Annotated in this window: 195 protein-coding genes, 4 tRNA genes and 1 rRNA gene (1 of these 200 cut by a window edge); 116 read left to right on the forward strand and 84 right to left on the reverse strand. The window is 66.1% G+C overall.

Annotated elements, in window-relative coordinates:
* From C8J40_RS20595 to C8J40_RS14135, 3 genes are all read left to right on the forward strand, one after another.
* On the forward strand, positions 1 to 246 hold a 246-nt coding region (locus C8J40_RS20595), incomplete at its 5' end, for a hypothetical protein (RefSeq protein ID WP_207901236.1).
* A 5S ribosomal RNA gene (gene rrf / locus C8J40_RS14130) occupies positions 233 to 347 on the forward strand. The genes C8J40_RS20595 and rrf, both read left to right, overlap by 14 nt.
* 83 nt (positions 348 to 430) lie before the next feature.
* Positions 431 to 507 (forward strand) — tRNA-Met (locus C8J40_RS14135).
* Positions 508 to 611: 104 nt separating this feature from the next.
* Here the strand turns inward: C8J40_RS14135 and C8J40_RS14140 are convergent.
* The 6 genes from C8J40_RS14140 to C8J40_RS14165 form a co-directional block, all read right to left on the reverse strand.
* Positions 612 to 1,658, reverse strand: coding sequence for a LacI family DNA-binding transcriptional regulator (locus tag C8J40_RS14140; RefSeq protein WP_132897572.1), 1,047 nt, complete (start codon positions 1,656 to 1,658; stop codon positions 612 to 614).
* Between the two features lie 7 nt (positions 1,659 to 1,665).
* Complete coding sequence (locus C8J40_RS14145; protein WP_132897573.1) at positions 1,666 to 3,177, reverse strand: tryptophan halogenase family protein; 1,512 nt, start codon at positions 3,175 to 3,177, stop codon at positions 1,666 to 1,668.
* Positions 3,174 to 4,205: a cupin-like domain-containing protein gene (locus tag C8J40_RS14150; protein ID WP_132897574.1), complete on the reverse strand. Its 1,032-nt coding sequence runs from the start codon at positions 4,203 to 4,205 to the stop codon at positions 3,174 to 3,176. The genes C8J40_RS14145 and C8J40_RS14150 overlap by 4 nt, the downstream gene beginning before the upstream one ends.
* On the reverse strand, positions 4,198 to 4,908 hold the full coding sequence (locus C8J40_RS14155; RefSeq protein ID WP_165911462.1) for a SapC family protein: 711 nt from the start codon (positions 4,906 to 4,908) through the stop codon (positions 4,198 to 4,200). The genes C8J40_RS14150 and C8J40_RS14155 overlap by 8 nt, the downstream gene beginning before the upstream one ends.
* Entirely contained in the window at positions 4,908 to 6,488 is a 1,581-nt protein-coding gene (locus C8J40_RS14160; protein ID WP_132897575.1) for a tryptophan halogenase family protein, read from the reverse strand. Before C8J40_RS14160 ends, C8J40_RS14155 begins: the two co-directional genes overlap by 1 nt.
* A gap of 214 nt (positions 6,489 to 6,702) precedes the next feature.
* Positions 6,703 to 9,753, reverse strand: a complete 3,051-nt coding sequence (locus tag C8J40_RS14165) for a TonB-dependent receptor (protein ID WP_132897576.1) — start codon at positions 9,751 to 9,753, stop codon at positions 6,703 to 6,705.
* 281 nt (positions 9,754 to 10,034) lie between these two features.
* On the opposite strand from C8J40_RS14165, the gene C8J40_RS14170 reads away from it, so the two are divergent.
* The gene (locus C8J40_RS14170; protein ID WP_132897577.1) at positions 10,035 to 11,252 is read left to right on the forward strand and encodes an MFS transporter; all 1,218 of its coding nucleotides are present in this window, start codon (positions 10,035 to 10,037) and stop codon (positions 11,250 to 11,252) included.
* A 12-nt stretch (positions 11,253 to 11,264) separates the two neighbouring features.
* Here C8J40_RS14170 and C8J40_RS14175 read toward each other — a convergent pair whose 3' ends face one another.
* Positions 11,265 to 12,161, reverse strand: coding sequence for a glycoside hydrolase family 16 protein (locus C8J40_RS14175; protein ID WP_243693400.1), 897 nt, complete (start codon positions 12,159 to 12,161; stop codon positions 11,265 to 11,267).
* A 224-nt stretch (positions 12,162 to 12,385) separates the two neighbouring features.
* Between C8J40_RS14175 and C8J40_RS14180 the strand changes: the two genes are divergently transcribed.
* From C8J40_RS14180 to C8J40_RS14190, 4 genes are all read left to right on the forward strand, one after another.
* Complete coding sequence (locus C8J40_RS14180; RefSeq protein ID WP_132897579.1) at positions 12,386 to 12,751, forward strand: hypothetical protein; 366 nt, start codon at positions 12,386 to 12,388, stop codon at positions 12,749 to 12,751.
* 163 nt (positions 12,752 to 12,914) lie between these two features.
* Positions 12,915 to 13,937, forward strand: a complete 1,023-nt coding sequence (gene rsgA, locus C8J40_RS14185) for a ribosome small subunit-dependent GTPase A (protein WP_243643353.1) — start codon at positions 12,915 to 12,917, stop codon at positions 13,935 to 13,937.
* An 84-nt stretch (positions 13,938 to 14,021) separates the two neighbouring features.
* Positions 14,022 to 14,219 (forward strand): hypothetical protein, encoded by a 198-nt coding sequence (locus C8J40_RS20375; protein WP_165911461.1) that lies wholly within the window; start codon positions 14,022 to 14,024, stop codon positions 14,217 to 14,219.
* A gap of 25 nt (positions 14,220 to 14,244) precedes the next feature.
* A complete protein-coding gene (locus C8J40_RS14190; RefSeq protein ID WP_132897580.1) occupies positions 14,245 to 14,910 on the forward strand; it encodes a UPF0149 family protein in 666 nt (221 codons plus the stop codon).
* 6 nt (positions 14,911 to 14,916) lie between these two features.
* Here the strand turns inward: C8J40_RS14190 and C8J40_RS14195 are convergent, their stop codons facing one another.
* From C8J40_RS14195 to C8J40_RS14215, 5 genes are all read right to left on the reverse strand, one after another.
* Positions 14,917 to 15,231: a GCN5-related N-acetyltransferase gene (locus C8J40_RS14195; RefSeq protein ID WP_132897581.1), complete on the reverse strand. Its 315-nt coding sequence runs from the start codon at positions 15,229 to 15,231 to the stop codon at positions 14,917 to 14,919.
* On the reverse strand, positions 15,218 to 17,218 hold the full coding sequence (locus C8J40_RS14200; protein ID WP_132897582.1) for a beta-N-acetylglucosaminidase domain-containing protein: 2,001 nt from the start codon (positions 17,216 to 17,218) through the stop codon (positions 15,218 to 15,220). The genes C8J40_RS14195 and C8J40_RS14200 overlap by 14 nt, the downstream gene beginning before the upstream one ends.
* A gap of 101 nt (positions 17,219 to 17,319) precedes the next feature.
* Positions 17,320 to 17,395: transfer RNA gene (locus tag C8J40_RS14205), tRNA-Thr, on the reverse strand.
* Positions 17,396 to 17,427: 32 nt separating this feature from the next.
* Complete coding sequence (locus C8J40_RS14210) at positions 17,428 to 18,300, reverse strand: hypothetical protein (RefSeq protein WP_132897583.1); 873 nt, start codon at positions 18,298 to 18,300, stop codon at positions 17,428 to 17,430.
* Positions 18,293 to 19,612 carry a replication-associated recombination protein A gene (locus C8J40_RS14215; RefSeq protein WP_132897584.1) on the reverse strand — a complete coding sequence of 440 codons (1,320 nt, stop codon included), beginning with the start codon at positions 19,610 to 19,612 and terminating at the stop codon, positions 18,293 to 18,295. Before C8J40_RS14215 ends, C8J40_RS14210 begins: the two co-directional genes overlap by 8 nt.
* A 253-nt stretch (positions 19,613 to 19,865) precedes the next feature.
* On the opposite strand from C8J40_RS14215, the gene C8J40_RS14220 reads away from it, so the two are divergent.
* A complete protein-coding gene (locus C8J40_RS14220) occupies positions 19,866 to 20,456 on the forward strand; it encodes a PadR family transcriptional regulator (RefSeq protein ID WP_132897585.1) in 591 nt (196 codons plus the stop codon).
* Positions 20,453 to 20,743: a DUF2218 domain-containing protein gene (locus C8J40_RS14225; RefSeq protein ID WP_132897586.1), complete on the forward strand. Its 291-nt coding sequence runs from the start codon at positions 20,453 to 20,455 to the stop codon at positions 20,741 to 20,743. The genes C8J40_RS14220 and C8J40_RS14225 overlap by 4 nt, the downstream gene beginning before the upstream one ends.
* Positions 20,744 to 20,912: 169 nt before the next feature.
* Here the strand turns inward: C8J40_RS14225 and C8J40_RS14230 are convergent, their stop codons facing one another.
* A complete protein-coding gene (locus C8J40_RS14230) occupies positions 20,913 to 22,064 on the reverse strand; it encodes a glycosyltransferase family 1 protein (protein ID WP_132897770.1) in 1,152 nt (383 codons plus the stop codon).
* Positions 22,065 to 22,166: 102 nt separating this feature from the next.
* On the opposite strand from C8J40_RS14230, the gene radA reads away from it, so the two are divergent.
* The 7 genes from radA to C8J40_RS14265 all read left to right on the forward strand — a co-directional run bounded on the left by radA (position 22,167) and on the right by C8J40_RS14265 (position 27,998).
* Positions 22,167 to 23,537: a DNA repair protein RadA gene (gene radA / locus C8J40_RS14235; protein ID WP_132897587.1), complete on the forward strand. Its 1,371-nt coding sequence runs from the start codon at positions 22,167 to 22,169 to the stop codon at positions 23,535 to 23,537.
* 415 nt (positions 23,538 to 23,952) lie between these two features.
* Positions 23,953 to 24,273, forward strand: a complete 321-nt coding sequence (locus tag C8J40_RS14240; RefSeq protein ID WP_132897588.1) for a hypothetical protein — start codon at positions 23,953 to 23,955, stop codon at positions 24,271 to 24,273.
* Positions 24,274 to 24,276: 3 nt separating this feature from the next.
* Positions 24,277 to 24,858, forward strand: a complete 582-nt coding sequence (locus C8J40_RS14245; RefSeq protein ID WP_243693401.1) for a YkgJ family cysteine cluster protein — start codon at positions 24,277 to 24,279, stop codon at positions 24,856 to 24,858.
* A gap of 59 nt (positions 24,859 to 24,917) precedes the next feature.
* Complete coding sequence (locus tag C8J40_RS14250) at positions 24,918 to 25,484, forward strand: CvpA family protein (RefSeq protein ID WP_132897589.1); 567 nt, start codon at positions 24,918 to 24,920, stop codon at positions 25,482 to 25,484.
* Entirely contained in the window at positions 25,481 to 25,912 is a 432-nt protein-coding gene (locus C8J40_RS14255) for an iron-sulfur cluster assembly scaffold protein (RefSeq protein ID WP_132897590.1), read from the forward strand. The genes C8J40_RS14250 and C8J40_RS14255 overlap by 4 nt, the downstream gene beginning before the upstream one ends.
* Positions 25,912 to 27,675 (forward strand): cation:proton antiporter, encoded by a 1,764-nt coding sequence (locus C8J40_RS14260; protein WP_132897591.1) that lies wholly within the window; start codon positions 25,912 to 25,914, stop codon positions 27,673 to 27,675. The genes C8J40_RS14255 and C8J40_RS14260 overlap by 1 nt, the downstream gene beginning before the upstream one ends.
* A complete protein-coding gene (locus C8J40_RS14265; protein WP_132897592.1) occupies positions 27,672 to 27,998 on the forward strand; it encodes a DUF423 domain-containing protein in 327 nt (108 codons plus the stop codon). Before C8J40_RS14260 ends, C8J40_RS14265 begins: the two co-directional genes overlap by 4 nt.
* A 16-nt stretch (positions 27,999 to 28,014) precedes the next feature.
* Here C8J40_RS14265 and C8J40_RS14270 read toward each other — a convergent pair whose 3' ends face one another.
* Positions 28,015 to 29,019, reverse strand: coding sequence for a helix-turn-helix domain-containing protein (locus C8J40_RS14270; protein WP_132897593.1), 1,005 nt, complete (start codon positions 29,017 to 29,019; stop codon positions 28,015 to 28,017).
* Positions 29,016 to 30,566 carry an MFS transporter gene (locus tag C8J40_RS14275; protein WP_132897594.1) on the reverse strand — a complete coding sequence of 517 codons (1,551 nt, stop codon included), beginning with the start codon at positions 30,564 to 30,566 and terminating at the stop codon, positions 29,016 to 29,018. The genes C8J40_RS14270 and C8J40_RS14275 overlap by 4 nt, the downstream gene beginning before the upstream one ends.
* 219 nt (positions 30,567 to 30,785) lie before the next feature.
* Here C8J40_RS14275 and C8J40_RS14280 point away from each other — a divergent pair, with 219 nt between their 5' ends.
* From C8J40_RS14280 to C8J40_RS14290, 3 genes are all read left to right on the forward strand, one after another.
* The gene (locus tag C8J40_RS14280; protein WP_132897595.1) at positions 30,786 to 31,931 is read left to right on the forward strand and encodes a lactonase family protein; all 1,146 of its coding nucleotides are present in this window, start codon (positions 30,786 to 30,788) and stop codon (positions 31,929 to 31,931) included.
* Positions 31,932 to 32,086: 155 nt separating this feature from the next.
* Positions 32,087 to 33,598 carry an ATPase domain-containing protein gene (locus C8J40_RS14285; RefSeq protein WP_277984330.1) on the forward strand — a complete coding sequence of 504 codons (1,512 nt, stop codon included), beginning with the start codon at positions 32,087 to 32,089 and terminating at the stop codon, positions 33,596 to 33,598.
* Position 33,599: 1 nt separating this feature from the next.
* Positions 33,600 to 35,579 (forward strand): PAS domain-containing sensor histidine kinase, encoded by a 1,980-nt coding sequence (locus C8J40_RS14290; RefSeq protein ID WP_132897596.1) that lies wholly within the window; start codon positions 33,600 to 33,602, stop codon positions 35,577 to 35,579.
* A 182-nt stretch (positions 35,580 to 35,761) separates the two neighbouring features.
* Here C8J40_RS14290 and C8J40_RS14295 read toward each other — a convergent pair whose 3' ends face one another.
* From C8J40_RS14295 to C8J40_RS14320, 6 genes are read right to left on the reverse strand one after another with little or no spacing between them, the layout of a single operon-like run.
* Complete coding sequence (locus C8J40_RS14295) at positions 35,762 to 37,177, reverse strand: coniferyl aldehyde dehydrogenase (RefSeq protein ID WP_132897597.1); 1,416 nt, start codon at positions 37,175 to 37,177, stop codon at positions 35,762 to 35,764.
* Between the two features lie 55 nt (positions 37,178 to 37,232).
* Positions 37,233 to 37,913, reverse strand: a complete 681-nt coding sequence (locus C8J40_RS14300; protein WP_132897598.1) for a hypothetical protein — start codon at positions 37,911 to 37,913, stop codon at positions 37,233 to 37,235.
* A 37-nt stretch (positions 37,914 to 37,950) separates the two neighbouring features.
* Positions 37,951 to 39,171: an acyl-CoA dehydrogenase family protein gene (locus C8J40_RS14305; protein ID WP_132897599.1), complete on the reverse strand. Its 1,221-nt coding sequence runs from the start codon at positions 39,169 to 39,171 to the stop codon at positions 37,951 to 37,953.
* Between the two features lie 10 nt (positions 39,172 to 39,181).
* Positions 39,182 to 40,279: an acyl-CoA dehydrogenase family protein gene (locus C8J40_RS14310; protein ID WP_132897600.1), complete on the reverse strand. Its 1,098-nt coding sequence runs from the start codon at positions 40,277 to 40,279 to the stop codon at positions 39,182 to 39,184.
* A complete protein-coding gene (locus C8J40_RS14315) occupies positions 40,276 to 41,814 on the reverse strand; it encodes an acyl-CoA synthetase (protein ID WP_132897601.1) in 1,539 nt (512 codons plus the stop codon). The genes C8J40_RS14310 and C8J40_RS14315 overlap by 4 nt, the downstream gene beginning before the upstream one ends.
* Positions 41,814 to 43,067: an acetyl-CoA C-acetyltransferase gene (locus tag C8J40_RS14320; protein WP_132739425.1), complete on the reverse strand. Its 1,254-nt coding sequence runs from the start codon at positions 43,065 to 43,067 to the stop codon at positions 41,814 to 41,816. Before C8J40_RS14320 ends, C8J40_RS14315 begins: the two co-directional genes overlap by 1 nt.
* A 95-nt stretch (positions 43,068 to 43,162) precedes the next feature.
* Here C8J40_RS14320 and C8J40_RS14325 point away from each other — a divergent pair, with 95 nt between their 5' ends.
* Together C8J40_RS14325 and C8J40_RS14330 are read left to right on the forward strand one after the other, a co-directional pair.
* Entirely contained in the window at positions 43,163 to 43,735 is a 573-nt protein-coding gene (locus tag C8J40_RS14325) for a TetR/AcrR family transcriptional regulator (RefSeq protein WP_207901237.1), read from the forward strand.
* A 58-nt stretch (positions 43,736 to 43,793) separates the two neighbouring features.
* On the forward strand, positions 43,794 to 45,413 hold the full coding sequence (locus tag C8J40_RS14330; protein ID WP_132897603.1) for a choline dehydrogenase: 1,620 nt from the start codon (positions 43,794 to 43,796) through the stop codon (positions 45,411 to 45,413).
* Positions 45,414 to 45,667: 254 nt separating this feature from the next.
* Here the strand turns inward: C8J40_RS14330 and C8J40_RS14335 are convergent, their stop codons facing one another.
* The gene (locus C8J40_RS14335; RefSeq protein ID WP_132897604.1) at positions 45,668 to 46,447 is read right to left on the reverse strand and encodes an SDR family NAD(P)-dependent oxidoreductase; all 780 of its coding nucleotides are present in this window, start codon (positions 46,445 to 46,447) and stop codon (positions 45,668 to 45,670) included.
* 104 nt (positions 46,448 to 46,551) lie between these two features.
* Here C8J40_RS14335 and C8J40_RS14340 point away from each other — a divergent pair, with 104 nt between their 5' ends.
* The 4 genes from C8J40_RS14340 to C8J40_RS14355 are packed head-to-tail and all read left to right on the forward strand — an operon-like array spanning position 46,552 to position 52,508.
* Complete coding sequence (locus tag C8J40_RS14340; protein ID WP_132897605.1) at positions 46,552 to 47,922, forward strand: cytochrome P450; 1,371 nt, start codon at positions 46,552 to 46,554, stop codon at positions 47,920 to 47,922.
* 42 nt (positions 47,923 to 47,964) lie between these two features.
* Positions 47,965 to 50,040, forward strand: coding sequence for a S9 family peptidase (locus C8J40_RS14345; protein ID WP_132897606.1), 2,076 nt, complete (start codon positions 47,965 to 47,967; stop codon positions 50,038 to 50,040).
* Positions 50,037 to 52,145, forward strand: coding sequence for a S9 family peptidase (locus C8J40_RS14350; RefSeq protein WP_207901238.1), 2,109 nt, complete (start codon positions 50,037 to 50,039; stop codon positions 52,143 to 52,145). Before C8J40_RS14345 ends, C8J40_RS14350 begins: the two co-directional genes overlap by 4 nt.
* A gap of 48 nt (positions 52,146 to 52,193) precedes the next feature.
* Positions 52,194 to 52,508, forward strand: a complete 315-nt coding sequence (locus C8J40_RS14355; RefSeq protein ID WP_132897607.1) for a hypothetical protein — start codon at positions 52,194 to 52,196, stop codon at positions 52,506 to 52,508.
* A gap of 155 nt (positions 52,509 to 52,663) precedes the next feature.
* Here the strand turns inward: C8J40_RS14355 and C8J40_RS14360 are convergent, their stop codons facing one another.
* Genes C8J40_RS14360 through C8J40_RS14370 form a run of 3 tightly spaced genes read right to left on the reverse strand, consistent with a single transcriptional unit; the run spans position 52,664 to position 54,301 of the window.
* On the reverse strand, positions 52,664 to 53,611 hold the full coding sequence (locus tag C8J40_RS14360) for an aldo/keto reductase (RefSeq protein WP_132897608.1): 948 nt from the start codon (positions 53,609 to 53,611) through the stop codon (positions 52,664 to 52,666).
* Positions 53,608 to 53,922 carry a hypothetical protein gene (locus C8J40_RS20780; RefSeq protein ID WP_243693402.1) on the reverse strand — a complete coding sequence of 105 codons (315 nt, stop codon included), beginning with the start codon at positions 53,920 to 53,922 and terminating at the stop codon, positions 53,608 to 53,610. Before C8J40_RS20780 ends, C8J40_RS14360 begins: the two co-directional genes overlap by 4 nt.
* 7 nt (positions 53,923 to 53,929) lie before the next feature.
* Positions 53,930 to 54,301, reverse strand: a complete 372-nt coding sequence (locus tag C8J40_RS14370) for a hypothetical protein (protein ID WP_132739398.1) — start codon at positions 54,299 to 54,301, stop codon at positions 53,930 to 53,932.
* Positions 54,302 to 54,494: 193 nt separating this feature from the next.
* Here C8J40_RS14370 and C8J40_RS14375 point away from each other — a divergent pair, with 193 nt between their 5' ends.
* From C8J40_RS14375 to C8J40_RS14395, 5 genes are all read left to right on the forward strand, one after another.
* Positions 54,495 to 55,448: a metalloregulator ArsR/SmtB family transcription factor gene (locus tag C8J40_RS14375; protein WP_060526994.1), complete on the forward strand. Its 954-nt coding sequence runs from the start codon at positions 54,495 to 54,497 to the stop codon at positions 55,446 to 55,448.
* A complete protein-coding gene (gene metF, locus C8J40_RS14380; RefSeq protein WP_132897609.1) occupies positions 55,445 to 56,389 on the forward strand; it encodes a methylenetetrahydrofolate reductase in 945 nt (314 codons plus the stop codon). The genes C8J40_RS14375 and metF overlap by 4 nt, the downstream gene beginning before the upstream one ends.
* A gap of 116 nt (positions 56,390 to 56,505) precedes the next feature.
* Positions 56,506 to 57,564 carry a homocysteine S-methyltransferase family protein gene (locus tag C8J40_RS14385; protein WP_107955208.1) on the forward strand — a complete coding sequence of 353 codons (1,059 nt, stop codon included), beginning with the start codon at positions 56,506 to 56,508 and terminating at the stop codon, positions 57,562 to 57,564.
* Between the two features lie 134 nt (positions 57,565 to 57,698).
* Positions 57,699 to 60,416, forward strand: a complete 2,718-nt coding sequence (metH, locus tag C8J40_RS14390; RefSeq protein WP_132897610.1) for a methionine synthase — start codon at positions 57,699 to 57,701, stop codon at positions 60,414 to 60,416.
* Positions 60,417 to 60,485: 69 nt separating this feature from the next.
* A complete protein-coding gene (locus tag C8J40_RS14395) occupies positions 60,486 to 62,261 on the forward strand; it encodes an SLC13 family permease (RefSeq protein ID WP_132897611.1) in 1,776 nt (591 codons plus the stop codon).
* Positions 62,262 to 62,408: 147 nt separating this feature from the next.
* On the opposite strand, the gene C8J40_RS14400 is transcribed toward C8J40_RS14395, so the two are convergent.
* Positions 62,409 to 63,869: an aldehyde dehydrogenase family protein gene (locus C8J40_RS14400; protein ID WP_132897612.1), complete on the reverse strand. Its 1,461-nt coding sequence runs from the start codon at positions 63,867 to 63,869 to the stop codon at positions 62,409 to 62,411.
* Between the two features lie 106 nt (positions 63,870 to 63,975).
* On the opposite strand from C8J40_RS14400, the gene C8J40_RS14405 reads away from it, so the two are divergent.
* From C8J40_RS14405 to C8J40_RS14425, 5 genes are all read left to right on the forward strand, one after another.
* A complete protein-coding gene (locus C8J40_RS14405; protein WP_132897613.1) occupies positions 63,976 to 64,950 on the forward strand; it encodes a quinone oxidoreductase in 975 nt (324 codons plus the stop codon).
* Between the two features lie 89 nt (positions 64,951 to 65,039).
* The gene (locus tag C8J40_RS14410; RefSeq protein ID WP_132897614.1) at positions 65,040 to 65,360 is read left to right on the forward strand and encodes a hypothetical protein; all 321 of its coding nucleotides are present in this window, start codon (positions 65,040 to 65,042) and stop codon (positions 65,358 to 65,360) included.
* Positions 65,357 to 66,886, forward strand: coding sequence for a methyl-accepting chemotaxis protein (locus C8J40_RS14415; RefSeq protein WP_132897615.1), 1,530 nt, complete (start codon positions 65,357 to 65,359; stop codon positions 66,884 to 66,886). Before C8J40_RS14410 ends, C8J40_RS14415 begins: the two co-directional genes overlap by 4 nt.
* Before the next feature lie 75 nt (positions 66,887 to 66,961).
* Entirely contained in the window at positions 66,962 to 67,642 is a 681-nt protein-coding gene (locus tag C8J40_RS14420) for a response regulator transcription factor (protein ID WP_207901239.1), read from the forward strand.
* The gene (locus C8J40_RS14425; RefSeq protein ID WP_132897616.1) at positions 67,642 to 68,979 is read left to right on the forward strand and encodes an ATP-binding protein; all 1,338 of its coding nucleotides are present in this window, start codon (positions 67,642 to 67,644) and stop codon (positions 68,977 to 68,979) included. The genes C8J40_RS14420 and C8J40_RS14425 overlap by 1 nt, the downstream gene beginning before the upstream one ends.
* Positions 68,980 to 69,021: 42 nt before the next feature.
* Here C8J40_RS14425 and C8J40_RS14430 read toward each other — a convergent pair whose 3' ends face one another.
* Positions 69,022 to 71,547 (reverse strand): TonB-dependent receptor, encoded by a 2,526-nt coding sequence (locus C8J40_RS14430; protein ID WP_132897617.1) that lies wholly within the window; start codon positions 71,545 to 71,547, stop codon positions 69,022 to 69,024.
* Positions 71,548 to 71,797: 250 nt separating this feature from the next.
* Here C8J40_RS14430 and C8J40_RS14435 point away from each other — a divergent pair, with 250 nt between their 5' ends.
* Together C8J40_RS14435 and C8J40_RS14440 are read left to right on the forward strand one after the other, a co-directional pair.
* Positions 71,798 to 74,887 (forward strand): TonB-dependent receptor, encoded by a 3,090-nt coding sequence (locus C8J40_RS14435; protein ID WP_165911465.1) that lies wholly within the window; start codon positions 71,798 to 71,800, stop codon positions 74,885 to 74,887.
* A complete protein-coding gene (locus C8J40_RS14440) occupies positions 74,887 to 75,909 on the forward strand; it encodes a phytase (RefSeq protein ID WP_132897619.1) in 1,023 nt (340 codons plus the stop codon). Before C8J40_RS14435 ends, C8J40_RS14440 begins: the two co-directional genes overlap by 1 nt.
* A 188-nt stretch (positions 75,910 to 76,097) precedes the next feature.
* Here C8J40_RS14440 and C8J40_RS14445 read toward each other — a convergent pair.
* Positions 76,098 to 76,171: transfer RNA gene (locus tag C8J40_RS14445), tRNA-Gly, on the reverse strand.
* A gap of 137 nt (positions 76,172 to 76,308) precedes the next feature.
* Between C8J40_RS14445 and C8J40_RS14450 the strand changes: the two genes are divergently transcribed.
* The 3 genes from C8J40_RS14450 to C8J40_RS14460 are packed head-to-tail and all read left to right on the forward strand — an operon-like array spanning position 76,309 to position 77,737.
* Positions 76,309 to 76,884 (forward strand): TspO/MBR family protein, encoded by a 576-nt coding sequence (locus tag C8J40_RS14450; protein WP_132897620.1) that lies wholly within the window; start codon positions 76,309 to 76,311, stop codon positions 76,882 to 76,884.
* Positions 76,881 to 77,246, forward strand: a complete 366-nt coding sequence (locus tag C8J40_RS14455) for a DUF393 domain-containing protein (RefSeq protein WP_132897621.1) — start codon at positions 76,881 to 76,883, stop codon at positions 77,244 to 77,246. The genes C8J40_RS14450 and C8J40_RS14455 overlap by 4 nt, the downstream gene beginning before the upstream one ends.
* Positions 77,243 to 77,737: a DUF427 domain-containing protein gene (locus C8J40_RS14460; protein WP_132897622.1), complete on the forward strand. Its 495-nt coding sequence runs from the start codon at positions 77,243 to 77,245 to the stop codon at positions 77,735 to 77,737. Before C8J40_RS14455 ends, C8J40_RS14460 begins: the two co-directional genes overlap by 4 nt.
* A 3-nt stretch (positions 77,738 to 77,740) precedes the next feature.
* On the opposite strand, the gene C8J40_RS14465 is transcribed toward C8J40_RS14460, so the two are convergent.
* From C8J40_RS14465 to C8J40_RS14475, 3 genes are all read right to left on the reverse strand, one after another.
* Positions 77,741 to 78,598 (reverse strand): NAD(P)-dependent oxidoreductase, encoded by an 858-nt coding sequence (locus tag C8J40_RS14465; protein WP_132897623.1) that lies wholly within the window; start codon positions 78,596 to 78,598, stop codon positions 77,741 to 77,743.
* A 57-nt stretch (positions 78,599 to 78,655) separates the two neighbouring features.
* The gene (locus C8J40_RS14470) at positions 78,656 to 80,092 is read right to left on the reverse strand and encodes a HAMP domain-containing sensor histidine kinase (protein ID WP_132897624.1); all 1,437 of its coding nucleotides are present in this window, start codon (positions 80,090 to 80,092) and stop codon (positions 78,656 to 78,658) included.
* Positions 80,093 to 80,273: 181 nt separating this feature from the next.
* Positions 80,274 to 80,939: a response regulator transcription factor gene (locus tag C8J40_RS14475; protein ID WP_132739318.1), complete on the reverse strand. Its 666-nt coding sequence runs from the start codon at positions 80,937 to 80,939 to the stop codon at positions 80,274 to 80,276.
* A gap of 111 nt (positions 80,940 to 81,050) precedes the next feature.
* On the opposite strand from C8J40_RS14475, the gene C8J40_RS20380 reads away from it, so the two are divergent.
* Entirely contained in the window at positions 81,051 to 81,710 is a 660-nt protein-coding gene (locus C8J40_RS20380; protein ID WP_207901240.1) for a hypothetical protein, read from the forward strand.
* An 83-nt stretch (positions 81,711 to 81,793) separates the two neighbouring features.
* Here the strand turns inward: C8J40_RS20380 and C8J40_RS14485 are convergent, their stop codons facing one another.
* The 5 genes from C8J40_RS14485 to C8J40_RS14505 all read right to left on the reverse strand — a co-directional run bounded on the left by C8J40_RS14485 (position 81,794) and on the right by C8J40_RS14505 (position 86,716).
* Complete coding sequence (locus tag C8J40_RS14485) at positions 81,794 to 82,018, reverse strand: hypothetical protein (RefSeq protein WP_132897625.1); 225 nt, start codon at positions 82,016 to 82,018, stop codon at positions 81,794 to 81,796.
* Positions 82,015 to 83,148, reverse strand: coding sequence for a PepSY-associated TM helix domain-containing protein (locus C8J40_RS14490; RefSeq protein WP_132897626.1), 1,134 nt, complete (start codon positions 83,146 to 83,148; stop codon positions 82,015 to 82,017). The genes C8J40_RS14485 and C8J40_RS14490 overlap by 4 nt, the downstream gene beginning before the upstream one ends.
* 263 nt (positions 83,149 to 83,411) lie before the next feature.
* Complete coding sequence (locus tag C8J40_RS14495; RefSeq protein ID WP_132897627.1) at positions 83,412 to 84,305, reverse strand: SDR family oxidoreductase; 894 nt, start codon at positions 84,303 to 84,305, stop codon at positions 83,412 to 83,414.
* Between the two features lie 59 nt (positions 84,306 to 84,364).
* The gene (locus tag C8J40_RS14500) at positions 84,365 to 85,999 is read right to left on the reverse strand and encodes an OFA family MFS transporter (RefSeq protein WP_132897628.1); all 1,635 of its coding nucleotides are present in this window, start codon (positions 85,997 to 85,999) and stop codon (positions 84,365 to 84,367) included.
* A gap of 42 nt (positions 86,000 to 86,041) precedes the next feature.
* Entirely contained in the window at positions 86,042 to 86,716 is a 675-nt protein-coding gene (locus C8J40_RS14505; RefSeq protein ID WP_207901241.1) for a fumarylacetoacetate hydrolase family protein, read from the reverse strand.
* A gap of 126 nt (positions 86,717 to 86,842) precedes the next feature.
* On the opposite strand from C8J40_RS14505, the gene C8J40_RS14510 reads away from it, so the two are divergent.
* Positions 86,843 to 87,937: a catalase family protein gene (locus C8J40_RS14510; RefSeq protein WP_207901242.1), complete on the forward strand. Its 1,095-nt coding sequence runs from the start codon at positions 86,843 to 86,845 to the stop codon at positions 87,935 to 87,937.
* Positions 87,930 to 88,724 carry a metallophosphoesterase gene (locus tag C8J40_RS14515; RefSeq protein ID WP_243693403.1) on the forward strand — a complete coding sequence of 265 codons (795 nt, stop codon included), beginning with the start codon at positions 87,930 to 87,932 and terminating at the stop codon, positions 88,722 to 88,724. The genes C8J40_RS14510 and C8J40_RS14515 overlap by 8 nt, the downstream gene beginning before the upstream one ends.
* 168 nt (positions 88,725 to 88,892) lie before the next feature.
* On the opposite strand, the gene C8J40_RS14520 is transcribed toward C8J40_RS14515, so the two are convergent.
* The 4 genes from C8J40_RS14520 to rpoB all read right to left on the reverse strand — a co-directional run bounded on the left by C8J40_RS14520 (position 88,893) and on the right by rpoB (position 100,225).
* Positions 88,893 to 89,681: a hypothetical protein gene (locus C8J40_RS14520; protein ID WP_132739304.1), complete on the reverse strand. Its 789-nt coding sequence runs from the start codon at positions 89,679 to 89,681 to the stop codon at positions 88,893 to 88,895.
* Positions 89,682 to 89,773: 92 nt separating this feature from the next.
* Positions 89,774 to 91,057, reverse strand: a complete 1,284-nt coding sequence (locus C8J40_RS14525) for a glycosyltransferase (RefSeq protein WP_132897629.1) — start codon at positions 91,055 to 91,057, stop codon at positions 89,774 to 89,776.
* A 557-nt stretch (positions 91,058 to 91,614) separates the two neighbouring features.
* The gene (gene rpoC / locus C8J40_RS14530) at positions 91,615 to 95,901 is read right to left on the reverse strand and encodes a DNA-directed RNA polymerase subunit beta' (protein WP_056060318.1); all 4,287 of its coding nucleotides are present in this window, start codon (positions 95,899 to 95,901) and stop codon (positions 91,615 to 91,617) included.
* Between the two features lie 169 nt (positions 95,902 to 96,070).
* Complete coding sequence (gene rpoB / locus C8J40_RS14535; protein WP_060526672.1) at positions 96,071 to 100,225, reverse strand: DNA-directed RNA polymerase subunit beta; 4,155 nt, start codon at positions 100,223 to 100,225, stop codon at positions 96,071 to 96,073.
* A 405-nt stretch (positions 100,226 to 100,630) separates the two neighbouring features.
* Between rpoB and C8J40_RS14540 the strand changes: the two genes are divergently transcribed.
* On the forward strand, positions 100,631 to 101,128 hold the full coding sequence (locus C8J40_RS14540; protein WP_132897630.1) for a hemerythrin domain-containing protein: 498 nt from the start codon (positions 100,631 to 100,633) through the stop codon (positions 101,126 to 101,128).
* A gap of 218 nt (positions 101,129 to 101,346) precedes the next feature.
* Here C8J40_RS14540 and C8J40_RS14545 read toward each other — a convergent pair whose 3' ends face one another.
* Positions 101,347 to 102,093: a M15 family metallopeptidase gene (locus C8J40_RS14545; RefSeq protein WP_243693404.1), complete on the reverse strand. Its 747-nt coding sequence runs from the start codon at positions 102,091 to 102,093 to the stop codon at positions 101,347 to 101,349.
* Between the two features lie 48 nt (positions 102,094 to 102,141).
* On the opposite strand from C8J40_RS14545, the gene C8J40_RS14550 reads away from it, so the two are divergent.
* The 7 genes from C8J40_RS14550 to C8J40_RS14580 all read left to right on the forward strand — a co-directional run bounded on the left by C8J40_RS14550 (position 102,142) and on the right by C8J40_RS14580 (position 113,191).
* Positions 102,142 to 102,861 (forward strand): RNA pseudouridine synthase, encoded by a 720-nt coding sequence (locus C8J40_RS14550; protein ID WP_132897632.1) that lies wholly within the window; start codon positions 102,142 to 102,144, stop codon positions 102,859 to 102,861.
* A 15-nt stretch (positions 102,862 to 102,876) separates the two neighbouring features.
* Entirely contained in the window at positions 102,877 to 103,302 is a 426-nt protein-coding gene (gene arfB / locus C8J40_RS14555) for an alternative ribosome rescue aminoacyl-tRNA hydrolase ArfB (RefSeq protein ID WP_093399511.1), read from the forward strand.
* Positions 103,303 to 103,513: 211 nt separating this feature from the next.
* A complete protein-coding gene (locus C8J40_RS14560; protein ID WP_132897633.1) occupies positions 103,514 to 103,999 on the forward strand; it encodes a GAF domain-containing protein in 486 nt (161 codons plus the stop codon).
* A 111-nt stretch (positions 104,000 to 104,110) separates the two neighbouring features.
* A complete protein-coding gene (locus C8J40_RS14565; protein ID WP_132897634.1) occupies positions 104,111 to 105,223 on the forward strand; it encodes an RcnB family protein in 1,113 nt (370 codons plus the stop codon).
* A gap of 244 nt (positions 105,224 to 105,467) precedes the next feature.
* Positions 105,468 to 108,407: a TonB-dependent receptor gene (locus C8J40_RS14570; protein WP_243693405.1), complete on the forward strand. Its 2,940-nt coding sequence runs from the start codon at positions 105,468 to 105,470 to the stop codon at positions 108,405 to 108,407.
* Positions 108,408 to 108,422: 15 nt separating this feature from the next.
* Complete coding sequence (galA, locus tag C8J40_RS14575; protein ID WP_132897635.1) at positions 108,423 to 110,885, forward strand: beta-galactosidase GalA; 2,463 nt, start codon at positions 108,423 to 108,425, stop codon at positions 110,883 to 110,885.
* Positions 110,885 to 113,191 carry a DPP IV N-terminal domain-containing protein gene (locus C8J40_RS14580; RefSeq protein WP_132897636.1) on the forward strand — a complete coding sequence of 769 codons (2,307 nt, stop codon included), beginning with the start codon at positions 110,885 to 110,887 and terminating at the stop codon, positions 113,189 to 113,191. The genes galA and C8J40_RS14580 overlap by 1 nt, the downstream gene beginning before the upstream one ends.
* Before the next feature lie 105 nt (positions 113,192 to 113,296).
* Here the strand turns inward: C8J40_RS14580 and C8J40_RS14585 are convergent, their stop codons facing one another.
* On the reverse strand, positions 113,297 to 116,035 hold the full coding sequence (locus C8J40_RS14585; RefSeq protein WP_132897637.1) for a DUF5695 domain-containing protein: 2,739 nt from the start codon (positions 116,033 to 116,035) through the stop codon (positions 113,297 to 113,299).
* 92 nt (positions 116,036 to 116,127) lie between these two features.
* Here C8J40_RS14585 and C8J40_RS14590 point away from each other — a divergent pair, with 92 nt between their 5' ends.
* Genes C8J40_RS14590 through C8J40_RS14600 form a run of 3 tightly spaced genes read left to right on the forward strand, consistent with a single transcriptional unit; the run spans position 116,128 to position 121,276 of the window.
* Positions 116,128 to 118,494, forward strand: a complete 2,367-nt coding sequence (locus tag C8J40_RS14590) for a glycoside hydrolase family 127 protein (protein ID WP_132897638.1) — start codon at positions 116,128 to 116,130, stop codon at positions 118,492 to 118,494.
* The gene (locus C8J40_RS14595) at positions 118,491 to 119,510 is read left to right on the forward strand and encodes an Ldh family oxidoreductase (RefSeq protein ID WP_132897639.1); all 1,020 of its coding nucleotides are present in this window, start codon (positions 118,491 to 118,493) and stop codon (positions 119,508 to 119,510) included. The genes C8J40_RS14590 and C8J40_RS14595 overlap by 4 nt, the downstream gene beginning before the upstream one ends.
* 2 nt (positions 119,511 to 119,512) lie before the next feature.
* On the forward strand, positions 119,513 to 121,276 hold the full coding sequence (locus C8J40_RS14600) for a DUF885 family protein (RefSeq protein WP_347812475.1): 1,764 nt from the start codon (positions 119,513 to 119,515) through the stop codon (positions 121,274 to 121,276).
* A 138-nt stretch (positions 121,277 to 121,414) separates the two neighbouring features.
* On the opposite strand, the gene C8J40_RS14605 is transcribed toward C8J40_RS14600, so the two are convergent.
* Together C8J40_RS14605 and C8J40_RS14610 are read right to left on the reverse strand one after the other, a co-directional pair.
* The gene (locus C8J40_RS14605) at positions 121,415 to 122,590 is read right to left on the reverse strand and encodes a Xaa-Pro peptidase family protein (RefSeq protein WP_132897641.1); all 1,176 of its coding nucleotides are present in this window, start codon (positions 122,588 to 122,590) and stop codon (positions 121,415 to 121,417) included.
* Entirely contained in the window at positions 122,587 to 123,822 is a 1,236-nt protein-coding gene (locus C8J40_RS14610; protein WP_243693406.1) for an FAD-binding oxidoreductase, read from the reverse strand. Before C8J40_RS14610 ends, C8J40_RS14605 begins: the two co-directional genes overlap by 4 nt.
* Before the next feature lie 76 nt (positions 123,823 to 123,898).
* Between C8J40_RS14610 and C8J40_RS14615 the strand changes: the two genes are divergently transcribed.
* Genes C8J40_RS14615 through C8J40_RS14630 form a run of 4 tightly spaced genes read left to right on the forward strand, consistent with a single transcriptional unit; the run spans position 123,899 to position 127,934 of the window.
* On the forward strand, positions 123,899 to 124,801 hold the full coding sequence (locus tag C8J40_RS14615) for a dihydrodipicolinate synthase family protein (protein ID WP_132897643.1): 903 nt from the start codon (positions 123,899 to 123,901) through the stop codon (positions 124,799 to 124,801).
* Positions 124,801 to 125,799 carry a 4-hydroxyproline epimerase gene (locus C8J40_RS14620; protein WP_132897644.1) on the forward strand — a complete coding sequence of 333 codons (999 nt, stop codon included), beginning with the start codon at positions 124,801 to 124,803 and terminating at the stop codon, positions 125,797 to 125,799. Before C8J40_RS14615 ends, C8J40_RS14620 begins: the two co-directional genes overlap by 1 nt.
* Before the next feature lie 49 nt (positions 125,800 to 125,848).
* On the forward strand, positions 125,849 to 126,502 hold the full coding sequence (locus tag C8J40_RS14625; RefSeq protein ID WP_132897645.1) for a GntR family transcriptional regulator: 654 nt from the start codon (positions 125,849 to 125,851) through the stop codon (positions 126,500 to 126,502).
* A 19-nt stretch (positions 126,503 to 126,521) separates the two neighbouring features.
* Positions 126,522 to 127,934, forward strand: a complete 1,413-nt coding sequence (locus tag C8J40_RS14630; RefSeq protein ID WP_132897646.1) for an amino acid permease — start codon at positions 126,522 to 126,524, stop codon at positions 127,932 to 127,934.
* 10 nt (positions 127,935 to 127,944) lie between these two features.
* Here C8J40_RS14630 and C8J40_RS14635 read toward each other — a convergent pair whose 3' ends face one another.
* The 3 genes from C8J40_RS14635 to C8J40_RS14645 are packed head-to-tail and all read right to left on the reverse strand — an operon-like array spanning position 127,945 to position 129,745.
* Positions 127,945 to 128,085, reverse strand: a complete 141-nt coding sequence (locus tag C8J40_RS14635; RefSeq protein WP_082444318.1) for a DUF2256 domain-containing protein — start codon at positions 128,083 to 128,085, stop codon at positions 127,945 to 127,947.
* A complete protein-coding gene (gene aroB, locus C8J40_RS14640) occupies positions 128,085 to 129,185 on the reverse strand; it encodes a 3-dehydroquinate synthase (RefSeq protein WP_132897647.1) in 1,101 nt (366 codons plus the stop codon). Before aroB ends, C8J40_RS14635 begins: the two co-directional genes overlap by 1 nt.
* Complete coding sequence (locus C8J40_RS14645; protein ID WP_132897648.1) at positions 129,182 to 129,745, reverse strand: shikimate kinase; 564 nt, start codon at positions 129,743 to 129,745, stop codon at positions 129,182 to 129,184. Before C8J40_RS14645 ends, aroB begins: the two co-directional genes overlap by 4 nt.
* A 92-nt stretch (positions 129,746 to 129,837) precedes the next feature.
* Between C8J40_RS14645 and C8J40_RS20920 the strand changes: the two genes are divergently transcribed.
* From C8J40_RS20920 to C8J40_RS14660, 4 genes are read left to right on the forward strand one after another with little or no spacing between them, the layout of a single operon-like run.
* Complete coding sequence (locus C8J40_RS20920) at positions 129,838 to 129,972, forward strand: hypothetical protein (RefSeq protein ID WP_267904487.1); 135 nt, start codon at positions 129,838 to 129,840, stop codon at positions 129,970 to 129,972.
* A complete protein-coding gene (locus tag C8J40_RS14650) occupies positions 129,956 to 131,797 on the forward strand; it encodes a hypothetical protein (protein ID WP_243693407.1) in 1,842 nt (613 codons plus the stop codon). Before C8J40_RS20920 ends, C8J40_RS14650 begins: the two co-directional genes overlap by 17 nt.
* Complete coding sequence (locus tag C8J40_RS14655; protein WP_277983004.1) at positions 131,794 to 132,693, forward strand: tyrosine-type recombinase/integrase; 900 nt, start codon at positions 131,794 to 131,796, stop codon at positions 132,691 to 132,693. Before C8J40_RS14650 ends, C8J40_RS14655 begins: the two co-directional genes overlap by 4 nt.
* 31 nt (positions 132,694 to 132,724) lie before the next feature.
* Positions 132,725 to 133,672: an acetyl-CoA carboxylase carboxyltransferase subunit alpha gene (locus C8J40_RS14660; RefSeq protein ID WP_132897649.1), complete on the forward strand. Its 948-nt coding sequence runs from the start codon at positions 132,725 to 132,727 to the stop codon at positions 133,670 to 133,672.
* Between the two features lie 96 nt (positions 133,673 to 133,768).
* Here C8J40_RS14660 and C8J40_RS14665 read toward each other — a convergent pair whose 3' ends face one another.
* Complete coding sequence (locus C8J40_RS14665) at positions 133,769 to 133,933, reverse strand: Flp family type IVb pilin (protein WP_132897650.1); 165 nt, start codon at positions 133,931 to 133,933, stop codon at positions 133,769 to 133,771.
* A 147-nt stretch (positions 133,934 to 134,080) separates the two neighbouring features.
* A complete protein-coding gene (locus C8J40_RS14670; RefSeq protein WP_243693408.1) occupies positions 134,081 to 134,284 on the reverse strand; it encodes a Flp family type IVb pilin in 204 nt (67 codons plus the stop codon).
* Positions 134,285 to 134,315: 31 nt separating this feature from the next.
* Between C8J40_RS14670 and C8J40_RS14675 the strand changes: the two genes are divergently transcribed.
* Entirely contained in the window at positions 134,316 to 134,744 is a 429-nt protein-coding gene (locus tag C8J40_RS14675; RefSeq protein WP_132897651.1) for a (deoxy)nucleoside triphosphate pyrophosphohydrolase, read from the forward strand.
* A 288-nt stretch (positions 134,745 to 135,032) separates the two neighbouring features.
* Here C8J40_RS14675 and C8J40_RS14680 read toward each other — a convergent pair.
* Positions 135,033 to 135,106, reverse strand: a tRNA-Cys gene (locus C8J40_RS14680).
* A gap of 435 nt (positions 135,107 to 135,541) precedes the next feature.
* Here C8J40_RS14680 and C8J40_RS14685 point away from each other — a divergent pair.
* The 6 genes from C8J40_RS14685 to C8J40_RS14710 all read left to right on the forward strand — a co-directional run bounded on the left by C8J40_RS14685 (position 135,542) and on the right by C8J40_RS14710 (position 145,185).
* Positions 135,542 to 136,222 (forward strand): protein-L-isoaspartate O-methyltransferase, encoded by a 681-nt coding sequence (locus C8J40_RS14685; protein ID WP_132897652.1) that lies wholly within the window; start codon positions 135,542 to 135,544, stop codon positions 136,220 to 136,222.
* Between the two features lie 8 nt (positions 136,223 to 136,230).
* Entirely contained in the window at positions 136,231 to 137,760 is a 1,530-nt protein-coding gene (locus C8J40_RS14690; RefSeq protein ID WP_132897783.1) for a TolC family outer membrane protein, read from the forward strand.
* A gap of 26 nt (positions 137,761 to 137,786) precedes the next feature.
* The gene (locus C8J40_RS14695) at positions 137,787 to 138,392 is read left to right on the forward strand and encodes a DUF2497 domain-containing protein (protein WP_347342870.1); all 606 of its coding nucleotides are present in this window, start codon (positions 137,787 to 137,789) and stop codon (positions 138,390 to 138,392) included.
* 221 nt (positions 138,393 to 138,613) lie between these two features.
* Positions 138,614 to 140,218 (forward strand): histidine kinase famiy protein, encoded by a 1,605-nt coding sequence (locus C8J40_RS14700; RefSeq protein ID WP_132897653.1) that lies wholly within the window; start codon positions 138,614 to 138,616, stop codon positions 140,216 to 140,218.
* A gap of 53 nt (positions 140,219 to 140,271) precedes the next feature.
* Positions 140,272 to 143,220, forward strand: coding sequence for a valine--tRNA ligase (locus C8J40_RS14705; protein WP_132897654.1), 2,949 nt, complete (start codon positions 140,272 to 140,274; stop codon positions 143,218 to 143,220).
* Between the two features lie 579 nt (positions 143,221 to 143,799).
* Positions 143,800 to 145,185, forward strand: coding sequence for an MATE family efflux transporter (locus C8J40_RS14710; protein ID WP_243693421.1), 1,386 nt, complete (start codon positions 143,800 to 143,802; stop codon positions 145,183 to 145,185).
* Between the two features lie 164 nt (positions 145,186 to 145,349).
* On the opposite strand, the gene C8J40_RS14715 is transcribed toward C8J40_RS14710, so the two are convergent.
* The 4 genes from C8J40_RS14715 to C8J40_RS14730 all read right to left on the reverse strand — a co-directional run bounded on the left by C8J40_RS14715 (position 145,350) and on the right by C8J40_RS14730 (position 149,451).
* Positions 145,350 to 146,114, reverse strand: a complete 765-nt coding sequence (locus C8J40_RS14715; protein ID WP_132897656.1) for an NYN domain-containing protein — start codon at positions 146,112 to 146,114, stop codon at positions 145,350 to 145,352.
* Between the two features lie 10 nt (positions 146,115 to 146,124).
* Positions 146,125 to 146,505, reverse strand: a complete 381-nt coding sequence (locus C8J40_RS14720) for a DoxX family protein (protein WP_132897657.1) — start codon at positions 146,503 to 146,505, stop codon at positions 146,125 to 146,127.
* Positions 146,506 to 146,741: 236 nt separating this feature from the next.
* A complete protein-coding gene (greB, locus tag C8J40_RS14725; protein WP_132897658.1) occupies positions 146,742 to 147,218 on the reverse strand; it encodes a transcription elongation factor GreB in 477 nt (158 codons plus the stop codon).
* A 235-nt stretch (positions 147,219 to 147,453) separates the two neighbouring features.
* Positions 147,454 to 149,451 (reverse strand): lytic transglycosylase domain-containing protein, encoded by a 1,998-nt coding sequence (locus C8J40_RS14730; RefSeq protein WP_132897659.1) that lies wholly within the window; start codon positions 149,449 to 149,451, stop codon positions 147,454 to 147,456.
* Positions 149,452 to 149,541: 90 nt separating this feature from the next.
* Here C8J40_RS14730 and dapA point away from each other — a divergent pair, with 90 nt between their 5' ends.
* The 12 genes from dapA to C8J40_RS14790 all read left to right on the forward strand — a co-directional run bounded on the left by dapA (position 149,542) and on the right by C8J40_RS14790 (position 164,478).
* A complete protein-coding gene (gene dapA / locus C8J40_RS14735) occupies positions 149,542 to 150,426 on the forward strand; it encodes a 4-hydroxy-tetrahydrodipicolinate synthase (protein WP_132897660.1) in 885 nt (294 codons plus the stop codon).
* A 159-nt stretch (positions 150,427 to 150,585) separates the two neighbouring features.
* A complete protein-coding gene (gene smpB / locus C8J40_RS14740; RefSeq protein WP_055879372.1) occupies positions 150,586 to 151,068 on the forward strand; it encodes an SsrA-binding protein SmpB in 483 nt (160 codons plus the stop codon).
* 78 nt (positions 151,069 to 151,146) lie between these two features.
* Entirely contained in the window at positions 151,147 to 151,632 is a 486-nt protein-coding gene (locus C8J40_RS14745) for a DUF2062 domain-containing protein (protein WP_107963017.1), read from the forward strand.
* A gap of 93 nt (positions 151,633 to 151,725) precedes the next feature.
* On the forward strand, positions 151,726 to 153,792 hold the full coding sequence (locus tag C8J40_RS14750; protein ID WP_132897661.1) for a M13-type metalloendopeptidase: 2,067 nt from the start codon (positions 151,726 to 151,728) through the stop codon (positions 153,790 to 153,792).
* Positions 153,793 to 153,912: 120 nt separating this feature from the next.
* A complete protein-coding gene (locus C8J40_RS14755; protein WP_132897662.1) occupies positions 153,913 to 155,961 on the forward strand; it encodes a M13 family metallopeptidase in 2,049 nt (682 codons plus the stop codon).
* Between the two features lie 321 nt (positions 155,962 to 156,282).
* On the forward strand, positions 156,283 to 158,658 hold the full coding sequence (locus tag C8J40_RS14760) for a response regulator (protein ID WP_132897663.1): 2,376 nt from the start codon (positions 156,283 to 156,285) through the stop codon (positions 158,656 to 158,658).
* Positions 158,659 to 158,707: 49 nt separating this feature from the next.
* On the forward strand, positions 158,708 to 159,058 hold the full coding sequence (locus C8J40_RS14765; RefSeq protein ID WP_093399563.1) for a response regulator: 351 nt from the start codon (positions 158,708 to 158,710) through the stop codon (positions 159,056 to 159,058).
* A 215-nt stretch (positions 159,059 to 159,273) separates the two neighbouring features.
* Positions 159,274 to 159,462 (forward strand): hypothetical protein, encoded by a 189-nt coding sequence (locus tag C8J40_RS14770; protein ID WP_132897664.1) that lies wholly within the window; start codon positions 159,274 to 159,276, stop codon positions 159,460 to 159,462.
* A 64-nt stretch (positions 159,463 to 159,526) separates the two neighbouring features.
* Positions 159,527 to 161,248 carry a dihydroxy-acid dehydratase gene (gene ilvD / locus C8J40_RS14775; protein ID WP_132897665.1) on the forward strand — a complete coding sequence of 574 codons (1,722 nt, stop codon included), beginning with the start codon at positions 159,527 to 159,529 and terminating at the stop codon, positions 161,246 to 161,248.
* Between the two features lie 181 nt (positions 161,249 to 161,429).
* Positions 161,430 to 161,804: a hypothetical protein gene (locus tag C8J40_RS14780; RefSeq protein ID WP_243693409.1), complete on the forward strand. Its 375-nt coding sequence runs from the start codon at positions 161,430 to 161,432 to the stop codon at positions 161,802 to 161,804.
* Positions 161,801 to 163,285, forward strand: a complete 1,485-nt coding sequence (locus C8J40_RS14785; RefSeq protein WP_132897667.1) for an NAD(P)H-hydrate dehydratase — start codon at positions 161,801 to 161,803, stop codon at positions 163,283 to 163,285. Before C8J40_RS14780 ends, C8J40_RS14785 begins: the two co-directional genes overlap by 4 nt.
* Positions 163,282 to 164,478 (forward strand): class I SAM-dependent RNA methyltransferase, encoded by a 1,197-nt coding sequence (locus C8J40_RS14790; protein WP_132897668.1) that lies wholly within the window; start codon positions 163,282 to 163,284, stop codon positions 164,476 to 164,478. The genes C8J40_RS14785 and C8J40_RS14790 overlap by 4 nt, the downstream gene beginning before the upstream one ends.
* Positions 164,479 to 164,547: 69 nt before the next feature.
* Here the strand turns inward: C8J40_RS14790 and truA are convergent, their stop codons facing one another.
* The gene (gene truA / locus C8J40_RS14795; protein WP_132897669.1) at positions 164,548 to 165,288 is read right to left on the reverse strand and encodes a tRNA pseudouridine(38-40) synthase TruA; all 741 of its coding nucleotides are present in this window, start codon (positions 165,286 to 165,288) and stop codon (positions 164,548 to 164,550) included.
* Entirely contained in the window at positions 165,285 to 166,211 is a 927-nt protein-coding gene (fmt, locus tag C8J40_RS14800) for a methionyl-tRNA formyltransferase (protein ID WP_132897670.1), read from the reverse strand. Before fmt ends, truA begins: the two co-directional genes overlap by 4 nt.
* A 52-nt stretch (positions 166,212 to 166,263) precedes the next feature.
* Between fmt and recR the strand changes: the two genes are divergently transcribed.
* The 3 genes from recR to rmuC all read left to right on the forward strand — a co-directional run bounded on the left by recR (position 166,264) and on the right by rmuC (position 169,356).
* Positions 166,264 to 166,860 carry a recombination mediator RecR gene (gene recR, locus C8J40_RS14805; RefSeq protein ID WP_056052820.1) on the forward strand — a complete coding sequence of 199 codons (597 nt, stop codon included), beginning with the start codon at positions 166,264 to 166,266 and terminating at the stop codon, positions 166,858 to 166,860.
* Positions 166,861 to 166,906: 46 nt separating this feature from the next.
* Positions 166,907 to 167,431: a peptide deformylase gene (def, locus tag C8J40_RS14810; RefSeq protein WP_132897671.1), complete on the forward strand. Its 525-nt coding sequence runs from the start codon at positions 166,907 to 166,909 to the stop codon at positions 167,429 to 167,431.
* Positions 167,432 to 167,904: 473 nt separating this feature from the next.
* A complete protein-coding gene (gene rmuC / locus C8J40_RS14815; RefSeq protein ID WP_132897672.1) occupies positions 167,905 to 169,356 on the forward strand; it encodes a DNA recombination protein RmuC in 1,452 nt (483 codons plus the stop codon).
* Positions 169,357 to 169,779: 423 nt separating this feature from the next.
* Here rmuC and rplI read toward each other — a convergent pair whose 3' ends face one another.
* The 4 genes from rplI to C8J40_RS14835 all read right to left on the reverse strand — a co-directional run bounded on the left by rplI (position 169,780) and on the right by C8J40_RS14835 (position 171,578).
* Positions 169,780 to 170,376, reverse strand: a complete 597-nt coding sequence (rplI, locus tag C8J40_RS14820; RefSeq protein WP_056050886.1) for a 50S ribosomal protein L9 — start codon at positions 170,374 to 170,376, stop codon at positions 169,780 to 169,782.
* 11 nt (positions 170,377 to 170,387) lie between these two features.
* On the reverse strand, positions 170,388 to 170,612 hold the full coding sequence (rpsR, locus tag C8J40_RS14825; RefSeq protein ID WP_031393978.1) for a 30S ribosomal protein S18: 225 nt from the start codon (positions 170,610 to 170,612) through the stop codon (positions 170,388 to 170,390).
* Between the two features lie 2 nt (positions 170,613 to 170,614).
* Positions 170,615 to 171,049, reverse strand: coding sequence for a 30S ribosomal protein S6 (rpsF, locus tag C8J40_RS14830; protein ID WP_056050884.1), 435 nt, complete (start codon positions 171,047 to 171,049; stop codon positions 170,615 to 170,617).
* Between the two features lie 172 nt (positions 171,050 to 171,221).
* Positions 171,222 to 171,578 (reverse strand): RcnB family protein, encoded by a 357-nt coding sequence (locus C8J40_RS14835; RefSeq protein ID WP_132897673.1) that lies wholly within the window; start codon positions 171,576 to 171,578, stop codon positions 171,222 to 171,224.
* A gap of 199 nt (positions 171,579 to 171,777) precedes the next feature.
* Between C8J40_RS14835 and fabD the strand changes: the two genes are divergently transcribed.
* The 6 genes from fabD (at position 171,778) to mltG (ending at position 176,674) form a co-directional block, all read left to right on the forward strand.
* Complete coding sequence (gene fabD / locus C8J40_RS14840) at positions 171,778 to 172,737, forward strand: ACP S-malonyltransferase (protein WP_132897674.1); 960 nt, start codon at positions 171,778 to 171,780, stop codon at positions 172,735 to 172,737.
* A gap of 27 nt (positions 172,738 to 172,764) precedes the next feature.
* A complete protein-coding gene (locus tag C8J40_RS14845; protein ID WP_132897675.1) occupies positions 172,765 to 173,184 on the forward strand; it encodes a GxxExxY protein in 420 nt (139 codons plus the stop codon).
* Between the two features lie 11 nt (positions 173,185 to 173,195).
* On the forward strand, positions 173,196 to 173,936 hold the full coding sequence (gene fabG / locus C8J40_RS14850; protein WP_132897676.1) for a 3-oxoacyl-[acyl-carrier-protein] reductase: 741 nt from the start codon (positions 173,196 to 173,198) through the stop codon (positions 173,934 to 173,936).
* Between the two features lie 77 nt (positions 173,937 to 174,013).
* A complete protein-coding gene (locus tag C8J40_RS14855; RefSeq protein WP_031393971.1) occupies positions 174,014 to 174,250 on the forward strand; it encodes an acyl carrier protein in 237 nt (78 codons plus the stop codon).
* 121 nt (positions 174,251 to 174,371) lie between these two features.
* Positions 174,372 to 175,634: a beta-ketoacyl-ACP synthase II gene (gene fabF / locus C8J40_RS14860; RefSeq protein WP_132897677.1), complete on the forward strand. Its 1,263-nt coding sequence runs from the start codon at positions 174,372 to 174,374 to the stop codon at positions 175,632 to 175,634.
* Positions 175,635 to 175,705: 71 nt separating this feature from the next.
* Positions 175,706 to 176,674: an endolytic transglycosylase MltG gene (mltG, locus tag C8J40_RS14865; RefSeq protein ID WP_132897678.1), complete on the forward strand. Its 969-nt coding sequence runs from the start codon at positions 175,706 to 175,708 to the stop codon at positions 176,672 to 176,674.
* Between the two features lie 160 nt (positions 176,675 to 176,834).
* On the opposite strand, the gene eda is transcribed toward mltG, so the two are convergent.
* The 8 genes from eda to C8J40_RS14905 all read right to left on the reverse strand — a co-directional run bounded on the left by eda (position 176,835) and on the right by C8J40_RS14905 (position 184,354).
* Positions 176,835 to 177,443, reverse strand: a complete 609-nt coding sequence (gene eda, locus C8J40_RS14870; RefSeq protein ID WP_132897679.1) for a bifunctional 4-hydroxy-2-oxoglutarate aldolase/2-dehydro-3-deoxy-phosphogluconate aldolase — start codon at positions 177,441 to 177,443, stop codon at positions 176,835 to 176,837.
* Entirely contained in the window at positions 177,440 to 178,408 is a 969-nt protein-coding gene (gene glk / locus C8J40_RS14875; RefSeq protein ID WP_132897680.1) for a glucokinase, read from the reverse strand. The genes eda and glk overlap by 4 nt, the downstream gene beginning before the upstream one ends.
* A gap of 148 nt (positions 178,409 to 178,556) precedes the next feature.
* On the reverse strand, positions 178,557 to 180,371 hold the full coding sequence (gene edd, locus C8J40_RS14880) for a phosphogluconate dehydratase (RefSeq protein ID WP_132897681.1): 1,815 nt from the start codon (positions 180,369 to 180,371) through the stop codon (positions 178,557 to 178,559).
* Between the two features lie 2 nt (positions 180,372 to 180,373).
* The gene (gene pgl, locus C8J40_RS14885; protein ID WP_056062623.1) at positions 180,374 to 181,078 is read right to left on the reverse strand and encodes a 6-phosphogluconolactonase; all 705 of its coding nucleotides are present in this window, start codon (positions 181,076 to 181,078) and stop codon (positions 180,374 to 180,376) included.
* Positions 181,079 to 181,249: 171 nt separating this feature from the next.
* The gene (gene zwf / locus C8J40_RS14890) at positions 181,250 to 182,713 is read right to left on the reverse strand and encodes a glucose-6-phosphate dehydrogenase (RefSeq protein ID WP_132897682.1); all 1,464 of its coding nucleotides are present in this window, start codon (positions 182,711 to 182,713) and stop codon (positions 181,250 to 181,252) included.
* A gap of 45 nt (positions 182,714 to 182,758) precedes the next feature.
* Positions 182,759 to 183,682, reverse strand: coding sequence for an N-acetyl-gamma-glutamyl-phosphate reductase (gene argC / locus C8J40_RS14895; RefSeq protein ID WP_132897683.1), 924 nt, complete (start codon positions 183,680 to 183,682; stop codon positions 182,759 to 182,761).
* Positions 183,679 to 184,098, reverse strand: coding sequence for an SH3 domain-containing protein (locus C8J40_RS20385; protein WP_165911467.1), 420 nt, complete (start codon positions 184,096 to 184,098; stop codon positions 183,679 to 183,681). The genes argC and C8J40_RS20385 overlap by 4 nt, the downstream gene beginning before the upstream one ends.
* Entirely contained in the window at positions 184,025 to 184,354 is a 330-nt protein-coding gene (locus tag C8J40_RS14905; protein WP_132897785.1) for a MarR family transcriptional regulator, read from the reverse strand. The genes C8J40_RS20385 and C8J40_RS14905 overlap by 74 nt, the downstream gene beginning before the upstream one ends.
* Before the next feature lie 234 nt (positions 184,355 to 184,588).
* Here C8J40_RS14905 and secG point away from each other — a divergent pair, with 234 nt between their 5' ends.
* From secG to C8J40_RS14955, 10 genes are all read left to right on the forward strand, one after another.
* The gene (gene secG / locus C8J40_RS14910; RefSeq protein ID WP_056050855.1) at positions 184,589 to 184,984 is read left to right on the forward strand and encodes a preprotein translocase subunit SecG; all 396 of its coding nucleotides are present in this window, start codon (positions 184,589 to 184,591) and stop codon (positions 184,982 to 184,984) included.
* A gap of 85 nt (positions 184,985 to 185,069) precedes the next feature.
* On the forward strand, positions 185,070 to 186,704 hold the full coding sequence (locus tag C8J40_RS14915; protein ID WP_132897685.1) for a CTP synthase: 1,635 nt from the start codon (positions 185,070 to 185,072) through the stop codon (positions 186,702 to 186,704).
* 286 nt (positions 186,705 to 186,990) lie between these two features.
* Positions 186,991 to 189,420 (forward strand): TonB-dependent receptor, encoded by a 2,430-nt coding sequence (locus C8J40_RS14920; protein WP_132897686.1) that lies wholly within the window; start codon positions 186,991 to 186,993, stop codon positions 189,418 to 189,420.
* A gap of 283 nt (positions 189,421 to 189,703) precedes the next feature.
* A complete protein-coding gene (locus C8J40_RS14925) occupies positions 189,704 to 190,138 on the forward strand; it encodes a hypothetical protein (RefSeq protein ID WP_132897687.1) in 435 nt (144 codons plus the stop codon).
* A gap of 56 nt (positions 190,139 to 190,194) precedes the next feature.
* On the forward strand, positions 190,195 to 191,055 hold the full coding sequence (gene panB / locus C8J40_RS14930; protein WP_132739115.1) for a 3-methyl-2-oxobutanoate hydroxymethyltransferase: 861 nt from the start codon (positions 190,195 to 190,197) through the stop codon (positions 191,053 to 191,055).
* A gap of 71 nt (positions 191,056 to 191,126) precedes the next feature.
* On the forward strand, positions 191,127 to 191,864 hold the full coding sequence (locus C8J40_RS14935) for a tetratricopeptide repeat protein (RefSeq protein WP_132897688.1): 738 nt from the start codon (positions 191,127 to 191,129) through the stop codon (positions 191,862 to 191,864).
* Positions 191,861 to 193,183 carry a PQQ-binding-like beta-propeller repeat protein gene (locus C8J40_RS14940; protein ID WP_132739109.1) on the forward strand — a complete coding sequence of 441 codons (1,323 nt, stop codon included), beginning with the start codon at positions 191,861 to 191,863 and terminating at the stop codon, positions 193,181 to 193,183. The genes C8J40_RS14935 and C8J40_RS14940 overlap by 4 nt, the downstream gene beginning before the upstream one ends.
* A gap of 72 nt (positions 193,184 to 193,255) precedes the next feature.
* Positions 193,256 to 194,644, forward strand: a complete 1,389-nt coding sequence (gene der, locus C8J40_RS14945) for a ribosome biogenesis GTPase Der (protein ID WP_132897689.1) — start codon at positions 193,256 to 193,258, stop codon at positions 194,642 to 194,644.
* Between the two features lie 8 nt (positions 194,645 to 194,652).
* Complete coding sequence (locus C8J40_RS14950) at positions 194,653 to 194,871, forward strand: sulfurtransferase TusA family protein (protein ID WP_132897690.1); 219 nt, start codon at positions 194,653 to 194,655, stop codon at positions 194,869 to 194,871.
* 104 nt (positions 194,872 to 194,975) lie between these two features.
* Positions 194,976 to 195,395: an Hpt domain-containing protein gene (locus C8J40_RS14955; RefSeq protein ID WP_243643343.1), complete on the forward strand. Its 420-nt coding sequence runs from the start codon at positions 194,976 to 194,978 to the stop codon at positions 195,393 to 195,395.
* A gap of 176 nt (positions 195,396 to 195,571) precedes the next feature.
* Here the strand turns inward: C8J40_RS14955 and bfr are convergent, their stop codons facing one another.
* From bfr to purL, 4 genes are all read right to left on the reverse strand, one after another.
* Entirely contained in the window at positions 195,572 to 196,087 is a 516-nt protein-coding gene (bfr, locus tag C8J40_RS14960; protein WP_132897691.1) for a bacterioferritin, read from the reverse strand.
* Positions 196,088 to 196,189: 102 nt separating this feature from the next.
* On the reverse strand, positions 196,190 to 196,360 hold the full coding sequence (locus C8J40_RS20785; RefSeq protein WP_082441433.1) for a (2Fe-2S)-binding protein: 171 nt from the start codon (positions 196,358 to 196,360) through the stop codon (positions 196,190 to 196,192).
* Between the two features lie 81 nt (positions 196,361 to 196,441).
* A complete protein-coding gene (locus C8J40_RS14970) occupies positions 196,442 to 197,692 on the reverse strand; it encodes a DUF418 domain-containing protein (RefSeq protein ID WP_165911468.1) in 1,251 nt (416 codons plus the stop codon).
* A gap of 992 nt (positions 197,693 to 198,684) precedes the next feature.
* Entirely contained in the window at positions 198,685 to 200,913 is a 2,229-nt protein-coding gene (gene purL, locus C8J40_RS14975; RefSeq protein WP_132897693.1) for a phosphoribosylformylglycinamidine synthase subunit PurL, read from the reverse strand.
* 198 nt (positions 200,914 to 201,111) lie between these two features.
* Between purL and C8J40_RS14980 the strand changes: the two genes are divergently transcribed.
* Positions 201,112 to 201,510, forward strand: coding sequence for a DUF1842 domain-containing protein (locus C8J40_RS14980; RefSeq protein ID WP_132897694.1), 399 nt, complete (start codon positions 201,112 to 201,114; stop codon positions 201,508 to 201,510).
* 2 nt (positions 201,511 to 201,512) lie between these two features.
* Here C8J40_RS14980 and map read toward each other — a convergent pair whose 3' ends face one another.
* Entirely contained in the window at positions 201,513 to 202,340 is an 828-nt protein-coding gene (gene map, locus C8J40_RS14985; protein ID WP_132897695.1) for a type I methionyl aminopeptidase, read from the reverse strand.
* Between the two features lie 51 nt (positions 202,341 to 202,391).
* Between map and C8J40_RS14990 the strand changes: the two genes are divergently transcribed.
* Positions 202,392 to 203,150, forward strand: coding sequence for a molybdopterin-binding protein (locus tag C8J40_RS14990; RefSeq protein ID WP_132897696.1), 759 nt, complete (start codon positions 202,392 to 202,394; stop codon positions 203,148 to 203,150).
* Between the two features lie 132 nt (positions 203,151 to 203,282).
* Here C8J40_RS14990 and C8J40_RS14995 read toward each other — a convergent pair whose 3' ends face one another.
* The 3 genes from C8J40_RS14995 to C8J40_RS15005 form a co-directional block, all read right to left on the reverse strand.
* Entirely contained in the window at positions 203,283 to 203,708 is a 426-nt protein-coding gene (locus C8J40_RS14995) for an HIRAN domain-containing protein (RefSeq protein WP_132897697.1), read from the reverse strand.
* 150 nt (positions 203,709 to 203,858) lie between these two features.
* Complete coding sequence (locus C8J40_RS15000; protein WP_207901243.1) at positions 203,859 to 204,092, reverse strand: hypothetical protein; 234 nt, start codon at positions 204,090 to 204,092, stop codon at positions 203,859 to 203,861.
* A gap of 219 nt (positions 204,093 to 204,311) precedes the next feature.
* Positions 204,312 to 205,160 carry a metallophosphoesterase family protein gene (locus tag C8J40_RS15005; RefSeq protein WP_347342871.1) on the reverse strand — a complete coding sequence of 283 codons (849 nt, stop codon included), beginning with the start codon at positions 205,158 to 205,160 and terminating at the stop codon, positions 204,312 to 204,314.
* 99 nt (positions 205,161 to 205,259) lie between these two features.
* On the opposite strand from C8J40_RS15005, the gene C8J40_RS15010 reads away from it, so the two are divergent.
* Complete coding sequence (locus C8J40_RS15010; protein WP_165911469.1) at positions 205,260 to 206,252, forward strand: M48 family metallopeptidase; 993 nt, start codon at positions 205,260 to 205,262, stop codon at positions 206,250 to 206,252.
* On the opposite strand, the gene wecC is transcribed toward C8J40_RS15010, so the two are convergent.
* Together wecC and wecB are read right to left on the reverse strand one after the other, a co-directional pair.
* Positions 206,209 to 207,519 carry a UDP-N-acetyl-D-mannosamine dehydrogenase gene (gene wecC, locus C8J40_RS15015; RefSeq protein WP_132897699.1) on the reverse strand — a complete coding sequence of 437 codons (1,311 nt, stop codon included), beginning with the start codon at positions 207,517 to 207,519 and terminating at the stop codon, positions 206,209 to 206,211. The two genes, C8J40_RS15010 and wecC, sit on opposite strands and share 44 nt — an antisense overlap.
* Positions 207,503 to 208,690: a UDP-N-acetylglucosamine 2-epimerase (non-hydrolyzing) gene (wecB, locus tag C8J40_RS15020; RefSeq protein ID WP_207901244.1), complete on the reverse strand. Its 1,188-nt coding sequence runs from the start codon at positions 208,688 to 208,690 to the stop codon at positions 207,503 to 207,505. The genes wecC and wecB overlap by 17 nt, the downstream gene beginning before the upstream one ends.
* Before the next feature lie 145 nt (positions 208,691 to 208,835).
* Between wecB and galU the strand changes: the two genes are divergently transcribed.
* The gene (gene galU / locus C8J40_RS15025; RefSeq protein ID WP_132897701.1) at positions 208,836 to 209,708 is read left to right on the forward strand and encodes a UTP--glucose-1-phosphate uridylyltransferase GalU; all 873 of its coding nucleotides are present in this window, start codon (positions 208,836 to 208,838) and stop codon (positions 209,706 to 209,708) included.
* Between the two features lie 87 nt (positions 209,709 to 209,795).
* Here galU and C8J40_RS15030 read toward each other — a convergent pair whose 3' ends face one another.
* From C8J40_RS15030 to C8J40_RS15045, 4 genes are all read right to left on the reverse strand, one after another.
* Positions 209,796 to 210,065 (reverse strand): hypothetical protein, encoded by a 270-nt coding sequence (locus tag C8J40_RS15030; RefSeq protein ID WP_132897702.1) that lies wholly within the window; start codon positions 210,063 to 210,065, stop codon positions 209,796 to 209,798.
* 209 nt (positions 210,066 to 210,274) lie between these two features.
* Positions 210,275 to 210,802 carry a molybdenum cofactor biosynthesis protein B gene (moaB, locus tag C8J40_RS15035; RefSeq protein ID WP_132897703.1) on the reverse strand — a complete coding sequence of 176 codons (528 nt, stop codon included), beginning with the start codon at positions 210,800 to 210,802 and terminating at the stop codon, positions 210,275 to 210,277.
* A gap of 5 nt (positions 210,803 to 210,807) precedes the next feature.
* On the reverse strand, positions 210,808 to 212,679 hold the full coding sequence (locus tag C8J40_RS15040) for a lytic transglycosylase domain-containing protein (RefSeq protein WP_132897704.1): 1,872 nt from the start codon (positions 212,677 to 212,679) through the stop codon (positions 210,808 to 210,810).
* Positions 212,676 to 213,416, reverse strand: a complete 741-nt coding sequence (locus C8J40_RS15045; RefSeq protein ID WP_132739057.1) for a uracil-DNA glycosylase — start codon at positions 213,414 to 213,416, stop codon at positions 212,676 to 212,678. Before C8J40_RS15045 ends, C8J40_RS15040 begins: the two co-directional genes overlap by 4 nt.
* Before the next feature lie 140 nt (positions 213,417 to 213,556).
* Here C8J40_RS15045 and C8J40_RS15050 point away from each other — a divergent pair, with 140 nt between their 5' ends.
* From C8J40_RS15050 to C8J40_RS15075, 6 genes are all read left to right on the forward strand, one after another.
* Positions 213,557 to 215,218, forward strand: coding sequence for an electron transfer flavoprotein-ubiquinone oxidoreductase (locus C8J40_RS15050; protein ID WP_132897705.1), 1,662 nt, complete (start codon positions 213,557 to 213,559; stop codon positions 215,216 to 215,218).
* Positions 215,219 to 215,354: 136 nt separating this feature from the next.
* Positions 215,355 to 216,632: a tetratricopeptide repeat protein gene (locus C8J40_RS15055; RefSeq protein WP_243693410.1), complete on the forward strand. Its 1,278-nt coding sequence runs from the start codon at positions 215,355 to 215,357 to the stop codon at positions 216,630 to 216,632.
* Between the two features lie 204 nt (positions 216,633 to 216,836).
* A complete protein-coding gene (locus C8J40_RS15060; protein WP_132897706.1) occupies positions 216,837 to 217,763 on the forward strand; it encodes a 4-(cytidine 5'-diphospho)-2-C-methyl-D-erythritol kinase in 927 nt (308 codons plus the stop codon).
* 357 nt (positions 217,764 to 218,120) lie between these two features.
* A complete protein-coding gene (recA, locus tag C8J40_RS15065) occupies positions 218,121 to 219,194 on the forward strand; it encodes a recombinase RecA (RefSeq protein ID WP_056047175.1) in 1,074 nt (357 codons plus the stop codon).
* A 580-nt stretch (positions 219,195 to 219,774) separates the two neighbouring features.
* A complete protein-coding gene (locus tag C8J40_RS15070) occupies positions 219,775 to 220,515 on the forward strand; it encodes a class I SAM-dependent methyltransferase (RefSeq protein WP_243693411.1) in 741 nt (246 codons plus the stop codon).
* Between the two features lie 17 nt (positions 220,516 to 220,532).
* A complete protein-coding gene (locus tag C8J40_RS15075; RefSeq protein WP_132897708.1) occupies positions 220,533 to 221,156 on the forward strand; it encodes a glutathione S-transferase in 624 nt (207 codons plus the stop codon).
* 226 nt (positions 221,157 to 221,382) lie between these two features.
* Here C8J40_RS15075 and C8J40_RS15080 read toward each other — a convergent pair whose 3' ends face one another.
* The gene (locus C8J40_RS15080; protein ID WP_132897709.1) at positions 221,383 to 222,720 is read right to left on the reverse strand and encodes a dicarboxylate/amino acid:cation symporter; all 1,338 of its coding nucleotides are present in this window, start codon (positions 222,718 to 222,720) and stop codon (positions 221,383 to 221,385) included.
* A 71-nt stretch (positions 222,721 to 222,791) separates the two neighbouring features.
* Here C8J40_RS15080 and C8J40_RS15085 point away from each other — a divergent pair, with 71 nt between their 5' ends.
* The 3 genes from C8J40_RS15085 (at position 222,792) to alaS (ending at position 227,480) form a co-directional block, all read left to right on the forward strand.
* On the forward strand, positions 222,792 to 224,069 hold the full coding sequence (locus tag C8J40_RS15085; RefSeq protein ID WP_132897710.1) for a Xaa-Pro peptidase family protein: 1,278 nt from the start codon (positions 222,792 to 222,794) through the stop codon (positions 224,067 to 224,069).
* Between the two features lie 13 nt (positions 224,070 to 224,082).
* On the forward strand, positions 224,083 to 224,478 hold the full coding sequence (locus C8J40_RS15090) for a hypothetical protein (RefSeq protein WP_132897711.1): 396 nt from the start codon (positions 224,083 to 224,085) through the stop codon (positions 224,476 to 224,478).
* A 350-nt stretch (positions 224,479 to 224,828) separates the two neighbouring features.
* Positions 224,829 to 227,480: an alanine--tRNA ligase gene (gene alaS / locus C8J40_RS15095; RefSeq protein ID WP_132897712.1), complete on the forward strand. Its 2,652-nt coding sequence runs from the start codon at positions 224,829 to 224,831 to the stop codon at positions 227,478 to 227,480.
* Positions 227,481 to 227,684: 204 nt separating this feature from the next.
* Here alaS and C8J40_RS15100 read toward each other — a convergent pair whose 3' ends face one another.
* Positions 227,685 to 229,328, reverse strand: coding sequence for a thiamine pyrophosphate-binding protein (locus C8J40_RS15100; protein ID WP_132897713.1), 1,644 nt, complete (start codon positions 229,326 to 229,328; stop codon positions 227,685 to 227,687).
* A gap of 91 nt (positions 229,329 to 229,419) precedes the next feature.
* Between C8J40_RS15100 and C8J40_RS15105 the strand changes: the two genes are divergently transcribed.
* Together C8J40_RS15105 and C8J40_RS15110 are read left to right on the forward strand one after the other, a co-directional pair.
* The gene (locus C8J40_RS15105; RefSeq protein WP_132897714.1) at positions 229,420 to 230,319 is read left to right on the forward strand and encodes an SMP-30/gluconolactonase/LRE family protein; all 900 of its coding nucleotides are present in this window, start codon (positions 229,420 to 229,422) and stop codon (positions 230,317 to 230,319) included.
* A gap of 72 nt (positions 230,320 to 230,391) precedes the next feature.
* Positions 230,392 to 230,686: the beginning of a CoA transferase subunit A gene (locus C8J40_RS15110; RefSeq protein ID WP_132897715.1), read on the forward strand. Its footprint extends 416 nt past the window's final position; the window shows 295 of its 711 coding nt (coding positions 1-295); the start codon lies at positions 230,392 to 230,394; its stop codon lies off the right edge, out of view.

Consider the following 230,686-nt stretch of genomic DNA (forward strand, 5'->3'; position numbering starts at 1 on the left):
GACAACACTGGGTTCGCCCAGCTAGCCACGATGCGTGCGGATGATAACCAAGTCGAACGCCAGATTGCCAATCCCCTCGCCGTCGAGGGATTGGTCGAATACCACCAGCACTCGGTGTTCCGAGAGGCTGGCTACAAACCATGCACGGTATCGATTTTAAGCCCCGTCTCAGCGAAAGCGCCGACGGGGTACCCAAAGCATTCCCCAACGTATCGTCGCACCGGCTCCATTGCCTGGTGGCTATAGCGTCGGTGTCCCACCCGATCCCATTCCGAACTCGGCCGTGAAACCCGACTGCGCCAATGGTACTATCGCTCAAGCGATGGAAGAGTAGGTCGTCGCCAGGCATTGAAGCCCGTGCGGCGATACGCACAAGGAACGCTCAAAACCCATTCACCATGTCTCATACCCCCTTCGCGAAAGCGAATGTCGCGGGGTGGAGCAGCCCGGTAGCTCGTCAGGCTCATAACCTGAAGGTCACAGGTTCAAATCCTGTCCCCGCAACCATCTTGATTTGCAACGCCTCCTCGGTCACCACCGCGGAGGTTTTTTGCGTTTGCGCTCCGGCACATAGCGACAGCATCGACGCAAGCTTGCCGCGCAGGCGGCCGTTAAAGAGCGCATGTCGAATGGCGTAACGTCAGCACCGCAGGCACCGTCACGGGCGTGGTCGTTGCCAGTCGGGCGTCTAGGTCCGCGATGATCAGTGCGACCGCCCGCGCGGTGACTTCTGCGATCGGCTGGACGATTGCGGTCAGCGGTGGATGCGCGAGGCGAATGATCGGGGTGTCGTCAAAGCTGATCAACGACAGATCGCGAGGGATTGCCAAGTCGTGCTCCCGCGCCAATTCGAGCGTCGCAAGCGTCATCTGATCGTTGCTCGCGATGATCGCGGTCGGGGGCTCGGCGAGCGCCAGCAGCTGCATCGCCGCGGCGCGTCCCGACGCGTGGCTGAAGTCGCCGACCGCCAACAGATCATCGCATGCGACTCCCGCCGCCTGCATCGCCGCGCGCCAGCCATCGACCCGCCACGCGCTGAGTTCATAGTCTGCCGGCCCGGCAATGAAGCCGATGCGCCGGTGGCCGAGTTCGAGCAAATGCTCGGTGGCGATGCATGCGGCTCGGGTGTCGTCCATGATCAGTCGGAGGCCAGGCCCGTCGATCAGCGAGCCGATCCGTGCAAAGCTAATGCCATGGGCCTCGAGCAGGTTGATGATCAGCGGATTGCCCGAATGCGGGGGAGTCAGGATCACGCCATCGGGCTGCAGCGCGGCGATCGCGGCCAGCAGTTCGCGCTCGATATGGTCGCTATGCGTGTCGACCAGCTCGACGATCAACCGATAGCCGTGTTCGGCACAGGTGAGCATCCCGCCGAGCATCATCTGGTCGAACCAGTCGGTGCCCTGGCGGGCGCGCCAGTCGGCGATCGTCCGCTCGCGATCGTTCAGCGCGAGGATCAGATACGAGCGCGAGCCGCCCATGCGCTGTGCGGCGATCGACGGGACATAGCCGAGCTTGTCGATCGACGCCTGCACGCGGCGCATCATCTCGGGTCGGACGGCCGAGTCCTTGTTGACCACGCGGCTGACGGTTTGCAGCGAAACACCTGCATCCGCCGCGACATGCTTTATCGTTACCGCCTGACGCCGCCGTGCCATCTTTGTGTCAGGCTGCGATTGCGGGCGAGGGGGCGGGCGCGGTGCCGCAATAGCGCGCGACATAGGCGGCGTGCTCGGGCAGCCCGGCGACGGTCGCGTTGGTGTTCTCGCGCAGGCCGCCGAGCAGTCGTGCCAGTTCCTCGTCGCGCAACTTGGTCGCGATCGGGTGATAGCTTTGCGGGACGATCCCCTGGCCGAGCATCACCTGCACCCAGCTATTTTCCGCGAACAGCTCTTCGTTCTTGCGGAACACGCGACCGGTCTCGCGGAACAGCTCGATCTTCTGTTCGAGCGAGGCGGGGATCGGCATCGCTGCGCAGTGCCGCCAGAACGCGCTGTCGCGGCGTTCGGTCGCCTTGTAGTGCAGGATCAGGAAATCGCGGATCTGCAGCATGTCGGTATGCTGCTGGTCGTTGAACTCGGCGACGTCGCGCGGACTGACCGCGCCCGACGGGAACAGCCGCAGCAGCCGCAGCACGGCGCGCTGGATCAGGTGGATGCTGGTCGATTCCAGCGGCTCCATGAACCCGCCCGACAGGCCGATCGCGATGCAGTTGCGGTGCCATTGCTGCCGCCGCGCACCCGTCACGAAGCGGATCACGTTCGGTTCGGTGAGCGTCTTGCCCTCGATATTGCCGAGCAGCCGGTCGAGCGCGGCATCGCGGTCGAGATAGCGGCTGCAATAGACTAGGCCGTTGCCGGTGCGATGCTGGAGCGGGATACGCCACTGCCAGCCTGCGTCGTGCGCCATCGCGCGGGTATAGGGGAGGGCCGGGCGGACGCTCTCGGTCTGGATCGCGATCGCGGAGTCGCAGGGCAGGTAATGCGTCCAGTCGTCGAACCCCGCGTGCAGCGCGCCCTCGATCAGCAGCGCGCGGAAGCCGGTGCAGTCGAGGAACAGGTCGCCCTCGATCCGCGCACCGGATTCGAGCACCAGCGCGGCGATGTCGCCACTCTCGCCGTTCAGCTCGACCTGCGCGATCTTGCCCTCGAGGCGGCGCGTGCCGTCGGCTTCCGCCATCCGCCGCAAGAACTTGGCGTAGCGCGTCGAATCGAGCTGAAACGCATAATTCATCCGGTCGTCGGGCAAATGCGCGAACTTGCCCTGCAACGCCGCGCGCAGCTCGAGACAGTAATCGTCGTAAGGCTGATCGTGGCCCTTGGTCAGGCCGTGCAGCCAGAAATGCTGGAAGCCGGCGGACCAGTGATCCTTGCCGGTGATGCCGAACGAGTGGAAATAGCTCTCGCCGCGGTCCTTCCAGTCGTCGAACAGGATGCCGAGTTTGAACGTCGCCTGCGTCTCGCGCATGAACTCGGCTTCGTTGATCCCGAGCAGCCGGTTGAACGTGATCATCGGCGGGATCGTCGATTCCCCCACGCCGACCGTGCCGATCGCGTCGGACTCGATCAGGGTGAGCTCGATCGTGCTGCCCATCGTGCGGGCGATCGCCGCGGCCGCCATCCAGCCGGCCGTGCCGCCCCCGGCGATTACGACGCGGCGAACAGGTGTGTTTTTCATCGGCTGAGCGCTCTCAGGAGGAAGGCGCGGAGGCGACCCGCGGTGTCGGTGGTGAGCGGCGCGAGCACGCCGCGTGCGGCTTCGGGGATATGGTCGACGACCTCGGGGCCGTTGGCGAAGACGTAATGATCGAACATCTCGCGCCAGTGCGTCTTCTCGTCGGCGGGGAGATCGCGGATCGCCAGCATCGCGTGGTTCAGCGCATCCTGCGGCTGGCCGAGCCACCGTGGGCTCTCGCGCCACCAGTAATTCACCAGCACGTTGAAGTCGGACAGCCCCTCGACATGATGCCACCACATCGCCGGGATGTAGAGCGCGTCGCCCGCCTCAAGCTCGGCGACCTGTCCGTGCGTTAGCGCCTCGCGGAAGCGGGGATGCGCGGCGAAGTCGGGGGCGTGGAAATCGACCATGCTGACCGCGCGACCTGCCGGCGTGTTGTCGACCGGGCCGAGGTAGAGATTGCGGAACTGATCGCGCGGGAAGACCGTGAAGCGTCGCCGGCCGACCGCCACGCAGGCGAGGTTGTCGGGGACATCGTTGTGCGCCGCGATCCGCGTGCGGGTGCCCATCCAGATGCTGGCGAGCGGCGTGCGGTCGCCCAGCTCGACATGGTTCGCCTCGTGGAGTCCGGCGAAGAACTGGTGCATGTCGATCGAGGCGAGATAGATCGCGTGCGCGTCGCCGGCGCCTTCGTTGGCGTCGATCCGTGCGAAGATCTCGGGCAATTTCGCGCGCAGCATCTGGAAGTTCATCGCGTGCGCCGCGTCGTAAAACAATCGGCCGCCGCTGTCGGGCATCGCGACTGAAACTGCGAAAGGGAGGTCGCGCGCGTGGGCCTGGATATAGTCGCGTGCGGCCTTCGCGGATTGCAGTCCGGCGCGGACCATCGGCCAGTCGGCGATCAGCCCGCGCACGATGAACGGTGTGGTCTCCTCGCGCAGATGCACGTCCAGGTCCGTGGCATCGCGGATGACGATCTCGCGGATGCGCGGCATGGTCGCGAAGATGCCGGGCTCCGCGTCAGCCACGCGTCATCCGCCGGTTTTTCCGCGCGACGAGATCGCCGATGTTGCCGAGCGAGGCGAGCGCCATGAAGATCGGCATCATGTGCCCGCCAGCGTGCAGGTCCGCTACCGCGGCGCCGTCGAGCGCGGCCAGCCGGTCCTCGTCGATCACGTGATAGCCCACCAGCCGGTTCTTCGCGCCATCGTCGAGCGTGACATCGAGCGTCAGCGGTTCGAGCAGCTCGTAGCGGCGCAATGCGGCGAAGAAATCCGCGGACGCGACATAGTCGGTGTCGAGCGCACGGAGCTGATCGGCGATCCGTTCGAGATACGGCGTCGGTCGGCCCGTATCGTCGAACACGCGCATGCCTTCGTCCGCCCCGATCCGCGGGCTCGCCATGTCGATATGGACCTGGCGGACGTCGCCGGCGCCGCGCCCGACTAGGAACGGCTGGCTGTCGATCGCGAGCGGACGATAGCGCGCGTCCCATCCGGCGTCGGTCAGGAACAGGTTCTCGCCCGGCTCGAACCCGAACATCGCCAGCGCGGTGAAGCTGTCGCGCTCCGCGTCGAGCTGGAACAGGATCAGATAGTGCGTCTGGACCCGCCGGAACTCGCTGGGGACGGTGATGCACGTCATCACCGCGTCGCCAAGTTCGGGGGCGCGTTCTGTACGGATACGAAGGTCGCGGTGATCTTCGGCAGTGAGGATGACGTGGTCGGACATCAGGCTGACAATTCCATGGCAGGGGCGGTCGCATGCCGCAGGGCATCGAGATAGGCACGGTTGGTCGGCAGGCCAGCGGCGAGCATACGCTTGCGCTGATCGACCTGCGCCAGCAAGGTTTCCGTCCGCGTACGGTCTGCCGTGGCGATCGGTCCGCGGGTCGGCACAGGGAAGCCCATGCCGTACAGGACATATTGATAGCTCGCGGCCGGGAAGATCTCGTCGATCATCGGGAAATCCGCGCGCGACGGCGGTTGGTGGCGCCAGAGCGTCAACAGTTCGGCGAGGCGCGGCGGGATCGATGCGGCGTCGCGGTGATCTAGCCAATAGGGTTCGTCGCGCTCGCTGAGCACGTAATGCAGCTTCAGGAACTCGACGATCCGGTCCCAGCGATAGCGAAACAGCGTGTTGAAGCGCGTCGCGTGAATATCCATCGCGCCGCGGTGGCTGGGGAAATTGTCGAGTAGCGCATCGAGCGACAGTTCGATCAGGACGATCGCCGACGCTTCGAGCGGCTCCAGGAATCCGGCCGACAGCCCGACCGCCAGGCAATTGCGTTCCCAGAATCGCTCGCGATGGCGCGACTGGAACTTGAGTTGGCGGAAAATGGGCGGTGCAACGCCCGGCGAGGTGGTGCGGATATAGCGCTCAAGCGTCTCAGCCGCGGCGTCGTCGCTCAGATGCGCGGAGGAATAGACGCAGCCGATCCCGCGTCGGGTCGGCAGGCCGATGTCCCAGATCCAGCCGGCGGCGTGCGCGGTGGCGTTGGTCTGCGAGGCGATCGCGCTGTCGGGCGCGACGGGCATCTGCACCGCCAGCGCGCGATCGTTGAACAGTTCGCCGCCGCGGTCGATCGTGGCGATGCCGTAATGCCCGCCGATCAACAGTGCTGCGTGACCGGTGCAATCGAGGAACAGGTCGCCAGCGATCGCACCCGACGCGCGCGTGCTGACCGCGGCGATGTCGCCGTGCTCGGTGCTGTCGATGCCGACGACGTGGTCGCGGATGTGGCGGACACCGAGCCGCTCGGTTGCATGGCGCGTCAGCAGTGCGGCGAGCTTGCCGGCGTCGAGGTGGTAGGCATAGTTCAGCGTGCCCGCGTAGTCGGGCATCGCCCGCTGGCGGGGCGCGAGGTCGCGGTGGCAGATCTCGCCTTGCGCGCCGACACTGTTCGCGAACTGGCCGCCATGCTCGGCCCAGGCTGCGACGATGTCGCGCGGGTCGCCGTCGACGGGTGCGGTGAAGGGGTGGAGATAGCTGTCGTCGGGGGCGCCGGTCCGCCAGCCGTCGAACCGCGATCCCTGTTTGAACGATGCGTCGCAGGCGAGGAGGAAGTCGGTCTCGGTGATGCCGATGCGTTCGAGCGTGCGGCGCATCGTCGGCCATGTGCCTTCGCCGACGCCGATCGTCGCGACGTCGGGGGATTCGATCAGGGTTACCTCGAGGGGATGTCCGGCGCCGCGATCGGTGCGGGCGGCGATCAGGCAGGCGGCGAGCCAACCGGCCGTACCGCCCCCGACGATCACGATGTTCGTGATCGGATGGTCGCTCGTTGCTTCAGGGCCGGTATTCGTGGCCATCGTCTGCTGCCTGTTTCCCTGTTTCCGCATGCCAACTTGCTCCGTCGGCGGCGGGAGCGCCATCCTTGACCGTCATCCCGGCGAAAGTCAGGGCCCGGAGTACCGAAAGACGACCCTCTGCCGCCCTGGATCCTGACTTTCGTCAGGATGACGGAGCGGTTTGGGCGCGTCCATACCCTGCAATCCTCCCCCTTGCGGGGGAGGATTGTGCTCCTCAGAAGTTGAAGCGCAGGCCGGCCGAGTAGCGTGCGTAGCCCGGCTGCGCGAAGGTTACAAAATTGTCCGAGCGACGATGCCCCCGACGTCCTTGGCCGGTGAGGTTGATGACCTCGCCGAACACCGCCAGCCCCTTGGTCATCTGGACGCTCGCGCTCGCATCGACCTGGCCGTACGCCTCGACATAGGTCGGGTCGAACGCGCCGCCGGCATAGAATTGCCCGCGCCAGTTATATGCGACACGCGCCTGGAAGCCGTTCTTGTCGTAATAGCCGACCGCGTTGGCGCTGTCGCTGAGCCCGGTCAGCGCGAACTGACCGATATTCGGATCGAGCGCGTTGTCGTACTTCGCGTCTCCGTTGACGATCGTGTAGTTCAGGATGACGCCGAACCCGGTTTCCCACAGGCGGTGCTGGATCGCGAATTCCCAGCCGTTGATGTTCGCGGTTTGGTCGCTGTTGAACGGCTGGCTCACCTGGAAGTTGAACAGATCGTCCTGGGGCAGGCCGAAGATATTGCCCGTCAGCAGCCCCGCATCGCTCGTCCCCGTGACCTGCGACGAGGCCGGGAAGTTGCGCAGGATGTAATCGCGCACCAGATTGTTGTCGGTCGATCCGAGTGCCGCCACCGCCTGACGATAGCGCGGGCCCGAGCCCGGGTTGCGCAGGTCGAATGCCGGCGTGTTGATCTGCGTCGTGCCGATGAAGTTCTGCACGTCCTTGGTGAAATACCCGACCGAAACATAGCTTTCGCGACCGTAATACCATTCCGCGGACAGATCGATGTTCTTCGACTTGTACGGGATCAGGTTCGGGTTGCCCTGACTGCCGGTGCCGCCACCGATCCGCGGATTGGAGTCGATGTTCAGGCCGCCCTGGAGGCTGCCGTAATCCGCCCGCGTGATGGTGTGGCTGTACGACGCGCGGAGCTTGACGTTGCGGACCGGTTCGATGTCGAAATCGACCGCGGGCAGCCAGTTGTGATAGCGGCCCTTGAGCGTCGTGAACGCGGCGTTGGCCGCATAGGTCAGGGCGAATTCGTTCGCCCCGGTCCAGCGCGTGCCCGTCGGGATCGGCACCAGCGCCGACGAGTTCACCTGCGTCTCGTCGTAGCGGACGCCACCGATGATGTGCGCGGGTCGATCGAAGACGTCGAACTTGCCGTTGAACTGGATGTAGGGCGAGATCGTCCGCTCGCGGATGCGGCGATCATTGGTGTAGTTGGCAAGGCACGTGCCAGGCGCGGCGGTGCCGGTCTGCGGGGCGCTGCAGATATTATACTGCGACCGCAGCAGTTCGGCCATCTGCTCGAAATTGAACGTATAGATCGACTGCGGGATCGCCGGATTGTTCGCGCCCGATACGCCCTTGAACTTGTCGGGGATGCTGGTGAGGTTGAAGAAATCGTCGGGAACCGCCGCTGCACCGGCCGCCGCGCCGCGCGGATCGATCCCGCCCCAGGTCTCGTTCTGGATGAAGCCGTAGGCCGACCGCACCTTGTTGTCGACGTACGAGAAGCCCCAGTCGATGCTGTCGAGGAAATCGCCGTCGTGGTCGTAATGCCCCTTCAGCTGGAGCTGGTTGATCTCGTCCTTGAAATACGCGTTGCGGAACGCGTTGCCGGTCGGCGTGATCAACGACGCGTTCAGCGGGTCGATGCCGGGGTACATCTGGTACGAGATGATCGGCAGGTCGTTCTCGAAATTGACGGTCTGCGACTGGACGCCGAAGATCGCGCCGCCGATCGACGTGCTGCTGCCGTAATCGTTCGTCGGCTTCGATACCGCGGTCGAGTGATGCGCGTCGAGCGACATCGTGACGTTGCCGGGCGCTTCCCAGGTCAGGTTCCCGCCGATCGACTTGTTCTCGGATTTGTTCGCGGTCAGCGAGCTGCTGTACGACAGATCCTTGCCCGGCGCGAAATTCTCCGAATAGAAGACCGGACCGGCTGCCGGCCCGTTGGTCCATGCGCTGCGCGTGTCGCCGAAGTTGAACCAGATGCCGACGCTGCTGTCGCGCACCTCGACCTTGTTGCTCGAATAGGTGAGGTCGAGCGTCGCCGTCAGCGTGTCGGTCGGCTTGGCCTGAAGGACCAGCTGGCCGTTGATGCGCTCGCGGTCGATGTCGATGACGTCGTAGGCGGCGCTCTGCGGGATCTCATAGACATCGGTCGGGCCGGGGCGGTTGGTGATGTTGGCGGCGCCCGGCGTGCCGGGCTGTGCCAGCGTGCCCCAGTTATTCTCAGCCCCCAGGAACCCGTCGCGGAAGCCGACGCTGGCCGAGTTGTTGCTCGCCTTGCGCCGCTGATACGCGCCGCTGAACAGGATACCGATCCGGTCGTCGGCGAAGGTGGTGGACAGGATGCCCGACACTTCCGGCGTGATCTGGTCCTTGCCGTTGCGCGAGCTGTCGAGCACGCCCTTGGCGGCGATGCTGCCGCGCGTGCCCGGCTTGTCGAGCGGGCGCGGGGTGCGAATGTTGATCGTCGAGCCGATGCCGCCCGAGGGCACGGCGGCACGGCCGGTCTTGTAGACCTCGACCGCGGCGACGCCTTCGGAGGCGAGGTTGGCGAAATCGAACGAGCGCGAGGCGGGCGCGCTGGCGCCGTCGCCGAGCGTCGAGGTCGGCATCTGGCGACCGTTGAGCGTGACGAGGTTATATTCCGGGCCGAAGCCGCGGACCGTGACGGTCGAGCCTTCTCCGTTCGAGCGGTCGATCGATACGCCGGTGATGCGCTGTAGTGACTCGGCGAGGTTGGTGTCGGGGAACTTGCCGATGTCCTCGGACGAGATCGCGTCGACCACGCCCTGGCCGTTGCGCTTGATGTCGATCGCCTCGCGCAGCGATGCGCGGATGCCGGTGACGACGATATCGTCGGTGGCCTCGTTCGGACCGGCGGGGGTGGCCTGCGGTGCGATGTCCGAAGAGCCTGGATTGCCGACGGTCGCGGCAGCGTCCTGCGCCATGGCGATGCCGGGCAGGCCAACTAAGGCCAGTACCGAAGTGCCGATGACGAAACGCGAAAGCGAGCGAGCTGTGAAGCCACGCATGATAATCCTCCCCTGTAGACGGCGCTATGAGCTGCGCCTTCCCCGTGAACGTTCACATTCTCTGTCCGTCACACTGTGTCAAGCACGGTAGCGCTACCGTTGTGAACGTTCACAAAATATGTCGAATATAGTGTCCGCGCTGCAACACGTCGCGGTTCGAAGGGGCTGCGCGTCGGGTTGTGCGGTGACGCAATGCGTCGCGCCAAGCGCATCCGAGACGACCCGTGTCGGCGACGGACGGAGGTTGCCCTGCTGGTATCGCGCGGCCTAGGAACAGCGCAATGGCGCGCCATCCCGCTCTCCCGACCGCGCCGCTACCCGATCGTCGGTCAACCGGCTTTCTGCTGGTTTTCGCGCTCGCTTATGTCGGTGGAGTCATCGGCTACCTGCCGTTCTTGACGTTGCTGTTGCCGATCAAGGTCGCTGCCGTCGCCGGGGCAGGGCGGCTGGGCGTCCTCACCATGATCGTGATTGCGGGCGCGCTTTCGGCCAGCGTCGCCAACATCGCGTTCGGTTGGCTGAGCGACCGATCGGTGACCCGCGGCGGCGGGCGTCGCAAGTGGCTCGCCGGCGGGCTCGTCGCCACGACGCTTTCCTATGCGGCGATCGGCGCGGCGACGTCGTCGACCGGTCTTATCCTGTCGGTTGTGACGTTCCAGGTCGCGGTGAACGCAGTGCTCGCGCCGCTGCTGGCGATCATGGCCGACGAGGTGCCCGATGCGCAGAAGGGTCTGGCCGGCGGTCTGCTCGCGGTGGCAAGCCCGGTCGCCGCGGCGCTGGCGGCGGCGTTGCTGGCAACCGCCCTGCTCGGCGAGACGGCGCGGCTGGCGATCGTGCCGCTCATAGTGGTCGCCTGTACGATGCCTCTGTTGCTGCAGCGCGCGCAGCCGGTGGTGCCGGACGATCCGCCACGGCCGGCGAGGGCGGTGCTACGGCGCGACCTGGCGCTGGCCTGGACCGCGCGGTTGTTCGTCCAGATCGCGGGCAGCGCGCTGTTCGTCTATTTCTTCTACTATCTCGAAAGCGTCGCGCCGGCAGTCGCACCAGCGACGATCGCGGCGCGGATGGGAACGGTGATGATCGTCGCCTATTCGGTGCCGCTGCCGATCGCGGTCTTCGTCGGTCGTCTTGCCGATCGTTCGGGTCGGACCAAGCCGTTCCTCTTCGCGGCAACCGTCGTCGCGGCTGCCGGACTATTGGGAATGGCGGGCGCGCAGAGCTTCACGGGCGGTGCGGTCGCGTTCTGCGTCTACAGCACCGGGACGTCGGTGTTCCTGGCGCTCCACGCGTCATTCGCGATGCAACTGTTGCCCGACGCCCGCCATCGTGGCCGCGATCTCGGGTTGCTCAACCTGACCAACACGCTGCCCGGCCTGCTGGGACCGACGCTGACCTGGGCACTTGCCACGCCGACCGACTTCGACGGGGTGATGCTCGTGCTCGCCGCACTGACGCTGTGCGGCGGGCTGGTCATCCTTTTCGCACAGGGCCGCCGGTGAAGGGGGCTTTGGTCAGCGCTGCCAGTAGCGCACGTAATCGATCGCCATCCGCTGCGGAAACGCCGCGTCGTCGATCCCCTTCTGGCCACCCCAGTCGCCACCCACCGCGAGGTTGAGGATCAGGTCGTAGGGGCGCGTGAACGGCCACGCCGCCTTGCCGCCGGGCTGGTCGTTGGCGACGCGCATGATCGCGCGTCCATCGACACCGATCGTGATCGCATCCGCGCGCCAGTCGAGCTGATAGCGGTGATATGCCGTGCAGGCGGTCGCGAGTCCGATCTGCGCGCCGCGTTGCGTGCCCTTGGTGTGATTGAATGCCGCTGTGTGGAGTGTCGCATGGACGACATTGGCATCCCAGCCCACCATCTCCATGATGTCGATCTCACCCTCGTCGGGCCATTTTCCGCCCGACGGCAGCAGCCAGATCGCCGGCCAGCTGCCACGCCCGCACGGCAGTTTCGCGCGGACTTCGTAAAAGCCATACCCACGCGGGGTGCGCGAGACGAGCTTGGCCGAAGTGTATGCCTGACCGCCCCAATCGGCGAAGCGCGCCTTCGACAGCGTCTCGCGCCGCGCCTCGATTACCAGCGCGCCGTTTTCGATCCGCGCATTTTCGGCACGGTCTTTCGCGTAATATTGGCGTTCGTTATTGTACCAGCCTTCGGCGTTGCGTGACACGTCGAAGCGCCATTTGGTCTGATCGATCGCCTTGCCGTCGAATTCGTCGGCAAAGCTCGGGCGGCCTTTGGGCACGGGCATCGGTGCACTGACGCTGTAATTGGTCGCGCCCAGCGTGGCGGCTTGCGCGGCAAGTATCAGCAGGATCATCGGATCGCCCTCGCCATCATGATGCGCCCGATCGATCCGTCCGGCACAAACCGGTGCGTTGGTTGCTGGTCCATGCGGCACCTCTCCCAATTCGCCCCGGAGCCGTCACCGCATGATGCAGATGCGTTCGGGTAGCGCGGCAGACCTAGGTTAATCGGTGCGCGAGCTCAACTCCGGCCCTACCAAGGCGCGGTGTACCTAGCCGAGCGTCGGTGGTATCGGCGCCGGTCGGCAGGCGTGATCACCGCGGCTGGTCGGGAAACGTCGGCAGGCCTGCCTCGCGTGCGAGAAAATGCGAGAAGCGTGTGGCGGACAAGATCGTAAAGACCTGGGACGAGGCGGTGGCCCGCAAATGGCTGGAAAGCCGGGTCGTCGCGGCGCGCGCGGATCAGGTCGTCGCGGAGCGCGGCGGGCGGGAGCTTCAGGACGATTGCGACAAGGCAAGCGCCGAAGAGATGGTCTGCTCGCTGATCCTGAAGGCCAAGGCATCGCTGGATACGCAGGAGGCGGTATCGAACCTCCTCCGCGCGCTGCTGGAGCGGGACGACTATATCTGGCGCGGAGTCTACGACGACACGCGCTTCGACCGCCACGTCCGCAGCTATGCAAAGAAGGTGATCCGGATGGTGAAGCTCAACGATGGCTTCGAGAAGGTCACGCATTACCAGTGAGCCGGGACCAATAAACCGGGACCAGTAAACCGGGCGTTGTCGGTTTGCCGTCCCGCCGGATGCCCTGCATGGTCGCTTCGCGGAGCCGAGCGTGTCATACCGGGCAAGGATCGCCATATCGGTGAGCCCGCCCTACGATGATCGCGAACCGTCGTGAAGAAAGATGCCGCTGCGCCCTATGATGCCGACCGACGAGACATTGGAAGATCTTGGCTGGGATGACCATTTCAGCGCCCAGCTGTCGGACGAGGACCTGCGCGACCGTCATCCCGTCCGAGTGATGTCGGTCCATCGTGGTCAGATCGCGGTGGCGGGAGCCGGCGGCCGGCAGCTCGTGACGCCCTATATCGCGGGGGCGCAACCGACCGACGATCATCCGACCGTCGGCGACTGGGTATTGATCGAGACGTCCACCGGGTTGCCGATCCGCGTGCTTCACCGCAAGAACCTGTTCAAGCGTCGCGCGCCGGGCGATCCGCGTCGCGAGCAGATGATTGCCGCGAACGTCGATACGGTATTCCTAGTCGCATCGTGCAACGAAGACTTCAGCGTCGCGCGGCTCGAGCGCTATCTGGTGTTGGCGCACGACGTGGGGGTTACCCCGGTGGTCGTGCTGACCAAGGCGGACCTGACCGACACACCGGACGTTTACGTCGCGGCGGCGCGAGCGATCGAGCCCGGCTTGCGGGTCGAGATCGTCAATGGGCGTGATCCACACGCCGTTACCGGCCTCGCGGACTGGTGCGGCCCCGGCCAGACCGTCGCGTTCCTCGGCTCGTCCGGGGTCGGCAAGTCGACGCTGGTCAACTCGCTACGCGGCTCGGACAGCATAGCGACCCAGGCCATTCGTGCGAACGACTCCACCGGCCGCCACACCACGACGGTGCGCGAGATGCACCGGCTGGCGCAGGGAGGGTGGCTGCTCGATACGCCGGGCATGCGCGAATTGCAGTTGGCCGACGCGGCTACCGGGATCGCGGAGATCTTCGACGATTTCGTCGCGGCTGCGGAAGAGTGTCGTTTTTCCAACTGTTCGCATAGCGTCGAACCCGGGTGCGCGGTTCAGGCCGGGATCGCCGCGGGACATCTCACGCGTGCCCGGTTCGAGCGTTGGCAAAGGCTGGGCGCTGAAGAGCGCGCGAATACCGCCAAACAGACAAAGCGAAGGTCTCCTAAAGGGGTGTAACAGCCACCGGCGCGCCCCCAAAGCTGCCCCCAAAGCTGGTTATGTCCGCGTCCGTCTTTCCATCCTCCTGCTATCGGCCTGACAATGTTGAAATCCCGTATCAAGCGACGCATGATCGAGCGTGACCGGGCGGTCCTGTGCCTGGCGGAAATCGAGGCGTCGATCACCGCCTTGAACGACGAGGACCTGCTCGATCTTGCGGATATCTTCGCTCGAGCAACGCGCGCCCCGCTGACCACGATGGCCGCAGCCGAAATGACGAAACGGAATTTGAGCCTGTGATGACGACGACACGGTGCCTGGGGGCATGAAGCCGCGCCCGTCCCGACTCCGTCGCCTCGACGATGCGCTCGCCGACCTGCCGCTCGAGGAGCCGATGCTGCTGACCGAGCTCGACGGGTTTCTCACCGGGCTGCTGGTCGGACCCGAGCGTATCGAGCAAGGCGAATGGCTGCAGAGCATATGGGGGCTCGATGAGGACGGCATCGCGCCGTTCGAGGATCCGCTCGACGTGCAATGGTTCGTCGACGCCGTCATGGCACGCTACGCCGAGATCGCCCGCGACCTGGAGCGTGGCAAGCTGCGTCCGATCTTTGACGTGGACGAGCGGACCGGCGACGTCCTTTGGGAATTGTGGATCGACGGGTTCGCCGAGGCGATGGCGTTGCGGCCCGAAAGCTGGGACGCGGTGGCGGCTGGCGACGACGCCGAGGCGGTCGACGGCCTCGCGCGTCTGTCGGTGTTGATCGCGATCGCGCGCAACGAAAGCGCGCTGGACAGCATGGAGATCAACGAACGCGAGGATCAGGCACCGGCCGATCTCGCGACGAGTGTCCTCCAGCTCCATGCGTCCCGATTGCGGGCAGCTGCCGCCGTTCCGCTGCCAACGGCCGGCGCAGCGCCGGTCAAGGCGGGACGAAACGATCCCTGTCCATGCGGATCGGGGAAAAAGTCCAAACGCTGCTGCGGGTGACGGGGGTCAATCGCGTGCTGCGCGGGCCCTTCGCCACGCCAGCGATTGCCGATTGAGTACGGCCAGATCCAGTTCGCCCGCCAAACTCGCTTCGACTAGCGCGATAGCGCGATCGAGCACCACGCGGTCGGCGCGCGCATAGGCGGGGCGATCGGGTATGAAGTCGTACCAGACACCGCCACAGGCGTTGTCGAGGAAGATACGCTGGAAGCAATGATCGGCGCGGACCGGCCAGCCACGCGTCGGCGCCGCGGTCGGCAGGATGTCGCGGGTCAGCGTCAGCCAGCGAGCCTCGGCTGAGGACCGGTCATTTGGGGCCATCGGATCGCACCGGTACCGCGCCGTCAGCCTCGATTGCCGACGCGGCGGCAATTAGGGTCGGCGCGTCGCTGACGAAGGCGTCGAGCACGCCGTCCGCGATTTTGATCGGACCATCGAACCGGGTCGCGCCGGGGATCGTCGTGATCGCAGCCGCCTCGCGCGCCAGTGTCCGCGCGTCGTCGAAATAGCGTGCGGCGGCAATGCTGCCGCTATCGGCGGCGCCGAGCCCGGCGGCTGTCAATTGGAGCGCGCGTCCCCAACGCTGCATCGCATCGAGCCAAGGCCGAGCCTGCGCCGCGAAGCTGGGGTCGATGGTTCCGGCGCGGATGATGTCGGGTGCGCTGGCGATTTCGTCGGCACGCTCGGTTAGGTCCGCGATCGCCCGCTGCCGTGCCGCCGCATCGCCATCCGCCAGCGCTTCCCGGACCGCGTCGAGCGCTGCCTTCAGTCGCGGTGCCTGCTCCTGCCAAGGCTGGCTGCCAAAGGTCGGCGCCATGTGCTGCGTATCGAAGAAGGTCAGCAGCGCAGCGGTCGCGCGTTCGTCGCCGCCCGCCAGTTCCCGCGCGGAGAAATGCCAGGTCCGCTCGGCATCGTACGCGGTGTCGTTCCAGCCGAACGCGGCAACGCCGGTCACCGCCGGGCGGCTCGGGGCCTCCTGATTCATCGGGTTCGACAGGATGCCGGTCAGCTCGCCCGACAGCCCGGCCTCGCGCCGCGCATAGGGCGCCATCAGCAGCCGACCGGTGGTCTGTGCGTAATCGTTGACCGGATAATTGTCCCATAACAGCGTCTTGCGGCCGAACGCCTTGGTCGCCGCCTTGGCATCGGGGATCGAGATGGCGGGCGGGACGACGTCGGTGCCGGTCCACTGGATGACGATCCGCGGATCGAGATGCTTGCGCAACGCCGCTTTATAGGGCGTTTCCTTCGCATCGTAATATTCGGTCGGCACCATGATGAGCGCGCGCGCGCCCAGATCCTTGGCGCTCAGGCTGGCCTGCACCGCGTTGAGCAATTGCGCCTGCGCGACGCCGGCCGCTTCCGCGCCCGAGGGGCCGAACGCGGTCTTGTCGCGCTCGCAGTTCCACTTGGTATATTCGATGTCGTCGAGCGCGACGTAGAAGCTGCCGACGCCGATCGCCCGCAATGCGTCGAACTTGCGTTCCAGCGCCTGCACGTCGGCGGGGTCCGAGAAGCAGACCGATGGCCCGGGCGAGACCGCGTAGACGAAGTCGACATGGTTGCGCCGCGCGGTCTGGGCCAGCGTGCCCAGCGCCGACAGCGTCGCGGCGGGATAGGCCTCGCGCCACCGATCGCGCGCGTACGGATCGTCCTTCGGGCTGTAGACATAGGTGTTCGCCTTCACCGTGGCGAGGAAGTCGAGATGCCTGGTGCGATCCGCCATCGACCAGGGCGCGCCGTAAAAGCCCTCGATCGTGCCGCGGATCGGCATTGCGGGGTGATCCTGGATCACCAGCGCGGGCAGGGTGGGGCGCCGGGCGAGCTGGCGGAACGTCTGGACCGCGTGGAACAGGCCATCGGCGTCGTGACCAGCAAGCGTGACGATGCCCGCGCCGGCCGCTACCACGGCGAGGGTGTAGCCTTCGGCATGCGTGTCCAGCGTGGCCTTGCTGCGTGACAGCGAGTCGCGCACGACGCCAGAGTCGCGAAGGCCCAGGACGATGTGAACCCGATCGGGCGCGACGGGCAGCCGGCGTGCGGAAGCGATCGTCTTCACCCCCGCCGCTGTCAGGACGTCGCGGACCCGGGCAACGGTCTCCGGATCGGTACCCGGCGCTGTGATCAACACGACGGAGGTGCCCAAGGCGAGTGTGCCCGAGGTCAGCACCATCGAAGTGGGCGCCGGGTAGATCGTGGGGCGCGTTACGGGATGGCCCAATGCATGGCTCGGCACCGCGATCGCCAAGCTCGCGGACGTGACCATCAGCGCTACGACGGCGCCAATCTTCCCGCTACGTCGCGCCATCCGTTGCTCCCCGGTATCAGATTGGTCTTGTTGCCATTCGATAAAGCTATGGCGCGGGTGCGGCAAGGGAGGAGATCGCGTACGACAGTATTTGGAAGGGGTGGTGCCGGTTGCAGGAATCGAACCCGCGACATCCAGTTTACAAAACTGGCGCTCTACCAACTGAGCTAAACCGGCCCGGTGCGTGTCAGGCCTAACCGCCCAATGCTTCAAGACACGCCGAAGGTCCAGCCCTCGGTTTGCGCAATATGCGGTGTCATTGCGCTTGGTGTCCAGAGGTCCGGGCGATGCGCTGCCGTGCGGAGCCAGGCGGCGGTCAGGATCGCGTCGGTGGTGTGATCATCATAGCGGGCGAGAGGATCATGCGGCGCGCTGCCGAGCGCCTCCAGCGCGGTATCGAGCGCGCCCGCATCGCGCATCTTGCTGAGGCCCTTGCGGATGCCGGCAGCGCGCGCGGCGATCGTGGTGTAGATTTCAACGATGACCGGCCCCTCTGGCGGCAGCGGATCGAATGGCCAGACGGGGATGCGACCGGCGAGGCGGTGGAGGACGCGCATCCCGGTGAGGCTCGACTTGCCGACCTGCGCCGCACCGACGAGGTTGAAGCAGCTTGTCGGCGAAAAGCCCATCGCGCGCTGGCCGTGCTCGCAGACGCGCATCCGGCCTGCGCCGCCGGGGAACAGGTCGCCGCAATCGCGGTGCTGGCGGAAGTGCCGGCGGAGTTCAGGATTGGTGAGCAGGTTCGCGACGGCAAGGTGCGGATCGGCGGCGGAGGCGTCGTCGACCATTGCCCAGAGCGCGCGGGCATCTGGAGGGCTGTCGGGCATGCCGGGGAAATAACCGTCCAGATCGACGAACGGAAACGCGGGGGAGAGATCAAGGCCGATCAGCGTCGGCGTGTCCTGGTCAATCAACCAGTCGAGGACATCGTCGCGCGACCATGCCGACGCTCCCGGCGGCGGGACCAGTCTCGGCGCGGCATCACCGGTTTCGCAGATCGCGACCGCGATGCCCTTGTGACGATGCCCCTGCGCGCCGGACCAGTCGATCGCCGCAAACCGCGTAAACCGTGGCTCAGCCATTCTTCTCGGCGCGCAAGGCATCCCAATAGGCGAGCCGCTCGGACAACCGCTTCTCGAAACCGCGTTCGGTCGGCGTGTAGAAGGTCTGCGGGCTCATCTCGTCGGGCCAGTAATCCGAGCCGGAGAACGCATCCTCGGTATCGTGATCGTACGCATAGCCCTTGCCATAGCCGATATCGCGCATGAGCTTGGTCGGCGCGTTGCGGATCGACGCGGGCGGCATCAGCGAACCCGTCTCGCGCGCCGATTTCCACGCCGCCTTCTGCGCCTTGTACACCGCGTTCGATTTGGGCGCGGTGGCGAGATAGACGCAGGCCTGCGCGATAGCGAGTTCGCCCTCGGGGCTGCCGAGGAAGTCGTAGGTGTCCTTGGCGGCGATGCACTGGACCAGCGCCTGCGGGTCGGCGAGGCCGATATCCTCGACTGCGGCGCGGGTCAGGCGGCGGAGCAGGAACAGCGGTTCCTCGCCTGCGGTCAGCATCCGCGCGAGATAATAGAGCGCCGCCTGCGGGTCGCTCCCACGGATCGATTTGTGGAGCGCGGAGATGAGGTTGTAATGCCCCTCGCGGTCCTTGTCGTACACCGCGACGCGACGTTGCAGGAAGTTCGAGAGGCCGGCGGGATCGAGCGGTTCGGGCAGGTTTACCGAGAACAACGTCTCCGCCTGGTTGAGCAGGAAGCGGCCGTCGCCATCGGCACTGGCGATCAGCGCGTCCTTGGCGGGCGGGGTCAGGGGGAGGGGGCGCTCCATTTCCGTCTCGGCGCGGTCGAGCAACTGTTCGAGCGCACCCCGGCCGAGGCGTTCGAGGATAAGTACCTGCGCGCGGCTGAGCAGAGCGGCGTTGAGTTCGAACGACGGGTTCTCGGTGGTCGCGCCGACCAGCGTGACCGTGCCATCCTCGACATAGGGCAGGAAACCGTCCTGCTGCGCGCGGTTGAAGCGGTGGATCTCGTCCACGAACAGCAAGGTGCGTTTGCCGATCTTGGCGTGTTCGCGCGCTTCGGCGAACGACTTCTTGAGGTCGGCGACGCCGGAGAACACCGCGGAGATCGCGACGAACCGCAGGTCGACCGCATCGGCGAGCAACCGCGCGATAGTCGTCTTGCCGGTGCCGGGCGGGCCCCAGAGGATGATCGAGGACAGTCGTCCGGCCGACACCATCCGGCCGATCGCGCCTTCGGGGCCGGTGATGTGATCCTGCCCGACCACCTCGCTCAGCGTGCGCGGGCGCAGGCGGTCGGCGAGCGGCGCGTTTTCGGGGTGCGTTTCGATAGGGGCGGCGGGTTCGAAGCCCGCGAAGAGGTCGGCCATGCGCGGAAGATAGGGGCGGGGGAGAGGTTTGCCCATCCGTTGGCTGCACCCATGCTCGCTCGTCATCCCCGCACAGGCGGGGATCCATACCGGCTGACGCACCGAACAGCCGAGCGGTCCGAGGGTCTGGGTCCCCGCCTCCGCGGGGATGACGGACAAATGGAAAAGCGAATTTTTCGACGCACCTCTTGAACCCGAAACAGTCTGCGATATATCTCAGCTCATGAATAAAGATATATCGGAGAACACTCAAATGCGTTTTGGTATTGGATATGGAGCTTGGACCGGCGGCCCCCGTGGCGACGGTCACCGGCATGGTGGTCGCGACCACGGACCTGAGCATGCTGCGTGGAAGCAGGGTGGTGGCCCACGTGGGCGTGGCCGGCGGCTGTTCGACGGTGGCGAACTCAAGCTCGTCATGCTGAAGCTGATCGCGGACGCACCGCGTCACGGCTACGACCTGATCCGTGAGATCGAGGGGCTGACCGGGGGTGGCTATGCGCCGAGCCCGGGCGTCGTCTACCCGACGCTCAGCATGCTCGACGAGATGGGGCTGATCGAGGAGCAGCAGTCGGAAGGCGCGAAGAAGCGCTTTGCAGCGAGCGACGAGGGTCGCGCGCATCTGGCCGAGAATGCGGCCGTGGTGGACGGGCTGTTCGCGCGGCTGGCGGCGGTCGGGGCGGAGTCCGAGCGGACCGATGGCGCGCCGATCCGGCGGGCTATGGGCAATCTGCGGCAGGTGCTCCAGCACCGCTTGATGCGCGAGGACGTCAACGAGGATACGCTACATGAGGTCGCAGCATTGCTCGACGAGGCGGCGCAGAAGATCGAGCGGCTCAAGTGAGCGTCTCGGTCGCACGCGTGCCGACGCATTCGGCGAGCAAGTATCTCCAGCAGCTCGCCAAGCATTGGAGCCACAAGATGGAGGTCACCTTCTCGGAGGAAGAGGGCCGGATCGCCTTTCCGAACGGCGCGGTTCTGGAGATGCGCGCCGACAGCGAAACGCTCGACGTCGCGCTGACCGTGCCGGAGGGCGAGGACGTCGAGCGGATGCGCGGGGTGGTGTCGAGCCACCTCGACCGGTTTGCGTTCCGCGAGGCGCCGCTGACGTTCGATTGGGCGACGGTCTGACATCGTCCCCCAAACCGTCATCCCGGCCCTCGATCGTCATCCCAGCGAAAGCTGGGATCTCCCGATTCGGGTCGCGGCGCCCGCCAACAGGGATACCCCAGCTTTCGCTGGGGTGACGGGGAGGGGAGCGGGGGGAAGGTGAATTCGAAAGGTACACGTGGCAGACAACTTAGCCACCCCGCCGCGCCATCACCTCGAGATACGTATCCAGCACTGTCTGGTTGATCGTATCCCACAGATACCCGGCGGCCTTGTCGTGTCCGGCCCAGCCCATCGTCTCGCGCAGGCCCGGCTCCGAAACAATCCGCCCAATTGCGTCGGCATATCCTGCGATGTCCGTCGGCGGCACGAGGAAGCCGGTCACGCCGTCGTCGACTAATCCGACCGCGCCCGATGCGCGCGCAGCGACCACCGGCACACCTGCCGCCATCGCCTCCAGCGTCACGTTGCCGAACGTCTCGGTCACGCTCGGATTGAAGAACACATCCATCGACGCGACCGCGCGGCCGAGATCGTCACCCGACTGGAACCCGGCGAAGACCGCGCCCGGCACGCGCTCGGCGAACCAGTCGCGCGCCGGACCCTCGCCGATCACCAGCACCTTGTGACGCACCCCGCGCTGTTCCAGCGTTCGGATCACGTCCGCAAAGACGTCGAGCCCCTTCTCCTTCACCAGCCGCCCGAGAAAACCGACCGCGACCTCGCCATCGGCAATCCCGCGCGCGCGCCGCCACTCCAGATCACGGCGCGTCGGCGTGAAGCGGTCGTGGTTCACGCCGCGCGACCAGATCGCGGTCGGTGTCGTCACGCCCCAGTCGCGGACGATCTCCGCCATGCCGCGCCCCGGCACCAGCACTTCGTCGACGCGGTTGTAGAAGCGCGTGAGGATCTTCACCATCACGGGTTCGAAGAACGCCATCTTGTAATAGCGGAAATACGTCTCGAATCGCGTGTGCAGCGACGCAACCGTGGCGATGCCGTTTCGTCGTCCATAACTGATCGCGCGGTGGCCAAGAAAATCGGGCGCTGACACGTGGACGATGTTTGGCGCGAACGCGTCGAGATCGCGGCGGATCGCCGCGGGCAGCCCGCGCGCCATCTTGTATTCGCCACGCCCCGCCGGCAGCGGCAACGACGGCACCGCGACCAGATCGCCGGTCGGCGGAAAGGCCGGCTTGGCGTTGGTCGGCGAATAGACACGCACCGTCGCGCCCTTCGACAACAAATGACCGACGAGCAGATTCAACGCCTGGTTCGCGCCGTCGCGGACGTAATTATAGTTGCCGCTGAACAGGGCGATGCGCAGGTCGGTGGCGTGCATCATCGCGCGGATAACGCCGTGCGCCGTCAAGCGCCACTAAATCCGCAACATAGGTCGTATGCCGGCCATTGATGTTCCCGTATCGTTCTCGTACATCGGCGCATGGCGAAACCCCAGAAGCGTTATGTATGTCAGTCCTGCGGATCGGTGTCGCACCGCTGGGCGGGGCAATGCGCCGATTGCAACGAGTGGAACACGCTGGTCGAGGAGGCGAACACCGCCGCCACGCCGTTCCATTCGAAGCATAACCTCCAGACCGGCGGCCGCGCGATCCAACTCGTCGGGCTCGATGCGGAGATCAAGCTGCCCGACCGGATGGCGACCGGGATCGCCGAACTCGACCGTGCGCTGGGCGGCGGGTTCGTCGAGGGTTCGGCGACGCTGATCGGCGGCGATCCGGGGATCGGCAAGTCGACGCTGCTGTTGCAGGCCGCGGCGAAGATGGCGCTCGCGGGGCAATCGGTCGCGTATGTTTCGGGCGAGGAAGCGGCGGATCAGGTGCGGTTGCGCGCGCGGCGGCTGGGGCTTGGCAATGCGCCGGTGCAGCTCGCTGCGGCGACCTCGACGCGCGACATTCTGACGACGTTGCAGACCAAGCCGCCCGCGATGCTGGTGATCGATTCGATCCAGACGATGCACTCCGACCTGATCGAGGGCGCTCCAGGGACGGTCAGCCAGGTCCGGGCGTCGGCGCAGGAACTGATCCGGTTCGCCAAGGAACGCGGCACCGCCGTGGTGTTGGTCGGGCACGTTACCAAGGACGGCTCGATCGCGGGACCACGCGTGCTCGAGCATATGGTCGACACGGTGCTGTCGTTCGAGGGCGAGCGCAGCCACCAGTACCGCATCCTGCGCGCGATCAAGAACCGCTTCGGCGGGACCGACGAGATCGGCGTGTTCTCGATGCAGACCGAGGGACTGGCGGAGGTCGGCAACCCCTCGTCGCTGTTCCTGACACACCGCGATGATGCGATGACGGGGGCGACGGTGTTCCCGGCGCTGGAGGGGACGCGGCCGGTGCTGGTGGAAATCCAGGCGCTCACCGTCCGGTTGGCGTCGGGCGCAACGCCCCGGCGCGCCGTCGTGGGCTGGGATTCGGGGCGGCTGGCAATGATCCTGGCCGTGCTGGAGGCACGGTGCGGGCTGAGCTTCTCCAACGCCGAAGTGTATCTCAATATCGCGGGCGGCTACCGTGTGCAGGACCCCGCGGCGGATCTGGCAGTGGCGGCGGCGTTGATCTCGGCGATGTCGGAGCGGCCGGTGCCGGTCGATGCGGTGGCATTCGGCGAGGTCGCGCTGTCGGGCGAGATCCGCCCGGTCGCGCATGGTCCGCTGCGGTTGAAGGAAGCGAGCAAGCTCGGCTTCGAGCGCGCCTTGGTCCCTGCGTCGATGACGGGCGAGAAGAGCGGCATGAAGCTATCGGGGTTCAAGACGCTTGCCTCGTTCGTCGATCACATGATGGGGCGGGGGTAGGCGCTTAAAACCTTGTTTCCCCGCGAAGGCGGGAATCCAGACTGGGCTCCCGCCTTCGCGGGAGAACAGGGAAACGGTGGTGATTGTGCTGGGCCGTGCGAAAGGTCCGATCGGGGGGGTGCGCGCTGCGTTCCCATCAGCGTACCGCGTCATCGTGGACTCGTTTGGCACTGATACCCAATAGATGAAGTCCCACCCCGGCGGAGGCCGGGGCCCAGTTGGGGGACGTTGCTGGCGACCGCTGCGTTCAATTACCACGACCTTTCCAACTGGGCCCCGGCCTTCGCCGGGGTGGGGCGGTGATGGCCGTTGTCGGTCATCAGTCGATCGAACCGCACACAGCACCATAGTCGCGGCAGGTTCGGTCATGCGGCGAGCGCATGGCCTCTCGCGACAGCCATGCTATGGCGCCCGCATGGCGAACACGAAAAGCAATACCGGTACCGTCGAGGTCGATGGCACCCGATACGATTGGAATCTCGAGCGCGAGCCGCAGCACACGGATGCCGAGGGCTGGAAGGGCATGACGATCTCGTTGTTGCAGGAAGACGCCAAACGGGAAGCCCTGCTCGAGTTCCCCGCGCCGAAACGCCTGTTGAAGGGGTTACCGCGCGGGCGGCTTCAGATCGACGATGCGACGATCACCCGCGGGGTGCGGGCGGCGTTGGCCGCGGGATGGGAGCCGATGTCTCGGGGCAAGCCGATGGTCTTCACGGTGGATTCCGAAGGGAATTGAACCGTGGATCGGCGTGACATCCCGACCCAACCACATGCCGACGTGGAAACCACGCTGCTGGGACCGATCCTTCTCAATCGCGAGTGCGGTGATTGCACCGCGTGCTGCACCGAACTGACGGTGAAGACGCCAGAGTTCGCGAAACCCGCGGGAACGCCGTGTATTCACCTCTGCGACCAGGGGTGCGGTATCCATGCGGTTCGCCCGCGCATCTGCCGGACGTGGTTCTGCGTCTGGCGACGGGTTGCGAGCCTGCCCGACGCGGCTCGGCCCGACCGGTCCGGGCTGCTCGTGTCGCTCAATTTCGTCGACAAGCCGCAGACCTGTCTCGAAGGCGTCTCGATCCATGTCCGTCTGCTCGCCGGCAGCGATGCGATCGCGAACGGCATGGCGGCGGCGGTATTGGACGCCGTGTGCGACCAGCTAGTCCCGGTGTGGTTCAGCGACGGGGCGGAGAAAATGCTGATGCATCCCGACAACGACGTCGCTGGCTTTGTCCTCTCGGGAGAGGCAGCGCCCAGGCATCTGCAGGGCGAAGTCGCCGCGTGGCGCGAACGCTACGGTGTTTTCGGCTTGAACCGCTAAGAATCGTCGAGCGCAACCCGCACTAGCGGTTCGCCTCCCGCGTCCCTATTCCAGAAGCCATGAACCTTTCCGCCCTAGACATCGTCGTCCTGCTCGCCGTCGCCGGCTCGGCGGTGCTCGGGCTGATCCGCGGGTTCGTCACCGAAGTCCTGTCGATGTTCGCCTGGGTGGCGATGGTGGCGATGTTGAAGCTGTTCCACATCCCGCTCGCCGCGGCGCTGTCGCCGATGATCGGGACGGTCGGTGGCGCCGCGGTGCTCGCCTTCGCGATCATTACCGGCGTCACCTATATCGGCGGGCGGCTGGTCGCCAACGCGATCGGGGCGCGGACGCGGACTTCGATCCTTGGTCCGGTCGACCGTGCGCTTGGCTTCGGTTTCGGGGCGTTGAAAGGGTTGATCCTCGCCAGCCTCGTCTTCCTGCTCGCGACGCTGGTCATCGACACGATGAGTGGCGGGCCATCGCGCCGCCCCGAATGGATGACGCGGTCACGCACCTATCCGCTGCTCAACGCGACCAGCGCGGGCATCGCCGATTTCGTCGACCGCCGTCGTCGCGGTCAGCCCGTATTCGGCGCCCGCACGCCGCCCTCCAAATCCGATAACGCAAGCGAACCAAAGCCATGAGCGCGCCCCTCTACAACGCCGAGATCCTCCGCCTTGCCGCGACGATCCCGTATCACGAACGCCTCCCCGAGCCGATGGCAACCGCGGAGAAACGCTCGCCGATCTGCGGCAGCCGCGTGACGATCGACGTCGCGGTGGACGGCGAAGGTCGCGTCAGCGAGGTCGGCCTGCTGGTTCGTGCCTGCGCGCTGGGGCAGGCGTCGTCGTCGTTGCTCGCGGCGAACATCCTCGGCCGCACCCCTGCCGAACTCGCCGCGACCCGCGACGCGCTGACCGCGTGGCTTGCCCGAGAAGGCGATGCGCCCGATTGGCCGGGGATGGATATCTTCACCCCCGCGCTCGACTATACCGCGCGCCACCCCTCGATCCGGCTCGCCTTCGAAGCCGCCGCCGAGGCTGCCGACACCGCTGCAAAGGCGAAAGTCTGATGGCGGAGGGTACGGCCCCGTCGCTGCTCCGTGACGGCGTCGTATTGCTCGGTTTCGGCCTGATGTTCGTGCTGCTGTTCCGCCGGCTCGGGCTCGGTGCGACGCTGGGTTACCTGGTCGCGGGCGCGGTCGTCGGGCCGCATGTGCTGGGACTGGTCGGCGATGCGGAGTCTAAGCTCGGGTTCGCCGAACTCGGCATCACGCTCCTGCTGTTCATCGTCGGACTCGAACTCAATCCCTCCCGCTTGTGGCGGATGAAGGAGGAGATTTTCGGGCTCGGCCTCTTGCAGGTCGCGATCTGCGGGCTCGCAATCACCGCGATCGTCTGGATCGGCGCGAAGTTCTCGCTCCCCGCCGCGCTCGCGCTGGGTCTCCCGCTCGCGCTGTCGTCGACCGCGCAGGTGCTGCCGATGCTGCGCTCGTCGGGGCGGATGCGAACGCCGTTCGGCGAGCGCGCCTTCTCGATCCTGCTGTTCCAGGACCTTTCGATCGTGCCGCTGATCACGATCGTCGCGGCGATGAGCCGCAACCCGGCCGATGCCAACGCGCCGCCGGGCTGGCTGCTCGCGGTCTATACCGTGCTCGCTGTCGTCGGTCTGGTGATCGCCGGGCGTTTCCTGTTACGCCCGTTCTTCAGGCTGATCGGCAATCTCGGCGAGCGCGAGATGTTCGTGTTCGCGGGGCTGTTCACGGTCATCGCCAGCGCGGCGATCATGGAATGGCTCGGGCTGTCGACCGCGCTCGGGGCGTTCATCGCCGGCGTCATGCTCGCGGACAGCCCGTATCGGCATGAGCTGGAGGCCGATGTCGAGCCGTTCCGCTCGATCCTGCTAGGCCTGTTCTTCCTCGCGGTCGGGATGGTGCTCGACCTCGGCGCGATCGCCGAGCGGCCGTTTTTCGTGATGGCGATGGCGGCGGCGCTGATCCTCACCAAGACCAGTGTCATCATGCTGATCGGCATGGCGTTCAAGATGACGTGGCGGCAGGCGTTCGCGCTCGGGCTGCTGCTGAGCCAAGGCGGCGAATTCGGCTTCGTGCTGTTCGCGCAGGCGCAGGCCGGGCTGCTGATCGAACCGCAGGCGGCGAGCCTGTTCGGCGCGATCATTACGCTGTCGATGGCGACGACGCCGTTCCTGATGGGGATCACGCGACGCTTCCGGACCGAGCCGATCGCCGAGGGGCAGGAGCGCGACGGGCCCAAGGTCGACGGCGCGAACGCGATCATCGTCGGCTATGGGCGGTTCGGCCAGACGGTCGGCCAGATGCTGCTCGCGCAGGATATCCCGGTGACGTTGATCGACACCGATATCGAGATGATCGACATCGCCGGCGAGTTCGGTGCGAAGGTCTATTACGGTGACGGCACGCGGCTCGACCTGTTGCGACAGGCGGGCGCGGCGGAGGCGGAGATCATCTGTTTCTGCATGGACGGCGACCAGCTCGATCCCGACACGATCGAGGGTGTCCACGATGCGTTCCCGAAGGCCGCGATCTATGTCCGCGCGTTCGATCGCCGCGCGTTGGTGAAGTTGAAGAACACGTCGGCGACGGCGGTGGTGCGCGAGGTGATGGAGTCCGCGGTCAAGATGGCGCGGCTGGCGCTACGCGGGCTCGACGTGTCGCCGACCGATATCGACCGCGCGGAGGAGGTGTACCGGTCGCGCGACAAGGAGCGGTTGCAGCTCCAGATCGATTCGGGCGATATGCGCGCGGCGCGCGCCGAGACTGCCAAACGCTTTCCCTGGGGGAATGATACGCCATGATTATCGCCATCCTTGCCGCCCTGTCGGGGGCGATCGCAGTCGCGGCGGGCGCGTTCGGCGCGCATGGCGCAAGCGGATCGGCTGCGGAGTGGCTGAAGACCGGCGCGCAATATCAACTCGTCCACGTCGTCGCGGCACTGGTCGCGATCCGGATGGAGGCGCGGGGGCCGGCATGGCTGTTCGTGATCGGTGCGGCGATCTTCGCGCTGACGCTGTACGCGATGGCGCTGGGGGCACCGCGCTGGTTCGGGGCGATCACGCCGATCGGCGGGGCGCTGCTGATCGGCGGCTGGTTGTGGCTGGCCTGGACCGCGCGCGGCTAAACCTTTCGCGTGCAGATCAGCGCAGTTCCTGCTGCCATAACCGCATCTGCTCGATCGGATCTGTCTCGGCGATGGCGGTGGCGATCGCTGCACGATAGCCGCCGGGCCGCAGCCCGTAGCGAGCCAGGAATGCGCGGCTCGCATGGCTTTCGGTGACGAGCCCTGCATCGAGCGCGATGTCTGCGAATGAGCGCCGTTCAGCGGCGTTGGAGAGCGCCCGCCGAACATGCTCCAGGCGACGTGCAAGTATGAAGGCCGCGAGCCCGCGTTGCGGTCGCAGCATCCGGTACAGCGTTGCGCGCGAGACGCCGCTTTCCGCAATCGCCGTCTCGGGATCGAAGGTCGGGTCGCCCAGCCGTCCGTCGACCAATGTGCGAAGCTGACCAAGCCGCCGCCCGTCGCGGCTGCCTTCGACCACTGCGTCATGCAGACCATAGGCTTCCAGTGCAACCTTCAACAGCGTGCACAGCGCGGAGGTCGCAGCCGGGAGCGACGACGTCTTCATCGTTGGCAGGTTGGATAGCAGCGACCGGACGAAATCGGCGTAGAGCCGGCAATGATCGGCGGCCAGCACGCGCCCATGGAGCGCGCCGATCGGCCCTACGGTCTCCTCGATCCGGTCCTGCGCGATCGCCAGCGTCGCGATCCGCGCGTCCCGCATCATGTTGCGTGTCGCGCGGCTGACATCGATCAGGACGATCTCGCCGGCCCTGATATCCTGCATGCCATCGCCGAAATCGACCTGCAACAGGCCTTCGAATACCAGGGTGACAGTCCAGTGCGTAAACCCGTCGTGCCCGACCCGCTGTTCGCTCCGACTATGGCTTATGTCGTTCAGCCGCCGGTTGTAGAGCAGCGCGCGGTCCAGTCGCCACGCCTCGAATGTCGCACGCGGGTTGGGGCCGACCTGCGTAACGTCGGCGCCGATCGCATATAATGCGCGATAGCGATCCATCCGCTCGTCCGGTGGCAACGCCTCGCTGTCGAACGCGACCCGCTCGGGTGTTTCGGGACTGGTCATGCGGCGCAGTGCTGGCGATAGCGATATCGTACCGCACCGACCGCCATGGCGCAGACGCAGCTTGCGATGACGCCCGTCGTGAACAACGCGGTGCCGAGCGCCCCGGTCGGGGACATGGTGCCGGCCCCGAACGTGGCAGGACCGCTATGGGCAAAAGTCGCCAGCGCCCCCGTCAGCAACGGTCCGATACCCACGCCGACCAGCGTGACCAGCGCGAAGAAGATGCCGTTGATGGTGATGCGTGCCGACACCGGACTGAGCATTTGCACACCGAACAGCCCGCAAAACGATGCGATCCCGAGCGTAAGGTTCGCGATCGCCACGCCGACGGCCGCCCCCGCCAATCCCGGCGCCCAGACCAGCACCGCCAGCGGCAGCAATGTTGCGATCAAGCTGACCAGGATGATCGCCGGGACATGACCGTGCCACGATGCATAGCGCGTCATCAGCCAGCCGCCCGCAAGCTGGCCAGCGGGCGCGGTGAAGAGCGTGATGGCCCCCAACAGCATTGCCGCCTGGGCGGGCAGGATCCCGCGGTCTCGCACGAACAGGGTCGGCAACCACGCGCCCATCGCCTGAATAAGCATTATGGGCATGATCGCCGCCGCAAAGAACAGCGCGACGGTCCACCATTGGACCCCGGCATGTGCCGGCGCCCGGGGTGGCGCCCGTAGCGCAGTCGTCGATGGGCTCGGGAGCGGATCGGGCATGGGATCATCGAACGCAGGCTCGACGGAGCGGTGGCGCGCGTCTTTCTTGCGGAGACCGGCGAGCAACGGGATCATCACGATGTTCGGCAACGCGGTGATCATGAAGAGCAAGCGCCAATGCGCGATGCCGCCGAGAGTGCTTGCGGAATTACCGGGGGTGATGACGGTCAACGCCGAAAGCAGCGCGCCGATCGTCAACAGCGCGGTGCTTCGCCCGATCGTCGACCCGCTCGTGAAGAGCGACAGCGCGCGCGCGCGACCGTCGATGCCTGCAACGTCGACGAGCCAGGCGATCGCGACCGGCACGAACATCGCCTGACCAATGCCGAGCCCCGCTCGCGCCAGCATCAGCGCGGCGGTGGACTGTGCCGCGCCGGTCACGAGCGTGGCAGCGGTCCAGATCGTCACGCCGCCGATCAACCACCATAGCGATGCCCGCCGCCCACGGAGGATCGTCGCCAGCACCAATGCGGTCACGCCATACGGCAAGGCGAACGCGGTCCCGATCAGCCAACCCGCCCCGGCATCGGTCATCGGCAGGTCCACACGCATCAACGGCAACGCGCCACCAATCATGGTACGATCGATGAACGCGAGACAATGAAGCGTGGCGAATATGGTAATAATACGCCTGATGACCCGCGCCCCCCGGCGTTCGATATTTCCAATAACAGCAGCGACTTGGTCTTCGCCGTCGCAGGGGTCAAGCCTTGGTCGCGACCGGCCGGCGGCCGTGCGATCAGGCGGCGGTGGCTGGTGTAATTGTGACAAGATCGTAGGGGCGGGGGGCAGGACTAGCTTGGCCGAATCTGGTCTTCGGGTAGAGTATAAAAACATCCAAATCGGGCCGGTTTTTATAACCAAGGTTTTGGCGACCGGTCTGGGGTAAGTATTGTTATGCTTGTTGCAGATATCGCCAAAACCGGTCGAGCAAACAGCGCAAATGGCCCTGCAGAGTATAGGTAATCGATAGAGTGATGCCGATCTTTTGCCCGGTCGGCGATGCTTGCTTGGCTGGCGCCGGCGTCTAAAACGCCCGGTGCAGGGGAGTAGAGCATGGCATATCGAACGACACGCAGGACGATGCTCGGCGCGATGGGTGCGACCCTCGTCTTTCCGCTGGCGGCGGCGGCGGCGCGCGCATCTAGGGCAGCGAGCCTCACACCCAGACTGATCGCGGGAACCTATGTGCGCGAGGGCGGCAAGGGTCTGTATCCGATCGACGGTGAGCGCGATCGATGGCGGGTCGGGACGCCGGTCACGGGGATCGCGGATGCATCGTTCGGGATCGGCGGCGGTCCTGGCGGCATGTGGTATCTGGTCCGCGAGCAGGCGCAGGGCGAAGTGTCCGCTTATGCCACCGGCTGGAATCGCCGCGCGACGGTGTCGACCGGTGGCGCCGACCCGTGCCACCTGGCGCTCGATCGGCCATCCGCCTGCCTCGCCGTCGCGAACTATTCGAGCGGCAGCGTCGCGTTCATCCAGCTCGATCAGCGTACCGGGGTGCCCGCACCCGCGACGGTGTTCCGCCATGCGGATACCGGTATCGGCGCGGGTATCGGTACCGGGAAGGATCACGACCGCCAGGAAGCGCCGCATGCGCACTGGGTCGGGTTCAGTCCGGACCGGCGCTGGCTGCACGCGGTCGATCTCGGGGCCGACGCGATCTTCGCCTATCGCTTCGATCCGCAGGCGCGAAGCGTGGCGCCGCCGGTGGTCGCATGGCGTGCGCCGGCCGGGGCGGGCCCGCGTCACATCGCCCGGCATCCGCGGCAGCCGCTGGCCTATGTCGTCTGCGAGCTGTCGAACGCCCTCTATACGCTCGATGCGCGCTCGGACGGGCACTTCGTGACGCGTCACAGCATCTCGACCCTGCCCAAAGGCTATACCGGCGCGTCGCAGGCTGCGCATATCGCGATCGATCGCGCCGGACGGCGGCTTTACGTCTCGAACCGCGGGCATGACAGCATCGCCGTGTTCGCGCTCGACGCCGCGGGCGTGCCGACGCTGCTCCAGCACATCGCCAGCGGTGGCCACTGGCCACGCGTCTTCGCGCTGCTCGATGACGAACGGCAGCTGGTCGTGGGCAACGAGCGATCGGGGACGCTGGTGGTCTTCCGGGTCGCCGGCGATGGCCGTCTCGCGGCGACCGGGGAGACGCTGTCCGTACCGGGCGTCGTGTTCCTGGGACGACCGGAATAGCCGTATCCAACGCGACCGGGGCGTCGATCTGCACGTCGTTTGAGCCAGCGGTAATGTAGACATTGCCCCGGCTTTGCGATTACTCCGCGACCTCCTATGTTCGCCGTGCATTGGTGTCCGATAGTGGCGCGCCGGGCGAGAGGAAGGAGTGCCAATTGGCACAAGACGACGACCTGCCGACGCGGGCACGGACAGGGATCGACGGGCTCGACGATATCCTCAATGGCGGACTGACCCCGGACCGGATGTATCTGATCGAGGGGACGCCGGGCACGGGAAAGACCACGCTTGGGCTGGGGTTCCTGCTGGCTGGCGTGGAGGCGGGTGAAATCGGCCTGTATATCACGCTGGCCGAGACCGAGGTCGAACTGCGCGCGGTCGCCATGACGCATGGCTGGTCGCTCGATCCGCTGGTGCTGTTCGAGATGGTCCCTGCGGACGGGTTCAGCGAAGATCACGAACAGACGTTGCTGCACCCGAGCGAAGTCGAACTCGGCGAGACGATCCGCGACGTGATGGCAAAGGTCGACGAAATCCGTCCGGCGCGGATCGTCATCGACAGCCTGTCCGAATTGCGCCTGCTCGCGCAGAGCCCGATCCGCTATCGTCGCCAGATCCTCGCGCTGAAGCACTTCTTCTCGACCCGCGACTGCACCGTGCTGTTTCTCGACGACAAGAGCGGCAGCGGCAGCGATCTCCAGTTGCACAGCATCGCGCACGGTGTGGTGTCGCTCGAACAGACGCTGTCCGGCTTCGGTGCGCAGCGGCGTCGCATGCACGTCGTCAAGATGCGCGGCGTGCGGTACCGCGGCGGCTATCACGACTTCGAGATCGAGCGTGGCGGGCTGTGCGTCTATCCCCGGCTGGTCGCGTCGGAGCACGGCGATCCCTATTCGGACGAGGCGATGTCGACCGGGTCGAACGAACTCGACGCCTTGCTTGGCGGCGGGCTCATTCCCGGCACGGCCACGTTGCTGACCGGCCCGGCGGGCGTCGGCAAGACCACCGCATCGGTACAGTGCATGATCGCAGCGCTGAAGCGTGGCGAGCGCGCCGCCTATTTCCTGTTCGACGAGCGGCTGCCGACGTTGCTCAAGCGGAGTGCCGCGCTGGGCATGGACATGGCGCCGTTCGTCGACAGCGGGCAATTGCTGTTGCGTGCGATCGACCCTGCCGAAATGTCGCCGGGGGAATTCTCGAACGCGGTGCGTGCGGCGGTCGAGGTGCACGGTGCCAAGGTCGTCGTGATCGACAGCCTGAACGCATACCTGCAAGCGATGCCGAACGAGCAGTTCCTGATCCTGCAGATGCACGAGATGCTGACCTATCTCGGCCAGAAGGGCATCGTCAGCCTGCTGATCCTCGGGCTGCACGGCATCACCGGGGACGTCCGGTCCGACGTCGACCTGAGCTATCTGTCCGATACGATCGTCCAACTGCGCTATTTCGAGGCGCATGGCGAAGTCCGTCAGGCGATTTCGGTGATCAAGACGCGTACCGCACGGCACGAACGGACGATCCGGGAGTTTCAGATCGGCAGCAGTGGTCTGCATGTCGGCGAACCTCTCCGGCATTTCCAGGGCGTGCTGACCGGCGTGCCGACATTCTCCGGTGAAGGGAAAACACTCATGGCTAGCCGGATCGGGACCGAGGACGCGCAGCGCTAGCATGCAGGATCGGGTGCTAATTCTCGCGCCGCGTGGCCGCGATGCGGCAATTGCGGCCGATCTGCTCGACAGAAACGCGATCGTTGCGACGATCTGTGACGATCAAGCGGCGTTGCTCCGACACCTCGATGTCGCGGCGGGTGCGGTGCTGCTCACCGAGGAGGCGCTGACCGCCGAGGATTCGACCGCGCTGACCGCTTGGGTGTCCGCGCAACCAAGCTGGGCGGATATCCCGTTCGTCGTGCTGACAAACGGCACCAAGACGCCGCGGACATTGCACGCGACGCAGCGCCTGCGCGATCTAGGCAATGTCGTGCTGCTCGAACGGCCGCTCCATGCCGAGGCGATGCTGGGCGCGATCCGGTCGGCGCTGACCGCACGCAGTCGGCAATATGAACTGCGCGATGTCGCGGTCACGCTCGAGCGTGCGGTCGAGGATCGTACCGCCGAACTCCGGCTGGCGCGCGAAAGCCTCGAAATCGCGCTCGATGCGGCCGGGATGGGCAGCTGGGACTTCGACCTGACGACCGGAGAAACGCGCCGGACGCAGCGGCATGACGATATCTTCGGGTATCCGCACGGCATCGCGCAGTGGAACCTCGACTCGTTTCTCGAGCATATCGATCCCAAGCAGCGCGACGACGTGAAGCATGCGGTCGACGAGGCATGGCGGATCGGGACGCTCGATCTCGAATGCAGCATCGACGCGGCCGACGGCGTCAAGCGCTGGGTCGTCCTCAAAGGCCGGGTCCGCCACGATCCCGAAGGCGCGGCGGTGCGGATGTCGGGCGTCATCTCCGACGTGACCGACCGCAAGGAAGCCGATGCACAACTCGCCCAGGCGCAGAAGATGGACGCGATCGGCCAGCTGACCGGTGGCGTGGCGCATGATTTCAACAATCTGCTGACCCCGATCGTCGGCAGCCTCGACCTGATGCGACGACGGCACAAGGACGACGAGCGGACGCAGCGGATGATCGGGGGGGCGCTGCAGGCGGCCGAGCGCGCGGCGACGCTGACGCAGCGCCTGCTCGCATTCGCACGGCGCCAGGCGTTGCAGCCGCGCGCTGTCGATATCGGCGCGTTGATCGACGGGCTTGTCGACCTGATCCGTCGATCGCTCGGACCGTCGATCACCGTGGTGCTCGAAGTACCGCGGCATCTGTCGTCGGCGCGGGTCGATCCCAACCAGCTCGAACTGGCGCTTCTCAACCTCGCGATCAACGCGCGCGATGCGATGCCGGGGGGTGGGCGGCTGACGCTGTCTGTCAGTCAGTCGGTGGTCGACGACCGCAATATGGTCGGACTCGCGGCGGGGAGTTATGTCCGGCTGACCGCGGCGGATACCGGAACCGGGATGGACCGCGCGACGCTGGCACGGGCCACCGAGCCGTTCTTCTCGACCAAGGGCGTCGGCAAAGGCACCGGGCTCGGCCTGTCGATGGTCCATGGCCTTGCCGCACAATCGGGCGGCACGCTGCGCCTGACGAGCGAGCCGGGTGCCGGGACCGCAGTGGAGCTTTGGCTGCCCGCAACGACCGAGACGCCCGTCGATACGATCGAAACCGCGTCCGAACCCGTCCAGGCGCGACAGGGCGCGAAGGTGCTGCTGGTCGACGACGAGGATCTGGTGCGCGCGGCAACCGCGGACATGCTGCGCGACATCGGCTATGTCGTCGTCGAGATGGCATCGGCGAGCCAGGCGCTGTCGGCGATCCGATCTGGCGTCGATGCCGATATTCTCGTCAGCGACTACCTGATGCCGGGGATGACCGGGGGCCAATTGATCGGGGAGTTGCGATCGTCAGGCAACCGCATGCCGGCGCTGCTCGTCACCGGCTATGCGGCGGCGGGCGAGGATGTCCCCGACGACATCATCCGGCTCGCCAAGCCGTTTCGCCAGGTCGACCTGGCCGCGCGGGTCGACGAATTGCTGCGGCAATCGCCCGCGGGGCGGCCGAAACTGCGCGCAGCCGACTAAGGCTGATCGCGCATTCGATTTGAGACTGCCACCTCGGCTTTCTCACCGTCATGCCGGACACGGTCCGGCCTCCACGGTTCTGTAGATCGACGGCCCCGCGCCCTGTTCTCCCGCGAAGGCGGGAGCCCAGTCTGGATTCCCGCCTTCGCGGGGAAACAGGCTGGCTTACGCGAAAAGGATACTCAGCGGATCATGCGCGCGATCGTCTTGGCGGCGGCCGCGCCGTAAGGCGGTTTTAGGCCGGCGAGCTTGGCGACATCGAGCCGCGATTGCTTGAAGACGGCGCGTGCATGGCTGAACGTGCGGAAGCCGTCGATGCCGTGATACGCACCCATGCCCGATGGGCCGCTGCCGCCGAAGGGGAGGTCCTCCATCGAGATATGGAAGATCACGTCGTCGAGCGTGACGCCCCCCGAGATCGTCCGGTCGAGCACGCGGCGGCGCTCGGCATCGTCGCTGCCGAAATAATAGAGCCCCAGCGGCCGGTCGCGGCGGTTCACCTGTGCTATCGCGTCGTCGATCCCGTCGTAGCGGCGGATCGGCAGGACCGGGCCGAAGATCTCCTCCTGCATCACGATCATGTCGTCGGTCGCGTCGCGGACGATGTGCAGTGGCATCTTCCGCGAATTGGCGGCGCCGAAATCCTCGTTGGCGGGGTTCACGACCTCGACCGTCGCGCCCTTCGCGCGGGCGTCGGCGATCCAGTCGGTGAGGCGCTGGTGGTGGCGATCGTTGACCACCGACGTGTAGTCGGCGTTGGCGAGCAGGGTGGGGTACATCACGCTGGCCGCGGCCTTGATGCCGTCGACGACCTTGGCCTCGTCCGCGGAGGGCACGAGCATGTAATCGGGCGCGAGGCAGATCTGCCCGGCGTTCATCATCTTGCCGAGCGTCACGCGTTCGGTCGCGCGCGCGATATCCGCCGATGCGCCGAGGATGACCGGCGACTTGCCGCCGAGTTCGAGCGTGACCGGGGTCAGGTTATCGGCGGCGGCGTGGAGGATGTGGCGGCCGATCGCGGTCGCGCCGGTGAAGATGAGGTGGTCGAACGGAAGCGCGGAGAACGCCTTGCCGACCTCAGCATCGCCCGAGACGATCGCGAGTTCTTCTTGCGCGAAATATTTGGGGGCGATCTCCTCGAACAGCGCCGCGGTGGCGGGGGTGTATTCGCTCGTCTTCGCCATCGCGCGATTACCCGCGGCGAACACGCCCGCGAGCGGCCCGATCAGCAGGTTCACGGGGAAATTCCACGGCGCGATGATGCCGATCACGCCTTTGGGCTGGTATTCGACCCACGCCTTCGCGCCGAGCAGGCCGAGCGGGAACTGGACCGGACGGCGGTCGCGCTTCATCCAGCGGTCGAGATGCTTGGCGGCATGCGCGATCGGCGCGAGCGAGGCGCCGATATCGGTCATCATCGTCTGCTCGCGACTCCGGTGGCCGAAATCCTCCGACACGGCGTCGCAGAACCGCGCGGCGTTGTCCCGCACCATCGCCGCGGTGCGCTTCAGCCGATCGAGGCGGACGGCCTTGGTGACCGGCATCTCGGCCATGAACGCTTCGCGCTGGGCGGTGAGGATGGTGTGCATGTCGGTCATCGGGACATCCTAGGAATGGGGAGTTTTCAGGCATTCGAGCGCATGATTGGTGATGCTATTGATATGTCCTGAGGTACGCCGTCGGGATATCGACCGCGTACAGCAAGCCGGACAAGGCCGCGATTACAAACGCGCCGAAGACGACGCCGAGACTACAGAAAGCCGCCAACAGGCCGACTCCCAACCGCCGGCTTCGGGCATGCGTCAGCCAATGGGCCGCGCACCCCAGATGCGTGAAAAGCGCGGTGATCGCGAGCAGGTAATAGGGCGCGAAAAACCAGTAAAATCCGGCGACATGAAAGCCTGCCGCAGCGAACCGAAAATCGGTGTCGAGCGCGAGCGCGATCCGCCCGTAGAGTATGGAGGCGACATGATTGAGCAGAAACGCCGACAGGTACAGACCGGAGATGGCCTGAAGCCAAGCCACGATGCCCGTTCTTCCGCGCCAGCCGCGAATGACGAGCGTGATACCACTCAACACCTGGACTGTGATCAGCGTGAGAAGGATCGGCTCCACGACCGGGTTGCGATAGACGGGGCGGATCGCGGCCATGAACGCGATATGGTCGGCTTGGCCATGAAGCCCCACCAAATGATTGGCCATGTGCAGGATGGCAAACGTCAGCAACACCAGGCCGGACGTTCTATGCGCGACGCGAAGCGTTGACTTGTACGGGCGGCGCGTCGTTCGATCATCACCGTTATCAAGTATGATGACGGGATGATCGCCAGTCATCGGCGACGATCAACGACTAGGGCGCGATTGCTAATTTTCACGCCCCCACCGGTAAGTCCCGGAACGCCTGGTCCTTGTCGACGCGGATTTCGCCGGGGAGGCCGAGGACGCGTTCGGCGATGATGTTCTTGAGGATTTCGTCGGTGCCGCCGGCGATGCGCAGGCCCGGCGCCCACATCGTCGCGGCGTGGAAAGCGCCTTTCAACGGGGTGAGCGCGGGGTCGGCTATGATGCCGTATTGATCGCCCGCCTCGACCGCGGTGTTGCCGATCGCCTGCAACTGGTTGGCGGCGACGATCTTGCCAATCGAGCTTTCGGGACCGGGCACCTGGCCTTTCGATAGCGCGGTGATCGTCCGCATCCGGGTGTTCCGCAGGCCCTCCGATTGCACCCACCAGTCGGCGAGCGTCTGGCGGAACGCGGTGTCCTTCAGCAACGGGCCGTCTGCGCCATTGGCCTGGGCGGCGAAGGCGAGGATGTCCTCGGGGCCGACGCCGCCGCTCGTGCCGATCGCGAGGCGCTCGTTCATCAGCGTGAACAGCGCGACCTTCCAGCCGCCGTCTACGGGTCCGAGGCGTTGCGCGTCGGAAATCCGGACGTCCTCGAACCAGACTTCGTTGAAGCTCGACCCGCCGGACATCTGGTGGATCGAGCGGATCTCGATCCCCGGCGCCTTCAGGTCGAGCCAGAACATCGTCAGGCCCTGGTGCTTCGGGACGTCGGGGTTGGTACGGACCAGGACGATGCCGTAGTCGCTGTAATGCGCGCCCGAGGTCCAGACCTTCTGGCCGTTGATCACCCAGTCGTCGCTCCCATTCTCGTTTTTGGCGCGGACGGCGCGCGTGCGGATCGCGGCGACGTCGGAGCCGCCGGCGGGTTCGGAGAAGAGCTGCGACCAGATCTCGTCGCCGCGTACCGCCGGGCCGACGAAACGGTGCTTGGTCGCGTCGTCGGCATAGGCCATCACGGTCGGCACGCACATGCCGAGCCCGATCGTGAAATAGCTGCCGTCGACCGCGTGTTTCGCCTCTTCCTGGCCGAAGATGACGCTTTCGATCGGCGTGCCGCCGCCGCCACCCCATTCCTGCGGCCAGGTGATGCAGGCATAGCCGCCAGCCGCCTTGCGTGCCTGCCACGCCTTCGCCTTGGCCATGTCGTCGGGGTAGTGGCCCGCGTCGTGCTCGGCGATGTTCGCGTCGAGCCAGTCGCGCGCGGCGGCGCGATAGGTGGCTTCGGCGTCGCTGTCCTTGAAGTCCATGCTCGTCCTTTCAGGCGGCGTTGCGCATTTCGAGTTGGCCGACGAGGCGTTCGCGCCACGCCGCGGGGCTGCCGGCGACGAGCGCGAGCTGGCGCGAGCGGCGGTAATAGAGGTGGCAGTCGGATTCCCAGGTGAAGCCCATCCCACCGTGCGTCTGGATGTTTTCCTTCGACGCGAACCAATAGGCGTCGGAGGCGGCGACGCGCGCCGTGGCGGCGGCGAGCGGGAGTTCGGCGGCGCCCGCATTCAGCGCCCACGCGCCGTAATAGGCATTGGAGCGCGCGAGTTCGTTCTTGACGTACATGTCAGCGAGCTTGTGCTTGATCGCCTGGTACCCGCCGATCTGCCGCCCGAAGGCGTAGCGATCGAGCGCGTAGCCTTTCGCCATCTCAAGACAGCGATCCGCACCGCCGAGCTGCTCGAACGCGAGGAGGACGGCGGCGCGGTCGAACACCGTCTGCATCGCGGCGATGCCGTCGTCGGTGCCGAGCTTCTCGCAAGGCGCGTCGGTGAAGGTGAGGCGGGCGGCGCTGCGGGTGGGGTCTAGCGTTTCGAGCACTTCCGCGGTGACGCCTGCGCCGTTCTCGACGAGGTAGAGGCCGTCGCGCGCGAGGACAACGATCAGGTCGGCGACGTCGCCGTCGGTGACGGGGATCTTCTCGCCGGTGAGCTTGCCGGCCGAGACGGTGGTGCGGACCGAGCGCGCAGCGACGGGGCCGGCGCCTTCCGACGTCGCGAACGCACCGATGACGTCACCTGCCGCGATCCTCGGCAGCCATCGGACCTTCTGGGTGTCGCTGCCGTAGAGCATCAAGGCTTCGGCCACGAAATACACGGTCGAGGCGAACGGGATCGGCGCACAGGCGCGGCCCAGTTCCTCGGCGATCGCGCACAGTTCGATATGGCCGAGGCCCAGCCCGCCGAACTCCTCCGGGATCGCCGCGCCGAGCCAGCCTTGTGCGCCGACCGCTTTCCACAGGTCTGCGTCATACGCTTTGGCGGGGTCGTCGAGCACCGCGCGGACCCGCTCGCTGCCGCAGTGCGCCGTCAGGAACTTGCGCGCTTCGTCCTTGAGAAATTTCTGGTCGTCGGAATAATCGAAGTTCATGCGGACTCCTTAGGCTTCGCCCAATATTCGTCGCGGAGCAGGCGCTTGTAGAGCTTGCCCGTCTCATGCCGCGGCAGCGTGTCGCGGAAGTCGATCCGGCGTGGCGCCTTGACGTGGCTGAGGTTCGCGCGGGCGAACGCGCTGAGTTCGGCCGCGAGCTGCGCGCGGTCCTCGGTCGGGTCGGCGGGGCAGATTATCGCCACCACCTGTTCGCCCATCTCGTCGTCGGGTGCGCCGATCACCGCGACGTCGGCGACCTTCGGATGGGTGACGAGCAAATTCTCGATCTCGGCGGGATAGATGTTCACGCCGCCCGAGATGATCATGAAGCTCTTGCGGTCGGTGAGGTAGAGATAGCCCTCATCGTCGAGCCAGCCGACGTCGCCGAGCGTCGTCCAGCCGTGTGCGTTGGCGGCCTTCGCGGTCTTGGCGGGATCATTGTGATATTCGAACGCGCCGCCGCCAGCGAAATAGACGTCGCCTTCAGCGCGCGGCGGTAGTGCGTTGCCCTCCTCGTCGCAGATCATCGTCTGCGCGGTCAGATTGCGGCCGACCGAGCCCTTGTGCGCCAGCCATTCCGCGCTGGAGATCGCGCAGAACCCGTTGCCTTCGGTACCCGCGTAATATTCGCCGATGATCGGGCCCCACCAGTCGATCATCGCCTGTTTGACCGGGAGCGGGCAGGGGGCCGCGGCGTGCCATACGGCTTTCAGCGACGACACGTCGTAGCGCGCGCGGACTTCGGGCGGGAGTTTCAGCAGGCGGATGAAGTGCGTCGGCACCCATTGCGCGTGCGTGACGTGGAACCGTTCGATCGCGGCGAGCGCGGCTTCCGGGTCGAAATGCTCCATCACGACGACGGTGCCGCCGACCTGGTGCACGGCCATCGACCAGCGCAGCGGCGCGGCGTGATAGAGCGGCGCAGGTGAGAGATAGACCATCTCGGGCGTGAACCCGTACAACCCCTTGCCGAGCATCACGAGCGGCGAGACGTTGGTCCCGAACGGCTCGTCCGACAACGCGTGCTTGACCCCCTTGGGTTTGCCGGTGGTGCCTGACGAATAGAGCAGGATGCCGCCGGGTGATGGGTCGGCGATCGGTGTGGCGGGCATCGCATCGCGTGCGGTTTCGTAAGGTTCGTAACCCTCGATCGTGCCGTCGACCATGTAGCGCGCCACGTCTTCCAGCATCGGTGCCAGCGTCCCCGCAACCTCCGCGCACCCCTTGCTCGCGATCAACACGCGGCAATCGCCGTCGCGGATGATGTACGCCGCCTCGCTCGCGGTCAGTTTGGACGACAGGCAGGTGCAATAGACACCGGTGCGTTCCGCCGCCCACATCACCTCCAGATAGCGCGGCGAATTGTCCATCAGCACGGCGATGCCGTCGCCGCGCTTCAGCCCGAGCGAGCGGAGCAGGTGCGCGCCCTGGTTCGCCCGCACATCTAAGTCGCGATACGTCACCGTCTCGCCCGTCGCCGCCATGATATAGGCGGGCTTGTCGGGCGTCGTCAGCGCGTGCGCGACGGGGTGCATCAGACGCGCTCGATGATGATCGCCGGGGCCATCCCGCCGCCCGCGCACATCGTCACGAGCCCGCGCTTCAGGTCGCGGCGTTCGAGTTCGTCCAGGATCGTGCCGATCAGGATCGCGCCGGTCGCGCCGATCGGATGGCCGAGCGCGATCGAGCCGCCGTTGACGTTCACCTTGTCACGGTCGAGTTTCAGGTCGCGGATGAACTTCTCGGCGACCACCGCGAACGCCTCGTTGATCTCCCACAGATCGATGTCGTCGACCGTCAGCCCAGCCTTCGCCAGCACTTTTCGTGCGGCCGGGACGGGGGCGTTGAGCATCAGCGTCGGGTCGTCGCCCATGTTCGCCATCGCGACGATCCGCGCGCGCGGTTTCAGTCCGTGCTTGGCGGCATAGTCGGCGCTGGCGAGCAGCACGGCGGCGGCGCCGTCGACCACGCCCGACGAATTGCCGGCGTGATGGACGTGCTTGATATCGACGTCGGGATAGCGGCGGTTGATCTGCTTGCGGTACGTCGTGCCCTTGTCGTCGAGCGGTATGTCGGCAATCCCGGCAAACGAAGGGCGCAACGCCGCGAGGCCCTCGGCGGTCGTATCGGGACGCGGATATTCATCCTTCTCGAGCACCAGCGCACCGGTATCGTCGGTGACCGGCACGAGGCTGCGATCGAACCGCCCTTCGGCGATCGCTACCGCGGCACGGCGCTGGCTTTCCAGCCCAAGCGCTTCGAGCGTTTCGCGGTCGATCCCTTCGATACTGGCGATCGCGTCGGCGCAGATGCCCTGGTTCGATTGCGGATGCGCCGCGTCTAGCCGTGCGTTGCCCGAGCCGATGCCGAGCGGTCGCTTACCCGCCGCCATGTCGTCCTGCATCATCGTCGTGGTGAGCGACATCATCTCGGTCCCCCCGGCGATGACCAGGTCTTCCATCCCGCTCATGATCTGCGCCGCGGCGAAGTTCACCGCCGTGATCCCGCCGCCGCAGAACCGGTCGAGCGTCGTCCCGCTCGCCTTGACATCATAGCCCGCGTCGAGCGCCGCCATCCGCCCGAGATCGCCGCTCTGCTCGCCGCGCTGCGTCGAGGTCGACCAGATGATGTCGTCGACATCGGCGGTATCCAGCTTGTTTCGCTCGGCAATCGCCTTCAGGACGGTCGCGGCAAGATGTTGGGGGTGCATGTGCGCAAGCGCGCCCTTGCCGGTCTTGCCGATACCGCGCGGGGTACGGACGGCGTCGATGATCAGTGCCTCGGCCACATCGCTCTCCTGTTGCACCCGCCGGTTCGGTCGTGGTGCCTGAGCCGGATTGCGTCCGGCTTCGGTACGACGTAACATTCGTTATGGGGAATGGCTTGTCAAGCAGGGTATTGTTGGAAGACGGGGCGGCACCACGCGCTGATCTGGCGCCGCGCGACTGGTTGGAAATTGGCCTGCAGTTGCTGAAGGACGGCGGGCTCCGCGCGCTGAAACTCCGCGGCCTGGCGCAGGCGCTCGGTGCGTCGACGGGAAGCTTCTATCATCATTTCAAAGACTTCGATGGATATCACGCGGCGCTCGCCGGGTATTTCGTCGAAGCGCATATCGATCCGTTGATCGTCACGCTGTCCGCGTCGGAGCTTCCACCGGTCGAGCGCATTCGGGCATTCGCGGATCATGTTCGCGACCACGACATGGCCCAGCTGGCCTTGGCGATGCGCGCCTGGGCGAAAAGCGACGCGCGGGTGGCGGCGGCGATCCGCGAGCATGACGACAAGGTAATGGCGTTCCTCGTCGAGCAACTCGTGGCACATGGGTTCGAGCCGGTTGAGGCAGGGATTCGGGGTTACGCGCTCTTGGCAATCGGGCTTAGCCAGGTCGCTGCGGCCGAAGAGATCGAGCGTAGCGTGTTGCGTGAGGGATTGCTGACCCTGCTGTGCGAGCGCTAGCGTAGCGAACTGACGCGACTCCGTAAGAAAAGCGGAGCGTGAACAAGAGGATGCGGGCATGCAGACGTATGACTACGTAATTATCGGCGCGGGCTCGGCCGGCTGTGTGCTCGCCGCGCGACTGACCGAGGACCCCGATGTGAGCGTGCTGCTGCTCGAGGCGGGCGGGCGCAACGACGGCGTGCTGGTGCGGATGCCGGCGGGGGTCGGCGAGCTTATAAAGAGCAAGAATGCGAGCAACTGGGGCTTTTCGACCGAGCCCGAGCCGCATCTCGACAACCGTCGGCTGTGGTGGCCACGCGGCAAGGGGCTGGGCGGTAGTTCGTCGATCAACGGCATGATCTACACGCGGGGACATCCGCAGGATTATGACGAGTGGCGGCAGATGGGCTTGCCGGGCTGGTCGTTCGACGACGTGCTGCCATATTTCAAGCGGCTCGAGGGCCATCATCGCGGTGAGTGCGATCTGCACGGCGGCGGCGGGCCGCTGACGATCTCGGGCGGCGAGTCCGACAGCCCGTTCTACGATGCGCTGGTCGAGGCAGGGCGGCAGGCGGGCTATCCGGTGACAGAGGATTTCAACGGCGCGAGCCAGGAGGGCTTCGGTCGCTACGACCTGACGGTGGCGGACGGGAAGCGCTGGAGTACTGCGGCGGCGTATCTGCGGCCGGTATTGTCGCGGCGCAACCTGACCTGCGTCACGGGCGCGCGGACGACGCGGATCCGGATCGACAAGGGGCGTGCGGTCGGTGTCGACTATGTGCTCGACAAGGGGGCACGGGCGGAGTCGGTGACCGCGGCGCGTGAAGTGCTGTTGTGCGCGGGGGCAGTGCAGTCGCCGCACATCCTCCAGTTGTCGGGGATCGGCGATCCGGATCGGCTGACCGCGGCAGGGGTAGGCGTCGTGCATGCGCTGCCGGGTGTCGGGGAGAATTTGCAGGATCATCTCGACGTGGTGATGAACTGGAAGTCGCGCGGGCTGCGCACCGGCTATGCGATGACCAAGGGCGTCGGGATGATCGGCGTCGGACTCAACTATTTGTTGCGCGGCAAGGGGGCGGGGCGGCAGCAGTTCCTCGAGGCGGGCGCGTTCGTGTCGTCGCGCGAGGGGCTGTCGCGGCCCGACGTGCAGATCCACGCGGTGCTCGCGATCATGCAGGACCACGGCAAGGTCAAGGCGACCGAGGACGGCTTCACGCTGCATCTCTGCCAGTTGCGGCCGGAAAGCCGGGGGCGGATCGGGCTGCGCTCGGCCGATCCGTTCGCCGATCCGGTGATCGTCGCGAACTATCTCGCGACCGCGGAGGATCGTCGGGTGATGCGCGCCTGCGTCGGAATCGGGCGTGATGTGGCGCGGCAGGCGGCGCTTGATCCGTACCGGGCGGGGGAATTGTCGCCGGGCGAGGACGTCCGGACCGACGACGAGATCGACGCCTGGGTAAGGCGGACGGCGGAGACGATCTACCACCCGGTGGGGACGTGCAAGATGGGCACTTCGGACGATAAGCTGGCGGTGGTCGATGCGACGTTGGCGGTGCGCGGGTTGCAGGGGCTGCGGGTGGTGGACGCGTCGGTGATGCCGACGCTGATCGGGTCGAACACCAACGCGCCGACGATCATGATCGCGGAGAAGGCGGCGGACATGATCAAGGGGCGGCAATTGGCTCGGGCGGCTTGAGGGCAACGTCCCGCTAAACCGAGCACTACCTCCGCTCAATAGATACCACCCCGGCGGAGGCCGGGGCCCAATTGGAAAGGTCGCAGTAACGAAGCACGGACCTCAGTTACCAACGTCCCCCAATTGGGCCCCGGCCTCCGCCGGGGTGGAGGTTGGTACCCCGCGCACGTGTCCATCCTCACCCATCGCCGTCTTTGTGGTCCTCTCCCAAAGGAGCCCGCGAACGCCCGGCCGTGGGAAGGGTGGGGCCATCTTTACCGCGGCGCCATCCGGATAGCGCCATCCAGCCGCACGTCTTCCCCATTGAAATACCCACATTCGATCATCGTCAGCGCCAGCGCCGCAAACTCTTCCGGCCGGCCGAGGCGCTTCGGAAACGGCACCGATGCGGCCAGCGCATCGCGGACTTGCTGCGGGGCTGCGGCCAGCAACGGGGTGTCGAAGATCCCCGGCAGGATCGTGTTGACGCGGATGCCCTCGCTCATCAGGTCGCGTGCGATCGGCAGCGTCATGCCGACCACGCCGGCCTTCGAGGCGGAATAGGCGGCCTGGCCCATCTGGCCGTCCTCCGCCGCGGCGCTCGCGGTGTTGACGATCGCGCCGCGCTCGCCGTCCTCGCCGGGTTCCAGAGTCAACATGCCTGCTGCCGATTTGGCGAGGCAGCGGAACGTGCCGACCAGGTTGATCTGGATGATCCGATCGAATGCATCGAGCGGGAAATGCTTGATCGAGCCGTCCTGCTTCGATCGTCCCGCGGTCTTCGCCGCATTGCCGGTGCCGGCGCAATTCACGAGGATTTGCTCCTGGCCGTGTGCGGCGCGTGCCGCCGCGAGCCCGGCATCGACGCTGTCGTCGGACGTCACGTCGACCTTGCAGAACACGCCGCCGATCTCGTCCGCGAGCGCTTCGCCCTTGTCAGCCTGGAGATCGAAGATCGCCACCTTGACGCCCTTGGCGGCCAGCGCGCGTGCGGTGGCGGCGCCCAGGCCCGATGCGCCGCCGGTCACGACGGCAGCCTTGTTTGCGAGGTCCATGCATCTCTCCTGTCAAAGCCCCGAGATTCGTGTCCCGGTTGCAGAACATTAGTTATGCCCGTATCCTGGGCTTGCCAAGCCGGCATGTCGCTGAGGATCCGCCGATGAGCCACGCCATGTTGCAGAACGCCAGCCCGCACTGGCTCCCGCGTCAGCGAAAGGGCGCGCTCGATCACATCCCAGGCAATTACGGCCTGCCATTCGTCGGCAACACCTTCAAGTTGCTCGCCGATCCGATCGCGTTCTCGGAAGACATGGCGGCGCGGTACGGCCCGGTGTATCGCAATCGTGCGCTTGGTGGCACCGGCGTGAACCTGCTCGGGCCCGACGCGAACGAACTGGTGCTGTTCGATCGCGACAAGATCTTCTCGTCCGAACAGGGCTGGGGGCCGGTGCTCAACCTGCTGTTCCCGCGCGGCCTGATGCTGATGGATTTCGACAAGCATCGCGCCGACCGGAAGACGTTGTCGGTCGCGTTCAAACCCGAGCCGATGCGGCATTATGCGACCGAACTCGATGCGGGAATCGAGGCCGCGATCGGTGGCTGGGCCGGGCAGACGTTGCGCTTCTACGACGTGGTGAAGACGCTCACGCTCGATCTCGCTGCGACCAGCTTCCTCGGCGTGCCGCTCGGTGCGGAGGCGGATCGGATCAACCAGGCGTTCGTCGACGAGGTGCAGGCGAGCGTGTCGCCGATCCGCAAACCCTGGCCCGGCACGCAGATGCGCAAGGGCGTGAAGGCGCGCGCGTATCTGGTCGACTTTTTCGAGCGGGAGATTCCTGCGCGGCGGACCGGTGAGGGCCAGGACTTCTTCTCGCAATTCTGCCGTGCGACCGATGACGACGGCGCGCCGCTGACCGCGCTGGCGATCGCCGATCACATGAACTTCCTGATGATGGCGGCGCACGACACGATCACGTCCTCCGCGACCAGCCTCGTGATGCTGCTCGCACGCAATCCGGACTGGCAGGAGCGGCTGCGCGAGGAAGTCGCCGCGCTGGATACGGCGCTGCCGCTGACCGAGCAGCTCGATCGCCTGATCCTCACCGAATACGCGTTCAAGGAATCGCTGCGGATGATGCCGCCGGTCCCGTCGATCCCGCGCCGCGCGCTGAAGGACTTCAGTTTCGGCGGGTTCGACATTCCGGCTGGGACGAGCGTCGGGACGGCGATCACCTATACGCACCGGATGGCCGAATACTGGCCCGATCCCGAGCGGTTCGACCCGCTGCGCTTCACGCCCGAGGCGTCGAAGGGCCGCCACCGGTTCGCGTGGGTGCCGTTCGGGGGCGGCGCGCATATGTGCATCGGCTTGCACTTCGCGACGATGCAGATGCGGCTGCTGATCGCGCATCTGCTGACGCGCTACCGGATCGAGGCGGCGGCGGGCAGCGGCGATGCGTGGCAGGTCTTCCCGATCCCGCGCCCGAAGGATGGTTTGCCGGTGACGTTCGTACCGCTTGCCACCCCGTAATAGTGTGTCATCTTCGCGCGGTTCATTCGAAGGAGCCGTTCGTTGCGCTTGACCCTTGCCCTCCTCCTGCTCGCGGCAACGCCGGCCTTTGCCCAGCAACAGCCGGCCGCGCCCACGCCTGACGGCCCGACGCGCAGCTTCACCGGCAGCGACCTGTTCGGGCTGACGATCGCGGCTGATCCGCAGATCAGCCCGGACGGCAAGACGATCGTCTATGTCCGCCGCACCGGCGACGTGATGACCGACAAGATGCAGTCGTCGCTGTGGTTGATCGACGTCGCGAGCGGTCGCCAGACGCCGTTCGCGACCGACGGCAGCAGCCCACGCTGGTCGCCCGATGGTGCGCGGATCGCCTATGCCGCGCGCGACGGCGAGGGATCACAGCTGTTCGTCCGTTGGATCGGCGGTGCGCAGAGCGCGCGCGTGACCAGTTTCCCCGGCGATCCGCAGGCGCTCGCCTGGTCGCCGGACGGGACGAAACTCGCCTATATCGCGACCGTAGCGGGCGAGGGAACCAAGCTCGGTACGCAACCGCCCAAGCCCGAGGGCGCGAAATGGGCCGAGCCGCTGACGATCATCGACCGGGTCAACTATCGCAACGACGGGCCGGGCTATGTCAAGCCGGGATACGATCACCTCTTCGTGGTCGGTGCCGATGGCGGCGCCGCGAGGCAACTGACATACGGCAAGTTCGACGACGGCGGTCCGCTGTCGTGGACGCCCGATGGCCGCAGCATCGTGTTCGCTGCGATCCGCGGACCAGCCGCCGACCGGCAGGTGATGAACTCCGACGTGATCGCGGTCGATGCGGGCAGCGGCACGATGCGAACGCTGACGACGCGCGACGGCCCCGATGCCCAGCCGCGCGTGTCGCCGGACGGCAGCAAGATCGCCTGGCTTGGCTTCGACGACAAGCGCCGCAGCTATGAGAACACGCAACTCTATGTCGGCGACCGCGACGCCGCCTCGCCCCGCTCGCTGACCGCAACGCTCGACCGCGCGATCGAGGACGCAGTGTGGTCCGCCGATGGCCGCAGCCTGTATGCAAGCTACGACGATCACGGCCAGCGCCGCGTCGCACGCGTCGGTGTCGATGGCCGCGTCACGCCGCTGATCGACAATGTCGCGGGCGGCGGGCTCGACCGGCCCTATACCGGCGGCGAGTTCTCGGTCTCGAAGGGCGGGACGATCGCCTATACCGGCGGGGATGCGAGCGCGCCCGCCGATGTCTGGGTGCTGGCGGGCGGCAAGCCGCGACGCCTGACGACGCTCAACGCGGTGCTGACCGGATCGAAGGCGCTGGCGCCGGTGCGGAAGATCGCTGTGACCGCACCCGATGGTCGGCCGATCGACGCTTGGCTCGCCACCCCGCCGGGCCGTGTCGCAGGCCAGCGCGTGCCGCTGATCCTCGAAATTCATGGCGGGCCCAACGCCGCCTATGGCCCCGGTTTCGCGACCGACATGCAGCTGTACGCCGCCGCCGGCTACGCGGTGCTTTGGACCAACCCGCGCGGTTCGACCTCCTACGGCGCCGAGTTCGCCAACCTGATCGACAAGACCTATCCCGCTGCCGATTACGACGACCTGATCGCCTCGGTCGACGCGGCGATCGCGGAGGGCACGGCCGATCCCGACAATCTGTTCGTGACTGGCGGTTCGGGCGGCGGGCTGCTGACCGCGTGGATCGTCGGCAAGACCGACCGGTTCAAGGCCGCCGCAACACAAAAGCCGGTAATCAACTGGATCAGCGAGGCGCTGACGATGGACAACACGCTGTTCACCTCGCGCTACTGGTTCACCAAGCTGCCGTGGGAGGATCCGATGAGCTATTGGAACCGATCGCCGCTGAGCCTGGTCGGCAACGTCAAGACGCCGACATTGGTGGTGGTCGGCGGAGACGATTACCGGACGCCGGTCAGCGAGTCCGAGCAATATTATGCGGCACTCCAGATCCGCGGCGTCCCCACCGCGCTGGTAAAAGTGCCAGGCGCGAGCCACGGTGGCCTCGCCGCTCGCCCATCGCAATCCGCGGCGAAGGCGTCGGCGATCATCGCCTGGTTCGATCGATACCGGAAGCCGCCCACAGCAACGGCAGCAACACAGGGAGCAGCACGATGACGATACGGTACATGATGCTCGCCGGCGTTGCGCTGGTCTCGACGGCGGCGGTCGCGCAGGTCCAGCCCCCGCGCGTTGCGAAGAAGCAGTTCCAGGTGACGTCGCCCAACGGCGCGCGCGAGGACGATTATTACTGGCTGCGCGATGACACGCGGAAGAACCCGGAGATGCTCGCCTATCTCGCCGCGGAGAACGCCTATGCCGATGCGCAACTCGCGTCGCTGAAGCCGCTCCAGGCCAAGCTGTACGAAGAGACCGTCTCGCACATCAGGCAGGACGACAGCTCGGTGCCGTATGCCAAGAACGGCTATTATTACGGCTCGCGGTTCCAGACCGGGGCGGATTACCCGATCCTCGAACGGCGCAAGGGTAGCCGCACCGCGCCCGCCGAAACGCTGTTCGACGAACCGGCGATGGCGAAGGGCCACAGTTTCTTCGCGCTGAGTGACTGGGCAGTGAGCCCCGATAACCGCCGCGTTGCCTGGGCCGAAGACACCGTCGGCCGTCGCCAGTATGTCCTCAAGGTGAAGGACCTCGCGACCGGCGCAACGATCGCCGACATGCTCTCGAACATAGAGCCGAACGTCGTCTGGGCGGATGACAACAAGACGTTGTTGTACGTCGAGAAGGACCCGGTCACGCTGCGAGGCTACCGTGTGAAGGCGCACGTCCTTGGCACCCCCGTTGCGAGCGATCGGCTACTGTACGAGGAGAAGGACGACACCTTTTCGATCGACGTCTCGCGCACCTCCGATGATAAGTTCGTCTGCATCGGCGTGAGCAGCACGGTCAGTGATGAGCAGCGCTGCGCCCCCGCCGCCGCCCCAACGAATTTCACGATCGTCGCGCCGCGCGCGCGCGAGTTCCGCTACAGGTCGGATCATATCGGCAACCGCTGGATCGTCCGCACCAACAAGGACGCGAAGAACTACAAGCTCGTCACCGTCGCCGACGCCGATCTGGCCAAGGGCACGGCGGCGTGGCGCGACCTGACTCCCGCCAGCGACACCGTCTTCATCGAGAGCTTCAAGCCGTTCGACGGGTTCGTCGCGATCGACCAGCGCGAGGGCGGCAACCGGATGATCCGCGTGCTGAACGATGCGGGCAAGTCGACCGCGGTCACCGCCGACGAACCTGCCTATCGCATGGCGCTCGAGGTGAATGAAGAGACGGCGACGCCTTGGGTTCGCTACACCTACGGCTCGCTCGTCACCCCGACGACCACCTACGAGGTCAATGCGAAGACCGGCGAGCGGCGCGTGCTGAAGGTCGCGCCGGTGCCGGGTTACGATCCCGCAAAATACGTCACCGAACGCGTCTGGGCGCCAGCGCGAGACGGCACGCGGATCCCCGTGTCGCTCGTCTACGCCAAGGGAACTAAGCGAGACGGCACCGCGCCGCTCTTCCAATACGCCTATGGCAGCTACGGAATCTCAAGCGATCCGGGCGTCGACCCCGGTCGCATCGGCCTGCTCGATCGCGGCGTGATCTACGCGATCGCGCATATCCGCGGCGGGCAGGAGATGGGCCGCGGCTGGTATGACGACGGGCATCTGCTCAACAAGAAGAACAGCTTCACCGACTTCATCGACGTCACCCGCTATCTCGTCGCGCAGAAATACGCGGCGAAGGACCGCGTGGCGGCGATGGGCGGCAGCGCCGGCGGGCTGCTGATGGGCGGCGTCGCGAACATGGCACCGGCGGACTACAAGCTGATCATCGCGCAGGTGCCGTTCGTCGACGTGGTGACGACGATGCTCGACGCGTCGATCCCGCTGACGACGTTCGAATATGACGAATGGGGCAACCCCGCGCAGAAGGCGTCGTACGATTACATGCTGAGCTATTCGCCGTACGACAACGTCAAGGCGAAGGCGTATCCGGCGCTGTATGTCGGCACCGGGCTATGGGACAGCCAGGTCCAATATTACGAGCCGACCAAGTGGGTCGCCAAGCTCCGCGAGATGAAGACCGACACCAACCCGCTGCTGTTCCGGGTGAACATGGAGGCGGGGCATGGCGGCAAGTCGGGGCGGTTCGAGCGCTACCGCCAGAATTCCGAGTGGCAGGCGTTCATGCTGCAACAACTTGGGCTGGCTAAATAGCGGCCCGGTACTCGGAGCGGTGCCGGATCGAAACGAGAAGGTGCGCGGATGCTGGTTCGGATTTTCATGGGCGCGAGCTGGGCTGCGGCGGATCGGCAGGAGGATTACGAATTCGATGCGCTACCGGCGGTCGGTCACAAGCTCGCGATGCCGTATGACGATGGTTGGGAAGTTGCGACGGTGCGCGACATCGTTCACCGGCTGACTGATCCGGAGACGGCGGCGGATATCGCGATATTGGTGTCGGTGCCGGTCGCGAGCGGGAATGCGGCGGATGCGCTGCCGCTGGCCGGGCTGGATGGCGTTTCCGGGAAGACGCCGGGTGTGTCGGTGCCCAAGACGGCGAGCCCTTGGGGGCAGTAACGAGGGCTGGGTGCTAGACCATCGATCCTCCCCCGCAAGGGGGAGGTGGCACCGAAGGTGACGGAGGGGGCGGAACACGCAACCTCGGCGACCCTATCCTCCCCCTCCGTCTGGCAAGTGCCAGCCACCTCCCCCTGGCGGGGGAGGATTGTGCCTCAGGCGCCGGCTTCGGTGAGGGAGTCCAACTGGTCCTTGGTAAGTTCCAGTGTCATCGCGGGCAGCAGGTCCTCGATCTGCTTCACGCTGGTGGCGCTGGCGATCGGCGCCGTCACGCCGGGCTGCGCGATCAGCCAGGCAAGTGCGACCTGCGCGTGCGTCGCACCAGTGGCTTCAACGACCGCGTCCATCGCGTCGAGCACGGCCTTGCCCTTGCCTTCGAGCAATTCGCCCATCCGGCCGCCGCGAACACTCTGGCCGAGATCGTCCTTGGTGCGGTATTTGCCGGTCAGGAAGCCGGAGGCGAGACCGTAATAGGGCAGCACCCCGATATTCTCGGTGACGCAGTAATCCTGCAATTCGCCCTCGAACTTGGTCCGGCTGACGAGGTTATATTCGGGCTGGAGCACATGGTAGCGCGGCAGATCCGACGTCTTCGCAGCCTCGACAGCGGACTTGAGGCGGGCGGCGTGGAAGTTCGATGCGCCGATCACGCGGACTTTCCCCGCATCGACCAGCTTACCGAACGCTTCGAGGACGGCGTCCTGCGTCTGAGAGTCGTCGTCCTGGTGTGCGTAATACAGATCGATGCGATCGGTGCCGAGGCGCTTGAGCGAGGCGTCGGCTGCCGCGGCGATACGCGCGGGGGCAAGCTTCTCGCCGCCTTCGCCGGGCAGCATGCCGACCTTGGTCGCGATCAGCACGTCGTCGCGCTTGCCGCTGGCCTTCAGCCATTCGCCGATCATGCTCTCGGATTCGCCGCCCTTGTGGCCGTCGACCCACGCCGAATACACGTCGGCGGTGTCGATCATCGTGCCGCCGCCGGCGACGAACGCGTCGAGCACCGCAAAGCTCGCGGCGCGGTCGGCGGTCCAGCCGAACACGTTGCCGCCGAGGACGAGGGGGGCGATCTTCAGATCGGTCGAGCCGAGGCGGCGAAGGGTCATCGAGTCTGATCGCTTTGATTTGAGGATGTTTCGGTGTCTTCAGGATCGGCAGCGACCGCGTTAAGGTCGACGCTGTTGGCATCGAGCATCGCGGCGGCTTCGTTCAACTGATGCGCTTCGTCGGCGGTGACGGCGCCGGGATCGCTGGCGGGTGAGCAGGCTGCCAGCAACGCAGGAAACAGGACCGCCGCCAAACCCAGTCCGTCATACCAGCGAACGCTGGTATCTTTCCGCTCGAGTCGCTGGGACCCGAAGCGGGAGATCCCAGCTTTCGCTGGGATGACGGGGATAGTAGGCGGGCGGCGGTCCATGCAGAGATCAGTCCTTGATCGCGTTGCCGGCGCGGGTCAGCGCGTTGCCGGTGGCGTCGGCGGCGCGGTCGGCACCGTTGCTGATCGAGGCGCCTGCGCGGTCTGCGCCGGCTTCGATGCGGTCACCGGCGCGATCGGCCTTCACATCGAGATTGTCGGTGGCGTTGTCGAGCTTCGCACCGGCGTTGTCGAGCGAGCGCTCGGCCGAACCCAGCGCGCGGTCGCTGGCGGCGCTGACGTCGTCTACGGCATTGGCGGTGGTGGCGCTGGCGTCTGCAGCGATCGCGTTGGCGGCCTGTGCGGTCTGGTCCTGCGCGTTGTTGCTGCAAGCGGCGAGACCGGCGGTGAGCGCCAGGGCGGGGATCAGGAACTTCTTCATTAGGTATCTACTCCCGTGGATGTCGTCTTGTGAACCGGGTAATGCCCAGCCCATAGCGCAATCGAACGCGGATAAAGCGTTTCCGATCCGTCACGATCGGCCGCGATGCGATAAGTCGCGGGCGGATATGGCAATGTCGAAGAGCCGCACGCCTGCGTTGACCTCATATAAAGAATTCTTTATATGTCATGGCATGACGATGGCGCTCGAAATCTTCCGTGCTTTGGCGGACGCGACCCGGTTGCGGATTCTCGCGCTGTTGCGGCGGATGGAGCTGTCGGTCGGCGAGCTCGCGCAGGTGCTCGGGCAGAGCCAGCCACGCGTCTCACGCCATGTGAAGATCCTGTGCGATGCCGGCCTTGCCGAGCGTCGCAAGGAAGGCAGTTGGGTGTTCGTCGCGCTCGGGTCTGCGGACGTGGTCGAGCCGGTTGCGGGCGCGCTCGATGTCTGGGCGAAGGCCGAGCCCGACCACTGGGCGGTCGCAGATGCGGCGCGGCTTGCGGCGGTGCGTGCGGACCGGGCAGCGAGTGCTGCGGCGTGGTTCGAAGGGCATGCCGACGAGTGGGACGCGATCCGGTCGCTGCATGTCGCCGACAGCGAGGTCGAGGCGGCTATGGCGGCGGTGTTGGGCGACGCGCCGGTCGGCACGCTGATCGATATCGGTACGGGCACCGGTCGGATGCTCGAGCTGTTCGGCGGACGCGCGACGGTCGCGCTCGGGATCGATCGCAGCTCGGAGATGCTGCGGCTCGCGCGGGCCAAGCTGCACGACATGACGCATGCCGAACTGCGCCAGGCGGACCTGTACGCGCTGCCGATGGCGGATGCCGCGGCGGACGTCGCGATCCTGCATCACGTGCTCCACTTCGCGCAGCAGCCCGGTGCGGCGGTGAGCGAAGCAGCGCGGGTGCTCGCGCCCGGCGGTCGGTTGCTGATCGCCGACTTCGCGAGCCACGACCGCGAGGAACTGCGGTTGCGCGATGCGCACACGCGTCTCGGGTTCGCGGACGAGCAGATGGCGGCGTGGTTCGAGGCGGCAGGCTTGCAGACGGCGCGCGTCGAGACGCTCGAGGGCGGTGAGTTGACGGTGAAATTATGGCTCGGTCGAAAGATCGGCGCGAGCTTGCGTGAGGTGAAGGCGGCATGACGAACATTTCGATCCCCCAACTGGCCGAAGCGCGCCGCGCGCTCGAAGAACCGCTGTTCGCGGATCTGGCGGGTGATGTCGGTATCAGCTTCGAATTCTTCCCTCCGAAGAGCGAGAAAATGGAAACGCAGCTCTGGGAGGCGATCCGCACGCTAGAGCCGCTTGGCCCCGATTTCGTATCGGTCACCTACGGCGCTGGCGGCTCCACGCGCGAGCGCACGCATGCGACGGTCGCGCGGATCCAGCGCGAGACGTCGATGAACGCCGCCGCGCATCTGACTTGCGTCGAGGCGACCAAGGCCGAGATCGATCAGGTCGCCGAGGAATATTGGGCGGCGGGCGTGCGGCACATCGTCGCGCTACGCGGCGACATGCCGACGCTCGGCCAGCCGTATCAGGCGCATCCCGGCGGTTATGAGAATGCGGCGGCTTTGGTCGCTGGCTTGCGGAAACTGCACCCGTTCGAGATTTCGGTCGCGGCGTATCCCGAATGCCATCCGGAATCGGGCGGGCATGATGCGGATATCGACAATCTGAAGCGCAAGATCGATGCCGGTGCGACCCGCGCGATCACGCAGTTCTTCTTTTCGCCCGAGGCGTATTTCCGGTTTCGCGATCGGGTCGCGGCGGCGGGGATCACCGCGCAGATCCTGCCGGGGATCCTGCCAGTGTCGAACGTCGCGCAGACGCGGAAGTTCGCGGGGCTGTGCGGTGCGGAGATCCCTGCGTGGATGGACCGGTTGTTCGAAGGGCTCGACGATCATCCTTCCGCGCGGCAGCTGGTCGCGGCGACGATCGCGGCGGAAATGTGCCGGCGCTTGTATGCGGGCGGCGTGAAGGATTTCCACTTCTACACGCTAAACCGCGCGGAACTGGCCTACGCGATCTGCCACATGCTGGGTGTGCGCGCGAAGCCCGCGACAAAGGTCGCCGCGGCGTAATTCCCCTCCCGCCTGCGGGAGGGGTTTGGGGGAGGGGCTGGCCCGATCCGACCGTCTCGTTTGCGGCACTTCCCTCCCCCGACCCCTCCCGCCAGCGGGAGGGGAGGAGATTGACGATGACACCACGTGAACGTTTCAACGCGGAAGCCGCCAAGCGCATCCTGATCACCGATGGCGCGTTCGGTACCGAGATCCAGAACTGGAAGCTCGACGAGGCGGCCTATGCTGGGTCGCTCGGCCTGAGCCACGACCAGAAGGGCAACAACGACATCCTGGCGATCACCAAGCCGGACGTCCCCGAAACGATCACGCGCGAATATCTGGAGGCGGGGTCGGACATCGTTTCGACCAACACGTTCAGCGCGAACGTCATCTCGCAGGCCGATTACGGCGCCGAGCATCTGGTGCGCGAGATCAACGTCGAATCCGCGCGTATCGCCCGTGCGCTCGCAACCGAGTACGAGGCGAAGGACGGCCGCCCGCGCTTCGTCGCCGGCGCGATCGGGCCGACCAACAAGACGCTGTCGCTGTCGCCCGACGTCAACGATCCCGGCTTTCGCGAGATCGACTTCGATTATCTCAAGGGCGTCTACCGCGAGCAGATCGATGCGCTGCTCGAAGGCGGCGAGGGGGTCGGCGTCGACTTCATCCTGATCGAGACGGTGTTCGACACGCTCAACGCCAAGGCAGGCATCATGGCGGCGATCGAGGCGGGCGATGCGCTCGGGCGCGACGTGCCGATCATGATGTCGATGACGCTGACGGATCTGTCTGGGCGCAACCTTTCGGGGCATACGGTCGAGGCGTTCTGGCATGCGGTGCGGCACGCCAAGCCGATCACGATCGGCCTGAACTGCTCGTTCGGTGCGGAGCAGCTTCGCCCGCACGTCAAGACGCTGAGCGCGATCGCGGACACGCTGATCATGGTCTATCCGAACGCGGGGCTCCCGAACGAACTCGGCGAATATGACGAGCAGCCGGAGACGACGGCGGGGCTGGTTGGCGAGTGGGCGGTGGCGAAACAGGTCAACGTGCTCGGCGGCTGCTGTGGCTCGACGCCGGCGCATATCAAGGCGATGGCCGACGGCGTGCGCGGGCTCGAACCGCGTGCGGTGGCGCGGCCTGAAGTGCGGACGAAGCTCGCCGGCCTAGAGCCGTTCACGATGGCGGCGTAACTTCTTTCCCCTCCCGCAAGCGGGAGGGGGCAGGGGGTGGGCTCGCGCTCTCCTCCAACGATTAGGCCCGCGGATGGCGGGCGCCCACCCCCCGACCCCCTCCCGCTTGCGGGAGGGGGGGAAGAACAAGTCAGATGACAACCTCCTCCTCCACCTCCTTCGTCAACATCGGCGAGCGCACCAACGTCACCGGCTCGGCGCGCTTCAAGAAGCTGATCATGGCGGGCGACTACCCCGCCGCGGTCGAGGTCGCGCGCCAGCAGGTCGAGAGCGGCGCGCAGGTGCTTGACGTCAACATGGACGAGGGGCTGCTCGACGCGCACCACGCGATGACGACGTTCCTGAAGCTGATCGCCGCCGAACCCGACATCGCGCGCATCCCGTTCATGGTCGACAGCTCGAAATGGAGCGTGATCGAGGCCGGGCTGAAGTGCGTCAGCGGCAAGCCGATCGTCAATTCGATCAGCATGAAGGAGGGGGAAGAGCAGTTCCTCGCCCAGGCGCGCAAGTGCATGGCGTACGGTGCGGCCGTCGTCGTGATGGCGTTCGACGAGGTCGGGCAGGCGGACACCAAGGAGCGCAAGGTCGAGATCTGCGAGCGCGCGTACAAGCTGCTCGTCGGGATCGGCTTCCCGCCCGAGGACATCATCTTCGATCCCAACGTCTTCGCGGTCGCGACGGGGATCGAGGAGCACAACAACTACGGCGTCGACTTCATCGAGGCGTGCAAGGAGATCAAGGCGCGCTGCCCGCACGTCCACATCTCGGGCGGGCTGTCGAACTTCAGCTTCTCGTTCCGCGGCAACGAGCCCGTGCGCCGCGCGATGCACAGCGTGTTCCTGTACTATGCGATCCCCGCGGGCATGGACATGGCGATCGTCAACGCCGGCCAGCTCGACATCTATGACGACATCGATCCCGAGCTGCGCAAGGCGGTCGAGGACGTCGTGCTCAACACCGATCCCGAGGCCGGCGACCGGCTGGTCGCGCTCGCCGAACGCTACCGCGGCACAGACGTGGTCGCCGAGAAGGCGGCGGCGGAATGGCGCTCACTGGGTGTGAACAAGCGGCTCGAATATGCGCTGGTCAAGGGTATCGACCTTCACGTCGTCGAGGATACCGAGGAGGCGCGGCAGATCATCGCCGATGCCGGCGGACGGCCGATCGAGGTCATCGAAGGCCCGCTGATGGACGGCATGAACGTGGTCGGCGACCTGTTCGGGTCGGGCAAGATGTTCCTGCCGCAGGTCGTCAAGTCGGCGCGCGTGATGAAGAAGGCTGTCGCGCATCTGTTGCCGTATATCGAGGCGGCCAAGGAGCCCGGCGCGCGCGGCAAGGGCAAGATCATCATGGCGACCGTCAAGGGCGACGTGCACGATATCGGCAAGAACATCGTCGGCGTGGTGCTCCAGTGCAACGGCTTCGACGTGGTCGATCTCGGCGTGATGGTGCCGTGGTCGAAGATCCTCGAGGCCGCGAACGAGAACGATGCGGACATGATTGGGCTGTCGGGGCTGATCACGCCGAGCCTCGACGAGATGGTCACGGTCGCCGAGGAGATGAAGCGCGCGGGGATGACGATGCCACTACTTATTGGCGGTGCGACGACGTCGAAGGTCCACACCGCGCTGCGGATCGCGCCGGCGTATGATGGTCCGGTGGTGCATGTGCTCGATGCGAGCCGCGCCGTGGGTGTGGCGTCGACGCTCGTCAGCGACACAATCCGCGATGAGTTCGTGACGAAGACCGCGGACGAATATGAGGCGGTGCGCATTTCTCGCGCGAACAAGGGGCAGAGCGAGCTGCTGCCCTTGGCGACCGCGCGGGAGCGTGGGTTCGTCGCGGACTTTTCGCTGAAGCCTGCTGCGCCAGCGAAGCCCGGCGTGCATGTCTTCGCGGACTGGGATCTGTCGGATCTGCGCGACTATATCGACTGGACGCCGTTCTTCCGCGCATGGGAACTGGCCGGGAATTTCCCGGCGATCCTGACCGACGAGGTGGTCGGCGAGAGCGCGAGTTCGCTGTACGCGGATGCGCAGGCGATGCTCGATACGATCGTCGCGGAGAAGTGGCTGACCCCGCGCGGCGTCGCAGGGCTGTGGCCGGCACGCCGCGAGGGCGATGACGTGGTCGTCACTGCTTCCCCCCTCCCGCAAGCGGGAGGGGCCGGGGGTGGGCACGCGCTCACCTCCCCCGGCACGCCCGAGGATGGCGCGAGCCCACCCCCCAACCCCCTCCCGCAAGCGGGCGGGGGGGAAGACGTAAGGCTCCCCATGCTGCGCCAGCAGATCGCCAAGCGCGAAGGCCGCGCCAACATGTGCCTCGCCGATTTCGTCGACACGCAGGACGACTGGTTCGGCGGCTTCGCGGTCGGCATCCACGGGATCGACGATCACATCGCCCGCTTCAGGGCGGACAACGACGATTACAACGACATCTTGCTGAAGGCGCTCGCCGACCGTTTTGCCGAGGCGTTCGCCGAACGCCTCCACAAGCACGTCCGCACCGATCTCTGGGGCTATGCCCCCGACGAACAGCTCACCAACGAAGCGATGATCAAGGAACAGTATCGCGGCATCCGCCCCGCACCCGGCTATCCCGCCTGCCCGGATCACAGCCTCAAGCCGATCCTGTTCGACCTGCTCGACGCCCCGACCGCGACCGGGCTCGAACTGACCGAGAGCTTCGCGATGTTCCCGACCGCCGCCGTCTCCGGCTTCTATTTCGGCCACCCGCAGGCCGAGTATTTCGGCGTCGCCCGCGTCGGCCGCGACCAGCTCGAAGACTATGCCGCACGCCGTGGCGCGGACCTCAAGACCGCCGAACGCTGGCTTCGTCCTAACCTCGACTAAGGTCCGGGCTCGCGCGCGGAACAACCGCCGCGAGCCCGCGCTTATTATGGGTCGACATGCGGAGACCCGATGACCGTTCCCCAGTATCTCTCGATCGCCACGCTGTTCGGGATGATGGCGCTCTTCATCTGGGGCAGGTTCCGCTACGACGTCACCGCGATCCTCGCGTTGCTCGCCAGCATCGCGCTGGGCATTGTCAGCCCGAAGGACGCGTTCAAGGGCTTCTCCGACGACATCGTCATCATCGTCGGCTCGGCGCTGGTGATCTCGGCGGCGGTGCAGCGCTCGGCGATTATCGAGCGCGCGCTCGCCAAGTTCGCCAGCCGCGTGACCCGCGTCCGCTCGCAACTGCTGCTGCTGACCGCCTCGGTCGGGTTCGCCTCCGCGCTGGTCAAGAACATCGGCGCGCTCGCGATGCTGATGCCCGCCGCGTTCCAGATGGCGAAGAAGAACGACACCTCGCCCTCGGTCTTCCTGATGCCGATGGCGTCCGCGTCGCTGCTCGGCGGGCTCATCACGCTGGTCGGGACATCGCCCAACATCATCGTCAGCCGCGTCCGCGAACAAATGACCGGGCATCCGTTCGGGATGTTCGACTACGCCCCGGTCGGGCTCGGCCTGACGCTGATGGGGCTGATCTATCTGCGGTTCGCCTACCGGCTGTTACCCCGCGATCGCCGTGCCGCGCCGACGATGGGCGAGGCGCTCGACATCAAAGGCTATGTGACCGAGGCGATGATCCCCGAGGCCTCGCCCGCGGTCGACGAGACGGTCGATGCATTTCTCGACCGCCACGACCGCGAGGTGACGATCACCCGCATCCTGCGCGCCGGGATGCGCAGCGCGCCGCACGAGCACACGCATCTACGCGCCGGCGACACGCTGATCCTCGGCGGCGATCCCGACGCGCTCGAACGCGTGATCGCGCGCGACCGGTTGAAGCTGGAAGGCGAGGACCGGGAGAAGGCGGACGAGGACGACGACGACGAGGTCGGCGTGATCGAGGCGGTGATCGGGCTCGGCTCGGCGCTGGTCGGCAAGACCGCGGCGCGGCTCGCGTTGCAGGCGCGCTACGGCGTGAACCTGATCGCGATCTCAAGGCAGGGCGAGCATCTCTCGCGGCGCCTCGCCAATACCGAATTGCGCGCCGGCGACGTGTTGGTGCTGCAGGGGCCGCTTGAGCAACTGCCGAGCAAACTGCGTGATCTCGGCTGTCTGCCGTTGGCGCAGCGCGAGATGCGGCTTGGCGTGTCGAAGCGGAGCTGGTTGCCGATCGCCATCCTCGCGGTGGCGATGAGTGCGACCGCGCTGGGGTTCGTGCCGGTGGCGGTCGCGTTCTTCGCCGCGGCGGGGCTGATCATAGCGACCGGCGTGTTGCCGGTGCGCGAGGCGTATGATCATGTCGAATGGCCGATCCTGATCATGCTCGGCGCGCTGATACCGGTCAGCGACTCGTTGCGCACGACCGGCGCGTCGGAGGTGATCGCGACCTGGCTGTCGTCGACCGCGGCGACCTTGCCGCCCTGGGGCGCGGTCGCGCTGATCCTGGCCGCGGCGATGGCGGTGACGCCGTTCCTCAACAATGCCGCGACCGTGCTGGTGATGGCGCCGATCGCCGCGACGTTCGCGGGCGATCTCGGGTTCCGGCCCGAGGCGTTCTTGATGGCGACGGCGGTCGGGGCGGGGTGCGATTTCCTGACCCCGATCGGACACCAGTGCAACACGTTGGTAATGGGGCCGGGCGGGTACAGGTTCGGCGATTACGCGCGGCTGGGCGCACCGCTGTCGTTGCTGGTGCTACTGATCGGCACGCCGCTGATCGTCGCGGTATGGCCGATGCATTGAACGGGACCTAGCGATCCTCCCCCGCCAGGGGGAGGTGGCTGGCCCTTGCCAGACGGAGGGGGAGGAAAGGGAGAACTGCTGTTCCGTATCCTCCCCCTCCGTCGCCTACGGCGCCACCTCCCCCTGGCGGGGGAGGATTGAAAGGGATTAAGCGCCTGCTTCGGCCGGTTTGCCCTCGCGAACATCACCCGGCAGGCCGGTGATCGTCTTCACTTCCATGAAGTCCGTCAGCCCATAACGCCCGTTCTCACGACCGTTGCCCGATTGCTTGTAGCCACCGAACGGCGCGCCGATGTCCGGGCTCCATGAGTTGATCGTCACCAGCCCAGCGCGCAACTTCGGAGCCACCTTTGCCGCCGCGGCCGGATCACCCGAGATCGTCGCGGACAGCCCATACTCGGTGGCGTTGGCGATGCGGATGCCTTCGTCCTGATCGCTGTACGCGGTAATCGTAGCGACCGGTCCGAACGTCTCCTCCTGCGCGATCCGCATGTCGGGGCGGACATCGGTGAACAGGGTTGGCTGGATATAGAAACCGGCATTGCGCCCGTCCGGCCGACCTACGCCGCCGGTCACCAGCGTCGCGCCTTCGTCGATCGCCGACTGGATCAGCCCCTGGATCTTATCAAACTGCGCCTTGTTGACGACCGGGCCGATATGCTGGCCCATCTCGGCGGGATCGCCGACCTTGGTCTGCTCCATCATCGACTTCACGATCGCGGTCGCCTCCGCGACCTGGCTAGCATGCACGAGCAGCCGCGTCGGCGCGATACAGCTCTGGCCCGAATTGGCGAGCACGCCGGCCACTGTCGGCGGTAGCACCGCGGCGAGATCGGACCCTTCCAGCACGAGGTTCGCCGCCTTGCCGCCAAGTTCCTGATGCACGCGCTTCACCGTAGGTGCCGCAGCCAAAGCAACCGCGATGCCGGCGCGCGTCGAGCCCGTAAAGCTCACCATGTCGACGTCGCGGTGCGCGCACAGCGCCGCGCCGACACCCGGCCCGTCGCCGTTGACGAGGTTGAACACCCCCGCCGGCACGCCCGCCGCGTCCATGATCTCCGCTAGGATCACCGCGCACGACGGCGCCTCCTCGGAAGGCTTCAGGATCATCGTGTCGCCCGCGGCCAGCGCCGGCGCGACCTTCGCGCAGATCTGGTTGAGGGGCCAGTTCCACGGCGTGATCATCGCGACGACGCCGAGCGGCTCGTGCACGACGGTCGCCTTGCCGATGACTTCGGAGAATTCGAACGCCGCCAGCGCCTTCGCGGTCGCCGAGAAGTGCGCGAGCCCGGTGGGTGCCTGCGCCATCGACGCGAGCGCCATCGGTGCGCCCATTTCCTGCGACATCGCCTTCGCCAGATCGGGCATCCGCGCCTTGTATTCGGTCATGATCCGGCCAAGCACATCGAGCCGTTCCTGCACGCTCGTCTGGCTCCAGCTTTCGAACGCGGACCGAGCCGCAGCCACGGCTTTGTCGACGTCGGCGGCGGTGCCCAGCGTGATCTCGGTGCAGGGCTGTTCCGTCGACGGGTCGATCACCTGATACATGGTGCCGCCCTCGCTCTCGACCCACGCGCCATCGATATACTGCTTCAAATAGCTTTTCATCGTGCCTCTCCGCATCTTGTCTCGCCAAGGAATGGGCTCGGCGGAGATCGGTTGCAACCCGAAACGCATGCCGTAGGTTGACCGGGAAATTCATCAGGAGGCCGGCATGGCGAGAGTGGCATTCATCGAGCAGACCGGCGGTCCAGAGGTCATCCAGTGGCACGACGTGACGCTGCCGCCGCCGGGCAAGGGCGAGGTCTGGATGCGCAACACCGCGGTCGGGCTGAACTATATCGACACATATCACCGCAGCGGCGTGTACCCGGTCGACCTGCCCTCGGGGCTCGGCAGCGAGGCTGCGGGCGTGGTGATGGCGGTCGGCGAGGGCGTCACCGACTTCGCGCCCGGCGACCGTGTCGGCACCTTTGGCCCGTCGCGCGGCGCGTATGCGACCGAGCGCAACGTGCCGGCGAACCAACTGTTCAAACTGCCCGACACGCTCGACGACCGCACCGCCGCGGCGATCCTGCTCAAAGGTACTACCGCCGAATTCCTGGTCGAGCGTTGCGCCAAGGTGCAGGCAGGCCAGACCGTCCTCGTCCACGCGGCCGCGGGCGGCGTCGGCCATATCCTGGTCAGCTGGCTGAAGGCGATCGGCGCGACCGTCATCGCCAGCGTCGGCAGCGAGGACAAGGCCGCGCGGACGCGGAAAGCGGGCGCCGATCATGTCATCCTCCACAAGTCCGAGGACATCGCCGCGCGGGTGCGCGAGATCACCGACGGCAAGGGCGTTCCCGTCGTTCTCGACGGTGTCGGCGGTGCAACTTGGAACGCCTCGCTCGACTGCGCAGCGAAACGTGGCCTGATCGTCAGCTACGGCAATGCTGGCGGTGTGGTCGACGGTGTCAATATCGGGGTTCTTGCGCGGAAAGGGTCGCTGTTCGTCACCCGGCCGACGCTGTTCGATTATTATGTAACGCCCGAGGAAAGGCACGCCGGCATCGCTCGCCTGTTCGCGATGCTCGACAGCGGCGCGGTCACGCCCGAGATCGGCCAGACCTTCGCGCTCGAAGACGTGGCCGATGCGCATCGCGCGGTCGAGAGCGGGCGTACCTGGGGGAGCACGCTGTTGCTGCCGTAGGGCCTGTGATCGACTGGCTGATTGAGCGATAGCGAGACGGTGACCGATACGTTAACTGCCGCCTAACGCATTGTACGTACGTCGAACATATGGTTCGTTCTTACAATTCCGCGGTGGCGATCTGCATCGCCGCACAGGGGATCGCAGTCGTCATCGGCTTCGCCGTACTGATGGCCTGGCCGCCGCGGCATGGCGAATATCTGCTCGTACCGGTCGGCGCGAAAGCGGCCGCAAGCCTGTTGCCGACCGCGGTCGCGGGCCATGCCCTCCTGATCGGTGCGGGGCCGTTGCCGAACAGCTACATCGTCAGGGGCGATCGTGCGCAATTGGCGAGGCTGATGATGGCGCACGGCGTGGTGCTGCTCGGCGCGTCGGGCGCAGCCTGCGGCGAGACGGCGGTCGCGGCATGAACCCCACCGATCTCCAGATCTTCCGCGCGCGCGGCATCGCCATCGTCGCGATCGCGGGCTGGGTCTGTACGCTCTGGCTTGGCGTGATGGGCTTGTGGCTCGATGCCGACGGGCTCGTGCCGGTGCTGGTCGTCGCGGTGCTGGTCAATCTCGCGCCGACGCTGATGGCGTTGCGGCGGCGTCATGACCCGGTTGCGCGGCTGGTCTCCGGCACGCCCGCCGCGGTGTATCCGGCGCTCGGCGTGTATCTGCTGCAGGGGCATGCCTGGCAGATGGATGCGCACATGTATTTCTTCGTCGCGCTCGCCGCCCTGGTGGTGCTGTGCGACTGGCGGCCGATCGCGCTCGCCGCGGGCCTGATCGCGGTCCATCATCTGGTGCTGGAGACGGCGGCGCCGGGCTGGGTATTCACCGGTTCGGGCAATATCGGCCGCGTCGTCATTCATGCCGCCGCGGTCGGGTTACAGCTTGCGGTGCTGGGCTATGTGACCGCCCGTCTGCGCAGCCTGATGATCCGCCAGGAGACCGCGCGCTGCGAGAGCGAGACGCTCGCGAATGAGGCGATCGACAGCCGCAACCGGATGGAGGAGGCGATCACCGGGATGCGCGCGGCCGAGGCACGCGAGGCGCGCGAACGCCAGCGTCGGTTGGAGATCGAGCGCGAACTCGCCGCGCAGCGTGCCGCCGAGATGCTGGCGTTGGCGGAGGCGTTCCAGGCGTCGGTGGCCGATATCGTCGACTCGGTCGGGTCGGCGTCGACTCGGCTCGATGGGTCGGCGCGTGCGCTGAACGAGCTCGCGCAGGTCGCCACCCGCCAGACCGAAGCGAGCGCCGCCGCGGCTACGCAGTCGTCGGAGAGCGCGGGGCGGTTGTCGGCACAGATCCATGCGCTGACCCAGTCAGTGACGTCGATCGCAAGCGTGGCCGAACAGCAGGTCCAGCTCGGGACCGAGGCGCGTACCGCATCGACGCTCAGCCACACGGCGATGATCGCGCTCGTCGAACGGACGCAGACGATCGGCAGCTTTGCCAACTCCATTCAACAGATTGCCGCCAAGACCAACCTGCTCGCGCTGAACGCGACGATCGAGGCGGCGCGCGCGGGCGATGCCGGCAACGGGTTCAAGGTAGTCGCGAGCGAGGTCAAGCAGCTGGCCGGGCAGGCGACCGGCGCATCGAGCGAGATCCGTGCGCTGGCTGGCTCCGCGGAGCAGGGGGCGGGGGTCGCCAACGATGCGCTCGGCCGGATCGCGACGATGATCGGCCACCTCGCGACCGCCGCGGACACGATCCAGGCGGAGGTGCGGCATCACCACCAGACCGCGGCGTCGATCGAGCGCACCGCTGACAGCACCGCGGCGGGGATCGACAGCATGGCGGACGAGTTGCTTGGGATCGCGCGGGTCGCAGGCGAGACCGCGGGGCTGTCCGACATGGTCGCCCGCGCCGCGACCGGGCTGCTCGATACCGCGCGCCAGCTCCGCGCGGCGACCGATCGCTTCGTGATCCAGCTCAAGGCCGCGTAGCGCCCGGTTTGCCTGGCGGGGCGAAAGCGCGGTAGGGCGGGGGCCTATCCAAGTGATCCTTTCGGCGAGACGACGATGAGCCTGAACCTGTTGCTGGTCGAGGACGATGCGGTGTTCGCGCAGGCGATGGCGGAGGAACTGCGCGGGCTCGATCACCGCGTCACGGTCGCGGTCGATGGCCGCGAGGCGCTGGCCGCGGTCGACAGCGCGCCGTTCGATGCGGTGGTGCTCGACCGGATGCTGCCCAAGGTCGACGGGATGTCGGTGCTCGCGCGGCTGCGCGGCGGCAACATGACGGTGCCGGTGATCATGCTCACCGCGCTCGGCCGGTCGGTCGAAAAGGTCGAAGGGCTCGAGGCCGGGGCGGACGATTACGTGGTCAAGCCGGTCGCCGCTGCCGAACTCAGCGCGCGGCTGGCCGCGATCGTCCGCGGACGTGGTTGGACCGGCGGCAGCGCCGACACGATCCGCGCGGGCGACATCGTCGTCAGCCCAACCAAGTTCCGGGCGTGGCGCGACGGCACCGCGCTCGATCTCGGCAAGCTCGAGTTCAAGCTGCTTGCCGAGTTCGTCGCCAATGCCGATGCGGTGCTGACGCGGGCGATGCTGGTCGAGCGCGTCTGGGGCTACGACTTCGCGCCGACCACCAACATCGTCGACGTCTATGTCCGCCACCTCCGCGTCAAGCTCACCGCGGCGGGCGGCGAGGACCCGATCGTGACGGTGCGCGGCGTCGGCTACATGTTGCGCGGGTGATGCGGTTCCGGTCGCTTCGCACGCTGACCGGGGCCTTCCTGCTGGCGTTCCTGGTCGCGACGATCGGGACCGGGGTCGCGATCCACGGCATCACGCTGCAGACGATCGAGCGGTTGGTCGACCGCCGTATCCTGGTCGTCAGCGATGCGATTGCCGGCGTTCCGGGCGACCGCCGACCGCCCGACGTCTTTCGCCGGATCGACGCGGCGATGCGCGAACGCGATACCGGCGATATCGGTTTGCTGCTGGTCGATGCGAACGGCCGTCGGCTCGGCGGCAACATCGCCTTGTCGCGCCGCCTGCCGCTGGGCTTCTCGACGATCGCGCGGGACGACCGGATCGCCGGTTTGTCTGCCGGGCGCGCGCTGGTCCGCACCCTTGATGGCGGTATGACGCTGACCACGGTCGCCGAGACCGAGCCGTTCGACGACTACAACGCCGCGCGCACGCGGATCTACCTGACCGGGTTCGGCTCGATCGTGCTGATCGTGATTGGCGGCATGGTGTTCTTCGTCGTCACGATCGGCCGGCGGATCGGTGAGACGCGGCGCACGGTCGAGGCGATCATCGACGGCGACATGACGCGACGTGTGCCGATTCATCCATCGGGCGGTGAGTTCGCGAATCAGGCGATGGCGTTCAACCGGATGCTCGACCGAATCTCGGACTTGATGGCGAGCATCAGCAACGTCTCGAACGACATCGCGCACGATCTGCGCACGCCGCTCGCGCGGCTGCGCAGCCAGCTTGCGCTGACTGTACGCCGGGCCGAGACGGCGGCGCAGCGCGAGGATCTCGAAGCCGCAATCGCGATGAGCGACGAGCTGCTCACGATGTTCGCGGCAATGCTGCGGATCGCCGAGGTCGAGGGGGGCGATCGTCGCGCCGCGTTCGCGTCGTTCGATCTCGCTGACTTGGTTCGGGAGGTCGGCGACATGATGCAGCCGGTCGTGGTGGATAGCGGTCGGCACCTCGACATCGTCGTGAAGGAACCGGTTCAGATCGTCGGTGATCGCCAGTTGCTGGGTCAGGCGATGGTCAACCTGATCGAGAACGCGATCCGCCATACGCCCACCGGCACGCGGATCGAGATCGGCGTCGTCTCGACCAAGGCCGCGACGATGCTGACGGTGACCGACGATGGCCCAGGCATCCCGGCCGACCACCGCACACTGGCGCTTCGCCGGTTCGGGCGTCTGGACATCAGTCGTCACGATGTCGGGCACGGCCTAGGCTTAGCGCTGATCGATGCGATCGTTCGCCTGCACCGGGGGACGCTATCGCTCGAGGACGCGGGACCTGGGTTACGCGTAGTACTCACGCTGTCGCGGGACTGATCCAACAAGTAATCCTCCCCCTTGCGGGGGAGGATCGTGAGGTCAGAACTTGACCGAGGCTTCCATGCCGTAGGTGCGCGGCGCGTTGAAGTTGCCGTAGTCGCCCAGCACGTTGTTGACGCTGCCCGATGTGAGGTTGGTCGTCGGGGCGCCCGGCAGGCTGTTCGACGGATCGCGGCGGAACACATACTGCTTGTCGAACAGGTTGCGGACCCAGGCCGAGATCGTCACCGCATTGCTGCCGCCGACATGGATGTTCGCCAGTGCCAGACGCGCGTTGGCGATGAACGCCGGATCGTTCTTGGTCGCGAACTGGTCGAAGGTCTGCGTGGCCTGCGAGTAGTTGCCGTCGAGGTGGAACTTCAGGTCCATGTCGCTGATCGGCATCGTGTAGTCGATCGACCCGTTGGCGGCGTTGCGCGGCGTGAACACGATGTAGAAGTTCTGGTACACCCCGGTCGACGCGATCAGCACCGGCGGGATCTTCGTGTAGGTGTACGCATAGCCTGCGGTCAGCGTCAGCCCGTCGACCGGCTGCACGGTCAGATCGGCCTCGATCCCGCGGATCTTGGTAATCCCCGGCGCATTGATCGTCACGAGGTTGTTAAAGCTGCCCGACGCGGTCGTCTGGATCGAGCTGATGTCGACCTGGCTGTTCTTGCGATCCATGATGTAGCCGGCAAGGTTCAGGCGCGCACGGTGGTTCCAGAAATCGGTCTTCGCGCCGATCTCGTACGACTTCACGTCCTCGGGGTTGAACGTCTGGTAGTTGGACGTCCGCGAGCTGGCACCGCCGGCACGGTAGCCGGTCGCGTATTTTGCATAGACGTGGACCGTGTCACTGGCGTCATAGGCGAGCGTCGCCATCGGATTGAAGCGGTTCCAAGTGGCGTCGAGCGGCGCATAGCCGGCCGCCGTCAACTGGGCCTGGGTCGCCGTGTCGTAGTTTAGGTTCCGCGAGAAATGCAGCACGCCCTGCTTCTCGTCGCGCGTGTAGCGGCCACCGGCGGTCAGGTGAACGCGGTCGGTCGCGTTCCAGGTGACCTGGCCATAGCCGGCATAGCTCTTCGAATGCACTTCCGAAGCACGATCGATCGAGCGACAGCCCACGAGCGAGCCGAACCCGCCCGACCCGGTGCAGGGATCGAGCACCGAGATCGTCGTCAGCGACGAATTGAACGCCAGCGAGTTCGGCGTCGCCGCGTCGTCGCTGATATGCTCGTTGAAGTAATACAGCCCGGCAACGTAGTCGAACTGGCCGACCGTGCCGACCGCCTGGAATTCCTGGCTAAACTGATTCTGGTGGAGGTCGGCGAGGCTGTAGCGGCTGAAGTTGCACGCGGTACCGGTGCAGCCTGCGGCGACGACGGGGACGCGGTGATAGCCGCCGCTATTGTCATACTGGGTCGCGTTCACGCCGCGCCATGCGGTGATCGAGCGGAGTTCGATCTCGGGTGCGACATCCCAACGGATGTTCGAGGTGAAGCCGTGCGTCTTGTCGACACTAGGCTGCTGTGGCACGCCGATATCGGCGACCTTCGCGCGGCTGGTGCCGTTGACCACGACCTGGCTCGGAAGCGGCTTCACGGTGCCGGTAAGCGTGGTGTAGTTGGTGCCGGGGAGGGCACAGGCGGACGATGCCGATTGCGCCCCCGCCTTGCACCCGTTCGGGTTCACGTTGAGCAGCTGGCTGTAGAACGGGCTGTTCGAGTCATAGCCGTTATCGTAGCTGAAATCGGCGGTCATGCCCGAGATCGGGTGGACCCGCGCGGTCGCCTTGAAGCCGCGGCGATGATAATAGTTGAAGCCGGTCTGGCCCTCGAGCGGGTTCTTGGTGGTCGCATCCTGATGCTGGATGACGCCGTCGAGCTTCAGCGCAACGCCGTAGGTTTCCGGCAGGTCGAGATGCAGCGTACCGTTGTAGCTGCCGTAGTTCGCGATCCCGCCGGTCGCGCTGCCGCCCCATTTGCCGCTCGGGCCCTTGGTGACGATGCTGAGCGCGCCGCCTTCGGTGTTGCGACCGAACAGCGTGCCCTGCGGGCCCTTGAGCACTTCGATCCGGTCGACGTCGAACAGCGCTGCGTTCAGGCCGTGCTGGCGACCGAGATAGACGCCGTCGATATAGACGCCGACGCCCTGCTCGCGGGCGGGCTGGTTGGCGTCGAGCGGCACGATGCCGCGGATGCCGATCGTCAGCGCGGACTGGCGCGCCTCGAAGGTCGCGACACGCAGCGACGGCACCGCGCCGTCGGCGAGATCGTAAAGGCTCTGGACGTGGCGATCGGTCAGCGCCTGGCTGCTGAGCACGTTGATCGCGATCGGCGTCTTCTGCAGGTTGGTCTCGCGCTTGGTCGCGGTCACGACGATCTCGCCCAGGCCGGTCTGGTCGGCAGGGTCGGCGGTCACGGGGGCGGCAGGATCGACGGGCACGGGATCGGCGGCGGCGACGGTCGCCGTATCCTTGGTGGCAGTCGGCGTGGCGGCAGCGGCGAAGGCGGGCGACGCGATCGCGACCGTCAAGGCGGCGCCGGCCAGCAGCCGCAAGCGCAGGCTTGCTGAATTCAACATCGAGGAGTTCCCTTTTTCGGCAGTGTTTGCCTTGAAGGGCGCGATAGGCGGCGGTCGTGGCACGTCCGTTACGATTATAAGAATCGCGTGTCCGACGTTTTTAATGTTGGCTTAATGCGCGTCGCCAGCGTCGCGCGAGATGACGGGGCTGTCATGTTCCTGTCACGCACGCGTAACGCGGCTGCCATCCGCAGCGGCTACCGCGCCTCCCAAGCCGGCTGGACAAAGCCGGGACATCCGGGGACCCATCATGACATCCAACCTGTCGCGCCGCTTTCGCGGCCCTGTTTTCGCGCATGGCTTGCTCGCTGGCTGCGCGCTGATGCCGTTGAGCATCGCCGCCGCGCACGCTGGTCCGATCGCGGCAACCCCGATCGCGGCAACCCCGGTCGGGGCGCCGCGCGCGCCTGGATCAGTTACCGGCACGGTGTCGCAGGCTGGCAGCGGCGACTATCTCGATGGCGCATCGGTCTCGATCCCCGCGCTCGACCTGTCGACCGTCGTCGATCGCACCGGGCGGTTCTCGCTGAACGGCGTCCCCGCCGGCACGCATGAACTCGTGATCCGCTATGTCGGCTTCCCCGATGCGCGCCGGACCGTCACGGTCGCCGATGCCCCGGTAACGCTCGACGTGGCGATGACCGCGGCCGTTGGCACGGATGCGGGCGCAGGCGAGGGGGCGGAGATCGTCGTTTCCGGCTCGCGTCCGATCGCGGAATCCGAAGCCGCAGCGCTCCAGATCCAGCGCACCAGCCCGTCGCTCGTCTCGGTCATCGCCTCGGATTCGATCGGTCGCCTGCCCGATCAGAACGTCGCACAGGCGGTCAGTCGTCTCCCCGGCGTCGGCGTCCAGCGCGACCAGGGCCAGGCGCGCTACATCACGCTGCGCGGCGCGCCGATCAACTGGACCACGCTGTCGATCGACGGCATCAACGTCGTCAGCCCCGAAGGCCGCGACGCCCGCTTCGACTCGATCCCGTCGGCGATCGCCTCGCAGATCATCGTGCGCAAGGCCGTCACCCCCGACATGACCGGCGAGACGATCGCCGGTAATGTCGACATCATCACGCGATCCGCGTTCGATTATCCGGGTATGAAAGTGCAGGCCAAGGGCGGCCTCGGCCATGTCGAACTCGGCAAGAAAACCGAATATGAGGGCTCGCTCGTCATCTCCGACCGGATCGACACCGGGATCGGCGAGTTCGGCATCGTCTCGTCCGCCAGCCTGTATCGCCGCGGCATGGTCACCGACAATTTCGAGACCGATTTCGAGGCGGTCAAGGAGGACAAGCGGCCCGGCTATCAGACGCGCAACTGGGCACGTGAGACCGAGAACAAGCTGTATCGCCTGACGCGGAAGAACTATTCGCTGTCGACCCGGCTCGACTGGCGCCCGGCGCCCGGCCACAAGCTGTTCGCCGAGACGATCTACTCGGCGTTCCAGGACGACGAGCAGCGCAACAACTACATCTTCGATCTCGACGATCAGCAGTCGCGGGCGCCGACCGGCAGCGCCGGCTGCAACGTCAACGCTCGGCCCGCATCGGGCACCACCGGCTATGCCGACGTCTGCACCGGCAACACGCCGCTGCTCGGCACCGTCTACGGCGTCGATCTCAACGCGAACTTCACGGTACGCAAATACAAGCAGTCGGTGTTCACCAACACGGTCGGCGGCGATCACGAACTCGGCGAGTGGAAGGTCGCATGGCGCGGCAATTTCACGCGCTCGATCGACGACCGGACTCAGCCGGCGCAGCTGAACTACGAAAGCCCCAGCTTCACGAACGCCACCAACCGGCTGACCGTGGGCTATGACCTGACCGACCCGCAGCTGGCCAAGGTCCAGCTGTTCCGCACGATCCGCAACGCCGACGGGACGTTCTCGCGCGGCGCACAGGTAACCGCGATCGAGGATTTCCCGACTTCGCTGACCCGTCTCCGCTCGCTGAAGGCGCAGGACGTGACCGAGGCGTACACCGCCAAGCTCGACGTCAGCCGCGAGGCGTCGCTATTCGGCGCGCAGACGGTGTTCACCGCCGGCGTCCGCTATGACGATCGCACCAAGACCGCGAACGAGGATCTGCTCGATATCAACAGCGCAGCGCAATTCGCCGCCGCGGGAATCTCCACCAACTATTCCGCGATCGCCAAGTCCGGCGGGTTCCAGGGCGAGATCCCGCTCGGCTACACCTTCCAATATTTCGACCGCGACAAGGTGCTCGGGTTGGTCGACCAGGCGAAGACCGTCGCCAGCTATCTGCCGGTTGACGCGAACTATTATAAGGTCGGCGAGAAGGTCTATTCGGCGTACGCGATGGCCACGGTGACCACCAACTGGGGCAGCATCATCGGTGGTGCCCGCGTCGAGCATATCCGCAACGACGCGCGGGCGTTCTCGATCAATGCCGCAACGAGTGTGGCGACGCCGGTCGAGGCGAAATCGAGCCAGACGCTGGTGTATCCGAGCCTCCACCTGAACTGGGACGTCAACGATCGGATGAAGGCGCGGCTGTCGTTCAACACCGGCGCCGCACGGCCCGATTACGATCAGCTCCGCCCGAACCTGACCTATAACGACGCCAACCTGACCGTGTCCGGCGGCAACCCCGACGCGAAGCCCGAAAAGGCCAAGGGCGTCGACGCCTATGTCGAATATTACACGATGCCCCGCGGCTTCCTGTCGATCGGTGCCTATTACAAGGACGTCACCAACGTCCTGTTCGACTCGGTGCAGACCTTCGGCAGCACGATCCTCAACAGCGGCAATACCGATCGCTCGCAATATCAGTTCTCGACCGTCCTGAACGGCGGCAAGGGCTATATCATGGGCATCGAGGGCGCGATCCAGCAGCAGCTCGATCCGTTCACCGCCGATCTCGGCCTGCCGGACTGGATGGGTGGCTTCGGCATCCAGCTCAATGCGACGATCAACAAGAGTCGCGCGGACACGCCAGGCACGGCTGATATCCCGTCGCGCAAAGTACGACTGCCCGGCGCGTCGGACGCGATCTACAATTTGATCGCCTATTACGAGAAATATGGCTTCTCCGCGCGCGTCTCGTACCAGAACCGCTCGGCATGGCTCGACGCGATCGGCTCGGTCGCGAAGGTCGGCGACACCGTCCGCGGCGTCGATGGCGGCGACTTCTACTGGGCCAAGGACAATGAGCTCGACGCATCGGTGCGCTACGCGATCAACGGCAATGTCGAGATCTACGGCGATTTCGCCAACCTGCTGAACGGTCCCGGCCGCCGCTATGTCGGGTCGTCGGCGTACACGATCGAACATGAGACGTTCGGGCGGCGCTATACCGGCGGCGTGCGGGTGACGTTCTGATGCGCGCGCTTCCGTTTGCGGCGGTGCTCCTCGCGGGATGTGCCACGACCTCGGCCCCGGTGGCGGTCGAGGCACCGATGGTCGCGGCGACGGCGGAGACCGACCCGGTCGACACCGCCGCCGACGCCGCGGACGATCCGGCGATCTGGCGCAACGCGAGCGATCCGGCGAAGAGCCTCGTCATCGGCACCGACAAGAAAGCGGGCATCCACGTATACAGCCTGACCGGCAAGCGACTTAGCTTCACGCCTGCCGCCCGCCTCAACAATGTCGACCTGCGCGATCTCGGGGGACGTGTGATCGCCGCCGCGAGCGATCGCGCCGACGTAAATACCGCACACGTCTCGCTGTTCACCCTCGACACGGCGGCAGCAAAGCTCGTCCCGCTCGGCCGCTTCTCGGTCGGGCCGGGCGAGGCCTACGGCATGTGCCTCTGGACCCGCGCGCGCGACCACGCGCTGTTCGGCTTCGTCGTGCTCAAGGACGGCCGCATCGACCAGGTCGCGATCGACCTGTTGGGTGCGTCGCCGAAGGTGACCACGGTCCGATCGATGAAGCTCGCCACCCAGTCCGAAGGCTGCGTCGTCGATGATCGCACCGGGCAGCTTTATGTCGCGGAGGAAGACGTCGGGCTCTGGCGGTTCGACGCCGATCCGTCCGCACCCGTCACCGGGACCCCGATCGCCAAGGTCGACGGCAGGACGCTGGTCGCCGATGCCGAGGGTCTGGCGCTCGCACCCTCGGGCAGGATCGGCGGTTATCTGGTCGTGTCGAGCCAGGGCGACAACGCCTACACGTTCTACCGTCTGCCGGGCGTCACCTATGCGGGCCGGTTCCGGATCGGGGGCGGCGGCATCGACGGGACCAGCGACACCGACGGCATCGACCTGATGCTCGGCGATTTCGGCCCCGCCTATCCGGGTGGGTTGCTGGTGGCGCAGGACGGCGACAACGCGCCCGCCACGCAGAACTTCAAATATGTCGGTTGGGATGCGGTTCGGCGGGCGCTGAAACTGCGCTGACCGCCGCCACGCTGGCGCGCGTTACGCCGCCGCGATCGACAGCGTAGGCAACTGGTCCGCGACCACCACGTGGTCGCGACCGGCGCCTGGCGCGGTACGGCGCGTTGTGGGCCAACGGGCGAGGGTCGATCCGTCGTGCGCGCCCCTTACGAGAGCCGGGCTACGATCACATCACATCGATGAAAATTTGGAGCGGGTGAAGGGAATCGAACCCTCGTCACTTGCTTGGGAAGCAAAAGCTCTACCATTGAGCTACACCCGCCGACACGCGTCGTTCGAGGCGTGGTGCGGTGTCCGTACCCGGCACGATCGCGAAGTTCAAGTATCAAGCGCACACGGAACGTCCGCGGGCGTCCGACGCTGTAGCACCACGGGCGTCGTGCCCGAAAGGACCAGCGCATGTCGACCTCCACACCGATCCACACCGACCCGTCGGACGTTGCGCTGACCGATCCGTCGCGGACCGGCGTGTCGCGGACGGGCTTGTCCAAGCCGGTTGCGGCGTTGATCGTGGCCGGCGTGCTGGGCGCGAGCGCAGTGTTGGGACGGCGTAACGCGCCCGATCCCTCGCACCCCAAGACGCGGCGCTGGTACAAACGGCTCGACAAGCCGGGCTTCACGCCGCCCGACGCGGTGTTCGGCGCGGTCTGGCCGGTGCTCGAAACCGGGCTTGCGGTTGGCGGCTATCGACTGATGCGCGCGCCGGCCGATCCGCGTCGCAACGCCGCGGTTGGGCTGTGGCTGCTCAATACCGCGATGGTCGGCGGGTGGACCGAGTTGTTCTTCCGCAAGCGCGCGCTGGAGACGAGCGCGATCGCGGCAGGCGGGATGGTCGTCACCGGCGCCGCCTATGTCGCCACCGCCGCCAAGGTCGATCGGCCGGCGGCGGGGCTGGGCGTGCCGTTCGTCGCCTGGCTCGGCTTCGCGACCGTACTCGCGACCCGGATCAGCCAGCGCAACGATACCCGACGATGAGCCGGCTGACCGTATGGCATGATGGCGACTGCCCGCTATGCCGGCGCGAGATCGCACTGATGCGGCGGCTCGACCGGCGCGGCGCGATCGAGTTCATCGATGCGACCGATGGCGACGCTTCCTGTCCGATCGACCGGCGCGAGCTGCTCGCACGGTTCCATGCACGTGAGGACGGGCAATTGCTTTCGGGCGCGGCCGCGTTTGCGGCGATGTGGCGGGCGATCCCGGTTCTGCGCCCGCTGGGGCTCGCCGCGCGCCAGCCGATCGTGCTGGGCCTGCTCGAGCGCGTCTATATCGGCTTCCTGCGCGTCCGACCCAAGTTGCAGCGCGCGCTGCGACGGCGCGAGGCGGTGAAACCATGACCGTCGCACGCGATCCGGTGCTGCCCGGACAGACCAGCGTCTGGGACTTCCCCCGTCCTGCGATCGCCGAGCGATGTGCGCGCCACATCCGCATCGAGCATCGTGGGCAGGTTATCGCGGATACGCGCGCGAGCGTGCGGACGCTCGAAACCAGCCATCCGCCGAGCTATTATATTCCGCCCGACGACGCGACGATGGCGCTGCTGCGGCGCTCCACGCATCGGTCGTTCTGCGAGTGGAAGGGCGATGCGGTCTATTACGATCTCGTGCTCGATGGAGAGACGCTCCGCAACATCGCGTGGAGCTATCCCGCACCGACCCGCGCGTTTGCGGCCTTGCGCGACCATCTCGCTTTCTATGCTGCACCGTTCGATGTGTGCACCGTCGATGGCGAGATGGTCGTGCCGCAGCCCGGCGGCTTCTACGGCGGCTGGATCACCGCGGATCTTGCCGGGCCGTTCAAGGGCGTGCCCGGCAGCCGCTATTGGTAAGCCTTATTTGAGTCCGGCGGCCCGGCGCACCGCGAGGCCTGCGCCGGCCCAGTCGACATCTTCGCCCTCCAGCGCGATCGCGGTGCGCAGATGGTCGCGGACGATCCCGAGCAACGGCATCGGCGTGCGCGAGGTGCTCGCGGCGGCATCGACGAGATTCATGTCCTTCAGCCCCAACGGCGCGGCGAACCCGGCGGGCTTGAACGCATCGGCCACGAGCATGTCGCCATAGGTCTTGTAGACCGGCGCCGAGAACAACGTGCCGGTCAGCACCTCGAGCAGGGTCGCGCGGTCGACGCCGCCCTTTTCCGCCAGCGTCATTGCTTCCGCCATCGCCTCGACCGCGGCCATGATCATGAAATTGCCGCTGAGCTTGACCAGATTGGCGGCCGACGGCGTGGTGCCGACGCGAAAGACGCGCTGGCCGATCGCCTCGAACAGCGGTTCGCAGCGATCGATCAGATCGTCCGCGCCGGCTGCGACGACGAACAGCTTGCCGGCCTCGGCAGCGGGCGGGCGACCGAAAACGGGTGCCGAAATATAGCGATCCGAGTCCGCTGCGAGGCGGTCGGCGAGCGCGACGCCGATCGTGCTGTGCGAGACATGGAGCGCGGGCGCGTTCAGGATACCATCGTCGCCGTACACCACGGCTTCGAGCGCGGTGTCGTCCGCGAGCATCGTCATCACCACGTCGCCCTGCGCGGCGGCTGCGGGAGTCTCGGCGAGCGTCGCGCCGGCTGCAACCAGGTCCGCCGCCTTGTCGGGCGAGCGGTTCCACACCGTCACCGCATGCCCCGCCTTGACGAGATTGGCGGCCATTGCGCTGCCCATCTGGCCGAGACCGATGAATCCGACTTTCATGCTCTATCCTTCCGACTGTCCGTAGCGGGCCAACGCACACCGCAGCGGATCGCTGCGTTAGGCGCGCAGCGGATCGCTGCGTGAGGCGCGCTGCGGCAGGCTGAGACGCGCGACCAGTCCGCCGGCCGGTGATCGGCCCAAGGCGAGACTGCCGCCGTTGAGTTCGGCGAGTTCGCGCGTGATCGACAGGCCGAAGCCGTGGCCGTCGCTGCGTTCGTCGAGGCGGCGGCCGGGCAGCATCGCTTCCGCGATCGCGCTGTCGTCGAGGCCGTCACCATCGTCGGCGATACCCAGCGTCACCATGCCATCGGCGGCGCTCGCCTCGATCGTCAGCGCCGACCGCGCATGGCGCCACGCGTTGTCGAGCAAATTGCCGATCATCTCGTCGAGATCCTGCGGGTCGATCGCGACCGCAAGATCGGCGGGGATGGCGCGTTCGACCACGATCGGCCGATCCGCATGGATCCGCCGCAACACCGCGAGCAGGTCGTCGACCGCGGGGGCGATCTGGGTTCGAACGCGTGCGCCGCCGGTCGCATCGGCGCGCGCGCGACCGAGATGATGGCGGACGCGGCGGTCGATCTGCTCGACCATGTCGCGGACGTCGTCGTCCGCGCCGGTCTCCGCCAGCTTGAGCGACAGCGCCGCCAGCGGGGTCTTGAGGCCGTGCGCGAGATTGGCGACATGCTGGCGTGCGTGCGCGAGCCCGGCGGCGTTCTGGTCGATCAGCGCGTTGAGTTCGGTGACGAGCGGTTGCAGTTCACCGGGCTGGTCGTCGGGGACGTGACGCTCAGTACCGGCGCGGACGGCGGCGAGCGCCGTGCGGAGGTCGCGCAGCGGACGCAGGCCGAAGCGGAGTTGCACAAACGTCGCCAGCGCCAGCCCGACTCCGAGCAGCGCGAGCGAGCCGAGCAGCGGGATCATCGCCTCGCGCAACGGGTCCTCGACGATCCGCCGCGGCCCGATCGCGGTGATCGTCACGGAGCCGCGCGGCGTGGCGACATCCATCGTGCGCGAGTGGAGGCGATTGCCGCTGCGATCGCGCGTGTCGCCGGCATGGAGGGCGTGATCTTCGGGACCGCCGGGGCCGGGAGGATGGGGACGCTCGGGATCGGGCTGCGGGGCTGGCGGTACTGCGTCGATCGGTGGCGCCGGCTTGGGGGCGGGCGGTGTGATCGGGGGCAGGGGGCGGGTCGTGCCGCTATCGAAGCGACCGGCGGGGCCTTCGACCTGCCACGACCAGTCCGATCCGGGCTCGCCGAATTCGGGCAGGTCGACCGCGCGCGTCCGGTCGAGCGTCGCGTCGGGACGGACCGCACGCGCCAGCACCGCGACCTGCGCATCGAGCCGCTCGTCGAGTCCGCGTGTGACGAAGCGTTCGAGGACATGACTGATCGTCACCCCCGCGAACAGCAGCGCGAGCCCGGTCGACAGCCCTGCGATAACGAGCATCCGCCCGAAGAGCGATCGGGGAATGAGGCGGAAGCGGGTCATCGCTGGCGCCCGTTAAAGTGAGATGATCCGTGCTTTACACGCCACCCCGGCGAAGGCCGGGGCCCAGGTGGAAAGGCTTTTATAATGGCGGACGACGCTCCGTTAGCACCGTCCCCCAACTGGGCCCCGGCCTTCGCCGGGGTGGGGCCTAAGTTACAACGCGTGGTCGGTGCTATCGCCATCACGCCCCATCCGCGGTCAGCCGATACCCACGCCCGCGCACCGTCTCGATCATCTGCGCCCCGATCTTCCGCCGCAGCCGACCGATGATCACCTCGATCGAGTTCGAATCCACATCCGCATCGCCCTCGTAGACCCGCTCGATCAAGTCGGCGCGTTCGATCACCACTTCGCGGCGGAGCATCAGTGCCGACAGCACGCGCCATTCGAACGCGGTGAGCTTCAACGGCAGGCCATCGCGCTCGAAGGTGCCGAGTTGCGCATCGAACGTCAGCGGCCCGCACGTCACGCGCGCCGCGGCATGACCGGCGGCGCGGCGGACCAGCGCGCGGAGGCGCATCACCACCTCCTCGACGCGGAACGGCTTGACGACATAATCGTCCGCGCCCGCCTTGAAGCCCTCGACCTTCTCCGACCAGCCATCGCGGGCGGTGAGGATCAGTACCGGCAGGTCGCGCCCCGCCGCGCGCCAGTCGCGAAGCACCGAAAGCCCGTCGCGCTTGGGGAGGCCAAGGTCGAGCACCGCCGCGTCGTACAGTTCGGTGGCGCCGAGATGGCCGCCGTCCTCGCCGTTGCTCGCGACGTCGACCGCGAAATGCTCCGCGCGCAACGCTCGCGCCAACCCGTCGGCGATCGCCGCATCGTCCTCGACCAGTAATACCCGCATGCGCCTGTCCCTATGTCCAAGATCACAACGGAAACTGAACGGCTTGGTTCAGCGGGCGTCGGCAGCGTGCGCCTAGAAGGTGATTCGTCAACCAATGAGAGGAACGACGCAATGACCGAACATTCCCACACCGCGCCCAGCAAGCGGTTCAATCTCCGCCGCAACCGCCTGGCACTCGCCGCCGCCGGCTTGCTCGTGGTCGGCGGTGCCGCCGGCGCCGTCACCGTCGCCGCCACCCGTCCGAGCGTGACGATGGCGCCCGCAACCCCAGTCGCGATCCGCTCGCTCCAGTCGGACGGCATCGTCACGATCCGCGGCACCGTCGCCGAGCAATACGGCAACAAGTTCGTGATGGCCGACCGCACCGGCCGCGCGCTGGTCGATCTCGGTCGCGGCGGCGAGGGTAGCAACCTGGTCGCGACCGGGCAGCCGGTGACGATCCAGGGCCGGTTCGAGGATGGTTTCGTCCACGCCTCGTTCCTCGTGGCACCCGGTGGCAAGGTGACCGCGCTCGGCCCGGTCGGTGGCCCACCGCGCGGTCCGCATGGCCCTGGTCCTGATGGTCCGGGTCGCGATGGTCCTGGTGGCCCCGGTGGCCCCGGTGGCCCCGGCGGTCCGGGTGCTCCCCCGCCACCGCCGGCAGGGGTCGCACCGCCCCCGCCAGCCGGCATGGCACCGCCGCCGACGGCGCCGGGTGCAGCCCGCGCACCAGCCGGGTCGCTCCCCGCGCCGGCAGCGGCACCTGCCCCGCAGGCGACGCCAGCGACCTGAAGTCTGTGGAGCCGGGTAACACCGGCTCCATTTTTCAATCGGTGCGAACTCTGCAATCCTCCCCCTGGCGGGGGGGGGCGTGCTTAGCGGGCGATCGACGCGGCCCTTGTCGCTTCGGCGGGGCGTGATTGCGTGATCGGTGTGCGGACCCAGTAGCGGCCGGTCACGACCAGCGGCAGCGCGAGCAGCAGGCCAGCGCCGACATCCCAGACGCCGTCGCCGATCAGGCCTGCGCCGAGCCCGGCACAGGTCGATACGCCCAGCAGGATCGGCAGTGCGAAGATCTGGCGGTTGGTCTTGTGGGTCATGCGATTTCTCCCGCCATCACGACTTCGCGGACGCGCTGGTCGCTCGGACCGCCGCGACGACGCAGCCAAAGATACAGCCCGCTGCCGAGCACGATGATCGTCAAAATGTCGAAGATCGCCCAGACGATCTTCATCGCGAGGCCGCCGTAATTCCCGAAATGCAGCGGCTGTGCGAGCAGCATCGCCTGCATGTACCAGGGCATCGGCACGACCGCGTCGAGCCGTCCGGTCGCGGCATCGACGAAGCCGGGTAGCAGCAGCTTCGATGTCAGCGGCGTCGCGCCCTTGAGGAACACGGCGTAGTGATGCGGGCTGCTGAAGACGACGCCGGGGAAGGCGATGAACTGCGGCTTCATCTCGGGCGCCTTGCGCTGCACCGCGTCGAGCGCCGCCTGGACCGATGCACGCTGGACCCCGAGCGGGGTGCGCGTCTCGCTGGCGATGATCTCGGCGAGGCCGTTCGACTTCCAGATGGCAGTGATCGGCACGACGAAGGTGTTGATCGTCCCCGTCACGCCGACGACGCTTGCCCACACCAGCGTGACGATGCCGAGCAGGTTGTGGCGGTCGAGCCAGCCGAGCCGCTTGCTGCGTCCGCGGCGCAGCGTGCCGAAGTCGAGCTTCGCCATGAACGGTGCGTAGAGCACGACGCCGGACACGATCGCGGCGAAGAAGAGCAGGCCCATCACGCCCAGGAAGATCTCCGCCCAGAAGCCGAGGAACATGTCGGTGTGGAGTTTCAGGATGAACGCCATCACGCCGGGGACGTAGGGCGGCATTTTCGCCCCGGTGCGCGCGTCGAAGGCGAGGAAATGCATCGCTGCCGGGGCTGCATCTGCGGTGGGGCCGGTGGTGACGTAGACGATCGGGCGCTCTTCGTCGAAGCTGATGTAGAGCGGGAGCTCGCCGGGGGCCGCCTTCGCCGCGCGGGCCAGAATGGTGTCGAGCGAGAGCGATGGCGTATTCGCGGGTAGCGTCGCCATCGGCGCGGGCGGGTTGAGCCAGCCATCGATCTCCTCCTCGAAGATCAGCGGCAGGCCGGTCACGCACAGCATCAGCAGGAACGCGGTGCAGATCAGGCTCGTCCATTTATGGACGAGATACCAGGTCTTGATCGTGCCGCGGGTCATGTGCGGGCAGCGGTTCTGACGAGGGATATGATCTTCCGGGCGGTCACCGGGATACAAGTACAGAATTGATAACGATGTGCAATAGCGACGTTAGGGGCCTTACGAACTGATCCTCCCCCGCAAGGGGGAGGTGGCTGGCCCTTGCCAGACGGAGGGGGAGGAAAGGGCAACTGCTGTCGCGCGTTCCTCCCCCTCCGTCACCTTTGGTGACTCTCCCCCGTCACCTTTGATGACACCTCCCCCTGGCGGGGGAGGATTGTGTGTCAGGCTACGCCTGCGCCGCCCGTGACGCCGTAGACCTCACCCGTGATATAGCTCCCCTCCTGCGACGCGAGCAGCACATACACCGGGGCGATCTCGACCGGCTGGCCCGGACGGCCGAAATGGCTCTTCGACCCGAACGTCTCGACCATCTCCTGCGGCTGGCCACCGCTTGGCTGCAACACCGTCCAGAACGGGCCCGGCGCGACGACGTTGGCGCGGATGCCTTTTTCGATGAGCTGCTTGGCGAGACCCTTGGTGTAGGCGACGATCGCCGCCTTGGTGGTCGCATAGTCGAGCAGATTGTCCGACGGATCGTAACCCTGGACCGACGCGGTCGTGACCACTGCTGCGCCGACCGGAAGATGCGGGACGGCCGCCTGGACGAACCAGTGCAGCGCATAGACGTTGGTCTTCATCGTCTGGTCGAAATCATCGGTCGAGATATCGGCCACTGTCGGCCGCGTCTGCTGTCGGCCGGCGTTGACGACCAACACGTCGAGCCCACCGAACGCATCGACCGTCTGCTGGACCGCGGCGCGACAGAACGCCTCGTCCTTCACGTCGCCAGGCAGCGCGAGCGCTTTGCGCCCCTCGGCCTCGATCAGCGCGACGACTTCCTGTGCATCAGCCTCCTCGGCGGGGAGATAGACGATCGCGACATCGGCGCCCTCGCGCGCATAGGCGATCGCGGCGGCGCGACCGATGCCGCTGTCGCCGCCGGTGATCAGCGCCTTGCGGCCGGTCATCTTGCCCGAGCCCTTGTAGCTCGTCTCGCCGTGATCGGGCTTCGGGTCCATCTTCGACGCGATACCCGGGGCTTCCTGCGGCTGTTGCGGGAAGGGGGGCTGCGGATATTGCGTGCGCGGATCCTGCATCGTGAGCCGGTCGGCCATGGGAAGCTCCTGTCTGGGGGGAACAGGGGCAACCGATGGCCGACCGATCGGGTTGCGCTTTACTTGAGCAGGATCAACGCCTTCGACAGCGTCATGTAGATCCCCCAGAGGATCGGCAGCCCGACCGCGAGCCACGCGAACACGACCACCGGCGAGGTGCCGGTAGACGTGGCGACCGTCGCGCCGGCCACCGTCTCGACCGTAACGGGCCTGTCGTCGGCGGGCATGTGGAACTTGGCGGCGACCGGCCGGACGAACAGGTTCGCGACGAACCCGGCGACGAGCATCGCCGCCAGCACCCAGAAGATCGGCGGATAGATATCGCTGCGGGGCACACCCGCCGCGATCGCGCGGTCCCGCATGTTGGCGACGAGCAACGGCCCGACCACACCCGCGGTCGACCACGCGGTCAGCAGCCGCCCGTGGATCGCACCGACATATTTCGTCCCGAACAGATCGGCGAGATACGCAGGCGCAGTCGCGAACCCGCCGCCGTACATGGAGGCGAGGATGCAGAAGACGAGGATGAACAGGCCGAGCGTCGTGCCGGCGAGCGCCGGTGCGGCGAATCCGTAAAGCACCGCGCCCGCGACGAGGATCGTCGCGAACAGCGGTTTCCGCCCGATCCGATCGGACAGCCACGCCCAGAAGAAGCGCCCGCCGATGTTGAACAGGCTGATTGCGCCGACAAAGCCTGCGCCGACCGCCGCCGCCGCCTTTTTCTGGTCGTCGTCGAACGCGGTGAACAATACGCTAGGTGCGTCGATCAGCCGTCCGCCGAACAGCTCCTGCAACATCGGCGAGGCGATGCCGATGATCCCGATCGACGCGGAGACGTTGAAGAACAGCACCAGCCACACGAGCCAGAATTGCGGCGTGCGGTGCGCGTCCGACAGCGCGACGTTCAAGCTGCTGATCGACGCCTTGGCCGATGTCGGCGCGGTCCAGCCGGCGGGCGCCCAGCCCTCGGCGGGCACGCGGTAGCCGATCGCGCCGGCCATCATGAACACGAAATACACGCTCGCGAGGACCAGGAACGTCTGCCAGACGCCGACGCCTGTCGGGCTCGCGAAATGCTTCATCAACAGATCGGCGAGCGGTCCGCCGATCATCGCGCCGCCACCAAAGCCCATGATCGCCATGCCCGTGGCCATGCCGCGACGGTCGGGAAACCATTTGATTAGCGTCGAGACGGGCGAAATGTAGCCGAGCCCAAGCCCGATCCCGCCGATCACGCCCGACCCGATCCAGATCAGCCAGAGCTGGTGCATTGACACGCCGATCGCGGCGATGCCCATGCCGCCACACCAGCAGAACGCGGCGACGACGCCGGCCTTGCGCGGGCCGGCGCGCTCGAGCCACCCGCCCCAGATCGCAGCCGACGCGCCGAGCACGACGAAGAACAGCGTGTACGTCCAGACGAGGTCGCTCACCCGCCAGTCGCAGGTCGTCGTGGTCAGCGCGCCAAGCAGCGAGAGGTCCTTGCAGACGACCGGATCGGTGATCCCGATCGCACGCGACAGCGGCAGCCAGAACACGCTGAACCCGTAGGCCATGCCGATGCACAGGTGGATCGCGAGCGCGCAGGGGGGCACCAGCCAGCGGTTGAAGCCGGGGCCTGCAACCGTGCGCGCCCGGCTCAGAAAGCCGTCCGCGCCCGAATCTCGTCCGCCAAATTCGCCTGTTTCAGCCATGTGCCCCCCGATTATCTGCTTATATTCGGGGACGATGGCCGATCAGGCGCTGAATGTCACCTCAAGCGGTTCGAACCCGTCGATCGTCGCGCGCACCGCCTGTCCGCGCTGGATCGGGCCGACGCCGGCGGGGGTGCCGGTGAAGATCAGATCGCCGGGCGCGAGTTCGACGAAGGTCGACAACGTCGCGATGATTTCGGGGATGTTCCAGATCATCATCGACAGGTCGCCCGACTGCCGCGTCTCGCCATCGACTGTCAGCGCGATGCTGCCCGAGGCGGCGGGGACGCCCGGCGTCAGCGCCGCAACGGGGGCGGAGCGATCGAAGCCCTTCGCCATGTCCCACGGCCGCCCGATCTTCTTCGCCGCCGCCTGGAGATCGCGGCGCGTCAGGTCGATCCCGACGCCCGCGCCGAAGATCATCGCCGCGGCATCCTCTACGGCGACGTCCTTGCCGCCTGTGGAAAGCGCGACGACCAGTTCGACCTCGTGATGCAGGTCTTCGGTCTGCGGCGGGAAGGGCAGGGCGCTGCCGTTCGCCACCACCGCATCGGCGGGTTTCGTGAAGAAGAACGGCTCCTGCCGGTCGGGGTCCGACCCCATCTCGCGTGCGTGATCGGCATAGTTCTGGCCGACGCAGAAGATCCGGCGAACCGGAAAGCGGTCGGTCGTACCGGCAATGGCGATCGTCGGGGCAGTGACTTCGGGAATATGCATGATGGCTCCTTTGGCGGCCTTCATCACGCGCCCGGCCGCGGTTTGCAACGCAGGCGGAACGTCCTCGGGCACGATGGGTTGGGCCTGCATACCCCAGGAAAACCTGCATTCGCAGTGGAGATACCGATGCCCAGCACCCAACCCGTGCCTTTCGACCCGTCGGTCGAGACGATCGCTCCCGATGAAGCGGAGACGTTGCAGGGCATGAAGGACTCGTTTCGGGAAATCCTGGAAACGACGTCGCAGGATTACGGCCATGCGGTGCGCGCGGTCCATGCCAAGGCGCACGGCATCGCGCGCGGATCGATCACGATCGCCGACGGCCTGCCGCCGATCCTGGCGCAGGGCATCTTCGCGACGCCTGGCCGGCATGAGGCGGTGATCCGTATCTCGACCAATGCGGGCGATATCCTCGACGACAGCGTCAGCCTGCCGCGGGGGCTCGCGCTGAAAATCCTCGATGTCGCGGGGGATCGCCTGCCGGGGTCCGAAGGCGACACGATTCAGGACTTCATCATGGTCAACGCCCCCGCTTTTTCCGCCAAGGATCCCAAGGCGTTCGGCAAGAACCTCAAGCTGCTGACCAAGACGACGGATCGGTTCGAGGGGGTGAAGAAGGCGATGTCGGCCACGTTCCGCGTCGTCGAGTCCGCGCTGGAGGCGGTCGGCGCGCAGTCCGCGACGCTGACGACGCTCGGTGGCGCCAAGCCCGTGCATCCCCTGGGCGAGACCTATTATTCGCAGACCGCGTTCCGGTACGGCGACGCGATCGTCAAATTCGCGCTGTTCCCGGTATCCCCCGAACTGACGAAACTGACCGGCAGCCTCGTCGATATCACCGCGCGACCGGACGCCCTGCGCGAGGTCGTCCGCGACGCCTTCGCCGAGCATGGCGGGACGTGGGAGTTGCGCGTGCAGATCAACACCGATCTCGATGCGATGCCGATCGAGGACGCGTCGGTCGTCTGGGACGAGGCGGTCAGTCCCTATGTGACGATCGCCAAGCTCGAAATCCCGGCGCAGGTGTCATGGGATCAGGGCAGCAGCGAGCGGACCGACGACGCGCTGGTCTATAGCGTGTGGAACGGGATCACGGCGCACCAGCCGCTTGGCGGGATCAATCGCGTGCGCAAGGAGACCTACGAGATGTCGGCCGAATTCCGCGGGCAGTTCAACGGGTGCCCGGTGCATCAGCCATCGACGTTGTCCGACCTTGCCTGACATATCGGCCAAGGGGGGCACCTCGTTGAAGCTGTTCCATGTCAGCGACGTACATTTCGGTGCGGAAGACCCGGCGGCGATCGCGTGGTTTTCCGAGCGGGTCGCGGTCGAGAAACCCGATGCGGTCATCATGACCGGCGACTTGACGATGCGCGCGACCAAGGACGAGTTCCAGCGTGGCGGCGACTGGTTGCGCTCGCTCGGCGTGCCGGTGACCTTGGAGGTCGGCAACCACGACATCCCCTATTATTGGGACCCGTTCCGGCGGCTGTTCGCACCCTATCAGCGCTATGCCGCAGTCGAGCAGATGATCGAGCGGCCGCTTGAGCTTCCCGGCGTCACGGTCGTGCCGCTCAAGACGACGGCGCGCGCGCAGTGGCGGTGGAACTGGTCGAAGGGTCGCGTGAGCTCCGGTTCGCTCAAGCGCGCGCTGGCGATGATCGCGGATGTGCCGAAGGGCAATCTGATCCTGATCGGCGCGCATCATCCGCTGATCGAGGGCGGGACGACCGGGACGGCGAAGACGCGCAATGGCGACGAGGCGCTGACCGCATTGGCGGAGGCTGGCGCGGATGCGGTGCTGTCGGGGCACGTCCACGACCCGTTCGACGTGCCGGTCGAGCGCGAAGGGCGGATCATCCGGATGATCGGTGCCGGGACGCTGTCAAAGCGGACGCGCGGGAGTCCGCCGGCGTTCAACGAGATTCGCGTCGAGGGTGGGCGTTTCGAGACGCTGGCGCGGACGCTGTCGGACGAGAAGAAGCACTCGATCACGAGTGAAGTTTGAAATGCTAGGCTGTCTGAGGCGTTAGCTCGCGCTCGCCCAATTGCGCGTCTTCGTCATCCTGACGAAAGTCAGGATCCAGGGTTACAGAAGGGAGCCTGCGTGGCTCTGGATCCTGACTTTCGTCAGGATAACGAAGTTCAGCAGGCGACGCTCGCCTCCTGGTCCGCCTTAGTCCGGCGCTTTCCCGGAATTGAACTCGATATCGATCTCGACCCAGCCGCCAAGGATCTGCTTACCCCCCACGCGCGGCGGGCGGACGCGGAATTGCCACGCGGCCTGCCGCATCGCCCGCGCGAGGCCCGACCCGACCGGCGACTCGCTGAGCGCACGGCAATTCTCGACCTGGTAGTTCGCGATCATCCGGCACGCGATCTTCGCCCAGCTGTTAGGCGGCGGTGGGCTTTTCAGATAGCCGTTGAGCTCCGCGTCGGTCGGGCGCCGATACCACTCGACCTTGTACAGACGCTCGCCACCAGGGCCTTCGCCGGGACCATAGGCTGCGCCACTGTCCTTGCCCTTTCCCGAGCCGCTGCCGCCGTCTCCGCCGGCAAGCTGGTCGTCGGGATGCGATGGCATCTTCGAGATATCAGCGGCGTCGAACATCTCCATCCCGCCGAGCATCTTGATCGGCAGGGGCGGGGGCGACTTTGGCGGCGCGGGCGGTGCCTGTGCGGAGTCTGCACGCGGTGCGGCGCGCGGTGGCGACCCACCGCTTGCCCGCTTCTGCTTGGTCGGCGACGGTGTACGCTTTTGCGGTGTGGGCGCAGTCTGATCGGGCGCGATCTGGAATGTGACCGGATCGCGGCGCTCCTCGGGCTTCACGACGGCCGAAGGCGTCAAGCGCAACAACAGCAATAGGATCAGGATATGCGCGATGACGGTGAGCACGAACGCGCCGCTGCGCCGGCGCGCCGAGCCGCGCGTCTCGATCGACGAAGGATGGTACGCCGACCGCATCGGCTGATCGCCTAGCTGCGCCAAGGCGCGACGGCAACGCCTGGCGTCGATGATCTTTTTGTCACCATGGTCACTGAAAACTGTCGACCAATTCAGCCGCGCTCATCGACAAGCGCGGCGATCGCGTCCGCGGCCGCCTCCGCGCCGTTCTCCCGCGCAACCTGCGCACCGACCTGCGCGGCCGTCTCGCGCATCCGGTCGGTCAGGATGGCGGTGATCGCGGCACCAGCACGCGTGATCGTGAAGTGCTTCGACGACAGCGTCTTGCCGACGCCGATCGATTGGATGCGGTGCGCGTTGTCGTATTGATCGCCCATGTGCGGGACGACGAGTTGCGGCTTGCCGGCCCGCAGCGCCTGGCCGGTCGAGCCCGCGCCGCCGTGGTGGACGATCGCGCTGGCCTGGGGGAACAGCAGCGAGTGCGGCGCATAGCGGCAGACATGGATATGTTCACTGGCGGCGGTCCGGTCGTCGTTGCCGGTCAGCAACACGGCCCGCAGCCCGAGCGCGCGCGCGGTTGCTGCGGCGGTGGCGTAGAAGTCGCCGGGGGCAAACGTCGCGAAGGATCCGAGCGTGAAGACCAGCGGCGGTGGACCGGCGGCGAGGAACGCCTCGAGCGTTGGCTCAAGCGTTTCGGGCGCACCGGTATCGCTGTCGAAGATCGCAAAGCCAGTGACGCGCGCATTGTCGGGGAGGTCAGGCTGGCGCGGCGCGATGGCCGGCGAATAGCAGCACAAGGTAAGGTCGGCGCTCGCGGGCGTCTCGAGCAGCAACGCCTGGCGTGACGGCGGCAGGCCGCGTGTCTTGCGAACCGTATCGACGTGCCATCCATACCGATGTCGCAGCACGCCGCGCATGACCCGGTACACCGACCGGTTCCAGGCGCGGCCGATCGGCCCGGTCGGTGCGTGGGCCATCATTGCGAAGTCGGGCGTGCGGGGTGGCGCATAGGCGGAGAAGGTCGCCATCGGCTGGAGCAGAACGTTGACCAGCGGCACGCCGCGCGTCTCGGCGACGATTGGCGCGGCGAAGACGAACAGCGAGGCGACCAAGGCGACCGCACCCTCCATCGCCTCGTCGAGCGCCGTCGTGCTGTCGGCGAGCCACGGCATCAGGATTCGGTTCATCAGATAGGTCTGATCCGACATGATGCGCTTTGCGACCTGGTCGGGCGGCATGCCCAAAGTCTCCGTCAACGCGTCGAACCCGCCGACGATGGCGATGCCGGTCAGCCCCGCGGCTTCGACCTTGGCGACGTGATCGGCAGGTACCGCCAGCACGACCGCGAACCCTCTGGCCTTCAGCGCAAGGCCGATCGCGATGAAGGGATGCAGGTCGCCGAGCGAGCCGATCGTGGCGAGAACGATCTTTCGCATCGGCTCTGTGTTGTCCTTCCCGGCCGCTAATTTCGACAGCACCCGCCGCAGCCGTACAGCGGGAATGCGACTCCTTTGTTGCGGAGAAATCGTCGATGCCGTGGTGCACAGCATGAAGCCACGCGCGCTAAGGGGGCCGATCTACTGTCAGCTCGGACCGCCAGATCCGCATTTTCCGCGTCAGCCGGACAAGTTCCGGGATTCACGGTCGCGCAAATCGAAAGACGTGTCTTGCAGAACGGGGAACGCCGGACCGCGTCGGTATCCCTCTCGAGTAAGAGCCGACCCGCAGTTCGACGGCGGCACCTTCTTGTTCTCCCGCGAAGGCGGGAGCCCAGTCTGGATCCCCGCCTTCGCGGGGAAACAGCTTACCTTACAGCTGTACCCTCCGAACCCATCAAACCGACCGGGAAATTCGGGACTGAAGCCCTTTCAATGCTCTGAAGGTCGATCAGTCCTTCTCTGCATCTGCGCGCCAAAACGAAAAAGGCCGCCGCCCGGTATCCCGGACGGCGGCCTTTTCCTTAGTCAGCGCGGAAGGCGTCTGACGAAACCGATTACTCGGTCTCGTTCAGATACTCGCCGGCATCCGCGTCGGTGCCGGTGCCCGAGGTGACGACCGCTGCGAGCGGATCTTCACCGGTGCCGCCAGCATCGCGCGGCGAGCGCGCGAGTTCGGCGGCGTGCTCGTCGGCAGCCGACATCGGTGCCACGATCGACACCTCCGCCATCTTGCGCTGCTGGACGCGCATCGCGGCGTCGCGGCTGTTGGCCACGACACGCAGGCGGTTGAGGCCTGCACCGGTGCCTGCCGGGATGAGCCGGCCGACGATCACGTTCTCCTTCAGGCCCATCAGCATGTCCTGCTTGCCCTGCACGGCTGCTTCGGTGAGCACCCGCGTAGTTTCCTGGAACGATGCCGCCGAGATGAAGCTGCGGGTCTGCAGCGACGCCTTGGTGATGCCGAGCAGGATGGGCTTGCCCTGTGCGCGGGTCTGCTTCTTCTCGAGCTTCTCGTTGGTCGCGTCCATTTCCTCGCGATCGACCTGCTCGCCCTTCAGCAGCGTGGTGTCGCCGCCGTCGGTGATCTCGACCTTCTGCAGCATCTGACGAACGATCGTCTCGATGTGCTTGTCGTTGATCTTCACGCCCTGGAGACGATAGACCTCCTGGATTTCCGACACGAGATACTCGGCGAGGGGTTCGATGCCCATCGTCTCGAGGATGTCGTGCGGATCGGGCGAGCCGCCGATCAGGTTGTCGCCGCGCTTGACGTAATCGCCCTCCTGGACGTCGATCACCTTCGACTTCGGCACCAGATACTCGACGACGTCGCCGCCATCCTCGGGCTGGATGCCGATCTTGCGCTTCGCCTTGTAGTCCTTGCCGAACACGACGCGGCCCGAGATCTTCGCGATGATCGCCGAGTCCTTGGGGATACGCGCCTCGAACAGCTCGGCAACACGCGGCAGACCACCGGTGATGTCACGCGTCTTGGCGCTCTCGCGGCTGACGCGGGCCACGACGTCGCCGCCGAACACCTGTGCCCCATCCTCGACCGACAACGTCGCGCCGATCGCCAGCATGTAACGACCGGTCTCGCCCGACGTCTCGTCGAGCAGGGTCATGCGCGGACGCAGATCCTCCTTCGACTTGGTCGCCGCACGATATTCGATCACGACGCGCTGGGCGATGCCCGTGGCTTCGTCGGTCTGCTCGGTGAGCGTCTTGCCCTCGATCAGGTCGACATACTTGATCGTGCCCGGGTTCTCCGTGATCACCGGCATGGTGAACGGATCCCACTCGGCCATCCGATCGCCGCGCGACACGATGTGACCATCGTCGAACAGCACGTACGCACCGTAAGGGATACGATCGACCGAGAGCTCGCGGCCGTCCATGTCGACGATCGCGATTTCGCCCGAGCGGCTGAGCACCACGCGACGGCCACGCTGGTCGACGATGATACGCAGATCGCGGAACTGCACCGTACCGTCGGCATGCGCCTCGAGGTTCGACGTTTCGTTGAGCTGCGCCGCACCACCGATGTGGAACGTACGCATCGTCAGCTGCGTGCCCGGCTCACCGATCGACTGTGCGGCGATGACGCCGACAGCTTCACCGATATTGACCGGCGTACCGCGGGCGAGATCGCGCCCGTAGCACTTGCCGCACACGCCGATCTTCGATTCGCAGACCAGCGGGCTGCGGATCTTGCACGACTGCGTGCCGAGGCCCTCGATCGTCGTGATCATCGGCTCGTCGAGCAGCGTGCCCGACGGGATGACGACCTTGCCGGTCTTCGGATCGACGATGTCCTCCGCGGTCGTACGACCGAGGATGCGCTCGCCGAGGCTTGCGATCGTCGAACCACCCTGGAGAATTGCCTTCATCTCCAGCGCGCGGGTCGTGCCGCAATCCGGTTCGATGATGACGCAATCCTGCGACACGTCGACCAGACGACGCGTCAGGTAGCCCGAGTTCGCGGTCTTCAACGCCGTATCCGCGAGGCCCTTGCGAGCGCCGTGAGTCGAGTTGAAGTATTCGAGGACGGTGAGACCCTCCTTGAAGTTCGAGATGATCGGCGTCTCGATGATCTCGCCCGACGGCTTGGCCATCAGACCGCGCATGCCGGCAAGCTGCTTGATCTGCGCCTGCGAACCACGAGCACCCGAATGGGCCATCATGTAGATCGAGTTGATCGGCTTTTCACGACCGGTTTCCTCGTCGACCTTCACCGCACGGATCTCGTCCATCATGGCGTTCGCGACCTGATCGCCGCAACGGCTCCAGGCGTCGATCACCTTGTTGTACTTCTCCTGCTGCGTGATCAGGCCGTCCTGATACTGCTGCTCGAAGTCCTTCACGAGCGCCTTGGTGTCATCGACCAGACCGACCTTGGCGTCCGGAATGATCATGTCGTCCTTGCCGAACGAGATGCCGGCACGGAACGCGTGGCGGAAGCCGAGCGACATGATCGCGTCGGCGAACAGCACGGTCTCCTTCTGGCCGGTGTGACGATAGACCTCGTCGATCACGTCGCCCACGTCCTTCTTGGTGAGGAGGCGGTTGACGGTGTCGAACGGCACCTTGTGGCTGTGCGGCAGGCACTCGCCCAGCAACATGCGGCCCGGGGTCGTCTCGTACCGCTTGAGGTACTGCTTGCCCTTCTCGTCGGTCTGCGGAACGCGGCTGATGACCTTGGTGTGCAGCGTGACCGCCTGCGCGTTCAGCGCCTGGTGCACTTCGGCCATGTCACCGAGCAGCATCCCCTGGCCCGGCTCGTTCTCCTTCATCATCGACAGATAATAGAGGCCGAGGACCATGTCCTGCGACGGAACGATGATCGGCTTGCCGTTGGCGGGCGACAGGATGTTGTTCGTCGACATCATCAGGACGCGTGCTTCGAGCTGGGCCTCGAGGCTCAGCGGAACGTGCACGGCCATCTGATCGCCGTCGAAATCGGCGTTGAACGCGGAGCAGACCAGCGGGTGAAGCTGGATCGCCTTGCCCTCGATCAGAACCGGCTCGAACGCCTGGATGCCGAGACGGTGAAGCGTCGGCGCACGGTTCAGCATGACCGGATGCTCGCGGATCACCTCGTCCAGGATATCCCAGACTTCCTTGCGCTCCTTCTCGACCCACTTCTTCGCCTGCTTCAGGGTCATCGACAGACCCTTCGCATCGAGACGCGCGTAGATGAACGGCTTGAACAGCTCGAGCGCCATCTTCTTCGGCAGGCCGCACTGGTGCAGCTTCAGCTCAGGCCCGGTCACGATGACCGAACGACCCGAATAGTCGACGCGCTTGCCGAGCAGATTCTGGCGGAAGCGGCCCTGCTTGCCCTTGAGCATGTCGGACAGCGACTTCAGCGGACGCTTGTTGGCGCCCGTGATCGTGCGACCGCGGCGACCATTGTCGAACAATGCGTCGACGGCCTCCTGGAGCATGCGCTTCTCGTTGCGGACGATGATGTCCGGCGCGCGGAGTTCCATCAAACGCTTGAGACGATTGTTGCGGTTGATCACGCGGCGATACAGATCGTTCAGATCCGACGTCGCGAAACGACCGCCGTCCAGCGGCACCAGCGGGCGCAGCTCGGGCGGGATGACCGGAACGACTTCGAGGATCATCCACTCGGGGCGATTGCCTGAATCGATGAAGCTCTCGACGACCTTCAGGCGCTTGATGATCTTCTTGGGCTTCAGCTCGGACTTGGTGACCGCGAGCTCTTCGAGCAGCGCGGTACGCTCACCGACGAGATCGAGCGATTCGAGCATGATGCGGACCGCTTCGGCACCGATACCGGCCGAGAACGCGTCCTCGCCATACTGGTCCTGCGCGTCGAGGAGTTCGTCCTCGGTCATCAGCTGGTACTTCTCGAGCGGGGTCAGGCCCGGCTCGATGACGATGTACGCCTCGAAGTACAGCACGCGCTCGAGCTGCTTCAGCTGCATGTCGAGCAGCAGGCCGATGCGCGACGGCAGCGACTTCAGGAACCAGATGTGCGCGACCGGTGCGGCCAGTTCGATATGGCCCATCCGCTCGCGGCGAACCTTCGAGACGGTAACCTCGACGCCGCACTTCTCGCAGACGATGCCCTTGTACTTCATGCGCTTGTACTTGCCGCACAGGCACTCGTAGTCCTTGATCGGACCGAAGATGCGCGCGCAGAACAGGCCGTCACGCTCGGGCTTGAACGTGCGGTAGTTGATGGTCTCGGGCTTCTTGATCTCGCCGAACGACCACGAACGAATCTTGTCCGGGGACGCGATGCCGATCTGGATCTGGTCGAACGTCTCGGTCTTGGCGACCGGATTGGCGAAGGGGGTCATCTCGTTCATGAGCTGTCCTTAGGAAAAATCTTCCCCCCTACCGCTTGCGGGAGGGGGAGGGGCCCAGCCTCTTCAGGCTGGGAGGGGGTGGGCGCCCGGCATCGACGTCGCGCTTCGCTGCCGGCCGGGAGCCCACCCCTCGGTCCCCTCCCGCGAGCGGGAGGGGAGGGCAAAGGAATTACTCCGCCGCGATCTGGATGCCGTCGCTGTCGAAGCCGGGCTCCGACTGCTTCAGGTCCACATTCAGGCCGAGCGAGCGCATTTCCTTGACGAGCACGTTGAAGCTCTCCGGGATGCCGGCCTCGAACGTGTCGTCGCCCTTGACGATCGCCTCGTAGACCTTGGTGCGTCCGACCACGTCGTCCGACTTCACCGTCAGCATTTCCTGCAAAGTGTACGCCGCGCCGTAGGCCTGGAGTGCCCAGACCTCCATCTCGCCGAAGCGCTGCCCACCGAACTGCGCCTTACCACCCAGCGGCTGCTGCGTGACCAACGAGTACGGCCCGATCGACCGTGCGTGGATCTTGTCGTCGACCAGATGGTGGAGCTTCAGCATGTAGATGTAGCCCACCGTCACCTTGCGATCGAACTGATCGCCGGTGCGGCCGTCGAACAGGTCCGACTGACCCGACGTGTCGAGGCCCGCCAGCGCCAGCATCGCCGAGACGTCGGCTTCGCGGGCACCATCGAACACCGGCGTCGCCATCGGCACGCCGCCCTTCAGGTTCTTGGCCAGCTCGACGATCTCGTCACCCGTGCGGGCGTCGATCTCGGCGTGATACTGCTCGCCGTACACCGTCTTCAGGCGATCGCGGACCGCCTCGGGCATCGCACCCGGCTTGGCGTCCGGATTCTCTTCACGCCACGTCTCCAGAGCCGCGGTGATCGACTGACCCAGGCCACGTGCGGCCCAGCCCAGATGCGTCTCGAAGATCTGCCCGACGTTCATGCGCGATGGCACGCCCAGCGGGTTGAGCACGATATCGACCGGCGTACCGTCGGCGAGGAACGGCATGTCCTCCGCCGGCAGGATGCGGCTGATGACGCCCTTGTTGCCGTGACGGCCGGCCATCTTGTCGCCCGGCTGCAGCTTGCGCTTCACCGCGACGAACACCTTGACCATCTTCAGCACGCCCGGCGACAGCTCGTCACCACGCTCCAGCTTCTCGCGACGATCGTGGAACTTGTCCGTGATCAGCTTGGCCGCATCGTCATACTGGATCTTGACCGCTTCCAGATCGCTCTGGACCTTGTCGTCGGCGACCGCGAACTTCCACCACTCGTGGCGGTCGACGCTGTCGAGCAGATCCATGTCGATCACGACACCCTTCTTGACGCCCTTCGGCGCCGAGGTGGCGGTCTGGTCGAGCAGCATCTCGCGAAGACGCGACCAGGTCGCACGGTTCAGGATCGAACGCTCGTCGTCCGAATCCTTCTTCAGGCGCTCGATCTCCTCGCGCTCGATCGCCATCGCACGCTCGTCCTTGTCGATGCCGTGACGGTTGAAGACGCGAACGTCGACGACCGTACCCGACACCCCCGGCGGCAGGCGAAGCGACGTATCGCGCACGTCGCTGGCCTTCTCGCCGAAGATCGCACGGAGAAGCTTCTCCTCCGGCGTCATCGGCGATTCACCCTTCGGCGTGATCTTGCCGGCGAGAATATCGCCCGGCTCGACCTCTGCACCGATGTAGACGATGCCCGCCTCGTCGAGGTTGCGAAGCGCTTCCTCGCCGACGTTCGGGATGTCGCGCGTGATGTCCTCGGGCCCGAGCTTCGTGTCGCGAGCCATCACTTCGAACTCGTCGATATGGATCGACGTGAACACGTCGTCCTTCACGATCCGCTCGGAGATCAGGATCGAATCCTCGTAGTTGTAGCCGTTCCACGGCATGAACGCGACGAGGCTGTTGCGACCCAGCGCCAGTTCGCCGAACTCGGTCGACGGGCCGTCGGCGAGCACGTCGCCGGCACGGACCGCATCGCCTACCTTCACCAGCGGACGCTGGTTGATGCAGGTCGACTGGTTCGAGCGCTGGAACTTCATCAGCGTATAGATGTCGACGCCCGACTTACCGGCATCGATCTCGCCGGTTGCACGGATCACGATACGCGCCGCGTCGACCTGGTCGACGATGCCCGCACGCTTGGCCGAGATCGCTGCACCAGAGTCACGGGCAACCGTCTCTTCCATGCCGGTGCCGACGAACGGCGCCTCGGCCTGGACGAGCGGCACCGCCTGACGCTGCATGTTCGAGCCCATCAGTGCGCGGTTGGCGTCATCGTTTTCCAGGAACGGAATGAGCGATGCGGCGACCGAGACGAGCTGCTTGGGGCTGACGTCCATCAACGTGATGTTGTCGGGCAGCGCCATCAGGAATTCGCCAGCCTGACGCGACGACACCAACTCCTCGACGAAGCCGTTCGACGAATCGAGCTCGGCGTTGGCCTGCGCGATCGTGTGCTTGGCCTCTTCCATCGCCGACAGGTACACGACGTCGTCGGTGACCTTGTGGTCGACGACCTTGCGGTACGGAGTCTCGATGAAGCCGTACTTGTTGACGCGCGAGAACGACGCGAGCGAGTTGATCAGACCGATGTTCGGGCCTTCCGGCGTCTCGATCGGGCAGATGCGGCCGTAATGCGTCGGATGAACGTCGCGGACTTCGAAACCAGCGCGCTCACGCGTCAGACCACCTGGTCCAAGTGCCGACACGCGACGCTTGTGGGTGACTTCCGACAGCGGGTTGGTCTGATCCATGAACTGCGACAGCTGCGACGAGCCGAAGAATTCGCGGACCGCGGCAACCGCAGGCTTCGCGTTGATCAGGTCGTTCGGCATGACGGTCGAGACGTCGACCGACGACATGCGCTCCTTCACGGCGCGCTCCATGCGGAGCAGGCCGACGCGGTACTGGTTCTCAAGCAGCTCGCCGACCGAACGGACACGACGGTTACCGAGGTTGTCGATATCGTCGATTTCGCCCTTGCCGTCCTTGAGGTTCACGAGCGTCTTGATGACCTCGAGAATGTCCTCGGTGCGCAGCGTCGTCACGGTGTCCTCGACGTCGAGGTCGAGACGCATGTTCAGCTTCACGCGACCCACGGCCGACAGGTCGTAGCGATCCGGATCGAAGAACAGGCCCGAGAACAACGCCTCTGCGGTCTCCAGCGTCGGTGGCTCGCCGGGGCGCATCACGCGATAGATGTCGGACAGTGCCTGCTCGCGCTCTTCGGCCTTGTCGACCTTGAGCGTGTTGCGGATCCACGGGCCGGTCGCGACGTGATCGATGTCGAGCAGGTCGAGACGCTCGATGCCTGCCTGATCGAGCAGTTCGAGGTTCTCGGACGTAACTTCGTCACCGGCTTCGATGTAGATGCGGCCGGTCGACTCGTCGATCAGGTCGTAGGCCGAATAGCGGCCGAAGATTTCCTCGGTCGGGATCAGCAGGTCGGTCAGGCCGTCCTTGAACGCCTTGTTGGCAGCGCGTGGGGAAATCTTCTGGCCGTTCGGGAACACGACTTCGCCGGTCTTCGCATCGACGATGTCGAACATCGGCTTCTGGCCACGCCAGTTCTCGACCTGGAACGGAACGATCCAGCCACCCTGGCCGCGAACGAACGTCACGCGGTTGTAGAAATAGTTGAGGATCTCTTCCGACGTCATGCCGAGCGCGTAGAGCAGCGCCGTGACGGGCAGCTTGCGCTTGCGATCGATGCGGACGTTGACGATGTCCTTCGCGTCGAACTCGAAATCGAGCCACGAACCGCGATACGGGATCACGCGGGCTGCGAAGAGGTACTTGCCCGATGCGTGCGTCTTGCCGCGATCGTGATCGAACAGGACGCCCGGCGAACGGTGCATCTGGCTGACGATGACGCGCTCGGTGCCGTTGATGAAGAACGTGCCGTTCTCGGTCATGAGCGGCATGTCGCCCATGTACACGTCCTGCTCCTTGATATCGATGACCGACTTGGCCTCGGTATCGGGATCGACCTCGAACGCGGTCAGACGCAGCGTGACGCGCATCGGCGCGGCGTAGGTGATCCCGCGCTGGCGGCATTCCTCGACGTCGAACTTCGGCGGCTCAAGGACGTAATCGTCGAAATCGAGATAGGCGGTGCCGGCGAAATCCTGGATCGGGAACACGCTGCGCAGCGTCTTCTCGAGACCCGAGACGTGGCCGATCGACTTGTCGGAGCGGAGGAACTGCTCGTAGCTCTCGCGCTGGACTTCGATCAGGTTCGGCATCTGCACGACTTCGTGGATGTTGCCGAAAACCTTGCGGATACGGCGCTTTGCGGTGCCGTGTTCGATCGCCTTGGAAGCCATAGGTTTTGTTTCGCCCTATAAAAACTGACGGATCAGTCGTAATTTCGTGCTTGGGAACCCCCAAGCGGGACGCACGTTCACGCAAAAAGGCCGCGCGCATCAGGTGCGGCGGCTCTCAGCGTATGAAACCTCGGTATCCAATACGATCGACACGCTGCGCGACGGCATGTCATTTCCCGGATGCTGTGGTGAGATGCGGATATAGGCGTAGCACGGCGTCATGTCAAAGGGCGGATGTCGATGTGTGACGCAATGCTCTAGCTATCGAGATTGAGGGCCGAGATTGAGGGCGGGTCGTTTTGAAACGCCGAGAGTGTCGAAAATACTATAGATTGTGGATCGCCTGCAACGCTAGGCGCATCCGCAGTAGGGCGTCGATCGTATACGTATGGGGGATACGGCAGGATGAACGACAAGGTGACAACCGACAGGGTGATGGTCCACGCGGCCTCCGACGAGGATCGCGCGAACTGGGCGCAACTACTCGATGATCACAAGCGGATCGCCGAGCAGTGCGTCGTACTCGCCGATCTGGCGCAAGGGTCGCGGGAGCAGAGTGGCATCGCGTCGCGCAAGCTGATCGAACTCGCGATCACCGTCGCCAAGCATCTCGACCTTGAGGACGAGGTCATCGATCGCACGGTGATGGCGATGGAGGCGAAGTATTCGCCCGACACGATCGCGACGATGGAGGAGAATCTCGACATCCTCCGCTCCGACTGGAAGGCGTTCATCGGTCGCTGGCTGCCGATCATCGCGCCCGGCGAATGGGAAAAGTTCGGCGTCCAGGCGGAATCGATGCTCGATCGGCTGTCGAGCCAGGTGATGCTTGAAACGGAGATCCTGTACGATCACGCGTTGCGTGACGGTGTCGTGCGTCCGGGTGGGCTGGTGCTGCACTGAGGGACGGCGAGTCCAGGTCACCCGATCGGGACGCATGAAGCATTTAGATAGATACACTATCCAACTGCACCACCCCGGCGGAGGCCGGGGCCCAGTTGGAGAGGTAGCAGTAACGAAGCGCTGCTCGTCGTTGGCAACGTTCCCCAACTGGGCCCCGGCCTCCGCCGGGGTGGCATGATTCTTGGGGATCCGTATCCCGGATCAAACCAGCCGTTCGTCTACCGCCGCTTCTTCTTCGACGGCACTGCAACCACAGGCGCCACCGGCACCGGCGGTTGCGCCGTAACCTTCACCACCAGCGGCAACACTCCCGGATCAGCCGGATACAATCGCCGCGCCCGCGCGAACACGAACCGCGCCTTCGCCGCGCCCGGGGCGGCCTCGGTGACGCCGACCCAGCGCCAATGCCACGGCTCCCACTTCACATGCTGCTTGTTGCCGCCGGGAAAGCTCTGCTCGAACCCGAACCGCGGCGCGTTCACCCGGAGCCAGCGCGCAGCAGGCGTAGCGGCCATGCACGCCTCCGCGTCGGGGCACCCGTTCGCCGGACGCACCGCAAAATCCAGCGCATAGCCGGTCGAATGCTCGCTATACCCCGGCGGCGCGACAGAGATCGCGCGGTCGGCCGGGCTGCTCGTCTCGCCGCGACAGAAGACGCTGCGCTGGCGGGCGATCGACCGCTGGCACGACAGCGCGCGAAGCTGACCCATCACCGAAGGATCGCCCTGCGCCGCCGCGAACAGCCGCAACAGGTCGGGCAATATGTCGGCGCGCACCACGCACGGATTGCCCACGGAATATTCGGACGGCAGCGTGACCAGCTCGGTTTCGGGCGCGTCGCCGTATGGCAAATGCCCGAACGCGCGACCGTCGGGGGCGATCGCCGCGCTCTGGCCTTCGCACAATTGAGCCTCCGCGACGGTCGGGGCGAAGAGGAGCGCGAGAGCCAGCGTGCGGTGCAACATCGACGCGGGCTCTGGCACGCAGGCGCTAATGATGGCAAGGGCGGCGGCATGCATGGTGAACGCGTACTCTTCCTCGACGGCGAGGCCCTGGTGATCGACAAGCCCGCAGGGCTGCCGGTCGATCCGCCCCGCGATGGCTCGCTGAGCCTCGAAAATCATCTCGAAAGCCTGAAGTTCGGCTTCCAGCGCTGGCCCAAGGCCGTGCACCGGCTCGACCGCGACACGAGCGGCTGCCTGCTCTTGTCGCGCAACCCCAAGGCGCATGCCCGGTTGCAGCAGGCGTTCGAGCAGGGACTCGTCTCGAAGCGCTATGTCGCGCTGCTCGACGGCGTCGTCGAGGGCACGTCCGGCCTGATCGAGATGGCGCTCGGCAAGGTCAGCACCGCTGAGACCGGCTGGCGGATGGTCGAGGACCCTGACGGCAAGAAGTCGCGCACCAAGTGGCGCGTGCTCGAGATTAGGGACGGGCGTTCGCTGGTCGAGTTCCTGCCCGAGACCGGCCGTACGCATCAGATCCGCGTCCACGCGGCGAGCGGCCTCGGCGCGCCGGTGGTCGGCGATGGCGTCTACGGCAAGGCGGACGGGCTCGGCATGATGCTCCACGCGCAGCGCCTGATCGTGCCGCGTCCGGGCAAGCCCGATGTGCTCGCCGAAGCGCCGTTGCCCGAGCGCTTCGCCAAGGCCGGGTTTGCCGACGAGGCGGCTCCGGTCGCCGACGTCGCTCCGGCTGCCGATGCGGTAACGGCGCCCGACTCCGCCGACGACTGAGCAGGCGAGGGGCTGATGGTCGCGATCCCGATCACCCGATCGATCTCGATCGACGACAGCGAGCTGATCGAAAGCACCACGCGCTCGGGCGGCCCCGGCGGTCAGCACGTCAACACCACCGACAGCGCGGTGATCCTGCGCTTCGATGTCGGCCTGTCGCCCGGCCTGCCGCTGGCGGTGAAGAACCGCATAGCGGTGCTGGCCGGATCGCGCCTCACGCGCGACGGCGTCCTGGTACTGCGCAGCGAGGGCTCGCGGTCGCAACTGCTCAACCGCCAGGAAGTCCGCGAGCGCCTCGTCGCACTGATCAAGGAAGCGACGATCGTCCCCAAGGCCCGCCGCGCGACCAAGCCGTCGAAAGCAGCCAAGGCGCGGCGGGTTGATACGAAGAAGGTGCGGAGCGGGGTCAAGGCGGGTCGCGGCAAGGTCCGCGATGATTGAACGATGATGCTCTGTCGGTAATCAGCGCGTAATAATGCCGTCACCCCATAATGCCGTCACCCCAGCGAAAGCTGGGGTATCCTTGAGGAGCGGGCGACGAGCGCCAACATGGATACCCCAGCTTTCGCTGGGGTGACGAGAATTGACGAGGGATAGTGAGCTTTTCGGTGTTGCTCGACCGCCCCCCCCCCCCGCCGACCAAGGAAGACAGATGTACCAGTTCGATATTGCCGCCGGCACCAAGGCCGATCTCTACCGCGACCTTCTCGCCGCGCTCGACGCGCTGACCGCGGACGAGACCGATCCGATCGCCAACATGGCCAACGCCGCCGCATTGGTGTGGGAATACCTCCCCGACCTCAACTGGGCAGGTTTCTACCGGCTGGTGGAAGGCGAGCTCGTGCTCGGCCCGTTCCAGGGCAAGGTCGCCTGCATCCGCATCCCGGTCGGCAAGGGCGTCTGCGGTGCCGCCGCCGCGACACTGACCACGCAACTGGTCGAGGACGTCCACGCCTTCCCCGGCCACATCGCGTGCGATGCCGCCAGCCGCTCCGAACTGGTGGTGCCGGTGACCAAGGACGGCACGCTGATCGCAGTGCTCGACCTCGACAGCCCCGAACCCGCGCGGTTCGACGCCGAAGACGCGGCAGGGTGCGAGGCACTGGCGGCATTGCTCGCCAAGCGTCTGCGGAGCTGATCCGTTTCGGGACGGTACGCTCGCTGGCGAGTCCCTCCCGGCTTTGGTAAGCAACCTGTTAAGATATTCGGCGTTTGCGCGGGATAGGGTGGCGAAACCAGGGAGACGGACATGCGGAGGCTTTTGATCGCAAGCGCGGGGATGGCACTGGCGAGTGGCGGCGCAGCGGACGCGCAGCACCGCCCCGGCGCCAACTACGACGTCCCCGGCACGGCGATGCAGGCGCCGATGCAAACGCCGCACCGGCCAGGGCCGATCGCCGCGCGTCCGCCCGTCGTCTACACGTCGTCACAGGTCAGAGGCCCGCAGGCTGTCGGTCCACAGCCTGCCGGTCACCGCGCGCCGCGCTGGGGCAGCAAGATCGGCGGGCGCTGGTGGGGCGGGGCGAACGCGCCAGGCGGCTGGGCCGCGTACCGTCGTCCGCATCGGGGCTGGGCGGTGCCGGGCTATTGGAACGCGCCGCGCTTCTACATCAACGACTGGTCGCGCTATGGCCTGCCGCAGCCGCCACAGGGGTATAACTGGGCGCGCTATTACGATGATGCCGTCCTGATCGATCAGCGCGGTTCGGTGTACGATACGGTGAGCGACACCGACTGGGACCGCTATGACTCCGGTGGTTACACCGCGGTCGCGCCACGGGATTATGCGCAGAACGACTCGGTCTATGCAGGCCCGGCCGACCGCGGTTATGCCGCACCCTATGACGACCGCGCACCGCGGCGCGACACGGGTCTCGGCGGCGCGGCGATCGGTGCGGTCGCAGGCGGCGTTGCAGGCAATGTCATCGCAGGACGTGGCAACCGTCTTGGCGGCACGCTGATCGGTGCCGGCGTCGGGGCAGCGGCGGGCTATGCGATCGACAAGGGCGAAGATCGCGGTCGGCGCGCACCGCCGCCACGGGCCGATTACGGCGCGGGCTATGCGCTGCCGGCTACTTACGCGCCCGTCTACGCACCCCCCGTCTCCTATGGCGCTGGCTATGCGCAACCGCGTGGCTACGCCGCGGCGCCCGGCGGAAGCTGGGTTTCGCCCGACGGCCTGACGACGGTGACGACGACCAGCGGCAGCGTCTATCCCGCCGGCGGAACCACGGTCGTGGTCCAGTCCGCCCCGATGGTAACGACGACGACCACGACCGAATATTACGACACGGTGTCGTACGCGCCGCGAAAGGCGTGGCGAAAGCGCGTCCGGGCGCGTCCGACCTGCAACTGCCGTTGACCGCGATTTGCTGCCGCTAAGCCAGCGGATCAGCCGGAACATCAGCGCACGTCCTTAGGGGCGTGCGTTTTTTTTGGCCTGTCACCCCTGTCGCGAGCTTGGCTCCGGTTGGAGCCCGGGCGCTCCCGAGACCATCATCACCCAATCTACTCAATATGAATATAGGATATCGTATATTATATTTGACATAAACTCGATGACGTGATGGATTGCGCGCAACATCCAAACAGGGGCGCGGGCACTCATGACATTTTTGGTCGGAAAACTTCGTAATCGGTCGAGCTTGGGCGCGATGGTCGCGATGCTGCTCTCGTCGAGTGCCTATGCGCAGGTCGTGCCCGTGCCGCAGCCAACCGCCGAAACGGGCGCAGACGACGCCATCGTGGTCACCGGCACGCGCATCCGCCGCCCCGATCTGGCCAGCAACAGTCCTATCACCTCGGTGACGGACCAGGAGATCAAGTATCAGGGCGCGGTCAACGTCGAGAACGTGCTGAACCGCCTGCCGCAGTTCACCGCCGACGCGAACGAGAACGTCTCGAACGGGTCGGACGGCACCGCCAACATCAACCTGCGCAACCTCGGATCGAACCGCACGCTGATCCTGCTCAACGGCCAGCGCTTGATGCCGCAGCAGGCGATCGATCTGAACTTCGTGCCGTCGGCGCTGATCGACCGGGTCGACGTGGTGACCGGCGGCGCGTCCGCGGTCTACGGCTCGGACGCGGTTGCGGGCGTCGTCAACTTCGTGCTGAAGGATCATCTCGACGGGCTGCGGATCGACGTCCAGTCCGGGCTTGGGTTGCACACCAACGACAACAGCGGGGTGCGCAACGTCCTGACCACGCGTGGCTATGCAAACGCGCCGGGCCGCGTCGCCGATGGCGGCAAGCAGGATCTGAACGCGGCGTACGGCAAGAATTTCGCGAACGGTCGCGGCAATATCACCGTCTATGGCGGCTATCGTCACACCGATCCGGTGCTCCAGGCGAACCGCGATGTCTCCGCCTGCGCGCTCAACCCGTCGGATGCCGCGGGCAATGGTTTCATCTGCGGCGGATCGAGCAACACGCCGATCGGAACGTTCGTGCCGCTCGGCGGGCCCAACTCGGGCAGGACGCTGACCAACAACGCCAACGGCACGCCGACCTGGGTGCCCTACACCTCGGCCTATGCGTACAATTACGCGCCGACCAACTACTTCCAGCGCTCCGACGAGCGCATTACCGGCGGCGCGTTTGCCAAGTTCGAGATCGCACCGATCGCCGAAGTCTATGGCAGCTTCATGTACATGAAGGATCACACCTTCTCGCAGGTCGCGCCGTCCGCATTGTTCCTCGGCACCACCTTCACCGTCCCCTGCAACAACCCGCTGATGAGCGCGTCGCAGCAGCAGTCGCTGTGCGGCGCGGCGGCGGGGACGTCGGCGACGCAGGATACGTTGATCGGTTATCGCCTCGGCTCGGGCCAGTCGCGTCGCGACGATCTGCGCCATCAGGACTATCGCTATTCCGCAGGTGTCCGTGGCGATCTCGGTCACGGCTTCCGCTACGACGTCAACTATCTGCATTCCCTGGTGCGCTACAACGAGACGTATCTGAACAACGTCGACAATGTGAAGGCGCAGCGTGCGCTCGACGTGGTCAACGTCGGCGGGGTTCCGACCTGTCGCTCGGTCATCGATGGCAGCGACCCGGCGTGCGTGCCGATCAACGTGTTCCAGGCGAACGCGATCACCGATGCGCAGGGCGCGTACCTGTTTTCGGAGAGCAACACCGCGTCGCGCAACGTGCTGGACGTGATGTCCGCGAACGTGAATGGCGACCTCGGGACGTTCGGCATCTCCAGCCCCTGGGCGAAGCGCGGCGTCAACATCGCGCTGGGCGGCGAGCATCGTCGCGAGACGCTCAACTTCACCGCGGACGCGATCGCGCAGCAGGGCGGCACGACCAATTCGGATGGCCGCATCACCGTCAATGAAGGCTATGGCGAGATCGAGATCCCGATCCTGCAGGACCTGCCGTTCGCGCACGAACTGACGCTCAACGGCGGCCTGCGCTATTCCGCGTATCGCAACAGCCAGCAGTCGACCGGGTTGAAGTCGCAATACAACGTCTGGACCTACAAGGGCGAGGCAAGCTGGGCGCCGGTCAAGGATGCGCGGTTCCGCTTCAGCTATAACCGGGCGATCCGTGCGCCGAACATCGGCGAGCTGTTCGGCTCGCGCTCGATCGGCAACGTCTCCGCACAGGATCCGTGTTCGGGGACGTCGCCCACCGCCTCGCTCGATATCTGCCGCCTGACCGGCGTGACGCAGGCGCAATATGGCAACATCGTCGAGTGCCCGTCGGATACGTGCTCGGCGCAATATGGCGGCAATTCTGCGCTGAAGCCTGAAAAGGCCGACACCTATACGCTCGGCATGGTGCTGACGCCGCGGATGGTGCGCAACTTCACGCTGTCGGTCGATTATTACCACATCAAGGTGAAGGACTATATCAGCTCGGTCGATCCGTCGCTCGCGATCAGCCAGTGCGTCGCGGCGAGCGATCCGTTCTATTGCGGGCTGTTCACGCGCGACCCGCGTTCGGGCGCGCTGTTCGGCAGCAACGGCTATATCGTGTCGACCACGTACAACACCGGGTCGCTCAAGACGTCGGGGATCGATCTCACCGCCGATTACACGCTGGGGATCGGCGCGCTCGGCAAGCTTAACCTCAACATGGTCGGCACGCGGCTGATCTCGCAGGTATCCGAGCCGCTGAAAGGGCTGGGCAGCTATGACTGCAAGGGGTTGTTCGGGTACACCTGTGGCCAGCCCAACCCGAAGTGGCGGCACGTGATGCGCACCACATGGCAGATGCCGCAGGGCGCGAGCGTGTCGGTGTCGTGGCGGCATATCGACCAGGTCAAATTGTCGTCGCTGTCGGACAACACCTTCCTCGCGGGGACGCCGAGCGTGATCAATCGGAAGATCTCGGCGTACAACTACATCGATCTCGCGGGCACGGTCGCGGTCGGCGAGGGGCTCCAGCTTCGCGCCGGCGTCAACAACCTGTTCGACAAGGATCCGCCGGCGATCGCCTCGGGCATCCTGTCGTCGTTCGGCAACGGCAACACCTATCCCGGCGTGTATGACGTGCTGGGCCGCACGCTGTTCGTCGGCGCGACGGTGAACTTCTGACGCTTGGATAACGCTATGACGAACCTGGTCCGCCGCGACGTTCTGAAGACGGGTGGCGTGACCGCGCTCGCGACGATCCTCCCCGCCGTGCCGATCGGTGCGGCGGGGACGGGCTCGGCCAGCCTACGCGAGATCGTGTCGCTGGCGACGGGGTGGCGGTTCCATCTCGGCCACGCGAGCGATCCGGCGAAGGATTTCGGGTTCGGGCGCTCGCATGACACCTACGCCAAGTCGGGCGATGTCGGCACGCCGGTTGCCGAGCCCAAGTTCGACGACAGCGCATGGACGGCAGTAACGCTGCCGCACGACTGGGCGGTCGACCTGCCGTTCGAAGAGTTCGGGCCGGCGGGGAGCGAGGCGGACCGGACCGGATCTTTCCAGGGGTTCAAGCCGGTCGGGCGGATGTGGCCGGCGACCAGCGTCGGCTGGTATCGCCGGGTGATTGCGTTGGCCAAGGCGGACGCGGGGCGGCGGTTGCTGCTCCAGTTCGATGGGGTCGCGCGCGATTGTCTCGTGATACTCAACGGCTTCGTCGTCGGCTCGACCGAGAGCGGGTATGCGCCGTTCGAGATCGACGTCACGGATTTCGCCAAGCCCGGCGAGGACAATGTGCTCGTCATCCGCTGCGACGTGAGCCTCGGCGAGGCGTGGTCGTACGAGGGGGCGGGGCTCTACCGCGACGTGCGGTTGGTGAAGACCGCGCCGGTGCATGTCCGGCGCTGGGGTGCCACGGTGCGCTGTTCCGTCGAGACCGGCGGCGCCACGGTCCGGGTTGCAACCGAGATCGCGAATGATGGCCCTGCGTGTGAGGCGCGGGTTCGATCGACGGTGATCGGTCCAGACGGGAAGAGCCTAGTGCTGTTCGCGGACCCGCTCGCGCTGCCGGCTTGGGGCGCGACGACCGCGACGCAGGAGACCCGCATCGTCGCGCCTGCGCTCTGGTCGCTGGAAATGCCGCATCTCTACACGCTGATCAGCGAGATCCTTGTCGACGGCACGCTGGTCGATCGCGACACGTCCACCTTCGGCATCCGCACGATCCGGTTCGACGCGAACCACGGGTTCTTCCTCAACGGCAAGCCGGTCAAGATCAAGGGCACCTGCAACCACCAGGATCATGCCGGGGTCGGCTTCGCGGTGCCCGACAGCCTGCACGTCTGGCGACTCGAACGGCTGAAGGCGATGGGCAGCAACGCCTATCGCTCGACGCATCATTCGCCGTCGCCCGCGATCCTCGACGCGTGCGACCGGATGGGCATCCTGATGATCGACGAGACGCGGCAGATGTCGAGCAATGCCGAGGGCCTGGGGCAGCTCGAACGGATGGTCCGGCAGGGGCGCAATCATCCGAGCATCGTCCTGTGGAGCATCGGCAACGAGGAGATCCACCGCGGCACCGAAACCGGCGCGCGGATCGCCGAGACGATGAAGCGCAAGGTGTACGAACTCGACGGGACGCGGCCGGTGACGGAGGCGTTCAACGGCAAGTTCGGCGAGGGGGCGTCGCGCGTGCTCGACGTGATGGGATGCAATTACTACCTCGACGCGATCGATCCGTACCACGCCGCGCACCCCGACATGCCGATGATCGGTACGGAGACGGGCAGCACGGTGATGACCCGCGGCGAATATGCGCGGGATGACAAGGCGGGCTTCGTGCCCGCCTACGACCGCGAATTTCCCAAATGGGCGACGACTGCGGAAAAATGGTGGAGTTTCTACGACGCGCGGCCGTTCCTGAGCGGTGGGTTCGTATGGACCGGGTTCGACTATCGTGGCGAACCGACCCCGTTCGAGCGCTGGCCCGAGAACGTCTCGAACTTCGGCCAGATGGACCTGTGCGGCTTCCCGAAGGACAATTTCTATTACTACCGCGCGTGGTGGAGCGGGGAACCGGTGCTCCACCTGTTCCCGCACTGGAACTGGGCGGGACGCGAGGGGCAGCCGGTGTCGGTATGGGTGCACAGCAATTGCGACGCGGTCGAGCTGATCCTGAACGGGCGTAGCCTCGGGCGGCAGTCGGTGGTGAAGAACACGCACCTCGAATGGCAGGTGGCGTACGCGCCGGGGCGGATCGAGGCGTACGGGTATCGTGGCGGCAAGCGTGTGATGCACGCGGTGCGCGAGACAACCGGCGTGGCGGCACGGATCGGCCTGTCGAGCGATCGGCGGCAATTGGCGCAGGGCGAGGTCGCGGTGGTGCGCGTGGCGATCCTCGACGCGAAACGCCGCGAAATGCCTACCGCGTCCAATCGCGTGTCGTTCACGCTGACGGGCGATGCGACACTGCTCGGCGTCGGCAACGGCGATCCGCGGAGTCTGGAGCCCGATCATGCGACGTCGCGCTCCGCGTTCAACGGCTTGTGCATGGCACTGGTACAGGCGGGTGCGAAGGGCGGACCGATCCGGCTCGAGGCGCGCGGTGACGGCCTCGCGCCGGCGATGCTGCCGTTGATCGGCATGACCAAGGATAGTTGATGATTGTACGTCGTTCGTCGCGGGCGCTCGCGCTGGTATTGCTGTGCGCTTCGGCGGCGGCGCACGCCGCGCCCGACGAAGCCGCGTTCCGGCGGTCGATCGGACTGCGCCGGGCGTGGCAGGATCTGACGCGCGACGTGGCGTGGCCCGCGCGCTGGACGCCGGACGGGCGTCGCTTTTCCTATCGCAAGACGGTGGCGGGCGGGTTCACGTTCGAGACGGTTGACGCAAAGACGCTCGCCAAGTCGCCCGCGTTCGATACGGCCAAGCTCGCGGCGGCGCTGGGCGATGCGCGGCACGAGGTGGTCGATGCGATGCACCTGCCGTTCGCCGAGTTCGATTATGCGGAGGACGGCAAGGCGATTGCGTTCTCGCTGGACGAGACGCGCTGGCAGTGCGGGATCGTCGTCTATCGCTGCGAGGCGGCGGTCGATCGCAGCCGACCGCGCGGGTTCGGCGTGGTGCGCGACATGGCGGTGCCGGCCGAGAACAGTCCCAAGGTTTCGCCCGACGGCAAATGGACCGCGTTCGTACAGGGCGACAATCTCGTCATGCGCGAGACCGGCAATGCAATCGTCGTTCCGCTGAGCGTCGACGGGACGGCAGGCAATTTTTACGACCCCGAGACGTTGCGCTGGTCGCCGGACAGCCGCCGCATCATGATCTACCGCGTCCGGCCGGGCTATCAGCGGCGCGTGCTACGCGTCGAATCGTCGCCGCGCGATCAGCTCCAGCCGAAGTTGCAGAGCCAGCTCTATCCGAAGCCCGGCGACGCGATCGACCAGGAGCGGCCGGTGCTGTTCGACGTGGCGACCCGGCGGCAGACGGTGATCGATGACGCGCTGTTCCCCAACGCGTACGAACTCTCCGCGCCACGCTGGCGCAGCGACGGCCGCAGTGTCGCGTTCGATTATGTCCGGCGCGGTTTCGGCCAGGCGCGGATCGTCGCGGTCGATGCGGAGACCGGCGTCGCGCACGCGGCGGTGACCGAGGATGCGAAGACCTTCGTGTTCGCCGACCGCCGCTATGTGCATGAGGTCAACGGTCTCGGCGCCGAGATCGTCTGGGCGTCGGAACGCGATGGCTGGAACCACCTGTACCTCGTCGACGGCCGCACTGGCGCCGTGAAAAACCGGATCACGACCGGCAAGTGGGTGGTGCGCGACGTCATCGCCGTCGACGACGCCAAGCGGCAGATCGTGTTTTCGGTGAGCGGGATGAATGCGGGCGAGGACCCGTATTTCCGCCACGTCTACCGGATCGATTTCGATGGCCACCACCTGACCGCGCTGACGCCGGCCAAGGCCGATCACGACGCGCGGTTCTCGCCCGATGGGACGCTGTATGTCGACACCTATTCGCGCATCGACCTGCCGACCATCAGCGAACTACACCGATCGAGCGACGGTGCGCTGGTCGCGACGATTACCACGGGCGACGACAGCGCCTTGCGCGCGGCGGGGTTTCGGCCGCCCGAGGTGTTCGTCGCGAAGGGTCGTGATGGCAAGACCGACATCTGGGGCGTCGTCGTCCGCCCGCGCGATTACGACCCACGCAAACGCTATCCGGTGATCGAGAACATCTATGCGGGGCCGCACGACAGTTTCGTGCCCAAGCAATATTGGCCGTTCGGGTTCCATTCCGGCGGCGACAAGGCGATCGGGATGCAGGCGCAGGCCGACCTCGGCTTCATCGTCGTGCAGATCGACGGGATGGGGACCGCCAACCGCTCGAAGGCGTTCCACGACGTCGCGTGGAAGAACCTCGCGGACTCGGGCTTTCCGGACCGGATCGCGTGGCACCGCGCGATGGCGGCGAAGGACCCGTCCTACGATATCGGCCGGGTCGGCATCTACGGCGCGTCGGCGGGCGGGCAAAGTACGCTGAACGCGCTGCTGTTCCACGGCGATTTCTACAAGGTCGGCGTGGCGTATGCGGGCTGTTACGACAACCGGATGGACAAGATCAGCTGGAACGAACAGTGGCTCGGCTGGCCGGTCGATGCGAGCTATGCCGCGGCATCGGGCGTCGATCATGCCGCGCAACTGACCGGCAAGCTGCTGATGATCGTCGGCGAGCAGGACAGCAACGTCGACCCCGCCTCGACGATGCAGGTCGCCGACGCGCTCATCCGCGCGGGGAAGGATTTCGAGCTGCTGGCGGTGCCGGGGGGCGAGCATAGCGTCGGGCGCTCGACCGGGCCGATCGACTATGTCGCGCGGCGGCAGTTCGGGTTTTTCGTGCGGGAGCTTGCGGGGGAAGCGGTGCCGGATTGGAATGCGGTGTCGCTTAATCCTCCCCTTTGAGGGGAGGTGGCAGCCCGCTTGGGCTGACGGAGGGGTGGCCCGCTACCGAGAGCGCGATACCCCTCCGTCTGGCAAGCGCCAGCCACCTCCCCCGCTGGGGGAGGATCAGTTGGGTGACAGGGTGAGTTCGCTTGGAGCCGATCCCAGCGGAACGGTGTAGCCGCCGCGTTCGATCTTCGCTCCCGTTACGGTGTACGGGCGGCCAGCCTTCGTTGTCGTTTCTACGAACACACGCGCGGTCGGATTGATCTTAGTCGCCGCATCGAGCGTCAGCGTGACCGCCCCCGTCGCCGGGATATACGTCGCGCGCGCGATCTTTCCCGCCTCCAGCGTGATCCACAATCCGGCGGGGGCGATGAACAGGCGCGTGCGGGCGCCGTCCTTCGGGGTGATGCTCACTGCCCCAGCCGCCTGGTTCACATTGCCGCCGAACCCGAGCCAGCCATAGGTCGGATCGTTCACCAGATAGCTCGCGGCGGTGATCGCGTGGCCGTAGAAGCCCATGCCGTAGTCGCCGCTATACGGGTCCCACCGCATCATGTCGGGCGCGGAGTGGAACGCGGCCGACGAGAAGCCGTCGCGGTCGATGTTGGTGATGCCGCCCATCATGCCGCCGTACGCGATCCGCAACAGCCGAAGGTCGCTCGGGTCGGCGCGGTAGGCGTCGAACAGCGGGACGGCGTTGAGCGTCGAGCCGTAATGGTGGAGCTGGCGTTCGATCCGCGGGTATTTGCCGCCGTAGAGGAAATCCCAATAGCGCCGCGCATTGCCGTTATAGCCCCAGCTCGGGATCGTCGGGTCGTAGGCGAGGATCACTTTCCGCGTCACGTCGGCCTGCGGCTGGTAACCGAAATAGCGCATCCAGGCGTAGACCTCGGGCTGGCCGGTCGAATCCCAGGCCATCTCGCTGCCGAATGGATAGCGTAGCGTGCGCCAGTGATCGGCGCGCTGCTTCATCAGGCGCTCCATCTCGGTCGCTTCGGCGGTCAGCCCTTCGCGCTTCAGGTCCTTGAGGATGTCGACGAACACGTCGCCCTCCATCAGCCCGAACTGCGTGTAATAGGGCGCGTCACGCATCATCGCGGTGGTGGTCTGGAACGCGTGGTCGAGATACCAGCGCCACGGATGCGCGGTGACGAGACCGGGGTGGTTGCGCGCCACGCGGTACAGCACCCAGTGGCCGATCGCGACGTGCGGGTAATTGTACGCGCGGCCGAGATCGCTCGCGTCCTTCTTCGACCACGACGTCCAGGTCTTCCAGTCGACGGTCGGATCGTAATAGCCGGGATGCGCGGCGGGGTCGTAATAGAACAGGCTCTTCCGCACCGCGCCGGCGTGCGGCCCGTCGGGGACTTGCAGGTCGCCCTGAATCGTCTCGTCGACGAGGCGTTGCAGCTTGATGATCTCGGCGGGGTCGGGGTTGTCGAGCTGCTTTGATATGGCCGCGACCCAGCTGCCTGCGCCACCTTCGTCGCTCATGCCCGAGATCCAGACGCGCGGGTCCTGCGTGACGATCTTGCCGGCTTCGCGGTCGTAGGTGAGGATCGCGGGGTTGCGCCCGAACGGATCGGCCTTGTTCTCGTACCATTGCTTGGTGGTCGAGAAGCGGCCGAGGTCGGCCATCGTCTGGTCGAGCGGCTTGGTGATGTAATAGCTGACCGTCTGGACGCTTCCGTCGGCATAGGTGATCGCGAGGCTCGCGCGGCCCCAGCCTTTGCTGCGGACGGTGTAGCGGGCCCAGCCTTTCGCGCTGGCGGCCGGCGTTGCGGTGAGCGCACCAGCAGGGAAGCTCTCGACCTTGGCGACGGGTAGAGGCGTCCTGAGGAACAGCGAGGCGTCCTGGTCGGTCGGGACGACGTAGCCGGGGATGCCGACCGCGACCGGGCGGTGGTTGGCGACGAGCGTGTCCTCAATGGCCGCGATAGACGGCGCCGTGACGAAGCGGACGCCGATCGTGCGGGTGGCGCCGGGGGCGAGCGTGAAGCTGGTCGGGACGTTCCATTGCTCGCCGGCCTTCGCCCATTCCTTCTCGGCAAAGGCTTTGCTGGCGACGGTCCAGTCGTAGAAGCCTTCGGAGGTCTGGCCGCGCTTGCTGCGGTCGGTGAAGATGTCGCCCGCGGGCGCCTTGGCGGCTTCGAGGATCGGGTGATAGGCTTCGAGCGGCGTGCCCTTTTCGGGGAGGACGAGCAGCGCGGGGCCGGCGCCGTTGAGCCGGGTGACCTGGAGGTAGCCGGCGTCGCGGCCGATATACGGATCGACGAAGCTCGCCTGCGCATGCGCCTGTTCGAGGCTGCGATCGGTGATGATGTTGTCGAACACCATCGGCAGCCCAAGCGCGCCGATCTCGATGGGGGCGGTCGTCGTGTTGGTCAGCGTGAAGCGGAGCGCAAGGACGCCGTGGTCGTCGATCCAGCGGCGCTCGACGCGTAACGGGCTGGCGGCGCCGAGCGAGGCGGTGATGTCGGCGGCGGCGAGCGTCGCGCCGGTCGCGGGCAGGCGGCGGATCGCCTTGCGATGCTGCGCGGAGGCGTAGTCGGTCCAGGCGCCGCCTGATTGCCGCACGCGGAGGTGGACGTCGCCGATATGGACATAGCCGTCGGCGGCTCGCTCGGCCTCGCGCGCGCCGGGGACGAAGTCGAAACCGGGCTCGGCGGCGGGCGATAGGCGAGCGAGCGTCTGCGTGTCGGTGCGGAGCGCGAGTCGGAAGGCGGGGGTGCGAAGCGCGGTCTGCGCGATCGGGCGGTAGCTTGGCTTGGCGGTCTTGGCAGGCTTAGGTTCCGCATACCCGGGCAGCGTCGCGGTGCCGAGCAGGAGGAGCGCGAGGACGGGGCGGAATGCGGTCATGGATGGCTCGCTCGGGCTCGACGGTGGGTGCGAAATGGCGCTTGCACCACTTCTCTGGAAGTATAGTATACGATATCCGAACGGAGATAAAGATGTTCCCAAACCGCCGAGATGTATTGATGGGGACGACGGCGGTGGCGCTGTTGTCGGTGGGCGAACAGGCGTTTGGCAAGGGGGCGGCAACACTGCCGGCTAGTGCGAAACCCTTGCCATTGTCGGCGGTGCGCTTGCTCCCATCCGCCTATGCGACAGCCGTCGAGGTCAATCGCGCGTATCTGCTGCGGTTGAGCGCGGATCGGTTGCTGCACAATTTCATGGTCTACGCTGGGCTGCCGGCGAAGGCGCCGCTCTATGGCGGGTGGGAGAGCGACACGATCGCCGGCCATACGCTTGGTCATTACCTGACCGCGCTGGTGCTGATGCACGCACAGACCGGCGACGCCGAGTGCCGTACCCGCGCGGATTATATCGTTGCCGAACTTGCGCGGGCGCAGGCTAAGCGCGGCACCGGTTATGTCGGCGCGCTGGGGCGCAAGCGGAAGGACGGGACGATCGTCGACGGCGAGGAAATCTTCCCCGAGGTGATGCGCGGCGAGATCAAGTCGGGCGGGTTCGATCTCAACGGCTCGTGGTCGCCGCTATATACGGTGCACAAGGTGTTCGCGGGGCTGCTCGACGTGCATGCCGCGTGGGGCAACACGCAGGCGCTGACCGTGGCGACCGGGTTGGCGACCTATTTCGCGAAGGTGTTCGCGGCGCTCGACGATGCGCAGATGCAGACGCTGCTCGGGTGCGAATATGGTGGGCTGAACGAGAGCTATGCCGAGCTGTCCGCGCGCACCGGGAACAAGCAATGGCTCGACGTGGCGGAGCGGCTGTACGACCGCAAGATGCTCGATCCGATGGTCGCGGGCGAGGACAAGCTGGCGAACTTCCACGCCAATACGCAGGTGCCGAAACTGATCGGGCTCGCGCGGATCCACGAACTGAACGGCAAGCCGGCGCCCGCGAACGCCGCGCGGTTCTTCTGGAACACCGTCACGCAGCATCACAGCTATGTGATCGGCGGCAATGCCGACCGCGAGTATTTCTCCGGCCCCGACAGCATCGCCAACCACATCACCGAGCAGACCTGCGAGCATTGCAACAGCTACAACATGCTGAAGCTGACGCAGCAGCTCTATGGCTGGGCACCGGACGGCGCGATGTTCGACTATTACGAGCGCGCGCATCTGAACCACATCATGGCAGCGCAGAATCCGAAGAACGCCGGCTTCACCTATATGACGCCGTTGATGACGGGCACAGCGCGCGAGTATTCGACGCCGAAGGACGACGCGTTCTGGTGCTGCGTCGGCACAGGGATGGAAAGCCATGCCAAGCACGGCGAGGCGATCTTCTGGGAGGGCGACGGCACGCTGCTGGTCAATCTCTACATTCCGGCGGAGGCGCGGTGGCAGGCGCGCGGTGCGGTGCTGACGCTCGACACGCGCTATCCATTCGAGCCGGAATCGCGGTTGACGCTAACGAAGCTGGCAAGGCCGGGGCGGTTTCCGATCGCGTTGCGGGTGCCGGGCTGGGCGAACGGGCGCGCGACGGTGACGGTCAACGGTGCCGCAGTCGAGCCCGTGCTGGCGAAGGGCTATGCGATCGTCGAGCGCAAATGGAAGGCGGGCGATGTCGTCGCGATCAGCGTGCCGCTCGACCTGCGGCTGGAGAATGCACCAGGCGACGTCGATACGGTCGCAGTGCTGCGCGGGCCGATGGTCATGGCCGCCGATCTCGGGCCGACCGAGGCGAAATGGGAGCAGGCCGATCCGGCGATGGTGGGCGCGGATCTGCTCGCCGCGTTTACGCCGACGGCTGGCGCGGGCTATGCGACGAAGGGGATCATCCGGCCCGCCGACCTCAACTTCGTGCCGTTCTACAGCCAGTATGATCGACGCAGCGCGGTGTATTTCAAGCGCTTCAGCGAGACCGCGTGGAAGACCGAGGAGGCGGCGTTCCTGACCGAGCAGGCGCGGCTGAAGGATCTCGCTGCGCGGTCGGTCGACGTGATGCACCTCGGCGAGATGCAGCCCGAGCGCGATCATGCGCTGACGTCGGACATCTCGTATCCGGTCAGCTATCGCGGGCGGAACGGGCGCGATGCGCGGTCGGGTGGATATTTCGAGTTCGCGATGAAGACGCGGCCGGGGGCGCTGGTGGTGCAGGCGACCTATTGGGGCGACGAGCGCGCGCGCGATTTCGACATCCTCGTGGACAACGTGAAGGTCGCCACGCAGCATCTCGAGGCGGACCAGCCGGGCAAGTTCTTCGATGTCGAGTATCCGCTGCCGATCGAGCTGACCAAGGGTAAGACGAACGTGAAGATCCGCTTCGTGCCGCATGACCGGTCGTCGGCCGGGCCGGTGTTCGGGGTACGAATGGTCGCTGCCAAGCCGGGCGCAACCGCATGAGCGAAGACGTACCAATGACGCTCGACGAGGTGCGAGGGCTTGCGCGAAAAGTCCTGCTGGGGGCTGGCCTGTCGCGCGCGCATGCGGAGGCGGTGGCGGAGACGATGGTCGCGGGGGAGCGTGACGGCTGCGCGAGCCACGGCATCTACCGGCTGCTGGTCGCGGCGAACAGCATCGCCAAGGGTGTCGTTGCGGTCGATGCCGAGCCGGTCGTGAGCGAGCCGGCGCGCGCGCTCGTGCGTGTCGATGGCGGCGGCGGGTTTGCGCAACTCGCGTTTGAGCGGGGCCGGCAACGGTTGGCGGAGAAGGCGCGCGCGTACGGGATCGCCGCGATGGCGCTGAACAACGTGGTGCATTTCGCGGCGTTGTGGCCGGAGGTCGAGGCGCTGGCGGAGGACGGGCTGGTCGCGCTCGCAGTCACGCCGAGTCATGCCTGGGTCGCGCCGGCGGGGGGCACCGAACCCGTGTTCGGGACCAACCCGATTGCGTTCGGCTGGCCGCGACCGGGTGGGCATCCGTTTGTGTTCGACTTCGCGACGAGCGCGGTCGCGCGCGGTGAGATCGAACTGCATCGGCGCGCCGGGAAGGCCGTGCCCGACGACTGGGGCTATGATGCGGATGGCCAGCCGACCACCGAAGCCGCAGCGGTGCTGAACGGTGCGATGCGAACGTTTGGCGGGCACAAGGGCTCGGCGTTGGCGGCCATGGTCGAGCTGCTCGCCGGGCCGCTGATCGGCGACATGACCAGCCGGGAATCGCTGGAGGCCGACGCCGCGCGTGGTGGGTCGCCGATCGGGGGTGAACTGATCATCGCGATCGATCCGGTCGGGTTCCTCGGCGATGCGGTCGCCGAGCACCTCGCCCGCGCGGAGGCGATGTTCGCGGCGATCGAGGGCCAGGGTGCCCGCCTGCCCTCGCAACGGCGGTACGCGGCGCGGGCGCGCAGTCTGACCGAGGGTGTGGTGATACCCGCAGCCCTGTACCGCGACATAATGGCGCTGGTTCCAGGAGAATGACGATGAAGGCTTTGATCCTGTTGCTCGCGCTGGGCTCGACTGCGCTGGGGGCAATGCCTCCAAAAACTCCGAAATCGGCCGTGGCGACGTCGGCGGATGCGCGGTTCAAGGCGCTCTACACGGCGGAATATGCGTGGCGGCAACTCCAGTTCGCGCAGGGCGAGGACAATCCGACCGCAGCGCCGCGCCTCCCCGATGTCGGCCCCAAGGCGCAGGCAGAGCGCCTCGCGCGCTGGACCGACGTGTCGCAGCAACTCGCGGCGATCGCGCCAGCCAGCCTGTCGCCCGCCAACCGCATCAACTACGCGGTCTATGCGCAGCAGATCGACGCCTTGCTCGCCGAGCAACGCTTTCGCGATTACGAGAAGCCGCTGACCGCGGATACGAGCTTCTGGGGCGATGTCGCGGAGAGCGCGCGCGGCAATTTCAAGTCGGTGAAGGACTATCGCGACTATATCGCGGTGATGCGTCAGATCCCGCGCTATTTCGACCAGCAGACCGGCACCATGCGCGCCGGGCTAGCGCGCGGGTTCACGCCAGCGCGGGTGACTCTGACGGGGCGCGACAACGGCGTCGCGCAGGTTGCCGAAGCTAAGACGCCGCAGGAGTCGCCGTTCTACGAGCCGTTCAAGACCTTTCCGTCGACGATCCCCGCCGCCGATCAGGCTGCGCTTAGGGCCGAGGGAACTGCGGCGATCTCGCAGGCGGTGGTGCCGGCCTATGCTACGCTGCTGAAGTTCCTGCGCACCGAGTATATCCCGCATGCGCGCGAAGGGCTGGCGGCGTACGACCTGCCCGACGGCAAGGCGTATTACCTGTCGAAGGTCCGCGAATACACCACGCAGGATATCACGCCCGAGCAGATCCACGCGCTCGGGCTCGCCGAGATCGCGAAGATCCGTGGCCGGATGGACGGCGTGATGCGCAGCGTGAAGTTCCAGGGCGATCTGCAGGCGTTCTTCAACCACCTGCGGACCGATCCGCAATTCTATCCCAAGACGCCGAACGACCTGCTGTACCGCGCCGCGTGGATCGCCAAGACGTTCGACGGCAAGGCGTCGTCATGGTTCGGGCATCTGCCGCGCAGCCGGTTCGCGATCAAGCCCGTGCCCGCCGACATCGCGCCGTTCTACACCGGCGGGCGCGGCGGGCCGGGCATCTATCTGGTCAACACCTACGACCTGCCGTCGCGACCCTTCTATTCGCAGGTTGCGCTGACGCTGCATGAAAGTGCGCCCGGCCACGCGTTCCAGATGCCGCTCGCGTCCGAGAACAAGACCCTGCCGGCGTTCCGGCGCGACACGTATCTGTCCGTCTACGGCGAGGGCTGGGCGTTGTATTGCGAGACGCTCGGCGAGGATATGGGGATGTACGAGACGCCGTACGATCTGTTCGGGATGCTGAGCTATCAGGCGTGGCGCGCGGCGCGGCTGGTGGTCGATACCGGCATCCATGCCAAGGGCTGGAGCCGGAAGCAGGCGCAGGACTATCTGCACGACAATACCGCGCTGTCGAACCACGAGATCGAGACCGAGGTCGATCGCTACATCGCGTGGCCGGGGCAGGCGCTGTCCTATTACATGGGGCAGATCGCGTTCCAGACCGCGCGGAAGAAGGCGCAGGACAAGCTCGGCGCGAAGTTCAACATCCGCGCGTTCCACGATGCAATGCTGGAGATGGGATCGGTGCCGGTGCCGGTGATCGAGGCGCGTACGGATGAGCTGATCGCGGCGGGTGGCAAGGGGCCGTATCCCGACGAGGAGTGAGTGCGGGCTCCCCATCGTCCCCGCGCTGTCACCCCCCGTCATCCCAGCGAAAGCTGGGATCCAGAGCCACGAACGCTGGCTTGCGTGGCTCTGGATCCTGGGTCGAGCCCAGGATGACGGAGAGCGGGGTATCCTGCGTCAGCCGAACGGGCGGTCGATCGAGGGTTGCGGTTCTGTGAACCAGGCGCCGCCGGTGTCGGTAACGTGGAAATGATCCTCCAGGCGGATGCCGAAGCGGTCGGGGACGACGATCATCGGCTCGTTCGAGAAACACATCCCCGGAGCCAGCGGCGTGCGGTCGCCGCGAACGAGATAGGCGGGTTCGTGGATCGACAGGCCGATGCCGTGGCCGGTGCGGTGCGGCAGGCCGGGGAGGCGGTAGTCGGGGCCGAGCCCGGCCTTTTCCAGCACGACGCGGGCGGCGGCGTCGATCGCCTCGCACGGCACGCCCGGCTGGACTGCGGCGAACGCAGCGGCTTGCGCCTCGTGTTCGATGTCCCAGATCGCCCGCGCCTCGTCGCCAACGTTGCCGAACGCGTAGGTCCGCGTGATGTCGGAATGATAGCCTTCGACCTGGCAGCCGGTGTCGATCAGCACGAGCTGGTTCTCTTCCAGCAGCTGGTCGCCGGGCAGGCCATGCGGGAACGCCGTCGCGCGGCCGAACTGGACGGCGCAGAAATACGAGCCCGACGAGCCAATTGCGCGGTGCGCGTCGTCGATGAAGCGGATCACCGCGCTGGCGGCGATGCCGGGCTGGAGGATGCGCGCGGCGCGGCGCTGGATGTCGAGCGTCATCGCCTTGGCTTGGCGTAGCAGCGCGAGCTCGGCAGGGCTCTTGATCATCCGGCAGGCGTCGATCACCGCCGCGCCGTCGGCGACGTCTAGCCGCGTGGCAGCGAGCGCGCTCGCCATGCCATAGGGCAGTTGCGGGTCTAGTAGCAGGCGACCGCTTACGGCATCGGCGACCAGCGCGTACGGGCTCTCGTCCTCTTCCCAGAGGCGGAGGTCGGCGACGATCTCGACCGCGGCCTCAAGCGAGCCTTGTTCGAAGCGTGGACAGATCAGGATCGGCGGGCCCTTCACCGGCAGCAGCAGCGCCACCAGCCGCTCGGTCGCACCCCAAGGGATACCCGCGAAATACCGCAAGCTCGCACCCGCAGCGATCAGTAGCGCATCGGCGCCCGCCGCCTCGGTCAGTACGCGCGCCTTGTCGAGACGCGCGGTACGCTCCGCCGACGTGATGCGCGGCGCGCGGTCTGCCCAAGGAGCGATGGTCGCGAGTTCGTCGGCTATCGAAGATCCGCCGATGGTCATGCGTGAGGTCCTTTTCTACCGAAACGGTCGAGGTCGAATGGCGCGAGCGGCACCGCCGGAGTCTCGCCCGCGAGCATCGCCGCGACGAGCATCGCCGTCACCGGCGCGAGCGTCAGCCCGAGATGTTGATGGCCAAACGCATAAGCGAGATTTGCGTGGTGCGTCGAGCGGCCGATCGCGGGGAGATAGTCGGGCAGCGTCGGCCTGGCCCCCATCCAGCGCGTGAACGGCCCCTCGATCGGCAGGCCGAGCGATCGGACGTGATGCTCCAGCCGGTCCCATTTGCGCGGATCGGGCGGACCGTCGGGATCGCCGAGTTCGACGAAGCTCGCCGCCTGAACGCAGTCGGCATAGCGCGTGACGATCATCGAGCGATCCTCGAACACGACCGGCGGCAGGTCGGCGGGCCAGCCGTCGGCGCGTGCGCGGATATGATAGCCGCGCTCGGCGATCATCGGCACGCGGTAGCCGAGCGGTTCGAGCAACGCGCGAGACCGGACGCCGGCGGTCACCAGAACGCGATCGAACTCATGCCCCGCGATGGCGATCCGGTCGCCGTCTTCCACCAACTGTGCGGCTTGGCGAACGATCCGACCGCCCCGCGCCTCGACCGCGGCTTCGAGCGTCGTCGCGAGCCGGCGCAGGTCGGCGATCTGTCCGCTGCCCAAGAAGCGGATCGCGCCGCCGACCGGATCGGCGAGGAAGCCGAGTCGGTCCAGCAAGGCGGGCTCGGCCTCCGCGATTTGCGCTGTTCCGATCGCGGCGCGCGACCAATGGTCGCGGCCGGCGCGTGCAGTTTCGGGTGCATCCCAGACGACGATATGACCGTCCTCGCGGAGCAGGTCGCGCGCGCCGAGCGTGCCGACCAGATCGCGCCACGCGGGCATCGCGCCGGCGAGCAGCGGCGTCAGAGCCGCGGTGCCCGCCGCGAACTTCGCCGGGGTCGACGCCGCGATCAGCCGTGCGGCGAACGGCAACCAGCGCGCCGCCATCGACACCGGCAGTCCCAGCGCGCCGCCGGCGCTGAACAGACGCTTCGGCACAGAGCGCACCGCAGCGGGTGAGGCGAGCGGCTCGACCTGTTCGACCGCGATGTGCCCGGCATTGCCCCAGGATGCGGCGTTGTAATCGGCATCGCGTTCGAACACACTCACGCCATACCCGCGATCGCGTAGCGCGACGGCGCAACACAGTCCGACCACGCCGCCTCCCACGATACCGATCGTTTTCAATCCAATCTCCTGTTGCACCACACTTAACGATTTCGTATACGGTATATATCTTGAAATGCAGGAAGGTCGATACCGAATGTCTGTCGAATGGAAGGGCGTATTTCCGGCCGTAACGACGCAGATCCGTGAGGACATGAGCGTCGATCTCGCCGACACCCAGCGCGTCGTCGACGACCTGATCCGTGACGGTGTGACCGGGGTGATCGCACTCGGCACGGTCGGCGAGAATAACTCGTTCGACTATGATGAAAAGGTCGAAGTGCTGACCGCGATCGTCGAGGCGGTCGCTGGCCGCGTGCCGGTCATCACCGGCGTCTCGGAATACGACACGCGGCGCGCGGTGCGCTATGCACAGGCCGCCGAAAAGGCCGGCGCGGACGGCCTGATGCTGCTGCCGCCGATGGTCTATGTGCCGAAGCCGCATGAACTGGTGGCGCATTTCAAGGGTGTGGCCGAGCAGGTCGGCCTGCCGATCATGCTCTATAACAATCCGCCCGCGTACCGGACGCTGATCGACAACGATGTGCTCGCCGCGCTGGTCGACGTCGCGAACATCGTCGCGGTCAAGGAATCGGCCCCGGATACGCGGCGTTTCACTGACGTGAAGACTGCGTTCGGCGACCGCTACGTGCTGTTCGCCGGGCTCGATGACGTCGCGCTCGAGGGGCTGTATCTGGGCGCGCAGGGCTGGGTCTCCGGCCTTACCAACGCGTTCCCGCGGGAATCGGTCGAGCTGGTCAACGCGTTCGCGCGCGGCGATCATGCCAAGGCGATGGAGATCTACCGCTGGTTCATGCCGCTGCTTCATCTCGATGCCGAGCATGACCTGGTCCAGTCGATCAAGCTGGCCGAGCAGGTCATGGGGCGCGGCTCCGAGCGCGTCCTGCCGCCACGCTATCCGCTGATCGGCGAACGCCGTGCCGAGGTGATCGCGATGGTCGAGAAGGCGGCGGCGACGCGCCCGACGCTCTCGAACTGATGCGCCACACCTTCTTCTGCATCGACGGCCACACTGCCGGCAATCCGGTCCGCCTCGTCGCGGGCGGGGCGCCGTTGCTCAAGGGCGCGTCGATGTCGGAGCGGCGGCAGGATTTCATGACCCGGTTCGACTGGATCCGTACCGGACTCTGCTTCGAGCCGCGCGGGCACGACATGATGTCGGGCGGGTTCCTCTATCCGCCGACGCGCGACGATACCGACATCGGCATCCTGTTCATCGAGACGAGCGGGTGCCTGCCGATGTGCGGGCATGGCACGATCGGGATGGTGACGTTCGGGCTCGAACACGGGCTGATCCAGTCGGCCGTACCGGGCCGGCTGCGGATCGAGGTGCCCGCGGGGGTGATCGACGTGGCGTACGAGACCGAGGGCGCGAAAGTGACTTCGGTGCGGATCACCAACGTGCCGGCATATGTCGCGGCGCGCGGGATCGCGGTGGACATCGAGGGGATCGGTCCGCTGAGCATCGACGTCGCCTATGGCGGCAATTACTACGCGATCGTCGAGCCGCAGGGGCGCTATACCGGGCTCGACGACCTCGGCGCGACGGAGATCATCGCGCTCAGTGGTCGCGTTCGCGAGGCGGTGCGGGCACAGTTCGAGCCGGTCCATCCGCTCGACCCCACGATCCGCGGCGTAAGCCATGTGCTGTGGGCCGATGTGCCACGCGGAGACGGCGCCGATGGCCGCAACGCGGTATTCTACGGCGACAAGGCGATCGACCGTAGTCCATGCGGCACCGGCACGTCGGCACGGCTCGCGCATCTGGCGGACAAGGGCCGCTTGGCGGTCGGCGACCGGTTCGTCCACGAAAGCTATATCGGCAGCCGCTTCATCGGCTGCGTCGAGGCGGAAACGTCGCTCGGTGATACCCCCGCGATCATCCCGTCGATCGAGGGATCGGCGATCGCGACCGGGTTCAACACGATCTGGATCGATCGCGACGATCGTTTCTGGAACGGTTTCCAAGTTTCATGACATTTCGGCTATGCTGGTGCGGTCTTCCCGTTTTCGGAGCCGTCCATCCATGAGCATCGTCGTCCGCACCCTGTCCGAGCAGGTGTTCGAGATCGTCCGCGAGCAGATCGTCACCGGCAAGCTCGCCGGCCATACCGCGATCCGCCAGGATGCGCTGGCGACAGAACTCGGCGTCAGCAAAATCCCGTTGCGCGAGGCGCTGGCGCGGCTGGAGCAAGAGGGCCTGCTGACCAGCCACGCTAACCGCGGCTATTCGGTCCAGCCGATGTCGGCGGACGAGGCGGACGATATCTTCGCGCTGCGCCTCAGCATCGAGCCGCAGGCCGCCGCCTATGCATCGACCGTCGCGAACGACGATGACCGTGCCGTTGCGATCCTCGCATTCGAGGAACTCGACAGCGCGGCGAGCGAGCGGCTCGCCGAGGTCGCGATCCGCAACCGCGTTTTCCACACCGCCTTGGTCCGGCCGGGTCGGCGCCTGCTGACTACGCAGATGGTCGAGCGGCTGGCGATCCTCGCCGAGCGCTACGTCGTCGCACATCTTCGACCGGCTGGGCGCGAGGACCGCGCGCATCTGGAACACCGCCAGCTGCTCGATGCATGGCTCGCACGCGACGACGATCGCATGCTGACGCTGCTGACCAGCCATATTCAATCGACGCTGACCGATCTGCGCGCGCAGTTCGACACGGCCCGAGACTAGAGATCACAGGGGATGGGCAATGTTTGGACCGCGTAAATCGTTCGAATCGTCTGCCCATAGCCGCGAGCACAGCCTCGCCAAGACGCTGAGCTGGCCGCATCTGATCGCGCTCGGAGTGGGCGCGATCGTCGGCACCGGGATCTATACCTTGGTCGGCGTCGGTGCCGAGCGGGCAGGGCCGGGGGTGATCCTCGCCTTCGTGATCTGCGGCGTGATCTGCGCGTGTGCGGCGCTCGCCTATACCGAACTCGCGACGCTGATCCCCGCCGCGGGCAGCGCCTATACCTTCAGCTATACGGCGCTCGGCGAGGGTGTCGCCTGGGTAGTGGGCTGGAGCCTGATCCTCGAATATTCGCTGGCGTGCTCGACCGTCGCGGTCGGCTGGTCGGGCTATCTGGTCGGCTGGATCGAGGCGGCGGGGATACATTTGCCGCACGCGTTGCTGGTCGGGCCGCATGGCGGCGGGATCGTCAACATGCCCGCGGTGCTGGTGTCGCTCGCGGTGATGGGGATGCTGATCCTCGGCACGCGGCAGAGCGCGACGCTCAACATCGTGCTGGTGTTGATCAAGCTCGTCGCACTGACCGTCTTCGTGATCTACGCCGCCCCCGCGTTCAAGGCCGACAACCTGCACCCGTTCATGCCGTACGGCTTCGGCTCGACCGAGATCGGCGGGCACAAGCGCGGCGTGATGGCGGCGGCGGCGATCGTGTTCTTCGCCTTTTACGGCTTCGACGCGGTCGCGACCTCGGCAGAGGAGACCAAGAACCCCAAGCGCGACCTGACGATCGGCATCGTCGGATCGATGCTGGTCTGCACGGTGATCTACATGGCGGTCGCGGTCAGCGCGATCGGCGCGCTGCCGTTCAAGCAGCTCGCCAATTCGCCCGAACCGCTCGCGCTGGTGCTGCGCCAGCTGAGCCAGCCGTTCGCCGCGCAGATCATCGCGCTGGCCGCGGTGATCGCGCTGCCATCGGTGATCCTGGTGATGATGTACGGGCAGAGCCGGATCTTTTTCGTGATGGCGCGCGACGGGCTGCTCCCCCGCGGTCTCGCCAAGGTTAGCAAGCGGACCGGGTCGCCGACGCTGATCACGCTGCTGACCGGGCTGTCGATCGCGGCGGTCGCGGGGTTCTTCCGGCTCGACGAGATCGCCGAACTCGCCAATGCGGGGACACTGATCGCGTTTATCTCGGTCGGGGTGTGCCTGATGGTCCTGCGCCGGACCGCGCCGCAACTGCCCCGCCTGTTCCGCTGCCCGGCGGCCTATGTCGTCGGTACGGTGACCGTGCTTGGCTGCCTGTATCTGCTGGCGAGCCTGCCGACCTCGACGCTGGTCCGGTTCGTGATCTGGAACGTCGCCGGATTTTTACTGTATTTCGCCTATGGCCGGCGCAACAGCGACGTCGGCAATCCGGCGCGGGCAGGCTGAAGAACGCGGGTTACCGTTTCTTGCGGCACGCGTCGGAACAGTAGATCACGCTGTCCCAGTCGCGTGCCCATTTCTTGCGCCACGTGAACGGGCGCTCGCACGCCGGACAGACCTTCGTCGGCAGGTTCTGCTTGGCGACACCGTTGGGCATCAGCGGGGCTGCGCGTCGAGGAACGCTGCGACCTCGGCGAGGTCGACGGACTTGTCGAGATACGTTTGGCCGATCCCGCGCGCGAGCAGGAAGGGAAGCGTGCCGGCCGCCATCTTCTTGTCGTGGCGCATGTGATCGACGAGGCGGGCGCCGCTTGCCGCGATCTTCGCCGCGGCAAGCCCGTCGGGAAGACCGACATCGCGCCAATGCGCCGCCACCCGCGCCGCATCCTGGCCCGAACAGATGCCCTGTGCTGCGGAAAACCCGAACGCCAGCGAACACCCGGCGGCAACGCCTTCGCCGTGGATCAGCGCCTGCGAGAAGCCGGTCTCTGCCTCGAGCGCATGCCCGAACGTGTGCCCGAGATTGAGCAACGCGCGCGTGCCATTGGTCTCGTGCTCGTCCGCCGCGACGATCCGCGCCTTCGCGGAAACGCTGCGTGCGATCGCATATTCGCGAAGCGCCAGGTCGCCCGCGAGCAACGCGGCGCCATTCGCCTCGCACCATTCGAAGAACGCGAAGTCGTCGATCAGGCCGTATTTCACCACCTCGGCATAGCCGGCGCGCAGCTCGCGGATCGGCAGCGTTTCGAGCACCTGCGGATCGATCAGCACCATCACCGGCTGATGGAACGCGCCGATCAGGTTCTTGCCGGCCTTCGTGTTGATCGCGGTCTTGCCGCCGACCGAACTGTCGACCTGCGCGAGCAGGCTGGTCGGAATCTGCACGAAGTTGCACCCGCGCTTGAGGATCGAGCAGGCGAACCCGACCAAGTCCCCCATCACGCCGCCGCCGAGCGCAACTACGTGATCACCGCGCTCGACACCGAGTTCGAGCAGCCGGTCGCAGAGCATTTCCAGCGTCGCCCAGCTCTTGCTGCCTTCGCCCGGCGCGAGGACGATCGCCTCGGACTCGATCCCCGCTGCGCTCAACGAAGCCTGCAGCGTCGCCAGATGCAGCGACAAATTCTCGTCGGTGACGATCGCTACACGGCGCTTGCCAGCAAGCGGCGCGAGAAATTCGCCGGCTCGTGCGAGAATCCCCGCTTCGATATGGATCGGATAGGTCCGCGAACCCAGCTCAACGGTAACGGTCTTCATCGGCCAAGCGCTCTCAGGATTGCGGCGACGGTCGCTTCGTGCGGCGTCTTGTTGCTGACGATATGGATGTGCGCCTGCGCGTAGATCGGGTTGCGCACGCGCGCCAGTTCGGCGAGCACCTTGCCCGGATCGCGGTTGCGGAGCAGCGGTCGCGTATCGCGCCGCCCGACGCGCTCGACCAGGATGTCGGGGTGCGCACTGAGCCACACCGAGATGGCGTCGCGCAATATCAGCGCCCGTGTATCGTCGTTGATGAACGCGCCACCACCGGTCGCGATGATTTTCGGCGTGCCGTCGATCAGCCGCGCGATCACCCGGCGCTCGCCATCGCGGAAATACTCTTCGCCGTATTTGGCGAAGATCTCTGCGACAGTCATGCCGGAGGCCGCCTCGATCTCGTGGTCGGCGTCGACGAACGGCAGGTTCATGCGCAACGCGAGCCGGCGGCCTACGGTAGTCTTGCCGACGCCCATCAGCCCGACGAGCACGATCGGTCGATCGATCGGGGCTGGGGCGGGGCCGCCTGCGGGCCCGCCTGAGGGGTTGTGGCTTTGCAACATCGTGAGGGGCGCTATACAGCGGCACCGCGCGAGGGCAAAAGCTCTTGGCGCCTGTTTTGTCCGCTTCCCCGTCCACTACAAGGTTACGTCGTATGTCCCGTTTCATCGTCTCGGTCGTCGTCGTTCTTGTCGTGGTGGTCGGCGGCCTGTTCCTGCTGGCAGGGCGCGCGACCGAGCGCCCGCAGAGCCGCGTCGAAAAGGCCGTGACGCTTGCGAACCTCTCTTAAGGCGTCCCTGACGGCGGCGGTTGCCGTCGGCGCCTTGGTCGCGCTTGCCCCCGCAATCGGGCAGGACCGGCCTGAATCGATCCTGCCGCCGGGGTTTGGCGAGCCGACGCCCGCGCCTGCGCCGCGCCCGACCGCTCCAGCCGGGACTCAGCCGACGCGTCCGACGGGGCCATCGCAGCCGACCACCCCACCGCCGAGCGCCGCACCGGCACAGCCGGGCGCGATGATCCAGCCTTTGCCGCCGACGACGCCGGGCGACGCACCCCCAGTGCCGCCTGTCGCGGCGCCTGCGCCAGTCGATCCTGCCGTGCTAGCGCAGTACGAGATGCCGGAGTCCGCGCGTCGCTCGCTCGCGACGGTCGGTCCGGTTATGGCGAGCGAAGGCGGGCTCGATACCGATGCGTTCGGCGCTGTCGATGGCCAGTATGTCGAGACGCTCATGCGCCGACTGACTGCGCCGTTGCCGTCGCGCTGGATGTCGATCCTGCTGCGGCGGGCGCTGGTGTCGCGTGTCGATACGCCGAGCCGCACCAACGGCGCGGACTTCGCGGCCGAGCGCGCGTGGCTGTTGTTGCGGATGGGCGAATCGGTCGCCGCCCGCGCCGTCTCGCACAGCGTCGACACCGACAATTATACGCCGAAGCTGTACGACGTCGCGATGAACGCATCGCTGGCGACCGGCGATCCGGCGGGACTGTGTCCGCTGGTACCCGGTGCGATGCGCTATGCGGCGGCGCGCGGCTGGACGATGGCGCAGGCGATGTGTGCGGGGCTGTCGGGCAATCCGGCGCAGGCGACCCCGCTGATCGCGACCGCCAAGCGTCGCAATGTCGCGAGCGGCGTCGACATGCTGCTCGCGCAGAAGGTCGTCGGTGCCGGCGCGCAGGGCCGTCAGGCGGTGACGATAGAGTGGGACGGCGTCGATCAGTTGACCGCATGGCGGTTTGGTCTGGCGATGGCGACGGGCGTCGCGGTGCCCGACGATCTCTATGCGAGCGCTGGTCCGCAGGTGAAATACTGGCAGGCATTGTCACCCTCAGTTCCGCTCGGTGCGCGGCTGGCGCCTGCGGAGTCGGCGGCGGGGCAGGGCGTACTTTCCAGCGCAGCACTGGTCGATCTCTATGCTGCCGCCGCAACCGACTACGACTCGCAGAGCACGGCGACCGCGACCGCCAACGATCTCCAGACCGCCTATGCCGATCGCAGTCCCGATGCGCGGCTGAACGCGCTGCGCCAATTGTGGGGCGGGGCGGATACGCGTCCGGCCTATGCGCGCCTCGTGCTGACCGCGCGGGCGGCGGCGCGGATGAACCCGACTCTGGCGAAGGACGAGGCGGATCATCTGGTCGCGTCCATGCTGTCCGCCGGGCTTGATCGCACCGCGGCGCGCTGGCTCGGGACCGTCCCCGCCGGGGGTGACGCCTGGGCGATGATCATGCTCAGCGACCCCGACGCGTATCGCCGGCTGAGCTATGCCGACCTCGCCTCCTATTCGGGTGGCGAAGGTGATTCGGCGTTGAAGCAGAGGATGCTGTTCGCGGGGCTGGCCGGCCTAGGGCGTCTCAACTCGGGCGACATCGAACGCGCGGCACAGTCGCTCGGCGTCCGGATCGGTGCGGACAATGCCTGGACGCGTGCGCTCGACCGGGCCGCGCGCGACGGGCAGGCGGGGACGGTCGTCGTGCTCGCCGCGATCGGCATGCAGGCTGCAAGTTGGAAGGACATCCCACCCGAAGCGCTGTACCGCATCGTCGGTGCGCTCCGCGGCGTCGGGCTCGACGGCGAGGCGCGAATGATCGCCGCCGAGGCCATCGCACGGGCGTGACCCACGCGTCGGACCGCGCGCTGATCGACCGGTTTCTCGAAATGATGGCGGCGGAAGCGGGCGCGGCGGCCAACACCGTCGCCGCGTATCGCAGCGATTTGACGCTCGCATCGCAGGTGCTCGACGGCAGGCTGGTCGAAGCGGACGCGGACGCACTCGCGACCCTCGCTGGCGGCTGGTCGGCGCTGTCCCGCTCGACCGTCGGGCGAAAGTCCGCCTCGCTCCGCCGCTTCTTCGCGTTCCTGGCCGACGAAGGCCACCGGGCGGACGATCCCGGCAAGGCGCTCCCGCGACCCGGCACCGCGCGCACTTTGCCCAAAGTGCTAAGCCATGCCGATATCGACCGATTGTTTGCGGCGATCGCCGAGCGGTCCGCGCGCGATCCGCTCGATCCCAACGACCTGCGGCTCTCCGCGTTGTTCGAGTTGCTCTACGGCTCGGGGCTGCGCGCGACCGAGCTCGTCAGCCTGCCGCGCAACGCCGTGCATCCGGATCGCCCGTTCCTGATCCTGCGCGGCAAGGGCGGGCGCGAGCGCCTCGTCCCGATCTCCGACCGCGCGCGCGCGGCGGTGGCGGTGTGGCGGACCCATGTCGCGACCGACCGCCTGTGGCTGTTCCCCTCGGGCAAAGGTCATCTCTCACGCATCCGCTTGTATCAGCTCGTCAAGGCGCTCGCCGCCGAGGCCGGCATCCCGCCCGATCGCATCAGCCCGCACGTCCTTCGCCACGCCTTCGCCACGCATTTGCTCGCCGGCGGCGCCGATCTGCGCGCACTGCAATCGATGCTCGGCCACGCCGATATCGCGACCACCGAGATCTACACGCATGTCGATTCGAGCCGCCTCGTCGAGCTCGTCAACACCCGCCACCCGCTAGCAGACCTGCCACCTCGTTGACGCGGACGCACCCGCGCCGTAACCGCCGCCTATGCCAAGCTTCCTCGACTTCGAGAAACCGATCGCCGAACTCCAGGGCCGGATCGACGAACTCCGCGACACCGCCGCCGAAGGCAGCGTCGACCTCGCCGCCGACATCGCCCGTCTGCAGGCGAAGTCCGACAAGCTGCTGAAGGACACCTTCGCGCGCCTGACGCCGTGGCAGAAGACGCAGGTCGCGCGTCATCCCGAGCGTCCGCACTTCAAGGATTACGTCGCCGCGCTGTTCGACGAGTTCGTGCCGCTCGCGGGCGACCGCGCGTTCGGCGACGATCAGGCGATCATCGGTGGCTTCGCGACGTTCCGCGGGCGGAAAGTCATGGTGCTCGGCCACGAGAAGGGCGACGATACCGCAAGCCGTCTCCGCCACAATTTCGGCATGGGCAAGCCAGAAGGGTACCGCAAGGCGATCCGTCTGGTCGAACTCGCCGACCGATTCGGCCTGCCGATCATCACGTTGGTCGACACCTCCGGCGCGTTCCCGGGCATCCAGGCCGAAGAACGCGGACAGGCCGAGGCGATCGCCCGCTCGACCGAAGCCTGCCTCAACGCCGGCGTGCCGATCGTCGCGGCGATCGTCGGCGAGGGCGGCTCCGGCGGCGCGGTCGCGCTCGCGGCGGGCAACCGCGTGCTGATGTTCGAACACGCGATCTATTCGGTGATCAGCCCCGAAGGCTGCGCCTCGATCCTGTGGCGCACCGCGGACAAGGCCCCCGAGGCGGCCGAAGCGATGCGGATCACCGCGCAGGACCTGAAGGCGTTCGGCGTCATCGACGACATCGTGAGCGAGCCGCTGGGTGGCGCACACCGCGACCGCGCGACGGCGATCGAGTCGCTCGGCAACGCGCTGTCATCCGCGCTCACCGACCTCGCATCGCTCGCGCCTGCCGATCTGCGGAAAGACCGGCAGGCCAAGTTCCTGAAGATGGGCCGACTCTAAGCGTCACGGCGCAGCGACAGAAACGCAACAAATAAAAAGGGCGGCTGAACCGAAGTCCAGCCGCCCTGATCGACCGCGATGGTGATCGCGGTACGCTTACTTGTTGAGCTGAGTCGCGACGTTGTTGAACGTCTTGTTCAGGCTGTTGCCCAGGCCCTGCATTGCAGCGATGGCAGCGACGGCGATCAGAGCGGCGATGAGGCCGTACTCGATTGCGGTTGCGCCCTTGGAATTCTTGAAAAACTTGCGGATCGTCTTCATTCCGGTCTCCATGGTTGGATTGCTTCAGTGTCACCCGGCTGGACCGGACAGGCCGGATCAGCACGAGGACAAATAGAAGTTGTGAGTTGAGAAAGACTTAAGGTCGGAGCATTTCGTCGGGTAATTCACGAGGCTCAATGCGGGCGATCAGCGGGCGTTGGCGACCTTCGTATCGACCTTGCCCCACATTCCGATGGTCGAATCGGCAAGGTTGGTCAGGCCGACAATGAGAGCGATGACGACGAAGGCCAGAATCAACCCATATTCGATCGCGGTCGCGCCGCGGCTATTGCGCAGGACGCGTCGCAACGTTCGACCCGCGATCGTCAGCATGGACTTGTCAGACTTCATAACGATCAGTGTAATCGAGGAAAATTAAGGAATGACCAACGATCGCGCCATTCCAACCGCGCCATCCCTTTTACCGGTCGTGGCAGCGGCGATGGTTGATCTCGAGGGACGCGTGCTGTTGCAGCAACGCCCCCCAGGCAAGTCGCTTGCCGGGCTCTGGGAATTTCCCGGAGGCAAGGTCGAGCCCGGTGAGACCCCCGAGGCGGCGTTGATCAGGGAGCTCGAGGAGGAACTCGGCATCGCGGTGCCGCATGCGTGTCTTGCCCCCGCAGCGTTTGCAAGCGCGCCGCTGGGTGATCGCCATCTTGTGCTGCTGCTTTACATCACGCGGAAATGGACGGGCGTGCCACGCGCGCTGGAGGCGACGGCCTTGCGCTGGGTGCGACCGAGTGCGATGCATGCGTTGCCGATGCCGCCCGCCGATCGCCCGCTGATCGGGTTGCTCGATGCACTGATCTGACCGAACGACGCACCGAACGGCGATAATCCCGACAGCGGGCCTCCGCATACTCGGCGTTCGACAATAGGGTCTTGATCTCTTTCGATGCGTGCCGCAGTCAAATGGGCGAGCGTGCGTCCCAAAACCGCGCGGGTGTTGAGCCGCGGCTCGCGCGAGCTATTCCCTTTTCTCGAGCGAGCCGTTCCGGTCGCGCAATCGCCGCTCGACGCAACGAGTTCGCTGGCACCACTGCCCGCGCATGCCGCTGCGAAGTGCTCTATCTGTCGATGCTTTAAAACGGAAAACCGCTGGAGGCCCGACCGGGAATCGAACCCGGGTGCGAGGATTTGCAGTCCTCTACGTCACCACTCCGCCATCGGGCCTCGATGCGGACGGCGCAAATGCGTCGTTTTGTCAGCGCGGTCAACCACGACGTGTAGCTGGACACGAATTATCCTCATTCGGCGCGGGCGGGCGTGATGCTCGAGCCAGTCGCATGACCCGCCACGACAGGACCCCACGGACCGCATTGCGCCGGTCCGAAAACGTCCCTCGTCCCATTTTGGGCGACGGCGGCGGCATTCGCTGCTAGGAATCGTCGCAGAGGTAGTGCCGTGGTCTTCCGCATGCGCCCTCGACGTCCCGCCCGCGACATCTTCGGTGTCACACGGGCGGGCGGGGCGTCTACACCGCAAAATCGTTCGATCTCCGACCCGCCGCGCGCAACTGCGACTTGGCGCAATCGTCGGCGCGCGATACATATCGGCGCGACAACTAGTGTATTGCGCAACTAAAACAGTTGTGCGACAGGATGGGTTATGACGACGATGAGCCTCGATACCGCGACTGCCGCTTCGGCCTACGACACCATGCGGCATGCGATGGTCGCCAGCCAGCTGCGCACCAACGCAGTGAACGACCAGCGGGTGGTCGCGGCGATGGCACGCGTGCCGCGCGAGCAGTTCCTGCCCGAGGACGTCCGCTCGATCGCCTACCGCGACACCGCGATCGCGCTCGGTGGCGGGCGCTATGCTAATCTGCCGATGGCGACCGGCCGGCTGCTGACCGAGGCCTATCTGACCGCGACCGATCGCGTGCTGCTGATCGGTGCCGCGACCGGCTATACCGCCGCGGTGCTCAGCGAGATCGTCGGATCGGTGGTCGCGGTCGAGAGTGATCCGGCATTGCTGGCGATGGCGCGCTCGGCGCTCGCCGGGGTCGACAATGTCGAGCTTGTCGAGGCACCGATGCAGGACGGCCACGCCGCCGGCGCCCCTTATGACGTACTGATTGTCGATGGCGCGATCGAGGCGATGCCCGATACGCTCGTCGCGCAGGTCCGCTCGGGCGGTCGCGTCACCTCGGGGCTCGCCGAACGCGGCGTCACGCGGCTCGCGTCGGGACGCAAGACCGATGGCGGGTTCGCGCTGGCGGCCTTTGTCGACGTCGAATGCGTCGCACTTCCCGGTTTCGACATCCCCAAACCCTTCAGGTTCTGAGCCCTATGATGCCGCGCACCGCTCGTTTCCGCCGCTTGCTTGCGAGTGTTGCGCTGATCTACATCGCTGCACCAGCGGGGGCGGAGACGCTGCGCGAGGCGCTGGCCAAGGCATATACCACCAATCCGATCCTGACCGGACAGCGCGCCACGTTGCGCGCGACCGACGAGAACGTGCCGATTGCGCGTGCAACGGGGCTCCCCTCGGTCAATGCAACCGGCGACTACACCGAATTCGTCGTAACCGCGGCGAACAGCTTCACCGCCTTGCCGCGTCAGGCCGCGGCGCGCGCCAACGTATCGGTGCCGCTGTACCTGGGCGGGCAGGTCCGCAATTCGGTTGCCGCCGCCAAGACCCGCGTCGAGGCCGGTCGCGCGACGCTGCGCGGCACCGAGGCGGATCTCTTCACCAACGTCGTCGCCGCGTACATGGACGTGATCCGCGACGAGGCGATCGTCGGTCTCAACACGCAGAACGTCCGCGTCCTCGACGTCAACCTGCAAGCCAGCCGCGATCGATTCCAGGTCGGCGACCTGACCCGTACCGACGTCGCACAGTCCGAAGCCCGCCTCGCCCTCGCCCGTGCGCAGCTCCAGTCGGCTGAGGCGCAGTTGATTTCCAGCCGTGAGAATTACATCCGGTACGTCGGCACGCCCGCCGGGACGCTCGAAACGCCACCGACCTTGCCGCATCTGCCCGACAGCCCTGCATCCGCCGTAACCGTCGCGATCGAGAATAATCCGGTCCTTATCGCAGCGGCGAAAGAACGTGACGCGACGCGCTATGATGTCGGTGTCGCCCGGGCGACCCGTCTGCCACAGATCAGTGCGGTCGGCGGTGCCACCTATACCAACTATCTCGGCTCGGCGTCGAATGCCGACGGCAGCGTCATCACGTTCCCCAACGTCAACAAGACGGTCCAGGCCGGACTGTCGCTGACCCTGCCGCTGTTCCAGGGCGGTCGCCCCGCCGCGCAGGTCCGTCAGGCCGAGGCGTTCCAGAGCCGCGCGATCGAGAACGTCACCGCGACCGAGCGCAATGTGATCTCGCAGGCCCGTTCTGCCTTCGCCGTCTGGCGCTCCTCGGAACAGGTCATCCAGTCCTCCGAGACCGCGGTCAACGCAAACAAGCTCAGCCTCGAAGGCGTGCGCGCGGAGAACAGCGTCGGCACGCGAACCATCCTCGACATCCTCAACGCCGAGCAGGAACTGCTCAACAGCCAGGTGACGCTCGTCACCGCACGGCGCGATGCGTATGTCGCCGGCTTTGCGCTGCTCGCCGCGATGGGGCAGGCGGAAGCGCGCGATCTCGGGCTCGATGGCGGCGTGCTGTACGATCCGGTCGCCAATTATCAGCGCGTGCATCACAAGATCTGGGACTTTGGCGGCGATGGCGAGCCGGTGCCGGTCGGCACGCGCACCGCGCAATCGCCCGCACAGGATGCGCATGTCCAGCCGCAGCGCGATCCTTTGCTCGATACGCCAGTTGACAGGAACCCCGCCTTGACGACAGGTAAGGATGCGCCGAGCCGCCAATAGGGGTGCGCGCGGCTACGGGGTTTGGGATGGTCCGGATGGGGGACGTGAACGGCGAGCCGTCGATGGAGGAAATCCTCTCGTCGATCAAACGCATCATCGCCGAAGAGGGCGACACGCCCGGCCGATCGCGCCGTCCGGCGCGGACGATGACGGCACCGGTCGATCAATATCCCGCCGACCGCGATGTCGCCGGTCATGCACCCGCCTATCGTGAAGCCGCCTATCTCGACGACGAGATGGACGATGACGAAGTTCTCGAACTGAGCGATCCGATGCCGATGGTCGACCGTACCCCCCGCACGCCAAAATCCCCCGTGCTGACCTCGGTCGACGCCGCGCCCGAGCCGCGCGTGTCAGCGTCCAAGCCGCAACCTCAGGTGCAGCAGCCCGCCGCAGAGGCACCATCCGAGTCGATTGTTTCGCGCGAGACCGCCGCTGCAACGCGCGCGCCGCTCGAGGCGTTGACGCGGATGATAATCAAGCCCGAATCGAACAGCGACGGCACGCTCGAGGGATTGGTTCGCGAGATGCTCCGGCCGATGTTGCGCGAATGGATCGACGCGAACCTGCCGCACATGGTCGAGGACATGGTCGCGCGCGAAATCGCCAAGATCATGAACCAGCAGCCCTAACAGCCAGCCGTCCCGTCGACACGGCGGGACTATACGATCCTCCCCCGCCAGGGGGAGGTGTCATCGAAGGTGACGGAGGGGGAGGACACGGAGCAGCGGTTTCCCTGCCCTCCGTCTGGCAAGGGTCAGCCACCGCCCCCTGGCGGGGAAGGATCGAACGTCTCCCTGTCGGCGATGCAAACGCTACGGAACAACGCCGCCCGATGCCGGGTTTGGCACGCATGTCCGAAACCGAGATCATCGTGCCCGCTGAGAAGCCCGACCGCCCCGCATCGCACGGCGGACGGAACGATTTTTCGCCCGCTGAGGCCGGCAGTGATATCTTCTTCGCCGCGGTGAAGACGACGCGGATGCCGATGGTGGTCACCGATCCGCACCGCGACGACAATCCAATCATCTTCTGCAACGAGGCGTTCTCGTTCATGAGCGGCTATTCGCAGGATGAGATCCTCGGCCGCAACTGCCGCTTCCTGCAGGGCCCCGAAACCGATCGCGCCGCCGTCGCCGAAGTGCGCGCCGCCATCGCCAAGCGCGAAGAGGTTGCGGTCGAGATCCTCAACTACCGCAAGAACGGCTCGACCTTCTGGAACGCGCTGTTCGTGTCGCCGGTGTTCGGCGAAGACGGCAATCTCAAATATTTCTTCGCCAGTCAGCTCGATATTTCCCGGCGGCGTGAAGCCGAGGAAGCGTTGCATGAAGCACAGCGGATGGAGGCCGTCGGCAAGCTGACCGGCGGCATCGCGCATGATTTCAACAATCTGTTGCAGGTCATCCAGGGCTATGCCGATATTCTCGACGCGCGGATCGATCCTGACGATCGGTCGGCACGCCGCGCGGTCGATGCGATTTCGACCTCGGCGACCCGTGCGGCGACTTTGACGCAGCAGCTGCTCGCGTTTGCACGCAAACAGGAATTGCGTGATCGGCTGATGAACCTCAATCAGTTGATTGGCGATTTCCGCACGATTTTGGAGCGCAGCATCGGCAGCGGCATCACGCTCAGGCGCGACCTTGCCAATGATCTGTGGAATTGCCGCGTTGATCCGGTCCAGGCCGAGATGGCGCTGCTCAACATCACCGCCAACGCGCGCGATGCGACCGGCGGCGCGGGGACGGTCACGATCGCTACGCGCAACGCGGTGCTGCCCGAGGATGCGAGCGTCGCCAAGCTCGAACCCGGCGAATATGTCGTGGTCAGCATCTGCGACGACGGCCCGGGTGTCGACCTGACGATCGCCGACAAGCTGTTCGAACCATTCTACACCACCAAGGAAATGGGCAAGGGCGCCGGGCTCGGCCTCGCCATGGTGTACGGCTTCATGCGCCAGTCGGGCGGCCTCGCCACGGTGCGCAACGGGGCGGGCGGCGGTGCGGAATTCTCGCTGTATTTCCCGCGCGCTAGTGGTGCGGTCGAGCGCAAGCCCGCAGGCCCGGTCGCACCGCGCACCGGTGGCGCCGAGCGCGTGCTGATGGTCGAGGACCAGATCGAGGTCGGCGAGCTTGGCCGCACCATTCTCGAGGATCTCGGCTACGAGGTCGTACTGGTGAACAGCGCACGCGGTGCGCTCGACACGCTGGCGAACGATTCGGACTTCAAGCTGCTGTTCACCGATATCCTGATGCCCGGCGGGATGAACGGCGTTGCGCTCGCGCAGTCGGTGCGGCGCGATTATCCGCATACCGCGGTGCTGCTGACCACCGGGTTCGCGGACGAGGCGATCGACGAGGGTAGCCGGTCGTTCGAGCTGATCCGCAAGCCGTACCGGCGTAATGAGTTGAACGAGCGGATCCGTCAGGTGCTCGACAAACCCGGCGCCCGTACCTGACATGGCGCACCTGACACTGGTCTAGTACGGGGACGCTCGCTAAGGCTCTGCGCATGAGCGAGCTTCCCAAAACCTTCGACCCGGCCTCCATCGAATCGCGCTGGTACGCGCATTGGGAGGCGAGCGGCCAGTTCCGTCCCGACCGTCCGAACGCCGAGCCGTGGACGATCGTCAACCCGCCGCCCAACGTGACGGGCTCGCTGCACATCGGTCATGCGCTCGACAACACGCTGCAAGATATCCTCACGCGCCATGCGCGGCTGAAGGGCGAGGATGCGTTGTGGGTGGTCGGCACCGATCACGCGGGCATCGCGACGCAGATGGTGGTCGAGCGGCAGATGGGGGCGGCTGTTCCTCCCCAGAAGCGTACCGACCTGACGCGCGAGGAGTTCGTGGCGAAGGTCTGGGCGTGGAAGGAAGAGAGCGGCGGCGAGATCACGCAGCAGCTCCGCCGGCTCGGCTGCTCGATGGACTGGGCGAACGAGCGCTTCACGATGGACGAGGGCTTCTCGAAGGCCGTCCTGAAGGTGTTCGTCGACCTGCACAAGCAGGGGCTGCTCTACCGCGACAAGCGCCTGGTGAACTGGGATCCCGGCCTCGGCACCGCAATCAGCGACCTCGAAGTCGAGACGCGCGAGATCAAGGGCAGCTTCTGGCACCTGCGCTATCCGCTGGCAGACGGCTCTGGCTTCATCGAGGTTGCGACCACGCGCCCCGAGACGATGCTGGCCGACATGGCCGTGGCCGTGAACGCGTCGGACGCGCGTTACACCATGCTCATCGGCAAGCAGGTAAAGCTGCCGATCACCGGGCGTTTGATCCCGATCATCGCCGACGATCATGCCGATCCCGAACTCGGCTCGGGCGCGGTCAAGATCACGCCAGGCCACGACTTCAACGATTTCGAGGTCGGCAAGCGGGCAGGGATGGCTGCGGGCTCGATGCTCAACATGCTCGATGCCAAGGCGCGCGTCGTCCAGGTATCCGACGGTCTGATCCCGGACAAGTTTATCGGAAAGCCGACCGACGAAGCGCGCAAGATGGTCGTCGCGCAGCTCAAGGAAGAAGGCTTCCTGATCGCGCATATCGACAAGGACGGCGAGGAGCACGACGCCGAGCCACGCACGATCCAGACTCCTTATGGCGACCGCTCGGGCGTGGTGATTGAGCCGTGGCTGACCGACCAATGGTATGTCGACGCCAAGACGCTCGCCCAGCCGGCAATCGAGGCGGTGCGCACCGGCGCGATCGATATCGTCCCGAAGACGTGGGAGAAGACGTTCTTCAACTGGATGGACAACATCCAGCCCTGGTGCGTGTCGCGTCAATTGTGGTGGGGCCACCAGATCCCCGCGTGGTTCGGGCCAGCACGCGATGCGAACGGTTTGGTTAGCTACATTGATCACAATGTAGATGCGGACGGACGGCTAGTTGAGACCATCTCGGGGCAAAATGAGTCTTTCGTCGCCCTGACTGAAGAGGAAGCAATCGCGGCGGCGCAGGCTGCGTATGGCGATCAGTACAAGATTGTTGTTGATGATCGCTTTCCTCGCGCGACGAACGACACCGTCTATCTTGTGCGAGATACCGACGTCCTCGACACTTGGTTCTCGTCAGCCCTCTGGCCTTTCGCCACGCTTGGCTGGACGGGTGAATCTTCCCCCCTCCCGCAAGCGGGAGGGGCCGGGGGTGGGCACGCGCTCACCTCGAACGCTGCGTCTGAAGGTGAGCGCGAGCCCACCCCTCAATCCCCTCCCGCAAGCGGGCGGGGAGGCCAGCTCGGCGGGCGCTACCCGAACGACGTGCTGATTTCCGGCTTTGACATCCTGTTCTTCTGGAACGCGCGGATGATGATGCAGGGGCTGCACTTCATGAAGGACGTGCCGTTCCGTACGCTCTACCTCCACGGCCTGGTCCGCGCCGCCGATGGCGCGAAGATGTCGAAGTCGAAGGGCAACGTCGTCAACCCGCTCGGGCTGATCGACCAGTACGGCGCCGACGCGCTGCGCTTCTTCATGGCGGCGATGGAAAGCCAGGGCCGCGACATCAAGATGGATGAGAAGCGCGTCGAGGGCTATCGCAACTTCGCCACCAAGCTGTGGAACGCCGCGCGGTTCGCGCAGGCCAACGGCATCGTCGCCAGCACGACGCTGGAGGCACCGCGCGCGGAACTGGCCGTCAACAAGTGGATCATCGCCGAGACGATCGCGACCGTCCAGACGGTCGACCTCGCGCTCGCCGACTACCGCTTCGACGGCGCCGCCAACGCGATCTACCAGTTCGCGTGGAGCCGCTTCTGCGACTGGTATCTCGAACTGATCAAGCCGCAGATGGTCGGCGACGAGCGCGGCCAGATCGACGACGAATCGAAGGCGGTCGCCGGCTGGGTGCTCGACCAGATCCTGGTGCTGCTCCACCCGTTCATGCCGTTCATCACCGAGGAACTGTGGCACGCGATGGCCGACCCCGCCCACCCGCGCGATCACGATCTGATCGTCGCGAAATGGCCAATGGCGGACGCTCGCGCGCTCGATCCCGAGGCGAGCAAGGAAGTCGACTGGCTCATCAGTCTGGTTCAGGAAATCCGCACCGCGCGCAACGAACTGAACGTGCCCCCGGGCACGCGCCTGCCGCTCCACGTCCGCGATGCGAATGAAACGACGCTCGCGCGGCTCGAACGCCAAGCGCCGGCACTCGCGCGTCTCGCCCGCGTCACGCATGCCGACGGCGAAGCCACCGGCGGTGCGGCGCAGGTCGTCGTCGACGAGGCGACGTTCGTCCTGCCGCTAGAAGGCGTGATTGACCTCGACTCCGAACGCGCCCGCCTGACCAAGGCGATCGCGGCGGCAGAGAAGGAGCGCGACGCGCTGTCCGGCCGGCTAGGCAATGCCAGCTTCGTCGAGCGCGCCAAGCCCGAAGCGGTCGAGAAGGCCAAGGCGGATCACGCCGACAAAGCTGCCGAAGCCGCACGGTTGCAGGCGGCACTCGGACGCCTGGGCTAACCTGCTCCCCTCCCGTAGGCGGGAGGGGATTGCGTGGTTGGACAGCGCCCCGCGCTAACCAACCATCCGCCCGTACGTCCGACCATCCGTCCGTTCGTCCGTTCGTCCGACCATCCGTCCGTCCGTCCGTCACCCCAGCGAAAGCTGGGGTATCCCGGTGAGCAAACGCAACGGCTACCCGACAACGGGGATACCCCAGTTTTCGCTGGAGTGACGGTTTGGGTGGGGCGCTGGATTGTGTGGGCTGGCCATGTCACCCCTTCGTTGTTCTCCCGCGAAGGCGGGAGCCCAGGCTGGGTCCCCGCCTTCGCGGGGAAACACGGCCCGCTGGCACCGCGCGGGACCTACCGGCTTGTTCCGGAGTTCACTCCGCGACTAGGCAGTGGACATGGCAGGGCGCCTGACCGTTCGCGGGTGGTTGCCGGACCGAGTTCGGCCTAACGGAGAGACTGAGTGAGCGACCTTCCATCCGACGTCGAAGCCAGCGCCGTTTCCCAGGACCCATCCAGCGCAAAGCCCGCCCCCCCCCGCAGCAAACCCAGCCAGCGCGACCTCACCACCGGCCACATCGGCCGCACGCTGCTCGCGTTCGCGCTCCCGACGCTCGGCTCGAACATCCTGCAATCGCTCAACGGCTCGATCAACGCGATCTGGGTCGGACGCTATCTCGGCGAGGGCGCACTCGCCGCCACCTCGAACGCCAACATCATCATGTTCCTCACCTTCGGCGCGGTGTTTGGGTTCGGCATGGCGGCGACGATCCTGGTCGGTCAGAGCTTCGGCCGGCGCGATCTGGAGGGCGCGCGCCGGGCGTTCGGGTCCGCGGTCGGCCTCGTGCTCGGCGGGGCGATCGTCATTGCCGCGCTCGGCTGGGTGTTCGCGCCCGAGATCCTCCACCTGCTCGCCACCCCCGGCGACGCCATGCCGCTCGCGCTCGCGTACCTCCGCGTGATCTTCCTCGGGCTGCCCGCGTCGATGATGATGGTGCTGCTGATGATGGGCCTGCGCGGCACCGGCGATTCGATGACGCCGCTCTGGTTCATGCTGCTCAGCGCGATCCTCGACAGCGGGCTCAATCCACTGTTGATCGCCGGTATCGGCCCGTTCCCGCAGATGGGGATCGCCGGCTCGGCAATGGCGACTTTGGTCGCCAGCCACGTCTCGTTGCTCGGGCTGATTATCTACATCTACAAGCGCGACCTACCGCTGCGGCTTCGCGGCAACGAACTCCGCTACCTCATCCCTGAGCGCGCGCTGACCGGGACGATCGTGCGGAAGGGCCTGCCGATGGGCGCGCAGATGCTCGTCATGTCGACTGCCGGTCTCGCGATGGTCGGGCTGGTCAACCGGCTCGGCGTCGACACCGCGGCGGCCTATGCCGTGTCGCAACAGCTGTGGACGTATATCCAGATGCCCGCGCTGGCGATCGGCGCGGCGGTCAGTTCGATGGCGGCTCAGAATATTGGAGCTGGCCGTTGGGACCGGATCGGCGACATCACGAAGTACGGCCTGCTCATCAACATCGCGCTGACCGGCGCGATGGTCGGTGTGGTCATCCTGTTCGACCGCCCCGTGATGACGCTGTTCATCGGCAGCGACAGCCCGGCACTGCCGATCGCACGGCATATCCAGCTGATCGCGAGCTGGAACTTCATCCTGTTCGGCATGACGATGGTGTTGTTCTCGACCGTTCGCGCGAACGGCGCAGTGATCGCACCGCTGATCGCGCTGATCGTTGCGCTGTATCCGGTGCGGATCGGCTTCGCGCTGCTCGCGAAACCGTGGCTCGGGGCGGACGCCTTGTGGTGGAGCTTTCCGCTCGGGTCGCTCGCGACGCTGGCGATCGCGGCGTGGTATTATCGCTACGGGAACTGGCGCAAGGGCGCTCTGGTCGTGCCGGACGACAGCGAGGAACAGGCGCACGGTATGAGCGAGCCGGGCGGGCGGTTGCAGCCTACCGGGTGAGTCCGAAATTTGGCCTCGCTAGATCAAGGCCACCTCCCCGGCGGAGGCCGGGGTCCAGTTGGAAAGGTTGCAGTAACTAAGCGCGGCGCTCGGTTGAGCAACGTTCCCCAACTAGGCCCCGGCCTTCGCCGGGAAGGTGCACTTTCTTGTTAAGTGTGAAGTGTTTACCGCAGCCGTTTCACGAACGAACGCCCACCTTCGCGACGTTCGTGCTGGAAGTTGGGGATCGTCTCGATCAGGTCCGACAATCGGTTGAACCCGTAGTTCCGTGCATCGAAGCTTGAGCGGTTGCCGGCGAGCTGGCCGAGTTCGGCGACGCTGGCATAGCCCTTCTCGTCGCGCTTCACCGCGTTGTACGCGTCGATCAGCAGCTTGATCACCTGCTCGTCGATCGGCTGCGCGGTCTTCGGCCGAGCGACCGGGGCCGGTGTGGCTGCCTTCTCGCCAGCGACGGGGGCCGGCGCCGGCGCGGGCATCGCCTGCGACGTCTCGTTCAGCGCGCCGACGTCGATGAACCGCGTGCACGCTTGGCGGAACCCCTCGGGCGTGCGGCTGGTGCCGAAGCCGTATACCGGTATCCCATCCTGCCGGATGCGCGTCGCGAGTGGCATGAAATCGCTGTCCGACGACATGATCCCGAACCCGTCGATGCGCCCGCGGAACAGCAGGTCCATCGCGTCGATCGTCATCTTCATGTCGGTCGCGTTCTTGCCCTTGGTCAGGTCGAACTGCTGCTGCGGCTCGATGCCGTGCTTGATCGACATGTCGCTCCACGCCTTTAGCGCGGGCTTCGACCAGTTGCCATAGACCCGCCGGACGTTGACCGTGCCGAGCTCGGCAAGGACGGTCAGCACCGGGTCGAGGGTCGCCGCGGACGCATTGTCCGCGTCGATCAGGAGGGCGACGTTGCGCGTTGTGGTATCGATCATGGGCGCAAGGTTAGCCGCGCCCGCGCTGCGCGTCCACGCTCCAGACGCCGCCACCGGCCGCGGCAAGGTACAGGAACACGAAGCAGTAGAGCACCGCCGCCTCGCCGCCATTGGCGATCGGGAAGGGGCCCTTCGGCATGTGCGCCATGAAATACGCGACCGCGGACATGCCCGACAGCACGAACGCGACCGGCCGCGTGAACAGGCCGACGATCAGCAGGCCGCCGCCGACGACCTCGAGCGCCCCCGCGACCGTCAGCAACGGGTTCATCGGCATCGGGAAGGGCGGCAGGCCGAAGAATTTCGAGATGCCGTGACTGAAGAACACCAGCGCGACGACGATGCGCATGACGCTGAGTAGGCGGCTGGACCAGATGGCGGGTATCGGCATGGGGTTTCCTCGAGTGTCGTTGCGTGGGCGAAACGTCACACGGGGGCGGCGCGAGGTCAATTCGTGTAGATCGAAACGGATCGTTGACGGGAGGCGCTCTCACGATCCTCCCCCGCTAGGGGGAGGTGGCTGGCGCTTGCCAGACGGAGGGGGAGGTAAGGGGTGACCACTGTTGTGCGTCCGCCCCCTCCGTCACCTTCGGCGACACCTCCCCCTTGCGGGGGAGGATCGCAAGGTCAGGGGTAGGCGATCGCCATCACCTCATATTCGCGCTCGCCGGCGGGCAAATCCACGCGCCGCACATCTCCGATCGCGGCGCCACGCAAGGCCCGCGCGAACGGCGAATTCCAGCCGATCCGCCCGTTGCTCGCATCGGTCTCGTCGTCGCCGACCAGCGTCAGGATGCGCTCGGCATCATCCTCGTCTGCGACGGTCACGCACGCACCGAACCACACGCGCGAGCGGTCTTCCTGGGTGGCGGGATCGACGACCTTGGCCGCCTTCATGCGCTTCGACAGCCAGCCGAGCCGGCGGTCGATCTCGCGCAGGCGTTTGCGGCCGTAGATATAGTCGCCGTTTTCCGAGCGGTCGCCATTGCCGGCGGCCCAGGATATGACTTCGACCAGGGCGGGGCGCTCGGTCGACAGGAGTTGCTCGTATTCTGTGCGGAGTACGGTGTAGCCGGCAGGGGTGATGTAGTTCGGGCGATCCATGCACAAGGCTATACCGCCTCGAGATCGGTCACCCTAGCCGGAACAACCGTCTTCTTGACCGCAACGTCCGTCACATCGACCGCAACACCCGTCATCTCGGTAGCAACGCTCGTCACCCCAGCGAAAGCTGGGGTCTCCCGCGGCTCCAGTCCGACCGACAGCCGGGATACCCCAGCTTTCGCTGGGGTGACGAGTGTTTGCGGCGGGGAACACTCTTAAGGGATCAACTAAGTGATCAGCCCGGCCGGTTCTTCCCTAGATACCACGAGAGTCGAGCCGCCCCCCGGCTCTTCGCCCGCGCGGGGTTCATCAGGTCGTACACCACCGCATTCTCCAACACGCGCTGCACATAGTTGCGCGTCTCCTGGTACGGGATCGCCTCGACCCAATCGACCATGTCGACCGCCCCGGTCCGCGGGTCGCCGTTCGCGCGGAGCCATTTGTTCACGTTGCCGCCGCCCGCATTATACGCCGCCACCGCGAGCGGATAACTGCCGTAATTGGCGTAGACTCGCTGGAAATAGCTCGAGCCCAGCATGATCGACATGTTCGGATCGGTCGTCAGCGCCGCCTGGTTGTACGCGAGGCCGATCTTCCCCGACTGCTCGCGCGCGGTCGCCGGCATCAGCTGCATCAGCCCGCGCGCGCCGGCGTGGCTCACCGCGGCACGATCGAACTGGCTCTCCTGCCGCGAGATCGCGTGGATGATCGTCCAGTTATCCTCATACCCTGCCGGCACCGCGACCATCGGGAAGCCCACCGCGGAATAATCGCTGAGCCCGTTAGCCAGCGCACTCCGCCCGACCATCACGCCGAGGTCCGGCCGGTTGATGCTCTTCGACAGTTCGGCGGCGAGCAAGTGATCGGTGTCGGTCGTCGCATCCGCTGCGATCTGGCGGACGAACGCGGTCTGGTCCTGCCAATCACCGATCTGCCCGAGGAACTTGACCGCGCGCACCGTCTCGCGCCGATCGAACGCCGCGCGCGTCGCCGGATCGATCGCCACCGAAGCGACCGACGGCGGCGCGACCAGCGCGCGGCCGGTGCGCTCGTTCGCCAGCTGCCCGTAATATTGATCGCGATATCCAGCCGCCTGGCCGTAGAACGCCGCAGCCTGAGGCGCCAACCCCGCCGCCTCCGCCGCGCGTCCCGCCCAGTAATACCCCTTCGACCGCACCTGAGGCGAGCGCGAGCCGCGCGCGTACCGGTCGAACAGCGTCATCGCATCCGCCGGTCGCCCCAGCTGCTTCATCGCTACCCGCCCGCCGAGCCAGGCGAGGTTGGTATATTCGTCGCGCTCGGCATAGGATTTCGCCGCGATATCCGCGCCATAGGGATACGCATCGTCGATCTGCCGCGCGATGTCGTAGGCGACCTGATATTGCCCGTCGTTCGCCGCGCCGTTCGCGTTGGTGACGAGCACCTCATACCATTCGGCGGCATTGCCCGGCCGCGTCACCAATGACCGGGGCCGCGCCAGCCACGCACGCGCCGAAGGACTGGCGCCCGAATTGCGCAACCACTGCGCCCGGTCCGCGACATACCCCGCGTCGTTCGCATACAGCGTCTGCGTCGAGGCCGAGATATCCGACGCGTTCGGCGCATTCGTCCGGAACGCGAGCCGCGCCTCGAAGATCGGCCGCCGCGCAGCACTCGTCCACACCAATTGCCGCTGCGCCGCGCCGGTCTGGCCCGCCCACAACAGCGCATCCATCCGCGCATCCTGATCGTCCGGCGTCAGCGCACCCGGAAAGCCCGACACGACCATCGCCTCGTCGGTCGGCGTCAGGCCGGCGCTCCGCCACGCCGTCCGCACCGCCGCATAAGCCTGATCCCGCGCGCCCGTCCCTTGCAAAGCCCGCGCATAGGCGACACCGCCCGACGCCGATTGCGGTGGATAACGACGGAAAAACGCAACGACGCTCGTCGGCGATCCGGTCGCCGCCTTGCGCTCTGCCGCCCGCCGGTTGGCCGTCTCGTTCGGCCAGCCGGGATGCGCCATAAGGAAACCCGCATAGTTGTCGAACGGCAGCGCATCGGTCTGCTGCAACGCCCGCCACTGCGCAATGGTCGAGGCGATCGCACCATCGGTCGCCATCGGCTGCGCATTGGGACCCATATTGGCAAGCTGCGTGCTGTAGCGATCCAGCGTCTGCTGCCCGCCTCCCGACGCGGCGACCGTCCCCGCCACGACTGCAAGGAGAAGGCTCGTTTTAAACATCGATGCTACCATGTGGACAGCATACGCTCCGAACCCGTATCTGTCCTGAACGAAATCCGGATTTTGCAAGACATCCGGCGCAACAGGACCGCAGGCTACCGCATGTTTTCAGGATCTATTCCGGCGCTCGTCACGCCGTTCGCCGCCGATGGCAGCTTCGACGAAACCGCCTATCGCGACTTCATCGAATGGCAGATCGTCGAAGGCTCGTCGGGGCTGGTGGCGTGCGGGACGACCGGCGAGGCGGCGACCCTGTCGTACGACGAGCATTTCCATGTGGTCCGCGTCTGCGTCGATCAGGCGAAGGGCCGCGTCCCCGTCATCGCCGGCGCGGGCTCGAACGATACGCGCGTCGCATCGGCAAACCTGCGTGCCGCAAAGGACGCCGGCGCAGACGCCGCGCTGATGGTCCCGCCTTATTACAACCGGCCGGGGCAGGAGGGGATCTTCCGCCACTTCGAGGCACTCGCGACGTCGACCCCGCTGCCGATCATCCTCTACAACGTCCCCGCGCGGACGGTAACGGACATTCAGCCAGCGACCTTGGCGCGGATCGTCACAGCGTTCCCGGACGTGTTCGTCGGCGTGAAGGATGCCAGCGGCGTCCTCGCCCGCGTCTCTCAGCATCGCGCGTCGTGCGGGCCGGATTTCTGCCAGCTGTCAGGCAATGACGACCTCGCGCTGGCGTTCAACGTCATGGGCGGCACCGGATGCATCTCGGTAAGCGCCAACGTCGCGCCGAAGCTCTGCGCAGAGTTTCAGGCGGCGTGCCAGGCTGGCGATTTCATCAAGGCGCTGGCCTATCAGGATAAGCTTTATCCGTTGCACGAGGCGCTGTTCACCGACGCCTCGCCGGGCCCGGTGAAGTACGCGATGACGAAGGTGCAGGCGGGCTTCCCGGAGACACTGCGCCTGCCGATGACCCCCGCCGGTGAAGCATCGCGCGCCGCAGTCGACGCTGCCTTGGCGCACGCCGGTCTGGCCTGAACCCCCTGCATGTTCTCCTGCGAAAGCAGGAGCCCAGGATCGAGAGGACCGCCGCGTGCTACCCTGGACTCCTGCGTTCGCAGGAGAACGGCGTTTGTTTGAGCGAATAGCGCCCCACCGCTTCCCCTAAGCCTCGCGACCTCCTACATCGCGCGTCCCATGGCACGTCCCAAACCCCCGACCTTCGAGAAGACCAAGATCGTCGCCGAGAACCGGCGCGCGCGGTATGATTATTATATCGAGCAGGTGTTCGAGGCGGGCATCGCGCTCACGGGCACCGAGGTGAAGGCGCTGCGTGGCGGCGAAGGCTCGATCGCCGAGGCCTATGCCGAGGTGAAGGGCAAGAACGTCGTCCTGGTGAATTCGAACATTCCCGAATTCAGCCACGGCAACCGCTTCAACCACGAGCCCAAGCGCCCGCGCAAATTACTGCTGCACGAGCGCGAGATCAACAAGATGTTCGGGGCGGTCGCACGCCAGGGCATGACGCTCGTGCCGCTGATGATCTACTTCAATTCGAAGGGCCGCGCGAAGATCGAACTGGCGCTCGCCAAGGGCAAGCAGAATCACGACAAGCGCGATTCGGTGAAGGAACAGGACTGGAAGCGCGAGCAGGGCCGGATCATGCGGGATCGCGGATAGCCTGTGTCGAAGGCGCCGGGCAGTATCTTCGGGCGCCTCGCGGCGTGGTCGCATCGCAACTTGCCGACCCGCGAATCGATGGAGCGGAACCGTCTTCTCCGCCCCGTCGCGCACCGCGTCCTTGCGCCCGAACTCTGGCGTTTCACACGCCGCTCGGTCCCGCGCGGCGTCGCGCTCGGGATGGTCGCGGGCATTCTGATCCCGGTCGCGCAGACGCCTGTCGCCGCGATCTTCGCGCTGCCGTTCCGCGCCAACGTGCCGACCGCGGCGCTGACCACCTTCATCACCAACCCGCTGACCACGCCGCCGCTCTGGATCGCGGCCTATTGGATCGGCTCGTCGCTGCTCCGGCTCGACGCGCACGTCCCCGGCCAGCCCGTCGCGGACGCCGCGGCACGCACTGAATGGATCCCCTGGCTGATGCAGGCGGGACCCGCCACAGCGCTCGGCCTGCTGGTCATTACCGTTGTCTGTTCGGTCGGCGGCTATGCACTCAGTGCGCTCGGCTGGCGATTGTGGATCGCGCGCAAGTGGCGCAATCGCCACGACAATCGCGGATCGTAACAATCGTCACTAATATTGACCTACCCGAATTGACGGACCGTCCTATCGGCGTAGAACACACCGCATCCTGAAGATCTTTCTCCGAGGTTCTTGATGCGTAAGTCGATTGTTACCGTGATCCTGCTCGCGTCCGCCGCATCGGCTTTCGCCCAAACTAGTGCGCCGTCGCCGACCCTCGCCAAGGCTGCCAAGGGCCCCGTCGCCGCCAAGGATGCCAACAAGCCGCAGATCGGCGATTTCGGCTTCGACATGGCCGGCCGCGATACCAGCGTGACGCCGGGCACCGACTTCTTCGATTACGCGAACGGCGGCTGGGTGAAGACCACGCCGATCCCCGCCGATCGCTCGTCCTACGGCATGTTCCACGTCCTTCAGGACCTGTCGCTCGAACGCACCCGCACGATCCTCGACGTCTCCGCCAAGACGCCCGGCGACAAGGTCGGTGATTTCTACACGAGCTTCATGGACGAGGCGGCGGTGAACGCGAAGGGCGCCACGCCGGTCAAGCCGATGCTCTCCGCGCTGAAGGCGACCAAGGACAAGACCGCACTCGTCACCGAGATTGCCAAACTCCAGCGGCAAGGCGTCGGCGGCCTCGTCGGCGTCGGCGTATCGCAGGACGACAAGGACCCGACCACCTATGTCGTCCAGCTCGGCCAGAGCGGTATCGGCCTCCCCGACCGCGATTATTATCTCAAGGTCGACGCCAAGCTCGCGACCATCCGCACCGCCTACCAGGCGTATCTGGCGCGGATGCTGACGCTGGCCGGCGAGCCCAACGCGGCGACCCGCGCCGCCGCCGTGTTCAACATGGAGAAGGGCCTCGCGACCGCGCATTGGACGCGGATCGAGAGCCGCGACGCCGACAAGACCTACAACAAATGGACCGCCGCCGACTTCGCCGCGAAAGCGCCCGGCTTCCCGTGGGCGCAGTACATGACCGCGATGGGCGTTACCGGCCGTCCGTTCTACCTCGTCGCACAGCCGAGCGCAGTGACGGGCGAGGCGAAGGTGTTCGCCGACACGCCGGTCAACGTCCTTCAGGACTATGCCATGCTCAAGGTGCTGCGTTCCTACGCGCCGTATCTGTCGAGCGATTTCGACAAGACCAACTTCGCGTTCTACGGCACCACGCTGTCCGGCACGCCCGAGCAGCAGGTCCGCTGGAAGCGCGGCGTCTCGACCGTATCGGGCGCGATGGGCGAGGCGATCGGCCAGCAATACGTCGCGAAGTATTTCCCGCCCGCATCGAAGGCGGCAGCCGACGACCTCGTCAAGAACGTCATCGCGGCGATGGGCGAGCGTCTCCGGAACCTCGAATGGATGGCGCCCGAGACCAAGACCAAGGCGCTCGCCAAGCTCGCCGCCTTCACCCCGAAGATCGGCTATCCGGACAAGTGGCGCGATTATTCGGCGCTCCAGATCCAGCGCGGCGATCTCGTCGGTAACGTCGCGCGCGCCAACGCGTTCGAATACGACCGCGACCTGAAGAAGCTCGGCCAGCCGATCGATCGGGCTGAGTGGTTCATGACGCCGATGACGATCAACGCCTATGCGAACCCGACGATGAACGAGGTCGTCTTCCCTGCCGCGATCCTCCAGCCGCCGTTCTTCGATCCGAAGGCGGACCCGGCGGTCAATTACGGCGGTATCGGCGCGGTGATCGGTCACGAGATCAGCCACCACTTCGACGACCAGGGCCGCAAATACGACCTCAACGGCAAGCTCACCGACTGGTGGACGCCGCAGGACGTCGCGCGCTTCAAGGTGTTCACCGACGCGCTGGTGAAGCAGTATGACGCGTACGAGCCCTTGCCCGGCCAGCACATCCAGGGCGGCCTGACTCTCGGCGAGAACATCGCCGATCTTGCCGGCCTGACGGTCGCGTACGACGCGTATCACAAGTCGCTCGGCGGCAAGCAGGCGCCGATCATCGACGGCACCACCGGCGACCAACGCTTCTACTACGGTTGGGCGGGTGTCTGGCGCACCAAGTGGCGCGACGCGGCGCTCCAGCAGGCGTTGCTGTCGGACCCGCATTCGCCGGGTCATCAGCGCGTCCTCACGGTTCGCAACCTCGACCCGTGGTACGCCGCATTCGGCGCCAAGCCGGGTGAGGCGAGCTACCTCGCCCCCGCCAACCGCGTCCGTATCTGGTAACTGACGCCGTCCCATAGAGTCCCGTCATCCTGGGCTCGACCCAGGATCCAGAGCCACGCACGCGCTGCTGTCGGCTCTGGATTGTGACTTTCGTCAGGGTGACGAAGTTTGGAGAGAAACATGAAGTCGTTCATCGTCGCCGGCCTGCTGGCCGCAACCGCCATCACCGGCGTCACCGCCGCCATCTCGCAAACGGCTGAGCCAACGCCAGCCGCTCCAGCCACCTCGACCGGCGCCCAATACGGCACGTTCGGCTTCGACGAGAAGGGCATGGACAAGACCGTCCAGCCCGGCGACGACTTCTACACCTTCGCCAACGGCAACTGGTCCAAGAACACCCCGATCCCTGCCGACAAATCGAACTACGGCTCGTTCAATCTCCTCTCCGACCTGTCCGAGACGCGCACGCGCGGCATCCTCGACACCGCCGCGAAGGACCCGAACTCGAAGATCGGCCGCGCCTATGCGACCTATCTGGACACCGGCACGATCGAGGCCAAGGGTCTCGCGCCGATCCGCCCGTGGCTGAAGACAATCGCCGCGCTGACCGACCGCGCCCAATACCCCGCGCTCCTCGCCGAAGCCGACCGCGCCGGCATCCGCGGCCCGTTCGGCGGCGGCGTCGGCCAGGACGACAAGTCCCCTGAGCAATACGCGCTCTCGCTCGGCCAGTCCGGCCTCGGCCTCCCCGACCGCGATTACTACCTCAGCACCGACGCCAAGCTCGTCGAGGCACGCAACGCCTACCGCGCGCACATCGTCAAGATGCTCACCTTGGCCGGCGAACCCAATGCCGAGGCCCGCGCCACCGCGCTGCTCGCGTTCGAGACCGAGATCGCCAAGGTCAGCTGGACCCGCGTCGACAGCCGCGACGCCACCAAGACCTACAACAAGATGACCGTCGCCGACCTCTCCAAGCGCGCCCCCGGCTTCGATTTCGCCGCGTATTTCAAGGGCATCGGCACACCCGTCCCGACCGTCATCGTCGCACAGCCCTCCGCGATCACCGGCATCGCCAAGCTCGTCTCGACCGCGCCGATCGGCGTGCTCAAGGACCAGCTGATCCTCCGCTCGCTCGACGGTTACGCCGACGTCCTCCCCAAGGCGTTCGACGCCGAGCAGTTCGCCTTCTACGGCACCGTCCTCGGCGGCACGCCCGAGCAGGAAGCCCGCTGGAAGCGCGGCGTCCAGTTCACCTCCGGCGCGCTCGATGACGAGGTCAGCAAGCTCTACGTCGCGCAATATTTTCCGCCCGAAACCAAGGCCGCGGCCGACAAGCTCGTCAAGAACGTCCTCGCCGCGATGGGTCGCCGGATCGACAAGCTCGAATGGATGGCGCCCGAGACCAAGGTCAAGGCGCACGCCAAGCTCGCCGCCTTCACGCCCAAGATCGGCTATCCGAGCCAGTGGAAGGATTTCTCGGGCCTGACGATCACGTCGGGCGATGCGTTCGGCAACGAATGGCGCGCGAACGAATGGCAGCACCAGGATAATATTTCCAAGCTCGGCAAGCCGTTGCAGCGCTGGGAATGGGGCATGACGCCGATGACGGTGAACGCCTATGCCAATTTCGGCATGGTCGAGATCGTCTTCCCCGCCGCGATCCTGCAGCCGCCGTTCTTCGATCCGAAGGCCGACGATGCGGTCAATTACGGCGGCATCGGCGCGGTGATCGGCCACGAGCTGAGCCATCATTTCGACGACCAGGGCTCGAAATATGATGCCAAGGGCCAGCTTACCGACTGGTGGACGCCCAAGGACATTGCCGGCTTCAACGCGCTCACCGGCAAGCTCGGTGCGCAGTACGACGCGTATGAGCCGCTGCCCGGCATGCACGTGAAGGGTCAGCTAACGATGGGCGAGAACATCGCCGATCTCGCGGGTTTGACGGTGGCGTACGACGCCTATCACACCGCACTCGGTGGCAAGACTGCGCCCGTGCTCGACGGGTTCACCGGCGACCAGCGCTTCTATCTCGGCTGGGCGCAGGTCTGGCGCCGCAACTATCGCGAAGCCAACCTTCGCAACCGGTTGCTGACCGATCCTCACTCACCGTCGCAGCAACGTGCGTGGGTCGTCCGGAACCTTGACCCCTGGTACGCGGCATACAAGCCGACGCCTGGCCAGAAGCTGTATTTGGCCCCGGAGCAGCGCGTTCGAATCTGGTAACGGGTGCACCGGCTACCTCTGGTTCCCCCGCGAAGGCGGGGGCCCAGGAACCACAAGCGTTGACCCCCGCCTTCGCGGGGGAACAGCGGGGGTGATGATCGTGACGGCCTATCATAGCCGCCACCCCGGCGAAGGCCGGGGCCCAGTTGGGGGACGGTGCTAAGGACGGACGGCGCTTCGTTACGACCATTTTTCCACCTGGGCCCCGGCCTCCGCCGGGGTGGTGCCGTTTCAGGAAGCGGTGGGGATCAGGGCCGTCGCTACCCCTATCACACGCATCGCGCTTGACGCCCAACCCCGCTTGAGCGGATGACTCCGCCGATGGCATCGTTCGCTAAACCCACCCCCGCCCGCAACGCCGCGCTCGTTGCCGCGCTCGCCGGTATTGCCGCCGCCGGGATCGTCCTGCTGCTCGTCGGCAGCTGGATCGCTGCGGCCGGATTTTTCGCCGCTGCCATCATCGTCGTCGGTGCGGTCATCGCCTGGCGCCTGCTCAACCCGGTGGTCAGGGACGCGCCCCGCCCGGTCGACTGGGACCTCACGCGCGCCGTCGCCGAGGCCGGCACCGACGCGATCGCGATCACCGACCGCGCCGGGCGCCTGGTCTGCGCGAACGACGCCTACGAAGCGCTGTTCGAAGGGTTTCCCACACCGCCAGGCCTGCCGCTCGACGAAGCCGGCGTCGCGGATCTCGCCGACGCCGGTCGCGCCGCGTGGCGTGACGGCACCGCGCAGGTTGACCGCCTGAACGCCCGCGGTATCTGCCTGTCCGCGGCCATCGCCCGCGCCGGCGACGACGCCGACATGCTGGTCTGGCGTTTCGTCACCGCACAGGAACACGACCTTGCCGAGACGCTCGCCGTGCTGCTCGCCGGCCCGACCGGCGACCGGCTCGGCGGCAGCGGCATCATGGCGGCATTGCTATCGCCCGATGGCCGCGTCCGCACCGCCAACCGGGTGCTGCGCAAACGCGCCTGCGGCAACGATTACGAGCCGATCGAAGGCCGCGATTTCGCCCGTTTCCTGATCACCGACAGCCGCGGCCTCGTCCGGTTCGAGCGCGAGGGCCTCGAAGGGACGCCACTCCGCGTTCTCCAGATCCCGTTCCTCGAAGGTGACGACGCGCCCGTGCTGGTCGCGCTGCTCGACGACGAGGAGGACGCGCCCGCACTCGGCGCCAGTGCCTCCGCGCACGTCCGCAGCCTCGTCAGCATGATGCCGTTCGGGATGGCGCTGGTCGATCGCGACGGCCGCTTCCTGCAGATGAACGACTCGTTCCTGCGCGCCGCCGGCGTCAATTCGGTCGCCCCGCCGCTCTACCCCGGCGATCTCGTCGTCCGCGAGGACAAGGCCGCGGTCGCCGACGCGATCCGAAAGTTCGCGAACGGAGCGACGCACTCCGCCGACATGGCCGTGCGCCTCAAGGATCATCCCGACGAGCCGGTCGCGCTCACCATCGCCGGCGCACGCGGCCTAGGCGACGCCGCGGTCCTGCTCAGCCTCAAGGACAACAGCGAGGAGTCCCGCCTCAAGCGCGAAGTCGCCCAAGCCACCAAGATGCAGGCGGTCGGTCAGCTTGCCGGCGGCGTCGCGCACGATTTCAACAACATCCTGACCGCGATCATCGGCCATTGCGACCTGATGCTGATGCGCCATTCGCCCGGCGACAGCGACTACGACGACATCCAGCAGGTCCGCACCAACTCGAACCGCGCCGCCAGCCTCACCCGCCAGCTGCTCGCCTTCTCGCGCCAGCAGACGCTTCGTCCGCAGATCCTCCAGCTCCCCGACGTCGTCTCCGAGGTGTCGAACCTGCTCAAGCGCCTGATGGGCGAGAACGTCCGCCTCGACATGACACACGGCCGCAACCTCGGCCCGGTGCGCGCCGATCCGGGCCAGCTGGAACAGGTCGTCGTCAATCTTGCGGTCAATGCGCGCGACGCGATCGTTTCCGCCAACGCGCGCGGTGGCGGCGTGCTGACGATCACCACACGTGCAGTGCCGGCATCGGAAGTGCGCGAGATGGCGTCCGACATCCTGCCCGTCGCCGACTACACCGCGCTGATCGTCCAGGACACCGGCACCGGCATCCCGCCCGACGTGCTGCCCAAGATCTTCGAGCCGTTCTTCACGACGAAGGAGTTCGGCAAGGGCACTGGGCTCGGCCTTTCGACCGTCTACGGCATCGTCAAGCAGTCCGGCGGGTACATCTTCGCCGATAGCAAACCGGGGCAGGGCGCGACCTTCTCGATGTACCTGCCGGTCCACTCGGCGCCCGCCACGACGCGCCCCGCGGTGGTGAAACCCACGCCGAAGCCGGTCGATCTCTGGGGTACCGGCACGATCCTGCTGGTCGAGGACGAGGATATGGTCCGCGCGGTCGCCGAGCGTGCGCTGACGCGACAGGGCTATACCGTGCTGACCGCGGAAAACGGCGAAGTCGCGCTGGAAGTGCTGGAGAAACACGGCCGCCCCGACCTGCTGATCAGCGACGTCGTGATGCCCCAGATGGACGGCCCGACGATGGTGCGCCATGCACGCGAAAAATTCCCCGACCTGCCGATCCTGTTCATGTCGGGCTATGCCGAGGAGCAGTTGCGCAAGTCGATCGACCTCGACAACGTCGCGTTCCTGCCCAAGCCCTTCTCGGTCCAGGAACTCGCCGAGGCGGCACGAGACGTGCTGGCAGCGCGGTGATTCGAACAAGATGTTGGCAAGTCGTAACAATCCCGACTATGCGCATGGCATGACCGCTCCCCAGCAGATCCTCATCGTCGAGGACGAACCGTTGATCGCCATGATGCTCGAGGATTTTCTCGAAGTTCTGGACAAGGGAGTCGCAGGCTCGGTCGATACCGTAGCCGACGCCCTGAAGCGGATCGAAGAGGGCGGCGTCGACGGCGCGATCCTCGACGTGAACCTGCGCGGCGGCGAGAAGAGCACCGCGGTCGCCGAGGCGCTTGCCGCGAAAGGCGTCCCCTTCGTCTTCGCCACCGGCGGCGGCGATGACGGTGTGGCCCCCGAATTTCGCGATCGTCCGCGGTTGCAGAAGCCCTTCACGATGGACGGCGTGGCGAAGGCGCTCGAAGGCCTTTAATGCGTTCTTCCACGGGGAGATGGGCGGGCCTAGCTGCATAGCGGAAGGCTGAGGGCGCTGACGCCTAAAGCGCTCCCTTCCTCTCCTAAGGGGAGAGGGAATGGCCGACGCTTGCTAATATCCTTACGAAGCGCATGATCTTCCGGCATGACAACTTACAGCCACGTTTGATGCGACCGTCACGAGCGCGCGCGGTTACGCTGACGTGTACGGTAATGGCTCTGATAACCGCGTACGGGCTTTTCGGCATAAGCGCCGCCGTCGCCGTCGCCATACTGGCGCTTCTCCCGATCGCCTGGGCGTTCGACAACGAGAGCGGCACTTTCCTGATCCTCGCCACGCTGTTCGTGATTACGATCGGCATCATGGTCATGCTGATCGCGCTGATGGCGATATCCCACTAAATTCCCTGCTGAACCCCGCAACTCTCTTGCGCAAATGCCCCCTCCCGCGACATAGGCGGTCGCCATGAGCAACCGTTTCGACAAATCACGCCTGCCGAGCCGTCATGTCTCGGTCGGCCCCGAACGCGCCCCGCATCGCAGTTATTATTACGCGATGGGGATTCCCGAAGAGGATATCGCCAAGCCGTTCGTCGCCGTCGCCAGCGCCGGCAACGACAGCGCGCCCTGCAACATCACGCTCGACGCGCAGGCCGATGTCGCGCGCCTCGGCGTGATCCAGGGCGGCGGCATGCCGCGCCGGTTCAACACGATCACCGTCACCGACGGCATCGCGATGGGCCATCAGGGCATGAAGACCAGCCTGGTCAGCCGCGAGGTCATCGCCGACTCGGTCGAGCTCAGCGTGCGCGGCCATTGCTACGACGCGCTGATCGGCTTTGCCGGCTGCGACAAGTCGCTGCCCGGCATGATGATGGCGATGCTGCGGCTCAACGTGCCGTCGATCTTCGTCTATGGCGGCTCGATCCTGCCCGGCCGTTTCCACGACAAGGACGTGACGGTCGTCGACGTGTTCGAAATCGTCGGCAAATACGCAGCCGGCGCGTGCCCGCTGTCCGAAGTCCACGCGCTAGAAAAGGTCGCCTGTCCCAGCGCCGGCGCGTGTGGTGGCCAGTTCACCGCGAACACGATGGCCTGCGTCGCCGAGGCGATCGGATTGTCGATGCCGAACAGCAACATGACGCCCGCGCCGTATAGCAGCCGCGAACAGATCGCGCATGCCGCCGGCGTCCAGATCATGGAGCTGATCGAGCGCAACATCCGCCCGCGCGATATCTGCACGCGCGAGGCGTTCATCAACGCCGCGCGCGTCGTAGCCGCGACCGGGGGCTCGACCAACGCCGCGCTGCATCTGCCTGCGATGGCGCATGAGGTCGGCATCGAGTTCGACCTGTTCGACGTCGCCGAGGCCTTCAAGACCACGCCGTACATCGCCGACCTCAAACCCGGCGGGAAATATGTCGCGAAGGACATGTACGAAGCTGGCGGCGTCTACATGCTGATGAAGACGATGCTCGCCGGCGGGTTTCTTGACGGCAATTGCATGACCGTGTCGGGCAAGACGCTCGGCGAGAATATCGATCAGGTGACGTGGAATCCCGACCAGAAGGTCATCTACGACATCACCACGCCGATCACCCCGACCGGCGGCGTCGTCGGCCTGCGCGGCAGCCTCGCCCCCGACGGCGCGATCGTGAAGGTCGCGGGCTTGCACCGCCTCCAGTTTAGCGGCCCGGCACGCGTGTTCGATTGCGAGGAGGACACCTTCGCCGCCGTCGAGAACCGCGAGATCAACGAGGGTGAGGTCATCGTCATCCGCTATGAAGGCCCCAAGGGCGGCCCCGGCATGCGCGAGATGCTGTCGACCACCGCCGCGCTCTACGGCCTGGGTATGGGCGAGAGCGTCGCTTTGATCACCGACGGTCGCTTCTCCGGCGGCACCCGCGGCTTCTGCATCGGCCATGTCGGTCCCGAAGCGGCGGACGGCGGTCCGATCGCATTGGTCGAGAATGGCGACATCATCCACATCGACGCCGAGGCCGGCACGATCGACCTCGACGTGCCCGAGGACGTGATGGCGGCGCGGCGTGCCGCGTGGGTGCCGCGCACCAACGATTACGGTTCGGGCGCACTCTGGCGCTATGCGAAGACCGTCGGCCCCGCGTACAAGGGCGCAGTCACGCACCCTGGAGCCGCAGCCGAAACCCATGTCTACGCGGATATCTGAGACCACGCGGATAGGTAAACGAGACGCGCGCTCCACCCGTCACCCCAGCGAAAGCTGGGGTATCCCGGTTGGCGCGTGCCGCGACCCGAACGGGGAGATCCCAGCTTTCGCTGGGATGACGGATGGTGGTTCAGATACCGGCTCCAGTAAGACAGTGAACTGCCTCCTGTGCCTCGCCCTCTTGTCGTTCCCCCTCGCGGCATGCGGGCCAGGCAAGCCATCCAGTACGCAAGTCGCGGCCGGGCAGACCGCCAAGCAGGCCAAGAAGTTCGCCGGCGACCCCCGCATCCCCTGCGCCCGCGGGGCCGCAGCGCTCGAAACGGTCTGCACGATCGAACAGGCCAAGGGCGAGACTGGCCCGATCCTGACGATCCGCCACCCCGATGGCGCGTTCCGCCGCCTGCTCGTGACCAACGACGGCCGCGGCGTCGTCGCGGCGGACGGGGCAGAGGTCGCCAAGGTCGGCCTGGTCGAGGGCAACCGTATCGAGGTGTCGATCGGCGACGCTCGCTACCGCCTCCCAGCCACCGTCAGGAGCGCGACCAAGCCGTCATGATTCACATCGAGGGCCAGGCGATCCTGACCGCCGCCGAAATGCGCGCGGCGGAAGACGCGGTAATCGCCGGAGGCGTGTCGGTCGAAACGTTGATGGAGCGTGCCGGTACTGCAATCGCGCACGCGGTCCGCCGGTTGGCCGGCGCGAACGACGTGCTGATCCTGTGTGGCCCCGGCAACAACGGCGGCGACGGCTATATCGCGGCACGGGTGCTGGTGGAAATGGGCGTGGCGGTCCGCGTCGCGGCGCTGTCGACTCCGAAGACGGATGCGGCAAAGTCGGCAAGGGCAGGGTGGTCCGGCCCGGTCGAAACGCTGGCGGCGGCGATGCCCGCCCCGATCTTGGTTAACGCGCTGTTCGGCACCGGTCTGACCCGCCCGCTCGATTCCGGTTCGACACCCACCCCCAACCGTTCTCCCGCGGACGCGGGGGCCCAGCTGAGTTCCGAGCGCTCACCCAACGGCCTACTCTGGGCCTCCGCGTCTGCGGGGGAACGGTCTGTGGTCGAGTGCCTTCACGCACTCGCCAACGCCGCCCAACTCAGCATCGCAGTAGACCTCCCTAGTGGCCTCGCCACCGACTCCGGCGAGGCGCTGAGCACGCCGCCCGTCTTCAACCTCACCCTTGCGCTCGGCGCGGTGAAGCCAGCGCACCTCCTCCAACCCGCCGCGCGCTATTGCGGCCAGATTCGCCTCCTCGACATCGGCGTCCCCACGCTCAGCCAGGCCGAAGTCCTGAAGGCCCCAATTCTCCCAACCCCCGGCCCCGACTCGCACAAATACACCCGAGGCATGGTCGCGATCATCGCCGGCACCATGTCCGGTGCCGCCGACCTCGCAGCGCTCGCCGCGATGCGCGCCGGCGCAGGCTACGTAACCCTGCTCGGCGACAGCCAAGGCCCGCCCCACGCGCTCGTCCGCGCACCGTTCACCGACCACGCGCTCGCCAACGACCGCATCGGCGCACTCGTGATCGGCCCCGGTCTCGGCCGCGACGACCTCGCCAAAACCCGCCTCGAAGCGGCGCTGATCTCAAACCACCCACTGATCATCGATGGCGACGCGCTCCGCCTCATCGCGCCCGAGCGGATCAAGGCGCTGACGGTCCCAGTCATTCTCACGCCCCACGCCGGCGAGTTCGACGCGCTCTTCGGCAAATCCGATGCCGACAAGATCGCGAGAGCCCGAGACGCAGCCGTCCGCGCGAACGCCGTCGTCGTTTTCAAGGGCGCCGACACCGTCATCGCCGCACCCGATGGCCGCGTCCGCATCGCACAGGACGCCAGCGACTGGCTCTCCACCGCCGGCACCGGCGACGTCCTCGCCGGCGCGATCGGCGCGATGCTGGCCGCCGGGCTCGAACCACTCGACGCAGCCTGCGCAGGAGTGTGGCTCCACGGTGACGCTGCCCGGCGATTGGGCGCGGCTTTCATCGCCGACGACTTGGCGGAAGCGCTCCGGTCGGCCAGAGCATCGCTATGACCTCTGAAACGAATATCGACACGATCGTCCGCGTCGCAGCGCGCGGCGACGGCATGACCGCCGACGGCCGCCACGCCGCCTTCTCGGCACCCGGCGACACGCTCGCCGCCGACGGCACGGTAATCCCCGGCCCGCACCACCAGATTCCCCCCTGCGTGCATTTCCCGACCTGCGGCGGCTGCCAGCTCCAGCATCTCGACGACCAGGCCTATGCCGAGTTCGTCACCGACCGCATCGCCTCCGCGCTCGACGGCCAGGACCTGTCCGCGCCGATCCGCACGCCGCACATCTCCCCCGAGCGCAGCCGCCGCCGCGCGACGCTCCACGCCGAGGCCAAGGGCGGCAAGATCACGCTCGGCTTCACCGCGGAGAAGGCGCACACGATCGTCGACATCAAGGAATGCTGGATCCTCGATCCGCGCCTCTTCGCGCTCGTCCAGCCGCTCCGCCAACTGCTCAAGCGCCTCAACTTCCGCCGCCGCGCGGACATCCACCTGACGCTCGCCGACCAGGGCGCGGACATCCTGATCACGGGGTTCGCCCCAGAAGGCCTCCCCGCCGCCGAAGCGCTCACCAAATTCTGCGAAGACCACAAGATCGCCCGCGTAGCGTTCGACGATGGCCTCGGACCCGAGACGCGGTGGGAGCCCGACGCGGTCACGATCACGCTCGGCGGCGTCCCCGTGCCGCTCCCCCCCGCGTCGTTCCTCCAGGCTACCCCCGATGGCGAAGCCGCACTCACCGCCGCCGTCCTGGAAGCGATCGGCAAACCAGCGACGGTCGCCGACCTTTTCGCCGGCCTCGGCACCTTCACGCTGGCAATCCCGGCGAAGGTCTATGCGGCCGAAGGCGCGCGCGACGCACTCGGCTCGCTGAAGGCCGCCGCGCACCGCACGCAACGGCCGGTCTACCCGGAGCACCGCGATCTCTATCGCCGCCCGCTGACGGTGGCCGAACTCGACCGCTTCGACGCGGTGGTGATCGATCCGCCCCGCTCGGGCGCGCGCGAACAGGCGACTGCGCTCGCGGAATGCAAGACGCCGGTGATCGCATACGTCTCGTGCAATCCGGCGAGCTTCGCGCGCGATGCCAAGGAGCTGTGCGACGCGGGCTGGCGGATCGACTGGGTCCAGCCCGTCGGCCAGTTCCGCTGGTCGACGCATGTCGAGCTAGCCGCGAAGTTCGTCCGGTAACCGTAGAAGATTGTTCCCCCGCGAAGGCGGTGGCCCAGACTGGACCCCCGCCTTCGCGGGGGAACAAGCTTAGGGGTAAACAGCATTCACGAAGAACAACCCGTCAGGCGGTGCATTCAGCCCCAGCATCGCCCGGTCCTTCGCCGCGAGCGCAGCCGCAACATCGCCAACCGCCCAGCGCCCCATACCCACCAGCGCCAGACACCCGACCATAGACCGCACCTGATGGTGCAGGAACGACCGCGCCGCCGCATAGACGAATAGCCGCTCCCCCTCGCGCACCACCTCAAGCCGATCGAGAGTCCGCACCGGACTATCCGCCTGGCAGTGCGCTGACCGAAACGTCGTGAAGTCATGCCGCCCAACCAGCGCCCCCGCAGCCTCCGCCATCGCCCCCGCATCCAGCAACTGCGGCACCTGCCACGCCAGCCCCGCCTCGAACGTCAACGGCGAGCGCCGGTTGACGATCCGGTACTCGTACGACCGCCCGATGCACGAAAACCGCGCATGCCAATCGTCGTCGACCACCTCGCACGCCAGCACAGACACCGGCGCCGGCTTCACCATCGCATTCAGCCCCTCCATCAACCGAAACGCCGCGAGCGGCTTCGCGATGTCGACATGCGCGCGCATCGCCATCCCGTGCACGCCGGCATCGGTCCGCCCCGCCGCTTGCACCGACGCCGTCTCGCCGGTCATCTTCAACACCGCGGCCTCCAGCGCCGCCTGCACGCTCGGCCCGTGCTTCTGCCGCTGCCAGCCCATGAACGGCCGCCCGTCGAACTCCACCGTCAACGCGAACCGTGTCAAAGCTGGGTCCCCGACCGAATCGGAAACCCGCGCAGCATTTCCTCCGCCGAGGTCAAGCCGCGCCCCGCCCGCTGCACCAAGGTCGGCCGGATCGCCCCGTCGCCACACCCGATCGTCAGCTCGGCATTGACCGTCAGCCCCTCGCACCCAAGAAACGAGAACGGCAACACGTCCGCCGCCAGCACCTTCACCCGCTCGCCCGCATGCTCGAACCAAGCCCCCGGTGCCGGGTTCATCGCCCGCACCAGCCGCTCGACCTCGACCGCCGACCGCTCGAAATCGATCCGCGCCTCCGCCTTCTCGATCTTCGCAGCGTACGTGACGCCCTCCTCGGGCTGCGGCCGGGCAGGGTAGGCGTCCAGATCGCCCAGCACCTCGACCATCAACCGAGCCCCCATCGCCGAGAGCTCGGACGTCAGATCCCCCGCGGTCTTCCCGACGATCGGCGTCCGCCCCTCGAGCCGAACCGGCCCGGTATCCAGACCCGCCTCCATCTGCATGATCCCGACCCCCGTCTCGGCATCGCCCGCGAGGATGGCGCGCTGCACCGGCGCCGCCCCGCGCCACCGCGGCAACAGCGATCCATGCACGTTCAAACACCCGAACCGAGGCGCCTCCAGCACCGCGCGCGGCAGAATAAGGCCATACGCCGCAACGACCGCCACATCCGCGTTCAAAGCCGCAAACGCCGCGCGAGCCTCCAGCCCCTCCGGCAGAGACGCCTTGAACGACACCGGCGTCCGCACCTCGATCCCGAGCGCCTCCGCCCGAAGCTGCACCGGCGAGGGCACCAGTTCGCGCCCACGCCGCCCGCCCGGTCGCGCCGGCTGGCAATACGCCGCCACCAATTCATGCCCCGCCGCGACGAGGGCCTCCAGCACCGGCACAGCGAAGTCCGGCGTTCCCATGAAGATGATCCGCATGGCCCTCTCGAACACGCTGGCGGGGAGCCGCGCAACCCCCTATCTGTTCCCCATGGCATCCCCCGAGATCGAGGCGCTGACGCAGGCGCTGGCCCGGCTCCCCGGCCTCGGCCCCCGGTCCGCACGTCGCGCCGTGCTGCATCTGCTCAAGAAGCGCGACGCGGCGCTGGGGCCCTTGCGCGAAGCACTGACCGCGGTCGACGAGCGGCTGGAGAATTGCTCGACCTGCGGCAACGTCGACACCACCAACCCGTGCGCGATCTGCGCCGACCCGCGCCGCGACCAGCGTTCGCTATGCGTGGTCGAGGAAGTCGCCGATCTCTGGGCGCTCGATCGCTCCCGCCTGTTCCCCGGCCGCTTCCACGTCCTCGGCGGCCGCCTGTCCGCACTCGAAGGCATCCGCCCCGAGGATCTCAGCATCGACAGCCTCGTCCGCCGCATCGAAGCCGGCGGCATCGACGAAGTCGTCCTCGCGATGAACGCCACGCTCGAAGGCCAGACCACCGCGCACTACATCGCCGAGCGCATCGAACGCTTCCCCGTCCGCGTCACCCAACTCGCGCACGGCCTGCCCGTCGGCGGCGAACTCGACTATCTCGACGAGGGCACGTTGGCGCAGGCATTGCGCGCCCGGCGTCCAATGGCTTGAGCCAGGTGCTTGACGCACCCGGCACGCGTACCTTAGCGGACGCGCTATGACCGTCATGACCGTTCTCGAAGTCCCCGATCCCCGCCTGCGCCTCGTCGCCGAGCCGGTGGAGACGGTCGACGACTCCACCCGCACGCTCGTCGCCGACATGATCGAGACGATGTACGACTTCAACGGCATCGGCCTCGCCGCGACCCAGGTCGGTGTGCAGAAGCGCGTCCTCGTCATCGATCTCCAGGAGGAGAAGGACGAGGAGGACAAGCCGATCAAGAACCCCAAGGCGTATATCAACGCCGAAATCCTGTCGGTCAGCGACGAGATGTCGACGTACAACGAAGGGTGTCTCTCGATTCCGGAGCAGTATGCCGAGGTGGCGCGCCCTGCGCGGTGCCGCGTGAAGTGGCTCGACGAGACCGGCACAGCGCATGAGGAGGATTTCGACGGCCTGCTGTCGACGTGCATGCAGCACGAGATCGACCATCTCGACGGCGTGCTGTTCATCGACCACATCAGCCGCCTCAAGCGCGACATGGTGCTGAAGAAGCTGGCGAAGCAGCGCAAGCTGGGCTGAGGGCGCGCGCGGTGTCGGTACTGTCTGTGCTCTCTATGCTGAGAGTGTGTGCATAAGAACGCGGCATTAACGCCACACGCAACCACCCCGGCGAAGGCCGGGGCCCAATTGGGGGACAGTGGTGATAGCCCGCAGTCCTCCGTTAACGCGACCTTTCCAATTGGGCCCCGGCCTCCGCCGGGGTGGTGCTATTTGCTAGGCTCGATCTTTTGGTGTTTAGCGTCCCCCTCTAGTTCCCCCGCGAAGGCGGGGGTCCAGGACCACGAACGCCCCCGCCCGTAACCCTGGACTCCCGCCTCCGCGGGAGAACAGAATATTCCGATTGTCCTACATCAATCGTTCGACGTATGTTCTACGCATGACGTCCCTAATCTCCTTCCGAACCCAAGCGCCCGCGCGCCCATCTCACCCCCAGAAGATGCTGCGCCAGCGTCTGCACTTCCTATACTTCACTCCAGTTTCGGCCGCGTAAAATGGCTGAGTTCGCCATTATCGCCGTCCTCGCGCTAGCCGCCGGCATCCTCCTCGGCTGGCTCCTGGCCTCCCGCCGAGCCGCCACCCTAGCCAGCGAACTCGCCGTCGCGCAGACCAAGGTCGCCGACGCCGACCTCATCCGCACCGCGCGCGATGCCGTCGAGCGCGAACGCAACGCCGCGATGCAGGACCTCGCCACCCTCCGCGCGCAGAACGCCGAGCGCGCTACCGACACCGATCGACTCCGCCTCGACCTCGCCACGATCCGCACCGACCGCGACGCCGCCCGCACCGAAATCGCCACGCTCAAAGCCCAAGGCGAGGCGTTCGAAGCGCGCCTGCTCGAACTCCGCGAGGCGAAGGACGTCATGGCCGCGCAGTTCGGCGACGTCGCCAACAAGCTGCTCAGCGATGCGCAGAAGACATTCCTCGAACGCGCCGACGCCCGCTTCCGCCAATCGGAGGAATCCGCCGGCCTCAACCTGAAATCGATGCTCCAGCCGGTAAGCGACCGTCTACAACGCTACGAGGAAGGCGTCGCAAAAGTCGAGGCCGAGCGTCGAGACGCATTTGGCGACCTCAAAGGGCAAATCGAACAGATGCGCCTCGGCCAGGAAAAGGTCTCCACCGAGGCCGCCAAACTCGTAAACTCCCTCCGCAACGCCCCCAAATCCAGAGGCCGCTGGGGCGAGCAACAACTGAAGAACGTCCTGGAAACCTGCGGCCTAAGCGAACACACCGACTTCCAGACCGAAGTCTCGGTCGCGGTAGGCGACGACGGCGCCCGCCTCCGCCCCGACGCGATCATCCGCGTCCCAGGCGGCCGCGCGCTGGTCATTGACGCAAAGGTTTCGCTCAACGCCTACCAGGACGCATTCGGTGCGGTCGACGATGCCGAACGGCTGATCGGTCTCGCGGCGCATGCTGCGTCGATGCGCGCGCACGTCAACGGCCTCGGCAATAAGGCCTATTGGAGCCAGTTCGCGGACACGCCCGACTACGTCATCATGTTCGTCCCCGGCGAGCACTTCCTCTCCGCCGCGCTCGAACACGACCCGACGCTCTGGGACTTCGCCTTCGAAAAGCGCGTGCTGCTGGCCACGCCAACGAACCTGATCGCGATCGCCCGAACTGTCGCGGCGGTCTGGCGCCAGGAAAAACTCGCCAACGAAGCACGCAAGATCGGTGAACTCGGCAAGGAAATGCACGATCGCCTCGCCAAGGTGGCGGACGACCTGCGGAAGGTCGGCGTCGGCCTCAACAGCGCGGTGAAGAACTTCAATGGCTTCACCAATTCGTTCAACGGCCGCCTGATGGTAACCGGCCGCAAGTTCCGCGACCTGAATATCGAGACTGGCGCGCGGGATCTGGAGGACGTGTCCTCGGTCGACGCGCTGGCGCTAGGCGAGGGGCCTGCGCTGATCGAGAAGCCGGAAAACGTCGAAAGCTGACACTGCCAATACTACCACCCCGGCGAAGGCCGGGGCCCAATAGGAAAGGTGGCACTAATGAACCGCAACGCGAACCATCTGCGTCCCCCAATTGGGCCCCGGCCTTCGCCGGGGTGGGATACCGAGAGGAGCGGCAAACTTTTAAATACCGCAGAGTCAATTTCCTAATACCGATCGGTACAAAATTCGTTCACCTCCCGGCAACCTTTCTCCACCCCACGCATTAACCGGATAACACCCCCAAGAGTCACCCCGTCATGAAACACCTAGTCCCGATCCTCTGCGCTCTCATCCCCTTCGCAGCGATGATCGGCGCCTGCGTAACTTGCCCCTAATAATTGTCGCGCAGACACAAAAGAAAAGGCCCGCCCGGATCGCTCCGGGCGGGCCTTTCTGTATCAGCCAAGAAGGGAAGCGAAGGGATCAACCCTGCGCCTCTTCCTCCTGGTCGCGCGGTGCTTCGGCGGTCGCGCCGGGCTCTGCGTTCGGATCGTAATCCTCGACGAAGCCAGCCTCGTCACGCTCGAACATCGACGACATCACGTCGACGCCCGAAGCCTGCATCTCGGCCTCTTCAGGCGAGCGGGCGACGTTGACCTTGACGGCCACCGACACCTCGGGGTGCAGCGATACCTTGACGGTGTAGACACCGATCGCCTTGATCGGCTTGTCGAGCACGATCGCCGACTTGCCGACCTTGTGACCGTCGGCCACCAGCGCATCGACCAGATCGCGAACCGCGACCGAACCGTAGAGCTGACCGGTGTTCGACGCCTGACGGATCAGGGTCACGGTCGCGTCGTTGAAGGTCTTCGCTTCGGTCTCGGCATCGCTGCGACGCGATGCGTTGTCCGATTCGATCTTCGCACGGTTCGACTCGAACACCTTGCGGTTGGCTTCGTTCGAACGAAGCGCCTTCTTGTTGGGAAGCAGGAAGTTACGTGCGTAACCGTCCTTGACCTTCACCACGTCGCCGATAGCACCAAGCTTTTCGACGCGCTCAAGCAGAATGACGTCCATGTGGGCGCTCCTTACTTAACGATGTAGGGCAGCAAGCCCAGATGACGCGCACGCTTGATAGCCTGAGCCAGTTCGCGCTGCTTCTTTGCGGCCACCGAAGTGATACGCGACGGGACGATCTTGCCACGCTCGGACACGAAGCCCTGCAGCAACCGGACGTCCTTATAGTCGATCCGGGGAGCGTCTTTGGCGGAGAACGGGCAGCTCTTGCGGCGGCGGAAGAATGGACGTGCCATGATTATTCAGCTCCCTCTTCGCGGTCACGACGGGGACCACGGTCCGGACGATCGCCACGATCGGGACGGCCCTCACGGCCACCTTCACGGTCGCCACGACGCTCGCGGTCACGATCCTGCTTGCGCATCATCACGGTCGGGCCCTCTTCGAGGGTGTCGACCTTGACCGTCATGTAACGGATGATGTCTTCGTTGATCTGGGTCTGGCGCTCCAGCTCTGCGATCACGCTGCCCGGGGCATCGATCTCGAGCATGACATAGTGCGCCTTGCGGTTCTTGGCGATCTTGTACGCCAGCGAACGCAGGCCCCAGTTCTCGGTCTTTACGACCCGACCTTCGTTGTCGTTCACGATCTTGGTGGCGATTTCCGCCAGTGCGTCCACCTGCGCTTGTGCCAGATCCTGGCGCGCAAGGAACACGTGCTCGTAAAGAGCCATGTCTTGTCCTTCGTCTTGGCCGATCGCTGATACACGCCCCATGCGTGCACCCCTCCGGCTGTCGTCTAGAATGCAAACAGGGGCGAGAGACGCGAATCTCTCACCCCGGTTGCAGAGGGCCTTAGCCGATTATCCGCCAAAGGCAAGGTTGGCGTTGGGTTTACCGGCCCTATTACCGGAACGCGCCGCCACGGACCTGAACCACGTTGCCGCGGCCGTTGATCAGGATCGCGTCGTTGCCCGAGCGGACCCACTGGCTGCCACGCGGCGGGGCGGCGAGGCGATAGTTGCGATACGTCGTGATCACCCGGTAGTTCTGAGCATAGCGGCGATCGAAGCGCTGGCCGGCGCGCCAGTTGCGATACTGGTTCGGGCGAACGACGGTCTTCTTGGTGACGACGGTGCGGCCGTTGTTGTTCTGGCGCACGGTGGTCACTTCGCGGCGCTGCTGTGCCTCGGCCGGGGCTGCGGCGAGCAGCGGGCTGGCGACGAGGGTAGCGGTCAGTGCGCTGAGGATGAACTTCTTCATGGTAATCTCCCGTTTGAAACACGGCGCCGTTGTGCGGCGTCATCCCTAATCTGGGACCGGATTGTCGCAGGCGCTTGTCGCAAGGTCGGCGAAATGGTCGCATATTGTCGCAAGGCCGCGGGGTTCGTTCAGGTTGCAACTCGACGCGCACCTTTATAGGCCCCGCGCTCAAACGAAGACCCAACATAGAGGAGAGGCCATGCGCGCGTTCATCTTCCCCGGCCAGGGGAGCCAGTCTGTCGGCATGGGCAAGGCGCTCGCCGACGCCAGTGCCACCGCCCGCGAGGTCTTCGCCGAAGTCGACGAGGCTCTCGGCCAGCACCTTTTCCGCCTGATGAGCGAAGGGCCGGCGGACAACCTCCTCCTCACCGAGAACGCGCAGCCCGCGATCATGGCGAACGCGATCGCCACCTTGCGCGTCGCCGAAAAGGAAGGCGGCCTCCGCCTCGCCGACAAGGCCGATTACGTCGCCGGCCACAGCCTCGGCGAATATACCGCCTTGTGTGCCGCCGGTGCGCTCGACCTGTCGACCACCGCCCGCCTCCTTAAACTTCGCGGCCGCGCGATGCAGGCGGCGGTTCCGGTGGGCGAGGGCGCAATGGCCGCGCTGCTCGGCACTGATCTCGAAAAGGCGCAGGTCATCGCCGGCGCCGCAGTCGACGCGATCCTTGCGGAGGGCGGCCCCGAACTGATCTGCACCGTCGCCAACGACAACGACCCGTCGCAAGTCGTCATCTCCGGCCACCGCCTCGCCATCGAAAAGGCGATCGCACTGGCCAAGGACCTCGGCGCCAAGCGCGCGGTATTGCTCCCCGTATCCGCCCCCTTCCACTGCCCCTTGATGCAGCCTGCTGCCGAAGCGATGGAAGCCGCCCTCCTGGACGCCGACCTCCGCGCGCCCCTCGTTCCCGTCTTCGCCAACGTAGATGTCACTGCAGTCGCCGACCCAGGCGCAATCCGTCACCTGCTGGTGCAACAGGTAACCGGCATGGTCCGCTGGCGCGAATCGGTGTTGGCGATGCACGCCGCGGGGGTCGAGCACTTCGTCGAATTCGGCGGCAAGGTGCTCAGCCCGATGGTCAAGCGCATCACTCCCAACGCCGAAACGACGAGCGTCATCACCATGGACGACATCGAGGAATTCGTGAAGAAGATGTGATTCACGCGAAGGCGCAAAGGCGCGAAGATGATGGATCTCGAGGCTGCCGCTTCCGACGTCATTGATGTGTCGCTTCGCCTTCACCGGGAGCTTGGGCCTGGATTGCTTGAAAGCGTCTACGAGACTGTCTTGGCGAGCAAGCTCGCCAGTCTGGGATATGAGGTCGAGCGGCAACGCTCTGTCTCGATCGATTTCGAAGGGCTGCATTTCGACGCGGCGTTCCGGATCGACCTCATCGTCGGCAACCAGCTACTGGTTGAAATCAAGTCGGTCGAGCGGCTGAACGCCGCTCATGCAAAGCAACTGCTGACCTATCTGCGACTAACCAAACAGCCCTTGGGGCTACTGATCAACTTCGGAGGCGAAACGCTAAAGGAGGGGCTCCGCCGGATCGTCAACGGCTACACCCCCTTCGCGCCATCGCGCCTTCGCGTGAACAAAATCTGATGGAGACCAAAATGTTCGACCTCACAGGCATGACCGCCCTCGTCACCGGGGCATCCGGCGGGATCGGGTCCGAGATCGCCAAGGCCCTGGCCGCGCAAGGTGCACGCCTAGCCGTGTCCGGGTCCAACGCGGACAAGCTCGAAGCCTTCCGCGCGAGCCTCGGCGGCGACCACGTCGCGCTTCCCTGCAACCTGTCTGACGCCGCCGCCGTCGATGCGCTCGTCCCGCAAGCCGTCGAGGCGCTCGGCGGCAAGCTAGACATCCTCGTCAACAACGCCGGCGTCACCCGCGACAATCTCGCGATGCGGATGAAGGATGACGAGTGGGACAGCGTCATCCGCGTTAATCTCGAAGCCGCGTTCCGCCTCATGCGCGCCGCCGCCAAGCCGATGATGAAGGCACGCTTCGGCCGGATGATCTCGGTCACGTCGATCGTCGGCGTCACCGGCAATCCCGGCCAGGCCAACTACGCCGCATCGAAGGCCGGCCTGATCGGCATGTCGAAATCGATGGCGCAGGAACTCGCCAGCCGCGGCATCACCGTCAACTGCGTCGCGCCCGGCTTCATCACCTCGCCGATGACCGACGCGCTGCCCGAGGCGCAGAAGACCGCGCTCACCACCAAGATTCCCGCCGGTCGCCTCGGCGAAGGCGCAGACATAGGCGCGGCGATCGTGTACCTCGCCAGCCGTGAAGCCGGCTACGTCACGGGACAAACCGTGCACGTGAACGGCGGGATGGCGATGATCTGAACTTGCGCGCTGAACTGCCGCGTTCTAGGTGCGTTCAGGAAATACCGAAAACCCCCAGATTTGAAGAGGGAACTACCATGAGCGAGACCGCTGACCGCGTGAAGAAAATCGTCGTCGAGCATCTCGGCGTCGAAGCCGACAAGGTGACCGAGGACGCGAGCTTCATCGACGACCTGGGCGCAGACAGCCTCGACATCGTCGAACTCGTCATGGCGTTCGAGGAAGAATTCGGTGTCGAGATCCCCGATGATGCCGCCGAGAAGATTGCGACCGTCAAGGATGCGATCACCTATATCGACGAGCACAAGGCCTGATCAGGGTTTAGGGTCCGAGACTTTGGACCTGCCCTGATGGGTGTGATTTGAGCGGCTCCCCGTCCTTGGGCAAAGAGGGCGGGGAGCCGTTTCGTTTTGAGAGCAGACGGAGTTTGAAGCCATGCGGCGTGTCGTCGTAACCGGGCTAGGCCTGGTCACCCCCTTGGGGGCGGATGTTGAAACGGCCTGGGCGAATATCCTCGCCGGCAAGTCGGGCGCGGGCCCGATCACGCGCTTCGACGCGTCGGATCAGGTGTGCCGCATCGCCTGCGAGGTGAAACCGGCCGACCACGAATATGGCTTCGATCCCGGCAAGCGTGTCGACCACAAGGTCCAGCGCCAGGTCGATCCGTTCATCATCTACGGCATCGACGCCGCTGGTCAGGCCTTAGAAGATGCCGGCCTCACCGAGATGACGCTCGAAGAGAGCTGGCGTGCCGGCGTCTCGATCGGCTCGGGCATCGGCGGCCTGCCGGGCATCGAGAGCGAATCGATCGTGCTCCACACCAAGGGTCCGCGTCGCGTCTCGCCGCACTTCGTCCACGGTCGGCTGATCAACCTGATCTCGGGCCAGGTCTCGATCAAATACGGCCTGCGTGGTCCGAATCACGCCGTCGTCACGGCCTGCTCGACCGGCGCGCATGCGATCGGCGATGCCGCACGGATGATCGCGATGGACGACGCCGACGTGATGCTCGCGGGCGGCGCGGAGGGCACCGTCTGCCCGCTCGGCATCGCCGGGTTCGCACAGGCCCGCGCGCTGTCGACCAACTTCAATGATTCGCCGGAAAAGGCCTCGCGTCCCTACGACAAGGACCGCGACGGCTTTGTGATGGGCGAGGGCGCCGGCGTGCTGGTGCTCGAGGAGTACGAACACGCCAAGGCACGCGGCGCGAAAATCTATGCCGAGGTGATCGGCTACGGTCTGTCGGGCGACGCGTATCACGTCACCGCGCCGCATCCGGAAGGCGACGGCGCGTTCCGCTCGATGCAGATGGCGATCAAGAAGTCGGGCCTCAAGCTCGAGGACATCGACTACATCAACGCGCACGGCACTTCGACGCCGCTCGGCGACGAGCTCGAACTGGGCGCAGTCCGTCGCTTGTTCGGCGATGCGATCTCGGGCCTGTCGATGTCGTCGACCAAGTCGGCGATCGGCCATCTGCTCGGCGGTGCTGGTGCGGTAGAGAGCATCTTCTGTATCCTCGCGCTGCGCGATCAGATCGTTCCGCCGACGCTGAACCTCGACAATCCGAGCGACAGCTGCGTGGGCGTGGACCTCGTGCCGCACGTGGCCAAGAAGCGTGAAGTCCGCGCGGTGCTGAACAATTCGTTCGGCTTCGGCGGCACCAACGCGTCGCTGGTCATGACGAAGGTCCGCTAAAAACCTTGTTCCCCCGCGAAGGCGGGGGCCCAGACTGGGTCCCCGCCTTCGCGGGGATCCAAGGAGTACCAATGCGCAAGGTCGGCTGTTTCGGATTCATCGTCGGCCTGGTGGCAGTCGTCGCGCTGTTCCTCGTCGTCCAGGGCTGGGGCGGTGCCGGCCCAGCGGCCCGCACGCTGACCGTACAGATCGGCGAAGGCAGCACGCTGGCCGGCGCCGCCACCGAACTCGAAAAAGCCCGTGCGATTTCCTCCGCCCGACGCTTCCGTCTCTACGCCCGCCTGTTCGGCTCGAGCGCCCCGATCAAGGCCGGCGAATACCGCATCGCGCCACACACCAGCCAGTCCGATATCCTCAAGCTGATGCAGGGCGGCAAGGTCGTCCAGCGACTGGTGGTGGTCCCCGAAGGCTATCCCTCGGTCCTTGTCCACGACGCGCTGACGAAGGCGGATGGCCTGACCGGAACCGTGCCGGTACCCGCGGAGGGTTCGATCCTGCCCGACAGCTACGCGTTTCAGCGCGGCGACACCCGCGCATCGGTCGTCACCCGGATGCAGTCGGCGATGAAGACCTACCTCGCCACCGCCTGGGCCGCGCGCAAGCCCGGTATCGCGGTGACGACGCCCGAACAGGCGATCATCCTCGCCTCGATCGTCGAGAAGGAAACCGGCAAGCCCTCCGAACGCCGCACCGTCGCCGCGGTCTACGGCAACCGCCTGCGGGGCGGCATGCCGCTCCAGGCTGACCCGACCGTGATCTACCCGATCACCAAGGGCCGCCCGCTAGGCCGCCGCATCCTGCGGTCGGAACTGCACGCGAAGAACGGCTACAACACCTACGCCGAAGCCGGCCTCCCGGTCGGCCCGATCGCCAACCCGGGCCGCGCCTCGATCGACGCGGTGCTCGACCCGGCGCAGACCCAGGCGCTGTATTTCGTCGCGGATGGCACCGGCGGTCACGTCTTCGCGAACACGCTGGCCGAACACAACGCCAACGTGAAGAAATGGTACGCCATCCGCAAAGCCCGCGGCGAGATGTAATCCTCCCCGGAACGGGGAGGGGGACCATCCGCAGGATGGTGGAGGGGGCTCACCGCGCGCGTACCGTCAGTGGCGGGATACGGCAGGCGGTACGCTCGTGGCGCTCCCCCTCCACCCCGCCGCTGCGCGTCGCGGTCCCCCTCCCCGTGCCGGGGAGGAGTTATCCCCGCAACGCGTTAGCCGCGCGCGCCTTGATCTCGATCTCGGCCATCGTCCCGCCGGTCACCCAGCTTCCGCCCACGCAGAGCACGGGCTTGAACGCCAGCCACTCGGGCGCGCTGGCCTCGGTGATCCCGCCGGTCGGGCAGAAGCTGCACTGATAGAACGGCGCGGCCAGCGCCTTAAGCGCCTTCAACCCACCATTCGCCTCCGCCGGGAAGAACTTGAAGTGCGTCAGACCCAGGTCGAGCCCGGTCATGATATCCGCCGCATTGGCGATCCCCGGCAGGAACGGAATGCCGCTCTCTATGATTGGTGTGGCAAGGCGTTCGGTGAGGCCTGGCGACACGATAAACTCCGCCCCAGCATCACGGACCTGTGCGAACTGCTGCGTGTTGACGACGGTGCCTGCGCCGACGATCGCGCCCGGCACTTTCTTCATCTCGGCGATCGCCTCCAGTGCGGCGCCGGTACGCAACGTCACCTCGAGCACGCGCAGGCCGCCGGCGACCAGCGCCTCGGCGAGCGGACGGGCGAGGGCCGCGTCCTCGATCACGAGCACCGGAATGACGGCGCTGGTCTGCATGATGTCTGCGATAGTTGCGGTCATTGGGTGTGTTCCTGTGCAAAGGCGGCCGCGGCGCCGAACAGGCCGGGCTGGGGATGGGTGATGAGCTTGACGGGCATTGCCGCCATCATGGTCTGGAAGCGCCCCTTGGAGACGAACCGCTGGTCGAAGCCCGAGCGAATCAGGCGATCCTTGATCCGGAAGCCTAAGCCGCCCGCGATCACGACCGCCTTCGCGCCTTGCGCCAGCGCAAGATCGCCCGCGACCGCGCCGAGCGCGAGGCAGAACCGGTCGAGCGCAGCAAGCGCGATCGAATCGGTACCGTCGATCGCTTCGGTCCAGATTGTCTTGTCGTCATGGCTAGGAACCGCGCGGCCCTCCAGCGCGGCGAGCGTCTCGTAGATCGCGACGATGCCCGGCCCGGCGACGACGCGCTCGGCCGAAACGCGCGTGAACGTCTTGCGCAGCCGCTTAAGCAGCGCATCCTCGATCCCGTCGAGCGGGGCGAAGTCCATGTGGCCGCCCTCGGTCTCGAGGACCTGATAGCCGTCTTTGCGTCGCAGCAACTGCGCGACGCCGAGCCCGGTGCCGGGGCCACAGATCGTCGTGATGCCCTCGGATGGCAGCGGCGTATCGGGTCCGCAGAGGTGGATGAAGTCGCTGCTGGGCACCTGCGCGACGGCATGGCCGACCGCGCCGAAATCGTTGACGACCACCCATTGGTCGGCCTTCAGCCGCTCGGTGATCAGCGACTTGCGGATGATCCACGGGTTGTTGGTCAGGCGGATGACATCGTTCGCGACCGGCGAGGCGACCGCGATCGCTAGCGCACGAGGCAGCGGCCGGTCGAGCCCCGCCTCGAACGCCTGGTACGCGGTCTGGAGCGATGCGTGGTCCGCGGTCTTCAGCGTCGCCGGCTCGCCGAGCGAGACGACGCGGCCGTTCTCGACTTCGGCGATCGCGAAGCGGGCGTGCGTTCCGCCGATATCTGCCGCTACGATTTCCATGTCATCCTCCGTCTATTATTATTGTCCCCCCGTCATCCCAGCGAAAGCTGGGATCTCAGGCCGCATAGTCCGTCCCCGTGGCGCGAGGTCCCGGCTTTCGCCGGGATGACGGGGGTGTGGCTGAGGCGACGGCGGTTCCTGTGACGTTCTAAAGCCCAGCCCCCGCCAGCATTGCCGACGCGCCCTTCTCGGCCTCGTCGGCAAGCCCGCGGAACATGCCGAACAGCTCGCGGCCCATGCCGCTCACCGGTGGCGGAACCGCGACCATCTCGCGCGTCGCCCACACGTCCGCGTCGACCAGCGCATCCAGCGTGCCGTTGACCGCATCCACCCGAATCATGTCGCCATCGCGAATCAACCCGATCGCACCGTCGAGCAGCGCCTCCGGCGAGCAATGGATCGCGCAAGGCACTTTCCCGCTGGCGCCCGACATCCGGCCATCGGTGACCAACGCCACCTTGAACCCGCGATTCTGCAACACCCCCAGCGGCGGCGTCAGCTTGTGGAGCTCGGGCATGCCGTTCGCGCGCGGCCCCTGGAAGCGGACGACGACAACGACGTCCTTCTCCAGCTCGCCGCGCTTGAATGCCTCGATCACGTCGAGCTGGTCGTCGAACACCATCGCGGGCGCCTCGACGATCCACCGCTCGCGCTCGACCGCCGACACCTTGATGCACGCGCGGCCGATATTGCCCGCGAGAATCCGCATCCCGCCATCCGGCGAGAAGGGCGCAGTGGCAGGACGCAGAATCGTCTCGTCACCGCTATCCGGCGTATCGCGCCAGCCGAGCGTATCGCCCTCGACCACCGCAGTCTTCGCATACGCGGACAGGTCGTCGCCGCCGATCGTCATGATGTCGCCGTGCAACAACCCTTCGCCGAGCAGTTCGCGGATCACGTAGGGCATGCCCCCGGCAGCCTCGAACGCGTTCACGTCCGCCGAGCCGTTGGGATAGACGCGCGCGATCAGCGGTACCGCGCAGGAGAGGCGGTCGAAATCCTCCCAGTCGATGATGATCCCCGCCGCGCGAGCGATCGCCGGGACGTGGAGCAGATGGTTGGTCGAGCCTCCCGTCGCGAGCAGGCCGACCGCGGCGTTCACGATCGCCTTCTCGTCGACGCAATGTCCGAGCGGCCGGTAGGAATCACCGCGCGCGCCGATCTTCGCCAAGCGATGCACCGCCGCCCGCGTTAGTTCCTGGCGCAGCTTGGTGCCCGGATTGACGAACGCCGCGCCCGGCATGTGGAGGCCCATGACCTCCATCATCATCTGGTTGGTGTTCGCCGTGCCATAGAAGGTGCACGTCCCCTTCGAATGATACGCGCCGATCTCGGCTTCGAGCAGCTCGTCGCGCCCGACCAGCCCTTCCGCGAATTTTTCGCGGACCGCCGCCTTCGCCTTGTTCGGCAAGCCTGTCGGCATTGGCCCACCTGGGATCAGCACCATCGGCAGATGCCCGAAGCGCAGCGCACCCATCAGCAAACCCGGTACGATCTTGTCGCAGATGCCGAGCAGCGCCGCGCCCTCGAACGTGCCATGGCTCAGCGCAATCGCCGTGCTCAGCGCGATCGTGTCGCGGCTGAACAGCGAAAGCTCCATGCCGGGATAGCCTTGCGTCACGCCGTCGCACATCGCTGGCACGCCGCCCGCGACCTGCGCGGTCGCCCCCGCTTCGCGCGCCCAGATCTTCATCAGTTCCGGATAGCGATAGTAGACCGCGTGTGCGGAAAGCATATCGTTATACGCGGTGACGATGCCGATGTTCATGCCGGCATCGGCCTTCATCGCGTCGCGGTCTTCCTCGGTCCCGGCATAGGCGTGCGCGAGGTTCGCGCAGCCAAGGCCGGGGCGCCGGACCTGCGCCGCCGCCTCGCGCTCGATCAGCGCGAGATAGGCGGCGCGGCTGTCGCGCGAGCGTTCGATGATCCGATCGGTGACCGCGGAGACGACGGCGTTGAGCATCGTCACGGCGCCCAGTGCACGTCGACCGGCAGCTCGACCTCGGCCAGCACGCGGCCGATCGGATAGGACGACGACGGCCCCTGTTCGATCGCCTGCTCGAGCACCTTTTTCTTCGCGTCGCCGGTGATCATGATCATCAGCGCCTTCGACGATGCGATTGCCGCCGCCGACAGCGTCACGCGTGCGAGCGGAGCCTCGGGTGGCAGCGGATCGGGCATCACGCCGAGCGCACGGCGTTCCTTTGGACCGCTCAGCGCCTCGTCATAATCGGGGCCGGGGAAGATCGACGCGGTGTGTCCGTCGCCGCCCATGCCGAGCAGGCAGAAGTCGAGCGGCCAGTGCAGGTCCTGCATCAGCGCATCCGCCGAACGACCGGCCGCCTTGTAGTCCGACATCGCTTCGGGAACGATCGGCTTCACGCGCGCGCCCTTGGGAAGGAAGATCTTCGCCAGCGCCGTCACGTTGGACAGCGGATCGCCGAGCTTCACGATACGTTCGTCGCCCGGGATGATCGTGACCTTCTTCCAGTCGAGCTTCGCTTGGGCGAGCTTCTCATACGCGGCGAACGGCGTCTTGCCGCCCGCCAGCGCGATCACCGCCGAGCCGCGCGCGTCGAGCGCGCTCTCGATGACGAACTGGATATCGCCTGCGACCGCGTTGGCGAGCTCGCCTGCGTCGTCATATTCCCACCATTCGATTTCGGTCATAAACTTGAACTCACTCAGAAAATTGCTGTCAAAAATGCCGTTCGTGCCGAGTAGGGATCGAGCGAAGCCGAGACCCCGTATCGAGGTACAATGCCACAATCGGGCCGATCCCTCGATACGCCTTCTCGACCTCGCTCGAAGGCTACTCGGGACGAACGGAAGAAACCAAACTCAGTCGTCCTGCCAGGTCACGCCGTCGCGCTCGGTCAGCGCAATCGCGGCCGACGGACCCCAGCTGCCCGAGGCATAGCTCTTGGGCTTCATCGCGTTGGCCTTCCAGCCCTCGCGGATCGCGTCGATCCAGGTCCATTGCGCCTCGACCTCGTCACGGCGCACGAACAGCGTCTGGTCGCCCTCGATCAGGTCTAGCAGCAGACGTTCATACGCGATCCGCCGACGCGAGCCTGCAAACTCGGCATCCATGCTCAGGTTCAGCGGCACTTCGCGGAGGCGGACGCCCTCGCGGTCAAGCCCCGGCTCCTTCGCCATCACCAGCAACTGGATATATTCCTCAGGTTGGAGGCGGATGATCAGCATGTTGGGCTGGAGCAACCCGCCACGCCCTGCGAACATTGAGTGCGGGACCGCCTTGAACTGGATCGCGATCTCGCTGCGGCGCGTGGCCATGCGCTTGCCGGTGCGCAGGTAGAACGGCACGCCCTGCCAGCGCCAGTTGTCGACATGCGCTTTGATCGCGACGAACGTCTCGGTGGTAGACGGTTGGCCGAGTTCGTCGGAGTAGCTCTTGACGAACTTCCCCTTTACCGCGCCTTCGCCGTACTGGCCGGTGACCGTGACGTGCGGCACTTCCTCGGGCTTGATCATGCGCAGCGAGCGGAACACCTTCGACTTTTCGTCGCGGACGTCGGTGCCCTCGAAGCGCGCGGGGGGCTCCATCGCGATCAGCGCGAGCAACTGGAGCATGTGGTTGGCGACCATGTCGCGCAGCGCGCCCGCGGTCTCGTAATAGCCGGCGCGCTCTTCGAGCCCGACCGTCTCCGAGATCGTGATCTGGACGTTGTCGATCCCCTGCGCGTTCCACACCGGCTCGAAGAACGAGTTGCCGAAGCGCAGCGCGAGGATGTTCTGGACGGTTTCCTTGCCGAGATAATGATCGATCCGGTAGGTCCGGTCTTCCGGAAAAGCCTTCGCCACCGAATCGTTGATCTCGCGGCTGGTCTCCAGGTCGTAGCCGAGTGGCTTCTCGAGGCCGACACGGACCGTCTCACCAGCCAGGCCGACCTTGTGGAGACCCTCAATCGCAGCTTCGAATAACGAGGGTGCGGTCGACAGATAGATCGCCAAGCCGCCCGAAATATCGCCGATCTTGTCCGCCAGCGGCTGGAAGCTCGCCGGATCCGACAGGTCGGTCGGCTGGTAGAAGATCCGGTCGAGGAACGTCCCGATCGCGCTCTCGTCCTTGCGATCCTCGGGCAGGAACTCGTCGAGCGCCTTCTTCGCGAACTTGCGGTAATCCTTGTCGTCATGCTCGTGACGCGCGGCGCCGGTAATCGTTAGTTCCTCGGGCAGCAACCCGTCGGCGTGCAGACCATAGAGCGACGGCAGCAGCATGCGCTGTGCGAGATCGCCGGTCGCGCCGAACAGGAGCAGCTTGGCTACGGGATTACGGTGCATGGAAGCTCCTGGATGTGGCGATGGACCGGGCGGAAAACGCCGGTCCTAGAAAACGAGGCCGGCTACGGGATCGACACCGGCCATGATGTTGAGGTTCTGGACCGCGGCACCGCCGGCACCCTTGCCCAGATTGTCGAGCGTCGCGACCAGCCGCGCATGACCGACAGCGTCATTGCCGCAAACCCTCAGCGTCAGCCGATCGGTCCCTGCATTCTCCTCGATATCGACCGAGCCGATATCGCCGGGGGCAACCGAGACGAGCTTCGAGCCATCGAACGCAGCGCGCAGCACGTCTTCGATCGCCGCGAGCATGGGGCGGCCGGGCAGGGCGTGGAGGTGCAACGGCACTTCGACGACCATGCCGCGATAGGTGTTCGCCACCGCAGGCGCGAAGATCGGCGCGTGGGTGAGACTGGCATGCTGCGTCATCTCGGCGATATGCTTGTGCGCGAGGCCGAGCGCGTAGGCGCGGAACGCCGTCGCGGACTCACCATTCTCGAACGCGGCGATCATCGCCTTGCCGCCACCCGAATAACCCGAGGTCGCGTTGACGCTGAGTGGAAGATCGGCGGGGATAAGCCCGGCGCTGACCAGTGGCGCGACCAGCGCGAGGAAACCGGTCGGATAGCAGCCGGGGTTCGACACGCGCATCGCGGCCGCCACCTTCTCCGCCTGACCCGGCAATTCGGGGAAGCCATAGGTCCAGCCAGCGGCGACGCGGTGCGCGCTCGATGCATCGATGACTCGCGTGCGGTCATTGTCGATTAGCGTGATGGCTTCGCGCGACGCGTCGTCGGGCAGGCACAGGATGACGAAATCGGCATCGTTCAGCGCCTCGCGACGCGCCGCCGGATCCTTGCGCCGATCCTCCGCCAGCAACGCCAGCGTGATGTCGGTCCGCCCGGCAAGCCGTTCGCGGATCTCGAGACCGGTGGTGCCGACCGCGCCATCGATGAAGACTGTGGTCATGCCGCATCCGTCGTCGAAAGATCGAGCGCCGCCGCCTCGACATAGCCGACCAGCCCGCTCGGACGCGCAACGCCCCATGCGGAAACGCCGGCAATTTCCAGCACTTCGAAACTGTCGCCAGGCTTTAGGTCGACCATCGTATCGCTCGCTTCGTCTCGTCCGCTGCGCAACAAAGCTGTGCGCGCGACGGGCCGTATCATCGGCACCGCATAGTGTGGAGCGAATACGTATTCGGCGAGGCGAATATCGGCGATATCGCGGCGAACGGCGTGCGTGCGCGGGTCGAGGTCGACCGAGCGGCCCGTCAGCGCGAAGCTGGTCCGGGCCTTATCGTCGAATGGCTCAAGCGTGAGCGGCGTGACCGTTTGAGCCGGCTGGGGCGGGGCCGTCGCCGATGAATTGCCCGAACTCTTCAAGAAAATCTGCCCCTTCGGTGGTGCGCGCGACGAAGATGTTTCGCTTGTCGCTATCGTCGCGTTGCCGGCGCAGATAGCCGAGGGCACCCAATCTGTTCAAGGCGCGCGTGACAACGGGCTTCGATACGTTCAGCGCACGGGCAAGGCCGCGCACCGTATGCGGCCCCGGTTTGAGGTAGACGAGCAGTAGCAATGCCATCTGACGATTGGTCAGATCGGGTTCACCCGAGCGGACATAATCCACCAGAGCGGTCATCCAGGTCGATAAGGTATTGGCTGCCATTGATGCCACAGCGTTGATCCGCCATCTGAATTTATATGCACGATACCCAGTCATGAGCGTCATTACGGGGTCACAACGCCCCCCGGACGTCATGTTTCCGTCGTTTTGCGATTGGCTTGCGATATGCGGAGCCCGTGTTGCGGTTGATCGAAACCTCGGTGTCGCCTATGTGCGCGCCTTCGCAAAAGTTCCGGGGTTTTCCGCGCAATGTTCGCCTTTCTGCTCGTCATCCACGCGATCATCGCGGCCGCCCTCGTCACGGTGATCCTCATGCAGCGGTCGGAAGGCGGCGGTCTGGGTATGGGCGGTAGCCCGTCCGGCCTGATGTCGGCCCGCGGCGCGGCCGATTTCCTGACCCGCGCGACCGGCGTCCTCGCGACGATGTTCGTGCTGTTCTCGATCCTGCTCGCGGTCCTCGCGGCGAATCACCGCACCACCACGATCGACACGTCGCTCGCCCGCACTCCGGCGGCGGCGACTGCCGTTCCGACCGCGCAGCCCAAGGGTGATGCGGCTCCGTTCGCCGGTGGCGCCGAGAACGCCGGCGTCCCGGCTGGCACGACCAAACCGGCCGACAACGGCGCGGTCCCGCTAGCCAACTAAACACTCCATTCGCCGATAAAAGGCCCCTGCGTGATCCGCGGGGCTCTTGTCGTTCGTCCCCAACACACGCTACGAGACTCTTCCCATGGCTCGGTACATTTTCATCACCGGGGGCGTGGTTTCGTCGCTCGGTAAAGGTCTCATGGCGGCATCGCTTGCCGCTCTCCTCCAGGCGCGCGGGTATACCGTCAGGATTCGGAAGTTCGATCCGTATCTGAACGTCGATCCCGGCACGATGTCGCCGTATCAGCACGGCGAGGTGTACGTCACTGACGACGGCGCCGAGACCGATCTCGATCTCGGCCATTACGAGCGCTTCACCGGCGTTCCCTCGCGCCAGTCGGACAACGTCACCTCGGGCCGCATCTATCAGCAGATCATCACGCGTGAGCGTCGCGGCGATTATCTCGGCGCCACCGTGCAGGTCATCCCGCACGTCACCGACGCGATCAAGGCGTTCGCCCGCGCCGAGACCGACGGCATCGACTTCATCCTCTGCGAGATCGGCGGCACCGTCGGCGATATAGAATCGCTGCCGTTCATCGAGGCGATTCGCCAGCTCAAGAACGAGGAAGGCCGCGGCAACGCGATCAGCATCCACGTGACGCTGGTCCCGTACATCGCCGCCGCCGGCGAACTGAAGACCAAGCCGACCCAGCATTCGGTCCGCGAACTCGCCGCGCTCGGCGTCCAACCGGACGTCCTCGTCTGCCGCTGCGAACACCCGTTGCCGCCGTCAGAGCGCGCCAAGATCGCGCTGTTCTGCAACGTCCCCGCCAGCGCGGTCATCCCCGCGCTCGACGCGAAGAGCATCTACGCGGTGCCGCTCCAGTATCACGGCGAAGGCCTCGACATCGAAGTGCTCCGCGCGTTCGGAATTGAACCCGCCGAAGCGCCCGACCTGTCGCGCTGGACCGAGATCATGGACCGACTGACGAATCCTCAAGGGGAGGTCACGATCGGCGTAGTCGGCAAATATGTCGGGCTTCAGGACGCGTACAAGTCGCTCAACGAGGCTTTGGTCCACGGCGGCATCGCGAATCGCGTGAAGGTCAACGTCCGTTGGATCGACGCCGAACTGTTCGAGAATGCCGAGAGCGACATCGCCGGCCAGCTCGAGCCGTGCGACGCGATCCTCGTCCCCGGCGCGTTCGGCGAGCGTGGCGCAGAGGGCAAGATCGCGTCCGTAAAATTCGCGCGCGAGCGGAAGATCCCGTATTTCGGGATCTGCTTCGGCATGCAGATGGCGTGCGTAGAAGGCGCGCGCCATCTCGCCGGCATCGCCAATGCCTCGTCGACCGAGTTCGGCCCGACCGACGAACCGGTGGTCGGCATGATCACCGAATGGATGGGCCGCGAAGGCCTCGAAACGCGTGCAGCCGAGGGCGACATGGGCGGCACGATGCGGCTCGGCGCGTATGACGCGAAGCTCACCGGCAACAGCGTCGTGGCCTCGATCTATGGCGGCACCGAGATTTCGGAGCGTCATCGCCACCGCTACGAGGTCAACACCGGGTACAAGGAAGCGCTCGAACAGGGCGGGCTCGTCTTCTCGGGCATGTCCCCGGACGGCACGCTCCCCGAGATCGTCGAACGCCCCGACCACCCGTGGTTCGTCGGCGTCCAGTTCCACCCGGAACTGAAGAGCAAGCCCTTCGACCCGCATCCCCTGTTCGCCAGCTTCATCGAAGCCGCCGTCAAGCAGAGCCGCCTGGTCTGAGTCACATCTCCCTCTCCAAAAGGAGAGGGAGATGTCGTTCTCATAGAGATACCTGCCAACGCCTCCTTGTTCTCCCGCGAAGGCGGGAGCCCAGGCTGGATCCCCGCCTTCGCGGGGAAACAGGGCGGCGGGTGCCGTTCGCGGATGGTGGCGATCGTACGCTTGAGCTCTTCGTCCTTACCAACGAGCGCCACGAAGCCGCGCTTTCTCCGCTCCAAGACAAGCTCGCATTGAATATCCCCTGAATTACTAGACTTTGCGCGGCGAGGTTCAGGGGAAAACATTCATGTCTCTTACGCTTGCGCTGTTGCTTGCCGGTCAGGCCGCTACCGTATCAACGCCGCCCGTCGCGCCGCCGACGCCTGCTGGCGCGCAGGCTGACCCGCAAGCCAACGGCCGTCTCGGTAACCAGCAGCAGGGCGGAGGCGGGGACGTCGTCGTCACCGCACGCCGCCGCGCCGAGACCATCCAGACCGTCCCCATCGCGATGTCCGTCATCGGCGGTACCGCGCTGGCCGAGACCGGCGCGTACAATGTCAGCCGCCTGACACAGCTCCAGCCGACGCTGCAATTCTACTCTACCAATCCGCGCAACTCCGCCGCCAATATCCGCGGCCTCGGCGCGCCGTTCGGCCTGACCAACGACGGGATCGAGCAGGGCGTCGGCATCTATGTCGACCAAGTGTATTACAGCCGGATCGCGTCGGCGACGTTCGACTTCACCGATACCGAGCGGATCGAAGTCCTCCGCGGACCGCAAGGCACACTCTACGGCAAGAACACCACCGCCGGCGCGATCAACATCACCACGCGCAAGCCCAGCTTCACGCCCGAGGCGCGGATCGAACTCACCACCGGCAACTACCAGTTCATCCAGGCTAAGGCCTCGGTGTCAGGGCCCCTCATCCCCGACAAACTCGCGATCCGGCTGTCGGCGTCGGTGACCGAGCGCGACGGCACGATCCACAACGTCGTGACCGGCAAGGATCTGAACGCACAGGACAACAAGAGCGTCCGCGGGCAGCTCTACTGGAAGCCGACCGACAATCTCGATCTCGCTCTGTCGGGCGACTACGGCCAGCAGAACCCGAATTGCTGCGTGCAATATTACGCGCGCACCGGCGCGACGCAGCGGCCGCTCAACCGCCAATATGCCGCGCTCGCGGCCGCGCAGGGCTATGTCGTGCCGTCCACCAACGCGTTCGACCGGGTGACCGATGTCGATACGCCGTTGCGTGCGAAGCAGGAACTGGGCGGCGTATCGCTGCTCGGCAATCTGGATCTCGGCGCGTCGACGATCACCTCGGTCAGCGCATGGCGGTTCTGGAACTGGGATCCGTCGAACGATCGCGACTTCATCGGCCTGCCGATCACCACCGTCTCCGCCAATCCGTCGCAGCAGACCCAGTATAGCCAAGAGCTGAGGATCGCCTCGAACGGCAAGCACACGCTCGATTACGTGCTCGGCGCGTTCTATTTCTACCAGACGATCGATACCCAAGGGCTTCAGGTGCAGGGCCCGGCGGCAAGTGCGTTCCTGCTCAACCCAACGAGCGCGGGCGGCAAGAATCCGGCGACGCTGAACGGGCTGACCTCGCGCAATACGATCGGCTTCACCAACACCAGCGCTGCGCTGTTCGGGAAGCTCACCTGGAACGTCAGCGACCGGTTCCAGATCGCACCGGGCCTGCGCTTGAACTACGACAAGAAGAAGGGCGACTATGTCTCGGTCGTCACCAATGGCACGGGCACGGCGCTGACCGCGGATCAGCGCGGGGTGCTCGCGCCGCAGAGCTATCAGCCCGATTTCGACAACTGGAACCTCTCTGGGGATATCACGGCCGCCTACACCGTGACGTCTGACATCCACGCCTATGCGACCTATGCGCGCAGCTACAAGTCGGGCGGCATCAACCTGTCGGGCTTGCCGCTAGACGGCAGCAACAACCCGATCCTGTCGGCCGCTACGGTGAAGCCCGAAAAGGTGAACCACTTCGAATTGGGGCTCAAGACTCAGTTCCTGGACCGCCGGGTCACCCTGAACCTCGCGGGGTTCTGGACCGAAATCAGCGATTACCAGGCGACCGTTACCAACGGCCAGCTCGGCGTACTGCGCGGCTATCTCGCCAATGCCGGCAAGGTTCGGACCCGCGGTCTCGAATTCGATTCGGCGTTCCGTCCCACCGACCGGTTCAGTTTCTACGCGAACGGGGCGTATACCGACGCGAAATACGTGAAGTTCGTCGATGCCCCATGCCCGCCCGAACTGTCCGGTGGCACCACCGCGACCGCCGGCCAGACGCCGAGCGCACCCGGTACGGCCGGCGGCATCAGCCCGCAAAATTGCGACATCTCCGGTCAGCGCCTGCCCGGCGTATCGAAATGGGCGTTCTCGTACGGGGCGGAATACGACCTGCCGGCAACGCTCGGCGGTCTCGATGGCCAGGTGTATCTTGGCTATGACGGCAGTTACCGGTCGACCTTCTCGTCCAATCCGTCGCGCTCGGCTTACACCGATATCAACGGCTACGCGCTCAGCAACTTCCGCCTCGGATTCAAGGCGAAGGACAGCTGGAACGTGTTCGGCTGGCTTCGCAACGCGTTCGACGAGAAATATTACGAGGTGCTTGCGCTGCAGTCCGGCAGCACCGGCCTCGTCGTCGGCCAACCCGGCGATCCGCGCACCTATGGCCTGACCGTCTCGCGATCGTTCTGATCGTTACGTCCGGGTCGTCACCCCCTGAACGTCACCTCCTGATCGTCACCCCCGATCGTCACTGCGCGTTCAGGTTTGACGTCTTATACGGCGGGATACGGCCCGGAGAGACATCGCAGTCGGAAGCTCCCGATGTCTCTCCGGTTCGGAGCAATCGACGTCCTCAAGCTGCATCGATGCGCGTCCGACGCCATCCCCTTGCGCGCAGCCCCTGCGAAGCGCAGTCTGTTGATCCAAAGCAATAGGCTCAGGCTAATCAAGCCGGACTAACGAGGGTGGCGGCATGTTCTTCGTACGACAGGGGCCCTTGTGGTTTCGGCTGACCACGGGCGCCCTCGTTGCTTGGGGGCTCGTCGGCTGTTTCATGTGCCTGCAACAGGTGCGACTCGGCGCTGATGCGATGGGCAGGGCGAGTGCCTATGACCGGGCGCTCTACGCGGCGTTGCCGAACTGGTACGATCCGCTGTTCGCCGCCGCGGTACTGGCCGGGCTGATCGGCGCCGTGCTGTTGTTCATGCGCCGTGCCAGCGCCCGCCCGTTCCTGATCGCATCGCTCGGCGCTACGATCGTGCAGTTCGGCTGGCTATTCGCCTCGACCGATATCGTCGCGCAAAAGGGTGCCAGCGAGACGCTCGGTTTTCCCTTGGTGATTATCGGTATTGCCGCGTTCACGCTCTGGCTCGTCGGCCATGCCCGGCACAAGGGTTGGGCGGTTTGAACCGGGCAAGGCTGCGAAGACTGGGCGAGCCCAGGGTCGCACGCTAGAACGCGCGCATGTCCACGACCTACACCCTCGACACCGCGACGAGTCGCGCGAACCCGACGCCGGCCCCGCTCAAGCGCCTGACGATCCCCGCGATCCGCCGTCAGAAGGGCAAGACGCCGCTCGTCATGCTCACCGCCTACACGGTTCGCACGGCACAACTGCTTGATCCGCACTGCGACATGCTGCTGGTCGGCGACAGCCTGGGGCAGGTGATCTACGGCCTGCCGTCGACCGTGCCCGTCACGCTGGAGATGATGGCGGCGCACGGCGCAGCGGTGGTGCGCGGCAGCTATCACGCGGTCGTCGTGATCGACATGCCGTTCGGCAGCTATGAGGCGTCGCCCGAAAAGGCGTTCGAGAGCGCAGCGTGGTTGCTCAAACAGACCGGCGCGGCGGCGGTGAAGCTTGAGGGCGGCACCGCGATGGCGCCGACCGTCAAATTTCTCACCGAGCGTGGCATCCCCGTGGTCGGCCATGTCGGCCTCACCCCGCAGGCGGTCAACGTGCTCGGCGGCTACGGCGCGCGCGGTCGCACGCCCGAGGAAGCCGCCAAGATCGTCGCCGACGCGCAGAGCATCGCCGACGCGGGCGCGTTCTCGCTGGTGATCGAAGGCGTGGTCGAGCCGATAGCGATCGAGATTACCAACACCGTTGCCTGCCCGACGATCGGGATCGGCGCATCGGCGCAGTGCGACGGCCAGGTGCTGGTGACGGAGGATATGCTCGGCATGTTCGACCGTACCGCCAAGTTCGTGAAGCGCTTCGCCGATGTCGCCGATACGATCTCGACCGCCGCGCAGACCTATGCCGAGGACGTCCGCGGCCGCGTATTCCCAGGGCCCGAGCAGGTCTACGCCCCCAAGGATTGATCCGCTTCCGTTTCGGTCCCGGCGCGGCTAAGGTCCGCGCCGTCCATCCCCCAAATATTCCGGAGCTGTCCTTGGCCCTCCCGCCGAAAACCGATGAAGCATTTTTGCGCGAGGTCGACGAAGAACTCCGACGCGACCAACTCGCCGGATTCTGGACGACGTGGGGCAAATGGGTCGCGATCGGCGTCGTCGCCGCGCTCGCCGCGTTTGCTGGCTTCCTCTACTGGCAGCATCACAATGGCGAGGCTGCCGGCGTCGAGGGTGAGCAACTCCAGGCTGCGTACGATTCGCTCGGTGCGAACAACGCCGCCGCTGCGTCGAAGCCGCTCGCGGAACTCGCCAAGTCGAACCGCGATGGCTACCGCGCGCTCGCGCTGTTCACGCAGGCCGACGTGCTGCTCCAGAAGGACGACCTGAAGGGCGCCGCCGCCAAGCTCGGCACGATCGCCGCGGACACGTCGCTGGCCAAGCCTTTCCGCGATCTGGCTCTCGTTCGCCAGACCTCGGCCGAGTTCGATACGTTGAAGCCGCAGGTCGTCGTCGAGCGTCTCCGTCCGCTCGCCGTCCCCGGTGGTCCGTGGCTGGGCAGTGCCGGCGAGATGGTCGCGATCGCGTATCTCCGCATGAACCAGCGCCAGCAGGCAGGCACGCTGTTCGGCCAGATCGCGCGCGATACCGGCGTGCCCGAGACAATTCGTCAACGTGCGGTTCAGATGGCCGGCGTACTGGGCGTGGATGCTGTTGCCACTGGAGCTACGGCCAGGGTGATCACTCCGGCTGCATCAAACGAGGATACCAAGGCGCAATGATGAAGACATATCGGGTGACGGTCGCCGTCGCCGCGCTGGTGGCGCTCAGCGGTTGCGGGATCTTCAAGGGTAGCGTCAAGAAGACGCCGACGCTCGGCGACCGCGTCTCGATCCTCGTCTCGGAAAACGAGGTCGAGACCGACAAGACGATCGCCGACGTCCAGGTCCTGCTGCCCGCGCCCGCGGTCAACGACGCCTGGGCGCAGCCCGGCGGCAACCCCGCCAAGTCGATGGGCCAGCTTGCGCTCGCCGATCAGCCCAAGCGCCTCTGGCAGTCCGGAATCGACGGCGGCTCGAACCGCGAGCGTCTCGGCGCGGCGCCGGTCGTCGCCGACGGCAAGCTGTTCGTGACCGACGTCACCGCGACGATCCACGCGTTCACCGCCGATACCGGCGCGGCACTGTGGAGCGCGGGGATCACCGAGGGCAAGATCAACCGCTCGGCACGGTTCGGCGGCGGCGTCAGCTATGACGACGGCAAGCTCTACGCGACCGACGGCGTCGGTGACGTCGTTGCTATGAACGCGGCCGATGGCGCGATCCTGTGGCGCGCCAAGCCCGGCGCGCCGCTGCGTGGTTCGCCGACCGTCGCCAATGGCGCGGTGTACGTCCTGACGCAGGACAACCAGGTCTTCTCGCTCAACCAGGCCGACGGCAAGGTTCAGTGGGTCCAGTCGGGCACGCTCGAAACACAGGGCGTGTTCGGCGTCGCAGCCCCCGCGGTCAGCCAGGGCACCGTGGTCGCCGGCTTCTCGAGCGGCGAGCTCAGCGCCTATCGCTACGAGAATGGTCGTATCCTCTGGCAGGATGCACTCTCGCGCACCTCGGTCACCACCTCGGTGTCGAGCCTGTCGGACATCGACGCCGCACCGGTGATCGACGGCGGCCGCGTCTATGCGGTCGGGCAGGGTGGCCGCATGGTCGCGCTCGAACTGTCGACCGGCCAGCGTCTGTGGGAGCAGAACTTCGCGGGCATCTCTACGCCGTGGATCGCAGGCGAGTGGCTGTTCGTTGTCACCGACGATGCGCGCCTGGTCTGCCTGTCGCGCTCGAACGGCAAGGCGCGCTGGATCGCGCAGCTGAAGCGCTTCCAGAACGAGAAGAAGCGCAGCAACGCGATCACGTGGTTCGGCCCGATCCTGGCAGGCAACCGTCTGGTCCTCACCAACTCGCGCGGCGAGATCAATTTCGTCTCGCCGACCGATGGCACGGTAAGCTCGACGATCGAGACGAAAACGCCGTTCTCGCTGCCGCCGATCGTTGCGAACTCGACGCTCTACACGCTCGACCAGAAGGGCAAGGTCACCGCGTATAGGTGACGCCGAGTCCCTCTCCCCGGCGGGGAGAGGGACTAGGTGACCTTTGCCGCGACACGCGCTAAGGCCACCCTCATGTCCAAACTCCCCGTGGTCGCGATCGTCGGCCGCCCAAATGTCGGCAAGTCGACTCTGTTCAACCGCCTCGTCGGCAAGAAGCTCGCGCTGGTCGACGACCGGCCCGGCGTTACGCGTGATCGCCGCGAAGGCGACGCGTCTCTGATCGGTCTCGAATTCCGCATCATCGACACCGCCGGCTACGAAGACCACGACGCGCAGACTCTGCCCGGCCGGATGCGCCAGCAGACCGAGGCCGCCGTCGCGCAGGCTGACGTAGCGCTGTTCCTGTTCGACGCCCGCGCTGGGATCGTGCCCTTGGACGAAGAGATCGCGCGCTGGCTGCGCACTGCCGATGTTCCCGTCCTCCTCGTCGCCAACAAGGCCGAAGGCCGCGCCGGCGAAGACGGCATCCTCGAATCGCTCGCACTCGGCTTCGGCGACCCCGTCCAGCTGTCGGCCGAGCACGGCGAAGGCATGGGCGACCTGTTCGAAGGCCTGCTCCCGCTGCTCGAAGGCAAGGAAGAGCCGCCCGAGGAACAGCCCGACAATGAATATGAGGGCCCGCTGAAGCTCGCGATCGTCGGCCGCCCGAACGCAGGCAAGTCGACGCTCGTTAACCGTATCCTTGGCGAAGACCGCATGATCACCGGCCCCGAAGCCGGCATTACGCGCGATTCGATCAGCGTCGACTACGACTGGCATCCGACCGGTGGCGAAGCACGCAAAGTGCGGCTGATCGACACCGCCGGCATGCGCAAACGTGCCAAGGTGCAGGACAAGCTCGAGAAGATGTCGGTCGAGGACGCGCTCCACGCGGTCGACTTCGCCGAGGTCGTCGTGCTGCTGCTCGACGCGACGCTCGGCCTCGAGGCGCAGGATCTCCGCATCGCCGACAAGGTGCTGCAGGAGGGCCGCGCACTCGTCATCGCGCTCAACAAATGGGACGTTGCCGAGAGCGCATCATCGCTGTTCAACGGCGTGAAGCGCGCGCTCGAAGACGGCCTGAGTCAGGTGAAGGGTGTCACCGTGATGACCGTGTCGGGCGCGACCGGCAAGGGCATCGACCAGTTGCTGCAAGCCTGTTTCGACACCCGCGACGCCTGGTCGAAGCGCGTCGGCACCGGCGAGCTCAACCGCTGGTTCGAGCGCGCGATCGAGGCGACCCCGCCGCCGGCGCCCGGCGGCAAGCGGATCAAGATGCGCTACGTCACGCAGGTCAAGACGCGTCCACCCAGCTTCGTCATCTTCGGCACGCGCGTCGATCAGCTACCCGCGAGCTACGAACGCTATCTGGTCAATTCGATGCGCAAGGATCTTGGCTTCGGCGCGGTGCCCGTCCGATTGATGTTCCGTGCGCCTAAGAATCCGTATGACGACAACGGCAAGGGCGGCGGCGGCAACTAGGCTGCGCGATGTCCGGCGTGGTCTGTATCGATGCCAGGGGCATGCGCTGTCCCTGGCCGGCGCTGCGGCTCGCCCGCGCGTTGCGTGATGGTGCGCGGCGGGTCGAGGTCTTGGCGGACGATCCGCAAGCACCGACCGAACTCGCCGCCGTCGCCGACGCGGCCGGCGCGACGGTAAAGATCATTTTGGACGAATTTTACCGGACCTTTGTCGTAACTTGTCGGTAGTATGACAACAGTGTGTTTACCTGAAACGGGTAAGATGCGATTTAAATCTTGATGGCGCTACTGCTCAACGGGAGAAGGCGACAGTGTCGTTCGAAGGAAGCACCTTGATCAACTGGCCGGCGTATTCGCAAGCCCGAAGTGAACTGGGTGCGGGATTTGTCCGTATCCTGGGCTATTTCCGCGAGGATGGCGTGAAGTCGGTTGCGGCGATCGAGGCGGCGATGCGCGCGCTGAATGCCGCGGCGATGGTGATCCCGGCGCACACGCTCAAGGGCGAAGCGCGACAGTTCGGCGCCGAGCCGCTGGCGGATCTCGCCGAGGCGATCGAGACGATCGCGCGCGATTGCGTGGAGCTGCAGGATACGCCTGAGGAGGCGCTGGAGCATATTGTTCGCCTGCGCCCGCTGTTTGGCGAAACGCTGACGTTGCTGGAGCGCGAAGCCAACCCGATCGTCGCGCGCAAGCCTGTCGTCGGTGGTGGGTTCGGTCGTCGCGCGATCCCGACCGGGTTCGGCGGAGACTAAAAGAAATCAATCCTCCTCCGCCAGGGGGAGGTGGCTGGCGCTTGCCAGACGGAGGGGGAGGCAGGCGAAACCGCTGCTCCGTGTCCTCCCCCTCCGTCGCCTAAGGCGCCACCTCCCCCTGGCGGGGGAGGATGAAGTCCTGCAGGCGATACCGGATCACCGGCATCGACCGCAGCTCACGCCTTCAGATAAGGCGCCGCGCCCGCCTTGGGCGAGTCATGCTCCGAGATCGAGTTCAGCTGGATGTAGTTGTGGATCCCCATCCGCGCGATCATCTCGAACTGGCGCTCAAGCGTGTCGACATGCTCTTCCTCGCTGGCGAGGATGCGCGCGAACAGGTCGCGGCTGATGTAATCCTTGACCTCTTCGCAGTACGAGATCGCACCCTTGAGCTGGACGGTAGCCTCGACTTCGAGCGCGAGATCCGACTTCAGGACCTCCTCGACGGTCTCGCCGATGCGGAGGCGGCCGAGCAGCTGGAAGTTCGGCAGGCCATCGAGAAACAGGATGCGCTCCGACAGCCAGTCGGCGTGCTTCATCTCGTCGATCGATTCCATCCGCTCATACTGGGCGAGCTTGTAGACTCCCCAATGCTCGAGCATCCGGTAATGGAGCCAATATTGGTTGACCGCGGTCAGCTCGTTCTTGAGCGCCTCGTTCAGATAGTCGATTACTTGGGGGTCGCCGCGCATGGCCATATCTCCGTCACCTCTGAAGGACATGTAGCGCTGGCCGTACCGTAACCGCAACCCAAGAAATGGCGGATTTCTGCGGTTTCTTAGCTGTTGCGACGCTTATGCAGCAGCGCGTTCCTCGTCGATAATCGCTCGCGCGATCGAGGTGCACTGGCCACATTTGGGTTTCCGACCCATCGAACGGAACGCCTGGCAGGGCGTCGTGCATCCGCCGCGTGCGCAGTTGCGGACATCGGATTCTCGTATGGCATTGCAAACGCAGACGACCATGAATGCTCCCTCGCTCTGCGACCCGAGTATAGCTATTGCGAAACGGTCGCAAGCTAAATTGCGTCGCGTTCGCAACAAGCATCATCGGCTCGTCGCGAAAGCAGACCCGCGCATCGGCTGCCACGCAAAACGGGCGAGGCTGCGCCAGAGCCATTCGAGTGGACCATAGCGGAAGCGATCAAGCCAAGGCTTCGACCAGAGGAGCATCAGCAGCCAGATCGGCACGACCACCAGATAGAGCTGCGCGCGGGAAAGGTCGCCATACAGGCCCAGTCCGTAGCCGTAGAACAGCGTCGTGCAGATCAGCGTCGTGCCGAGATAGTTGGAGAACGCCATCCGACCGGCTGCCGAGATGCGCGTGGTCAGCCATCCGCTCGGCCGCGCGAGCAGGATGATCGCGGCCGCATAGCCCATGATCGTCGGCGGCCTGAGCGGGGTTGCGAGCGCCAGCCACGAGAGCCCGACATAGCGTGCGTCGAAGCCGTGAGCGACGTCGAACGCAGCGATCGCCGTATAGCCAAGCCAGCCCATTCCGATCCCGGCGACAGCGATCACGGTATAGTGGCGTCGCGACCATAGGCCGGTCAGGAACCCCGATCGCAGTCCGGCCATGCCGAACAGCATGAACCCGAGCGTCTCCGGGCCATTGACCATGAGCGATGTGATCGGCCCGACCGCGTGCGCCCAGCGCCACGCGAGTAGATCGCGCCATCCGCCGCGCCCGATCGCAAGCTCGCGCGTAACCGACGCGGCCGAGGGCTGGCCGAATTGCTCGGCCAAAGATTGCCAGTTCGCGATCACCCGCGCGGTTGCTCCCGGTCTGTGCGCGGAGGCATGGAGGTCGAACGTATAGGCGACCAATGTCGTCAGCTCGACCATCTGAAACGCGATGCAGGCCAGCCCGACGGCGATCAGCCACCGCACCGGCAACCGTGCAAACATGAACGCGATCGCGCCGACGAGCGCATAATGTGCGAGGATATCGCCCCACCACAGCAGGTAGAGATGCGCGATGCCGAACACGAACAGCCACGCCATTCGCGTGAAATGTACCGTGACCGGGTCGTCGCCATTCCCCTCCGCGCGGTCGAGCACCAGCAGCATCGACGCGCCGAACAGGAACGAGAACAGCCCGCGCATCTTGCCGTCGATGACGATGAAGGTGGTGACCCAGGCGAAGAGGTCGGGCGTGCTCGGCCGGCCCATCGAGGCGGGGGTCATGTAGGCGAATTCGGGGAAGCCGAATGCGGCGATGTTGGCGGCGAGGATGCCCATGACGGCGAAGCCGCGAATGAGGTCGAGCGTGGCGATCCTGGTGGGGGCGGGGGTCATGCGGGAAAAGTGAAGTGTAGGAAGTATAGATGCTCGCACAGCATTTCTCGGAGTGTTTCGCAGGCGCGTCTTGGCGGCTGGGATGCGGCGTAGTGGCGCCTTGACGTGGCGGAGGCGCGGCGGATCAAGTGGGCAGTGTCGCCCTCTTTCGACGCTTCGCGGGTACATGGCATTCGCAGACGCACGAGGTTCGTGCGGGAGGGGAGGACTGCTTCGATCATCAGTCCGACGCTGGCACATTGGGGTGACGTAGGACAGCCCGTGCGACGGGCGGATGCTAGCGTCGCTGTACTGGGCCTATCGTGACAGGATAACCCTGGCGATACGTACACGCCGGTAATTGTTCGTCGCCGTCTAACCCGCATTCGTATCCGAACCGGTACTCGTATCCGTATCCGTATCCGTATTCGGGACTCTGACCCAGCTCTGGCCCGCACCAACCGTCACCCCAGCGAAAGCTGGGGTATCCCCGTTGGCGCGTGCTACGACCCGAAATGGGGAAATTCCAGCTTTCGCTGGGATGACGGGGCGGGGGGCAGGAATGGGTGACGGAGCTCGGGTGGGGAGCGACTTGGGTTTAGTGACGAGCGACGGATGTCGGGTGAAGGCTATCGTGACGGCCTGGGATAACGCGGGCAGAGAACGGACCGGCAGCAACAATACTTACCGAGGTTTAGCGCGCCATCGACAGCAGGCAGAAGCGCGATCGGACGACACCTCTGGACAACACCTCTCACTGCCTTGTTCTCCCGCGAAGGCGGAAGCCCAGACTGGGTCCCCGCCTTCGCGGGGACACATGCTATGGTTCGAGGCTGTTTCCTTGACCCAAAAGCCGACCACCCCGGCGGAGGCCGGGGCCCAATCGGGGGACGGTGGTGGCTGGGGGCGGCGCTTCGTTACCGCTGCCTTCCCAATTGGGCCCCGGCCTCCGCCGGGGTGGTAACTTTGCGGTGGGATGGGGCGCTCTCTCAATTACCCACCGCGGCAATGGTTCACGCCAGCGCCGCATCAACCCCCATCAGCTTCGGGAAGAACCCCTCGTGCGCCGTCCGCAACGCATCCAGCGCGATGACGTCGTCACGGTCGGGGCGTTCGAAGATCAGGCGCTTGCCGCCGGTGCGCCCTAGCGGCTCGGCCTCGACGTCGGCCGCATGCGCCGCACCGAGGAAGTCGAGCAGCGAATGGTCCTCGACCGTCACGATGTAGACGCCCTGGTCCTCGGCAAAGAACGAGCGCGCGCAGTCGAACGGCTGCTTGCGGTCGATCATCGCGCCGATCCCGCCCGCCAGCGCCATCTCGGCAAGCGTCACCGCGATGCCGCCGTCGGACACGTCATGGACCGCGGTAAGCTGGCCCAGCGCGATCGCCTCGCGGATCAGATCGCCGACGCGGCGCTCTGCAGCGAGATCGACCGGCGGCGGCGGACCGGCATCGAGCTGTTCGCGGCCATGGCACTCGCGCAGCCAGAGCGACTGGCCGAGATGCCCCCCACGCGTGCCGACCGCGAGGATGATGTCGCCCGAGCCCTTGAACGCGATCGTCGCATTCTTCTGCCAGTCGGCGAGCAACCCAATCGCGCCGATCGCCGGAGTCGGCAGGATAGCCGAGCCGCCGCCGGTCGCCTTCGACTCATTGTAGAGCGAGACGTTGCCCGACACGATCGGGAAGTCGAGCGCGATGCACGCGTCGCTCATGCCTTCGAGGCAGCCGACGATTTGCCCCATGATCTCGGGGCGCTGCGGGTTGGCGAAGTTGAGGCAGTTGGTGACGGCCAGCGGCAGCGCGCCGACCGCGGTCAGGTTGCGCCACGCTTCGGCGACCGCCTGCTTGCCGCCCTCGACGGGATCGGCGAAGCAATAGCGTGGCGTGCAGTCGGTGGTCATCGCCAGCGCCTTCTGCGTGCCGTGGACGCGGACGACCGCGGCGTCGCCACCGGGGCGCTGGACGGTGTCGGCACCGACCATGTGATCGTATTGCTCCCAGATCCAGCGGCGCGAGGCGACGTCCGGCGAGCCCATCAGCGTGAGCAGGTCGGCGGCGATGTCGTTGCTGTGCGGCGCGTTTTCGAGCGGCGCGGGCTTTGGCGTCGGCACGTGCGGTCGGTCGTACAACGGCGCCTCGTCGGCGAGCGGCCCGAGCGGGATGTCACAGACCGTCTCGCCCTTGAACGTCAGCACCATCCGGCCGGTGTCGGTGACGCGGCCGATCACCGCGAAATCGAGCTCCCATTTTTTGAAGATCGCCTCGGCCTCGGCTTCGCGGCCGGGCTTGAGGACCATGAGCATGCGCTCCTGCGATTCCGAGAGCATCATTTCGTACGGCGTCATGCCGGTCTCGCGCTGCGGCACGTCGTCCATCGTCAGCTCGATGCCGACGCCGCCCTTCGACGCCATTTCCACGGCCGAAGATGTAAGGCCCGCGGCGCCCATGTCTTGGATCGCGACGATGACATCGGTCGCCATGAGTTCGAGGCAGGCTTCGATCAGCAGCTTCTCGGTGAACGGATCGCCGACCTGCACGGTCGGGCGCTTGGCGTCCGAATCCTCGCCGAAATCGGCCGAGGCCATCGTCGCGCCGTGGATGCCGTCGCGGCCGGTCTTGCTGCCGACATAGACGATCGGATTGCCGATTCCGCTCGCGGCCGAATAGAAGATCTTGTCCTGGTCGGCGATCCCGACGGTCATCGCATTGACCAGGATGTTGCCGTCATACGCGCTGTGGAAATTGACCTCGCCGCCGACGGTCGGGACGCCGACGCAATTCCCGTAGCCGCCGATGCCGTGGACCACGCCCGAGATCAGGTGGCGCATCTTGGGATGATCGGGCCGGCCGAAGCGCAGTGCGTTGAGGTTGGCGATCGGTCGCGCGCCCATCGTGAAGACGTCGCGCAGGATGCCCCCGACGCCGGTCGCAGCACCCTGGTACGGCTCGATATAGGACGGGTGGTTGTGGCTCTCCATCTTGAAGATCGCCGCCTGGTTGTCGCCGATATCGACGACGCCGGCGTTCTCGCCCGGGCCGCAGATGACGCGCGGACCCTTGGTGGGCAGCTTCATCAGGTGGATCTTGCTGGATTTGTAGCTGCAATGCTCGGACCACATGACCGAGAAGATGCCGAGCTCGACCATGTTCGGCTCGCGGCCGATGGCGCGCAGGACGCGCTCATATTCTTCGGGGGACAGGCCGTGGTCGGCGACGATCTGCGGTGTGATCTCGGTCATGGGGCGCAGATAGCGGCGCGGACGGTCCGCGTCACCCTTTGTACGTCAGATTCGTATGGCGGTGTCGCGCATGACGGTGTCGGACGGACGCCGGCGGTTTCGGCCGGTTCGATTCGGACCCAATCCCGCTGGACTCGACAGTCTTCGTATGTGGAACTCCAATAGCGGATCAGCATAGATCCTCAGAAGGAAATATTCATGACCGAGGCAGTCGGATATTATATAGTAAAGCTGGACGTTAAGCATGGCGGGTTTGCCGGTGCGCCAACGCTTCATCTCGATCTGGGTGTGAATGCCGTGACCGGGCAAGTCTCCGGCTCGGCGCAGATCAAGCAGGCATTACCGCCACCCTATGGAACGACGATAATCCCGTATGTTACCGGTGCGATCCTTCACACCGGGTTCGGGCAGGACACCCTGCTCGTGCACCTGACCGGGCAGTATATCGTGTCGGTACCGCCACCAGCGATCGGCTCTTATCTTGCGCACTTCAGCGTGGCGCTGGCAGTGGCCAAGGACTGGAACGGCAAGGGATCGTTCGAATATAACGGTCACGTCATCACCGACTGCACGGTGAAGAACGTCTCCACCGGCTGATCCTATACGTAAGGCGGCTGCGTGTACCCCTTCGGGCTCAGCGTGAAGATCTCGCAGCCGTCTTCCGTGATGCCGATCGAATGCTCGAACTGCGCCGACAGCGAGCGATCGCGCGTGACTGCCGTCCAGCCATCGTCGAGCAGCTTCACGTCGGGGCGACCGATGTTGATCATCGGCTCGATCGTGAAGATCATGCCGGGGCGAAGCTCGGGGCCGGTGCCGGGCTTGCCGACATGGACGACTTCGGGGGCGTCGTGGAACAGCCGGCCGACGCCGTGGCCGCAGAAATCGCGCACCACGCCGTAGCGGTGCTTCTCGGCGTGACGCTGGATCGCGTTGGCGACGTCGCCCATGCGGTTGCCGGGCTTGGCATGCTCGATGCCGATCATCAGGCATTCGTAGGTGACTTCGACGAGGCGGCGCGCCTTGATGGGCACGTCGCCGATCAGGTACATCCGGCTCGTGTCGCCGTGCCAGCCGTCGAGCAAAGGCGTGACGTCGACGTTGACGATATCGCCCGATTTCAGCGTCTTCTCGCTCGGGATGCCGTGGCAGACGACATGGTTGATCGAGATGCAGACGCTGTGCGTATAGCCGCGATAGCCGAGCGTCGCGGGCACGCCGCCGCCTGCAATAATGAAGTCGTAGATCAACCGGTCTATCTCGGCGGTCGTCACGCCCGGCACCATGTGCGGCACGATCATGTCGAGCGTCTCGGCGGCGAGCCTGCCCGCCTTCATCATGCCTTCGAAGGCGGCGGGGCCATGGAGCTTGATGGCGCCGGTGCGCGCGTCGGGCTGGTCCGAGGTGACGGTTACATATTCGGTCATGTCGCGCGATATAGCGTGGCGGGCGCGCTTTTGCGAGGCTATGCGAGGGGCATGGTAGAGGAACGCATCTGGACGGCCGCGCTGACGATCATTGGTGACGAGATCCTGTCGGGCCGCACGCAGGACAAGAACGTCGCGCAGATCGCGGCCTGGCTCAACGTGCAGGGCATCCGCCTCGTTGAAGTGCGCGTGGTAGCCGACAAGACCGAGGCGATCGTCGAGGCGGTCAACATCTTGCGCGCCCGCAACGATTACCTGTTCACGACCGGCGGGATCGGGCCGACTCACGACGACATCACCGTGGACGCGATCGCCGAGGCGCTGGGCGTCGCGGTCGAGCATCATCCGCGCGCGATGGCGGTGCTGGAGGAATATTACGCGACGCGCGGCGGGCTGACCGAAGCGCGCGCGAGGATGGCGCGGGTGCCGGTCGGCGCGGACCTGATCGACAACAAGGTGTCGGGCGCGCCGGGGATCAAGATCGGCAACATCTTCATCATGGCGGGCGTGCCGCACATTACGGCTGGGATGCTCGACGCACTGACGGGGACGCTGGAGGGCGGGCGCCCGGTGGTGTCGAAGACGATCGGTTGCTGGGTGGCCGAGAGCGAGGTCGCTGACATCCTGCGCGATGCCGAGAAGACTCACGAAGGCGTCGCGATCGGGAGCTACCCCTTCTTCCGCGACGGCAAGACCGGCGCGAACTTCGTCGTGCGGAGTTCGGACGAGGCGCTGGTTGACCGCTGCCTCGCCGACCTGACGCGCGATCTCGAAGCGACCGGGCGGGTGGTTACTGCACAGGGGATTTAAGGCGATTGGTGACCCTCCCCCGCCAGGGGGCGGTGGCGCGTAGCGACTGAGGGGGAGGGGGCGACGACCTCTGTTGTGTGCCTCCTCCGTCCGGCAAGTACCAGATATCTCCGCGGGGGGAGGATCAGGAGTTCACGCCCCCCACTCCGGGCCTTCGGGGTCGGGATAGAACGCGTCCGGATCGACGGGCGCGGCGCGGCTACGCGACCGGGCCGCCAATTCTCCTTCCACAAGATCCGGTAGCGTCGGCGCACCGCCGCCGAAGCGGATGCGGACATAGCCCATGCTGCCGACCAGCGCCTGGAATACGACGACATGCTCCTCCTGCTGGATGCGGCGCCCGATCAGCGGCGCGCGTTCGGCGGAGAGATAGCCCATCTGGATACCGCGCAGGCTGAACACCGCGACCGCGTTGGCGTCGTGCGGGTTCTTCGGTTCGCAGCGCAACTCGACCGGCTCGCCGGGGGCGCAGAGCAGCAACTCCATCCGCCGGTTGCTCTTGCTGCGATCCGTGTTGGGGAAGTCGATACCGACCACGCCGAGCGTCAGTTCGTCCATCCCGCGAATCTCCCAACCTCGATGCATGACGCCTTGGCGCGCCCAGCCTGGATGTACAGCGCGGTATCGTAAATCGTCAGGCGGCGATGAACCGCAGACAAAAAAATAGCGGCCCGAAGACCGCTATTTCCTTCAACGAAGTCGTTAGACTTAGTTGCTGTCCGAGTTGTCGTCGTTGTCTGCAACGATGACGATCCCGGCTACGACTGCTGCCGCTGCCAGGATTGCGACGATAACGCCGCCGCCTGCCAGCTCGTTCTTGTCAGCCGAAACCGAACCCGAACGAACCGACTTCGAAACCGACAGGCTTGCCGGTGCTGCCATGGCCGGAGCAACTGCCATCGTGGCTGCTGCTGCGGTCAGGATGTACTTCCCAAGACGCATGATGAACTCCCTTTGTGCTCGTCGCCCCGCAATTGGCACGAAACCAACCCCAAGGCAACCGCGGTAACTGGCACGAAACCGAAGTGTTCCGCACTGTTGCGGCAGTGCAACATGCATCTGCCTTCCGGGGTGCATAGCCGTTGCCGAAGGCCGGAGAAAGGGGCGTATCGCCCTCGTTACCGTAAATTCCCGCCAAAACGGCAGGCGCTTCGCCAGAATCTAGGACGTCGCATCGGGGGCACGCGACCCCGTCGTCTGCACCTGCCACGTTTCGCCGCCCTCCAAACCCAGTGCGGTCAGCTTGCCGGACGCGTACGCGCCTGTATCGACCCCGATCCGATGGTTCCGATAGTCGACCTCGTCCGTCATCGTATGACCATGAACGATGATCTTCTCGAGCTTGTTTCGGTGATCGAGAAACGGATCGCGGATCCATCGGAGATCGGAAGACCGTTGCCGATCCAGCGGCGCGTCGGGGCGCACGCCAGCGTGCACGAACGCGTAGTCGCCGATCACGATCATGTCCTCGAACGCGCTCATGAAGTCGCGATGCGCCGGGGGGACCAGGTCGCCGAGGCGCTGGACGAGCTCTTCATAATCCAGCCGTTCATATTCGGCGGCGTCCATGCCGTAGCTCAATATGGTCTCGCGTCCGCCGATCCGGCAAAACAGGCGCAGCGCCTTGGGTTCGCCGTCGAGCGCACCGAGAAAGATTTCCTCGTGATTTCCGAGCAGAAACCGCACCGTCCCGCGGGTTTCGGCCAAGCCGCGCAAGCGCTCAATCACGGCCGCGGACGCCGGACCACGATCGACGATGTCACCGAGGAAGATCAGCGTTGTATCGGCGGGCCCGCGTTGCGCCTCGTCCGTATCGATCAGCGCAATCAGTTCGTCGAGCAGATCGACGCAGCCATGAATGTCGCCAACGGCATAGATCCGCTGCCCTTCGGGCACAAAGGATGTGGGGGCTTTTGCGGCGGTACGTGACTTGAAAAGCTTGGAAATCATGATGCCGACAATGTGTGGAGGACGGTATCGAACGGCAATACCGAGGAAAGCGCCGCGCATACGGGGTAACGCGTCGGGTCGCAACACACGCACGCCGACCCGTTGGCCATCATAGGGTGGAGGCATGACGTGTCGGGCGAACGCGGCTATTGCCCGATCATGACCCTCATCACCCGGCTGATGCCGCTTCTCCTGCTGACCGCGGCGGCGCCTGCCAAGGAGCCCCCTCTCGCACCTGCATTTTTTGATGCGTTGCGGGTTGCGGATCTCCGCCTGGCGACGATCGCCTATCGCCTGACGACGGCCAATGCGCCGCTTTGCGACAGGCTACAGCCACAGATCGGCATGCCGATTCATGCGCTTAGCCAATATGCCCCGGCGGCACGCGCGACCGCGACGGCGGTCTTTGGATTCGAATCGCTGATCGGCGTCGAGGCGGTGGTGGCGGGTGCGCCGGCGGATCGTGCAGGTATCGCCGCGAACGATTCGCTGGTCGCGATCGGCGAGACTGCGCTGCCCGGACTACCGGCCGCGAACGCGCCGGAGAATGCCGCGGCTCGGGATCGCGCCGAGGCGGCGATCACTGAGGCTCCGCTGCGGCAGCCCCTGCGCCTGACCGTGCTGCGCGAGGGGCAGCGTCGCGCGATCGCGGTGACTCCGGTCGTAGGCTGTCGATCGCGCTTCGAGATTCTGCTCGGCAGCGGTCTCGATGCCAGCGCAGACGGTTCGGTGGTCCAGATCGGCGAGCGCTTCTTCGAAGGCTATACCGATGCCGAGATCGCGGTCGTCGTCTCGCACGAACTCGCGCACAACATCCTGCGCCACCGCAGTCGGCTCGACGCCGCGAAGATCAATCGCGGATTGCTGGCAGAGCTTGGTCGCAATGGCCGCCTGATCCGCGAAACCGAGGATCAGGCCGACTTGCTCGGAATTTATCTGCTTGCCAATGCCGGGTTCGACCCGATGTCCGCGCCGAAATTCTGGCGGGACAAGGGGAGCGCGGTCGATGGCGGACTTTTCCGCAGCCGTACGCATGCCTCGTCCAAGGCGCGCGCCAACGCGCTCGAAGCCGTCGCGCAGGCGATCGCGGCCAACCCGGTCCGGCCGATCATCCCGCCGGTCGTCGCGACGCGGGACGTGCCGTTGCGCTGACGATCGATCGCGGCTGGTCGGGCCAGATCCCGCGCGTGTCGAGCACCGCCTTGTCGGCGCGCTCCTCGAGCGGAATCGATTTGAAGACGTCGTGATCGACCAGCACGACCATGATCGGGCAGGTTTCGATCGCGGTATCGACGTCGATCAAGGTCGCACCGGTACCGGCAAGCGCTGCGGGCAGGGTCCTGGCATAGGGCTCGACGATCCGGACGCGGTCGCCAAAGGCGTCCGCGACGGCTTGCGCGACTTTCAGCGCAGGGCTTTCTCGGAAATCGTCGATGTTCGCTTTGAAGGCGAGGCCGAGGCACGCCACCGGCGCGCCGGGCATAGATTCTACCAATGCCGCCACCTGCGCGATGACGTGGTCGGTCTTGCCATCGTTTACCTCGCGTGCGGTCCGGATCAGCGGGGTCTGGTCGGGGGCGGCGTGGACGAGGAACCAGGGATCGACCGCGATGCAATGCCCGCCGACGCCCGGCCCCGGCTGAAGGATGTTCACGCGCGGATGGCGATTGGCGAGACGGATCACCTCCCACACATCGACCCCCATCGTGTCGGCGATCAGTGACAATTCGTTGGCGAAGGCGATGTTGACGTCGCGAAACGCATTCTCCGTCAACTTCGTCATTTCGGCCGCCCGTGCGGTGGTGGTGACGCACGCGCCACGGACGAAGCGCCGGTAGAAGGTGAGAGCTTTGCGCGCGCAGCGAGGCGTAATCCCGCCGATGACGCGATCATTGTCGATCAATTCGACCAGGATGCGGCCGGGCAGGACCCGCTCGGGGCAATAGGCAATCGCGATGTCGGCCTGTTCGCCGGCGCGGCCGGGAACGCGGATGTCGGGACGCAACGTCGCCAGCAGATCGCGGACCTGTTCGGTGGTGCCGACCGGCGAGGTCGATTCGAGGATGATCGTGTCACCCGGTTTCAGCACGCCGGCGATCGTCGTCGCGGCATTCAGGACATAGCCGATGTCGGGTGCATGATCGTCGTCGAACGGCGTTGGTACTGCGATGACGAACACGTCCGCGGGTTCGATCGTCGTCGAGGCGCGCAGCGTTCCCCGCGCAACGACGCCGGAGACGAGTCCATCGAGATCGACCTCCTCGATGTGCACGCGCCCCGAGTTGATCGTCTCGACCACCGATTCGGTTACGTCGACGCCGAGTACGCGCGCGCCGGTGCGCGCGATCACCGCAGCAGTCGGGAGCCCGATATAGCCCAGGCCCATGACGACGACGGTGAGTTCAGTCTCGGTCAGCATGCGTGTCCTGTCCCTTTGCGATCTCGGATGCGTCTCCGGGAACGATCCCGGGCGCGATGAAGTTCGTGACGATGGCGGCGATACGCGCGGCGGCGTGGCCGTCGCCGAACGGGTTGTGCGCCCGCGCCATCGTCGCATACGCGGCCTTATCGTCGAGCAGCGTGAAGATTTCGGCAACGATTCGCGTCTCGTCGGTTCCGATCAGACGTGCCGTGCCGGCGGCGACGCCTTCGGGCCGTTCGGTCGTCTCGCGCATCACCAGCACCGGTTTGCCCAGCGCGGGCGCCTCTTCCTGTACGCCGCCCGAATCGGTCAGCACGATGTCGGCCATGCCGAGCGCCCGGACGAAATGCGGGTAATCGAGCGGCTCGATCCGGGCGACGTTCGCGCGATCGCCGAGAATTTCGTCCATCACCGAAACGACGTTGGGGTTGGGGTGGACCGGGAAGAGAACGGCGACGTCGTCGCGTTCCGCGATCCGTCCGATCGCGCGGGCGATCGCCGCCATCCCGTCACCGAAATTCTCGCGGCGGTGCGTCGTCACCAGGACGATCCGCTTTCCCACAAAGCGTGCGGCAATCGCGTCCAGCCCGGCGGCGAGCGATGGGTCGGCGGCGACCTTGGCGCTGGTCCAGTGCAGCGCGTCGATCACGGTGTTGCCGGTGACGTGGATCGTGTCGGGCGCGATCGTCTCGCGGCGCAACGCCTCGGCCGACGTCTCGGTCGGTGCGAGATGCAGCGCGGCGATCGGTGCGACGATCCGGCGGTTCACTTCCTCTGGCCAGGGGTGGTAGATATCGCCTGAGCGCAAGCCGGCCTCGACATGCGCGACCGGGACCTTGCGGTAATAGGCGGCAAGCGCACCGGTCATCGCGGTGGCCGTGTCGCCCTGGACGATGACGAGGTCGGGTCGTTCAGCGTCCATCACCTCGCCGATCCCCGTCAGCAGCCGCGCGGTCAGGCGATCGAGCGACTGGCCGGGCTCCATCAGATCGAGGTCGATATCGGGCGCGAGATCGGCGATCGCCAACACCTGATCAAGCAACCCGCGATGCTGCGCCGTGACGCAGGTGCGCACCGACAGGCTCTGGTCTTCAGCCAAGGCACGGATAACCGGGAAGAGTTTGATCGCTTCGGGACGCGTGCCGAATATGACGAGAATTTTGGACATGGAACCTTCGTAGCGCATCGCGTTTAATGACGCGCTAACCGGCCGTGACGTTTGATCGATTGGTCAGCCCGATTTGCACTGATCCGTAACGACCGATAAACACGCCGGAAAGATTGCCGATCCGACTATAATCCTGGAGTTCAGAATGACTATAAAGCCACTGCGCAAGGCTGTATTTCCGGTGGCTGGACTTGGCACCCGCTTTTTGCCCGCCACGAAGGCGATGCCGAAGGAAATGCTGACCGTCGTCGACAAGCCGCTGATTCAATATGCGGTAGAGGAAGCGCTTGAGGCGGGGATCGAGCAGATCATCTTCGTGACCGGCCGCGGCAAGGGTGCGCTCGAAGATCATTTCGATATTTCGTACGAGCTTGAGGATACGATGCGCGCGCGCGGCAAGTCGCTCGATGCGATCAGCCATATCCGGATGAAGCCGGGTTCGCCGGTCTATGTCCGCCAGCAGGAGCCGCTTGGTCTCGGTCATGCGGTATGGTGTGCGCGCGATATCGTCGGTGACGAGCCATTTGCGGTGCTGCTCCCCGACGAACTCATGGTCGGCAAGCCCGGCTTCATGAAGCAGATGGTCGAGGCGTATAATAAGGTCGGCGGCAACGTCATCGGTGCGCTCGAAGTGCCTGATTCGGAAACCGACAAATACGGCATCATCTCGCCGGGCGCGATCGACGGCCGACTGACCGAAGTCACCGCGCTGGTCGAGAAGCCCAAGCAGGGCACCGCGCCGTCGAACCTGATGATTCCCGGCCGCTACATCCTCCAGCCGGAGGTGATGCGGATCCTGGAGACACAGGAAAAGGGTGCGGGTGGCGAGATCCAGCTGACCGATGCGATGGCGCAGCTGATCGGCAACCAGCCGTTCCACGGCTTCACCTTCGATGGCCAGCGCTACGATTGCGGCGACAAGGGCGGGTATATCCAGGCCAATCTGGCGATCGCGTTGTCGCGCGACGATATCGGTCCGGGTGTTCGTGCGTTTGCCGAGCGTTTGCTAGCGAACTGATCGAGCCGATACGCCTAGCGCGGGTCGAGTATCGTGCGATCCTCCCCCCCTGGCGGGGGAGGATCCTCGAACCCGCACCGTAACGTATCACTTCAGCGCGATGGTCGTTTCCGAAGGCGTCGCCGCCACCATCGTGGTCTTCGGCATGTCGAGCCCCGCGGCGCTCCACTGCGCCGACGTCTTGCACGTCCTGTTCTGAAGGTGGCTGCCGGTAACGGCCGGATCGGTCACGCAATATTTCTGCATCTTCGCATCGTATTTCAGCTTCGTCGTCGGCTGCGACCCGGCCGCGAGGCTCGGCGCGGCGGTGACGAGAACGGCGGCGGCGATGAAGCTGTTCAGGATGAACGATGGCATGATAGCGTCCTTCGGATCGTTGGTGTCGCAACCTGATCGGGTTACAGGACGACCAATGCACCGAGTGTGCCAGTTTGCTAATACGGTGCTACACGAGGTGCAACCCGTTGAACCTTAGAGGGATTTTAAGTTTGCCTTGTCGCGCTACGGAAATGAGCGTTTCGAACGCCACACCATGATCTGGCGCGACGTACGGGACATTGGCGCTTTTAGCGCTCCAGCAACCGCGGCATCAGCTCGACGAAGTTGCAGGGCCGGTGGCGGCTGTCGAGCTGGTCGCGCAGGATCCCGTCCCAGCCGTCCTTCACCGCCCCGGTCGAGCCGGGCAGCGCGAAGATGTACGTGCCGTGCGACACGCACGCGCAAGCCCGCGACTGGACGGTCGACGTGCCGATCGTCTGGTAGCTGAGCATGCGGAAGAGTTCGCCGAAGCCGGGAATCATCTTCTCGGCGACCTGCTCCACGGCCTCGGGGGTCACGTCACGCCCCGTCACGCCGGTGCCGCCAGTGGTGATGACGCAGTCGATTTCGGGATCGCCGATCCAGGCGTGCAGCCGCGAGACGATCGTCTCGACATCGTCCTTCTCGATCCGGCGGTCGGCGAGCACGTGTCCTGCCTCGGTCAAACGCGCGACCAGCGTATCGCCCGAGCGGTCCTCGGCTAGCCCGCGCGTGTCCGACACGGTCAGCACGGCAATCCGGGCCGGCAGGAAAATCCGGCTTTCATCGATCGGCATGAAACTCAGTCCGCGCGCGTGACAGTGGTGGACTGCGGTCCGACGCTGGCATTCACCGCGACGGTGGCATTCAAGGGCGCCGTGGTGGCACGATATTGCGTGTACGGCTTGGTCGCCATCCGCACCGCGGTCGCACCCGGCAGGCCGGGGAAGCGCGGCCACATGCCCTGCGCCAGCGCATTACGGCTGACCGAAGCCTTCTTGCCGCCCTGCGCTTCGTACATCCAGTAGTTGCGCAGCACGGTGGTGACGTAACCGCGCGTCTCCCAGTACGGGATGCTCTCGATATACATCAGCGGATCGCCGTTATCATGGACGATCGCGTTCCAGTCGCCGACCGGGCGCGGCCCCGCGTTATACGCCGCGATCACCTTGGGCAGCAGGCCCCCGGTCACGCCCGCCATATCGCGCAGCCGCTCCAGATGGCGCTGGCCGATGTCCATGTTGGTCGATGGCTTGGTCAGCGCCTTCATGTCGATCGAGGTGCCACGCTCGCGCGCGAAATCTGTCGCGGCGGCGGGCATGATCTGCATCAGGCCATACGCGCCGGCCGGGCTCTTCACGGTGTTGCGGAACCGCGATTCCTCAAGCGTGTGCGCGTAGACCAGCGCCTTGTCGATGTGCCAGCCACTGTCCGGCGTCCAGTTCGGCGTCGGATAGCGCGCCTCGGCAGTCGACGTGACCCCTTGCGGACAATTATGCGCAAGGAAGACGGTCGTCGCCGGCAGGCTCAGCGCTTCCGCCACGCGGACCAGATTGCCGAACTCGCGCGGGTCGCCGATCTTCGCCTGCTGACGGATCACGGTATCGGCCAGATCGGTCTCGCCGACCTCGACCAGCGCCGCGGCGACGCGGACGTTCGGACGCTTGCCGACGACCTTCCAGTCGCTGGCGACGAGACCCCCGACCGACGTGCCCTTGTCCTTCATCGCAAGCTGCTGGCGCGCGAGCTGGCCATAGAAGCTCTCGCTGAACTGCGCCGCCGCCTTGAGGCGACCTTCGATCTTGTCGGGACGCGAGCACACCATGTCGGCACGCGACGCCCAATACAAAGCCGCCGCACGCAGATCGACGTCGCCCGCACGCGCTGCGACGCCCTCGAACCCGCTCTCGGCATTCGCACAATCATTCTGCCGCCACGCCGACAGCGCGTTGACCCAGCGGCCCTGGACCGCCCAGTCGCCGACGCCGTCCTGCGCCTTGGTCGCCATGACCCGCGCGTTCACGTCGTCGCCCTGTAGGAAATAGATCCACGCGATCTTCTGCTGCCACTCGGTCAGCGCCTCCGGGGTAAGACCGGGCGTGCTCTCCAACAGCGACTGCGCTTCGCGGCCCATATCGGCCTTAACGTATGGCTGCATTTTCAGCGCGAGATCGGCGGCGATCATGTCGCCCTTCAGGCTCTTCGCACGGACGCGACGTGGCGCCCCGTCCTGCCAGATCAGCCGCTGTGCCACCGGCAACGGTGGCAGGCCGACCGCACCGCGCATCGACGCCAGCCGCGCAATCTGCTCGGCCTCGGGCAGCTCGGGCGCTTCGTTGAGCAGCGCCACCAAAGGCTCCATCTCGACCTTGGGCGAGCCCTTCGCCGTATACATCTCAGCGCGCGCGATCGCGTGCAGCGGGCCGGGCTTCATGGTGTCGAGCTGGATCTGCGCGTCGGTCCACTTGCCGTCGCGGATCGCCGCGAACACCGTCTTGTACGCCTCGCGTTGGCCCGCATCGAGCTGGTCGGGGATCTGCTCCAGCGTCGGCGCGCCGACCAGCTGCGTCGTCCCGAGCCGGGCATCGCCGCTAGGCTCGCCGGCTACGGTCGCTGCCAGAGCTGGGAAGGGAAGGGCGCTCAGCCCGAGAACGATAGCTAGAGTCCGAATCATCTCACACCCTCTTGCGTCTGTCCGCGCATCAGCATCTGCAAATCCTTCCAGGCCTCGGCCTTGGCCGCCGGCTTCTCGATCAGGAACCGCGGATGAAAGCTCGCGACTACGCTCGTTTCTCCGGTCTTATGGTTAAACCCGTGTAAACGCCCGCGCGCCGCCTGTAATTCCGTCCCGAGGATCGCACGGCTCGCCGCATTGCCCAACAGAAGCAACTGCTTGGGGGCGACCAGGCCGATGTGATGCTTGGCGATTTCCGCGAGCCGCTCCTCGACCTCGCTCTGGATCCGCCCCGCGGTCGGCCGCTTCGCGCAGACCGCCGCAAGGTGTACTTCGTCACGCGTCAGGCCGATCGCCGCAAGCATCTTGTCGAGCAACCGCCCCGAAGCGCCACTCAGCAACGCACCCGCATCTCCGTCGTCGCGGTCCGGGCAATCGACAAGCACCATGACCGTAGCGTCAGCCGGGCCCACGGCCGAAAGCGAAACCCCGCTCCAGTCCGCTTCGGGAACCTCCGCACCACTTCGCCAGTTGAGGAAGTCGGCCAGCAAATGCGGCATCGCAGACGGTGCCACGGCCGGTGCGGCAGGCGCCACGGCGGGCACGACAAGCGGTTCAGGCGCTGCAAACCAGTCGCGCGGCGCGTCGTCGACGAGCGTGTCGACGCCAGCCTCGTGCCACCAGTCGAGCGCACTCGCCGCAGCATTTCGCCAGTCGATGGTTTGGTCCGCCCCCACGCGGTAACCTATGCTGCACGGTTGACGTGGCGGTCAACTCGCGCAATCGCCATATTGGATAAGACGGTGCCGGCCCGAGCCCGAACGAAGGGCAGGGGCGGATAGACTGGGCAAGAGGGGAGATCCCCCGGGAGACGATGATGACGACACGTGAATCGATGCCCTATGATGTGGTGATCGTCGGTGCAGGTCCGGCGGGGCTTTCGGCAGCGATCCGTCTCAAACAATTGGCGGCCGAGAAGGACGCCGAGATCAGCGTCTGCGTGCTCGAAAAGGGCTCCGAAGTCGGCGCGCATATCCTGTCCGGCGCGGTCATCGATCCCAAGAGCCTCGACGAGCTGCTGCCGACCTGGCGCGAGGACGGCTGTCCGCTCGCCGAGGTCCCGGTCACCGAGAACCATCACTGGATCCTCAGCAAGACGAAGAAGAGCGAGATGCCGCACTTCGTCACGCCGTCGTTCCTGCACAACAAGGGCACGTACACCGGCTCGCTCGGCAACCTCTGCCGCTGGCTCGCGGGCAAGGCGGAGGAACTCGGCGTCGAGATCTTCCCAGGCTTCGCCGCCGCCGAAATCCTGTTCAACGACGACGGCTCGGTGAAGGGCGTCGCGACCGGCGACATGGGCGTCGCGCGCGACGGCACGCACAAGGGCGACTACACGCCCGGTCTCGAACTCCACGCGAAGTACACCTTCTTCTCGGAAGGCTGTCGTGGTCACCTGACCAAGCAACTGATCGCCAGGTTCGCGCTCGACAAGGACAGCGATCCGCAGGTCTACGGCCTCGGCATCAAGGAGCTGTGGGACATCGATCCCGCGCTCCACTCGCCCGGCCGCGTCATCCACACGCAGGGCTGGCCGCTGTCCGAAACCGACGGCTCGAACGGCGGCGGCTGGATCTATCACCAGGCCAACGGCCAGGTCTCGATCGGCTTCGTCACGTGGCTCAACTACACCAACCCGCATCTCTCGCCGTTCCACGAGATGCAGCGCTGGAAGACGCACCCGGAGATCGCCGCGCTCCTCAAGGGCGCCAAGCGCGTCAGCTACGGCGCACGCGCGATCAGCGACGGCGGGCTGCAGTCGATCCCCAAGCTCGTGATGCCCGGCGCCGCGCTGATCGGCGACAGCGCCGGCTTCCTCAACGTGCCACGGATCAAGGGCACGCATACCGCGATGAAGTCCGGCATGATGGCCGCCGAAGCCGCGGTCGAGGCGATCGTCTCGCAGCGCGGCCATGACGAACTCGCCGCCTATCCCGAGGCGTTCGAGAAGTCGTGGGTCAAGAAGGAGCTGTCGGTCGTCCGCAACGTCGCGCCGCTGGTCAAGAAGTTCGGCGATCTGATCGGTTCGGGCCTCGCCGGCATCACGATGTGGCTCGAGCATCTGGGCATCAAGGTGCCCTTCACGATGCACCACCATCCCGACCACGAGAGCCTGTGGCGCAAGGACCTCGTCAAGCCGATCGTCTATCCGAAGGCTGATGGCGTGCTGACGTTCGATCGTCTCTCGTCGGTGTTCATCTCGAACACCAACCACGAGGAGGACCAGCCGGTCCACCTGACGCTCAAGGATCCGGCGGTACCGATTACGTACAACCTGCCGATGTACGACGAGCCCGCGCAACGCTATTGCCCGGCCGGCGTTTACGAGGTGGTCGGCGAGGAAACCGGCGACCCGAAGTTTGTCATCAACGCGCAGAACTGCGTCCACTGCAAGACCTGCGACATCAAGGACCCCACCCAGAACATCAACTGGGTCGTACCCGAGGGCGGCGGAGGCCCCAATTATCCCAATATGTAAGCCAGTATTCTTCGCACTCGGTTTCGTCCTGGCGGCTCCCGCCACGGCCGGGACGGGTGATCTCTCCGCCTATCTGAAAGCCCGCGCCGCCGACGCCGCGGGCAGGCCGGACCTCGCCGCCGCCAGCTATGCTAAGGTGCTGGCGGCATCGCCTGCCGATCCCATCGTCGCGATCCGCGCCTACCGCGAGGCGCTGGAGGCGGGCGACATGCCGCTCGCGACGCGCGCCGCCGCGGTGCTGGGCAAGGCTGGCGTGGCGCCCGCCGATGCCGCGCTGCTCCCGCTCGCCGATGCCGCGCGGCAGGACGACACGAAGGCTGCAAGCGCCGCCATCGCCACGCTCGCCACCGGCCCGCTCGTGGTGCTCGCGCCCTCGCTCTACGCCTGGGTCGCGCACGCCGAGGGTCGCGACCCCGAACCGTCGCTTGCCACCGCCGCGAAGGACCCCGTCGCCAACCGCTTCGCCACCGAGACGCGCGTGCTGATCGCCGCGGCGCCGGCCAAGCAACCGCTCGCGATCGGCGTCTCGCGGCTGCTCGCCCGCCTCGCCAGCGACCTCGCCGCGGGCGAACCCTCTCCGCTGTCGATCGCGCTGACGCAGGCCGCGCTGCGCGCCGACCCCCGCTATGACGGCGCGCGCATCCTCCTCGCCGACGCGCTCGCCCGCAACAAGGTCGTCGACCGGGCGCTCGCGGTCCTCGACGAGATCGATCCGAAGGGCCCGTCCGCCGCGGCCGCCGCCGCCGAGCGCATCGACATCCTGTCGAACGCCGATCGCGATGGCGAGGCGCTTGCCGCCGCCAAGAACCGCGTCGACCAGAAGGGCGCGGAGCCCGCCGACTGGCAACGCTATGCGGACTTGCTGCTGACCACCGGCAACCCCGCCGAAGCCGCGACCTGGTATCAGCGCATCATCGCCGCCGACGGGGACAAGGGCGGCACATGGGGCGCGTGGCTGCAATATGGCGGTGCGCTCGACCAGGCCGGCCGCTGGCCCGAAGCGCGCGACGCTTTGGAAAAAGCCGTCGCTCGAGGCCCTGCGCAACCGCTCGCGCTCAACTATCTGGGCTTCGCGCAAGTCGAGCACGGCGACGACATCCCCGCCTCGATAAAGCTTTTGGAACGCGCCAGCCACCTCGACCCCACCAACGCCTCGATCACCGACTCGCTAGGCTGGGCCTACCACCTCTCGGGAAACACCGCGCGTGCGCTCCCGCTGCTCGAAACCGCCGCGCAAGCCGAACCCACCAACGCCGAAAATTCCGATCACCTGGGCGACGCATACTGGAGCACAGGCCGAAACTACGAAGCCCGCTACGCCTGGCGCGCCGCGCTCCTCACCGCCGAACCCGCCGATACCGCACGCATAACCGCAAAGATCGCCAACGGCCTCCCCCCAAAAACCCGGCGCTAAGTCCCTCTGCCACCGGGGAGAGGGAAGGACCCCACACTACCCAAAAACCGTCGCCCCAGCGAAAGCTGGGGTATCCCAAGAGGCACGCGCCGCCTGCCAAACCACGATATCCCGGCCTCCGCTGGGATGACGGATGTTTTGTGGCTAAGCCGATGCACAACGCCGAACGCCGGCCAAGTCCGCGCAAAACCTCGAGACCCCGCAATGCCCGCCATAACCGAATCCGCGCCCGCCAAGATCAACCTGGCCCTCCACGTCCGCCGCCGCCGCGCCGACGGCTATCACGACCTCGAAACCCTCTTCGCCTTCGCCACCGACGGCGACCTAATCACGGTAGAAGCCGCCCAAACCAATAGCTTCACCATAACTGGCCCCTTCGCCGTCGCACTCCTCCCAACCCCCAACACCCCCCCGGCGAAGGCCGGGGCCCAATTGGGAACGGACAATGAAGACGCGCACGGCTTGCCCAACGCCACTCAAGGCAGCGCCCCTTGGAACGGCAATCTCGTAACCGCTGCCGCAGACGCCTTCACCACCGCATTCGCTCCGAACACCCACCACGCCATAACTCTCGAAAAGCACCTCCCGATCGCCTCGGGCATAGGCGGAGGATCAGCCGACGCCGCGGCCACCCTCCGAGCGCTGGCCCGACTCCACGGCGTCCCGTCAACCGACCCCCGCCTTCACGACATCGCCGCAAAGCTCGGCGCAGACGTCCCCGCCTGCCTCGCCAACCGCACCACGCTCGGCACCGGCAAGGGCGACACGCTTACCGAGATCGAAGGTCTCGTCGGCACGCCACTGCTCCTCGTGAACCCCGGCGTCGCCGTCTCCACCGCCGCTGTCTTCAAAACCTGGGACGGCAAGGACCGAGGCCCGATCTCCAAAGGTGACCTCCTCGCTCGCGCCCTCGAAGGCCGCAACGACCTCGAGCCCCCCGCGCTAGCGCTCGCCCCCGAAATCGCGGAAGTGCGCACCCTTCTCGACGCAGCGCACGGCGTCCTCCTGTCCAGAATGTCCGGCTCTGGCGCCACCTGCTTCGCTCTGTTCGAAACCCTCGAGGCCAGAGACGCCGCCGCCACCGCCGCAAAAGCCCGCGGTTGGTGGACCCTCGCAACGACGCTCGCCTGATCAAATGCGAGCCCGAATAAGCCCACCCTCGTAAGAAAGACTGACCGAATTTCGATCAAAGATCGCCGCCCCCACCCCGTCATTCCCGCGGAGGCGGGAACCCATACTGGTTGGCGTCGCAATAGGATCGCTGGCCTTCAGGCTATGGATCCACGCCTGCGCGAGGATGATGACCGATCATATATTAAGGCGGCCGATTTCGTGGCGCCGTGCCCAGCGCATCCGTGACCACGACCAAGCCCTAAATCTTTCCGCACAAACCACCGTTCCCCACTTGTTCCACAAGAACAAAGAGAATACATGGCGATTGACGCGTTGAATGGCACGCGCGCTTGCTTTAGCGATGGGAGCTTATCAATGGCCGCTAATCTGAAAGTGATCGACACCGGCATGGCAACCGCAACCAACGACCGCCAGAAGGCGCTCGACGCCGCGCTCGCGCAGATCGACCGCGCCTTCGGCAAGGGCTCGGCGATGCGCCTGGGCTCGAAGGAAACCATGCAGGTCGAGGTCATCTCGACCGGATCGCTCGGGCTCGACATCGCACTCGGCGTCGGCGGCCTGCCGCGCGGCCGCGTGATCGAGATCTACGGGCCGGAAAGCTCGGGCAAGACCACGCTCGCGCTCCACGTCATCGCCGAAGCGCAGAAGGGCGGTGGTACCGCGGCGTTCGTCGATGCCGAGCACGCGCTCGACCCGGTCTATGCCAAGAAGCTCGGCGTCAACATCGACGAACTGATCGTGTCGCAGCCCGACACTGGCGAGCAGGCGCTCGAGATCGTCGACACGTTGGTTCGCTCGAACGCGATCGACGTGCTGGTGGTCGACTCGGTCGCGGCGCTCGTGCCGCGTGCCGAAATCGAGGGAGAGATGGGCGACAGCCATGTCGGCCTCCAGGCCCGTCTCATGTCGCAGTCGCTGCGCAAGCTCACCGGCTCGATCAGCCGCTCGCGCTGCATGGTGATCTTCATCAACCAGCTCCGCATGAAGATCGGCGTCATGTACGGCAACCCGGAGACGACGACCGGCGGCAACGCGCTGAAGTTCTACGCCTCGGTCCGCCTCGACATCCGTCGCATCGGCGCGATCAAGGCCGGCGAAGAGGTCACCGGCAACCAGACGCGCGTCAAGGTCGTCAAGAACAAGGTCGCCCCGCCGTTCAAGCAGGTCGAGTTCGACATCATGTACGGGCAGGGTGTTTCAAAGCTCGGCGAGATTCTCGATCTTGGCGTGAAGGCGGGCTTGGTTGAGAAGTCCGGCGCCTGGTTCAGCTACGACAGCGTCCGCCTCGGCCAGGGCCGTGAGAACTCGAAGACCTTCCTCAAGGACAACCCTGAAACCGCCGACCGCCTCGAAAAGCAGATCCGCGCGCGCACCGACAAGGTCGCCGAGGAAATGATGGCCGGCCCCGAAGAAGGCGACGATGCCTAAAGCTACTTTCCCTCTCCCTCAGGGGAGAGGGAGGGACCCATTGCCTTCGCAATGGGGGGCACGCGCACGGTTCATGGCTCATGGCTCATTGCGCCAAAGATGCTCACGGCGGGTGGTTCAAAGACATGGTGAACTGACACGGCGCCAATCCACCTCCCAATACCACCCCGGCGAAGGCCGGGGCCCAATTGGTATGACCCCGCAAATAGAGTCCTGTGCCGAGCCAAGCCTTGTCGGATGATCAACTCTGTGTTTGGCAACACGCCCATGTACGCTTGATATCTTGCACCCTCTTGTTCTCCCGCGAAGGCGGGAGCCCAGACTGGATACCGGCCTTCGCCGGGAAATTGGGAAACGAAGAGCAGCGTGCTAGGCTTGGGAAACCCTCGAAATCTCGCAACACCAAACCCACGCCAGCGTCTACACTTCCTATACTTTACTCCAAACCACCGCCCCGAACCGCAACCAAAAAGCACCCCAGCCCATGACCACCGCCCAAGACTGGACCGGCAGAATAGGCGACGTCTGGGCCGCGGAATGGCGCCGAACCGACCGCAGCTTCACCAACCTGACCCCGCATTTGAACGCCGCGATCCTGTCCGCCGCCACCCCCCAAACCCGCAAGATCATCGACATAGGCTGCGGCGCCGGGGCAACCTCACTCGCCACCGCACAAGCACTCCCGAACGCGCAAATAACCGGCATAGATCTCTCACCAAACCTGATCGAAATCGCCAAACACCGTGCCGAAACCCAAACCAACGCCAGTTTCGAGTGCGCGGACATCGCCGCAGCCGCCCCGAACCACGCCCCAATCGACCTCTACGTCTCCCGCCACGGCGTCATGTTCTTCGCAGACCCCGTCACCGCCTTCACCACTTTGGCTGAAGCCGCCGCTTCAGACGCAACGCTAGTCTTCGCCTGTTTCGCCGACCGCGCCGCCAATCGCTGGGCCACCGAAACCATTACCGCGACCGGCGGCAATGTAGACGCGCCAGCAACCACCGCACCCGGCCCCTTCGCCTTCGCCGACCCGACCTACGTCGCGAATATCCTGCAAAAATCAGGCTGGCATGCCGCTTCACCCGAGCGAGTCGAATTCGCCTACCGGGCTGGGAAGGGCACCGACCCCGTAACCGACGCCGTCGATTATCTTCGTCGCATCGGCCCCGCGGCATCCGCCATCCGCGACGCCGCCCCAGAGGAACGCGAGTGCCACATCGCGCGTCTCACTCGGGTCTGCGAACAGTACCTAAATGGCGACACGGTGGAATTTCCCGCCGCCGCCTGGATCTGGACCGCGCGCAAATCGTCCGAATAAAAAACAGGGGGCCCAGCATGATCATCGTCCACCACCTCGAAAACTCGCGATCGCAGCGGATCCTCTGGATGCTCGAGGAACTCGGTCTCCCCTACGAGATCAAGCGCTACGAGCGGAACAAGGCAACGATGCTCGCCCCGCCCGAACTCAAGCAGGTGCACCCGCTCGGTAAGTCGCCAGTGATCGAAGATGATGGCCAGGTGGTCGCTGAAACGGGCGCGATCGTCGAATATCTTGTCGACAAGGCCGATGGCAGGCTCGGCGCCCCCGCCAACCGCACCGACGCGCTCCGCTACCGCTTCTGGCTCCATTATGCCGAAGGTTCGATGATGCCGCCGCTGCTGCTGAAGCTCGTCCTCGCGCGCATCCCGATCATGGGCAAGGTCGCGGTCAAGAAGATCCAGCCGATGATCGACGTTCACCTCGACTACGCCGAAGCCGAACTGTCGCAGCGCCCCTGGTTTGCCGGCGGCGAGATGACCGCCGCCGACATCATGATGAGCTTCCCCCTCGAAGCCGCCCGCAGCCGCGGTGGCCTTGACGAGTCCCGCCCCGCTACGATCGCGTGGCTGGCGAAGGTACACGCGCGGCCAGCGTATCAGGCAGGACTCGAGAAAGGCGGCCCCTACGCCTACGCCTAAGTAGCGCAAGTCGGGAACCAGATCGGGGCTAAGAAGACGACCTCTCCCCAAACACCACCCCGGCGAAAGCCGGGGCCCAGTTGGAAATGTTGTAGTAACGGGGCGCGGCGGTCACCATCGGCGTCCCCAACTGGACTCCGGCCTTCGCCGGGGGGTACTTCTTCAGTGGACCGCCAGCGTAAAGGCGCATCCTTGAGACGTCATCGGCTCAACATCGCCAATCATCTCAAACCTGTCCCGGCCCGATCTTCTCGTAGCTGTCCAAGTCGACCTTCGGCCCATGCCCACTCGGCGCATGCGGAAAGTCCCGATCCGCTGGCTCGCGCTCGTCGAGCCCGCCCTCCCACTTCGCCACCACGGTCGCCGCCACCGCATTGCCGATCACGTTGGTCGCCGAGCGCCCCATGTCGAGGAAATGATCCACCGCCAAGATCAGCAGGATCCCCGCCTCAGGGATCTTGAACATCGACAGCGTCCCCGCAATCACCACCAGCGATGCGCGCGGCACGCCCGCGATCCCCTTCGACGTCACCATCAGCACCAGCAGCATCGCGATCTGCTGCCCGATCGGCATGTGGATGCCGTAGGCCTGCGCGATGAACAGCGACGCGAACGTCATGTACATCATCGACCCGTCGAGATTGAACGAATAGCCCAGCGGCAGCACGAAGCTCGCGATCCGCGGCGGCACGCCGAACCGGTCGAGCGCTTCTAGCGTCCGTGGATACGCCGCCTCCGACGACGCCGCCGAGAACGCCAGGATCAACGGATCGCGGATATACCGTACCAGCAACCGCGTCCGCGGCCCGATCAGCAGGAACGCGATCCCGATCAGCATCGCCCACAGCAACGCGAGGCCGATATAGAAGGTCAGCATGAAATAGCCGAGCTGGCCGAGAATGGTCGGCCCCCGCTCGGCAAGCGTCGCGGTCACCGCCGCGAACACCGCGAACGGCGCGAACCGCATGACGTAATTGGTGATCTGGAGCATCACCGCGACCAGCGCCTCGATCGCCTTGACCAGCGGCGCGGCCTTCTCGCCGACCGCGGTGATCGCGACGCCGACGAACACCGAGAACACGACGATCTGCAAAATCTCGTTGCCCGCCATCGCCGCGATCATCGAATCGGGCACGATATGCGAGATGAACTTGGCCAGATCGAACGCCGCGGCATCGACCCCGCTCGACGCGGTCGCCGGCGGGATCGCGAGTTCCAGCCCGACGCCCGGCTGCAACACGTTGACCAGGATCATCCCCAAGGTGAGCGACAACAGGCTCGCGCAGATGAACCACCCCAGGCTGCGCAATCCGACCCGCCCGAGCGCGCCGGTATCGCCCATATGCGCGATCCCAACGACCAGCGTCGAGAACACCAAAGGTGCGATGATCATCTTGATCAGCCGCAGGAACAGCGACGTCACGATCGAGAAATACCCGGCGATGTCCTTCAACCGCGCGGCGGACTCGGGCGTGCCGTTGTCGATCAACGCGTTCAGGATCCAGCCGACGACCATCCCCGCGACGAGGCCGAACAAGATGTAATAGGTTAGCCGCTTGGCCATTAATCGCTCCCGAGAAGTGCTAACAGGGAAGGGGATTGCGGCGCCCGGGTCAAGGACCCTATCGTCCGGCGATGCCGACCGCACCCCACAAGCCCGCCTTCAGCCCCTCGCGTCGCGACCTGCTGAGCCTCGCCATCGCGGCGCCGTTGCTGTCGACCAGCGCGATCCTCCGCGCCGCCGAGCCCGATTTGTCGGCGCTGTCCGACATCACCGGCGCGACCAGGCCGATCGATGCCGCCGAACGCGCCGCGCGGCTGGTCCGCGCGCAATCGCTGATGAAGGCGGCGGGCATCGGCGCGGTCCTGATCGAGCCGGGATCGTCGATGATCTACTTCACCGGCGTCCGTTGGCACACCAGCGAGCGGCTGACGCTGGCGATCCTCCCGGTCGAGGGCGAACCGTGCATCGTCACGCCGTTCTTCGAGAAACCCTCGGTGCGCGAGACGCTCGCCGTCCCCGCCGAGGTCCGGGTGTGGCAGGAGGACGAGAACCCGCTCGCCGTCGTCGCGGGGTTCCTGCGCGACCGGAAGCTTGCCACGCGGCCGATCGGGCTGGAGGCGGAGGTGCGCTACTTCGCCTATGCCGGTCTCGCGCGCGTCCTGCCCGACGCCAAGATCGTATCCGCCGACCCGGTCGTCCGCGCCTGCCGGATGATCAAGACTCCCGCCGAGATCGCGCTGATGCAGGCGGCGACCGAGGTCACGCTGGCCGCGTATCGCTGGACCTACGCGCGGGTAGAGAAGGGCATGACCGGCCCCGAGATCGGCGCGCTGATGAACGCCGCGACCCGCAAGCTTGGCGGCGCCCCCGAGTTCGCGCTCGCACTGATCGGCGAGGCGTCCGCTTATCCGCATGGCAGCCGCGAGATCCACCGCGTCGCCGATGGCCAAGTCGTGCTGATGGATTGCGGCTGCACCGTCCAGGGCTATCAATCCGATATCTCGCGCACCTGGGTGCACGGCACCGCAACCGCCGACCAGCGCAAGACCTGGGACCAAGTCGCCCGCGGGCAACAGATCGAGTTCGCCGCTGCGAAGATCGGCGCGCCTGCGGGCAGCGTCGACGACGCGGTCCGCCGCTATTACGAGACACTCGGCTATGGTCCCGGCTATAAACTCCCCGGCCTGTCGCATCGCACCGGTCACGGCATCGGCATGGACGGCCACGAACCCGTCAACCTCGTCCGCGGCGAGACGACCAAGCTCGCCGCGGGGATGTGCTTCTCCGACGAGCCGGGGATCTACATTCCCGGCCGATACGGCGTGCGGATCGAGGACTGCTTCCACATGACCGAAGCCGGCCCGACATGGTTCAGCGTGCCGCCCAAGTCGATCGACACACCGCTCTGAGGAAGGGGACGACATGAAACCGCACGCCGCCATCGCGATGATCCTGCTGCTCGGCGCCAGCGCACCGCCAGGTCCCAGGGCGACATCGACGCGTCCGCCGACACGTGTCGGCACCTGTGCCTTCACGACGGTTGGCGTCGTGACGCAACGACTCGAAGACAACGGTCGTCCAGTCCCCGACTCCGGATCGAGCATCACCCTGAAGAACGGCGTCTACGGCGTCTCCTATGATCAGGTCGCGGCGGTCCAGCATTCGCGCGTGGACGACCGGGTCATGACCTGTCTCGCCAAGCTGCCGACGCACTGCCCGCCGGGCGACCAGCGCGGCAAGTGGTACACGACGACCAACCTGCGCACAGACGAGTCGTGGACGCTGCCGGATGCGGAGCACATGTGCGGCGGTGCGTGATTGGCGCGAACGGGATTGGCGAGCCGCAGAAGTCGGTTGAGGTACCGTTAGGGTAGGCGCCATTCCGCACTCGCCACCACCCCGGCGGAGGCCGGGGCCCAGTTGGAAAGGTGGCAATAATCGAGCGCGGTCCTTCGTCACCCACGTTCCCCAACTGGGCCCCGGCCTTCGCCGGGGTGGTGGGCTTTTACCGAACCACAGCCTCCGCTACTTTGTTCTCCGAAGGCGGGAGCCCAGTCTGGGTCCCCGCCTTCGCGGGGAAACAAGCGTGCTTCGGCTCAATCGGATACACCGAGCCTCCTCACACACCTCACTTGAGCGAACCGCCCCGCTCGCCTAAGTCCCCGCGCATGACATCGACGAACGACATCCGCCGCGGCTTCCTCGACTATTTCGGATCGCAGGGGCACCAGATCGTGCCCAGCGCGCCGCTCGTGCCGCAGAACGACCCGACGCTGATGTTCGTCAACGCGGGCATGGTGCCGTTCAAGAACGTCTTCACCGGCCTCGAATCACGCCCCTACACCACGGCCACCTCGTCGCAGAAATGCGTCCGCGCCGGCGGCAAGCACAATGATCTCGACAATGTCGGCTACACCGCGCGCCATCACACCTTCTTCGAAATGCTCGGCAATTTCTCGTTCGGCGATTATTTCAAGGAACAGGCGATCGTCCACGCCTGGACGCTGCTCACGCGCGAATGGGGCCTGTCGCCCGACAAGTTGACCGCCACCGTCTACCACACCGACGACGAGGCGTTCGATCTCTGGAAGAAGATCGCCGGCCTCCCCGATCACCGCATCATCCGCATCCCGACCAAGGACAATTTCTGGTCGATGGGCGACAACGGGCCGTGCGGGCCGTGCTCGGAGATCTTCTACGACCACGGCGACCACATCTTCGGCGGCCCTCCCGGCAGCCCCGACGAGGATGGCGATCGCTTCGTCGAGATCTGGAACCTCGTGTTCATGCAATACGAGCAGGAGAATGCCGAGATCGTCGGCAACCTGCCGAAGCCGTCGATCGACACCGGCATGGGGCTCGAGCGCATCGCCGCCGTCATGCAGGGCGTTACCGACAATTACGACACCGACACGTTCAAGGCGCTGATCGCGGCGTCGGGCGCGCTGACGCACACCGCGACCGACGGCGCCAACACCGCCAGCCACCGCGTGATCGCCGACCACCTGCGCACCGCGGGCTTCCTGATCGCGGACGGCGTGCTGCCCGCGAGCGAGGGCCGCGGCTATGTCCTGCGCCGGATCATGCGCCGCGCGATGCGCCACGCGCACATCCTCGGCGCCAAGCAGCCGCTGATGCACCGTCTGGTCCCCGCGCTCGTCACCGAGATGGGCGCCGCCTATCCCGAACTGTCGCGCGCTCGTCCGCTGATCGAGGCGACGTTGCAGCAGGAGGAAACCCGCTTCCGCCAGACGCTCGACAAGGGACTGAAGCTGCTCGACGAAGCGACCACCGGGATGACCGACGGCACGCTGGCCGGCGACGTCGCGTTCAAGCTCTACGACACCTACGGCTTCCCGTACGACCTGACCGAGGACGCACTGCGCGAACGCAACATCGCGGTCGACCGCGAAGGCTTCGACACCGCGATGGCTGAGCAGAAGCGCGCCGCCCGCGCCGCCTGGAAGGGCTCGGGCGCGAAGGCCTCGGACGACATCTGGTTCGACATCGTCGAGCAGACTGGCGGGACGGAATTCCTCGGCTACGCATCGGATACCGGCGAGGGCGAGGTCGTCGCACTGGTTAAGGACGGCGCGCGCGTCGACCACGCCACCACCGGCGATACGGTCGCGATCGTCGTCAACCAGACGCCCTTCTACGCCGAGAGCGGTGGGCAGGTCGGCGATGCGGGGGACATCTCCAACGACGCCGGCCTGCACGCGAACGTCACCGAGACGTCGAAGCAACTCGGCCGCGTGTTCGTCCACCACGCGATCGTCGACGCCGGCGAGATCAAGGTCGGTGACCCGGTCAAGCTCCAGATCGACGTCGCCCGCCGCGCCCAGATCCGAGCCAACCACTCCGCGACGCACCTCCTGCACGAGGCCTTGCGCGAACGCCTCGGCACGCACGTCGCGCAAAAGGGGAGCCTCGTCGCCCCCGATCGCCTGCGGTTCGACTTCTCGCAGCCGGTCGCGATGACCCCCGCCGACATCGCGCAGGTCGAGGCCGACGTGAACGCGCAGGTCCGCGGCAACGGCGCGGTGACGACGCTGCTGATGACCCCCGACGACGCGATCGCGATGGGCGCGATGGCGCTGTTCGGCGAGAAATACGGCGACGAAGTCCGCGTCGTGTCGATGGGCTCGACCGAGGACGGCACCTACTCGATCGAGCTGTGCGGCGGCACGCACGTCACCGCGCTCGGCGACATCGGCCTGTTCAAGGTCGTCGGCGAAGGCGCGGTCTCCAGCGGCATCCGCCGTGTCGAAGCGCTCACCGGCGAAGCGGCGCGCGCGTATCTGATCAGCCGCGACGACCGCCTGCGCGAAGCCGCCGCAGTCCTGAAGTCCACCCCCGACGAGGTTCCGGCACGTGTTGCGTCGCTCCTCGAAGACCGCCGCCGCCTCGAACGCGAACTCGCCGACACGAAGAAGGCGCTTGCGCTCGGCGGCGGCGGCTCGGGCGAAGCGGCTGGGCCGGAACAAGTCGGCGGCGTCGCGTTCATTGGCCAGGTGCTCAACGACTTCGAAGCCAAGGGCCTGCGCGGCGCGGTCGACGAAGCCAAGCAGCGTCTCGGCTCCGGCATCGCGATGCTGGTCGCGATCAACGACGGCCGCGCCTCGGTCGCGGTTGGCGTGACCGCGGACCTGGTGGCGAGCCACAACGCCGTCGACCTGCTCAAGATCGCGGTGGCCACGCTAGGCGGGCAGGGCGGTGGCGGCCGTCCCGACATGGCGCAGGGCGGTGGTCCTGATGGCGACAAGGCTGCGGAAGCGGTGGCGGCGGTGCGGGCTAAACTGGAGACGGCAGGCGCCTGAAGCTGGCCGCGGTCGTGCGCTATCCCCAATTGGCGTTCCCCCGCGGACGCGGGGGTCCAGCTAAGTACCATTATTTGCCTTGGCTCCTGGACCCCCGCCTTCGCGGGGGAACAGGCTGCGCTGATGAAGTCACCCGCTACCACTACCTCCACCCCGGCCTTCGCCGGGGTGGTGTTTCTCATTGGGTGGCATCGGTGCTGAAGCTCAGCCGCCACGCACCTTCGCCAGCGTCGTCCCCGGAGTAATCGCCTCGATATCCGTCACTAGGTGCAACAACCGCACCCCACTCCGCGACATCGCCCGGTCCAACGCCTCCGCAAAATCCTCGGTCCGAGAAACAGTCTCAGCCCAACACCCATAAGCCCGCCCCAGCGCGGCAAAGTCAGGATTGCGCAACCCGGTCCCCGAAACCCGCCCCGGATACTCCCGCTCCTGGTGCATGCGGATCGTCCCGTACCCGCTATTATCGACGACCAGCACCAGCATGTCCGCCCCGTGCGCAACCGCCGTCGCCAGTTCCTGCCCGTTCATCAGGAAGCACCCGTCCCCCGCCAGCGCCACGACCGTCCGCTCCGGATGCCGCAACGAAGCCGCAACCGCCGCCGGCACGCCGTACCCCATCGCCCCAGCGGTCGGCGCAAGCTGCGTCCCCGGCCCGGCATACGCCCAGTACCGATGCCACCACCCCGAGTAATTCCCTGCCCCGTTGCAGAGGATCGCATCCGCCGGCAGCCGCTCGCGCATCGCCGCGACGCACGGCCCCAGGTCCATCGCCAGATCGCGCGGCGCCGGCGTAGACCATTCCAGCCACTCCGCATGCGCCTCCGACCCAGCAGTCCGCGGCGGCAAATCCACCACCAGCAACGCCTCCGCAAACTCCGCCATCCCCGCACAGACGGCGACATCCGCACGGTACGCCCGGTGCAGCTCATCCGGATCGGGATGCACATGGATCAGCCGCTGCTCCGGATGATCGGGCGTTATTAGCGCATAGCCATCGGTCGTCGCCTCCCCAAGACGCGGCCCAACGACCAGCAGCAGATCCGCCGCCTTCACCCGCTCGACCAGCTTCGGATTGGGCCCATACCCCAAATTCCCGGCCCAAACCGGGCAGTCGTTTGGAATCGCATCCTGCCGCCGAAATGCCGCCGCCACCGGAATGCCGTTACGATCCGCCCAGGTCGAGAACGCCCCCGACGCCGCGACATCCCAGCCAGCCCCGCCAACGATCGCCACCGGCCGCTCGGCAGTCGTCAGCAAATCCGCAAGCAAATCCATCGTGTCGGCGTCACAGCCTTGCGCCACCCGCTCGACCCGAGGCCGATCGACCGCCTCGACCATATCCAGCAGCATGTCCTCAGGCAGCGCCAGCACCACCGGCCCCGGCCGCCCCGACATCGCCGTCGCATAGGCGCGCGCGACATATTCCGGGATCCGCCGCGCATCGTCGATCCGCGCCGCCCATTTCGCGATCGGTGAAAACATCGCCTGGAAGTCGATCTCCTGGAACGCCTCGCGGTCGCGCGTGCCGCGGTCGATATCGCCCACGAAAAGTATCATCGGCTGCGAATCCTGCATCGCAACGTGAACCCCGATCGACGCATTGGTCGCGCCCGGCCCGCGCGTCACGAACGCCACGCCCGGCCGGTGCGTCAGCGTCCCGTCCGCGCACGCCATGAATCCGACGCCGCCCTCCTGCCGGCACACGACCAGATCGATCGCCGGCGTATCGTGCAGCGCGTCGAGCACGGCGAGGAAGCTCTCCCCCGGCACGGTGAAGATCCGGTCGCAGCCCTGTGCGACGAGTTGGTCGACCAGGATACGGCCGCCGGTGCGTGGTGTGATCATGGGCGCATCCTGCCGTCCGTTGCGCGCGAAGTCGAGACGCGGTTACGCTGGCATCGAAGCCGGGATCAACCCGACTCGCCCGGAGAGGATCATGACCGACTTCACTACCTTCGCCGACGGCCTTCGCTTTCCCGAGGGCCCGGTGGCAATGCCCGACGGCAGCGTCATCCTCGTCGAGATCGAAGCCGGCCGGATCACCCGCGTCGCCCCGGACGGTACGAAAACGACGGTTGCCGAACCCGGCGGCGGCCCCAACGGCCTCGCGATCGGCCCCGACGGCAAGCTCTATTGCTGCAACAATGGCGGCTTCGGGTGGCGCGAGACGAACGGCTTCCTCACCCCGCACGGCCAGCCGGACGACTATTCGGGCGGCCGTATCGAGCGGATCGACATCGCCACCGGCGCGGTCGAGATCCTCTACAAGGACGGCGATTTCGGCTGCGCGCTGCGAGGACCCAACGACATCGTCTTCGATTCGCACGGCGGCTTCTGGTTCACCGACCACGGCAAATCACGCGACCGCGCACGCGACATCACCGGGATCTTCTACGCGAAAGCCGACGGGACCCAGCTCGAAGAAGTGATCTTCCCGAGCGAAAACCCCAACGGCATCGGCCTCTCGCCCAACGGCAACACGTTGTACGCAGCGGAAACCTACACCTGCCGCCTGATAGCGTTCGACATCGTCGCGCCCGGCAAGGTCGCCAGCGCCGCGGGCACGCCACTCTACCGCCCCGCCGGCTACAAGTTCTTCGATTCGCTCGGTGTCGAGGCGTGCGGCAACATCTGCGTTGCGACGATCGGCGAATGCGGGATCAGCGTGATCTCGCCCGCCGGAGAGCTGGTCGAGTTCGTCGCCACCGACGACGTGTTCACCACCAACATCTGCTGGGGCGGAGTGGACGGCATGGACGCGTACATCACCTGCTCGGGTAGCGGCCGGCTGGTCAAGACGCGGTGGAGGCGACCCGGCCTGATGCTCGCATACTGAACTGTCGTGCGCAGCGACGTTGCCGAGCGATTGGCGGCGCCTTATGCGGTGACCAGGATTTGAGGAGGATGCATGGCGAACAAGCGCTACACCGATGCGGCGACGGCACTCGAAGGCGTGCTGTTCGACGGCATGACGATCTGCGCGGGCGGGTTCGGGCTGTGCGGCATCCCCGAACGCCTGATCGACGCGATCGAGGCGTCGGGCGTCAAGGACCTGACGATCGCCAGCAACAACGCCGGGATCGACGGGCAGGGGTTGGGCAAACTGCTCCGCTCGCGGCAGGTTAAGAAGATGATCTCGTCCTATGTCGGCGAGAACAAGGAGTTCGAGCGGCAGTATCTCAGCGGCGAACTCGAGGTCGAGT

The organism is Sphingomonas sp. PP-CC-3A-396 (genome assembly GCF_004343105.1).
Classification (GTDB): Bacteria; Pseudomonadota; Alphaproteobacteria; order Sphingomonadales; family Sphingomonadaceae; genus Sphingomonas.

What these genes read in the sequence shown, in the direction of transcription:
- C8J40_RS14140 (WP_132897572.1), bottom strand. Translation starts at nt 1,658, where the DNA reads ATGGCACGGCGGCGTCAGGCGGTAACGATAAAGCATGTCGCGGCGGAT.
- C8J40_RS14145 (WP_132897573.1), bottom strand. Translation starts at nt 3,177, where the DNA reads ATGAAAAACACACCTGTTCGCCGCGTCGTAATCGCCGGGGGCGGCACG.
- C8J40_RS14155 (WP_165911462.1), bottom strand. Translation starts at nt 4,908, where the DNA reads ATGTCCGACCACGTCATCCTCACTGCCGAAGATCACCGCGACCTTCGT.
- C8J40_RS14160 (WP_132897575.1), bottom strand. Translation starts at nt 6,488, where the DNA reads ATGGCCACGAATACCGGCCCTGAAGCAACGAGCGACCATCCGATCACG.
- C8J40_RS14165 (WP_132897576.1), bottom strand. Translation starts at nt 9,753, where the DNA reads ATGCGTGGCTTCACAGCTCGCTCGCTTTCGCGTTTCGTCATCGGCACT.
- C8J40_RS14170 (WP_132897577.1), top strand. Translation starts at nt 10,035, where the DNA reads ATGGCGCGCCATCCCGCTCTCCCGACCGCGCCGCTACCCGATCGTCGG.
- rsgA (WP_243643353.1), top strand. Translation starts at nt 12,915, where the DNA reads ATGCCGCTGCGCCCTATGATGCCGACCGACGAGACATTGGAAGATCTT.
- C8J40_RS20375 (WP_165911461.1), top strand. Translation starts at nt 14,022, where the DNA reads ATGTTGAAATCCCGTATCAAGCGACGCATGATCGAGCGTGACCGGGCG.
- C8J40_RS14190 (WP_132897580.1), top strand. Translation starts at nt 14,245, where the DNA reads ATGAAGCCGCGCCCGTCCCGACTCCGTCGCCTCGACGATGCGCTCGCC.
- C8J40_RS14195 (WP_132897581.1), bottom strand. Translation starts at nt 15,231, where the DNA reads ATGGCCCCAAATGACCGGTCCTCAGCCGAGGCTCGCTGGCTGACGCTG.
- C8J40_RS14200 (WP_132897582.1), bottom strand. Translation starts at nt 17,218, where the DNA reads ATGGCGCGACGTAGCGGGAAGATTGGCGCCGTCGTAGCGCTGATGGTC.
- C8J40_RS14210 (WP_132897583.1), bottom strand. Translation starts at nt 18,300, where the DNA reads ATGGCTGAGCCACGGTTTACGCGGTTTGCGGCGATCGACTGGTCCGGC.
- C8J40_RS14215 (WP_132897584.1), bottom strand. Translation starts at nt 19,612, where the DNA reads ATGGCCGACCTCTTCGCGGGCTTCGAACCCGCCGCCCCTATCGAAACG.
- C8J40_RS14220 (WP_132897585.1), top strand. Translation starts at nt 19,866, where the DNA reads ATGCGTTTTGGTATTGGATATGGAGCTTGGACCGGCGGCCCCCGTGGC.
- C8J40_RS14230 (WP_132897770.1), bottom strand. Translation starts at nt 22,064, where the DNA reads ATGCACGCCACCGACCTGCGCATCGCCCTGTTCAGCGGCAACTATAAT.
- radA (WP_132897587.1), top strand. Translation starts at nt 22,167, where the DNA reads ATGGCGAAACCCCAGAAGCGTTATGTATGTCAGTCCTGCGGATCGGTG.
- C8J40_RS14240 (WP_132897588.1), top strand. Translation starts at nt 23,953, where the DNA reads ATGGCGAACACGAAAAGCAATACCGGTACCGTCGAGGTCGATGGCACC.
- C8J40_RS14250 (WP_132897589.1), top strand. Translation starts at nt 24,918, where the DNA reads ATGAACCTTTCCGCCCTAGACATCGTCGTCCTGCTCGCCGTCGCCGGC.
- C8J40_RS14255 (WP_132897590.1), top strand. Translation starts at nt 25,481, where the DNA reads ATGAGCGCGCCCCTCTACAACGCCGAGATCCTCCGCCTTGCCGCGACG.
- C8J40_RS14260 (WP_132897591.1), top strand. Translation starts at nt 25,912, where the DNA reads ATGGCGGAGGGTACGGCCCCGTCGCTGCTCCGTGACGGCGTCGTATTG.
- C8J40_RS14265 (WP_132897592.1), top strand. Translation starts at nt 27,672, where the DNA reads ATGATTATCGCCATCCTTGCCGCCCTGTCGGGGGCGATCGCAGTCGCG.
- C8J40_RS14270 (WP_132897593.1), bottom strand. Translation starts at nt 29,019, where the DNA reads ATGACCAGTCCCGAAACACCCGAGCGGGTCGCGTTCGACAGCGAGGCG.
- C8J40_RS14275 (WP_132897594.1), bottom strand. Translation starts at nt 30,566, where the DNA reads ATGTTTTTATACTCTACCCGAAGACCAGATTCGGCCAAGCTAGTCCTG.
- C8J40_RS14280 (WP_132897595.1), top strand. Translation starts at nt 30,786, where the DNA reads ATGGCATATCGAACGACACGCAGGACGATGCTCGGCGCGATGGGTGCG.
- C8J40_RS14290 (WP_132897596.1), top strand. Translation starts at nt 33,600, where the DNA reads ATGCAGGATCGGGTGCTAATTCTCGCGCCGCGTGGCCGCGATGCGGCA.
- C8J40_RS14295 (WP_132897597.1), bottom strand. Translation starts at nt 37,177, where the DNA reads ATGACCGACATGCACACCATCCTCACCGCCCAGCGCGAAGCGTTCATG.
- C8J40_RS14300 (WP_132897598.1), bottom strand. Translation starts at nt 37,913, where the DNA reads ATGACTGGCGATCATCCCGTCATCATACTTGATAACGGTGATGATCGA.
- C8J40_RS14305 (WP_132897599.1), bottom strand. Translation starts at nt 39,171, where the DNA reads ATGGACTTCAAGGACAGCGACGCCGAAGCCACCTATCGCGCCGCCGCG.
- C8J40_RS14310 (WP_132897600.1), bottom strand. Translation starts at nt 40,279, where the DNA reads ATGAACTTCGATTATTCCGACGACCAGAAATTTCTCAAGGACGAAGCG.
- C8J40_RS14315 (WP_132897601.1), bottom strand. Translation starts at nt 41,814, where the DNA reads ATGCACCCCGTCGCGCACGCGCTGACGACGCCCGACAAGCCCGCCTAT.
- C8J40_RS14330 (WP_132897603.1), top strand. Translation starts at nt 43,794, where the DNA reads ATGCAGACGTATGACTACGTAATTATCGGCGCGGGCTCGGCCGGCTGT.
- C8J40_RS14335 (WP_132897604.1), bottom strand. Translation starts at nt 46,447, where the DNA reads ATGGACCTCGCAAACAAGGCTGCCGTCGTGACCGGCGGCGCATCGGGC.
- C8J40_RS14340 (WP_132897605.1), top strand. Translation starts at nt 46,552, where the DNA reads ATGAGCCACGCCATGTTGCAGAACGCCAGCCCGCACTGGCTCCCGCGT.
- C8J40_RS14350 (WP_207901238.1), top strand. Translation starts at nt 50,037, where the DNA reads ATGACGATACGGTACATGATGCTCGCCGGCGTTGCGCTGGTCTCGACG.
- C8J40_RS14355 (WP_132897607.1), top strand. Translation starts at nt 52,194, where the DNA reads ATGCTGGTTCGGATTTTCATGGGCGCGAGCTGGGCTGCGGCGGATCGG.
- C8J40_RS14360 (WP_132897608.1), bottom strand. Translation starts at nt 53,611, where the DNA reads ATGACCCTTCGCCGCCTCGGCTCGACCGATCTGAAGATCGCCCCCCTC.
- C8J40_RS20780 (WP_243693402.1), bottom strand. Translation starts at nt 53,922, where the DNA reads ATGGACCGCCGCCCGCCTACTATCCCCGTCATCCCAGCGAAAGCTGGG.
- C8J40_RS14370 (WP_132739398.1), bottom strand. Translation starts at nt 54,301, where the DNA reads ATGAAGAAGTTCCTGATCCCCGCCCTGGCGCTCACCGCCGGTCTCGCC.
- C8J40_RS14375 (WP_060526994.1), top strand. Translation starts at nt 54,495, where the DNA reads ATGACGATGGCGCTCGAAATCTTCCGTGCTTTGGCGGACGCGACCCGG.
- metF (WP_132897609.1), top strand. Translation starts at nt 55,445, where the DNA reads ATGACGAACATTTCGATCCCCCAACTGGCCGAAGCGCGCCGCGCGCTC.
- C8J40_RS14385 (WP_107955208.1), top strand. Translation starts at nt 56,506, where the DNA reads ATGACACCACGTGAACGTTTCAACGCGGAAGCCGCCAAGCGCATCCTG.
- metH (WP_132897610.1), top strand. Translation starts at nt 57,699, where the DNA reads ATGACAACCTCCTCCTCCACCTCCTTCGTCAACATCGGCGAGCGCACC.
- C8J40_RS14395 (WP_132897611.1), top strand. Translation starts at nt 60,486, where the DNA reads ATGACCGTTCCCCAGTATCTCTCGATCGCCACGCTGTTCGGGATGATG.
- C8J40_RS14400 (WP_132897612.1), bottom strand. Translation starts at nt 63,869, where the DNA reads ATGAAAAGCTATTTGAAGCAGTATATCGATGGCGCGTGGGTCGAGAGC.
- C8J40_RS14405 (WP_132897613.1), top strand. Translation starts at nt 63,976, where the DNA reads ATGGCGAGAGTGGCATTCATCGAGCAGACCGGCGGTCCAGAGGTCATC.
- C8J40_RS14410 (WP_132897614.1), top strand. Translation starts at nt 65,040, where the DNA reads ATGGTTCGTTCTTACAATTCCGCGGTGGCGATCTGCATCGCCGCACAG.
- C8J40_RS14415 (WP_132897615.1), top strand. Translation starts at nt 65,357, where the DNA reads ATGAACCCCACCGATCTCCAGATCTTCCGCGCGCGCGGCATCGCCATC.
- C8J40_RS14420 (WP_207901239.1), top strand. Translation starts at nt 66,962, where the DNA reads ATGAGCCTGAACCTGTTGCTGGTCGAGGACGATGCGGTGTTCGCGCAG.
- C8J40_RS14425 (WP_132897616.1), top strand. Translation starts at nt 67,642, where the DNA reads ATGCGGTTCCGGTCGCTTCGCACGCTGACCGGGGCCTTCCTGCTGGCG.
- C8J40_RS14430 (WP_132897617.1), bottom strand. Translation starts at nt 71,547, where the DNA reads ATGTTGAATTCAGCAAGCCTGCGCTTGCGGCTGCTGGCCGGCGCCGCC.
- C8J40_RS14435 (WP_165911465.1), top strand. Translation starts at nt 71,798, where the DNA reads ATGACATCCAACCTGTCGCGCCGCTTTCGCGGCCCTGTTTTCGCGCAT.
- C8J40_RS14440 (WP_132897619.1), top strand. Translation starts at nt 74,887, where the DNA reads ATGCGCGCGCTTCCGTTTGCGGCGGTGCTCCTCGCGGGATGTGCCACG.
- C8J40_RS14450 (WP_132897620.1), top strand. Translation starts at nt 76,309, where the DNA reads ATGTCGACCTCCACACCGATCCACACCGACCCGTCGGACGTTGCGCTG.
- C8J40_RS14455 (WP_132897621.1), top strand. Translation starts at nt 76,881, where the DNA reads ATGAGCCGGCTGACCGTATGGCATGATGGCGACTGCCCGCTATGCCGG.
- C8J40_RS14460 (WP_132897622.1), top strand. Translation starts at nt 77,243, where the DNA reads ATGACCGTCGCACGCGATCCGGTGCTGCCCGGACAGACCAGCGTCTGG.
- C8J40_RS14465 (WP_132897623.1), bottom strand. Translation starts at nt 78,598, where the DNA reads ATGAAAGTCGGATTCATCGGTCTCGGCCAGATGGGCAGCGCAATGGCC.
- C8J40_RS14470 (WP_132897624.1), bottom strand. Translation starts at nt 80,092, where the DNA reads ATGACCCGCTTCCGCCTCATTCCCCGATCGCTCTTCGGGCGGATGCTC.
- C8J40_RS14475 (WP_132739318.1), bottom strand. Translation starts at nt 80,939, where the DNA reads ATGCGGGTATTACTGGTCGAGGACGATGCGGCGATCGCCGACGGGTTG.
- C8J40_RS20380 (WP_207901240.1), top strand. Translation starts at nt 81,051, where the DNA reads ATGACCGAACATTCCCACACCGCGCCCAGCAAGCGGTTCAATCTCCGC.
- C8J40_RS14485 (WP_132897625.1), bottom strand. Translation starts at nt 82,018, where the DNA reads ATGACCCACAAGACCAACCGCCAGATCTTCGCACTGCCGATCCTGCTG.
- C8J40_RS14490 (WP_132897626.1), bottom strand. Translation starts at nt 83,148, where the DNA reads ATGACCCGCGGCACGATCAAGACCTGGTATCTCGTCCATAAATGGACG.
- C8J40_RS14495 (WP_132897627.1), bottom strand. Translation starts at nt 84,305, where the DNA reads ATGGCCGACCGGCTCACGATGCAGGATCCGCGCACGCAATATCCGCAG.
- C8J40_RS14500 (WP_132897628.1), bottom strand. Translation starts at nt 85,999, where the DNA reads ATGGCTGAAACAGGCGAATTTGGCGGACGAGATTCGGGCGCGGACGGC.
- C8J40_RS14505 (WP_207901241.1), bottom strand. Translation starts at nt 86,716, where the DNA reads ATGCATATTCCCGAAGTCACTGCCCCGACGATCGCCATTGCCGGTACG.
- C8J40_RS14510 (WP_207901242.1), top strand. Translation starts at nt 86,843, where the DNA reads ATGCCCAGCACCCAACCCGTGCCTTTCGACCCGTCGGTCGAGACGATC.
- C8J40_RS14520 (WP_132739304.1), bottom strand. Translation starts at nt 89,681, where the DNA reads ATGCGGTCGGCGTACCATCCTTCGTCGATCGAGACGCGCGGCTCGGCG.
- C8J40_RS14525 (WP_132897629.1), bottom strand. Translation starts at nt 91,057, where the DNA reads ATGCGAAAGATCGTTCTCGCCACGATCGGCTCGCTCGGCGACCTGCAT.
- rpoC (WP_056060318.1), bottom strand. Translation starts at nt 95,901, where the DNA reads ATGAACGAGATGACCCCCTTCGCCAATCCGGTCGCCAAGACCGAGACG.
- rpoB (WP_060526672.1), bottom strand. Translation starts at nt 100,225, where the DNA reads ATGGCTTCCAAGGCGATCGAACACGGCACCGCAAAGCGCCGTATCCGC.
- C8J40_RS14540 (WP_132897630.1), top strand. Translation starts at nt 100,631, where the DNA reads ATGAACGACAAGGTGACAACCGACAGGGTGATGGTCCACGCGGCCTCC.
- C8J40_RS14545 (WP_243693404.1), bottom strand. Translation starts at nt 102,093, where the DNA reads ATGTTGCACCGCACGCTGGCTCTCGCGCTCCTCTTCGCCCCGACCGTC.
- C8J40_RS14550 (WP_132897632.1), top strand. Translation starts at nt 102,142, where the DNA reads ATGCATGGTGAACGCGTACTCTTCCTCGACGGCGAGGCCCTGGTGATC.
- arfB (WP_093399511.1), top strand. Translation starts at nt 102,877, where the DNA reads ATGGTCGCGATCCCGATCACCCGATCGATCTCGATCGACGACAGCGAG.
- C8J40_RS14560 (WP_132897633.1), top strand. Translation starts at nt 103,514, where the DNA reads ATGTACCAGTTCGATATTGCCGCCGGCACCAAGGCCGATCTCTACCGC.
- C8J40_RS14565 (WP_132897634.1), top strand. Translation starts at nt 104,111, where the DNA reads ATGCGGAGGCTTTTGATCGCAAGCGCGGGGATGGCACTGGCGAGTGGC.
- C8J40_RS14570 (WP_243693405.1), top strand. Translation starts at nt 105,468, where the DNA reads ATGACATTTTTGGTCGGAAAACTTCGTAATCGGTCGAGCTTGGGCGCG.
- galA (WP_132897635.1), top strand. Translation starts at nt 108,423, where the DNA reads ATGACGAACCTGGTCCGCCGCGACGTTCTGAAGACGGGTGGCGTGACC.
- C8J40_RS14580 (WP_132897636.1), top strand. Translation starts at nt 110,885, where the DNA reads ATGATTGTACGTCGTTCGTCGCGGGCGCTCGCGCTGGTATTGCTGTGC.
- C8J40_RS14585 (WP_132897637.1), bottom strand. Translation starts at nt 116,035, where the DNA reads ATGACCGCATTCCGCCCCGTCCTCGCGCTCCTCCTGCTCGGCACCGCG.
- C8J40_RS14590 (WP_132897638.1), top strand. Translation starts at nt 116,128, where the DNA reads ATGTTCCCAAACCGCCGAGATGTATTGATGGGGACGACGGCGGTGGCG.
- C8J40_RS14595 (WP_132897639.1), top strand. Translation starts at nt 118,491, where the DNA reads ATGAGCGAAGACGTACCAATGACGCTCGACGAGGTGCGAGGGCTTGCG.
- C8J40_RS14600 (WP_347812475.1), top strand. Translation starts at nt 119,513, where the DNA reads ATGAAGGCTTTGATCCTGTTGCTCGCGCTGGGCTCGACTGCGCTGGGG.
- C8J40_RS14605 (WP_132897641.1), bottom strand. Translation starts at nt 122,590, where the DNA reads ATGACCATCGGCGGATCTTCGATAGCCGACGAACTCGCGACCATCGCT.
- C8J40_RS14615 (WP_132897643.1), top strand. Translation starts at nt 123,899, where the DNA reads ATGTCTGTCGAATGGAAGGGCGTATTTCCGGCCGTAACGACGCAGATC.
- C8J40_RS14620 (WP_132897644.1), top strand. Translation starts at nt 124,801, where the DNA reads ATGCGCCACACCTTCTTCTGCATCGACGGCCACACTGCCGGCAATCCG.
- C8J40_RS14625 (WP_132897645.1), top strand. Translation starts at nt 125,849, where the DNA reads ATGAGCATCGTCGTCCGCACCCTGTCCGAGCAGGTGTTCGAGATCGTC.
- C8J40_RS14630 (WP_132897646.1), top strand. Translation starts at nt 126,522, where the DNA reads ATGTTTGGACCGCGTAAATCGTTCGAATCGTCTGCCCATAGCCGCGAG.
- C8J40_RS14635 (WP_082444318.1), bottom strand. Translation starts at nt 128,085, where the DNA reads ATGCCCAACGGTGTCGCCAAGCAGAACCTGCCGACGAAGGTCTGTCCG.
- aroB (WP_132897647.1), bottom strand. Translation starts at nt 129,185, where the DNA reads ATGAAGACCGTTACCGTTGAGCTGGGTTCGCGGACCTATCCGATCCAT.
- C8J40_RS14645 (WP_132897648.1), bottom strand. Translation starts at nt 129,745, where the DNA reads ATGTTGCAAAGCCACAACCCCTCAGGCGGGCCCGCAGGCGGCCCCGCC.
- C8J40_RS20920 (WP_267904487.1), top strand. Translation starts at nt 129,838, where the DNA reads ATGTCCCGTTTCATCGTCTCGGTCGTCGTCGTTCTTGTCGTGGTGGTC.
- C8J40_RS14660 (WP_132897649.1), top strand. Translation starts at nt 132,725, where the DNA reads ATGCCAAGCTTCCTCGACTTCGAGAAACCGATCGCCGAACTCCAGGGC.
- C8J40_RS14665 (WP_132897650.1), bottom strand. Translation starts at nt 133,933, where the DNA reads ATGAAGACGATCCGCAAGTTTTTCAAGAATTCCAAGGGCGCAACCGCA.
- C8J40_RS14670 (WP_243693408.1), bottom strand. Translation starts at nt 134,284, where the DNA reads ATGAAGTCTGACAAGTCCATGCTGACGATCGCGGGTCGAACGTTGCGA.
- C8J40_RS14675 (WP_132897651.1), top strand. Translation starts at nt 134,316, where the DNA reads ATGACCAACGATCGCGCCATTCCAACCGCGCCATCCCTTTTACCGGTC.
- C8J40_RS14685 (WP_132897652.1), top strand. Translation starts at nt 135,542, where the DNA reads ATGACGACGATGAGCCTCGATACCGCGACTGCCGCTTCGGCCTACGAC.
- C8J40_RS14690 (WP_132897783.1), top strand. Translation starts at nt 136,231, where the DNA reads ATGCCGCGCACCGCTCGTTTCCGCCGCTTGCTTGCGAGTGTTGCGCTG.
- C8J40_RS14695 (WP_347342870.1), top strand. Translation starts at nt 137,787, where the DNA reads ATGGTCCGGATGGGGGACGTGAACGGCGAGCCGTCGATGGAGGAAATC.
- C8J40_RS14700 (WP_132897653.1), top strand. Translation starts at nt 138,614, where the DNA reads ATGTCCGAAACCGAGATCATCGTGCCCGCTGAGAAGCCCGACCGCCCC.
- C8J40_RS14705 (WP_132897654.1), top strand. Translation starts at nt 140,272, where the DNA reads ATGAGCGAGCTTCCCAAAACCTTCGACCCGGCCTCCATCGAATCGCGC.
- C8J40_RS14715 (WP_132897656.1), bottom strand. Translation starts at nt 146,114, where the DNA reads ATGATCGATACCACAACGCGCAACGTCGCCCTCCTGATCGACGCGGAC.
- C8J40_RS14720 (WP_132897657.1), bottom strand. Translation starts at nt 146,505, where the DNA reads ATGCCGATACCCGCCATCTGGTCCAGCCGCCTACTCAGCGTCATGCGC.
- greB (WP_132897658.1), bottom strand. Translation starts at nt 147,218, where the DNA reads ATGGATCGCCCGAACTACATCACCCCTGCCGGCTACACCGTACTCCGC.
- C8J40_RS14730 (WP_132897659.1), bottom strand. Translation starts at nt 149,451, where the DNA reads ATGGTAGCATCGATGTTTAAAACGAGCCTTCTCCTTGCAGTCGTGGCG.
- dapA (WP_132897660.1), top strand. Translation starts at nt 149,542, where the DNA reads ATGTTTTCAGGATCTATTCCGGCGCTCGTCACGCCGTTCGCCGCCGAT.
- smpB (WP_055879372.1), top strand. Translation starts at nt 150,586, where the DNA reads ATGGCACGTCCCAAACCCCCGACCTTCGAGAAGACCAAGATCGTCGCC.
- C8J40_RS14745 (WP_107963017.1), top strand. Translation starts at nt 151,147, where the DNA reads ATGGAGCGGAACCGTCTTCTCCGCCCCGTCGCGCACCGCGTCCTTGCG.
- C8J40_RS14750 (WP_132897661.1), top strand. Translation starts at nt 151,726, where the DNA reads ATGCGTAAGTCGATTGTTACCGTGATCCTGCTCGCGTCCGCCGCATCG.
- C8J40_RS14755 (WP_132897662.1), top strand. Translation starts at nt 153,913, where the DNA reads ATGAAGTCGTTCATCGTCGCCGGCCTGCTGGCCGCAACCGCCATCACC.
- C8J40_RS14760 (WP_132897663.1), top strand. Translation starts at nt 156,283, where the DNA reads ATGGCATCGTTCGCTAAACCCACCCCCGCCCGCAACGCCGCGCTCGTT.
- C8J40_RS14765 (WP_093399563.1), top strand. Translation starts at nt 158,708, where the DNA reads ATGACCGCTCCCCAGCAGATCCTCATCGTCGAGGACGAACCGTTGATC.
- C8J40_RS14770 (WP_132897664.1), top strand. Translation starts at nt 159,274, where the DNA reads ATGGCTCTGATAACCGCGTACGGGCTTTTCGGCATAAGCGCCGCCGTC.
- ilvD (WP_132897665.1), top strand. Translation starts at nt 159,527, where the DNA reads ATGAGCAACCGTTTCGACAAATCACGCCTGCCGAGCCGTCATGTCTCG.
- C8J40_RS14785 (WP_132897667.1), top strand. Translation starts at nt 161,801, where the DNA reads ATGATTCACATCGAGGGCCAGGCGATCCTGACCGCCGCCGAAATGCGC.
- C8J40_RS14790 (WP_132897668.1), top strand. Translation starts at nt 163,282, where the DNA reads ATGACCTCTGAAACGAATATCGACACGATCGTCCGCGTCGCAGCGCGC.
- fmt (WP_132897670.1), bottom strand. Translation starts at nt 166,211, where the DNA reads ATGCGGATCATCTTCATGGGAACGCCGGACTTCGCTGTGCCGGTGCTG.
- recR (WP_056052820.1), top strand. Translation starts at nt 166,264, where the DNA reads ATGGCATCCCCCGAGATCGAGGCGCTGACGCAGGCGCTGGCCCGGCTC.
- def (WP_132897671.1), top strand. Translation starts at nt 166,907, where the DNA reads ATGACCGTCATGACCGTTCTCGAAGTCCCCGATCCCCGCCTGCGCCTC.
- rmuC (WP_132897672.1), top strand. Translation starts at nt 167,905, where the DNA reads ATGGCTGAGTTCGCCATTATCGCCGTCCTCGCGCTAGCCGCCGGCATC.
- rplI (WP_056050886.1), bottom strand. Translation starts at nt 170,376, where the DNA reads ATGGACGTCATTCTGCTTGAGCGCGTCGAAAAGCTTGGTGCTATCGGC.
- rpsR (WP_031393978.1), bottom strand. Translation starts at nt 170,612, where the DNA reads ATGGCACGTCCATTCTTCCGCCGCCGCAAGAGCTGCCCGTTCTCCGCC.
- rpsF (WP_056050884.1), bottom strand. Translation starts at nt 171,049, where the DNA reads ATGGCTCTTTACGAGCACGTGTTCCTTGCGCGCCAGGATCTGGCACAA.
- C8J40_RS14835 (WP_132897673.1), bottom strand. Translation starts at nt 171,578, where the DNA reads ATGAAGAAGTTCATCCTCAGCGCACTGACCGCTACCCTCGTCGCCAGC.
- fabD (WP_132897674.1), top strand. Translation starts at nt 171,778, where the DNA reads ATGCGCGCGTTCATCTTCCCCGGCCAGGGGAGCCAGTCTGTCGGCATG.
- C8J40_RS14845 (WP_132897675.1), top strand. Translation starts at nt 172,765, where the DNA reads ATGATGGATCTCGAGGCTGCCGCTTCCGACGTCATTGATGTGTCGCTT.
- fabG (WP_132897676.1), top strand. Translation starts at nt 173,196, where the DNA reads ATGTTCGACCTCACAGGCATGACCGCCCTCGTCACCGGGGCATCCGGC.
- C8J40_RS14855 (WP_031393971.1), top strand. Translation starts at nt 174,014, where the DNA reads ATGAGCGAGACCGCTGACCGCGTGAAGAAAATCGTCGTCGAGCATCTC.
- fabF (WP_132897677.1), top strand. Translation starts at nt 174,372, where the DNA reads ATGCGGCGTGTCGTCGTAACCGGGCTAGGCCTGGTCACCCCCTTGGGG.
- mltG (WP_132897678.1), top strand. Translation starts at nt 175,706, where the DNA reads ATGCGCAAGGTCGGCTGTTTCGGATTCATCGTCGGCCTGGTGGCAGTC.
- eda (WP_132897679.1), bottom strand. Translation starts at nt 177,443, where the DNA reads ATGACCGCAACTATCGCAGACATCATGCAGACCAGCGCCGTCATTCCG.
- glk (WP_132897680.1), bottom strand. Translation starts at nt 178,408, where the DNA reads ATGGAAATCGTAGCGGCAGATATCGGCGGAACGCACGCCCGCTTCGCG.
- edd (WP_132897681.1), bottom strand. Translation starts at nt 180,371, where the DNA reads ATGCTCAACGCCGTCGTCTCCGCGGTCACCGATCGGATCATCGAACGC.
- pgl (WP_056062623.1), bottom strand. Translation starts at nt 181,078, where the DNA reads ATGACCGAAATCGAATGGTGGGAATATGACGACGCAGGCGAGCTCGCC.
- zwf (WP_132897682.1), bottom strand. Translation starts at nt 182,713, where the DNA reads ATGCACCGTAATCCCGTAGCCAAGCTGCTCCTGTTCGGCGCGACCGGC.
- argC (WP_132897683.1), bottom strand. Translation starts at nt 183,682, where the DNA reads ATGACCACAGTCTTCATCGATGGCGCGGTCGGCACCACCGGTCTCGAG.
- C8J40_RS14905 (WP_132897785.1), bottom strand. Translation starts at nt 184,354, where the DNA reads ATGACCGCTCTGGTGGATTATGTCCGCTCGGGTGAACCCGATCTGACC.
- secG (WP_056050855.1), top strand. Translation starts at nt 184,589, where the DNA reads ATGTTCGCCTTTCTGCTCGTCATCCACGCGATCATCGCGGCCGCCCTC.
- C8J40_RS14915 (WP_132897685.1), top strand. Translation starts at nt 185,070, where the DNA reads ATGGCTCGGTACATTTTCATCACCGGGGGCGTGGTTTCGTCGCTCGGT.
- C8J40_RS14920 (WP_132897686.1), top strand. Translation starts at nt 186,991, where the DNA reads ATGTCTCTTACGCTTGCGCTGTTGCTTGCCGGTCAGGCCGCTACCGTA.
- C8J40_RS14925 (WP_132897687.1), top strand. Translation starts at nt 189,704, where the DNA reads ATGTTCTTCGTACGACAGGGGCCCTTGTGGTTTCGGCTGACCACGGGC.
- panB (WP_132739115.1), top strand. Translation starts at nt 190,195, where the DNA reads ATGTCCACGACCTACACCCTCGACACCGCGACGAGTCGCGCGAACCCG.
- C8J40_RS14940 (WP_132739109.1), top strand. Translation starts at nt 191,861, where the DNA reads ATGATGAAGACATATCGGGTGACGGTCGCCGTCGCCGCGCTGGTGGCG.
- der (WP_132897689.1), top strand. Translation starts at nt 193,256, where the DNA reads ATGTCCAAACTCCCCGTGGTCGCGATCGTCGGCCGCCCAAATGTCGGC.
- C8J40_RS14950 (WP_132897690.1), top strand. Translation starts at nt 194,653, where the DNA reads ATGTCCGGCGTGGTCTGTATCGATGCCAGGGGCATGCGCTGTCCCTGG.
- bfr (WP_132897691.1), bottom strand. Translation starts at nt 196,087, where the DNA reads ATGCGCGGCGACCCCCAAGTAATCGACTATCTGAACGAGGCGCTCAAG.
- C8J40_RS20785 (WP_082441433.1), bottom strand. Translation starts at nt 196,360, where the DNA reads ATGGTCGTCTGCGTTTGCAATGCCATACGAGAATCCGATGTCCGCAAC.
- C8J40_RS14970 (WP_165911468.1), bottom strand. Translation starts at nt 197,692, where the DNA reads ATGACCCCCGCCCCCACCAGGATCGCCACGCTCGACCTCATTCGCGGC.
- purL (WP_132897693.1), bottom strand. Translation starts at nt 200,913, where the DNA reads ATGACCGAGATCACACCGCAGATCGTCGCCGACCACGGCCTGTCCCCC.
- C8J40_RS14980 (WP_132897694.1), top strand. Translation starts at nt 201,112, where the DNA reads ATGACCGAGGCAGTCGGATATTATATAGTAAAGCTGGACGTTAAGCAT.
- map (WP_132897695.1), bottom strand. Translation starts at nt 202,340, where the DNA reads ATGACCGAATATGTAACCGTCACCTCGGACCAGCCCGACGCGCGCACC.
- C8J40_RS14990 (WP_132897696.1), top strand. Translation starts at nt 202,392, where the DNA reads ATGGTAGAGGAACGCATCTGGACGGCCGCGCTGACGATCATTGGTGAC.
- C8J40_RS14995 (WP_132897697.1), bottom strand. Translation starts at nt 203,708, where the DNA reads ATGGACGAACTGACGCTCGGCGTGGTCGGTATCGACTTCCCCAACACG.
- C8J40_RS15000 (WP_207901243.1), bottom strand. Translation starts at nt 204,092, where the DNA reads ATGCGTCTTGGGAAGTACATCCTGACCGCAGCAGCAGCCACGATGGCA.
- C8J40_RS15005 (WP_347342871.1), bottom strand. Translation starts at nt 205,160, where the DNA reads ATGCGCGGCGCTTTCCTCGGTATTGCCGTTCGATACCGTCCTCCACAC.
- C8J40_RS15010 (WP_165911469.1), top strand. Translation starts at nt 205,260, where the DNA reads ATGACCCTCATCACCCGGCTGATGCCGCTTCTCCTGCTGACCGCGGCG.
- wecC (WP_132897699.1), bottom strand. Translation starts at nt 207,519, where the DNA reads ATGCTGACCGAGACTGAACTCACCGTCGTCGTCATGGGCCTGGGCTAT.
- wecB (WP_207901244.1), bottom strand. Translation starts at nt 208,690, where the DNA reads ATGTCCAAAATTCTCGTCATATTCGGCACGCGTCCCGAAGCGATCAAA.
- galU (WP_132897701.1), top strand. Translation starts at nt 208,836, where the DNA reads ATGACTATAAAGCCACTGCGCAAGGCTGTATTTCCGGTGGCTGGACTT.
- C8J40_RS15030 (WP_132897702.1), bottom strand. Translation starts at nt 210,065, where the DNA reads ATGCCATCGTTCATCCTGAACAGCTTCATCGCCGCCGCCGTTCTCGTC.
- moaB (WP_132897703.1), bottom strand. Translation starts at nt 210,802, where the DNA reads ATGCCGATCGATGAAAGCCGGATTTTCCTGCCGGCCCGGATTGCCGTG.
- C8J40_RS15040 (WP_132897704.1), bottom strand. Translation starts at nt 212,679, where the DNA reads ATGATTCGGACTCTAGCTATCGTTCTCGGGCTGAGCGCCCTTCCCTTC.
- C8J40_RS15050 (WP_132897705.1), top strand. Translation starts at nt 213,557, where the DNA reads ATGACGACACGTGAATCGATGCCCTATGATGTGGTGATCGTCGGTGCA.
- C8J40_RS15060 (WP_132897706.1), top strand. Translation starts at nt 216,837, where the DNA reads ATGCCCGCCATAACCGAATCCGCGCCCGCCAAGATCAACCTGGCCCTC.
- recA (WP_056047175.1), top strand. Translation starts at nt 218,121, where the DNA reads ATGGCCGCTAATCTGAAAGTGATCGACACCGGCATGGCAACCGCAACC.
- C8J40_RS15075 (WP_132897708.1), top strand. Translation starts at nt 220,533, where the DNA reads ATGATCATCGTCCACCACCTCGAAAACTCGCGATCGCAGCGGATCCTC.
- C8J40_RS15080 (WP_132897709.1), bottom strand. Translation starts at nt 222,720, where the DNA reads ATGGCCAAGCGGCTAACCTATTACATCTTGTTCGGCCTCGTCGCGGGG.
- C8J40_RS15085 (WP_132897710.1), top strand. Translation starts at nt 222,792, where the DNA reads ATGCCGACCGCACCCCACAAGCCCGCCTTCAGCCCCTCGCGTCGCGAC.
- C8J40_RS15090 (WP_132897711.1), top strand. Translation starts at nt 224,083, where the DNA reads ATGAAACCGCACGCCGCCATCGCGATGATCCTGCTGCTCGGCGCCAGC.
- alaS (WP_132897712.1), top strand. Translation starts at nt 224,829, where the DNA reads ATGACATCGACGAACGACATCCGCCGCGGCTTCCTCGACTATTTCGGA.
- C8J40_RS15100 (WP_132897713.1), bottom strand. Translation starts at nt 229,328, where the DNA reads ATGATCACACCACGCACCGGCGGCCGTATCCTGGTCGACCAACTCGTC.
- C8J40_RS15105 (WP_132897714.1), top strand. Translation starts at nt 229,420, where the DNA reads ATGACCGACTTCACTACCTTCGCCGACGGCCTTCGCTTTCCCGAGGGC.